General features: G+C 44.1%; 198 protein-coding genes, 3 tRNA genes and 1 other annotated feature. Of the genes, 71 read left to right on the top strand and 130 right to left on the bottom strand.

Going from position 1 to position 225,816, the window contains the following annotated elements; all coding sequences use genetic code 11:
• Positions 1–60: 60 nt before the first annotated feature.
• Both Q0E19_RS02560 and Q0E19_RS02555 read right to left on the bottom strand, forming a co-directional pair.
• Positions 61–513 (bottom strand): sigma factor, encoded by a 453-nt coding sequence (locus Q0E19_RS02560; RefSeq protein ID WP_294407000.1) that lies wholly within the window; start codon positions 511–513, stop codon positions 61–63.
• Positions 510–1,448 carry a DUF6076 domain-containing protein gene (locus Q0E19_RS02555; RefSeq protein WP_294406999.1) on the bottom strand — a complete coding sequence of 313 codons (939 nt, stop codon included), beginning with the start codon at positions 1,446–1,448 and terminating at the stop codon, positions 510–512. Before Q0E19_RS02555 ends, Q0E19_RS02560 begins: the two co-directional genes overlap by 4 nt.
• A 763-nt stretch (positions 1,449–2,211) precedes the next feature.
• Here Q0E19_RS02555 and Q0E19_RS02550 point away from each other — a divergent pair.
• The 6 genes from Q0E19_RS02550 to Q0E19_RS02525 all read left to right on the top strand — a co-directional run bounded on the left by Q0E19_RS02550 (position 2,212) and on the right by Q0E19_RS02525 (position 7,729).
• The gene (locus tag Q0E19_RS02550) at positions 2,212–4,029 is read left to right on the top strand and encodes a DUF927 domain-containing protein (protein ID WP_294406998.1); all 1,818 of its coding nucleotides are present in this window, start codon (positions 2,212–2,214) and stop codon (positions 4,027–4,029) included.
• A gap of 375 nt (positions 4,030–4,404) precedes the next feature.
• Positions 4,405–4,812 (top strand): hypothetical protein, encoded by a 408-nt coding sequence (locus tag Q0E19_RS02545; protein ID WP_294406997.1) that lies wholly within the window; start codon positions 4,405–4,407, stop codon positions 4,810–4,812.
• Positions 4,813–4,814: 2 nt separating this feature from the next.
• Positions 4,815–5,228 (top strand): hypothetical protein, encoded by a 414-nt coding sequence (locus tag Q0E19_RS02540; protein WP_117857591.1) that lies wholly within the window; start codon positions 4,815–4,817, stop codon positions 5,226–5,228.
• A gap of 261 nt (positions 5,229–5,489) precedes the next feature.
• The gene (locus Q0E19_RS02535; protein ID WP_022286567.1) at positions 5,490–5,684 is read left to right on the top strand and encodes a helix-turn-helix domain-containing protein; all 195 of its coding nucleotides are present in this window, start codon (positions 5,490–5,492) and stop codon (positions 5,682–5,684) included.
• Positions 5,685–5,809: 125 nt separating this feature from the next.
• Positions 5,810–7,084: a site-specific integrase gene (locus tag Q0E19_RS02530; RefSeq protein WP_294406988.1), complete on the top strand. Its 1,275-nt coding sequence runs from the start codon at positions 5,810–5,812 to the stop codon at positions 7,082–7,084.
• Between the two features lie 423 nt (positions 7,085–7,507).
• Positions 7,508–7,729, top strand: a complete 222-nt coding sequence (locus tag Q0E19_RS02525; RefSeq protein ID WP_294406986.1) for a hypothetical protein — start codon at positions 7,508–7,510, stop codon at positions 7,727–7,729.
• A 34-nt stretch (positions 7,730–7,763) separates the two neighbouring features.
• On the opposite strand, the gene Q0E19_RS02520 is transcribed toward Q0E19_RS02525, so the two are convergent.
• The 11 genes from Q0E19_RS02520 to Q0E19_RS02470 form a co-directional block, all read right to left on the bottom strand.
• Positions 7,764–10,748 carry an SIR2 family protein gene (locus Q0E19_RS02520; RefSeq protein WP_294406984.1) on the bottom strand — a complete coding sequence of 995 codons (2,985 nt, stop codon included), beginning with the start codon at positions 10,746–10,748 and terminating at the stop codon, positions 7,764–7,766.
• A 9-nt stretch (positions 10,749–10,757) separates the two neighbouring features.
• Positions 10,758–11,741, bottom strand: coding sequence for a winged helix-turn-helix transcriptional regulator (locus Q0E19_RS02515; protein ID WP_294406982.1), 984 nt, complete (start codon positions 11,739–11,741; stop codon positions 10,758–10,760).
• Positions 11,666–12,157, bottom strand: a complete 492-nt coding sequence (locus Q0E19_RS02510) for an RNA-binding domain-containing protein (protein ID WP_294406980.1) — start codon at positions 12,155–12,157, stop codon at positions 11,666–11,668. Before Q0E19_RS02510 ends, Q0E19_RS02515 begins: the two co-directional genes overlap by 76 nt.
• Positions 12,158–12,175: 18 nt before the next feature.
• Positions 12,176–12,418: a methionyl-tRNA formyltransferase gene (locus Q0E19_RS02505; protein WP_294406978.1), complete on the bottom strand. Its 243-nt coding sequence runs from the start codon at positions 12,416–12,418 to the stop codon at positions 12,176–12,178.
• Positions 12,419–12,420: 2 nt separating this feature from the next.
• Positions 12,421–12,786 (bottom strand): DNA mismatch endonuclease Vsr, encoded by a 366-nt coding sequence (gene vsr / locus Q0E19_RS02500; protein ID WP_365904428.1) that lies wholly within the window; start codon positions 12,784–12,786, stop codon positions 12,421–12,423.
• A gap of 31 nt (positions 12,787–12,817) precedes the next feature.
• Complete coding sequence (locus tag Q0E19_RS02495) at positions 12,818–14,401, bottom strand: DNA cytosine methyltransferase (RefSeq protein WP_294406973.1); 1,584 nt, start codon at positions 14,399–14,401, stop codon at positions 12,818–12,820.
• Positions 14,402–14,430: 29 nt separating this feature from the next.
• Positions 14,431–16,197, bottom strand: coding sequence for an AIPR family protein (locus tag Q0E19_RS02490; RefSeq protein ID WP_294406972.1), 1,767 nt, complete (start codon positions 16,195–16,197; stop codon positions 14,431–14,433).
• Entirely contained in the window at positions 16,184–17,218 is a 1,035-nt protein-coding gene (locus Q0E19_RS02485) for a PD-(D/E)XK motif protein (protein WP_294406970.1), read from the bottom strand. Before Q0E19_RS02485 ends, Q0E19_RS02490 begins: the two co-directional genes overlap by 14 nt.
• A complete protein-coding gene (locus Q0E19_RS02480) occupies positions 17,215–19,983 on the bottom strand; it encodes a Z1 domain-containing protein (protein WP_294406968.1) in 2,769 nt (922 codons plus the stop codon). The genes Q0E19_RS02485 and Q0E19_RS02480 overlap by 4 nt, the downstream gene beginning before the upstream one ends.
• Positions 19,970–21,457, bottom strand: a complete 1,488-nt coding sequence (locus Q0E19_RS02475) for an ATP-binding protein (protein ID WP_294406966.1) — start codon at positions 21,455–21,457, stop codon at positions 19,970–19,972. Before Q0E19_RS02475 ends, Q0E19_RS02480 begins: the two co-directional genes overlap by 14 nt.
• A 164-nt stretch (positions 21,458–21,621) precedes the next feature.
• Complete coding sequence (locus Q0E19_RS02470; protein WP_294406964.1) at positions 21,622–22,641, bottom strand: hypothetical protein; 1,020 nt, start codon at positions 22,639–22,641, stop codon at positions 21,622–21,624.
• A gap of 192 nt (positions 22,642–22,833) precedes the next feature.
• Between Q0E19_RS02470 and Q0E19_RS02465 the strand changes: the two genes are divergently transcribed.
• The 5 genes from Q0E19_RS02465 to Q0E19_RS02445 all read left to right on the top strand — a co-directional run bounded on the left by Q0E19_RS02465 (position 22,834) and on the right by Q0E19_RS02445 (position 28,135).
• Positions 22,834–24,402, top strand: a complete 1,569-nt coding sequence (locus Q0E19_RS02465; protein WP_294406962.1) for a YfjI family protein — start codon at positions 22,834–22,836, stop codon at positions 24,400–24,402.
• 98 nt (positions 24,403–24,500) lie between these two features.
• The gene (locus Q0E19_RS02460; RefSeq protein WP_294406959.1) at positions 24,501–24,788 is read left to right on the top strand and encodes a helix-turn-helix domain-containing protein; all 288 of its coding nucleotides are present in this window, start codon (positions 24,501–24,503) and stop codon (positions 24,786–24,788) included.
• Positions 24,785–25,384 (top strand): CHC2 zinc finger domain-containing protein, encoded by a 600-nt coding sequence (locus Q0E19_RS02455; RefSeq protein ID WP_294406956.1) that lies wholly within the window; start codon positions 24,785–24,787, stop codon positions 25,382–25,384. Before Q0E19_RS02460 ends, Q0E19_RS02455 begins: the two co-directional genes overlap by 4 nt.
• 252 nt (positions 25,385–25,636) lie before the next feature.
• Positions 25,637–26,836: a plasmid recombination protein gene (locus Q0E19_RS02450; protein ID WP_294406954.1), complete on the top strand. Its 1,200-nt coding sequence runs from the start codon at positions 25,637–25,639 to the stop codon at positions 26,834–26,836.
• Between the two features lie 117 nt (positions 26,837–26,953).
• Positions 26,954–28,135: a tyrosine-type recombinase/integrase gene (locus tag Q0E19_RS02445; RefSeq protein ID WP_294406951.1), complete on the top strand. Its 1,182-nt coding sequence runs from the start codon at positions 26,954–26,956 to the stop codon at positions 28,133–28,135.
• Positions 28,136–28,251: 116 nt separating this feature from the next.
• Here the strand turns inward: Q0E19_RS02445 and Q0E19_RS02440 are convergent.
• Together Q0E19_RS02440 and Q0E19_RS02435 are read right to left on the bottom strand one after the other, a co-directional pair.
• Positions 28,252–28,326: transfer RNA gene (locus Q0E19_RS02440), tRNA-Glu, on the bottom strand.
• An 18-nt stretch (positions 28,327–28,344) separates the two neighbouring features.
• Positions 28,345–28,421: transfer RNA gene (locus Q0E19_RS02435), tRNA-Met, on the bottom strand.
• A gap of 1,131 nt (positions 28,422–29,552) precedes the next feature.
• On the opposite strand from Q0E19_RS02435, the gene secA reads away from it, so the two are divergent.
• The 5 genes from secA to Q0E19_RS02410 all read left to right on the top strand — a co-directional run bounded on the left by secA (position 29,553) and on the right by Q0E19_RS02410 (position 36,831).
• Positions 29,553–32,282, top strand: coding sequence for a preprotein translocase subunit SecA (secA, locus tag Q0E19_RS02430; protein WP_294406948.1), 2,730 nt, complete (start codon positions 29,553–29,555; stop codon positions 32,280–32,282).
• 92 nt (positions 32,283–32,374) lie between these two features.
• On the top strand, positions 32,375–33,643 hold the full coding sequence (locus Q0E19_RS02425) for a DUF1015 domain-containing protein (RefSeq protein ID WP_294406947.1): 1,269 nt from the start codon (positions 32,375–32,377) through the stop codon (positions 33,641–33,643).
• A gap of 33 nt (positions 33,644–33,676) precedes the next feature.
• A complete protein-coding gene (locus Q0E19_RS02420) occupies positions 33,677–34,846 on the top strand; it encodes an AGE family epimerase/isomerase (protein WP_294406946.1) in 1,170 nt (389 codons plus the stop codon).
• Complete coding sequence (locus Q0E19_RS02415) at positions 34,846–35,571, top strand: PHP domain-containing protein (RefSeq protein ID WP_294406945.1); 726 nt, start codon at positions 34,846–34,848, stop codon at positions 35,569–35,571. The genes Q0E19_RS02420 and Q0E19_RS02415 overlap by 1 nt, the downstream gene beginning before the upstream one ends.
• Before the next feature lie 60 nt (positions 35,572–35,631).
• A complete protein-coding gene (locus Q0E19_RS02410; protein ID WP_294406943.1) occupies positions 35,632–36,831 on the top strand; it encodes a glycoside hydrolase family 5 protein in 1,200 nt (399 codons plus the stop codon).
• A gap of 69 nt (positions 36,832–36,900) precedes the next feature.
• On the opposite strand, the gene Q0E19_RS02405 is transcribed toward Q0E19_RS02410, so the two are convergent.
• From Q0E19_RS02405 to Q0E19_RS02370, 8 genes are all read right to left on the bottom strand, one after another.
• Entirely contained in the window at positions 36,901–39,843 is a 2,943-nt protein-coding gene (locus Q0E19_RS02405) for a glycoside hydrolase family 2 TIM barrel-domain containing protein (protein WP_294406939.1), read from the bottom strand.
• 203 nt (positions 39,844–40,046) lie between these two features.
• Entirely contained in the window at positions 40,047–41,783 is a 1,737-nt protein-coding gene (locus tag Q0E19_RS02400) for an ATP-binding protein (RefSeq protein WP_294406937.1), read from the bottom strand.
• Between the two features lie 38 nt (positions 41,784–41,821).
• Positions 41,822–42,499, bottom strand: coding sequence for a response regulator transcription factor (locus tag Q0E19_RS02395; RefSeq protein ID WP_294406935.1), 678 nt, complete (start codon positions 42,497–42,499; stop codon positions 41,822–41,824).
• Between the two features lie 151 nt (positions 42,500–42,650).
• On the bottom strand, positions 42,651–43,310 hold the full coding sequence (gene phoU / locus Q0E19_RS02390) for a phosphate signaling complex protein PhoU (protein ID WP_294406933.1): 660 nt from the start codon (positions 43,308–43,310) through the stop codon (positions 42,651–42,653).
• Positions 43,311–43,324: 14 nt separating this feature from the next.
• Positions 43,325–44,089, bottom strand: coding sequence for a phosphate ABC transporter ATP-binding protein PstB (gene pstB / locus Q0E19_RS02385; protein ID WP_294406931.1), 765 nt, complete (start codon positions 44,087–44,089; stop codon positions 43,325–43,327).
• A gap of 3 nt (positions 44,090–44,092) precedes the next feature.
• Positions 44,093–44,944, bottom strand: coding sequence for a phosphate ABC transporter permease PstA (gene pstA, locus Q0E19_RS02380; protein WP_294406928.1), 852 nt, complete (start codon positions 44,942–44,944; stop codon positions 44,093–44,095).
• Between the two features lie 5 nt (positions 44,945–44,949).
• On the bottom strand, positions 44,950–45,783 hold the full coding sequence (gene pstC, locus Q0E19_RS02375) for a phosphate ABC transporter permease subunit PstC (RefSeq protein ID WP_294407037.1): 834 nt from the start codon (positions 45,781–45,783) through the stop codon (positions 44,950–44,952).
• A 111-nt stretch (positions 45,784–45,894) separates the two neighbouring features.
• On the bottom strand, positions 45,895–46,758 hold the full coding sequence (locus Q0E19_RS02370) for a substrate-binding domain-containing protein (protein WP_294406899.1): 864 nt from the start codon (positions 46,756–46,758) through the stop codon (positions 45,895–45,897).
• A 274-nt stretch (positions 46,759–47,032) separates the two neighbouring features.
• Between Q0E19_RS02370 and Q0E19_RS02365 the strand changes: the two genes are divergently transcribed.
• Positions 47,033–47,551, top strand: a complete 519-nt coding sequence (locus Q0E19_RS02365) for a hypothetical protein (RefSeq protein ID WP_294406896.1) — start codon at positions 47,033–47,035, stop codon at positions 47,549–47,551.
• A 120-nt stretch (positions 47,552–47,671) separates the two neighbouring features.
• On the opposite strand, the gene Q0E19_RS02360 is transcribed toward Q0E19_RS02365, so the two are convergent.
• From Q0E19_RS02360 to Q0E19_RS02340, 5 genes are all read right to left on the bottom strand, one after another.
• Complete coding sequence (locus tag Q0E19_RS02360) at positions 47,672–48,910, bottom strand: DHHW family protein (protein WP_294406892.1); 1,239 nt, start codon at positions 48,908–48,910, stop codon at positions 47,672–47,674.
• A 15-nt stretch (positions 48,911–48,925) separates the two neighbouring features.
• A complete protein-coding gene (locus Q0E19_RS02355) occupies positions 48,926–50,344 on the bottom strand; it encodes an MBOAT family protein (RefSeq protein WP_294406888.1) in 1,419 nt (472 codons plus the stop codon).
• A 119-nt stretch (positions 50,345–50,463) separates the two neighbouring features.
• Entirely contained in the window at positions 50,464–50,976 is a 513-nt protein-coding gene (locus Q0E19_RS02350) for a DUF4358 domain-containing protein (protein ID WP_294406886.1), read from the bottom strand.
• A gap of 24 nt (positions 50,977–51,000) precedes the next feature.
• Positions 51,001–51,888 carry a GDSL-type esterase/lipase family protein gene (locus Q0E19_RS02345; RefSeq protein WP_294406881.1) on the bottom strand — a complete coding sequence of 296 codons (888 nt, stop codon included), beginning with the start codon at positions 51,886–51,888 and terminating at the stop codon, positions 51,001–51,003.
• A 255-nt stretch (positions 51,889–52,143) separates the two neighbouring features.
• Positions 52,144–52,374 carry a hypothetical protein gene (locus tag Q0E19_RS02340; protein ID WP_294406879.1) on the bottom strand — a complete coding sequence of 77 codons (231 nt, stop codon included), beginning with the start codon at positions 52,372–52,374 and terminating at the stop codon, positions 52,144–52,146.
• A gap of 137 nt (positions 52,375–52,511) precedes the next feature.
• Here Q0E19_RS02340 and Q0E19_RS02335 point away from each other — a divergent pair, with 137 nt between their 5' ends.
• Positions 52,512–53,231 carry a DUF421 domain-containing protein gene (locus Q0E19_RS02335; protein ID WP_294406877.1) on the top strand — a complete coding sequence of 240 codons (720 nt, stop codon included), beginning with the start codon at positions 52,512–52,514 and terminating at the stop codon, positions 53,229–53,231.
• A gap of 20 nt (positions 53,232–53,251) precedes the next feature.
• On the opposite strand, the gene Q0E19_RS02330 is transcribed toward Q0E19_RS02335, so the two are convergent.
• From Q0E19_RS02330 to Q0E19_RS02295, 8 genes are all read right to left on the bottom strand, one after another.
• Complete coding sequence (locus tag Q0E19_RS02330) at positions 53,252–53,839, bottom strand: Maf family protein (protein ID WP_294406874.1); 588 nt, start codon at positions 53,837–53,839, stop codon at positions 53,252–53,254.
• An 80-nt stretch (positions 53,840–53,919) separates the two neighbouring features.
• Positions 53,920–55,311, bottom strand: coding sequence for a SpoIID/LytB domain-containing protein (locus Q0E19_RS02325; RefSeq protein WP_294406871.1), 1,392 nt, complete (start codon positions 55,309–55,311; stop codon positions 53,920–53,922).
• Positions 55,312–55,468: 157 nt separating this feature from the next.
• On the bottom strand, positions 55,469–56,590 hold the full coding sequence (locus Q0E19_RS02320; protein WP_294406867.1) for a cell wall hydrolase: 1,122 nt from the start codon (positions 56,588–56,590) through the stop codon (positions 55,469–55,471).
• A gap of 119 nt (positions 56,591–56,709) precedes the next feature.
• Positions 56,710–57,783, bottom strand: coding sequence for a class B sortase (locus Q0E19_RS02315; protein ID WP_294406863.1), 1,074 nt, complete (start codon positions 57,781–57,783; stop codon positions 56,710–56,712).
• A gap of 16 nt (positions 57,784–57,799) precedes the next feature.
• Positions 57,800–58,303 (bottom strand): CinA family protein, encoded by a 504-nt coding sequence (locus Q0E19_RS02310; protein ID WP_294406861.1) that lies wholly within the window; start codon positions 58,301–58,303, stop codon positions 57,800–57,802.
• A 329-nt stretch (positions 58,304–58,632) separates the two neighbouring features.
• A complete protein-coding gene (gene thiI / locus Q0E19_RS02305) occupies positions 58,633–59,808 on the bottom strand; it encodes a tRNA uracil 4-sulfurtransferase ThiI (protein WP_294406860.1) in 1,176 nt (391 codons plus the stop codon).
• Between the two features lie 75 nt (positions 59,809–59,883).
• On the bottom strand, positions 59,884–61,017 hold the full coding sequence (locus Q0E19_RS02300; protein ID WP_294406857.1) for a cysteine desulfurase family protein: 1,134 nt from the start codon (positions 61,015–61,017) through the stop codon (positions 59,884–59,886).
• Positions 61,018–61,181: 164 nt separating this feature from the next.
• A tRNA-Leu gene (locus Q0E19_RS02295) sits at positions 61,182–61,268 on the bottom strand.
• Between the two features lie 339 nt (positions 61,269–61,607).
• Here Q0E19_RS02295 and Q0E19_RS02290 point away from each other — a divergent pair.
• Positions 61,608–64,022, top strand: a complete 2,415-nt coding sequence (locus tag Q0E19_RS02290) for a CotH kinase family protein (RefSeq protein WP_294406853.1) — start codon at positions 61,608–61,610, stop codon at positions 64,020–64,022.
• A 54-nt stretch (positions 64,023–64,076) separates the two neighbouring features.
• On the opposite strand, the gene Q0E19_RS02285 is transcribed toward Q0E19_RS02290, so the two are convergent.
• Positions 64,077–65,021, bottom strand: a complete 945-nt coding sequence (locus Q0E19_RS02285) for a nucleoside kinase (protein WP_294406851.1) — start codon at positions 65,019–65,021, stop codon at positions 64,077–64,079.
• Between the two features lie 26 nt (positions 65,022–65,047).
• The gene (locus Q0E19_RS02280; protein WP_294406849.1) at positions 65,048–66,631 is read right to left on the bottom strand and encodes an MBL fold metallo-hydrolase; all 1,584 of its coding nucleotides are present in this window, start codon (positions 66,629–66,631) and stop codon (positions 65,048–65,050) included.
• A gap of 292 nt (positions 66,632–66,923) precedes the next feature.
• Between Q0E19_RS02280 and Q0E19_RS02275 the strand changes: the two genes are divergently transcribed.
• Complete coding sequence (locus Q0E19_RS02275) at positions 66,924–68,270, top strand: MATE family efflux transporter (RefSeq protein WP_294406847.1); 1,347 nt, start codon at positions 66,924–66,926, stop codon at positions 68,268–68,270.
• Between the two features lie 59 nt (positions 68,271–68,329).
• Here Q0E19_RS02275 and Q0E19_RS02270 read toward each other — a convergent pair whose 3' ends face one another.
• From Q0E19_RS02270 to Q0E19_RS02260, 3 genes are read right to left on the bottom strand one after another with little or no spacing between them, the layout of a single operon-like run.
• Entirely contained in the window at positions 68,330–68,494 is a 165-nt protein-coding gene (locus Q0E19_RS02270; protein ID WP_294406845.1) for a FeoB-associated Cys-rich membrane protein, read from the bottom strand.
• The gene (gene feoB / locus Q0E19_RS02265; protein ID WP_294406840.1) at positions 68,491–70,500 is read right to left on the bottom strand and encodes a ferrous iron transport protein B; all 2,010 of its coding nucleotides are present in this window, start codon (positions 70,498–70,500) and stop codon (positions 68,491–68,493) included. Before feoB ends, Q0E19_RS02270 begins: the two co-directional genes overlap by 4 nt.
• Complete coding sequence (locus Q0E19_RS02260) at positions 70,497–70,736, bottom strand: FeoA family protein (protein WP_294406837.1); 240 nt, start codon at positions 70,734–70,736, stop codon at positions 70,497–70,499. The genes feoB and Q0E19_RS02260 overlap by 4 nt, the downstream gene beginning before the upstream one ends.
• A 208-nt stretch (positions 70,737–70,944) precedes the next feature.
• Between Q0E19_RS02260 and Q0E19_RS02255 the strand changes: the two genes are divergently transcribed.
• A complete protein-coding gene (locus tag Q0E19_RS02255) occupies positions 70,945–71,556 on the top strand; it encodes a helix-turn-helix domain-containing protein (protein ID WP_294406836.1) in 612 nt (203 codons plus the stop codon).
• A gap of 91 nt (positions 71,557–71,647) precedes the next feature.
• On the top strand, positions 71,648–72,814 hold the full coding sequence (locus tag Q0E19_RS02250) for a serine hydrolase (protein ID WP_294406833.1): 1,167 nt from the start codon (positions 71,648–71,650) through the stop codon (positions 72,812–72,814).
• A 102-nt stretch (positions 72,815–72,916) separates the two neighbouring features.
• On the opposite strand, the gene Q0E19_RS02245 is transcribed toward Q0E19_RS02250, so the two are convergent.
• From Q0E19_RS02245 to Q0E19_RS02235, 3 genes are all read right to left on the bottom strand, one after another.
• On the bottom strand, positions 72,917–76,771 hold the full coding sequence (locus Q0E19_RS02245) for an Ig-like domain-containing protein (protein ID WP_294406832.1): 3,855 nt from the start codon (positions 76,769–76,771) through the stop codon (positions 72,917–72,919).
• A 203-nt stretch (positions 76,772–76,974) separates the two neighbouring features.
• Entirely contained in the window at positions 76,975–79,578 is a 2,604-nt protein-coding gene (gene clpB, locus Q0E19_RS02240) for an ATP-dependent chaperone ClpB (RefSeq protein WP_294406829.1), read from the bottom strand.
• A 58-nt stretch (positions 79,579–79,636) separates the two neighbouring features.
• The gene (locus tag Q0E19_RS02235; protein ID WP_294406826.1) at positions 79,637–80,302 is read right to left on the bottom strand and encodes a CopG family transcriptional regulator; all 666 of its coding nucleotides are present in this window, start codon (positions 80,300–80,302) and stop codon (positions 79,637–79,639) included.
• Positions 80,303–80,561: 259 nt separating this feature from the next.
• On the opposite strand from Q0E19_RS02235, the gene Q0E19_RS02230 reads away from it, so the two are divergent.
• Positions 80,562–81,407, top strand: a complete 846-nt coding sequence (locus tag Q0E19_RS02230) for a hypothetical protein (RefSeq protein ID WP_294406823.1) — start codon at positions 80,562–80,564, stop codon at positions 81,405–81,407.
• A 64-nt stretch (positions 81,408–81,471) separates the two neighbouring features.
• Here the strand turns inward: Q0E19_RS02230 and Q0E19_RS02225 are convergent, their stop codons facing one another.
• The 4 genes from Q0E19_RS02225 to Q0E19_RS02210 all read right to left on the bottom strand — a co-directional run bounded on the left by Q0E19_RS02225 (position 81,472) and on the right by Q0E19_RS02210 (position 87,044).
• Positions 81,472–82,776, bottom strand: coding sequence for an O-acetylhomoserine aminocarboxypropyltransferase/cysteine synthase family protein (locus Q0E19_RS02225; protein WP_294406819.1), 1,305 nt, complete (start codon positions 82,774–82,776; stop codon positions 81,472–81,474).
• A 484-nt stretch (positions 82,777–83,260) separates the two neighbouring features.
• Positions 83,261–84,055, bottom strand: coding sequence for a ZIP family metal transporter (locus Q0E19_RS02220; RefSeq protein WP_294406817.1), 795 nt, complete (start codon positions 84,053–84,055; stop codon positions 83,261–83,263).
• Positions 84,056–84,190: 135 nt separating this feature from the next.
• On the bottom strand, positions 84,191–85,744 hold the full coding sequence (locus tag Q0E19_RS02215; protein WP_294406815.1) for a CotH kinase family protein: 1,554 nt from the start codon (positions 85,742–85,744) through the stop codon (positions 84,191–84,193).
• An 82-nt stretch (positions 85,745–85,826) separates the two neighbouring features.
• Complete coding sequence (locus Q0E19_RS02210; protein WP_294406813.1) at positions 85,827–87,044, bottom strand: iron-containing alcohol dehydrogenase; 1,218 nt, start codon at positions 87,042–87,044, stop codon at positions 85,827–85,829.
• Positions 87,045–87,579: 535 nt separating this feature from the next.
• On the opposite strand from Q0E19_RS02210, the gene Q0E19_RS02205 reads away from it, so the two are divergent.
• Both Q0E19_RS02205 and Q0E19_RS02200 read left to right on the top strand, forming a co-directional pair.
• A complete protein-coding gene (locus tag Q0E19_RS02205; RefSeq protein WP_294406811.1) occupies positions 87,580–89,112 on the top strand; it encodes an AAA family ATPase in 1,533 nt (510 codons plus the stop codon).
• Positions 89,113–89,232: 120 nt separating this feature from the next.
• Complete coding sequence (locus Q0E19_RS02200; protein ID WP_294406809.1) at positions 89,233–90,000, top strand: hypothetical protein; 768 nt, start codon at positions 89,233–89,235, stop codon at positions 89,998–90,000.
• Positions 90,001–90,240: 240 nt separating this feature from the next.
• Here the strand turns inward: Q0E19_RS02200 and Q0E19_RS02195 are convergent, their stop codons facing one another.
• The 5 genes from Q0E19_RS02195 to ilvB form a co-directional block, all read right to left on the bottom strand.
• Positions 90,241–91,407, bottom strand: a complete 1,167-nt coding sequence (locus Q0E19_RS02195) for a Ger(x)C family spore germination C-terminal domain-containing protein (RefSeq protein ID WP_294406808.1) — start codon at positions 91,405–91,407, stop codon at positions 90,241–90,243.
• Entirely contained in the window at positions 91,391–92,491 is a 1,101-nt protein-coding gene (locus Q0E19_RS02190) for a GerAB/ArcD/ProY family transporter (protein ID WP_294406806.1), read from the bottom strand. The genes Q0E19_RS02195 and Q0E19_RS02190 overlap by 17 nt, the downstream gene beginning before the upstream one ends.
• A 23-nt stretch (positions 92,492–92,514) precedes the next feature.
• Positions 92,515–94,029, bottom strand: coding sequence for a spore germination protein (locus tag Q0E19_RS02185; protein WP_294406803.1), 1,515 nt, complete (start codon positions 94,027–94,029; stop codon positions 92,515–92,517).
• Between the two features lie 142 nt (positions 94,030–94,171).
• Positions 94,172–95,329, bottom strand: coding sequence for an AI-2E family transporter (locus Q0E19_RS02180; protein ID WP_294406801.1), 1,158 nt, complete (start codon positions 95,327–95,329; stop codon positions 94,172–94,174).
• A gap of 77 nt (positions 95,330–95,406) precedes the next feature.
• Positions 95,407–97,095, bottom strand: a complete 1,689-nt coding sequence (ilvB, locus tag Q0E19_RS02175) for a biosynthetic-type acetolactate synthase large subunit (RefSeq protein ID WP_294406799.1) — start codon at positions 97,093–97,095, stop codon at positions 95,407–95,409.
• A 222-nt stretch (positions 97,096–97,317) separates the two neighbouring features.
• On the opposite strand from ilvB, the gene nadA reads away from it, so the two are divergent.
• Positions 97,318–98,250, top strand: coding sequence for a quinolinate synthase NadA (gene nadA / locus Q0E19_RS02170; RefSeq protein ID WP_294406797.1), 933 nt, complete (start codon positions 97,318–97,320; stop codon positions 98,248–98,250).
• A 205-nt stretch (positions 98,251–98,455) separates the two neighbouring features.
• On the opposite strand, the gene rpsI is transcribed toward nadA, so the two are convergent.
• The 6 genes from rpsI to Q0E19_RS02140 form a co-directional block, all read right to left on the bottom strand.
• Entirely contained in the window at positions 98,456–98,857 is a 402-nt protein-coding gene (gene rpsI / locus Q0E19_RS02165) for a 30S ribosomal protein S9 (RefSeq protein WP_294406796.1), read from the bottom strand.
• 16 nt (positions 98,858–98,873) lie between these two features.
• Positions 98,874–99,302 carry a 50S ribosomal protein L13 gene (rplM, locus tag Q0E19_RS02160; RefSeq protein ID WP_294406794.1) on the bottom strand — a complete coding sequence of 143 codons (429 nt, stop codon included), beginning with the start codon at positions 99,300–99,302 and terminating at the stop codon, positions 98,874–98,876.
• A gap of 340 nt (positions 99,303–99,642) precedes the next feature.
• The gene (locus Q0E19_RS02155) at positions 99,643–99,849 is read right to left on the bottom strand and encodes a helix-turn-helix transcriptional regulator (RefSeq protein ID WP_294406792.1); all 207 of its coding nucleotides are present in this window, start codon (positions 99,847–99,849) and stop codon (positions 99,643–99,645) included.
• Positions 99,849–100,316: a hypothetical protein gene (locus Q0E19_RS02150; protein ID WP_294406790.1), complete on the bottom strand. Its 468-nt coding sequence runs from the start codon at positions 100,314–100,316 to the stop codon at positions 99,849–99,851. Before Q0E19_RS02150 ends, Q0E19_RS02155 begins: the two co-directional genes overlap by 1 nt.
• A gap of 2 nt (positions 100,317–100,318) precedes the next feature.
• The gene (locus Q0E19_RS02145; RefSeq protein WP_294406788.1) at positions 100,319–100,825 is read right to left on the bottom strand and encodes a hypothetical protein; all 507 of its coding nucleotides are present in this window, start codon (positions 100,823–100,825) and stop codon (positions 100,319–100,321) included.
• Positions 100,826–101,794: 969 nt separating this feature from the next.
• On the bottom strand, positions 101,795–102,532 hold the full coding sequence (locus Q0E19_RS02140; RefSeq protein ID WP_294407035.1) for a 4Fe-4S binding protein: 738 nt from the start codon (positions 102,530–102,532) through the stop codon (positions 101,795–101,797).
• A 157-nt stretch (positions 102,533–102,689) separates the two neighbouring features.
• Here Q0E19_RS02140 and Q0E19_RS02135 point away from each other — a divergent pair, with 157 nt between their 5' ends.
• On the top strand, positions 102,690–103,364 hold the full coding sequence (locus tag Q0E19_RS02135; RefSeq protein ID WP_294406786.1) for a Crp/Fnr family transcriptional regulator: 675 nt from the start codon (positions 102,690–102,692) through the stop codon (positions 103,362–103,364).
• A gap of 87 nt (positions 103,365–103,451) precedes the next feature.
• Here the strand turns inward: Q0E19_RS02135 and Q0E19_RS02130 are convergent, their stop codons facing one another.
• The 3 genes from Q0E19_RS02130 to Q0E19_RS02120 all read right to left on the bottom strand — a co-directional run bounded on the left by Q0E19_RS02130 (position 103,452) and on the right by Q0E19_RS02120 (position 105,903).
• The gene (locus tag Q0E19_RS02130) at positions 103,452–104,216 is read right to left on the bottom strand and encodes a type III pantothenate kinase (RefSeq protein ID WP_294406782.1); all 765 of its coding nucleotides are present in this window, start codon (positions 104,214–104,216) and stop codon (positions 103,452–103,454) included.
• Between the two features lie 33 nt (positions 104,217–104,249).
• Complete coding sequence (locus Q0E19_RS02125) at positions 104,250–104,888, bottom strand: ECF transporter S component (protein ID WP_294406778.1); 639 nt, start codon at positions 104,886–104,888, stop codon at positions 104,250–104,252.
• A 223-nt stretch (positions 104,889–105,111) separates the two neighbouring features.
• Positions 105,112–105,903, bottom strand: coding sequence for a hypothetical protein (locus Q0E19_RS02120; RefSeq protein ID WP_294406775.1), 792 nt, complete (start codon positions 105,901–105,903; stop codon positions 105,112–105,114).
• Between the two features lie 213 nt (positions 105,904–106,116).
• Between Q0E19_RS02120 and Q0E19_RS02115 the strand changes: the two genes are divergently transcribed.
• Genes Q0E19_RS02115 through Q0E19_RS02105 form a run of 3 tightly spaced genes read left to right on the top strand, consistent with a single transcriptional unit; the run spans position 106,117 to position 110,831 of the window.
• Complete coding sequence (locus tag Q0E19_RS02115; protein ID WP_294406773.1) at positions 106,117–106,638, top strand: MarR family transcriptional regulator; 522 nt, start codon at positions 106,117–106,119, stop codon at positions 106,636–106,638.
• Between the two features lie 22 nt (positions 106,639–106,660).
• Positions 106,661–108,997: an ABC transporter ATP-binding protein gene (locus Q0E19_RS02110; RefSeq protein WP_294406771.1), complete on the top strand. Its 2,337-nt coding sequence runs from the start codon at positions 106,661–106,663 to the stop codon at positions 108,995–108,997.
• A 1-nt stretch (position 108,998) separates the two neighbouring features.
• Positions 108,999–110,831 (top strand): ABC transporter ATP-binding protein, encoded by a 1,833-nt coding sequence (locus Q0E19_RS02105; protein WP_294406768.1) that lies wholly within the window; start codon positions 108,999–109,001, stop codon positions 110,829–110,831.
• A 55-nt stretch (positions 110,832–110,886) separates the two neighbouring features.
• Here Q0E19_RS02105 and Q0E19_RS02100 read toward each other — a convergent pair whose 3' ends face one another.
• The 4 genes from Q0E19_RS02100 to Q0E19_RS02085 are packed head-to-tail and all read right to left on the bottom strand — an operon-like array spanning position 110,887 to position 112,540.
• Positions 110,887–111,687, bottom strand: a complete 801-nt coding sequence (locus Q0E19_RS02100; RefSeq protein ID WP_294406763.1) for an EFR1 family ferrodoxin — start codon at positions 111,685–111,687, stop codon at positions 110,887–110,889.
• A 35-nt stretch (positions 111,688–111,722) separates the two neighbouring features.
• Positions 111,723–112,109, bottom strand: a complete 387-nt coding sequence (locus tag Q0E19_RS02095; RefSeq protein WP_294406761.1) for a cytidine deaminase — start codon at positions 112,107–112,109, stop codon at positions 111,723–111,725.
• The gene (locus Q0E19_RS02090; RefSeq protein WP_294406759.1) at positions 112,102–112,239 is read right to left on the bottom strand and encodes a hypothetical protein; all 138 of its coding nucleotides are present in this window, start codon (positions 112,237–112,239) and stop codon (positions 112,102–112,104) included. The genes Q0E19_RS02095 and Q0E19_RS02090 overlap by 8 nt, the downstream gene beginning before the upstream one ends.
• Entirely contained in the window at positions 112,229–112,540 is a 312-nt protein-coding gene (locus Q0E19_RS02085; protein ID WP_294406756.1) for a GNAT family N-acetyltransferase, read from the bottom strand. Before Q0E19_RS02085 ends, Q0E19_RS02090 begins: the two co-directional genes overlap by 11 nt.
• A 261-nt stretch (positions 112,541–112,801) precedes the next feature.
• Between Q0E19_RS02085 and Q0E19_RS02080 the strand changes: the two genes are divergently transcribed.
• From Q0E19_RS02080 to Q0E19_RS02060, 5 genes are all read left to right on the top strand, one after another.
• A complete protein-coding gene (locus Q0E19_RS02080) occupies positions 112,802–114,352 on the top strand; it encodes a glycosyltransferase family 39 protein (protein WP_294406754.1) in 1,551 nt (516 codons plus the stop codon).
• A 6-nt stretch (positions 114,353–114,358) separates the two neighbouring features.
• Complete coding sequence (locus Q0E19_RS02075) at positions 114,359–115,021, top strand: DUF2461 domain-containing protein (RefSeq protein WP_294406752.1); 663 nt, start codon at positions 114,359–114,361, stop codon at positions 115,019–115,021.
• Positions 115,022–115,203: 182 nt separating this feature from the next.
• Positions 115,204–116,820 carry an ATP-binding cassette domain-containing protein gene (locus tag Q0E19_RS02070; protein ID WP_294406750.1) on the top strand — a complete coding sequence of 539 codons (1,617 nt, stop codon included), beginning with the start codon at positions 115,204–115,206 and terminating at the stop codon, positions 116,818–116,820.
• A gap of 61 nt (positions 116,821–116,881) precedes the next feature.
• Positions 116,882–117,346, top strand: coding sequence for a GNAT family N-acetyltransferase (locus Q0E19_RS02065; RefSeq protein WP_365904425.1), 465 nt, complete (start codon positions 116,882–116,884; stop codon positions 117,344–117,346).
• Positions 117,347–117,362: 16 nt separating this feature from the next.
• A complete protein-coding gene (locus Q0E19_RS02060) occupies positions 117,363–118,874 on the top strand; it encodes a sialate O-acetylesterase (RefSeq protein ID WP_294406745.1) in 1,512 nt (503 codons plus the stop codon).
• Positions 118,875–118,989: 115 nt separating this feature from the next.
• On the opposite strand, the gene Q0E19_RS02055 is transcribed toward Q0E19_RS02060, so the two are convergent.
• From Q0E19_RS02055 to Q0E19_RS02020, 8 genes are all read right to left on the bottom strand, one after another.
• Positions 118,990–119,283, bottom strand: a complete 294-nt coding sequence (locus Q0E19_RS02055) for a hypothetical protein (protein ID WP_294406743.1) — start codon at positions 119,281–119,283, stop codon at positions 118,990–118,992.
• A gap of 183 nt (positions 119,284–119,466) precedes the next feature.
• Positions 119,467–119,991, bottom strand: coding sequence for an isochorismatase family cysteine hydrolase (locus Q0E19_RS02050; protein WP_294406741.1), 525 nt, complete (start codon positions 119,989–119,991; stop codon positions 119,467–119,469).
• Positions 119,988–120,347 (bottom strand): histidine kinase, encoded by a 360-nt coding sequence (locus tag Q0E19_RS02045; RefSeq protein WP_294406739.1) that lies wholly within the window; start codon positions 120,345–120,347, stop codon positions 119,988–119,990. Before Q0E19_RS02045 ends, Q0E19_RS02050 begins: the two co-directional genes overlap by 4 nt.
• Before the next feature lie 216 nt (positions 120,348–120,563).
• Complete coding sequence (locus Q0E19_RS02040; protein ID WP_294406738.1) at positions 120,564–122,330, bottom strand: dynamin family protein; 1,767 nt, start codon at positions 122,328–122,330, stop codon at positions 120,564–120,566.
• Positions 122,330–123,328: a hypothetical protein gene (locus Q0E19_RS02035; RefSeq protein ID WP_294406735.1), complete on the bottom strand. Its 999-nt coding sequence runs from the start codon at positions 123,326–123,328 to the stop codon at positions 122,330–122,332. The genes Q0E19_RS02040 and Q0E19_RS02035 overlap by 1 nt, the downstream gene beginning before the upstream one ends.
• Positions 123,329–123,383: 55 nt before the next feature.
• The gene (locus Q0E19_RS02030; protein ID WP_294406733.1) at positions 123,384–125,471 is read right to left on the bottom strand and encodes a dynamin family protein; all 2,088 of its coding nucleotides are present in this window, start codon (positions 125,469–125,471) and stop codon (positions 123,384–123,386) included.
• Positions 125,472–125,815: 344 nt separating this feature from the next.
• Positions 125,816–126,505: a JAB domain-containing protein gene (locus Q0E19_RS02025; protein WP_294406729.1), complete on the bottom strand. Its 690-nt coding sequence runs from the start codon at positions 126,503–126,505 to the stop codon at positions 125,816–125,818.
• A 102-nt stretch (positions 126,506–126,607) separates the two neighbouring features.
• Positions 126,608–127,813: a PLP-dependent aspartate aminotransferase family protein gene (locus Q0E19_RS02020; protein ID WP_294406727.1), complete on the bottom strand. Its 1,206-nt coding sequence runs from the start codon at positions 127,811–127,813 to the stop codon at positions 126,608–126,610.
• A gap of 233 nt (positions 127,814–128,046) precedes the next feature.
• On the opposite strand from Q0E19_RS02020, the gene Q0E19_RS02015 reads away from it, so the two are divergent.
• A complete protein-coding gene (locus Q0E19_RS02015; RefSeq protein ID WP_294406725.1) occupies positions 128,047–129,270 on the top strand; it encodes a cellulase (glycosyl hydrolase family 5) in 1,224 nt (407 codons plus the stop codon).
• Positions 129,271–129,351: 81 nt separating this feature from the next.
• Here Q0E19_RS02015 and Q0E19_RS02010 read toward each other — a convergent pair whose 3' ends face one another.
• From Q0E19_RS02010 to Q0E19_RS02000, 3 genes are all read right to left on the bottom strand, one after another.
• A complete protein-coding gene (locus tag Q0E19_RS02010) occupies positions 129,352–129,591 on the bottom strand; it encodes a hypothetical protein (RefSeq protein ID WP_294406723.1) in 240 nt (79 codons plus the stop codon).
• Positions 129,591–130,739, bottom strand: coding sequence for a flagellin lysine-N-methylase (gene fliB, locus Q0E19_RS02005; RefSeq protein WP_294406721.1), 1,149 nt, complete (start codon positions 130,737–130,739; stop codon positions 129,591–129,593). Before fliB ends, Q0E19_RS02010 begins: the two co-directional genes overlap by 1 nt.
• Before the next feature lie 72 nt (positions 130,740–130,811).
• Positions 130,812–131,933, bottom strand: coding sequence for a peptidoglycan bridge formation glycyltransferase FemA/FemB family protein (locus Q0E19_RS02000; protein WP_294406718.1), 1,122 nt, complete (start codon positions 131,931–131,933; stop codon positions 130,812–130,814).
• Positions 131,934–132,125: 192 nt separating this feature from the next.
• On the opposite strand from Q0E19_RS02000, the gene malQ reads away from it, so the two are divergent.
• Together malQ and Q0E19_RS01990 are read left to right on the top strand one after the other, a co-directional pair.
• A complete protein-coding gene (gene malQ / locus Q0E19_RS01995) occupies positions 132,126–133,613 on the top strand; it encodes a 4-alpha-glucanotransferase (protein WP_294406715.1) in 1,488 nt (495 codons plus the stop codon).
• Between the two features lie 30 nt (positions 133,614–133,643).
• Positions 133,644–136,007, top strand: coding sequence for a glycogen/starch/alpha-glucan phosphorylase (locus tag Q0E19_RS01990; protein WP_294406712.1), 2,364 nt, complete (start codon positions 133,644–133,646; stop codon positions 136,005–136,007).
• 81 nt (positions 136,008–136,088) lie between these two features.
• Here the strand turns inward: Q0E19_RS01990 and Q0E19_RS01985 are convergent, their stop codons facing one another.
• The 7 genes from Q0E19_RS01985 to Q0E19_RS01955 all read right to left on the bottom strand — a co-directional run bounded on the left by Q0E19_RS01985 (position 136,089) and on the right by Q0E19_RS01955 (position 143,427).
• Entirely contained in the window at positions 136,089–138,380 is a 2,292-nt protein-coding gene (locus Q0E19_RS01985) for a CAP domain-containing protein (protein ID WP_294406710.1), read from the bottom strand.
• Positions 138,381–138,587: 207 nt separating this feature from the next.
• Entirely contained in the window at positions 138,588–139,892 is a 1,305-nt protein-coding gene (locus Q0E19_RS01980) for a M20/M25/M40 family metallo-hydrolase (RefSeq protein ID WP_294406709.1), read from the bottom strand.
• An 18-nt stretch (positions 139,893–139,910) separates the two neighbouring features.
• Positions 139,911–140,807, bottom strand: coding sequence for a metallophosphoesterase (locus Q0E19_RS01975; protein WP_294406706.1), 897 nt, complete (start codon positions 140,805–140,807; stop codon positions 139,911–139,913).
• 19 nt (positions 140,808–140,826) lie between these two features.
• Entirely contained in the window at positions 140,827–141,675 is an 849-nt protein-coding gene (locus Q0E19_RS01970; RefSeq protein ID WP_294406703.1) for a patatin family protein, read from the bottom strand.
• Positions 141,676–141,688: 13 nt separating this feature from the next.
• Complete coding sequence (locus Q0E19_RS01965; protein WP_294406701.1) at positions 141,689–142,255, bottom strand: hypothetical protein; 567 nt, start codon at positions 142,253–142,255, stop codon at positions 141,689–141,691.
• A gap of 45 nt (positions 142,256–142,300) precedes the next feature.
• The gene (locus Q0E19_RS01960) at positions 142,301–142,915 is read right to left on the bottom strand and encodes a DUF802 domain-containing protein (RefSeq protein ID WP_294406699.1); all 615 of its coding nucleotides are present in this window, start codon (positions 142,913–142,915) and stop codon (positions 142,301–142,303) included.
• Positions 142,912–143,427, bottom strand: a complete 516-nt coding sequence (locus tag Q0E19_RS01955; RefSeq protein ID WP_294406696.1) for a MotA/TolQ/ExbB proton channel family protein — start codon at positions 143,425–143,427, stop codon at positions 142,912–142,914. The genes Q0E19_RS01960 and Q0E19_RS01955 overlap by 4 nt, the downstream gene beginning before the upstream one ends.
• A gap of 252 nt (positions 143,428–143,679) precedes the next feature.
• Between Q0E19_RS01955 and Q0E19_RS01950 the strand changes: the two genes are divergently transcribed.
• Positions 143,680–145,275: a peptide chain release factor 3 gene (locus Q0E19_RS01950; protein ID WP_294406694.1), complete on the top strand. Its 1,596-nt coding sequence runs from the start codon at positions 143,680–143,682 to the stop codon at positions 145,273–145,275.
• Here Q0E19_RS01950 and Q0E19_RS01945 read toward each other — a convergent pair.
• Positions 145,253–145,810 (bottom strand): hypothetical protein, encoded by a 558-nt coding sequence (locus tag Q0E19_RS01945; protein ID WP_294406692.1) that lies wholly within the window; start codon positions 145,808–145,810, stop codon positions 145,253–145,255. The two genes, Q0E19_RS01950 and Q0E19_RS01945, sit on opposite strands and share 23 nt — an antisense overlap.
• Before the next feature lie 119 nt (positions 145,811–145,929).
• On the opposite strand from Q0E19_RS01945, the gene Q0E19_RS01940 reads away from it, so the two are divergent.
• Entirely contained in the window at positions 145,930–146,331 is a 402-nt protein-coding gene (locus Q0E19_RS01940; protein WP_294406690.1) for a contact-dependent growth inhibition system immunity protein, read from the top strand.
• A gap of 153 nt (positions 146,332–146,484) precedes the next feature.
• On the opposite strand, the gene Q0E19_RS01935 is transcribed toward Q0E19_RS01940, so the two are convergent.
• The 10 genes from Q0E19_RS01935 to Q0E19_RS01890 form a co-directional block, all read right to left on the bottom strand.
• Entirely contained in the window at positions 146,485–147,531 is a 1,047-nt protein-coding gene (locus Q0E19_RS01935; RefSeq protein ID WP_294406687.1) for a carbohydrate ABC transporter permease, read from the bottom strand.
• Positions 147,532–147,543: 12 nt separating this feature from the next.
• On the bottom strand, positions 147,544–148,557 hold the full coding sequence (locus Q0E19_RS01930) for a sugar ABC transporter permease (RefSeq protein WP_294406684.1): 1,014 nt from the start codon (positions 148,555–148,557) through the stop codon (positions 147,544–147,546).
• A 2-nt stretch (positions 148,558–148,559) separates the two neighbouring features.
• Positions 148,560–151,067 (bottom strand): DUF5696 domain-containing protein, encoded by a 2,508-nt coding sequence (locus Q0E19_RS01925; protein ID WP_294406681.1) that lies wholly within the window; start codon positions 151,065–151,067, stop codon positions 148,560–148,562.
• Between the two features lie 20 nt (positions 151,068–151,087).
• A complete protein-coding gene (locus Q0E19_RS01920; protein ID WP_294406678.1) occupies positions 151,088–151,717 on the bottom strand; it encodes a Yip1 family protein in 630 nt (209 codons plus the stop codon).
• The gene (locus Q0E19_RS01915; protein WP_294406676.1) at positions 151,718–153,337 is read right to left on the bottom strand and encodes a tetratricopeptide repeat protein; all 1,620 of its coding nucleotides are present in this window, start codon (positions 153,335–153,337) and stop codon (positions 151,718–151,720) included.
• Between the two features lie 42 nt (positions 153,338–153,379).
• Positions 153,380–154,282: a carbohydrate ABC transporter permease gene (locus Q0E19_RS01910; protein WP_294406673.1), complete on the bottom strand. Its 903-nt coding sequence runs from the start codon at positions 154,280–154,282 to the stop codon at positions 153,380–153,382.
• An 18-nt stretch (positions 154,283–154,300) separates the two neighbouring features.
• Positions 154,301–155,242 carry a sugar ABC transporter permease gene (locus Q0E19_RS01905; RefSeq protein WP_294406670.1) on the bottom strand — a complete coding sequence of 314 codons (942 nt, stop codon included), beginning with the start codon at positions 155,240–155,242 and terminating at the stop codon, positions 154,301–154,303.
• Between the two features lie 16 nt (positions 155,243–155,258).
• Positions 155,259–158,204: an extracellular solute-binding protein gene (locus Q0E19_RS01900; RefSeq protein WP_294406667.1), complete on the bottom strand. Its 2,946-nt coding sequence runs from the start codon at positions 158,202–158,204 to the stop codon at positions 155,259–155,261.
• A gap of 138 nt (positions 158,205–158,342) precedes the next feature.
• Complete coding sequence (locus Q0E19_RS01895; RefSeq protein WP_365904376.1) at positions 158,343–159,296, bottom strand: ATP-binding cassette domain-containing protein; 954 nt, start codon at positions 159,294–159,296, stop codon at positions 158,343–158,345.
• Positions 159,289–160,032: an ABC transporter ATP-binding protein gene (locus tag Q0E19_RS01890; RefSeq protein ID WP_365904374.1), complete on the bottom strand. Its 744-nt coding sequence runs from the start codon at positions 160,030–160,032 to the stop codon at positions 159,289–159,291. The genes Q0E19_RS01895 and Q0E19_RS01890 overlap by 8 nt, the downstream gene beginning before the upstream one ends.
• Positions 160,033–160,590: 558 nt before the next feature.
• Here Q0E19_RS01890 and Q0E19_RS01885 point away from each other — a divergent pair.
• The 6 genes from Q0E19_RS01885 to Q0E19_RS01860 all read left to right on the top strand — a co-directional run bounded on the left by Q0E19_RS01885 (position 160,591) and on the right by Q0E19_RS01860 (position 165,575).
• Positions 160,591–161,376: a methyltransferase domain-containing protein gene (locus tag Q0E19_RS01885; protein WP_294406665.1), complete on the top strand. Its 786-nt coding sequence runs from the start codon at positions 160,591–160,593 to the stop codon at positions 161,374–161,376.
• 56 nt (positions 161,377–161,432) lie between these two features.
• Positions 161,433–162,275, top strand: coding sequence for an aldose 1-epimerase family protein (locus tag Q0E19_RS01880; protein WP_294406663.1), 843 nt, complete (start codon positions 161,433–161,435; stop codon positions 162,273–162,275).
• A 12-nt stretch (positions 162,276–162,287) separates the two neighbouring features.
• On the top strand, positions 162,288–162,749 hold the full coding sequence (gene dtd, locus Q0E19_RS01875) for a D-aminoacyl-tRNA deacylase (RefSeq protein WP_294406661.1): 462 nt from the start codon (positions 162,288–162,290) through the stop codon (positions 162,747–162,749).
• Positions 162,746–163,087 (top strand): ArsC family transcriptional regulator, encoded by a 342-nt coding sequence (locus tag Q0E19_RS01870; protein WP_294406658.1) that lies wholly within the window; start codon positions 162,746–162,748, stop codon positions 163,085–163,087. Before dtd ends, Q0E19_RS01870 begins: the two co-directional genes overlap by 4 nt.
• A 371-nt stretch (positions 163,088–163,458) precedes the next feature.
• Positions 163,459–164,004 (top strand): phosphatase PAP2 family protein, encoded by a 546-nt coding sequence (locus Q0E19_RS01865; protein ID WP_294406656.1) that lies wholly within the window; start codon positions 163,459–163,461, stop codon positions 164,002–164,004.
• Positions 164,005–164,249: 245 nt separating this feature from the next.
• A complete protein-coding gene (locus Q0E19_RS01860; RefSeq protein WP_294406655.1) occupies positions 164,250–165,575 on the top strand; it encodes a WG repeat-containing protein in 1,326 nt (441 codons plus the stop codon).
• An 84-nt stretch (positions 165,576–165,659) separates the two neighbouring features.
• Here the strand turns inward: Q0E19_RS01860 and Q0E19_RS01855 are convergent, their stop codons facing one another.
• Positions 165,660–166,202, bottom strand: coding sequence for a transcriptional regulator (locus Q0E19_RS01855; protein ID WP_294406652.1), 543 nt, complete (start codon positions 166,200–166,202; stop codon positions 165,660–165,662).
• Positions 166,203–166,562: 360 nt separating this feature from the next.
• Between Q0E19_RS01855 and Q0E19_RS01850 the strand changes: the two genes are divergently transcribed.
• The 8 genes from Q0E19_RS01850 (at position 166,563) to Q0E19_RS01815 (ending at position 170,828) form a co-directional block, all read left to right on the top strand.
• Complete coding sequence (locus tag Q0E19_RS01850) at positions 166,563–167,069, top strand: hypothetical protein (protein WP_294406650.1); 507 nt, start codon at positions 166,563–166,565, stop codon at positions 167,067–167,069.
• 66 nt (positions 167,070–167,135) lie between these two features.
• Positions 167,136–167,795 carry a hypothetical protein gene (locus Q0E19_RS01845; RefSeq protein ID WP_294406649.1) on the top strand — a complete coding sequence of 220 codons (660 nt, stop codon included), beginning with the start codon at positions 167,136–167,138 and terminating at the stop codon, positions 167,793–167,795.
• Positions 167,796–167,798: 3 nt separating this feature from the next.
• The gene (locus tag Q0E19_RS01840) at positions 167,799–168,011 is read left to right on the top strand and encodes a hypothetical protein (protein WP_294406647.1); all 213 of its coding nucleotides are present in this window, start codon (positions 167,799–167,801) and stop codon (positions 168,009–168,011) included.
• 56 nt (positions 168,012–168,067) lie between these two features.
• Positions 168,068–168,313, top strand: a complete 246-nt coding sequence (locus Q0E19_RS01835) for a hypothetical protein (protein ID WP_294407039.1) — start codon at positions 168,068–168,070, stop codon at positions 168,311–168,313.
• Positions 168,303–169,178 (top strand): glycoside hydrolase family 25 protein, encoded by an 876-nt coding sequence (locus Q0E19_RS01830; protein WP_294406645.1) that lies wholly within the window; start codon positions 168,303–168,305, stop codon positions 169,176–169,178. The genes Q0E19_RS01835 and Q0E19_RS01830 overlap by 11 nt, the downstream gene beginning before the upstream one ends.
• Positions 169,179–169,325: 147 nt before the next feature.
• Positions 169,326–169,733, top strand: a complete 408-nt coding sequence (locus Q0E19_RS01825) for an STAS domain-containing protein (protein ID WP_294406643.1) — start codon at positions 169,326–169,328, stop codon at positions 169,731–169,733.
• Positions 169,705–170,160, top strand: a complete 456-nt coding sequence (gene spoIIAB, locus Q0E19_RS01820) for an anti-sigma F factor (RefSeq protein WP_294406641.1) — start codon at positions 169,705–169,707, stop codon at positions 170,158–170,160. Before Q0E19_RS01825 ends, spoIIAB begins: the two co-directional genes overlap by 29 nt.
• On the top strand, positions 170,157–170,828 hold the full coding sequence (locus tag Q0E19_RS01815; RefSeq protein ID WP_294406637.1) for a sigma-70 family RNA polymerase sigma factor: 672 nt from the start codon (positions 170,157–170,159) through the stop codon (positions 170,826–170,828). Before spoIIAB ends, Q0E19_RS01815 begins: the two co-directional genes overlap by 4 nt.
• 104 nt (positions 170,829–170,932) lie before the next feature.
• Here the strand turns inward: Q0E19_RS01815 and Q0E19_RS01810 are convergent, their stop codons facing one another.
• From Q0E19_RS01810 to Q0E19_RS01780, 7 genes are all read right to left on the bottom strand, one after another.
• Positions 170,933–171,805: a hypothetical protein gene (locus Q0E19_RS01810; protein WP_294406635.1), complete on the bottom strand. Its 873-nt coding sequence runs from the start codon at positions 171,803–171,805 to the stop codon at positions 170,933–170,935.
• A 151-nt stretch (positions 171,806–171,956) separates the two neighbouring features.
• On the bottom strand, positions 171,957–174,944 hold the full coding sequence (locus Q0E19_RS01805) for a YfhO family protein (RefSeq protein WP_294406632.1): 2,988 nt from the start codon (positions 174,942–174,944) through the stop codon (positions 171,957–171,959).
• Entirely contained in the window at positions 174,934–175,899 is a 966-nt protein-coding gene (locus Q0E19_RS01800) for a glycosyltransferase (protein WP_294407027.1), read from the bottom strand. Before Q0E19_RS01800 ends, Q0E19_RS01805 begins: the two co-directional genes overlap by 11 nt.
• A gap of 87 nt (positions 175,900–175,986) precedes the next feature.
• Positions 175,987–176,793 carry a GIDE domain-containing protein gene (locus Q0E19_RS01795; RefSeq protein ID WP_294406630.1) on the bottom strand — a complete coding sequence of 269 codons (807 nt, stop codon included), beginning with the start codon at positions 176,791–176,793 and terminating at the stop codon, positions 175,987–175,989.
• 5 nt (positions 176,794–176,798) lie between these two features.
• On the bottom strand, positions 176,799–177,470 hold the full coding sequence (locus Q0E19_RS01790; protein WP_294406627.1) for a PspA/IM30 family protein: 672 nt from the start codon (positions 177,468–177,470) through the stop codon (positions 176,799–176,801).
• A gap of 52 nt (positions 177,471–177,522) precedes the next feature.
• Positions 177,523–178,257: a hypothetical protein gene (locus tag Q0E19_RS01785; RefSeq protein WP_294406625.1), complete on the bottom strand. Its 735-nt coding sequence runs from the start codon at positions 178,255–178,257 to the stop codon at positions 177,523–177,525.
• An 8-nt stretch (positions 178,258–178,265) separates the two neighbouring features.
• Positions 178,266–178,763 carry a hypothetical protein gene (locus tag Q0E19_RS01780; RefSeq protein WP_294406619.1) on the bottom strand — a complete coding sequence of 166 codons (498 nt, stop codon included), beginning with the start codon at positions 178,761–178,763 and terminating at the stop codon, positions 178,266–178,268.
• A gap of 935 nt (positions 178,764–179,698) precedes the next feature.
• Here Q0E19_RS01780 and Q0E19_RS01775 point away from each other — a divergent pair.
• The 10 genes from Q0E19_RS01775 to Q0E19_RS01730 all read left to right on the top strand — a co-directional run bounded on the left by Q0E19_RS01775 (position 179,699) and on the right by Q0E19_RS01730 (position 191,098).
• Positions 179,699–180,268, top strand: a complete 570-nt coding sequence (locus Q0E19_RS01775) for a hypothetical protein (protein ID WP_294406617.1) — start codon at positions 179,699–179,701, stop codon at positions 180,266–180,268.
• 282 nt (positions 180,269–180,550) lie between these two features.
• Complete coding sequence (gene ypeB, locus Q0E19_RS01770; protein WP_294406615.1) at positions 180,551–181,888, top strand: germination protein YpeB; 1,338 nt, start codon at positions 180,551–180,553, stop codon at positions 181,886–181,888.
• A gap of 24 nt (positions 181,889–181,912) precedes the next feature.
• Positions 181,913–182,512 (top strand): rubrerythrin, encoded by a 600-nt coding sequence (gene rbr, locus Q0E19_RS01765; RefSeq protein WP_294406613.1) that lies wholly within the window; start codon positions 181,913–181,915, stop codon positions 182,510–182,512.
• Positions 182,513–182,945: 433 nt separating this feature from the next.
• Positions 182,946–183,128 (top strand): hypothetical protein, encoded by a 183-nt coding sequence (locus Q0E19_RS01760; RefSeq protein WP_294406611.1) that lies wholly within the window; start codon positions 182,946–182,948, stop codon positions 183,126–183,128.
• Between the two features lie 265 nt (positions 183,129–183,393).
• Positions 183,394–184,863 carry a diguanylate cyclase gene (locus tag Q0E19_RS01755; RefSeq protein WP_294406609.1) on the top strand — a complete coding sequence of 490 codons (1,470 nt, stop codon included), beginning with the start codon at positions 183,394–183,396 and terminating at the stop codon, positions 184,861–184,863.
• Complete coding sequence (locus Q0E19_RS01750; protein ID WP_294406606.1) at positions 184,860–186,143, top strand: ABC transporter substrate-binding protein; 1,284 nt, start codon at positions 184,860–184,862, stop codon at positions 186,141–186,143. The genes Q0E19_RS01755 and Q0E19_RS01750 overlap by 4 nt, the downstream gene beginning before the upstream one ends.
• Positions 186,144–186,333: 190 nt before the next feature.
• Positions 186,334–186,567 (top strand) — a binding site (T-box leader).
• Between the two features lie 42 nt (positions 186,568–186,609).
• Positions 186,610–187,809, top strand: coding sequence for a threonine ammonia-lyase (gene ilvA, locus Q0E19_RS01745; protein WP_294406604.1), 1,200 nt, complete (start codon positions 186,610–186,612; stop codon positions 187,807–187,809).
• 41 nt (positions 187,810–187,850) lie between these two features.
• Entirely contained in the window at positions 187,851–188,225 is a 375-nt protein-coding gene (locus Q0E19_RS01740) for a RidA family protein (RefSeq protein WP_294406601.1), read from the top strand.
• An 86-nt stretch (positions 188,226–188,311) separates the two neighbouring features.
• Entirely contained in the window at positions 188,312–189,586 is a 1,275-nt protein-coding gene (locus Q0E19_RS01735; protein WP_294406598.1) for a chloride channel protein, read from the top strand.
• A gap of 1,092 nt (positions 189,587–190,678) precedes the next feature.
• Positions 190,679–191,098, top strand: a complete 420-nt coding sequence (locus tag Q0E19_RS01730; protein WP_294406594.1) for an Hsp20/alpha crystallin family protein — start codon at positions 190,679–190,681, stop codon at positions 191,096–191,098.
• Positions 191,099–191,252: 154 nt separating this feature from the next.
• On the opposite strand, the gene Q0E19_RS01725 is transcribed toward Q0E19_RS01730, so the two are convergent.
• From Q0E19_RS01725 to Q0E19_RS01630, 20 genes are all read right to left on the bottom strand, one after another.
• Positions 191,253–191,534: a zinc-ribbon domain containing protein gene (locus tag Q0E19_RS01725; protein ID WP_294406591.1), complete on the bottom strand. Its 282-nt coding sequence runs from the start codon at positions 191,532–191,534 to the stop codon at positions 191,253–191,255.
• Between the two features lie 106 nt (positions 191,535–191,640).
• Positions 191,641–192,189 (bottom strand): sigma-70 family RNA polymerase sigma factor, encoded by a 549-nt coding sequence (locus Q0E19_RS01720; RefSeq protein WP_294406589.1) that lies wholly within the window; start codon positions 192,187–192,189, stop codon positions 191,641–191,643.
• 263 nt (positions 192,190–192,452) lie between these two features.
• The gene (locus Q0E19_RS01715; RefSeq protein WP_294407024.1) at positions 192,453–193,025 is read right to left on the bottom strand and encodes a Fe-S-containing hydro-lyase; all 573 of its coding nucleotides are present in this window, start codon (positions 193,023–193,025) and stop codon (positions 192,453–192,455) included.
• A 10-nt stretch (positions 193,026–193,035) separates the two neighbouring features.
• A complete protein-coding gene (locus Q0E19_RS01710; protein ID WP_294406587.1) occupies positions 193,036–194,025 on the bottom strand; it encodes a hypothetical protein in 990 nt (329 codons plus the stop codon).
• 373 nt (positions 194,026–194,398) lie between these two features.
• A complete protein-coding gene (ftsZ, locus tag Q0E19_RS01705; RefSeq protein ID WP_294406585.1) occupies positions 194,399–195,529 on the bottom strand; it encodes a cell division protein FtsZ in 1,131 nt (376 codons plus the stop codon).
• Between the two features lie 295 nt (positions 195,530–195,824).
• Positions 195,825–196,958, bottom strand: a complete 1,134-nt coding sequence (locus Q0E19_RS01700) for an FtsQ-type POTRA domain-containing protein (protein WP_294406582.1) — start codon at positions 196,956–196,958, stop codon at positions 195,825–195,827.
• Between the two features lie 38 nt (positions 196,959–196,996).
• Positions 196,997–198,253 carry a UDP-N-acetylglucosamine 1-carboxyvinyltransferase gene (gene murA / locus Q0E19_RS01695; protein WP_294406580.1) on the bottom strand — a complete coding sequence of 419 codons (1,257 nt, stop codon included), beginning with the start codon at positions 198,251–198,253 and terminating at the stop codon, positions 196,997–196,999.
• Between the two features lie 83 nt (positions 198,254–198,336).
• Complete coding sequence (locus Q0E19_RS01690) at positions 198,337–199,260, bottom strand: hypothetical protein (protein WP_294406577.1); 924 nt, start codon at positions 199,258–199,260, stop codon at positions 198,337–198,339.
• Positions 199,261–199,309: 49 nt separating this feature from the next.
• Positions 199,310–200,440 carry a UDP-N-acetylglucosamine--N-acetylmuramyl-(pentapeptide) pyrophosphoryl-undecaprenol N-acetylglucosamine transferase gene (locus tag Q0E19_RS01685; protein ID WP_294406575.1) on the bottom strand — a complete coding sequence of 377 codons (1,131 nt, stop codon included), beginning with the start codon at positions 200,438–200,440 and terminating at the stop codon, positions 199,310–199,312.
• Between the two features lie 23 nt (positions 200,441–200,463).
• Complete coding sequence (locus tag Q0E19_RS01680; protein WP_294406573.1) at positions 200,464–201,699, bottom strand: putative peptidoglycan glycosyltransferase FtsW; 1,236 nt, start codon at positions 201,697–201,699, stop codon at positions 200,464–200,466.
• A 22-nt stretch (positions 201,700–201,721) separates the two neighbouring features.
• Positions 201,722–202,747, bottom strand: a complete 1,026-nt coding sequence (locus tag Q0E19_RS01675; protein WP_294406571.1) for a hypothetical protein — start codon at positions 202,745–202,747, stop codon at positions 201,722–201,724.
• Positions 202,747–204,111 carry a UDP-N-acetylmuramoyl-tripeptide--D-alanyl-D-alanine ligase gene (gene murF, locus Q0E19_RS01670; RefSeq protein WP_294406569.1) on the bottom strand — a complete coding sequence of 455 codons (1,365 nt, stop codon included), beginning with the start codon at positions 204,109–204,111 and terminating at the stop codon, positions 202,747–202,749. The genes Q0E19_RS01675 and murF overlap by 1 nt, the downstream gene beginning before the upstream one ends.
• Positions 204,112–204,166: 55 nt before the next feature.
• On the bottom strand, positions 204,167–205,606 hold the full coding sequence (locus tag Q0E19_RS01665) for a UDP-N-acetylmuramoyl-L-alanyl-D-glutamate--2,6-diaminopimelate ligase (protein ID WP_294406566.1): 1,440 nt from the start codon (positions 205,604–205,606) through the stop codon (positions 204,167–204,169).
• 42 nt (positions 205,607–205,648) lie between these two features.
• Positions 205,649–207,985, bottom strand: a complete 2,337-nt coding sequence (locus Q0E19_RS01660; protein WP_294406564.1) for a penicillin-binding transpeptidase domain-containing protein — start codon at positions 207,983–207,985, stop codon at positions 205,649–205,651.
• A gap of 185 nt (positions 207,986–208,170) precedes the next feature.
• A complete protein-coding gene (locus Q0E19_RS01655) occupies positions 208,171–208,644 on the bottom strand; it encodes an FtsL-like putative cell division protein (protein WP_294406561.1) in 474 nt (157 codons plus the stop codon).
• 121 nt (positions 208,645–208,765) lie between these two features.
• Positions 208,766–209,698: a 16S rRNA (cytosine(1402)-N(4))-methyltransferase RsmH gene (gene rsmH / locus Q0E19_RS01650; protein WP_294406560.1), complete on the bottom strand. Its 933-nt coding sequence runs from the start codon at positions 209,696–209,698 to the stop codon at positions 208,766–208,768.
• Positions 209,698–210,129 carry a division/cell wall cluster transcriptional repressor MraZ gene (mraZ, locus tag Q0E19_RS01645; protein ID WP_365904357.1) on the bottom strand — a complete coding sequence of 144 codons (432 nt, stop codon included), beginning with the start codon at positions 210,127–210,129 and terminating at the stop codon, positions 209,698–209,700. The genes rsmH and mraZ overlap by 1 nt, the downstream gene beginning before the upstream one ends.
• A 779-nt stretch (positions 210,130–210,908) precedes the next feature.
• Positions 210,909–211,439: an inorganic diphosphatase gene (locus Q0E19_RS01640; protein WP_294406558.1), complete on the bottom strand. Its 531-nt coding sequence runs from the start codon at positions 211,437–211,439 to the stop codon at positions 210,909–210,911.
• Positions 211,440–211,495: 56 nt separating this feature from the next.
• Complete coding sequence (locus Q0E19_RS01635) at positions 211,496–212,065, bottom strand: hypothetical protein (RefSeq protein ID WP_294406555.1); 570 nt, start codon at positions 212,063–212,065, stop codon at positions 211,496–211,498.
• 205 nt (positions 212,066–212,270) lie between these two features.
• On the bottom strand, positions 212,271–212,801 hold the full coding sequence (locus Q0E19_RS01630; RefSeq protein ID WP_294406552.1) for a PH domain-containing protein: 531 nt from the start codon (positions 212,799–212,801) through the stop codon (positions 212,271–212,273).
• 138 nt (positions 212,802–212,939) lie between these two features.
• Between Q0E19_RS01630 and Q0E19_RS01625 the strand changes: the two genes are divergently transcribed.
• Positions 212,940–213,281 carry a helix-turn-helix domain-containing protein gene (locus Q0E19_RS01625; protein WP_294406551.1) on the top strand — a complete coding sequence of 114 codons (342 nt, stop codon included), beginning with the start codon at positions 212,940–212,942 and terminating at the stop codon, positions 213,279–213,281.
• Between the two features lie 58 nt (positions 213,282–213,339).
• On the opposite strand, the gene xylB is transcribed toward Q0E19_RS01625, so the two are convergent.
• The 4 genes from xylB to Q0E19_RS01605 form a co-directional block, all read right to left on the bottom strand.
• Positions 213,340–214,863, bottom strand: a complete 1,524-nt coding sequence (xylB, locus tag Q0E19_RS01620; RefSeq protein WP_294406549.1) for a xylulokinase — start codon at positions 214,861–214,863, stop codon at positions 213,340–213,342.
• 256 nt (positions 214,864–215,119) lie between these two features.
• Positions 215,120–215,923, bottom strand: a complete 804-nt coding sequence (locus tag Q0E19_RS01615; protein ID WP_294406546.1) for a PfkB family carbohydrate kinase — start codon at positions 215,921–215,923, stop codon at positions 215,120–215,122.
• Positions 215,924–216,086: 163 nt separating this feature from the next.
• Entirely contained in the window at positions 216,087–216,266 is a 180-nt protein-coding gene (locus Q0E19_RS01610) for a hypothetical protein (protein WP_294406544.1), read from the bottom strand.
• 181 nt (positions 216,267–216,447) lie between these two features.
• Positions 216,448–216,756 (bottom strand): hypothetical protein, encoded by a 309-nt coding sequence (locus Q0E19_RS01605; RefSeq protein ID WP_294406542.1) that lies wholly within the window; start codon positions 216,754–216,756, stop codon positions 216,448–216,450.
• Between the two features lie 445 nt (positions 216,757–217,201).
• Here Q0E19_RS01605 and Q0E19_RS01600 point away from each other — a divergent pair, with 445 nt between their 5' ends.
• From Q0E19_RS01600 to Q0E19_RS01585, 4 genes are all read left to right on the top strand, one after another.
• Entirely contained in the window at positions 217,202–217,969 is a 768-nt protein-coding gene (locus Q0E19_RS01600) for a DUF4261 domain-containing protein (protein WP_294406540.1), read from the top strand.
• 24 nt (positions 217,970–217,993) lie between these two features.
• Entirely contained in the window at positions 217,994–218,500 is a 507-nt protein-coding gene (locus tag Q0E19_RS01595; RefSeq protein WP_294406537.1) for a C-GCAxxG-C-C family protein, read from the top strand.
• A 28-nt stretch (positions 218,501–218,528) separates the two neighbouring features.
• On the top strand, positions 218,529–219,176 hold the full coding sequence (locus Q0E19_RS01590; protein ID WP_294406534.1) for an HAD family phosphatase: 648 nt from the start codon (positions 218,529–218,531) through the stop codon (positions 219,174–219,176).
• A gap of 229 nt (positions 219,177–219,405) precedes the next feature.
• Entirely contained in the window at positions 219,406–220,380 is a 975-nt protein-coding gene (locus Q0E19_RS01585) for an aldolase catalytic domain-containing protein (RefSeq protein WP_294407018.1), read from the top strand.
• A gap of 161 nt (positions 220,381–220,541) precedes the next feature.
• Here Q0E19_RS01585 and Q0E19_RS01580 read toward each other — a convergent pair whose 3' ends face one another.
• From Q0E19_RS01580 to rny, 3 genes are all read right to left on the bottom strand, one after another.
• A complete protein-coding gene (locus tag Q0E19_RS01580; protein WP_294406532.1) occupies positions 220,542–221,090 on the bottom strand; it encodes an NADH peroxidase in 549 nt (182 codons plus the stop codon).
• Between the two features lie 258 nt (positions 221,091–221,348).
• Entirely contained in the window at positions 221,349–222,908 is a 1,560-nt protein-coding gene (locus tag Q0E19_RS01575; RefSeq protein ID WP_294406530.1) for an O-antigen ligase family protein, read from the bottom strand.
• Between the two features lie 156 nt (positions 222,909–223,064).
• Entirely contained in the window at positions 223,065–224,630 is a 1,566-nt protein-coding gene (gene rny / locus Q0E19_RS01570) for a ribonuclease Y (RefSeq protein WP_294406526.1), read from the bottom strand.
• 429 nt (positions 224,631–225,059) lie between these two features.
• Here rny and Q0E19_RS01565 point away from each other — a divergent pair, with 429 nt between their 5' ends.
• Complete coding sequence (locus Q0E19_RS01565) at positions 225,060–225,239, top strand: hypothetical protein (protein WP_294406524.1); 180 nt, start codon at positions 225,060–225,062, stop codon at positions 225,237–225,239.
• Between the two features lie 100 nt (positions 225,240–225,339).
• Positions 225,340–225,669, top strand: a complete 330-nt coding sequence (locus Q0E19_RS01560; RefSeq protein ID WP_294406521.1) for a hypothetical protein — start codon at positions 225,340–225,342, stop codon at positions 225,667–225,669.
• The last annotated feature ends 147 nt before the right edge of the window (positions 225,670–225,816 follow it).

Here is a 225,816-nt window from a genome sequence, read left to right as displayed (position 1 = left end):
CCATTTTATTTTCCTCCTTTTTTCTATTATACCACGGCTAAATGTTTTCTGTCTAATTTATTATAGACGATACATTGATTGGTACTCATCAATGCTTGTTTTCTCTTTTGTGCTTAAAATCAGCAACTCCTCGGATTTGTCCGCTGATATTTTGAGTATTTGACTTACGATTTCAATAAGTTCGGATGTGTTGCTTTCGGCATTGGCTGAAACGATTTTCCTCACCTTTCCTATCTGCTTGTTCAAATAAGGCGAAATACTCACCGTATCGAGAATAAAGCGGAGTTCTTCGAGCATTTTCAACTTAACACCCTTACAGGCATATGTCCAAAAAGGCACACCGCTGTTCTCGTCAAAGGTCTTCGACTGCTCAATCAGTGAAATGTAGCCGACCTTCTGCAAGTCCTCAAAAGCCTCAAATGCAAGATTGTATGATTTTGCAAGAGAATGTGCAAGTGCGTATACGTTGCGGTAATTATCCTGAATCAGCTGTTCATTTGTGTTCTTGGTCATTGTTCTTCCCCGATATTTAATGTCTTGTAAAGCGTGTGCTTTTCAAAAAGCTCTTCGAGCGTTTTGTACGTTATCAGATTTCCATTCTCGTCACTTTTGCCCCGAATTGCCTTGTCACGCATGGTTTCAAGGTAGTGCAGAATTTTGTCGTAATCCGCATCCGAAATACTTCCTCGGAATTTCTGCTGATAATATTTGTTCCTCGCCTTGTGGTAGGTCTGGATAATCGGATTGTTCTCAGCCTTTTCCTTGTGCTTGTTTTTCGCGCCAATCTGACGGCAGGTTCTGTTGGGATTTTCGGGAGACTTTTCATTGCAGTAAAACGTCTTGTAGCTGTCAGTCGCAAGGAAAAAACGTCCGCAGTGGTGACAGCGAAAAGGCGCTCTGCCGTGCTGCATTCCTCTGAAAAAATCGTATTGAATAACGCTTTGCGCATTATGAAATTCGCAGGTATCAACCACCCATGTCTTGTCTTTATCATCGGGATCGATCATTCCCGAAACGCCGATATTTACGTCCATGGTTTCACGAACTCTTGCCTTTTCATAGTACGGCACGCTCGCCATCAGCTCACTCGAAAGTGTGGAATATTCGTTAAACGCACCCCACGCAATCGCATAGTTGCTTTCGTCACGTTTCTTAAGCCGTGTAAAATATTCATCTGACATTTCGGCTATGCAGCAGGCAATTATGTAAAGCCCAATCCCGTACCCCGAAAACAACTTTTTGTACCTCTCATACTCCGCAAACTCCTTCGACGTCATATCATACAGCCTGCCGTAGAAAGCCTTGCTCTTCATTATTTCGGCACGCTGTTTTTCTTTTTTCAGGTCAATATTCACATAGCAGTACGGTGGTAAAGTCACCGCAATTTGTTCGATTTCGATTATGCGTTCAACAAATTCCGTCATAGTCTGCTCGTTTTTCATCGCCATATTATTATCTGCAAACCGCGCAAAAGAGACGGTTAAGTCATAAATCTTTTTCATGTCCTCAGCTTTCATATTCAGCAGAGCCGTTGTGATTTCGCCAACCTTCAAAGCTATTTTTGTTGTGAAAATTCTATTCTTGTGAATCAGAAAATAGAAATTAAAAAAGCTGTCGTCAGGCATATCGTAATTCGGATTGTTTGAAATTGCATTGTTCATGTCAAGTACCCCTCAAAAGTGTATCTATAGGTCAGATCTAAAAACCTATATTTATTATATCACACTTTTTCAGATTTGTGGTAACTTTTATTGTACAATTGATATAAGCATTTGAAACCATGTAGTGAATGGATTTTTTGCCTGTAATGCGATTTGATAAATTAGAAAAAATTCGCCTAATTAATATACAGAGCGAATGATCGACGGAATCTTGAAAATTGAATAATCGGTAACCGAATACGTTATTTCTGACGGAGGAGTGATGAACTGTTCCAGCTACTGAAGATGTACGCCATGACTTTTGTATTTCAAAACGAGCGACAAATACAATCTTCAACCTGCATCTAGCAACTGCAGTTGGCGATGAAAATCAGAAACGGATACTTACGTTTCAGCTTGCTGACATTGCACGTTCTCAAGCGTGATACCAACCGTCGCAAGCAATAGGAACGCTGCTCTATGAGCCTGATAAGCTGTCGGGCGTTCGGCTACTGTTTGAAAGCGCAGGACACACCACAACAACTACATAAATTAAAAAGGAGTGATGCCAATGTCAGAAATCATGACAGAAGGAAAAAAAGCAAAACTGATTGATGAAACAGTCTACAATGATCCCTACGTTGTTAAAAGCAATTGCCTTTATGAAATGGTTCAGGTGAAAGATCAGGTCGTTCCAATGAAACTTGCAGACTTTGTTCCCGCACTTATTTCGGAAATCACCAGAGATGACGGCACAGAGCAAAAGAAAATGTTCAAGGTCGGTGCGGTTCACAAGTCGGGAATTAAACTGTCGGAGCAGATTGTTTCCGCAGACGAAATGCAAAACATGAAATGGCTCTTAAACCGCTGGGGTGCATTGGGTGCTGCACAGCCTAAGCAAAACGTGCTAAGTAAAATCTGCCACGCAATTATGTTAACGAAAGGTGAGGTGAAATTTGAAACTATGTATCTCCAAACTGGTTGGAAGAAGATAAACGGTGAGTATGTGTTCCTGATGCCGACGCAGAACAGTCCGTTTACCGTTGAACTGCAGGGCAAGCTGAAAAACTATTCTTTCACTGAAAAGGGTTCGCAGGAGGACTTGATTTACTTGTCTGCAATGCTTGAAAACAGTTTTGCACCGCAGTGTGTTATGCTACCGCTGCTGGCGGTAACGTTTCTGTGTCCGCTCAATCACTTTCTGAAAAGTGCAGGCTGTGAGCCTAAATTCGTGACCGCACTCATAGGCAAGACGGGTAGTCGTAAATCCACACTTGCAGCGCTGTTTCTTTCGTTCTTCGGAAAGTTTTCAGCAAGCGACCTACCGATGTCATTCCACGACACAGCGAATAGCATTTTGAGCAACATATACTATTTAAAAGACGTGTTGACTTGCATTGACGATTTTCATCCGAGCGGAATGTTTCACGAACAGGAGATGAAAAGCATTGCGCAGAATATTTCGCGATACTACGGTGATAGAATTGGTCGTGCGCGACTAAATTCAAAAGCGGAGTTACAATCTTCAAAACCGCCTACAGGCAATGCAATTATCACAGCGGAGTACACTCCTGAAATTTCCGTGTCGGGTTCGGCGAGATACTTCAATATTGAACTTAATGAAAACGATGTTCAGCTTGATGACCTGTCAGAATATCAGCAGTTAGCAAATGACGGAGTGCTGTGTGGGATTATGCAAAGCTACATTGAGTGGATTAAAAATGTGTATCTTGATGATGAAAGTGCTTTTGTAAAAACACTCGAAGATGTGTTTTTGAAATACCGCAAGTTTTATCTGGACAGGCTGTGTGCAAACAGAATTAAGTTTCACAACCGCACACCCGACATGCTTGCACACTTGAAAATCGGGTTTGCATTTCTGCTTGTGTTTCTTAAATCGAAAAATCAAATCAACAAGTCGGAGCTTGATAAATTTGAAAAGGTGTTCGACGAGATCGTTTTGAAAGCTGTGTCTGCAAACGCAGAAATCATCGAGCTTGAAAATCCGACCACTCGCTTCTGTGAGAAACTGAAAAGTCTGCTGGACAGCGGCAGGTGCTATGTAGAAACAAAAGGGCTTGACTCCACGCCCCGTCAGAGAAACTGCATCGGCTTGCAGGACGATGAGCACTACTACCTGTTCGCAGACACAACACACTCCGAGGTGCGAAAGCTGTGCGCCGAGCAGGGCGAGCATTTTTCTATTAGCAAAAATGAGCTACTCCGTCAGCTTCGTAAAGAGGGCTTGCTGCTGTCAAGGACAAGCCGCAACACGGTCTCGGTCAGGGATAACTCCAACACAGTAGTGAATGTGGCGATGCTGAATAAGCTAAAGATGGAAGAACGGCTATCGGGCGATTTGTACCGCCCCACAGCCGAGGTCGGATAGTTTAACCAACGAGCCAACAAAACGCCGCTGTGAGCGATTTGTCGGCGTTTGTGAGCGAGGTACAGCAAGATATTTTTTGCAGAAGGAAGATGAGAAAAATGGAGTAAAATCGGCTGTCGGCATATTGCACGGGCCGGGTAAATTCCAAGCGGTTATGACGTAGAGGAATAAGATTGCAGGTTAAAGCGGCGGGGTCGCCGCATTCACAGCGGACGGCAAAGCCGACCGCAATTGCGAGCGTTTGGGCAAGGTCTTGTGCAGTATTTTAGGGGGTTGTGGTTTTGGTGTGTGTTACCATAAGAGGGCAACGCTGCGAAATCACGACCGAAATATCAGCGAAAGGACAAAGTCGAACAGTATTAAGGAGGCGTTTTCATGGCGAAAAAAGAAAAACAGGCGGTGTGGCTCTACCCGGAAGTAAAAGAACTGCTGACCACTCATATGGCGGCAGCAAATGCAAAGTCGCAGAGCGATTTTATTGAAAAAGCGATCAGGTTTTATGCAGGATATCTTGATTGTAATTCGGAGAATATGACGGAGTATCTCGGTGAAACGGTATCAGCTGTCATTGACGGGATCGTAAAAGGCAGTGAGCAGCGTATCAGCAGAGCATTGTTCAAGCTGGCGGTGCAGTCTGCAATACAGTCGCACATACTTGCGGCGGTGACAGATGTCGATGAAATCGATGTCGGTAAGCTGTACGGAATGTGTACTGAAGATGTGCGCAGGACAAACGGCATTATTGATTTCAGAAATGCCTACAAATATCAGAAGGAGGATTGACCTTGGATAAAATCAGAACAGGGATTTATGTGTCCGGCGATGTGCTTGCAGAGTGTGATGATTATTGTACAAAGCAGGACATCAGCCGTTCGGAACTGATAGAGCAGGCGCTGAAATTGTTTCTTGCAACAAGAGCTATCTCTACCAAGAGTAATGTTCTTGTGCCGGAGCTTGCGGAGTGCATTGCTCAAGCAAGCGATGAAGGCATAACAAAAATATCAAAAGGCTTGTTCAGATATGCAGTCGAGGTTGAAATGCTGATAGCTATTCTCGTAGACACCTTTGAGCTCAGCAAGAACGAGTTGAAGGACATCAGGCGTGAGGCGGTGAACAATGTCAGACGCACAAGAGGAAAGATCAATTTTGATGATCTGATAACAAGAAACTTTGATGAGGGTATAGCCGATGATGAATAATCTGAACAAGCATCGATAGAGTAACGGAACGTGACGAGGTCTCCGATGAGGGGACGAATCCTTACCTCATATTAAGTTGTGTAACAAAACGTTACTGTATGTCAGCTTTACTGACAAGAGAACACGGAATATATTTCCGACATACCAATGGTACAACATTTCACTGTACCCTTGAAAACACTGTGAAAGGACAGATGTAAAAATGAACATCACACATACCATAAGCAGAATTACCAAAACAACAAGGAGAGTGATAATACAATGGCAGAAAACAAAAACGAAACAAAGATCACCATGCTTACGATCAAGGAGGCGGCTGCTCTTGTAAACGGCATGACCGAGTACAGAGTCCGTCAGATGTGCATCAACGATCAAATTCCGCACATAATGGCCGGCAGAAAGTATCTCATCAACAAGGATATTTTTCTGAACTATCTCCGTGGAAAAACATCGTAAGAAATTAGCTCATAGGAAAGATACGAGTATACGGTGGCGCATTTCTCTGGACTTTTCCACCGAGATGTGGTAAAATGTTGTCGGTAGAAATGCGCCATAGTTTTGAAACGGAGGTTTTAATATATATGGCGACTATTAGAAAGCGTCCCAATGGGACTTACGAAATAAAGGTGTCATGCGGTTATGGCGTAGACGGTAAGCAGCGCAATCAGTACAAGAGCTACAAACCTGAGCCTGGTATGACACCTCGGCAGATCGAAAAGGAGGTGCAGCGTCAAGCAATACTTTTCGAGGAGGACTGCAAGCGAGGACAGATAACAGCGGCAGTCAAGTTTGAGACATTTGCCGAACAGTGGTTTGAAGAATATGCAAAGGTCAATCTTCGTCCGACATCGTATTCAAGAATGAAACAACTCACCAAACGCATATACCCTGCACTCGGTCACAAAAGACTTGATAAGATAACCAGTCGAGATGTTCAGAAATTCATCACCGACCTTCTGGTTAACGGCAAGAACATGAACAACGGAAAGCCGCTGTCACGCAAAACGGCGGTGCATCATCTCAGCCTTATCAGCGATGTGTTCAGCTACGCTATCCGTATGGGAATGCTGACTGACAATCCTTGCAGACGGGTGGTTGTTCCAAAATCCGAGCAAGAGGAAAAGCAGATATATACGCTGGACGAGGTAAAAACACTCTACGAACATTTAAGTGACGAGCCTATGAAATACCAAGTGTATCTGCTGCTTGCGATATACAGCGGCTTCAGGCGCAGCGAAATGCTGGGATTGGAATGGAAGGACATCGACTTTGAGAACAGCCTGATCCATGTCCGCAGAACATCTCAGTATACAAAAGAAAAAGGCATATACACCGATACCACTAAGACGCGAAAGTCCAAGCGTGTGTCAAAGTTTCCGCCGTCTATAATGAATCTGCTAAAGCAGTTCAGGACAGAGCAGGCCAAGGAAGCAAAACAGCTCGGTACAAAATGGGAGGGTCACGACAGGCTGTTCACCAAATGGAACGGTGCACCTATGAATCCGCAGACTCCCTTTGAGTGGCTTCAGGGCTACTGCGAGCGTATCGGAATACCGTTCCGAAATATTCACTCTCTACGTCACCTCCATGCCTCGCTACTGATTTTTGAGGGTGTGGACGTTGTAGCGGTGTCCGCAGATATGGGACATAGCGTTGTTGGAACGACCTTAAATTTATATTCCCATATGTTCCAAGAGGCGAGAGCACGCAACTGCGATGCGATAAGCAACGCTCTAAGCTTCACGAACGAGGTTAAAGTGAAAGAAGAAAAGCACTCCGAGGACAGCACAGAGGGCACCTACGAAGATGAGGACGAGCAGGAAGAAGAACAGTTCGGACAAGTTTTCGGGGCATAAAAACAACCGCAGGGCGCAAGCCTTGCGGGGTACATAGAACACAGCCAAGAGGTAGTCGAAAGCGGTTATTTTTAAAATAAGTGGCAGATAAGTGGTTGAGGAGATTTTAGGAAAAAATAAAGTCTCGGAAACCGCGATACTACGCTGTTTCCGAGACTTTGTTGTGGTGACCCGTACGGGAATCGAAAATCTCGGTGCACTTTTTGCGACTTGTCGGGATATGCAGAAAAGCCCGAAAATACGGCATTTTAGAACAATTTACAAAAATTCATTTACACTGTTTTTCGCTAACTTTTTGCCGCCTTAGCGGACAAACAGCGGACAAAATATCCGACATACCCTTGTATGATATTTCGATATGGAGGATAATTTTAGGAGCAGATACAAGAGTAAATAGATCACATACTCCTCAGAAAAAAGACTGTGCCAATTTGGAGACTTGACACCAATACTGTGACGATTACTCACTTCGATACTGATATTCATTATCCTGACAGGATTTCCAAACTTGTTAATTGGAAGCAGACCGACAGTTGCTATCAGGCTGCCGTTCTCAGCGGTGATGCTGAAAAGGTACTCGGTCTGGAGAACTGCTTTGTCTACATGGCGAGAGAGATTATCTTTGAGTGTATGGTTTATATTTGATTGTTTTCGGCTGTGCTTTTAGGCACAGCCGTTTTTAATCAAATAGGTATTTGTATGCAACCATGTTTTCAAATGAGCTGCCAAAACCTAACTCTATCCTTTTTTCATCTTCTTTAGTCCAAAAATCAGACTTATGTTTAAGAATCGTATCTCGATACTTATTTGAATTTATAAAATTACACCACATATAATCAGCAGTATTAATTTTACTATAATCAAACAATTCTGGATTTAACAAAAAATCAAGATAAGGATACTCTTCACAATATTGTGTGAGATAGATCATACTTTCCAAATCAGGAATAATCCCAAGTATATGAAGAACAACTATTGAATTAACAAGCTCTGATTTATTGTCAGGGTACAATATAACACCAGGAGTTTCTTTTCTTGCTTTGAGTTTTTCTTCAAAATACTTTGAAACAACTTCATTATAAGGAATAATCTTTTTTTCAAGATAATCAAATACTTCTTCAGCCCAATTATGCTCAAGATTGTCAATTATCCATTTAGTCCATTTGGTAGGCTCATGTTTTAAAAGAATGTCCTTAAAAACATACGGATAATATGCTTTTTTACGTTCTGAATCACATTTATCAATTATAGCACAACATTTATCATATATTTTTTTATCTGCTTGTGATGAAAGTATATGTATTAGATTGATGTAATCATTTCTCATATCAAGAGGATCAGTCAATAAACACTCATCTATAAGGAGCTCCAACAACTGGTAGTAAGAAGACTCATCAGCATTATAATGTTTATCTGCAAATAGCCATAATGCTTTTAAACAATTTCGCAACATTTTAATACTTATCTTATAATCAGGTGTTACAAGTTTTAAAAATGACAGCAGTATTTGGTGACGCTCATCTTTTGAAAGTTCAACCAATGATAGTAACTTGCCGAACAGATTGATATACTCTGCATATTCTGTAAGCCAAAAAGAACGTATTGATATACAGAAATTATCAAATATCTCAGTAATATTTAATTCATCAATTAATGACAAGCTAAATACTTTATAATACGATAGCCATGAAATAAAGTCTTTGTACTTTACATGGCGTATTATCAAATTAACATCTGTTAGATTTAATGGATATGGTTTTACCTGCGTTCTTCCTAATGCAGGATTTGAAAATTGATATTCATCTGGATAATATGTGCAAAGGATAGCTTTTATGTAAGGCTCGCACATCTTTGAAACATTATTAAACCAATCAAGCATCAGGTAGTTCTTCTTGTAGAAATAATAATAGTCATATACAATAGCCTGAAGTTTGAATAAATCCCCATAGATTGTTCCACCATATTTTGTCATTGTGGTTTTACGCATATAGTATTCTTCATGTTTTATCAAAAGATTGTTCAACGTGTTTATGGCTTTATCATTGTCATTGAAGAGTAATTTTATGAATTCAAATGCTTCACTTTCTGCAGCGGCTGAATCAAGGAGAGTTCTAAGATTATCCAGCTCTTCTTTTTGGCTATTGAAACTTAATAATCTAATTGCTATTAGATTAAATTTCAGTATTGCTATTTGATACTTATCCCTAAGTGTTAAGTATTTGAAATCTCTTTTGTTTATTTTTGCTTCGATATTTGATAATAACTCAAGGCAGATATTGTCTTTTGTTTTATAAATCATTGACTTATAGTATACTTTTTCGAACGTATTATCATTAGTTAATTGTAAACGATATATAATGTCATTGTAAGCCCATATCATTGACATAGTGAACAACTCATCTGTTATTTCTTTTTCTGAAGTTAAATTATAAATAATAGGCTCAGCTAACTTAGGCTTATGATAAATAGAATTGATCCCCGCCTTAATAAAACACTCCTTTATCTTGCTACTCTCATCATCACCTTGTTTGAAAATGGTAAATAGATTGTCATAATCAGAACTATCAATTATGTTTAATGTACCATTCTGTAATTCTGCACCATGTGAAAAAGCACAGATTGAAAGTAAAGTCGAATAACTTATGCGATTAAATGGCTCTATTAATCCAATATTGCTTAATAATGATCTTTTTAACTCAATAATACCAGCCATATAATATGGAAGACGTTCATCTTTTATATAACTTAGGAAAGAAAAAAGAGGCTTGCCAAACCTATTAAGATCACAAGGTGTCTTCTGCTTCATAAAATCGGATACGGATGATAAATCAACAAGTTCAACACCTTTATTGAACCAATAATTTGTCTCTCGCACTTCGTGGTCTATCTTATTTACAGCTAAGTAATGGGGAGGACGTTTTATTTTTAAAGTGTTTGCAAAATAGTTAATATAGCTCATTATTAATTTAAGATTATTGTCGCCTAGTGAATAACCAATAAATAGAATAGTTTTGTCTATAAGAATGGATTTTATGTATATTTCAAGCAATTCATGATTTAATGAATAGGTAAGATAATCATCTTCTTTTAAAACTATATTATCCAGATTATCAATATCACCATGCATCTTTATAATATACTTTCTACCGTGTCTTCCCTTTTCGAGTAGATCATCATCGCTTTTAATAACTGTATAGTTACTAATATTCGGATTCTTAACATCTTCAATAAGATGATCATAATTTGTTGTTATAATATGTTCTGGTTCAAGTGCAACTATTAGTTCATCTAATTCATTTGGGTCATATGATTTACAAAAAACATCATGCAATAATTTCAAATATTCAGTTTTATCCTTTTTTTCATAATAGTATTGAGGTATTTTCAAGAATTCTTCACTTGAAAAGGAGAATTCATGTTGACATGGACGATTGTTAAACATACAAGATACATTACTCTCGTCTCCTTCTGTAGTTGTTAGATATTTAAGTTCACATTTCTCACATATATCGTTATAGCCTATCTCTATGGCGATTTTCTTTACCAAATCCCACCATGAGCACACACCTGAGTTGCGCGATACACCTGCACCTACAAAAATCACAAGTTTGTGTTGTTTATTGATTTCTCGTATTTTTTCAATCTGTTCTATTATTTTTTTCATTATCTTTCCTCATTTGTCATCATGCATATTTTTACTTTGAAATACATATCTCCTATTTTTCCTTTCACTAATAGCAGATAACATCCCAATCTCCACCATTTCTCTAAGAATTTCCTTGACTCTGGTAGGTTTTAAACCAAGTAATCCGCAAGCCTCAGCATTACTGATAGAACCATTTTCTTTGATATAATCAAGAATAAGCGCTTGTTGATGATTTATCGGCGGTTTATCGGCGGTGCCGATATCTGACAGCGGTATTTCTACCTTAAACACATCATCTTCAAACAGAATAGGTTCGCTGTCCGAATACATCTTTGTGTACTTATATAGATTACGAACACCCGAGCCAAGTTCATCAGCTCTTCCGATGTTATTAAAGAATTTAGCAATAACAGGATTCTTCGGATAAGGTGTGGTCGTAGCGAGAATACGACCGTAATGATAGGTCTTGTTTGCATTCTCAGTCAGTATCCCGCCTTTTTTTATTATTATCTTAGCGGGGTAGGGATTTGAATACTCACGGTGCATAAGAATATTGCTGACTATCTCACGAGAAATTATACTGCGAACACTGATACGCTGTGTTCCGTCAAGAAAGAATTTATCATCTATGTGACGGCATACGAAGTCCGTAAGGCGATCATAGCTGTCAATCAGATTGGTTCGCACATCGTCACGGTCATCGTAGCGATCCATGTTCACTTCACGATATATAGCATCTGTTCTGTATGCAGGCAGACAGGACTGTATTGTTTCGTCTTTTCCAAATAGAAGAACAGCAGCAAGATTAAAGCCTTCCTGTCCCGTTGTAAAGTCACGCTCATAAAGACCTGCGCTGCGAAGTATGCCCATATCGTCAAGCTCAATCCAAGAATGATTAGCATCCTTGCTTTTCGCAAGATTGCGTACACGCTTCATCAGCGACATATCAAGATTGTCGATGGTGAGATAGGGAAGTATCTTCTTCTCGGTGAAATCAGTCTGCTTTCGCATATACAGCTCGGACATCTGTGTGGTGTTATTGCTGATATTGATATCAGCATCACCAATGCGATCATAAGTGATCTTGTTGCAGGTGTGGACCTGGGAACTTCTCGGCACATACACATAGAGAATGATTTTGCCGTCAATCTCAACTTCCTCGGCAGAAAGATAAAGCGTGGGGGAGATTTTCGCGGATTATTGAGCATATTCGAGAAATTTTTGCGCATTCCCTTGACGGTATTGGGATTTACACCGATGATCTCACCGTTATCGGAAACGCCCATAAGAATATGACCACCGAAACGATTAGAGAAAGAGCATACAGTGGGATATACCTCCGATGCGACTTCGTTCTTGCATTCCTTGAATTCTATTGTTACACCTTCGCCCTGTGAGATTAGGTCGAGTATCATTTCTTTGGTCATGGTTTTACTCCTATTAAATTAGTCAAGTATATCAAATGTATCCATCATAAGCTTAATTAGCTCTTTGGCCATTTCTTTATCAACTTGAATAGACTGACTTATTTTGTCCTTCATTTCTCTTGTAGGACTTCCATAGGTATCAATCTGAAAATATTTCTTTCCATCGCTTGTAAATATAGTATACGTTGCTCGAACTTTGCTATGTACACTGTTTCTATCTTTATCAAGCTTTTTTATATTATCCTTTGTTATTAATGCCATATCTATTCTCCTTTAATCTCAGAAATAAGATGAGTTAGCCTGTACTCGTTGATTTCACATTCCCAAACTACAATAACTTTCCAGCCTTTTTCTCTCATTTGATCATGATATTTTTTGTCACGGTTCTTGTTATTTATGAGTTTATTAGTCCAATACTCTGTGTTTGATTTAGGCCATACAAAATTATCACAATCGTGCATATGCCAAAAGCAGCCATTGATATAGATAGCTGTCTTATACTTAGGCAGTATAATGTCAGGCTTTCCAGGATACCTTTTATCATTTTTTCTAAACCTAAAGCCATTGCGATGAAGGAAACATCTAACTATGATCTCAGGTTTGGTATCCTTGCTCCGAATATGAGACATATTCTTACTGCGGACTTCTTTACTATGATTATCAGCCATTTTTCTTTTTATCCAAGTATAATGCAAGATGTTCAGCGATAGCTTTGGCAAGTATCGGAGGGACTGCATTGCCGACCTGTTGATACTGTGAATCTTTTGTTCCGCAGAAAACAAAAGAATCAGGGAATGTTTGAAGTCTGGCAGCTTCTCTTACACTAACAGCCCTGTTTATAGTGGGATGAATCCACATAGATTTACGAACGTTAAGAACTGTACCCGACGGCTTTTCATAGTTTAAGCGCTGGTAAATAGTATTCTGCGTACGGCTAATGTCTGTATATGTGTTTTCTTTTAATTCCGCATCGAGGGAATGGAAATTCTCTCCCTGACTAAGTGCCTCAAAGCGCGCTTTTGCAACTGCTCTTGTTTGAGTAATTATATGATTGTAAAGTCTGTTGCTGTCTCTGAGAAAAGGAGTGAGCGAAGTGGGTTCAAAATCGTCTGTTAATTCAACTCCATTATCTTCTGATGGCTCAAACACTGTTTGTACGTTTTCAATATCCTTTATGGCATCTTTCACTGTCCTGTAATTATCTTCTGTAAATGTTCCTATTGGCATTTCAATTGTTTTTGCTATCTTCTTCTTTATTCCAATAAATACAAAACGGTTTCTTCTCTGCGGCGCGCCAAATTCTAATGCATTCAGTACTCCCATGTTAAAAGTGTAGTTTCCAAGCATCTTAGTGATATATTCAAGAACAGAATATGACTGTATAACAGCTGTAATACCGTTCTGGCAAATAATCTCATCTATTTGCAGTTCATTATCATAGATTTCCTTTATTCGTGAGAGACATCTTTGAATCATAATTGTTTTCTCAATGCGTTTTACTACCTGATCTGCATCTATTATTTCATCAAAGAAGTCAAAAATGGCCTCTGCTGCTGCGTCGAAACATTCATATACTCCATTATTATCAGCCTGTTTTATCTTTTCTGCAAGTTTAAGATACTTTTTCTGATAGCGGTATAAAGCTTCTCTGCACTTCTTCAGGTTTTTTCGCTGACGATATGCAATGTTAAGCAGCTTGTAATCTTCCTCAGGCCAAAGCCTTGACTCGACTTCATGCAAACTGTGAATATCCTCGGCGATTTCCTCGGAAAAATATTTTTCTTCTAAGAGCAGAATCTCTGATGGAGTAGTTTCAATATTATATTCGTCAATTATCTCTGTCTCATCTGTACGCAAGTAAAATTTATGAACGTCAGATTTAAGCATTTCAACGTTCTCCATGACAAATGCTTTGGGTTCCAATTCCATAACAGCTCTTACATATTGTTTCACGAGCATATTATTTTGACTTATAACATGGTTCTTTTGTCTGTTAGCCATTGAAAATCCCTGGCAAGGTGGGCCGCCTATAACCACATCTATCTTTCCAAGCTTCTTCCTGAGTTTTGCGAAGTCAGCTGAACATACATCTGAGAACACTTCCGTTCCAGGATGATTCTTTTTATAAGTTTTCTGTGCATTTTGATTTATTTCAAATGCGGCAGCAATTTCATATTTGCCTGTTTTCTTAAAGCCCAGGCTCAGGCCTCCGGCACCGGCAAACAAATCAATTACCTTATGCATTTCACTAATTCTCCTATTCTGACGGCATATTATATAGAATCATTCTGGAAACGCTCTTTAAGCATTATCCAGCAGTCTTCTTTTTTACACCATTGAGTTACGTTAACGCCCTTTGCGTTATTCGTATTTGGATTCATAAAATGATTCCAAACTTTATAGCAGATATCTTCTATGAGCTGTGATACTTCAGGGGATATACTTTGATGCTGCCATATATAGCTGAAATCAACCTTATTACTATAATACTCTGACAGCAGAGCAATCGTATAGTAATTAATCTGAGCTTTATATCCGCCGAAGTTCTGCGCATCTACTATCTTATCGCACTGTTGAAAAAGAATAACCTGAGCGATAATATTACAATAAAACTTTTCATCCGGCTCTCCGATTTCACCAGCCTGTATCATTTCTGAATATCTGATAAAATTGGTTTCCAATCCCTTGCTGACAATATCAGGGTGTTTCAGCCAACACATTGCGCACTTAGCTGCCACTGTTTTAGAGATACACTTATTCTTAGGGTTCTGCTCTTTGTACTTTCTTTTTGATGCGGCAGTAAGCTGTCTATTGACTTCCACACTGTATTGTCCTCTTGCACGCTCATAAAACCATCGCTGAGACGGTTTTCCCTTTTCGACAGGAATAAAAACTCGTCGTGACAACTGTTCCAGTTTAATGTGGAAATCATCATTAGCACTGAAATCAGACATGGTGATCTTATTTTGGCTGTTTGCGTACCTTGATATGCTGCTTATTACTGTGTCCATCTGTTCATCAGATTTAATTACAGTGAGCTTCATCTGAACGTTAACATTGGATAGATCAACCTTGTTTTGAAAAGCAGCATATATTGATGCTGTTGTTTGACCGCCGTTAACGATCTGCCAGCCGACAAGCTCCTTTATAAGAATAAAATCATCGGTGCTTTCATTCTCGTCTATGACTACTTGCTCAGCAATCGTTGAGATACCATTGTTATATGCCATGAACATTGCAGGATTGCTCCTCAATGTATCCCGTATGCCCTTGTTGACCTTTCCTGTCGCTTGCAGGAACGATCTAACATTTTTCTCAATAAGCCGCTGGCCTTCATCACGGTATATTTCCGCTAAGCATTCTCCTGATATGTAACCAACATAACAGTCATAAACATTGCTTTCCTGCGGTATCTTGATAAGTTTCAGTCTATACTTGTATTTGTTTTTAAAACGTATTACAAGTTTTTCTGCTCCTTTTCTCTGGTAGACAGCCTGAACAAGACGTTCAATATCCCACACATCATATTTAACGGTGGTTTTATTAATCATGGCATCTTCCGGCAAATCGCTGTTAATAAGCTTATTAGTAAGGAAAACAACATAAAGATTTTCGATTTTATCTTTATTCTCCTTTATGAACTCATAAAGCATATATTCGTTTGATGATTCTTCCATTTCATCAAGAACACTCGTGCTTGAACAGCATAATTTATAGAATTTAGACGCTTGTCTGCATATCTTGGCTGTTTCCGATTTGTTTAGCTTTTCAATTTTGCCGTTCTTTTCATAGCAGCTGACTATGAGAGTGAGGCTTTGAAAATATTCGCTGAAAGCATACGCATTAACCTTAAACTTTTCTGATTCTTTCATGCAGTAGCTTACTTCTGCATCAGCGGTTTTTGATTCTCCAAAATCAGCGAGATAAGATAGAAAAACGCTGGTGAAGGCGCTTTCTGTATTTTCAGAATGCTCCGAGGCATATTCTTTGACTTCTTCTATTAGCTCTTGATTAAAATCAACTAATTCACGATTCTCCAATTAGTATGCCCCCTTTCAAAACGTTAATTATATCATTCCACTCGGTCACAAAATCTGTGCAGGCGTTTAGATCAAGTGAGTATATTACATCAGATATACCATTATCAAGGTTATCTGGAACAATATTCGGAAAGTTCTCCTCTACCTTGTAAGTTTGGTGTGATCTCAGATGAAATCCCAGCGTATATCGTTCTTCACACGAGGAAATATAGCCGTATTTAAACAATTTCTCCTCAAAAAGAGAACTATATGGTTCTGATAGACCGCTATGTATAGCTTTAATGATCTCCGGCAATGTTGTGCCGTCGCTGCGGCTCTTTCTTACCATATTTACATACAGAAACAATGTGTTCTCCACATCTTTAGGATTAAGCTGATGTTCACTGCTGATTCTTATCTTTTCATTTGATTTTGCAGATGTTGTCTTTACTTCTATCGCAGATCCATTCACATAAAAATCGTGAGTTTCCTTATCAGCTCCGCTCCAAAAGGATACAGCCTCATTGCCAAAATTGTATATCAGTTTTTTGAGAACAAGCAGTTCACCAAAAAGACCTTCTTGTAATTGCTCAGACATAATCACATCAGAATTGAGTGCAAAAAACTTCTTCCACTTGCTCAAAGTGTCTGATAAGCATCCTATCATCTTCTTTTGTGTACTTATCTTTTCAAGCTGATCAGTTATATCATTAGCTATTATCTCAAAAATGCCGCTGTCATAGTCTTTTGACTGAGAAATGATTATGTACTCATTCTCGCTGTTAGGATTTTGATATTCAGTGATATGATCATAGGCGAACTCTATTCCGTGCCACTTTGGAAAACGGTTCAGCGGTTCCTTGCTGCAGTCTTTAGGCAGCATCACCGCAATAATTCTCTGGAGATCTTTCGCAGCAACAATATAAACTATTCTTATTTTATTTTTTAGAAGAATACTTCTATTTAAGACCGTTAAACTGGAATTGTCTTCCTTATTGAAGTCTGCAATGATCTCCTGATATATTTTAATAGCATTACTCAAAATTCATCACCATTTTCAATTGCGATAGGATTTAATCGGTATGTCCTTCCGCTGCCCTTTCCTTCATTATCCGGAAATACAGCTATAAAGCCGAAAGGTGTCTTATAGGTCTTCCCATCTATTTTCAATCCGGCTATTTCTTCTGCATCAAGAGGACAAAGAATAAGCAAGCCACGGTCTCTTGTTCTAAGCTGCTTTCTTATCTTATCATCACTGTCTCCATTTGCTTTCATCTTGTCCTTTTCTTCCATCTGTTCTTTTGAGAAATCAAGATACTCTTCATCTTTGGACTTTAAAGATTTTATGGAGCATATAGACTCATCTGCCTCATATTGACCTTCGCTTCGTTTTAATCCTTGACCGATGCTAAAATCACCTATAGTTAATGGAGGATTTTTCCGTCCAGTATTTTTCAGGCAAACTGTCCATTTCATTAGTCCTCCTAATTGATTTTGATCACGAATATAGTCTGCTAAAAACAGAGACTTAACTTTACTTGCCTTTGATGATGTTCTATATTCAGACAGGAAGTCAGCTACAATGCTTCCGTTAACATCATCCCAAAAGATATGATCTGTGCCAGATTTTCTGCCGAGTTTATCCCAGTGATCGGAACTATTCTCTCCAAGATTGGAAATAAACCTTTCTACTGCTTCAAAGTTCAGATTATATGTATCTGCATTTCTGTCAATTGATCTTGTTTGGCTTACAGTGTTGCTAAATGTAAGTGTACACTCCTGTCCAGTTTTGATTTTGTTTCTTGCAGAGATCAGCATATCAGGGTAAGACGCAATTCTTAAACCAAAATCCATAGGTGTACGGTTATATTCGTTCATATAGTGAATCTGGCTGCGGAGATTTTCTGTTGCAAAAGAAACAACCATGAACCATCGGAACAGCTCATCAGAAACAAAAAGACGGCAAAGGTCAGTGTATTTCGGTCTGAAGCCAAACCATCTGCCCATCTGCATAAGTGTATCATACATCTGCGAAGAACGCATAAAGAAGCTTACGGTCAATCCCTCAAGCGTTAGTCCTCGTGAGAGCTTGTCTCCGCCAATAGCAATGACATTAAGCTGACGACCTTCATCTTTGAATTCCTTATAGCAGAGAACATCATCGCTTTTTCCGTTAATTTCAAACACTCTAATCTGATGATTACCGATAAGGCGCTTGATCTCTGTTTCAATATCGCTCCAATCAGAGTAGTTTACACCTTCCATATATGCAGAGAAATCCTGCTGCACTTTCTTTGTTGTAGGAACAAAATCACTGTCCCACAAATCATGCAGGATATCAAGTATTTCTGTATCTCCACCGTTAATATACGACTGCACTTCACCAAAATAATCATCAACCATTGATTTCAAGGAGGACTGAACATCATTCAGTCTGTTTACATGAATCAGCATAGAGTTAGGCTCCAAGACCTGACCTCTTACGTTTCTCGCTGCAGTTATAATTATGAAGCAAAGAATCGCTTTCTTCAATTCATCAGGGAGCGGCGAAATTATTTGTCTGGTCTTTGAATCAATAAAATCGTCGAGTTCGGTTGTTATTCTTCTGCGGAGCGGCATTGTTTCGCTGTTTTCATCTTCTCCGAAAAATTCCATGGCACCAACATAACCAGCAGGTTTCGGAAGGCATACAATAAAATCCTTTGGAAACAGATCGTCTTCCAGTTCGGCATCACTAATCTGCGGAGGGATAAAGACATTTGCATATGGTGTGGCTGTATAGCCAACGTAAGAACGACACGAAAACAGAGACAGTATCCTTCTTATCAGCTCGTTGATCTTAGACACTTCTGAATCATCGCTGATTTCTCCGCTGCGATCAGTCTTGTATTTTGTATTAACAGAAGCCTGATCTGCCTCATCATCTATTACAAGCAGAGAGTATTTGCAAGAAAACAGACTTGTACCGTCAGGATTTTGAACGGCTGCGTGATTTTTTGATAAATTATCATAGACATACTGCAATACCTTGCTCTGCTTCTTTACAATAAAGATTTTAGGCTGATCGTATTGCCTGCTGACTCCAGCTCTGCCTTTAGTAAAATCACCTTTTTCGTCTCTGGATGTAAGCGCTTCAATCGACTTATCCATTTTGAAGTTTAGAGTTCCTACACCTATTATAGAGGGGACCAGTCCAGCTTTCTGTCGTAAATATTCGATGCTGGTTTCAAATCCAAGTACTTCCTCATCAATACGCATCTGTGTCTGACTTCTTAGGTTATTATGCATACCAGCGAGAACTATTATAATTTTATATCCTGCATCAACAGCTTTGTTTATAAGTCCAATATAGTTTGCGGTTTTACCGGACTGAACGTAACCGAATACTGCACCGTATGATTTTTCAGAAACACCGGAGGTTGGGTTTGATATGCAGTTCATAACGAAATCAGTAGGTTCGTTAATGCTTTTTTCTATCGTTTTTTGGCTCCACTTTTTTGTACCTGATAAATATGCTTTATATCGGTTCCAGTAAGTTCCTTTAAAACCGGAAGTCTGTCTGAGGTTATTCCACCATTCTTTATCCTTGCCTTTGCGATCATCAGCACTAAGCATTGATGCTATGTCATTGCTCGAAAAACTAACTTCTCTGTAAAGGTATTCTCTTAAATCCTCAGCATCAGAAACAAGAGGTTCCATCGTCTTAACAGCGTTATTAATGGCTTCAATAGTACCAAGACCTTTTTCTTTGTCTCCAAGACATAATGTAAAAGCAGCTTCGTAAAATCTTAGTTCATTTTGTTCCATTGCAGGCCTCCGTATATATATTATCAAAATCATCCATCAAGACAGTATAATCGGGCAACTGCTGCAAAAGGCTTCTTATTTCTTCTTTTGAGCTGCCATTGATTATTAAGGTCGTAATTAACCGTTTTGCTTGATATGCGAGATCATTATATTCGTTTTCAGGCAGACTTCCCTTGCTTACCAACATATCATTCACGCCTGAAAGCTCCATAGGGGAGCATTTTTCAACAAGGTTCAGATAAGCGTTTAAAAGCTCTTTTTGCTCAGGAGCCAGAGACGTTTTAAGCTTGTTTAGCAAAGTATGTTTCTTATTAAGGATGAAAGAATACGATCCTCTTGAATCCTTTCGCTGTTCCCAAACGTAACTCAGCTGAGGAGCATTTGCATTGCCTTTTCGGTCAGAATATGTACCTCTTGAATTATACACCTTAACCGACTGATTTGTTGCTTTCTCAGCAGCAAGACGAATAATATCATCGGTATACGCAGGCGGAACAGCTTTTGATTTTTTTATGTCTATCTGCCAGTCAAAGTCGCTGTCTGAATATATGTCCAGTTGTATTCTCGCAAGGTTAAATGACATTTCTTTCTTGAATAAGCCAAACCACGTTCCATATATGATTAGACGTTCATTTCGATAAACATAGAATCCCTGATGATGCAACCAGCCTTTATATCCACCCGCCGTCTTCACTTCATCATCGTTTGCAAACTTGGTTTTATGTGGAAGGATATAAGGACGTATTAAAACCTTATGCCCATTTTCGGTTACTTCCTCAGGTTCCAATTCCTGACGTGCATTATTGTCAGGAACAAATGGATTCCATGGAGTTAGCGGCGTTCCGTTTACAATAATAGATATTTTCCCTGATTCCATAAACCTATGGAACACAAGTGAAAGATGATTTTTTACATTATCTATCATCTTATAGAATTTTTTCTTTTCATTAGCAGAATCAGATGATATGACCTTATCAATGTTTGATATGCATACCACCGTTCCATTGTCATATTTTGAAAGCCTATCGGATAATTGCTGGATAAACAAGGAAGAACTATCTTCAACAAGTATCTGCCATTGATCCTCTTTTCTTACATAGTCTAAATCCCAGCTTGCATTATTGATACTTTCGCCGGCCTTCGCAAGAACAGTCAGTTTCTTTCCAAGAGAAAAGGAGGCAGTTTTCATTCCCATACCAAATCGGCCAAGGTCATAAATACTTCTCAAATCAAACGGATCAGAAGAACCTATATTCATAGATTTCAATAACTCCTGCTTAGACATACCATCACCATTATCTGAAATGATAATAACTTGATTTTGCCAGTTAAACTCTATGGAAACAGTTGAAGCGTTTGCCGACAGACTGTTATCGACAATATCTGCTATTGCAGTTTCAGGAGTATATCCAACAGAGCGAAGTGAAGAAAGCAGGATATTGGCGCTCGGTATAGAAGTAATAGGTTCACTCATCCAGCATCGTCCTTTCGTATAATATAATCAAGTTAATAATACCACATTTTGACGAATTATTCAATAGCTTTTCTATAAAAATTGACGACTGATGCTAAAAATCGAGAATGAATAATTAGTAAAACCGAATAACGCATTTAACTTTGGCCCCACCGGATTCAAAGTCAAACCTTCCTCCAAAACCTCTCAACCATCTCCTCCGCCAACGCCTTGATCTCTGCCTTAAACTTCGCACTTAGATCAATAAGCTCCGTAGTTGGTAAACCGTTGCGTATCAGGCGTCTTTTGAGCTTGTCCATAGCGTCCATACGCTCTTGTTTTGCCTGCATGAACTCGTCAAACTCGGTAGGGTGATATTTCTCAATTCCAGCTTCCACAAGCATCTTCTTGTATCTGCGGACATAAGCATCATAATCTCGCTTTACATCGGAATATTCCTTGGTGTTTTCTTTGTAGATCGCTTCTTTCTGCTGCTTCTGAGCTTCAATGCACTCAGCAGAATGACAGCACACTTCGCCTTCCGTTCCGAGGAACAGCTTGTGACAGAATCCGCACTGGCAAACTGTCCACTTGTTTCTGTGAACGAGCTGTCCTATCTCTGCAAGGACAGTCAGCAGGCAGTTGTCGCTTTCATGGAATACATTAAAGGTGTAATTGTCGGCAGCAATGATCGTTCTTCCGGGCTGTATCATAAAATGCTCCATATTAGCCTTGTGGCTGAAATACGCATCACTGCACATAAGCGTAAACTGCCTATCTATATACTCCATAAGCTTTTGTGATACCTCGTCTTGTATCTTTCTCTTGTCTAACTTAGCGATAACAACATCATTCGGTTTCAGAAGTACATAACGCTCTTTATCGTAAAACTCTATGACCGAGGTCACATATCCCCGGAAGAAGATGTTTTTCCCATACTCAGCAATAAACCTTGCTATCATATCCTCGGTGCTGACTTCAATGCTCCTGCCGATACGCAAGGCGCTGTGAAGCCTGTCCCTGAACGCATCATAAGGCTCGGTATGCTCACAAAACACCCTATGCTGATTCATCAGCTCATCAAAGGTGAATGTCCTCGTATTCAAGACAGCACCATGTATGCTTTCATCGGAATCATTAACAGACTGTGCGATATTTATCGTGCGGTCTGTTTCGTTTATACGGTAAATTGTCGTAGTTTCCATATGCTCTCCTCGCTTTCGGTATCTTCTTCCATTATAGCATATCATACGCAGAACGTCAATTATAATGCGTATTATAGCGTAACATACTTCGTACAATAAAATGTTTTGAGTGTTTGTTTGCGTAAATACGCAATACACGCACAAGTGTCCAAAAGGAAATGCTACAATATCCATATCAGGTGTGAAAGATATTTGATAGCGGAACAACACGATGATGTTGACTACTATACATATAAAAGCACTTTTATAGATCATTTCAGAAAGGCTGATGAAGAATTGTTGAACAATGAAACATCGTGGGTACAGCCCACACCACTCAGGGGGAACAGGTCTAACTTGATAGACTTTCCCGTAAACGCACTGCCGCCTATATTGAGAACGATGGCACAGGCAATAGCCAGTACAACATCAACAGATGTTTCGATGGCAAGTACGGCTATTCTTTCTTCTGTGAGCTACTGCTTTTCGGGGCAGTTCCGTATCGTAGGCAAGAAAGATCACTCCGAACCTCTTGTTATCGACAGCCTTATCGTTGCCGAAGCGAGTTTCAAGAAATCGCCTGTGATGAAGCTCGTTGCAAAGCCCTATCAGGACTATGTGCAGGAGTACAACGAGAAGAACAAGGCTCTCATCTTGGAAAATCAGGCAAAGAAAAAAGTCATAGCCAACAAGCTGGCGGCTCTTGAAAAGAAAGCCGATGCCGATACAAAAGAGATGTCCGACCTTGCTATGGAACTGAGCAGTATCACAAATGCGGACTTCCGCCGTATCATCGTTGATGATATTACGCCCGAGTCCCTCGTCAGACAGCTTGCGATAAACGGCACACTTCTTATGATGTCCGATGAAGCAGGCTCACTCGGTAACTTCAACGGCAGATACAGCGCCAACGGTGCACCGAATCTCGACTTGCTCCTGAAATCATGGAATGGAGAAACGTTCATCAGCGACCGTATCACCCGTGAGAACGTTATCCTTTACAAGCCCTATGTGTCGATATGCCTTGCGTGTCAGCCGTACATATGGGACAGTATGATAGGAAATATGGCGTTCAGGGGCAGCGGTTTCCTTGCAAGGCTTGTGTACTGCTTTCCCAAAGACCTGAGAGGAACACGCAAGTACAACACTGAACCTATCCCCGATGAGCTGTCCGAACGTTATCACAAGCTGATATATGCTCTGCTGAACTACAAATTTCAGCGTTTTGAGCTTCATCAGGCGGACGAAAAACTTCTTTTCCTTGATGAAAAAGCAAAAGATGAATATGTCTTCCTGCACGATCAGTTTGTTGAGAAACAGCTTGTCACCGATATGGCATTCTGTGCCGACTGGGGCGGTAAGTTTCATGGACTGGTGCTGAGGATATGCGGTATCCTGCATTGTATCAAGACGGTTCTGAACGGTGAGAAGCCTGATGAAGTGAAAGTATCGCACGATACGATGTGCAACGCTATCGAGATAGGTCACTACTTCCGCTTGCAGGCGATATATGCCTACGGGCTGGGCGATACCGACAATCAGACCTTGCAGGCGGAGCGCATAGTCGCAAAGATACGCTCGAAGAATATCTCGCAGATCAGGCAGAATGACCTGTACAAGCTGTGCAGATGCAAACTGTTCAAGAACGCACAGGAGTTCGCCGAGGTAATAGCTGTTCTCGAAGAATACGGCTATCTCAAAAGTGAGACTATCCCCGGGGCAAACAACAACCCCAAAGGCTGCACGATGCTCTACATCAATCCTTTGATGTTCAGACAGTAAAGCATACACAATCAACACTTTCCGCACTTTCTGTCCTGAATGTGCTGAAAATGCGGAAAGTTCACAACACAAACCATAGAAAGAGAGAGGTTTACACTATGACGACTACACAGAAAAAAGCTATCGTTGACAACATTCTTGAGCTTCTGATTCAGCTCACTGAGGACGGAGAGAACTCCGCTCCGCAAACAACCAACGCACCGACTGCCAACAAGGTGGAGATGCTCACTATCAAGGAGAGTGCCGCACTCATCAGCGGACTTTCCGAACACACCGTCCGTCAGCTCGTGAAGCAAGGCAAGGTGAAGTCCGTCCGCACAGGCGAGGGCAGGAACGGAAAGATACTTGTCAACAAGGCTGACCTGCTTGCCTACTTTCAGCAGTGACGGTATTCGAGCAAGCAAGGTCTGCTGTTGATATGAAGACGGTGGCAGAGGGGTACGGCTTACATATTGACCGCGGCGGAATGTGCCTGTGTCCGTTCCACGAGGAGAGAACTCCCTCTGCGAAAATATATCCCGATAATCTGCATTGCTTTGGCTGCGGAACGCACGTTGACGTTATCGGCTTCACGCAGAAAATGTTCGGCTTGGACAAGCCTATTGATGCGGTCAAGAAGCTGAATGAGGACTTTGGTCTGCATATTGAGATCGGCAGATCTCCGACTGCAAAAGAAGTGTCTGAATATCAGAAGCGTATCGCCGAAAAACGTGCCTATGAAGAATGGGAGAAGTCCGCTTGGCGAACGCTGAACAGCTACCTGTGGCTGATGCGTGAATGGAGAGAGCTTGCTCCTGCTTCGCCCGATGAAATTGCGGACAAGCGTTTTTGGTATGCTCTGCATCATCTCGACTATGCGGAGCACCTCTGTCAGGAGTTCATAAACGGAGAGAAAGACGGTCGGCTTTTGATGAAAAATATTGTTGGTGAGATAGCGAACTTTCAAAATTGTAATGCGGACTATTGTAATGCGGACTTTTGAATAAATGTGACCGCATTTTCGGCTGCTCTGTCAGCCGATAGCCTCGCAGAGCCACAATAGCATTTTTGATAGTCCGATCAGGCTGTCGAAAGTGCTTTGGGGTTACCGGCGGCATTCCGCAGGTAATTCGGCTCTCCGAGCCGTTTGGTTTGCCGATCTCCGTATCGTTGCAAGCCAATTGCCCGTCAGGGCTTTGCGTCAGCAATCCCCTCATCAGAGGGTTCAAATATAGAAACAAAGGAGACTAATTTTATGAGTACAAAGACTATCTCGATGTGTCAGGGGAAAGGCAGCCTGTCACATAACAATCGGGATTTCACTGCCAAGAATATTGACAGCTCACGCACTGCGGATAACATCGTTTTTGTTCAGCAGGAACTGGGCAAAGTCTACGACCAGCTTTTTGGCGATGCAGTAGAAAGATATAACGCTCGTCAGAAAAGAAATGACAGGAAGATTTCAGACTACTTTCAGCACCTGTTCAACCGTGAACCGAGTGCAAGCGTTATCACGGGAGCGAACAAGCAAAAGAGCTTTTATGAGGACTTAGTGCAGATCGGCACGAAAGACGATACGGGGGTAGGTACTCCCGATGCGGAGATCGCTGTTGCCTTCCTGCGTGAATACATGGAGAGTTTTCAAGAAAGAAATCCAAATTTCTATGTGTTCAATGCTGTGATGCACCTAGATGAAGCTACGCCGCATTTACACATCGACTATATCCCCGTCGGACATTTCGACAGGGGGCTTGATACTCGAAATGCTATGGCGAAAGCTCTCGAAGAAATGGGACACGGCAAAGGTGCAAATGCGATCAACCGCTGGCGGTTAGCGGAATGGGAAGTCCTGCACCAGATATGTACTTCTCATGGTATTGAGATCTCTGAGCCGAAGAAGTCCAGAGGGTACAGCTATACGGTTGAGGAGTACGGCAAGCATCAAGACGAAATTAGGCGGCTGAATGAAGAAAAGGAGCAGGCTCTTTCTGAGCGTGACGAAGCCCGTGTGGAGCTTGACAAGGCAGCAAAGAAGAAAGTCAAGCTCGATGAGATCGAGAGCATTGAAGCCAAGGAGTCGATGTTTGGAAAGAAAGTTACTCTCACAAAAGAGGACTATGACAAGCTCAGCGACACGGCAAAGAAGTATGTGGCAATGGTCAAGACTAGCAAGAAGCTCAGATCCGAGCATGACACGGCAGTGCAGGAGCGTGACAAGCTGAAAAAGCAGTTGTCGGCTGTTTCCTCGGAGCTTGATACTTACAAGAAAGCTGAAAAGGAAAAGGCTCTTTTCACTCGTGAGAAACTAAACAAGGAAGCAAAGCGTATCAGCCGTGAGGACGAGCTTTCACGCAAACTAAAAAAGGCTGAGGCTTTTATCTCTGCCTGCGGATTGAATTCCGACTATCAGCAGTTCAGATACAACAGCACTTCAAGAAAGAATACATTAGAATAAAAGAAGAAAGTTTATGACATACCACAAAAAAGTACGGTAAATCTCTTGACAAGCTCGGAATATTGCGCTAACATAATAACGATACAAGGGTATGTCATAAATTTTAGGAGGTAATTTATGGCTACTATCAGAAAACGTGGTGACAGTTATTCTATCCGGGTAAGCTGTGGCTACGATACAAACGGAAAACATAAGGAACAGGCAATGACATGGAAGCCTGAACCGGGTATGACAAAGCGACAGATCGAAAAGGAACTCCAAAGACAGGCTGTGCTTTTTGAAGAAGCAGTTGCACATGGCTACAAGACAACGGCTGTCAAGTTTCAGGAGTTTGCAGAGGAATGGTTTGAGGAATACGCAAAGCTCAATCTTCGCAGTACCACCTATGAGCGAATGAGACAACTGACACACAGAGTTTATCCGGCTATCGGTCATCTGCGTATGGATAAGATCACCGCAAGACAGCTGCAGGGCTTTGTGAATTCTCTCGCCAAAGAGGGTGCAAATGAAAAGACAGGGAAGCCGCTTGCACCTAAGACCATTCGTCACAATCTCAGTTTCATCAGTGATGTGTTCAGCTATGCGGTGAAAATGGACTTGCTGTCAGATAATCCATGCAGAAAAGTGACTATCCCGAAAGGTGAGGTCAAGGAAAAACAGATATACTCTCAGGAGGAAATGGCACTGCTCCTTACAAGGATAAGTGGTGAACCGACCAAATACAGAGCTTTTTTCTTTCTGATCGCATACAGCGGTTTTCGCAGGAGCGAGATGCTCGGTCTGGAATGGAAAGATATTGATTTTGAGAACAATATCATTACAGTTAAGCGTACATCAAACTACACCGCAGAGCGTGGCATCTATACCGACACCACAAAGACAAAACGCTCTCAGCGTGTGCTGAAGATCTCACCTTACATCATGGGCATTCTCAAAGAGTTGAAAGACGAACAGGACGAGGAAGCTCTTCGCCTTGGCGACAAGTGGGTGGATAGTGACAGGCTTTTTGTGAAATGGAACGGTGAGCCGATGAACAATCAGACACCCTACGGCTGGCTGAAAGAGTTCTGCGAAAAGAACGAGCTGCCTTTCTACGGCATACATAGCTTTCGTCACTTTGCAGCTTCGGCACTTATTTCCGCAGGGCTTGATGTGACAACCGTTTCAGGGGCATTAGGACATTGCAATTCAGGAACGACTTTGAACGTATATTCTCATATGTTCCAGAATGCACAGGCAAGAGTGGCAGAGGCAATGGACGGTGCGTTTAGCTTTCTTCCGCAGGATACAACAACTTAAAACAAGAATGTCCGCTACAAATTCGCAATAGCGGACAAGCAGCGGACAAAGCCTGTTTTCGACACAACAAAGAATCCCGAAAACAACGTAGATACGTCATTTTCGGGATTATGGTTTGGTGACCCGTACGGGAATTGAACCCATGATTACGCCGTGAAAGGGCGTCGTCTTAACCCCTTGACCAACGGGCCGTGCTTTCGGGAGATACATGGTAGCGGTAACTGGATTTGAACCGGTGACACCCTGGGTATGAACCAAGTGCTCTAGCCAACTGAGCTATACCGCCGTATTGTGTATCTCCCTCAGCGACTATATTATTATACACCGCATTTACCGATTTGTCAATACTTTTTTGCAGCTTTTTTTACTTTTGTTTATCAAGTCATTTTTATATGGCATATTTTGATTATTCTTATGGAATATACACATATCATCTGCTATTTTGCTGGATTTATGCATACTATAATGGTAAAGCAAGGTGTTTGTGCTTGATTTTTGATGTTTTGTGTCAAAAAATATTTTCTGTGTACTGTTCTATTTTAAAAATGGCAAGACATTTGATAAGCTGTGTTTATAGAGTTGGCGACCAAAGGTCGCCCCTACGCAGGATTTTGGTAGCGGATATAAGACCTCAGCAAAGTAGTGTTAAGTAAAAGCCATATCTCGGTTTCTTCCGAGTGCAAAATGAGAGGTTTAGACAGCAGACAGCGAGCTTGCCGAGCGTCCCGAATAGAGCCGTCCGCCCGAGGACCGAGCGTAGCGTAATACCCCGTCCGGGAGGACTCTTCCGAGGACAGAATGAGAAGTTCGGAAAGTAGGCAGAGCGTTAGTTGAGCGTTACGAAAACTTACTTTGTGTATTTGATTGTTTGTATGTGCTTTTACTTTGTTTTGTATTTAGTGTTTGAGTTATATGGGAGTTGGTTATGCAAAGTTGGATAGGGATTGAGTTAGTTTGGGATAGAATTGAGATGTGCAGTGACGGCGGGCATAGGTAAAATTTTAGTAAAATTTTGTTTGGAGAGCTGGCGACCAAAGGTCGCCCCTACGCAGGATTTCGATAGCGGATATAAAACCTCAGCAAAGTAGTGTTAAGTAAAAACTATATCTCAGTTTCTTCCGAGGACAAATGAGAAATTCAGACAGCAGACAGCGAGTTTACGAGCGTCCTGAATTACCCCGTCCGGGAGGACTCTTCCGAGCACAAAAGTAAAAGATCGCACCACCGACAGCGAGCTTGCCGAGCGGAACGAATAGAGCCGTCCGCCCGAGGACACAGGACTTGACTTTTTAGTGGGTATAGTGTATAATATAATATGTGTATTTATACATAATTTATTAAGTCAAAAAATACAAATGACAACAAAAGAAGGAGTTATTTACTGAATTTCTTCCTAAAAAATAAAGGTGGCTAGATAATGGGATTACTTGACAAAATTTTCGGCAACTATTCTAAAAAAGAACTTGCTAAGATAGAACCGATAAAGAATAAGGTTCTTGATCTGGAGGAAAAATATTCTGCTATGTCCGATAAGGAACTGGGCGAGCAGACTGCTGTCCTCAGAAGTAAGCTTGATGAGCTTTCAAGCGTAGACGATGTTCTGCCTGAGGCTCTAGCTGTGTGCAGAGAGGCTGCTTTCAGAGTCCTCGGCAAGAAGCCTTACCCTGTACAGATAATCGGTGCTATCGTTCTTCATCAGGGACGTATCGCTGAAATGAAAACAGGTGAAGGTAAAACTCTTGTTGCGTGTCTGGCTGCATACTCAAACTCTCTTACAGGAAAAGGCGTTCACGTTGTTACAGTAAACGACTATCTGGCTAAATTCCAGTCCGAGGAAATGGGCAAGGTGTTCCACTTCCTTAATACTTCTATCGGCTGCGTACTCTCCGGTATGAACAAAGAGCAGAAGAGAGCCGCTTACAACGCTGATATCACTTACGGTACAAATAACGAGTTCGGTTTCGACTACCTCCGTGACAACATGGTCATTTATAAAAAGGATAAGGTACAGAGAGAACACGCTTTCGCTATCGTGGACGAGGTGGACTCTATCCTTATAGATGAGGCAAGAACTCCGCTTATCATTTCAGGTCAGGGAGATAAGTCAACAAAGCTTTATACCCTTGCCGACAGATTTGCCAAGACACTTAAATCCGTTACTGTCGTTGAAATGGACGATAAGGCTGACAACGACCTGCTGGACGGAGATTATATCATAGACGAAAAGGCTAAAACTGCCACACTTACAAAGAGCGGCGTAAAAAAGGCTGAAAAGGCTTTCAATGTCATCAACCTTATGGACGCTGACAATATGACTCTTGCTCACCATATCAATCAGGCTATAAAGGCTAACGGCGTTATGAAAAACGGCGTTGACTATATCGTCAAGGACGGCGAAGTGCTTATCGTTGACGAGTTCACAGGACGTGTTATGGACGGCAGACGTTTCAACGACGGACTTCATCAGGCTATCGAGGCTAAGGAAGGCGTTGAGGTAAAGAGAGAGTCAAAGACTATCGCTACTATCACATATCAGAACTACTTCAGACTTTATTCAAAGCTTTCTGGTATGACCGGTACTGCCCTCACGGAAGAGGACGAGTTCAGAGAGATATACAAGCTGGACGTTATCGAAGTGCCGACAAACAAGCCTGTTATCAGAATAGATCATCCGGACGTTGTATACAAGACCGAAAAGGGCAAGTTCAACGCTGTTATAGATCAGATAATCGAATGCCACAAGAAGGGACAGCCTGTACTGGTCGGTACGGTTTCTATCGACAAGTCAGAGTACCTTTCAAGACTGCTGAAAAACAAGGGCGTAAAGCACGAAGTCCTCAACGCAAAGTATCATGACCGAGAGGCTATGATCGTTGCGCAGGCTGGTAAGTTCGGTGCTGTTACCATCGCTACCAACATGGCAGGACGTGGTACGGATATCATGCTGGGCGGTAACGCTGAGTATATGTCACTTGCACAGCTTCAGAAAGAGGGATACACAGAGGCTCAGGCTATCGAGGCTGCAAGCTTCTCAAATACCGATGATGAAGAGATACTTACTGCAAGAGCAAGATACAGAGAGCTTTACAAGAAGTTCTCAGATGAGATAAAGGAAAAGGCTGACGAGGTAAGAGCCGCAGGCGGTCTTTATATAATCGGTACTGAAAGACATGAGTCAAGACGTATCGACAACCAGCTCAGAGGACGTTCAGGACGTCAGGGCGATCCGGGAGAAAGCACATTCTTCCTCTCACTGGAAGACGATCTTATGAGGATCTTCGGCGGCGACAGGATCACAGGAATGATGGATACACTCAATGTTGACGAGAACACTCCTATCCAGTCAAAGATGCTTTCTAATGTTATCGAATCTTCACAGAAGAAGATAGAGGGCAGAAACTTCAATATCAGAAAGAATGTCCTTAACTACGACGACGTTATGAACACTCAGCGTGAGATCATTTACAGCCAAAGACAGAAGGTTCTCGACGGCGAAGATCTCCACGACTATATCATTGATATGATAAAGGATTTCGTTACTGACTCCGTAAATATGTACATTATGGGAGATATTCAGGACGACTGGAACCTTGCTGGTCTTAAAGAAAGACTTATGGGACTTATCACAGTTGAGGACGACTTCAACTATACTCCGCAGGAGCTTGACGAGCTGACTAAGGAAGATATCCAGAAGACGCTTACAGACAGAGCGCTCAAATTCTACGATATGAGAGAAGAGGATCTCGGAACAGAGCTTCTTCACGAGATCGAAAGAGTATGCCTGCTCAAGGTCGTTGATACAAAGTGGATGGATCACATCGACGATATGGAAGAGCTTAAGAAGGGTATTGGTCTGCGTTCATACGGTCAGAAGAACCCTGTCGTTGAGTATCGTATGGAAGGTATGGATATGTTCGACGCTATGATCGAATCTATCCGTGAAGATACTGTAAGAATGCTGTTCACTATACAGGTAAGAAAGACTGCTGCTGCACCAAAGAGAGAAAATGTTCTCCAGCCGGCAGAGCATCACAATATGACTGTAAGAAAGGCAAACAAGGTAGGCAGAAACGATCTCTGCCCATGCGGAAGCGGCAAGAAGTACAAGAACTGCTGCGGAGCAAATGCCGAAGCACAGGATCAATAAACAAATTCAGACAGGACGGATAAAACCGTCCTGTTTTGGGATATTGGAAATGAAAACGTTTCAGATAAAAAAGACAGGAGCTGTTGGAAACTATGTCAACTGCATTCAAGGCTGCGGATATACTTCTTCCGCAGGGTAAAAGCAGCGAAGATCTTTCAAAATGGGCGGTAGTTGCCTGCGATCAGTACACATCTGAACCAGAATACTGGGAAGATGTAAAGGATATCGTGGGAGATGAGAAGTCTGCCCTCAACCTTATTCTGCCTGAGGTCTACCTCGAATCGTCAGACGTTGACGAAAGGATAGAAAAGATACACAGGACTATGGAGGAGTATGTGAACTCCGATACTTTCAAAGAGTACAAAAATTCTATGGTCTATGTGGAGAGGATACAGTCGGACGGCGAACTCAGAGCAGGTATCGTTGGTGCGATAGATCTGGAGCAGTACAACTACGAAAAAGGCTCAAAGTCACCTGTAAGGGCGACGGAGGCTACGGTGGTAGAGAGAATACCGCCGAGAATAAAGGTAAGAAACGGTGCGCCTATCGAACTGCCGCACATTATGATACTTATTGATGATACTGACAAGACTGTTGTCGAGCCGCTGGCTGAGAAAAAGGACAGCTTTGAAAAGGTATATGATTTTGACCTTATGAAAAACGGCGGTCACATCAGCGGATATATCGTTGACGAAAAGTCGCAGGAGAATATAATCAGCGCACTTGAAAAGCTTGGGGATATAGACAGCTTTAATGCAAAGTACGGTCTTGACGAAAAATATCCTCTTGTTTACGCTATGGGTGACGGAAACCACTCGCTTGCTACGGCAAAGGAATATTATGAGGAGCAGAAGCGACTTGACCCTGACAAGGATATGACAAATGCGCCTTGCAGATATGCACTGGTGGAGATAGTTAATCTTCACTCCCCTGCCCTTAAATTTGAGGCTATCCACAGAATAGTTACAGACGTGGACGTTGAAAAGCTGCTGGCTGAAATGGTGCTTGAACTTGATCTTGCACAGGACGAGTCAAAGCAGAAGATAACGGTGGTGGAAAAGGGCGTACACAAGGATATGTACATACACAATCCGACATCAAAGCTTACGGTGGGAAGTTTACAGAATTTTCTCGATATGTATACAAAGGAATGCGGCGGAAAGATAGATTATATCCACGGCGCAGACGTTGTGGACGAGCTTTCAAAGAAAGAAAACTCGGTCGGATTCCTGCTGCCTGACATGGGCAAAGAGGAGCTTTTCCCGACGGTAATTTGCGACGGCGCTCTCCCAAGAAAGACATTCTCAATGGGACACGCAGAGGACAAGAGATTTTACGTTGAGGCAAGAAAGATCAGATAAAATATCGGCAATTTTTAAAAGGAGTAATAGACAATGTTGATCGCAGAAGTAAAAAACGAACTCACAAACCACATCATACCATTCTGGAACAAGCTAAAAGACGAGGAAAACGGCGGCTTTTACGGCTTTATGAGCTATGACCTCAAGCTGGATAAGAAGGCTGACAAGGGTGTTATCCTCCATTCGAGAATACTTTGGTTCTACTCAAACGCTTATCTTACACTCAAGGACGAGAGCCTGCTGGACTATGCACGTCACGCATTCGAGTTCATCAAGGATCACTGTATCGACTATGAATACGGCGGAGTTTACTGGATGATGGACTACAAGGGAAATCCTGCTGACGATATGAAGCACACATACAACATCGCTTTCGCTATATATGCCCTTTCCTGCTATTACAGAGCAAGCGGCGACAAGAAGGCTCTTGAACTGGCTTACAAGCTTTTTGACGATATCGAGAAGAACACCCTTGACGAGTACGGCTATCAGGAGGCTTTCGACAGAAAGTGGAATCTTGTATCAAATGACGCACTTTCCGAAAACGGACTTCACGCTGACAAGACAATGAACGCTATCCTTCACCTTATCGAGGCTTACACAGAGCTTTATCTTGCTGACAAGAATGAAAAGGTGGCTGAAAGACTTAAATTCCAGCTTGGTCAGATGAGAGATATCGTTTATACACCTGAAACAAATGCGCTGAAAGTATTCTTCGACACAAAGTTTGACCTTGTGGGAGATATCCACTCATTCGGTCACGATATCGAGGCAACATGGCTTATGGACAGAGCCTGCGATGTTCTCGGCGATGAAGAGCTTAAAAAGCAGTTTGCTGAAATGAACCTTAAAATATCAAACAACATCTACAATATCGCTCTTGAAGACGGTGCGCTCAACAACGAACGTGAGAACGACAAGATCGACCGCAAGAGAGTTTGGTGGGTAGAGGCTGAATCCGTAGTTGGATTTATCAACGCTTATCAGCACGGCGGTGACAAGAAGTTCCTTGACGCTGCAAAGGGCGTTTGGGAATACATCAAGTCGGATATCATCGACAAGAGAGAGGGTTCAGAGTGGTACTCAGAGGTATCATTTGAACATAAGCCGCACGACTGGAAAGAGATCGTCGGACCATGGAAGTGTCCTTACCACAACGGCAGAATGTGCATGGAGGTAATTTCCAGAGGGGTAGATCTTTAATGAACGGCTCTACCGCAGAAAAAAAGATATTCAGATACGAAACACATCTTCACACCGCTGAATGCAGTGCCTGCGCCTCCGCTTCGGGGGCGGAGCAGGCTAGGCGGTATAAAGAGCTTGGCTATGACGGCATTATCGTCACAGACCACTTTTTCAACGGCAACACCGCCATAACCCATTTCAACAGCTGGGAAGAGCGTGTTGAAAAGTATATGAAAGGCTACGAAAATGCAAAGGCGGAGGGAGAAAAGCTCGGTCTTAAAGTGTTCTTCGGGCTTGAATATTCATACTTCGGTGCTGACCTGCTTGTATACGGCATAGGGAAAGAGTTCCTGCTGGAAAACGACAATATATGCGACATAAGCTTTTATCAGTTCGCAGACCGTGTTCACAAGGCAGGAGGAATACTCGTTCATGCGCACCCATTCCGTGAGGCTGACTGGTATATCCACGAGATAAAGCTGCTGCCGAAATGGATAGACGGCGTTGAGGTATACAACAGCGGCAACTCCAAAGAAGCATTTAACGACAGGGCAAAATGGTATGCTGAGCAGTTCGGTTTTGTTCAGACTGGCGGAACGGACAATCATCACCTTTGGGTACCTGCCGACAGAATAAGCGGGATACAGACGGAAAAAGAGATAAATTCCATTGAAGATTATATCGACATAGTCAGAAATGGAGAGCTTGAACCTATTATCCCTGCGGCAAAGGCTGAGGAATAACTCAGCTGCTTTGCACAAAATGAAATCGTATACATTACACATAACGAAAGGATATCCAATATGAAAATCAAAAATATCAAAAAAATATTCGCAGCGGCTCTTGCGCTTACAATGGGTATGTCAATGCTGACAGCCTGCGGTTCAAATTCAAAGAACGAATCATCAGCCGACAGTGCTGCTTCATCGGGAACATCTTCAGCAGGTTCTGAAGAAAGCGGCTCAGATGTTTCAAAGACACACACAAACGACCCTATGACAGTTACCTCGGCAAAAGACCTTGTGGCTCAGATGAAGGTAGGCTGGAATCTTGGAAACACAATGGACGCAACAGGCGGCAGCGGCATAGACGCTGAAACATCTTGGGGAAATATAACCACCACAAAGATGATGATAGACGCTGTAAAGAACGCCGGATTCAACGTATTCAGACTTCCGGTTTCATGGGGTACACACCTTGACGAGAACTACAACGTTGATCCTGCTTGGATGGACAGAGTGCAGGAGATCGTAAACTACGGCATAGACAACGATATGTTCGTTATCCTCAACACACACCACGAGGAATGGTATATGCCTGTTGAATCTGACGTTGACGAGGATCTGAAAGAGCTTGAGGCACTTTGGACACAGATCGCAGAGAGATTCAAGGGATACAATGAAAAGCTTATTTTCGAGGGTGTCAACGAGCCAAGACTGAGGGGCGACGGAGCTGAGTGGACAGGTACGACCGAATCGAGAGAGATCGTAAACAAGTATGCAAAGACATTTGTTGAAACGGTTCGTGCCACAGGCGGAAACAATGCGGACCGCTGCCTTATGGTAACACCTTATGCGGCATCATCTTCTGCAACAAATATGCAGGCGTTAGAGATACCGGAGGACAGCGACAAGATCATAGTTTCTATCCACGCTTATCTCCCTTACTCATTCGCTCTCGACACAGCAGGCACAGATGTTTATGACCCGAATGACAAATCTATCCCTGATCTTTTTGAGAACATAAAGTACTATTTCCTCGACAATGACATTCCTGTTATCATCGGCGAGTTCGGCTCGGTAAACAAGATGAACGATGAGGACAGGATCAAGTGCGTTACAGATTACCTCACCACAGCAAAGGAATACGGTGTTCCATGCATATGGTGGGATAACGGCACAAGAGTCGGCGACGGCGAAAACTTCGGTCTTCTGGACAGAACAGACTGCACATGGTACTTCCCTGGCATAATGGAAGCTATCCAGAATGTTGTAAATTCATAACCTAAATGCAAGCAAAACGCTGCACAGATCATTCTCTGTGCAGCGTTTTTTATTGGTTATTTTATTGTCTTAGCGGATAAAGAATGTAAATGCAAAATGCTTTTCGGAGAGTCTGTACTTCTCTTTCAGTTCAGGGCCGCAGGAATTTGAGCCTACTCCCGACATCTTATAGTCAACGCAGAGGACGTTGCTTTCGCCCTCTTCAAGCTCCCAGTTATGCTTTGCATTTGTGAGAGCTTCCTGCGTGTATGGCGAGAAGTTGAACGAAAAGTCCATATCAGAAAGCACTTCAAGCTGGGCAGAAGAACTGAATATCTTAACATACTCCGTGCCGAAATGAGAGCCGTTTTCCTGCGGGCGGATATAGTCCTCGTGCTGCGAATGTACATCGGAAACGTATCTGCCAAATTTACATGAGCGGTGCTTGTCGATATAGCTTTCGTTTTCGCCATATCCTGCATACTCAATGCCGTCAAGCTGTTTTGCGGTGAAAAATCTCACGCCGAACCTAGGCAGGAATTTAAGCTTTTCGTGTATATCCACCTCGGCAGACAGACTGAACTCACCGCCGAAAAATTCGTAGGTAAGCTTTACCCTTGCCATAGGCTCATAGACCGCATAGCCGAGGGACAGCTCTGCCGTTATCTTAACTGTCTTATTTTCTCTGCAGTTTTCCTCCGCCGACAGCGAATAAAGCTTTATTTTCGCCTTATCGAGATAGACCTTGAACCAATCGTTTTTCGCCGTGATATCATTATCCGTAGGCGCTCTGAACATATTCAGCCGGGCAGGCTTTTCAAGCAGCTTTACACCGTTCTTTTCTATCTGAGATATCATACCGCTGCGCTTTGAAACGGAAACTGTCATATTATCTGAGCTTACTATATACTCTCTGCTGTTCTCGGTCAGCGTACAACCGTTTTTGTTCGGGATATGTTCACGCTTTACATTGCAAAGTTCTATCTGGTCAAATCCCACGTTTTCGCCGTTTTTGTAGTAATCAAAATCAACTGTGATATGTCCGTCAGCCATTTCGGGCAAAGCAATGTCCGCTGTCTGCGCACACATAGGTTTTATATCAATGGATATTTTGCCCTCGCAAATTATCTTTGTATCACGTCTGACAACATATCTGCACTCCCAGCCGTTTTCACTGCTGATATGAGTGAAAGCAAGCTTGTTTTCAAAAGTGAAACCGCCGTCATTTTTTGACGCTCTTATAGGGCGGTAGACGTTTTTCATCTCCATTGCTCCGGTATGGAGGGTTCTGTCGGGGTAGACAAGTCCGTCCATACAGAAGTTTCCGTCATGGACAACTTCTCCGAAATCTCCGCCGTAGAAATACTTTTCCCTGCCGTCATCGGTCTTTCCTGTATATATGCCGTGGTCGCACCACTCCCACACAAAGCCGCCGCAGACATTTGCGTTTGCGTATATCTCCTGCCAGTAGTCTTCAAGATCTCCAGGACCGTTGCCCATAGCGTGGCAGTATTCGCAGAGCATAAGCGGTCTGCCGTAAGCCTCTTTTTCGCTTTCGGGATAAAATTTTACATAGTCCGTATCCCAATACATTACAGAAACGAAGTCAAGATCTCGGTCATTTCCGTCATCGAGTTTCTGTCTGCTTTCATAGTGAACAGGTCTTGTGCTGTCGAGGGATCTAACGAACTTTGCCGACTTGCGGAAATTGTCGCCGTAGCCGCTTTCGTTGCCCAGCGACCATATAACAACAGATGGGCGGTTTATATCCCTTTTCACAAGTCTTTCGTGTCTGTCGGCAATAGCCTTTTCAAAACGCTTGTCGCCTGCAATAAGCGCAATTCCGTTATAATCCTTCCACTCAAAGGTATTGTATACGTCCGCACAGCCGTGGGTTTCGATATCGGCTTCATCTACAACGTAAAATCCCATTTTGTCGCACAGCTGATAAAACTCAGGCGCATTTGGATAATGAGAGGTGCGGACAGCGTTGACGTTCAGCGACTTCATAAGCTCAAGGTCTTTTTTCATCTTCTCCACAGGGGCATAGAAGCCTGTGTCGGGGTAGGAATCATGGCGGTTCACACCTCTGAATTTTATAGGGGTATGATTTATTTTTACAACTCCGTCCTCAATGGATATCTCCCTTATGCCCACATTTTCGCTTATGACCTCGCCTGCGCAGAAGATTTCGAGGCGGTAAAGCACAGGATTTTCCGCATTCCACAGCTGTGGGTCTTTTACATCGGCGGAGAATATCCCCGCTCCGTCAGTATCTCCCTCTGCTATTTTATCACCATTCGGGGCATAAATAACGGCTGAACAGCCCTGCTCCGTCTTTACCTTAACAGAAACTACGGCGGTCTTTTCGTCAGCGGATATTTTCGTTGTGACGGTATAGTCCTCTACGCCGCCCTCCGCTCTGGAGAGCATATAAACGTCACGGAAAATCCCCGACATTCTCCACTTATCCTGATCTTCAAGGTAAGTTCCGTCGCAATATTTAAGTACGGCGCAGGCTATCTCATTTTCGCCCTCTTTAAGAAAAGCGGTAACGTCGAACTCGCTTATGCAATGGGAAACCTGAGAATATCCCACAAAATTTCCATTCACATAAAGATACAGGCAGGAGTCAACGCCCTCGAACACAAGATGTCTTTTAAGTCCGTCCGCATGATAGGCATATTTTCTGCGATACAGACCCACAGGGTTCTCGTCGGGGACATACGGGGGATCGAATGGTATAGGATATCTGACGTTTGTATACTGAGGCTTATCGTACCCTTTAAGCTGCCAGTTTGACGGCACAGCTATACTGCCTTTCGGCGGATCTTCTGAACGGTCGGTGAAATTTTCGGGGAGGTCGAAAACTGACTCGTAATAGTCAAAATCCCATTCGCCGTTAAGCAGCTCAAAAAGCTCTGAATCTGCTCTCTCGTCCGATACTCTCTGCTCTGCTCTGAACGGCACAAAGTATGCGTGTGGCGACAGCGTTCCAACGTGGAGGGTCTGAGTATCTTCATGGTATTTCATATATGATTTTTCGTTACATTGAGTGTTCATATTTTTATATTCCTTTCGGCATCAGCCATATGATTGCTGTAATTATAGCACAGCCACAGGAGAATGTAAAGTCCTTTTTGATCCTTTTTTCAGAATTTTTTTCTGAGGTAAAAATAAAAAAACAAAAAAGAGATCAGACGCATTTTTTCATAAACACGTCTGATCCATATTTTTTATTTATTATCATTATTATCGTTGTTTGCGTTATTATCGGAACTGCGCTGTACAGGGAGCATAACGGTTATCTCTGTACCCTTGCCCTCTTCACTTTTCAGCGTTATTTCTCCGCCGTGACAAGCCACGATATGCTTTACGATAGAAAGTCCAAGACCTGTTCCGCCTGTACGTTTTGAACGGCTCTTATCCACACGATAGAAACGTTCAAATACTCTTGTGCGGTTCTCCTCCGAGATGCCTATGCCGTCGTCACGGAACACTATTTTTGCAAGAGAGCCTGCGTAACTCAGCTCAACCCACAGGTTTCCGCCAGGGTTGTTATACTTTACAGCGTTGTCCATAAGGTTGAGGAAAACCTCGGAGATATAGCTCTTGCTGCCTTTGACTATAACATTTTCGCCCGAAACGTGCATTGTTATATCGTGTTCGTCCGCCTTGTTCTGAAGTATCTCTTCGGTGTCCTTTGCCACCTGTTTGAGATTTATCTGCTCTTCAAGCATCTCGTCGCCGTCCTCTATCTCGGACAGCTTTATAATATCATTTATAAGCGACAGCAGTCTTTCGCTCTCACGATAGATCATTCCGCCGTACTTCTTTACGTCCTCCGGTTTGCTGAATATGCCGTTGTCGAGCATTTCGCCGAAGCCCTTTATTGTGGTCAGCGGTGTTTTCAGCTCGTGGGATACGTTTGCGGAGAAGTCACGTCTTATCTGTTCGTTCTGTACAGACTCGGTGACATCAAGCAGGAATGCTATCATTCCCATATCATATTCCCCTGACTCGCTGTCCGCTTTGTTCACAAACACTGTATAGTATCTGCCGTGGATAAGCAGGGTATCTACTGCCGAACCGCTTTCCTTTGCGGTATCGAAAAGCTCCATAAGCTGCTCATTATCCGTCAGGGCGCTTACGTTCTGCTTTGACGCAGGGTCATAATCGCTTTGCAGAATATTCAGCGCACTCTTATTTACAGAAAGCACCATCATTTCAGAATCAAGAAGTATCATTCCCTCGACCATATTGGCTGTGATTATTGATATCTTCTCTTTCTCCTGTCTGATCTTTTCAACGTTGCGTCTTATCCTTGACATAAGCACGTCTGCATTCTTTATGATCGGTTCAAGTTCCTCATATGGGGTTTCCATTGCGCCGATATTCTCGTTTCGCAGGTCAAGCTGTTTTACAAGGGTATTTATCGGCTTTATAAGGCTTTCCGAAAGCTTTATGGAAATTATTGTCGTTACAAGAAGTATCGCTCCAGCCACTACCACCAATATAGGGAATACTGTAAGGAAAAGCCCTGCCAGATTGCTCCTGTCTGCGGCAAATCTTATAACGCCGTCCTGATATCTTATGGCATAATAATATGTTGAATAATCAAGTGTTTCTGACTGTCTTACTGCTTCTCCCCTGCCGTTTTTCATTGCTTCTCTGAACTCTTTTCTGTTTGAATGGTTCTCCATTTCAGAAGCATCTGCGACGGAATCATATTCAACTGTTCCGTCCTCGGCAATGAATGTAACACGGATATCGAAATCCACTACGCCGTCTACAAGATCGCCTATCTCCTGCGGAGGAAGATCCTTCTTTACTGCGACCTCGGCAATGGATTTTATCTCGGACATTGCGCTTGAGCGGTAATATGAATGGCTTATGCTGCCTGCTATGATAAGGAATATAAGCAGGGTGCAGCATACGAGCAGGGTCATTACCTTAAATATTTTTCTCTGCATATCCCCTCAGACTCCTCTCTGTTCAGACAGAAGGATCATCATATTTTATAGCCTATACCTCTTACCGTTTTGATAAGATCTGTACAGCCTGCGCTTTCCAGCTTCTGTCTTAGTGTTTTAATGTGCATATCAACAGTTCTCGTTTCGCCTGCGAACTCATATCCCCATACGGTTTCCATGAGCTTGTCCCTGCTGACTGCAATGGATCTATGGCGCATAAGGTACATAAGCAGCTCAAACTCCTTATATGTAAGGGTGACTTCCTGTCCTGCAACTGTGCATATCCTTCTTGCGGAATCGACTGAAACATTGTCGATGGTGATAACATCATTTTCCGCAGCCGTTTTTCCGACACGTCTTAACACAGCTTTTATTCTCGAAAGCAGCTCCATAACTCCGAAAGGCTTTGTGATATAATCATCTGCGCCGAGTTCAAGTCCCGACACCTTATCTATCTCGCCGGATTTTGCCGTAAGCATTATAACGGGGATATCCTGAGTAGAAGGCTGTTTTTTCAGCTTAGTAAGTATCTGATAGCCGTCCTCGTCAGGCAGCATTATATCCAGCAGAAAAAGCGACGGAACGGTATTTTTCAATTCCTCATAGCAAGGCTTTGCCTTTGCAAAGGTCTTTACATCATAACCGCCCGATTTAAGTGCGCAGGATATAAGCTCTCTTATGCCCTCATCGTCCTCAACGCAATATATCAATGCCATAAACAATCAACTCCTGTATAAAAAATGTAGAAATATAATACTTTGATATACCTATAATTATACAGCATTATTGTAAAATAGCAAGCCTGTGTATGTAAAAATTGAGTAAAGTGTAGTCACAAACCGCCTTTACAGGGCAATATCGCCTATATCAGAATATTCTTTCCGACTTATGCACACCTGTTATTGCAAAGACTACCCATTCTGCTATATTTACTGCATGGTCGCCTATACGCTCAAAGTATTTTGCCACCATAAGGGTATCAATGGCTTTTTCGCCGTTGGCTTTATCCTCTGCGATCTCTTCGATTATCTTGTCCCTTGTCTTGTTGAAGAGGTCGTCGATAACGTCATCTGACTTTATGACCGACTGGGCAAGGTCAACGTCATTCCTTACATACGCATCTATGGCATTTGTCACCATCTGCGCTGCGGCTCTTGCCATTTCGGATATATCGCTGAGATCCCAATGCTGATTTTTGCTGATAAGAAGAATATTAAGCTCGGCTATATCTGCCGCCTGATCGCCTATTCTCTCCATATCGGTTATCATTTTAAGTGCTGATGAAACTCTTCTGAGATCCTCTGCCACGACAGGCTGGTATCTCAGCAGGCATTTAAGGCACTCTCTTTCGATCTCCCTTTCAGCGTCGTTTATCTTCTGATCGAACTTCATTGTATCATGTGCAAGTATCATATCCTGCTGTTCAAGGGATTTCACCGACATGGCTATTATCTGCTCTGCCATTGTTGCCATTTCAAAAAGCTTTGAATGGAGCGCAGAAAGAAATCTGTCAAAATTTTCACGCATATGCTTTTTCCTCCTTAACCGAAACGTCCTGTGATATATTCGAGAGTTTTCTGCTCCTTCGGGTTGGAGAATATCCGCTCGGTGGTATCAAACTCCACTATCTCGCCGTGGAGGAAGAACGCAGTTTTATCGGAAATTCTTGTTGCCTGCTGCATATTATGTGTAACGATAACGATAGTGTAATTCTTTTTCAGTTCGCTTGCAAGCTCCTCTATCTTTATGGTGGAGATAGGGTCGAGGGCGGAAGTCGGCTCGTCCATAAGCAGAACGTCTGGCTTTACGGCAAGCGCTCTTGCTATACAGATCCTCTGCTGCTGACCACCCGACATACCGAGGGCAGATTTTTTTAGTCTGTCCTTTGTTTCGTCCCACACGGAAGCCTGTCGGAGAGTAGTTTCAACTATCTCATCAAGCTCGGCTTTCTTTCTTATGCCGTGTGTTCTCGGACCGTATGCGATATTATCGTAGATAGACATAGGGAAAAGGTTAGGCTTCTGGAAAACCATTCCCACCCTTTTTCTAAGGTCTGTGATCTCGATATCCTTGTAGATATTTACTCCGTCAAGGGTGAACTCGCCCTCTATGCGGCAGCCCTTAACAAGATCGTTCATTCTGTTGAGAGATTTGAGGAGAGTGGACTTTCCGCAGCCTGAAGGGCCTATGAAAGCTGTTATCTCCCGTTCTTTTATATCTATATTGACATTTTTCAGAGCATGAAAATCTCCGTAAAACAGGTTGCAGTCCTTGACCTGCAGCTTGTATTCAGAATTTGCACTCATTTATCAGTTTCCTCCTTTGGCAAGCTTCTTTGCGATAAATGATGCCAGTCCGTTGAGCAGAAGAACTGCCAGCAGAAGTATAACGGCTGTCGCACTTGCCTCGTTCATATTAAGTCCGTTGTCGGACAGGGCGTACATATGTACAGAAAGGGTTCTTCCCGAATCCATAGGTGACGCATATTTTGCTATTGTTCCTGCGGTGTAGATAAGCGCCGCTGTTTCTCCGAATATTCTTCCCATTGCAAGGATAACTCCTGAGAGTATACCGCTTATGGACGGAGGGAGAACTATTCTGAATATGGTTCTGAGCTTTCCTGCGCCAAGTCCATAGCTGCCCTCACGGAAGCTGTCGTCAACAGATTTCAGAGCCTCTTCCGTAGAACGTATGATAAGCGGCAGCACCATTATGGCAAGTGTACAAGCGCCCGATATGACCGAAAGCTTCCACTTGAGTGCAAGGACGAAGAACATATTTCCGAAAAGTCCGTAGATGATAGATGGTATGCCCGAAAGTGTTTCTGTGGTAAGTCTGATGAGTGAAACGAACTTGTTGCCCTTTTTAGCATATTCCACAAGGTATATGGCACAGAAGATGCCAAGCGGTGCTGCGATAAGAAGTGAGATAACGAGCATTTCAAGTGTATTCACTATTGCAGGCAGCATAGAACAGTTGTCTGTGGTATACTCAGGTGAGAACAGTGATGGTTTAAGGTAAGGTATTCCCTTTATCAGCACATATCCGACGATAAGGAAGAACACGCCTATGGTTATGGCTACCGCAAGCTTTGTCAGTATACTGAACACCAGAGAAAGGGGGTGAGCCTTATATGTACGCATCTTTTCCGATCTTGTCATTATACTCACTTGCCTTTCTTATGTGTGATGAGATTGAAGCTTACGTTGAGCAGGAGAATGAATACGAAAAGCACAACTCCTGTTGCGATAAGGGAATCATAGTGAAGTCCCTCTGCGTAGCTCATTTCGATCACTATATTTCCTGTAAGGGTTCTTACGCTGTCAAGTACGGAGTGCGGGATGATCGTAGAGTTTCCTGCGATCATGATCACGGCCATTGTTTCGCCTATGGCTCTGCCGATAGCGAGGATAACGCTGGCGAGTATACCCGACTTTGCAGCAGGGAAGATAACGCTTGCTACGGCTCTTTCCTTAGTTGCTCCCAGAGCGAGCGCTCCCTCACGGCAGCTGTCTGGGACAGCTTTGAGAGCTGAAACGCTCATGCCGACGATAGTCGGGAGGATCATAATGCCGAGGATAAGGGAAACTGTAAGAACGCCGTTTCCTGTTCCGCCGAAAAGGTTTCTGACTGCCGGAACGACTACGACCATTCCGAAGAAGCCGTAGACGATAGACGGGATACCTGCAAGCAGGTTGATGAGCGGCATAAGCTTGCCGAAAAGCTTTTTAGGACAAAACTCAGCCATATATATCGCCGTCAGCAGACCGACAGGCACTCCGACGATTATTGCTCCTGCTGTACAGTATACAGAGCCTACTATCATAGGGAAGATACCATATGACGCAGGTACGTTTCTAGGGCTCCAGTCTGTTCCGAAAAGGAAATCCTTTATGCCTATCTCCTGAATGGCAGGGATACCCTTAGCGAACATAAATATACATATAACTGCAACGGCTGCAACAGACACGCCTGCGCAGATGAAGAACAAGCCTTTCATCACCGTTTCAAGTATTCTGCTTCTTCCTGCCTTTCTGCTGCCGGACGTTGCAGAAAGAACGGCTGTATTTTCAGTATTCGTAATTATCACCTCGCAAGCAGTCAATGCTGATTATTTTGTAAGTTCAGCCCATGTTGTTGTTTCGCCTGTGTAGATAGCCTTGATCTGATCCATTGAAAGGTCGTCCACGCTGTTTTCCTTGTTTACGATAACTGCGATAGCGTCCTGTGCGATAGTTACAGAAAGGATACCCTGTGAGAGTTCATCGTCTGAGATATCTCTTGATGACATACCGATATCGGAAGTGCCGTTGATAACGTCCTTGATACCTGTTGAAGAGTCTGACTGCTGAACATCTACTGTAACGTTTGTGTTTACCTTCTGATATGCCTCAGCAAGCTTTTCCATTACCGGTGTTACGGAAGATGAACCGCTTACGACTACCTTGCCGCTTGCACCGTTTGATGTAAATGCTTCAGCGTTCTTGTTCTGCTTGATATAGCCCTTATCTTCGATCACCTGCTGACCGTCGGAGCTTAAAATAAAGTTCTCAAAATCTGTTGCTGCGTCTGAAAGCTCTGACTTTACTGCGATGTTGAAAGGTCTTACGATCTTATAGTCGCCGCTTTCGATATTCTCCGTCTTAGCCTCAACGCCCTCGACCTTTACAGCCTTTACTGTATCGTTGAGTGAACCAAGTGAGATATAGCCGACAGCGTTCTTATCGCCGCTTACCTGAGTAAGAACTACGTCTGTTGATTTGCATATAAGTGCGCTCTTGAGCGTGTTGTCTGTTTTGTTTCCGTCTGCGTCCTTTTCTTCAACGCCTGTAAGCTCGATAAAAGCTCCTCTTGTACCTGAACCGTCCTCACGGGAGATAACGGTGATATTATCTGAATTATTTCCGCATCCTGCGAACATTGCACCTGTCATTACCATAGCTGCTGCGGCAGCAAAGATCTTCATCATTTTCATTTGAAATTACCTCTTTCATTTCCATTAGTTTTATATATTTTCTCTTCAGCTGACATTAAATATAATACGCCTGCAATGTAAAATTCAAAACCGTCTATTTGTAAAGTTGAGGTAATATGTTTGTAGAGAATATAAATTACGACATTTTCCGCCGTTTTTCACTAATTTTCAGAAAGCTGTCACATTTGCGGGCGAAACATTAAGGCAAATTTAAGTTTGACACTTTACAATTATAACATCAGATAAAAAAACACTTGAACGGAGGTCTTTGGATATGCGCACAAAGGAACACAGGCTCATAGCTGAATATATAGCAGACAACTACTGCACATTCGATAAGAAAATTTACAGAAAGGCTTTTATGCTGGGGGCGCTTTACCCTGTAACAAAGAGGGGCATAGTCACAAGCCCTGTTGACGGGTGTGAAAAGATACTGACTATGCTTTCCGAAAAAGGCTCTGAGGATACATACAGCCTGCGTGATTTTTACCTTATGGGCAGGGTGATATACACCATATCGGAAAGCCTTACGGAAATGCGCAGGGCATATTACACTCAGTCCGCATTCGACAGAATGGTATACAACCATGAACTCGGCAGGATACTTCACGATATCACGCAGATACGCACAACCGACTGTGACAGGGACGTGGGTGAGTTTTCAAGCTGTGTTATGAATTTCAGAATGTACGTTCTGAAAGCCCCTGCCAACGCAAAAAATGACTGCCGCCTTATAATAAAAATGACTTCTGCGGCGGCAATGTGTTTTTCTCAGGGCGGCAACGCCGCCTGAATACAAGTGATCTTACAGATTCATACTAATAAATTTTCCTAAAAAAAGCAAGAACTGCGGATATTTTCGATCCGTCAGTTCCTGCTTTTTTATCTGTATTTTGTTTTGCTTATTCTTTTATCAGTCGAGCCATACAAAGTTGTTATCAGAATTTATAAAGTCAACGTTATAAAGATATATTACCTTTTTAATGTTGTGTTCCTTTACATAATCCGATACGGAAAGATCCTCCATATGATAATATCTCAGGTCTATCATAGAGATATGCTGATATTTCTGACAGAGGAAAGGCATTACGGCATTTGCGTAACTGTCCTTTATGACCAGAACATTCTCATCACTTTCGCCATGTGTTTCAAGCTGGATAAGCTTGAAATTTCCGCCGAGATAAGCGGCATACTTATCCTTTTTCTCCGTCTGCGCCTTTACATAAAGGCTTTTTCTTACCACATCTCCGTCTTTCAGCTTGAAATCGTCCACTGTATTCATGAGAGATACGTCCGACTCGCCGTCGACATAGGTAACGGTAATATCATTGTTCAAGCCGTAAACAAGCTTTACTGTATCGCTCTCAGCGCTGAACTGAGGGGCTTTTGAATAAAGCGTACCATAAAATCCCGACACGTTTTCATCGCTGTAAGGCGTATCCGGTATGCTCTCGCCCATTGCTGTCATAAGGGCATTGAAACCTGTTTCTGCTCCGTCCTCGGTCCAATGGTGGTCGGTCTTGTAAAATACCTGTTTTCCGTCCTCGTCAGCCTGTTTAAGCTCATCATAAGGACAGCAGAACGTTATCCTGTCGGACAGGCTGTTTTTTATAAGGTCAACAGTTTCAAGCTGATCGTCGGTCTGAGTTACAGAGGGCAGATTATCCGAAAGCACCGACACTGCATTGGGCGCAAGGAGAAAGCTTACCTGAACATCATCGTCAAGGCTGTCCGCAAAATCATTGAGCATTTTCACATTGTTCTGAACAAGCGCTCTGTTCTCCTGATAGTCCTGAATATAGTAGCCGTTCCTGCCGAAATACACTCCGTTCTGATAGGTCTTTCTGAAAGCGGTATCAACGGCTGTTTTAAGCTCCACCAGCTCGTCCTTCATAAACACCTGATCGGACATATAGGTTTCCAGCTCGGAAGTGAACTTTCCGTCCTTGAGTCTTTCAAGGCTGAACTCAGGCACCTGTTGGAGAGAGCGGTTCTCCATATCCGAAAACTCTCTGTCGGGACTTAATATACCCGCTATGGAAAATCCGAATATAAGCGCAAGAAAAACTGCTGAGGTGATGATGCTTCCGCCGTTTATCTTTTTCTTTTCGCTGTTTGTATTTTTAGTATTTTTCAAAGCTTTTTTATCCATAAGTTTCCCCGCCTCCTAAAATCTGAAATACAAAAACGGGTTGAATGAATTTCCTGCGAGGTATGCCACGCTTACTGCAAGAACGGCAGCGCAAGCCACCGGCACGCAGACGCAGCTGTAAAATTTCGGCGCATTAAGCTGCAGCTGTCCCATTGCCTTTTTGAACACAGGTGTTGAGGCAATGCAAAGCACAACGATAAGCACCGCATTCTGTGCCAGCCAGAACACAGTCTGATGATTTATGAGCGGAAGTCCGTTCAGACCGAACATATTCCTGAAATTCTGCACCAGGGCGGAGGTATCTTCATAGGCGAATATTCCCCAGCCGATAACGATAAGCAGCAGAGCATAGATATGGCGCACAAAGCGTGGCGCTTTGTCAATAAGCTTTAGCATAAACAGCTTTTCGCACAGCAGGATAACTCCGAAATAAACTCCCCACAGCATAAAGTTCCAGTTTGCGCCATGCCAAAAGCCTGTTAAGAACCACACGATCATAATATTTATGCACTGACGCAGTTTTCCCTTTCGGTTTCCGCCGAGAGGGATATAGACATAATCTCTAAACCAGCTGGAAAGGGACATATGCCACCTTCTCCAAAATTCTGTGATAGAGTCGGAGATATACGGATAGTTGAAGTTTTCGAGGAAGTCAAAGCCGAACATTTTGCCAAGACCGATAGCCATATCGGAATATCCCGAAAAGTCGAAATAGATCTGGAAGGTGTATGCGATTATGCCAAGCCATGACGCCGCCACGCTCATTTCGCTCTGAGCCGAACCCGATATGGTATCGAACAGCGCACCGATATTATTGGCAAGAATGACCTTTTTGCCAAGACCGATACAGAAACGTCTTACGCCGTCGGAAAAGTTGTCGATAGTTTCACGTCTGTTGGAAAGCTGGTCTGCGATATCCTTATATCTGACGATAGGGCCTGCGATAAGCTGCGGGAAAAGCGCAACGTATGTTGCAAGATAGAGGAAATTTTTCTGACTTGCCACCTCGCCCCTGTAAACGTCGATAACGTAAGAGAGAGTCTGAAAGCTGTAAAAAGATATTCCTATTGGCAGGGCAAGTCCGAGAAGTTTTATATCCGTTCCGAATATGCCGTTAGCCGCTCCGATAAAGAAGTCTGTATACTTGAAAAACAGCAGCAGACCGATATTCCACACTATCGCCGCCAGCAGGGATATAAGCGGCACAGCCTTGCTTTGCACCTCTTTGCGGTTCTTGTCGGCAAAGATACCGGTTATATATGCGACTATGGTGGAGGCTATCATAAGCCCGATATAGACAGGTTCGCCCCACGCATAGAACACAAGGCTGAACACAAAAAGCACAAGACATCTAAGCTTTCTGGGGACGATATAATATGTTATCAGCACCAGCGGCAGAAAAGCAAAGAGAAAGATCGTACTTGAAAAAAGCATTTTTTATATTCCTTTCAACATTCTACTTTATGTAAAAAAGCAGGTACGGCACAACGGCATCGCCTTTCTCCGCCGTATGATGACCGCACCCGATAGTTTTTATTTATACATTTATCATATTATCCTATGATCTCTTCAGCCTTTGAGTTATCCCCTGAAATGCACATATAAACGCAGTTTCCGTTCACCTTTATAACAGGGCTGTCAAGCTTTGGCGCCTGCTCAGGTCTGTAATCTGTAAAGGTGTTCTTCTGATTGTCTACTCTTGTTTCAAGAGCAGCCTTGATATCTGCCGCAGCGCTTTCGTCAACCGCCTCAAAGCAGTCTATCTCCTCAGGAGTTCCGCCGGAGGAGCTTACATATACCTTTGCGCTCGTATACTTGTCCGCAGAGATACCGAGGATCTTCTCAATCTTTGCGCTGTCGAACTCAACAAGCTCGTCCTCGAATTCGATATCCGATTTAAGCTTGTCCGCAGTAGCTGAAACATCTGCCTTTTCGTTGTCTGCATTATCGTTGCTCTGAACAGCTGAGCTTGACGCTGCGCTGTCGCTGTCACCGCCGCAGGCTGTAAATACACAGGCAGCTGTGAGTGCTGCAAGAACTGTACATACTACTTTTTTGAAATCCATTTTCTTTTTTCCTTTCTATAATCCCTATGTGTTGTCAATTATATAATTTTGCCAGTAGAGGCAATATTCGCTTGTCATATGGATACCGTCCGTAGAAGCCTCTTCGGGGAGATATCCGTTTTCGTCTGCAACGGCAGCGGAACAGTCAAGGTAGTTATATCCAAGCTGTGCAGCCACTTCAGAGATCGCATTGCTGAATGTTTTTGCATTGGTGTTGTTCACCGACTCGCCCTTTGCGTCCTGCGACGCTGTAAGCGGGAGGATACCCACGCAGTATATCTTTGCATTGGGCTGGAGTTCTGCAATGCTCTTCACCAGCTCTGAATAATGCTCCTTGAAAGTATCTATATACGGCCAGCCCATTTCATTAGTACCGAAACTTATAAACACACGTCCATACTGTTTCTGAGAGAGCGCCTGAGTTATCGTTCCCGTTGAACCGTTATCGAGGGTGATATCTGCGCTTGTAAGGGCAGTATCTATATTAAGTCCCACCGCACACAGGAAAGTCGCTTTAGGCTTGTCCGTGCTGTTCATTAAACCTACCGTTCTTGAATCCCCGATAAACACTGCATCTGACAGATCGTCGCTTGTATCAGAGGCAGAGGCATATTCAGAGCCGCTGTTATTATCCGCAGCACTGTCCGCAGCGCTGTCGATAATGCTGTCATCAGGCTTGCTGCTGTCTGGTGTGCTGTCCGTCTGAGAGCTTTCACTTTTCGCCGCAGAGCTGTTCTTTATATCTGCGGGGACTTCCGCTCCCTGATTTTTCACTGCATAAACAGACCAGCCCACTACAAATACTATACAGCACAGGCAAAGCAGCGTAATGAAATTCTGCTGTGTTTTTACACGTTTTTTCCGTATCTGTGCCGCCTTTGCAGCGTCTTTATCCAAATTAAAATTTCCCATTATAATGACCGTCTTTCTGAGCTTTTTTATTTAAGCCGTTCATAAACGCAAATAAAAGGCATACTTCTTCATACTTTTCGGTCAACGCCACAGAACAAGCATTTGTGCGACATTGACCTAGAATAATCATAACATATTTTCATAAGCTTTTCAAGTATTTTAAGAAATTTTTATGATGCCGCTTTTTCAGGATACGTTTATATTTTTGCTTATCTGTGACATATTATATACAGTTATGACGATTTCATACTTGGGTCAGTTTATAATATCTGCATTATCGTCCTGACAGCTGCTTATAGTGGCTGCCGTCACCGCAAGCGCCTCACCCACAAGCTGCAGTACAGATGAAAGGAACTCCAGCTGATCTGCGGTCTTGCCCTCTGCGAGAGCGTTGGCAAGAGTGACCGCTATAAGATTTGCTCTCTGTCCGCAGGCAAGTCCTATTGAACAGCCGCTGAGATCACTGCCTGTATTTTTATTATTCATAATTCATCTCCACCTCTGCATTATCCTCCCCTTATTCACTTTTATATCCTATGCGGCATAGTGCAGAGCGGTGAATAATCCGACTGTCGAAAGGAACACTAGCAGAAAGTCAATGACAAAACGAAAGGAAGAACAAAATGGAATTTAAAGAGATACTCCACACTATCGCCGCCACATTCGGTTCGATAATCACATTATTCATCATCACAAAGCTTATGGGAAACAAGCAGATCTCACAGCTTAACCTGTTCGACTATATAAACGGCATAACCATAGGCTCGATAGCTGCGGAAATGGCTGTTTCCGATGAGGTAAAGGATCTTTTCCAGCCTGCCCTTGCTATGGTCATATACGGCGGCGCAGGTCTGCTCCTCAGCTGGCTGACCATGAAATCAATAAACTGTCGCAAGTATATTTCGGGCGAACCGCTGCTGCTTATTGAAAACGGCAAGCTGTACCCCAAGAACCTAAAGACCGCAAAGCTGGACACAGGGGATCTTCTCACAAGGGCAAGGTCGCAGGGATATTTCGACATCTCAAAGATCGAATATGCCATATTTGAGAACACGGGAGCGATATCCTTTATGCCAAAGGCGGAGGAAGCCCCTCTTACGCCAAAGGATATAGGCTGCAAAAAAGAGGCTGACAAGCTTGTTGTCAACCTCATTATGGACGGTGTTGTCATAGAAAAAAATCTTAAACGCTGCGGAAAGGAATCTAAGTGGCTTTTAAAACAGCTGAGCGCACAGGGATATTCCTCCCCTTCGCAGATATTCCTCGCCGTCATTGACAAGGACGATAAGCTCACTATCTTCCCCAACTCGGAAGAAAGCAACCCTACGAATTATTTTGAATAGTTTAAATAGGCTGGCAGAGATTATTTCTTCACGAAATCCGCAAGCTGTACCGCAAGTTCCGACACAGGCAGACCAACGACATTGTAATAATCGCCGTTTATCTTTTCAACGAAAAGTGCGCCTTTACCCTGTATACCGTATGCGCCTGCCTTATCCATAGGCTCTCCCGTTGCCACATATTCCTCGATATCATCATCGGATAGCTCTCTGAATGTGACCTCGGTGCATACGCTGAAAGAACGCTGTCTTTCGCCGCAGCTTATGGTGCAGCCAGTTATGACCTTATGTGTTCTGCCTGAGAGCGATCTCAGCATCTGCGCTGCGTCCTCCTCATCGGCAGGTTTGCCAAGGACTTTGCCGTCATTTATGACTACTGTATCGCAGCCGATAACGAGCGCTCTTCCATAGACCTCAGAAATACACTCGCACTTTTTTGCTGAAAGATACTCAGGTATCTTTTCCGCCTGCATACCCTCCGGCACTTCTTCGCCGCAGTCGGCAGGGATTATCCTGAAATTACCGCAGACAAGCTGGATAAGCTCTTTTCTGCGAGGTGAGGCTGACGCAAGTATGACATCATACTCTGTCAGCAGATTTTTTGTTGTCAATTCTGAAGCCTCCTTTAAAAGCTGATATTTCCTTCTCTGTTCTTTATCTTCATATATATTTCTCTGTCATTTGTTATTTATTATTGCTGAACGTCATTATCCTGTGCGGCGGCAACTGTATCAGTCTTTTCAGTTGTTTCGCTGACTGCCTGTGAGCTTTCATCTGACTTTTCGCTCTTTTCGCTGCTTTCGGCAGGAGCGGTCGTTACTGTGCTGCTGTCTGCCTTGCTGTCATCAGAAGCAGCAGGTGTATTTATCTGCACACCACGTTTTACGGCAGAGTCGCAGGTATCTGACAGACCGAGGTTTGTGTTTATATAATAATGGGTAAGTATCTGGTCATATGTCCAGCCGTTCTTTGCATAGTTGCAAGCTCCCCACTGAGAAAGTCCTACGCCATGTCCCCAGCCGTAAGACTTAAAGGTAAACACGCCGTCCTTATATGATATCTCAAGGGCATTTGATTTCAGCCCCACAAGGTTGCACAGTCCGTTTCCTGTTATCTTGCAGTCATCTCTGCCGTCAATGGTAAGGCTGTCGATATACTTCACGCTGAAAACTCTGTCCACCTTGAACCAGTTCTTTACATTATCGGAAAGCTCGATGCTGAACTTATCCTCCAGCATTTTTTTGACTTCGTCCTTTGTATACTGCTTTTCAAGTCCCCAGTTAGGGTCCTGATCGTCATATTCGCTCTCAACGCATCTGAGGTAAGGGTAATCCACTCCCCATATATCCTTTGCAGAGGTGGAATAGCCAGCCGTAGACGCAGAATACACGCCGTTTATAATGCTGCCGTTATAGTACATTACCTGTCCCTCAACGGCATTTACGCAGCTTTCCAGCTTTGAGGAATAGCCGCTTTTCAGTCCGACAGTAGGTGTAAGACCTATGGACTCATTAAATCTGAGGTAGCAATATCCTGCCACAGCCTGAGCCTTTATAGCCTCTTCGCCCCAAGAATCGCCTATCTCGTTATTTATCATTCTGCAAAGCAGTTCATGACCGTTAAGCGTTACTGTACTTCCCGATATCTCGTCATGGACGGTATAATACTCGTCAGCGATACTTCTCGTTGAAGTAAAGTTGGCAGGCGAACCTTTTTCGGACAGATATATAAGTGTATCGTCCTCAGGGAACTCTACCTTAAAATCATTCTCATCGTCTTTATCCTTGTCCTTTTCAGACTTTGCAGCCTTTTTAGTCGCCATATCGTAGTCACCGATAGCGGTTTTTTTGAACTCGATATATTTGAATGCCTCCACAGCAGTAGTGGTATCAGCCGCCTCCTGCTCCGCAGGCTTTACTGTTTCGGTATCGGTATCAGCCTTTGCCGTCACAGCGGTAACAGGTCTGCTGTCGCCGTGAAAAGAGCTGTCTGTGAGCATAAGCGCACCGCAGCTGCCCACAACGGCAGTTCCGATAACGAATGAGCTAAGATGTATTCCTGCTTTTTTCAAAAGGATCTTCATATTCACAGTCCCCAATTTATACCATAAGATTTACAATTCATACATACTATTAGTTTATCAAATCATAAAAAAAAGTCAAGACATATGATAGCAATGTCCCGACTTTTTGTAGACCTAAACAATTTTCATGTTTACGGCATAAGCTTTTTTCACTATTTTACCAGTTCTTAAAATATCTCTGACCGTCAAGTTCAAAACAGAAGTTCAGAGTTTCAAACCATGCAGCTGTTGATCCGCCGCAGTACTGAGGTGCGTAATAGAAGATAGCTCCGTTTGAATTATCCTCGCCCTCAAGTGCTCTCTTTGCACAGTCGATAGTGTTCTGTGAAGGAGTCTTTGTGCGGTTGTAGTAGCCTGTAATGGCTGTGAACTGATTTGGAGCAGTAAGCACACCTGAAAGTGTATTCGGGAATGCACTTGACTTTACTCTGTTGATTATAACGTTCGCAACTGCGATCTTGCTTTCCTCTGAGCAGTTTCCTACTTCGCCCTGAAGAACGTAGCAGAGCATTTCAAACTCATCATCTGTATAGCTTATTACAGACTTGCCTGAAGATGTGTCGCTGTCCTTTGCTGCAGTTGTAGTTTTTGTAGTGGTAGTTTTCTTTGCTGTTGTCGTAGCAGCCTTCTTTGTTGTTTCAGCAGCCTTTGTTGTTTCTGCCTTCTTTGTGGTAGTTGCTGCTGTTGTTTCAGCCGGCGCTTTTTCAAGGAACTCAGCCATTATGTAGCCTTCGGTGCCGCCGTAATTTACCTTATACCAGCCGTCAGCTGTCTTTACGCTTGCAGTTACATCATCTCCGCTGTCAAGAGTCGCCAGAACCTCTGCGCTCTTGCTTGGTTCAGCTCTGAGATTTACTATCTCTGTCGCAAGCATCTTTACGTTGTCAAGCTTCTCATCAGCCTTCTTAGCCGATGTGGTGGTTTCCTTAGCTGCGGTCTCCGACTTTGTTGTTTCGGAAGCCTTTTTTGTGGTAGTTTCTTTATCTGTTACTACCTGAGCAAGTTCATACTCATTGATACTTGCCTTTCTCCATGCTACTGTGTCAAGAGCGGTGTAAGTATCTTCGGTTCTCTCTGTTACGGTTGTAGTTGATGTCACTTCTGCAGCTTTTGTCTCTTTGCTGTCATTCGGGGTGCGAGCCTGATTAACAAGTCCGCAAACGCTTATCGTACCTATTGTAAGCACACACAGAGCGCCGCTTCCCAGCATTGTTCCTACTTTCCTGATAGACGGCTTAGCAGCCTTGCTGCCTGCGTCAACAGTTTTCTTCTGCTTCATTTTTATCACATTACCTTTCCGACAGCCCTGAGGACCGTCTGTCTGTGACCGTGAGAGTAATCACAGAGTTTATATTTTACGCCTTAAAGAGCGGCGTAATAAACAAAATCATCTTCGGCTCAGTATGCCCAGCCGAAATCCTTTTTGTTGTTGCCGTAGATATTTCTCCAGCACTTCGGGAAGTAAATATCCTTGTTAGCCTTGTCCTTATATGAATCTATTATATGGTCAAGGTTATCATCGGCAGTCATCTTCTTTGCAACTATTACCCATCTCAGATAAGATGTTTCGTTGGAGCAGGTCGAAAGAGTTATGTACTTGTCCTGCGCCGTACATTCGATATCGTTTGAGTACCACGAACGCTTTGTTATCTCGTCATACCAGCCGTCGAAAGTATACTCGTCATCATCGAAGTATCTGTATCCGTTGTAGACGAACAGATTTCCGTCGTCCTGATTTTCATGGATATTCGCCACAAAGCAGCTTACGATAACGTATTTGACGTTATTCTCATATATAGTATTAAATTCTATGACAGGATATTCCTTGAGGAAATCCACGCCTTTTTTATATTCAGCCAGATGAGTGAAGGAAGTTCCCACATATCTCATATGGTGTCCGAATATCGTGATGTTGTCCGACTGTCCGTCGGCATTTATGGTCGCCCATGCGTCGGCATATATACTGCCTGACTCATAGTACTGCTTGTCGAGGTTCTTATACAGATAATAATTATTATCCGGTCCCTGCAGAACAGGGTAATTTATATACTCGTTTCCGTTTGAGTCCTTGAAGCCGGGGATCTTTATCCAGCCCACAACGTCCTCATTCTTTTTAAGGAGCTTTTTCGCCCAATCCTGTACCTCTCTGTTTTTCTGAGAGCTTTCAGGACTTGCTATATCCACATCGTCCCCGCCGCTTACGCTGTCATAATTTACATCGTCGCTGAAATCGGGTTCGTACTTGACGATAACGTCCTGCATATAGGAACGTGTTTCCTCGTCGCCCTGAAGGAATTCCTTCAGCTGATTGAGCGATATGCAGAAGAGGAAGATAGAGAACATAAAGATTATCTTTCTCACTACTTCGCCCTTCGGGTCGCCTTTCCACGGGATAAAGTATTTTACAAATCTGATAAAGAAGTTCGACGTATCTCTTTCCGTCAGGTTCATCGTTTCATTAGACATTGCCATTTTATAAACCAGCCTTTCAGATCTCAAGAAGCTCGGCTGTCATTTCCAGAGCTTTCAGCGTCGTCAGCAAACGTATTTTTTCTCTCGTCAGATTTTCATATTCTTCATACAATCTCAGTTCACGGACGATCTCTTTCTCATGGTACCTTACCGAAACGTACACCGTTCCCACAGGTTTGTCCTCCGTTCCGCCGTCGGGACCTGCGATACCCGTTATGCCCACCGCTGCGTCAGTGCCGAAAAGCTTTAAAGCACCTGCGCTCATCTCACTTGCGGTCTGCATAGAATAGACCGAATATTCTTCCAGCGTTTTCTCACTTACGCCGAGAACATCTTTTTTTATCCGTTCTGAGTAAGAGCATATCCCTCCTGGGAACATTCCCGAAGCGCCTGCCACAGAAGTAATGGTCTGTGCAAGCATACCGCCTGTACAGCTTTCGGCTGTACACATAGTAAGACCGCTCTTTAACATATATTTTACTACACTTTTTGTAACTATGTCAATACTTTCTGTTACCACTTTGTCACCTTCAGCAAATTTAACTACAATATCTTTGGCATTTACTTATATATTGCACATAAAAAAACGCCCTATTATTAACATTTAATTAATTTCACGAACTTTTGAAACTTAAAAAATCCCTTTTTCAGCCCTTAAAATGTTACGTTTTTGTTACCATTGTCTGCACATTGTGTATACTTTTCAGCTTTCAAAGCCATAAGAAAGCCCCGAAAAATCGGGGTTTTCGATATATATCAACATATTCTGCACAAATTTGAAGTACAAAAAAGCGTACTTAAAATTTAAGCATCGGTAACACCGTAACTTGTTTGTAACCATTAGCAAGTTCAGAAATTCTTAATTATCTCAACTCTGGTCTGTTCAACAGCTTTCTGAATGAGCGGCTCGAAGTCATATGATGCCTGAGCCTTTTCCACCTCTTCAAGTGTCGGACGTGTTCTTGGGTGCTTTGGAGTGAATACTGTACAGCAGTCCTCATAAGGCAGGATAGAAGTTTCAAAGGTATTTATCTTTCTAGCTATCTCCACTATCTCCGACTTGTCCATACCGATACATGGGCGGAACACAGGCATTTTGCAAACAGCGTCTGTACAGACCATAGCGTACATAGTCTGGCTTGCAACCTGTCCGAGGCTCTCGCCTGTTACAAGTGACTGAACGTCCTCTGCTTTGCATATGCGCTGAGCTATCTCCATCATAAGTCTTCTCATCAGAATAGTGAAAAGCTCCTCAGGGCAGTTGTCACGGAGAGTTTCCTGAATCTCTGTGAACGGAACGCAGAAAAATCTTATATCGCCGCAGTACGCTGTCATAAGCTTTGCAAGCTTTTCTACCTTCATTCTTGCTCTTTCAGATGTATAAGGCGGTGCTTCAAAGTGTATAGCGTCAACTATCGCACCTCTTCTTGCCATCATATAGCCTGCAACAGGGGAATCTATTCCGCCTGAAAGCAGCAGCATAGCCTTTCCGCTTGAACCCACAGGTATTCCGCCTGCGCCGTCAAGCTGACCTGCGTGGACGTAAGCCTTTTCCTCTCTTATCTCCACAGTTACGATAACGTCAGGGTCATGAACGTCAACTTTAAGGTGCGGAAATCTTTCAAGTATCGCTCCGCCCATTTCAACGCATATCTCAGGCGACTTCATTGGGAAACGCTTGTCCGAACGCTTTGCGTCAACTTTGAAAGTTCTGACAGTTTCCATTGTGTCTGCGATATAATCAAGGGACTTTGTGAGTATCTCGTTCATATCCTTTTCCAGCACACAGCAGCGGCAGATCTTTACTATGCCGAATATTTTACAAAGTCTGTCCACAGCCTCGTCAACGTCGCTTTCCTCATTAACAGGTTCAACATACAGTGTTGACTGCGATTTAGATATTCTGAACTCACCTGCATTTCTCAATCTTCTCTTCATTGTTTTAACGAGCATACTTTCAAAGGTACTTTTGTTCAGACCCTTGAGGGCGATCTCGCCATATTTGCAAAGAATAATTTCGTTCATCGGATAACGTCCTTTCCTCTTATATATAATATAGTATAAAATGTTTGTTCGATTTTTAGATTTTAATAATTTGAACTATCTCAGTCTTGCAAGCTTTTTCTGAGCCTCTTCCACAGCGGCAATAAAAGCGTCAACGTCACTCTTCTGAGAGTTCACAGAGAAGCTTACACGGATAGTTGTATCAAGGTCACGGGCAGGTATCTTAAATTCCTGCAAAACTCCGCTCTTTTTTCCTTTGGAACAGGCTGAACCGCTTGACACATACACTCCCCTCTCTTCAAGGAAATGGAGCAGCACCTCGGATTTAAGATCCTTGACGGAGATACTATTCACATATGGCAGCTTATCCTCACCCGAATAATTAACAGTTATCTCGCCGTTTTCCCTGCATTTTTCAAAGAGATAGCTTTCAAGCTCTCTTACCTTTGCGAGATTGGCAGGGATATTGTCTTTGAGCATTTTTACAGCTGCGCCGAATCCGCAGATAAGCGGAACAGACTCAGTACCAGAACGCATACCCTTTTCCTGTCCGCCGCCCAGCAGATACGCAGGGATATGCAGACCCTTTCTGATATACAGCACACCGATACCCTTCGGCGCATATATCTTATGCCCGCTGACGGATATCATATCAGCACAGAGCTTTTTCACGCTGACAGGGGTTTTCATAAATCCCTGAACGCAGTCGCAGTGGGTTATAACAGAGGGATATTTTTTCTTTATCATTGAAAACGCTTTCTGAACAGGCAGGACTGCTCCCGTTTCGTTATTCACCAGCATAGCCGACACAAGGAACGTATCATCATTCACAGCGTCAAATATATCCTTTGCGGAAAATCTTCCGTTTTCGTCCGGAGATACCCTTATGACCTCACAGCCAAGCTTTTCAAGCTCGTCAAAAGGCTTTGCCACAGCAGGGTGTTCAACGGTGGTTGTAACGGCACGGTGCTTTCTCTTGCCCTGCGCCTTGAATGCTCCGAAAACAGCAGTATTGTTGCTTTCCGTCGCACCGGAAGTAAAATATATCTCATCGGCAGAACAGCCGAGAGCGTCCGCAACACACTCCCTTGCCTCGCTCACAAGCAGTTCAGCCTCTAAACCTGCTCTGTGCAGAGAAGAGGGATTGCCGAAAGTTTCAAGTCCTTTCATAACAGCCTCGCAAGCCTGCTCACAAGGCTTTGTGGTAGCAGCGTTATCAAGATAAACCAATATCTCAGATCCTTTCACATTTTATCGTATCACATTTTATTATAACACATACCGAGATATTTTGCAACGAGTTTAGGGGGAGATGTGAAAAATTATGGTGTAGAAAAGTGTAAAAGACACAAAAAATCCGATACCAGCGAACTGATATCGGATAATAAGATATTTGGTGCAGGTAAGAAGACTTGAACTTCCACGAGGTTGCCCCCACTAGCACCTGAAGCTAGCGCGTCTGCCGATTCCGCCATACCTGCAAGGTTGAATTTCCATATTTTTACATGGTGAAAATACAAGACCGAGGCGAACTTTTTTACAAGTAGCTCCGCATATGTTGTTCAAAACAACAATAATATTATAGCACACATTGTGTGCCTTGTCAAGTACCGCAGCAACATTTTTTCATTTTTTAATTTCATCTGAAAAGCCGAACCGTCTGTATCTCCCCCTTAAAAAAAGTTTCAAAAACTATGCCTATCCCCCATATTCCGACAGTTGACAATGTACCTTAAAATATGTATAATTATTATATGTGTGCTGATTATAGGGCATACTGTATTTATGACGCAAAATATTTCGGAGGAGTGTGAAAAGTGTTGAAAAATGAAATTCGGCTTACTAAAAAGTTTTCAGCATTTTTGCTCCTTTTTATGCTCGCTGCGGGGGTAATTCTTGCGGTGTATTTTCTTTATCCTCCGAAGATATATATAAGCGAAATATGCACGGCAAATGACGGAAATTTTTCCGACGCTCAGTTTAGGGACGCTGACGGCGAACTTTGCGACTGGATAGAGATATTCAATCCGACTTCCCGTGATGTTTCGCTCAGCGGATTTTCCCTTCGCAAGAACGGCGGTGAGCAGCAGCCTATCGGCGACTACACCGTTAAATCGGGAGAATATATCCTTATTTACTGTTCCAAAAACGGATTTACCGACAGCAGTCAGCCGTCGGTGGATTTCAGCATAAGCAAGGCTGAGGACAGCGTTATAGAGCTTGACTACGCTTTTTCAGTTTGCGAAAAGATCGACGTCTGCAAAATGGAAAAAGGATATTCATATTCTAAAAATGACAGAGGAGAAATGTATATATCCGAGCCTACTCCCCTCTGCGCAAACAGCTCTGTGCAGGTGGGTGCGACCCCTGTTTTCAGCAGGCAGAGCGGATTTTATGCTGAGGGATTTTCCCTTGAGATATCCGCCGCAGAGGGACAGAACATCTTCTACACTCTTGACGGCACAGATCCACGCAGTTCAGACACAAGGATAGCTTACAGCGATGCAGTTGAGATAAAAAATATGAACGGAACAGAAAACAGGCTCTCTTCCTATGACCCTGTCTATATCCAGCTCAATCTCCGCCCCGGACGTGCGTGGCCGCCTGAGGACGAGGACGTGGACAAAGGTACGGTTATAAGAGCCTGCGCTCAGAGTTCGGACGGAAAGTACGGAAAGGTATCTACCGCCGCTTATTTTGTGGGACTTACTACTGCGGATCACAATGATCTGCCTGTTATATCCGTTGTTACCTCGCCCGATTCTCTTTATGATGAGGAAAGCGGAATATACTGCACAGGCGAAGTTTACGAAGAATACTACGAGAGAAATCCAAATCATTACTACAACGGCGCTATCCCTGCCAACTACAATCAGAAAGGCAAGGAGTGGGAGCGTGAATGTTACATCGAATTTTTTGAAAGCGACGGCAGTCTGAAAATTTCGCAGGACGCAGGAATGAGGATACAGGGTGGCTGGTCGAGGGCGGAATATCAGAAGTCATTCAGATTTTTCGCAAGGAGCAAATACGGCAAAGGTTCGTTCAACTACGCTTTCTGGGACGGTCTGACCGACAGCAATGGAAATGTTATGGACAGCTTTGACACCATAGTTCTGCGAAACGGCGGAAATGACACAAACTACTGCAAATTCAAAGATATAATGTTTCAGGATATGGTCAGCGAGAAGGATTTCTCCACTCAGACAGGAAGAGCCTGCGTGCTTTTCATTGACGGAGAATACTGGGGACTTTACACTCTTCAGGAGGATTACACGGCGGATTATTTTGAATATCACTACGGTGTTCCCGAAAGTGAAGTCGTGATATACAAGACGGACAATCTTGAAGAGGGCGAGCCTGCGGACGAGCTTAGCTTCAACTCGATGCGTGACTATATCGCTCAAAACGATATGAGCGTGGAGGAAAATTACCGAAAGGCTGAGTCAATGCTGGATATGGAAAGCTTTGCTCAGTACATTGCGGCGGAAATATATCTTTATAATGACGACTGGCCGCAGAACAACTACGGCTGCTGGAAAACAAGAAACGTTATATCGGGCAACAGGTATTCGGACGGCAGGTGGAGATTTTTTATGTTCGACACAGAATCCTCCGCATGGCATTACAACGATATAGACGATCAGACCGATATTTTCACTTACCTTGAAAGCAAGAACAATTATCCGCTGGGTTCGATAATAAACAGTCTGCTGAAAAACCCTGAATTTAAAGATCTTTTCCTTACCTCGCTTATGGATATAAGGAATATAAATTTTGACTACGGAACATACAAGCAGTACCTCACTCAATACAAATCCGTATACTATGAGGAAATGAAAAACTATTTCAAGCGTTTCCCCACATATTACAGCATTGAAAACTCCACCGATCAGGCGATAAATCGTATGAACAGCTTTTTCTTCAAACGTCAGAGATCAATTCTGAAATCTGTCGAGGCTGCGTTCACAGTTTCCGAACGCAGGACGGTGAGCATACGCTCTGCGGACTTTTTGAGCGGAACTGTTCTTGTGAACGGCAGCGAGATACGCAGTGATTTCAGCGGAACATACTATGACGGCGGCAGGCTTACCCTTACGGCAGAGCCTAAGGACGGATATATCTTCACAGGCTGGAAGATAAACGGCAAAGAAACAGACGAAAATTCCAGTGAGCTTAACATTACAGTCAGCGGAAATGTAAATGTGACCGCACAATTTGAGAAGAGCATACTATAAAGACAACGGACAGCTTTTAAAGGCTGCCCGTTATTTTTTATTCTATTATTTATATCAGTATTCGTAGCTGCTGCCGCCGATAAATTCTCTTGCAAGGGAATCCGCAGGCACCTTTGAGATATCCATAGGTTCTACCTCTCTGAGCAGTTTTAGCATAGGCTCAAATGGTTTAAAATCCGGATATGTCCTGCTCTCCTTTTCGATCTTTTCAATAAGAAAATTCTTATACACCGCAGGTTCGTATGCAAGGAACGTATCTATTGAGAAAGCAGGATCTTCCTCCGCTCTGAACTTGTATGGCAGGATATATTTGTTTTCTCCCCTCTCAACGCTTGAAAACATATCGAGAGTTTCGGCAGGCGTTCTTCCTCTGAAATTCTCATCACGGATAAGTCTGCGCATAAGTCTTATGAGCGATGGGTGAACGAGAGTGCCGTCTGAAAGCTCTATTCTTGTTCTGACGCTGACGTACATACATCTAGCGAAATCCCCTGCCGCACCTGTTACAAGGGGGTTAAGGGCATGGATACCCTCGAAAATTACTATATCGTCCTTATCCCTTTTTAGCTTATATCCGTCCTCAACGGTCTGCGTTGCGAACTCAAACCTCGGTATAACTACCTCTTCACATTGTGAGATAAGCTGCATATGGGAAGTCATTTTTTCGATATCTATTCTTGCCGGAGCTTCATAATCCGGCTTTCCGTCCTCGCCTATGGCGGTGGTGAATTTTCCCGCCGGCAGAAAATAATCGTCCATTGATATGGTATGGGTATGGATATTCATTTCGTCCAGCATATTATCTATCTTCAGCGCAGAGGTGGTTTTACCAGAACCCGACGGACCTGACAGAAGTATGACAGGTCTTTCATAACGCTCATCGGCTATCCTCTCGACGGCGGCTTTCAGCTTTTTTTCATACTTTTTGTTACATTCCTCCGCAAAAAGAGCCTGATCGCACAGCTTTCTGTCGATAGCGTTGACATTTATTTTTTTCATATTATTATCTGTACCTTTCGTTGCACCTAGTTTTCCCACTTTGTGCAGAGATTATTTATAGTATCTGTAAGCTTAGCAAGGTCCTTATTGCTCAAGCCCTTGCTTGATCTGACAAGAGCAGAAAGTCGGTCAAGTGAAGCACAAAGTCTTTGATAGCTCGTTGAGGCAGGGCTTTCCTTCTTTTCGATCTTAATAGGCTCAACGTTGACGAACTCGCCCGTTGCAAGATCGCAGTACGCTCCGCTGTACGGCGCAAAGGCATTATATCCCATATCACGAAGATGTTCCTTATAATATTCCGCTATTTCAGCCTCGCCATGGTTCACAAATACTTTCTTCGGGGCATTGATATGCGTTATCCACTTATCAAGTCCGTCTATATCGGCATGACCGCTTATTCCCAGCAGAACGGTTATCTCGGCGGCAACATTTATCTCCTCACCGAAAAGCTTCACCGTCTTTGCGCCATCAACAAGACTTCTGCCCAGCGTATTTACAGCCTGATATCCCACAAAAAGGATTATGTTCTCAGACTTCCATAGGTTGTGTTTAAGGTGATGCTTTATTCTTCCTGCCTCGCACATACCGCTGGCGGAAATGATTATCTTCGGCTGAGTATCAAAATTTATTGCCTTTGATTCGTCACTTGTTACGGCTACTCTCAGATTTGAGAATGTTATAGGGTTTATCCCCTTTGAAACGAAAGACATAGCCTCTTCATCAAAGCAGGAATTTTTATTTTCGTTGAACACCCTTGTTGCCTCTATGGCAAGGGGCGAGTCTATATACACAGGGAAATCCCCATGGTTTTTAACAAGTCCGTCCGCCTTTATCTGTCGGATAAAATACAGCAGCTCCTGCGTTCTTCCCACAGCAAAGGAAGGTATGATAAGGTTTCCGCCTCTATCGAAAGCTTTCTGTATGAGCTGAGCAAGTCTTTCGGTATAGTTCTCCACCTTCTGATGACGGCGGTTGCCGTAGGTAGATTCCATAACAACATAGTCTGCGTCATTAAGATACTGCGGATCTCTTATGAGCGGCTGATCCAGATTTCCTATATCCCCTGAGAACACAAGCTTTCGGGTGACTTCGCCCTCTGTAATGTATATCTCTATGCTGGACGATCCGAGAAGGTGTCCTGCATCGACGAACTTCACTTTTATTCCGTCGCATATCTCCGTTTCAGTTTCGTACTGGTGTGGACAAAGCAAAGCTATCGCACCCTCAGCGTCAGCCATAGTGTAAAGCGGCTCGACTTCTTCAAGACCTTTTCTTCTGCCCTTACGGCTTCTCCACTCGGCTTCAAACTCCTGAATATGTGCAGAATCTCTCAGCATTATGGAACAAAGGTTGCAGGTCGCCTGAGTGGCGTGTATCTCGCCCGAAAATCCCCCTGCATACAGCAGCGGCAGCAGTCCAGAATGGTCGATATGTGCGTGAGTCAGCAGAACGAAATCTATCCCCGACGGCGGACATGGAACTTTTGCATTGACGAAATAGTCTACCCCCTGTTCCATACCGAAATCGACAAGAAATCTCTTTCCGCAGGCTTCTATATATGTGCAGCTGCCCGTTACCTCGTGCGCAGCTCCGATAAATGTCATTTTCATATTACATACCTCCGTTTCAAATAGGAAAAAACAAGAATAGGATCTTGCAATAAAACGTAGTTTAAACTATGTTTTATTTATAGTATAGCATAGTCAGTGTAAAAAATCAAGGAGTTTTGGTATAATTTTTGTACAAACTGCATAATTATCATAAATCAAACTTTTTTCGACGTTCTTAAAAACGATAAGTTTTCACATATATTTGATGAATTGTTCCAACTTAAATGATAATATATTATAGGTTTACGCAGAATGTCAGAAATGCGTACTGCGCTTATAAGTAAGGAAAGGAATGATATGTATTAAGGATCTGACAAAAGGCGGTATGTTCAGGCTTATAATAAGCTTTGCCCTGCCGCTGCTATTAGGCAATCTTTTTCAGCTTTTTTATAATCTCGCCGACACCCGTATAGTGGGACAGTTCATAGGCGAAAACGCTATTGCGGCGGTTGGTGCGACATCTGCATTGAATTCTGTAATAGTGGGATTTCTCAACGGACTTACAAACGGTTTTGCGCTTGTGACCGCAAGATTTTTCGGTGCAAAGGATTTTGACAGAATGAGAAAAACTGTGGGGCTGAGCATTACCCTCGGTGTGGCAACGGGAGCAGTTCTGACGGCGGCAAGCCTTTGCTTTCTTACTCCCCTCCTCAGAGCGCTCAATACTCCTGATGAAATTATCCCGCAGGCTAAGGCTTATATCGCAGTAATACTTGCAGGAATGCTCATCACAATGATGTATAACGTCTGCGCTGCCTGTCTGAGAGCCATAGGCGATACAGTATCACCGCTTATATTCCTCATTATCGCAACTATTCTTAATGTGGGATTGGATATACTTTTCATTCTCGGATTTAAGATGGACGTTGAGGGTGCGGCATATGCTACGCTTATTGCGCAGGCTGTATCGGTGGTGCTTTGCATAATATACATATTCAGAAAGCACAGACTGCTTATCCCACACAAAGAGGATTTTATTCCGGAAAAGAAGCTGTGCGGCGATATGTATGCAAGCGGAGCGTCTATGGGACTGATGATATCCCTCGTTGGAATAGGCACGCTCATAATGCAGGGAGCAATAAACAACTTCGGTTCTAAGATAATAGTTGCGCACACAGCGGCAAGAAAGATATCCGAAATGTATATGCTCACCATATCCGTCCTCGGTGCTGCCGCCGCCACTATTGCAGGGCAGAACTACGGCGCAGGAAAAATGAAGAGGGTAAAGGAATGTGTTCTTAAAGCAACGCTTATCACATGGATATGGTCAGCCATAGTTGTGCTAGTGACATGGCTCTTCACCCCTCAGCTTACAAGACTTGTAACGAGCCTTGACGACCCTGCCATAGTTTCAACAGTTACAAGATATATGAAATTCAACACCGCCTGCTATTTTATTCTCGGAGTGGTGATTGTGTTCCGAAATGCTTTGCAGGGCATCGGCGCAAAGGTTTCGCCTATACTTTCAAGCCTTTTGGAGCTTGCGGGAAAATTTGCGGTAGCATGGTATCTTGCTCCGCTTATGGGATATGACGGAATAATCATCTCCGAACCGCTTGTATGGGCAGGAATGGCTGTAATTCTCGCCATTGCATTTTTCTCAAATAAGAGCGTCCGTTCGGGCAAGATAGCCGAATAAATATGCACACAAAATACGTCTGCCGAAAATATCAGCAGACGCATTTTTTATGTTTGGTTTTACTTTTCAGTTGTGTTTTTCGCCTTTGCTTTTTCACAGCCTGCACAGCCGCAGCCCGAACAGCCTATACAGCCGCCCGACCTTTTCTGCTTTACGATATATCTTACCGCAAGCACCACACAAAGCAGAAGTATGCCCACAATTACATAATCAGCAACACTCATATCAGCAGACTTCCTATCTGATAAACTGCGAATGCACATACCCACGCTACTGTACACTGCATTATTACCACGCCTATGGTCATAAGTCCCGAATTAAGTTCACGCTTTATTGCCGCCACCGCAGCTGCACATGGGGTATAAAGCAGGGTGAATATAAGGAAACTTACTGCGGAAAGCGTGCTGAACGCTCCCGAAAGAACTGCTCCGAGGTTCGCCGTACTGGTGTTCATAAGTACGCTCATGGTGCTGACAACGGCCTCCTTGGCTGTAAAGCCTGAGATAAGCGATGTGACCGCTTTCCAGTCGCCAAATCCCAGCGGAGTGAACAGCGGTGCGATAAATCTTCCGATAAGGGCAAGAAGGCTGTCGGCAGAGTCGCTGACCGGATCAAGTCTTGTATCAAAATTCTGCAAAAACCATATGATTATTGTCGCAAGGAATATTACGGTAAATGCTCTCTGAATAAAATCCTTTGCCTTATCCCACAGAAGAAGTCCGACGCTTTTTGCGAAAGGCAGTCTGTAATTCGGCAGCTCCATTACAAACGGAACAGGTTTTCCCTTGAAAGCAGTATTCTTGAATATAAGCGCCACAACTACCGCAAGCACCATTCCCGTAAGATAAAGTCCTATCATCACAAGCGCCTGATACTTATGGAAAAACGCTGCGCAGAACACAGCATATATTGGTATCTTTGCCGAACAGCTCATATATGGAGTCAAGAGGATCGTCATCTTTCTGTCCCTGTCGGAAACCAGCGTTCTTGTTGCCATTATCGCAGGAACTGAACAGCCGAAACCTATCAGCATAGGCACAAAACTTCGTCCCGAAAGACCTATCTTTCGCAGCAGCTTGTCCATTACAAAAGCTACCCTCGCCATATATCCCGTATCTTCCAGTATGGAAAGGAAGAAAAACAGCGTAACTATTATTGGCAGAAAGCTTAAAACACTTCCCACGCCCGCAAAAACTCCGTCTATAACTAAGCTATGTACAACAGGGTTAATGCCGTATGCGGTCAGACCTTTATCCACAAGCTCCGTCAGCTTGTCTATGCCCATGGACAGCAGATCCGACAGGAACGAACCGATAACATTGAACGTAAGGAAGAACACCGTAAGCATTATGCCGATAAACACAGGTATCGCCGTATATTTTCCTGTAAGTATACGGTCTATCTTCACACTTCGGATATGTTCCTTGCTTTCGTGGCATTTCACCACCGAAAGTTCCACCGCTTTTTCGATAAATGTATAGCGCATATCCGCCAGAGCCTCGTTGCGGTCAAAGCCCGATTCGTTCTCCATTTCGACTATGCAATGCTCAAGAAGTTCAAGCTCATTCTGCGTAAGAGCAAGCTTCTGCGCCATATCGTCGTCGCCCTCTATAAGCTTTGTCGCACAAAATCTCGGCGGAAGATTTATCCTCACCGCATGATCCATTATAAGATGCACAACAGCGTGTATACATCTGTGGACAGGTGAATCATCTGCGCAGAAGTCCGTTACAACAGGCTTTTTGCGTTCTCTCGCCACGTCCATAGCCTTGTCGATAAGCTCCGTCACGCCCTCGCCCTTTGCCGCACTTACAGGGACAACAGGTATGCCAAGCGCAGCCGAAAGTATTGCCACATCTATCGTTCCGCCGTTTGCTCTTACCTCGTCCATCATATTGAGCGCAAGCACCATCGGCACACGCAGTTCAAGCAGTTGGAGGGTGAGATACAGATTTCTTTCAATATTGGTTGCGTCAACGATATTGATTATGCCGTCAGGCTTTTCTTTCAGGATATACTCCTGAGTAACTATCTCCTCCTGCGTATAAGGCCGCAGAGAATATATTCCCGGCAGATCCACCACAGAGCAATCCTTTGTCCCTTTTATCTGACCTATCTTCTGTTCAACAGTTACGCCCGGAAAATTTCCGACGTGCTGATTTGAACCTGTGAGGGCATTGAACAGCGTAGTCTTACCGCAGTTCTGATTTCCTGCTAAGGCAAATCTCATTTCTTATCCCCTCCTGTCGGTTCAAGCTCGATATTCATAGCGTCCTCGATACGCAGGGTAAGTTCATAACCCCGTATATTTATTTCTATTGGATCGCCCATAGGTGCGATCTTCCGCATCGTTACCTTTGTTCGGGAGGTCAGACCCATATCCAGCAGCCTTAAACGCAGTGCGCCCTCGCCGCCTACCTTTTTTATTACCGCCGATTCTCCTATCGGCAATTTATCCAACGTCATTATTTTCCTCCGTTCAAGTCAGTTTATGTCAAAAGTTAGCCTTAGCTATCTTTTTTAAGTTTACCACAGCTAACATACTATGTCAAGTAAAAAAGCAACAAAATTCTACCGCTTTTAATTTCTGCTGATTCTACTAAGCGTTTATTGCACAAAGCAGGATATTCTGCTATAATGGATAACAGACTGAGAAAAGGAGGTAAGAGCAAAATTGAAGAAAACAAATATTGCCGATCCCCAAAGCATCATAAAGACAGGTGAGTTTATAAAAAAGCTGAGAACTGAAATGGGACTTACTCAACAGGCTCTTGCGCAGCAGCTTTTTGTCAGCGACAAGGCTGTTTCAAAATGGGAGCGTGGCAGCGGTATGCCCGATCTTCCACAGCTTTATAACCTTGCGGAGATATTCTCCGTACCTGTGCAGGTGCTTTTAACAGGCGAAATGAATGAAAATCAACAACAGGGAGGAAATATGAAAGACCTTAAATTTTATGTATGCCCAAACTGCGGCAATGTGCTGACATCTCTGGGCGGCGGTGAGATAAGCTGCTGCGGGAAGTCGCTTTCTCCGTTGACACCAAGAAAAGCTGAGGAAAGTGAAAAACTTCGTGTTGAAAAGATAGACGGAGAATATTTTATATCCTCAGATCACGAAATGACGAAAGAAAATTACATCTCTTTCTGCGCACTTTTGACAGGCGACACTATATTTATGAGAAAAACTTATCCCGAATGGGATCTTCAGGTGCGCATACCTATGCTCGCTCACGGAAAGCTTGTCTGGTATTCTGCCGCCGAGGGACTTTGTTATCAGTATATTTAAAATGTTCACGAATAATTCCGCAGAGCGGCTTGAAAACGGAAAAAGTATGTGATATAATTTCCATAACATATTTTATTATGGAGGTTTGTATATGTACGAAAATTTCAAATACATTGTCCCTGCCATAGAAAAGGAGATAAACGGAAACGTTCTTTCGGGAGCAGAGATCGCCGTTATACACAAGGGCGAAACTGTTTTCAAAAAGAATATCGGCATGGCTGATAAGGAAAACGCTATCCCTATGACAGACGATACTATCTTCAGGCTTTTCTCCATGACAAAGCCTGTCACCGCTGTGGCTGCAATGATACTGATAGAGCGTGGAATGTTGGATTTCAACGATCAGTTAAAATGGTATCTGCCGACTTTCGAGAACCCTATGGTACTGGACGAAAACGGCGAACGTCCTGCGGAGCGTGACATAACTATCCGTGATCTTCTTTCAATGACATCGGGCATATCCTACCCAGACGGACACCCGTCAGGACAGGCGGTAGGTGCGCTTTGGGGTATGCAGTCGGAAAATTACCTCAAAGGCGGAAAGCTGCTGAACACAAAGGAATTTGCTCTTGAAATGGGTAAAAAGCCTCTTGCTTTCACCCCAGGAGAAAAGTGGATGTACGGCGCATCGGCGGATATAATGGGCGCAGTTATAGAGGTCGTATCGGGAATGACTCTGGGCGAATTTTTCGACAAGGAGATATTCACTCCTCTCGGAATGAACGACACAGGCTTCTATATCCCCGAAGAGAAATATTCAAGGCTCGCACAGGCTTATGAATATGCTGACGGCGGTATAAGACCTTTCACGCATTTCCACCTCTGCCTTACGGATTACAGAAAGCCGCCTGCCTTTGAATCGGGCGGAGCAGGACTTGTTTCCACTCTGAACGATTACTCGAAGTTCGTAAAAATGCTTATGAACAAGGGCGAATACAACGGAAAGAGAATACTCGGCAGAAAGACTGTTGAGCTTATGACAAAGAATTATCTCAACGAACAGCAGCTGAAAAGCGTTGACTGGGACAGCATGAAGGGATACGGCTACGGCAGCTTTATGCGTGTACATCAAAATGTGACTGAGTCGGGACTTTGCGGCTCAGAGGGACAGTTCGGCTGGGACGGCTGGATGGGCTGTTATTTTGCAATAGACCCTGTTGAAGATATGGCTATGCTGTATTTTATCCAGCTCGCAGGCTCAGGCTGCACAAGAACAGTAAAAACTCTTTATAATATGATATGGAGTTCACTCGACTGAACCCATTGATCCAATACAAACGAAAGGACCTCCCGAAAGCTTTTGCTTTTCGGGAGGCCCTTCTTTATGACAAATCTTTTCAGTTTTGCAGCTCAGTTAAGCTTATGAAACTGTATATGTCTTTGTAACAGTACCTGAAAGGCTGTTCTTACCTGTGATCTTAACAGTTACCTGTCCGTTCTTTACAGCTGAGTATGAAACTGTATAGTTTCCGCTGTAGATCTCTCTGCCGTAGTATGCTACGCTTACGTTTGGCTTATACTTGTTTGAAGTATTCTTTGTGAGATTTACTGTGCAGCCTGATACTGAACGTGGGAGGATCTTAAAGGTCTTTGTAACAGTACCCTTAAGGTTCTTCATACCTGTGAGAGTAACAGTAGCTGTACCTGCTGTCAGGTTATTTGAGTAAACTGCTGTGTAGTTTCCGCTGTACATTTCAACGCCGTTGCAGTAAACCTTGAAGTTAGGCTTAAGTCTTGCGCCTGTGAAATAGTACTTTGCATACTCAAATTCAACGTCGCAGTTAGCGATAGAACGCTGTACGATATCGAATGTCTTTGTTACAGTACCCTTAAGACCATTCTTACCTGTGATCTTAACAGTTGCTGTGCCAACAGAAAGGTTGTTGAGATATACTACTGTGTAGTTTGTTGAAGGGATAACTGTTGTTCCGTTTGTTACCTTTACAACAGGCTTTATTCTTGTGCCTCTGAAGAACTCTGTACCTGAGCCGTTTCCTACTGTGATTGTGAAGTTTGAAAGTGAAGCGGCTGTGATAGCGAAGTTCTTTGAAGCTTTTCCGCCGTAAGCGCCCTTACCTGTAACAGTAACGGTAGCTGTACCGGCATTTGTGTTGTTCTTGTAGGAAACAGTGTAATCTGTACCTGACTTAAGTGTTGTACCGTTGAGCTTAACTGTAACGGAAGGCTTTTTAGCTGTGCCTGTGTAAGCATATGACTGAGCAGAAAGTGTAACTGTTGCGGATGAGATGTTTACGAGCTTAGGAATAGAAACTGAAACTGTCTTTCCGCATCTTGTACACTTGCCTGTCTTTGTGCCTGCTGCTGTGAGTGTAGGCTGCTTTGTAACTGTGTATGAAGTTACATTGTGACCAAGCTTAGGGATAACTTCTGTTACCTTCTGCTTGCAGTCGGAGCAGTCGTAAACTGCTGAGCCGTCCTCTTCGCAGGTAGCTTCCTTAGTGATAGTTACCTTTGAGTTCTTGTGTGCGCACTTGATATCAAATGAAACCGCTGTGCTGCCTGTGTAGTTGCCTGCACCTGTGATAGTTACTGTTGCAGTACCTACCTTTGTGTTGTTTGAGTATCTTACAGTGTAGTCTGTACCCTTCTTGAGGATAACGCCCTGACACTTTACAACTGGCTCAGGAGTGATAGCTGTACCTGTGTACTGCTGATCGTCGATAGTATCTACTACGACAGCTGCATCTGTAAGAGGTCTTTTTACGATCTTGAATGTAACAGACTTTGTGCTTGTGTAAGGATCGATACCTGCGATCTTGACAGTTGCAGTACCGACCTTTGTGTTGTTTACATACTCGATAGTGTAGTCAACGTCCTTAACGAGTTCCTTGTTCATTGCAGGGATAGTAACAACAGGGAGCGGAACATATTCCTGTGCAAGAGGTGAATAAACCTGATCCGGAATTGCGTCGATAGTGAAGTTTGTTGCTGCATATGTAACATAGAGCAGACAGCTTTCAGACTTTGAACCGGATCTGAGTGTGATAGTTGTAACGCCTACATCGTGAGCTGTTACAACACCGCTGTTGTCGATAGTAGCAACATCAGAATTTGATGAGAGCCATACAACGTCACAGTTGCTTACAGACTGGTTGTTCTGATTTCTTACAACACGGCCCATTGTTCTCTTTCCTGTGCCGTCCTTTGCAAGTGCGATAGTTGTTGACGGGAGTGATGATCCGTCAGGTGAAGCGGTAACGCCGCTGATAGTAACGCTTGATGTTGTAAATACAGTTATAGAAGTCATTACCTTCTTGCCTGAAGCAGAGTAAGCAGTGATCCTTGCTGTACCGTTTGAAACGGCTGTAACTACACCCTTTGAGTTTACTGTTGCGATCTTGTCATCGCTTGATTCCCAATAGCTGAGAACATCGTCATGGTTGTATGGATAGTTGCCTTCGATAGTGTAATCTACCGTAAGACCAAGTGTGTTGCCAACGTTGAGGGATTTGCCTGTGCAAGCCTTTTCGGTAGCAACATCCTTGATGACCGCCTTATCGCAGGCTTTAAGAACTGTTACCTTGAAAGTCTGGCTGATAGCGCTGTTCGCACTTGAAGAAGCCTTAAGTGTAACTGTTCCTGGTGATGCAGCATGAATGCTGATGCTCTTGTTGTCTTTCTTATTTATAGTAATATAATCATTCTCATTGTTCAGCACCTGCCATACGATCTCGTCGTCTGGAGTTGAACCATCGTCAGCTTTAAGAACTGCATCGAATGTTATATCATTGAGTGTGTAAAGATCAACTGTTCCGTCAGGAGCAACATTTACAACCTCGTCGCCCTTTGCATATGAAACAGTAAGGTTGTCAGAAGCGATCCTGTCTGTTACAGTAACTGTACACTTAGCCTCAACATTTGAGTTCTTAGCCTTTACTGTAATAACAGCTGTACCCTTCTTCTTACCTGTGATAATTGCCTTCTGAACATTTTCGTCCTTGCCTGAGTTTGTAACTCTTACAGAAGCGATGCTCTCATCGGAAGATGTCCAAACGAGTTCATCATTTGCTGTTGCAGGGCTCATTGTTGCAGTAAGCTCTGTACCTACGCTAACTCTTGTAGATGTTGGTGAAGGTGTGATAGCGATAGAAGTTGCCTTTGTTATAACGCTGATGTCGCAGGCTGTGAAAACTGTATCGTTTTCAGCCTTTGCCATAATGGTAGCTGTACCCTTTCCTACTGCTGTAACAAGACCCTTGTCGTCAACAGTAAGCACCTTCTCGTTGCTTGAAGTCCATGTGATAACGTCTGTTGCGCCTGTGTCGGATTCATATGTAGGAGTCTTTTCAAGATCCAGCTGATATGTTTCGCCGATGCCAAGTGCCTCAACAGGGTTGTTGAACTTAAGTGCAGTAGCAGGATTTTCCTTGATGATTATTACCTGAATATACTTAGGAACATATTCTGCCTTTTCTCTCTTAGAAGTTTCAGTAGGCTTGAACTTAGCGATAACTGTTACAGTACCGTTCTTCTTAGGTGTGAACAGACCGCTGTCATCGATTTCAGCCTTATCAGAAACAGCTGGCTTCGTGCCTGAGCCATTATATACACCGTCAACTATCTCATACTCCACCTGATCGGTAGAAGCCTTTGAGTTAGCTGTGGACTTAGCCTCAGCCTGTCCTGTGAACTGATATTTGTGGTTTGCAACTGCAAGTACGCCTACCGTAGTTTCCGTACAGCTGTGCTTGCCCTTTTCGTCTGTAAAAAGCTCTGTGTCGCCGTACTTCATAGTAAGACAGTTTGCAGGGTTATACGCTACTACCGTAAGGTTTCTGTAAACCTCACCGCTCGAAGTAGTAAGAGTGACCTTTGCTGTACCGTCATTAGGTCTTGCTGTCTTGTCATACGCTGCGTCAAGAGTAAGCTTTACTTCTCCGTTACCGAGATACTCAGGCTCGATACCGATGATCTTGCTTGACGCTGAGTCGGTCGCATAGACGATAGTGTCCTCCGGACTGTCTACCGCAACCTTGACTGTTGTTGAAGTCTTTCCGCCGCCGTATGTTGAATTGTCAAGATATATTATAGGGTTTGATGAAATATCATTGCCCTTTTCGTCGTATATATACATCGTTGACGCATTGGCAGCAGACGCCGAAATAGCCGCCAGTGTTTCAGCCAGACCGCCTGTGAACATCATCATGAACGAGGTCACAAAGGCTGTGGCTTTTTTAGCGCTTTTCAACATCATTTTCTCCTCCTTTTTGATTTTATTTTTTCCGAAATATGGCTTCTGCAAATGTCAGAAAATTCTTTCGGTCAATATCATTATATCACCCGGAAAGCCCTTTGTCAATATAAATCATCAATATTTTTTCACATAATTGTCACAATAATAGCAATTTATTCATAGAAAAAGCCGCACAGCATTTTTCGGCTGTGCGGCATATAAAATCATACATTTTCAACGCTGAATTTTCCGTCTGCGTAATCGACTTTCATCACAGTATCAGGGGCTGGATCGTCAGCTATTATCTTCTTTGCGATAAGTGTTTCGACTCTGCTCTGAATAAATCTTCTGAGCGGTCTTGCACCGAAGCTTACGTCATAGCCCTGCTCGACGATAGCCTCTTTCGCTCTGTCTGTTACCTCTATTTTAAGATGCTTGTCCTCAAGTCTTTGTTCAAGGCTCTTGAGCATAAGATCGACGATCTTGTAGATCTCTGTCTTCATAAGCGGCTTGTAGTAGATTATCTCATCAAGTCTGTTGAGAAACTCAGGTCTGAACTGCTGTCTGAGCAGAGCCTCGACCTGTTTTTTAGCCTCAGGCTTTATCTCTCCGTCATCGCCGATACCGTCAAGAATATAAGGCGAACCTAAGTTTGAAGTCAGTATGATGACAGTGTTCTTGAAATCTACCGTTCTGCCCTGTGAGTCGGTTATTCTGCCGTCGTCAAGTACCTGAAGCAGGATATTGAACACATCGGGGTGAGCCTTTTCTATCTCATCGAGAAGTACGACGCTGTACGGCTTTCTTCTTACCGCCTCGGTAAGCTGACCGCCCTCTTCATAGCCGACATATCCCGGAGGCGCTCCGATCAGTCTTGATACGCTGAATTTCTCCATGTATTCCGACATATCTATTCTTACGATGTTGTTCTCATCGTCAAACAACGCCTGCGCAAGAGTTTTTGCAAGCTCTGTCTTACCTACGCCCGTAGGACCTAAGAACAGGAACGAACCGATAGGCTGGTCAGGATTTGCGATGCCCGCTCTTGAACGGAGTATAGCCTCAGATACCTTTTCGACCGCCTCGTTCTGTCCGATAACTCTTTCGTGGAGGATATCTTCCAGTCTGAGGAGCTTTTCCCTTTCGCCCTCCATAAGCTTTGCCACAGGGATACCTGTCCAGCGGCAGATTATCTTTGCGATCTCTTCCTCTGTTACCTTATCTCTGAGCAGGGTGTTCTTGTGGGCAGACTGTTCTGCATTATGCTCTTCCTCTTCAAGCTGTTTCTGGAGGTCGGCAAGCTTACCGTATTTAAGCTCTGCAAGCTTATTAAGGTTGTAATCTCTTTCAGCCTGCTTTATCTCCTTTGAGCATTCCTCTATCTCTTCCCTCAGTTTCTGAACTTTTGAGATAGCGTTCTTTTCGTTCTCCCACTTTGCCTTCATAGCGTTGAACTGCTCTCTCATTTCAGAAAGCTCCTTCTGGACCTCTTTCAGATGTTCCTCAGCAAGCTTATCCTTTTCCTTTTTAAGAACAGTTTCCTCTATTTCGTGCTGGAGTATCTTACGTCTTATCTCATCAAGCTCTGTCGGCATTGAGTCCATTTCAGTACGGATAAGTGCGCAGGCTTCGTCCACAAGGTCGATAGCCTTATCAGGCAGAAATCTGTCTGTGATATATCTGTCCGACAGAACGGCTGCTGTAATAAGTGCCTGATCCTGTATCTTTACGCCATGGAATACCTCGTAACGCTCTTTCAGACCTCTCAGTATAGAGATAGTATCCTCAACAGACGGCTCGTCTACCATTACAGGCTGGAAACGTCTTTCAAGGGCAGCGTCCTTTTCGATATACTGTCTGTACTCGTTAAGGGTAGTTGCGCCGATACAGTGCAGCTCGCCCCTTGCAAGCATAGGTTTAAGCAGGTTGCCTGCGTCCATTGCGCCGTCGGATTTTCCTGCGCCGACGATAGTATGCAGCTCATCTATGAACAGGATTATCTTGCCCTCAGACTTCTTTATTTCCTCAACTACTGCCTTGAAACGTTCCTCAAATTCGCCTCTGTACTTTGCGCCTGCGATAAGCGAACCCATATCAAGTGAGAACACCTGTCTGTCCTTCAGGCTGTCCGGAACATCTCCGCTTACGATACGCTGAGCAAGTCCCTCTGCGACTGCGGTTTTACCAACACCAGGTTCACCGATAAGCACAGGGTTGTTCTTTGTCTTACGGGAAAGTATCCTTATAACATTTCTTATCTCGCTGTCCCTGCCGATAACAGGATCAAGCTTATTCTGTCTTGCCAGCTCCACAAGATCCTGACCGTACTTTTTAAGCACGTCATAGGTTTCCTCAGGGTTCTGGCTCGTTACCTTTGCGTTTCCTCTTACGCTTTTAAGCACTTTAAGGAACTCGGTCTTTTTGATGCCGAAAGTTTTCAGTATCTCTCCTACCGCCTTGTTCGGGCAGTCAAGTATACCCATAAAGATATGCTCGACAGATACAAACTCATCTTTCATTCTTCCTGCTTCCGACTCAGCCTCAGCGAGAGCACGGTCAAGCTCTGATGAGATGTAGACCTGTCCCTGCGCTCTTCCGCCGACAGTTACCTTAGGCAGCTTGTCAACAGCATTCATAAGCGCATTCTTAAAGCCGTCCGCAGGGACGTTCATTTTTGTCAGCAGCTGAGGGATAAGTCCGCTTTCATCACTGCAAAGAGCGCAGAGCAGATGCTCCTCATCAACTGCCTGATTTGAATATCTCGCCGCAATGGACTGTGCCTCCTGTACGGCTTCGATAGATTTCTGTGTAAATTTCTGAAAGTTCATAATAAAACCTCCTTTTTATGCATTGCTGTCATGGTTCTTTTGTTCTATACTATCTATATTAAAGCACAGGCACACCTTTTTTAAGGTATGCGGCATAATTTTTTTCTATCTGTGCTGTATTTTCTATCTCCTGCATTCCCTGCGAAAGTCCGTCAAAATAAAGCTGAACGCACTTATCGGTAAGCTGGATATATTCAACGATAGCCGCCGCTATCTGATCGTCCGAAAGCTCGTCTGCGGCTGGCGAATAGAAATCTCTCACATACTTTCCGTCCGCCGCCTTTGCGGGAACTCCCTTCGTGAACAGCTTGGCAAGATACTTGCTTTCTATCTTATACCATATATCGAAAAAGCTTTCCGCCGCACTTATAAGCTGTGTGCTTTGAGTTCTGAACTGAACTTTAAGTCTGCCGACCTTTCCGCCGAAATTGCGGCTGAGTTCGATGCTGTATCTCAGTGTCGGCTTATATTTATATCGTATAGGACTTTTCAGTGAGATCATAGCGTCCGACGGCTGAGCAAGAAACTGAAACCTCGGATCAGCAAGCTGCTGGATAGCTGAAAAAATGCCCCTCATTCTCATTTCCGGTGTTTGCAAGCTGACACGCTCCGCCAATATCTGATTTATAAGATTTGAACGGCTTGTGTTCATGGAATAAGCCATTCGGTCTATTGCGTCCACTACCTCGTCCGCAAGCACTATACTGTAAACACTTTTGTTCATTTTATTTCACCTCTTCATCGGGTAACTCCTGTTCTTTTTCATTGTTTACATTATACCACCGATTATATAACTTGTCAATAGGATTATATAATTTTAATCACGAATTATATATTTACACAACCTTAAATTTCTTTTGATATCCCAATTTGTACAAATTTACAAAATATACATTGAATCGCACAATATATGATGATAAAATATAAGCTGTTTAATGTTTTTAATGAATTTTTATTGAAAGTATAGGAATGGGGAATAAGATTTGACAGTTATAATAATGATGCTGAGCGTGGTCGCTTGTTATACTATTTGCTCACTCAGCGACAAATATGCGGTCAGCACCGCAAAATTCAACGGAAGTGAAGTAACGTTCCTTATGGCGGCGGCAACATCATTTTTTATGCTTTTCTGCCTGCCTTTTCAGGATCTGAGCTTTAAATTCTGTTTTCAATCTTTTCTCGCTATCGGACTGATAGCAACGTCAAAGATGCTTGAATTTCAGATGGGCGCAAGAGTACTTGAAGAGCTTTCCGCCTTTGAAGTCAAGGCATGGCTCGGCATAACCCTTTTCGTTTCATACATAACGGACATAATCTACGGCGCATCTCCCAGCATACTCAGATTTTTATTTATCGCAGTAACGGTCGCAGGTCTTGTGCTTATTGCACAGTCGGGCAGAAAAGAGAGCATAAACTACAAGAAGATAATTCTCCCGCTTATAGTTTATCTCGGTGTAAAATACGGCTACGGACTTGTGATAAAAGCTTTTACGCCTTACATTTCCTCAACTATGCAGCTTTTCTGGGCGCTGATAATACTCACGATAATACTTATCCCCAGCGCAAAGCCTGTGGAGATATTCCGCAAGAACAAAAAGGGTATGGCTGTTGTAGTCTTGACAAAGATACCGAACGTTGCAGGTCTGCTTCTTGAAAATGCCGTTATTTCCATAAGCCTTGCAAATTACTCCTTTATCCAGCCGATGATACTTATTGCCCTGTTCGCTATCGGTCTTGCAAGGCACGAGAAATATTCAAAACTCAGTCTTGCAGGCAGCATAATTTGTATCGCAGGCATAGTAGGTTTTCAGTTAGCAGGTATCCTTTAAAGCACAAAAAGGGACTGCGTTTGCAGTCCCTTGAAATTTACTATATTGTACTATATTGCTTTTATTATTCCTGTATAGCCTTGAATGCCTCTTCAAGATCGAAGATGATATCGTCGATATGCTCAGTACCGATAGAAAGTCTGATAGTGTTAGGATAAATACCCTGTGCAGCCTGTTCCTCTGCGTTAAGCTCTGCGTGTGTAGTAGATGCAGGGTGGATAACGAGCGACTTAACGTCTGCTACGTTAGCAAGGAGTGAGAACAGCTTGAGGTTGTCGATGAACTTCTGTGCTGTCTTGTCGTCGCCCTTGATCTCGAATGTGAAGATAGAGCCGCCGCCGTTAGGGAAATACTTCTTGTAAAGGCGCTGCTGCTCAGGATCTTCTGAGATAGATGGGTGGTGAACCTTTTCAACAAGCGGATTTTCGTTAAGATACTTTACTACCTTCAGTGCGTTCTCAACGTGTCTTTCAACTCTGAGTGAGAGTGTTTCAAGTCCCTGAAGGAAGATGAAAGCGTGGAGAGGTGAAAGTGTTGCGCCTGTATCTCTGAGGAGGATAGCTCTTATTCTTGTAACGAATGCGGCAGGGCCTGCTGCATCAGCAAAGCTTATTCCGTGATAGCTTGGGTTTGGCTCTGTGAGCTGTGGGAACTTGCCGGAAGCCTTCCAGTCAAAGTTTCCTCCGTCTACGATAACGCCGCCGATAGTTGTGCCGTGACCGCCGATGAACTTTGTTGCAGAATGAACAACGATATCTGCGCCGTACTCGATAGGTCTTACAAGGTAAGGAGTAGCAAATGTGCTGTCAACGATAAGAGGGATCTTATGTGCGTGAGCGATCTTTGCGATAGCCTCGATATCAACTACGTCAGAGTTTGGATTTCCGAGAGTTTCGATGTAGAGAGCCTTTGTGTTGTCCTTTATAGCCTTTTCAAAGTTGCTTGGATCAAGCGGATCAACGAATGTTGTTGTTACGCCGTAATCAACGAGAGTGTGAGCGAGGAGGTTATATGTACCGCCGTAGATGTTCTGAGCGGCAACGATATGATCGCCTGCGAGAGCAACGTTCTGGATAGCGTATGTAACAGCAGCTGCACCAGATGAAACTGCAAGAGCTGCAACGCCGCCCTCAAGCTTAGCTATTCTCTGCTCGAAGATATCCTCAGTTGGGTTTGTAAGTCTGCCGTAGATATTTCCTGCATCTCTAAGAGCAAATCTGTCGGCAGCGTGCTGAGAATTATGGAAAACGAATGATGATGTCTGATAGATCGGAACTGCTCTTGCGTCTGTTACAGGGTCAGCATTTTCCTGACCAACGTGGAGCTGAAGTGTTTCAAACTTATAGTTTCTTTCATTTATTGTACTCATTTTAAATTACCTCTTTCATTATTATATGATATCAAATTTTCTTCTATTTTTTGTTTTCAAGTTATTCAGATCTTGTTCAGCAAACTGTGCATCTACACATTCGCATATCATTACAGCTGCACATTCGTGAGCTTTTCAAAAACTTAAGGCTGGCACATTTAAAACTTTTGGTCATTTTTAAATCCATTCCTTTCATAGTTTTTTGAATCAAATCCTTTAAATTTCTGCTTTTGATTTAATTCTTATTATTCCTAGATAAATACTAGGTTTATTGCTGTGAGTTTATAATATCACAAATTTACCCTCCTGTCAACACTTTTTAGGATATTTGTTGATTTTGACACCAAGAGCCTTGTATACAGCCGTTTTATTGTGATTTTGCACAAACGCATACATATAATACAAAAAATGCAGGAGAATTTACCTCCTGCATTTTTATGGTCAGCACCGCATAAAGCCGTTTATATTTTCTATTTTACTATTTTTACCCCAATGCCACGTCAAGTATCATCATCAGCACAAAGCCTGCCATTACACCGATAGTTCCAACACTTGACCTGCCGAGGTGAGCTTCGGGGATAAGTTCTTCGACCACCACATAAAGCATTGCCCCTGCGGCGAACGCAAGCAGCCATGGGAGAATGACCTGCACCGTGCCTGCTATCAGAACAGTCAGTATGCCGAATACAGGCTCGACTAACCCCGACGCTGCTCCGCAGAGAAAAGCTTTCCCTCTGCCTGCACCAGACTGCCGCACAGGCATTGCTATGGCTGCGCCCTCAGGGAAGTTCTGTATTCCCATTCCCACCGCCAATGCGATAGCGGACGCAAGCAGCACGGAATTGTTGTCCTGTGCCGCCAAAGCAAACGCAAGACCTACCGCCATTCCCTCGGGGATATTATGGAGAGTTATGGCGAACACAAGCATAGCGGAATGTTTCAATCCCTTTTTTACGCCCTCCTGTCGGTCTGGCTCAGGGTGAAAATACGGCATAAGCTTGTCGAGTCCCATTAGGAATATCACTCCAAGGGCAAAACCTCCTGCTGCAGGTATCCAGCCTATCTTGCCAAGCTTTTCAGCCGCATCAATGGCAGGGATAAGCAGACTCCATACTGACGCAGCGATCATTACCCCTGCCGCAAAGCCTAAAAATGCTTTCTGAGTAGTTTCGCTGCCGTCCTTTTTCATAAAAAATACAACGGACGCTCCGAGAACGGTCATAAGAAAGGTGAAGCCTGTTCCTCCCGCCGCCCACATTAATCCTGTAAGATCTGTCATAGATAATATGTCCTTTCGTTTTTCTGACTTTACAGCCTATGTGTATCAGGCTCTGATATCATACTATGACAGTATCTGAAAAATGTTAAAGCGGACAGCTGAAAATATCTCAGCCGTCCGCTTATGTATCGCATATTATTTGATGAGCCATTCGCCGTTAAGGAAGTACAGTCTGTTTCTTATCCAGTCAAGGAGCTTGTCCGCACTCTCCGTTGCCCATTCGTCAGTTTTGTTGAGGTCATTTTTATACTTTTCAAGATATGCGACCTCTTCATCTATGCAGCCCTGCAAAGCATTATCCGCTTTGAGCGCTGTCCATTTTTCCTTTACGCAGTTTACAAACCAATCCTGTTTCATAAGTATAATGAACCAAGGGTTTGATCTGTCGCCGTTCTGATCTACAAAGCTCTGATCTGCAAAAGTCGCTGCGTGGTACTGTTCTGTGCTGTCATTGTATGCCCAGTTGAAATCCCATGGTGATGTGAATTTCAGCTTAGGGCATTTGCTGTCCTTTGAAAAATCCACGCACATAAAGAAACTTCCCTCGCCGCAGTCATAGTCATGAACTATCTCATACAGCATATAAACGTCAACCACCGACTGTATATCCATGACCGCACTGACGGTTTCCTCCGCTGTGGTAAAGCTGCTTTCTTTCAGATCATAATTTTCATCGAACTCATAGAATTTTCCGTTCTCGCAAGCCTCATAGACTATCTTGAAAAGGTTGTTCATATACTTGTCTATGAAGTCTATCTGATTTTGAGTATAAAGATCGTTTTTGATAGAATAATCCGCAGGGACAAACTGTCTTTTCGTTCCCTCAAGGTCGGTAACAGTTGCCTGCTCATAATCCATTGTTATATAATGGTTGGTCTCCTCTCTGTCAGCATAGTTGTCAAGTTCAAGATAATATCCTATATCATTGCCTGTGTATCCTTCCTCAGGCTCGGAGATATCAACTCTTGAAGAATTTATCTGACTCTGCTCGCAAAGGAGATAGATGCCCTTAAATTCCTCATTTACATAAACGTGAACAAGCTGAGCGTCAGAGCAGAAATTATCATCGCCCTGCATAATGCGTCTGCCGAAACGGAAAGCAATATCATTTCTTATAAGATCCCAGTCGGATTTCAGCAGCACCCAGCTTCTGCACTCTGCGCCGTCATTCAATCCGAGCATATTAGTCTTTTTATCGAACTTTATACGGTATGGCACTTGATTATGCAGTATCTGATTTACGTCGCCGTAATATGCGCTGGAATTTCCCCTTACCTTTATGCCTGCCGACGCCTCGTCAATATCTGCTCCGTCAGTATTGAAAACATCTACCACGCAGGAAACGTATTTTTCAAGACTGACGATATCCTCGTCATTCGTAGTTATGCTTATGACAGGGATCTGCGTTTTCTCCTTGACGGAATTTTTGAAATCTTCCTTTTCCGCCTTGTCCATACCAAAGCTTTCATAACTTACGGGCGTTTCGTTTATCACCTGCTTTTCCCCAACAGGCAGGGTGACTATCGGCTCTTTCTCAGGCTCGGAGCTTACAGCAGAGCTGTTTTCCGCTGTCTTTGAACTTTTGGAGCTGCTGTCGGTCTTTTCCGAACAGCCGCACAAAGCCGTCATACACATTACCAGAGCGGCAGTCAAAGCCGCCAGCCTTTTTGCATTATCAAAATTCTTCATACTAAAACCTCTTGTACCTTTTGGTAAAAAAATAAGCGGCTTCGCAGAAACGAAACCGCTTATGTATTTACATATTATCAGATTAGAAATCAACTTCTGTATCGTAGTAGCAGCACTTAAGAAGCTTTTCCATCTCTTCCTGTGAAGGCTGACGTGGGTTTGAGCCTGTGCAAGCGTCTGCGATAGCGTTCTTAGCGATCTCAGGGAGTCTTTCAAGGAATACTTCCTCAGGAACGAAGCCCTGCTCTGTTGGATAGCTGTCTGCGCCATAGTTCTTGATGCAGTGTGGGATATTCAGCTTATCGTTCATTCCACGAACGAATTCGATAAGGAGCTTTACCTTCTCGTCATCATTTGCGCCGCCGAGGTGCATATAGTCAGCGATAACGCCGTATCTCTTCTTAGCTGTTTCGTCCTTAGCATTGAACTCGATTACCTTTGGCAGATACATAGCGTTTGCAGCGCCGTGGATAATGTGTGCGCCGTAGTCAGCAAAAGCTGCACCTGTCTTGTGAGCCATTGAGTGAACGATACCAAGCAGTGCGTTTGAGAATGCCATACCTGCAAGACACTGAGCGTCATGCATTCTGTCTCTTGCGCCCATATCGCCGTTGTAAGAATCAACAAGATCCTTCTGGATCATTTCGATAGCGTGGATAGCGAGAGGATCTGTGTATGCACAGTTAGCTGTTGATACATAAGCTTCGATAGCGTGTGTAAGAGCGTCCATACCAGTGTGGGCTGTAAGCTTCTGAGGCATTGTTTCTGCAAGATCAGGGTCAACGATAGCTACGTCAGGTGTGATCTCGAAGTCAGCGATAGGATACTTTATACCCTTATCATAGTCTGTGATGATAGAGAATGCTGTTACCTCAGTAGCAGTACCTGAAGTTGAAGAAATAGCGCAGAAGTGTGCTTTCTTTCTCAGCTCTGGGATACCGAATACCTTACACATATCTTCAAATGTGCAGTCAGGATACTCATACTTGATCCACATTGCCTTTGCAGCGTCGATAGGTGAGCCGCCGCCCATTGCTACGATCCAGTCAGGCTCATAATCAAGCATTACCTTTGCACCGTTCATTACTGTTGTTACTGATGGGTCAGGCTCAACACCTTCGAGGAGCTTAACCTCCATACCTGCTTCTTTAAGATAGTCCTCAGCTCTCTGAAGAAAACCGTTTCTCTTCATTGAACCGCCGCCAACGACGATTATCGCTTTCTTGCCCTTGAAGTTCTTCAGGTTTTCCAAAGCGCCCTTTCCGTGATAAAGATCTCTTGGTAAAGTAAATCTAGCCATTGTCAAGTCCTCCTAAAATTCTGTAATAAAAAATCTCTTGTTTTTTAAAAGATCAGCCGCAGGCAGATATGTAATTCTATTGTAAAATCTGCACATTGGTTTTGACCTTTTACTAAAAATTATTATACAAAACGTCGATGAACGATTAGAGCATATTTTATTAATATTTTGTTAAATCACTAAATATACATAACATATATCCTTTATGAATTGGAAAAAGGCATAAAGATTTCTACATTGTTTAGTGCATTATACACAAGCGTGCTGATTTACAGGCTTTTTCTTATGTTCAAAACGTCTTTCCGCTGAATTTTTCGGCAGAATAATTTGTTCATAAATTAAACTTGTGAAATCTCTTTCGGAACTTTGTCGCAAATTGCATATATTAGTTAAGCTAAATTAAGTCATTGCTACGAAAGTGTGATATTCTATTGACTTATTTTTGGATATAGTGTATAATTAATAAGTAAATATTATTATGGAACAGCTTATTCATATTTATATGGTTTTATATGTTCCGAAAGGAGTCAGATATATGACAATAAAAGACGCAAAACAGCAGATCCTTAATGCCATAAAAGCTTATCTTATCAAAGATGAGTTCGGCGAATACAGGATCAGCATTGAGCATCAGCGCCCTGTATTTCTTCTCGGTGCGCCTGGTATCGGCAAGACCGCTATCATGGAGCAGATCGCTCAGGAAACAGGTATCAACCTTGTCAGCTACTCTATGGCACACCAGACAAGAGAAACGTCCATGGGTCTTCCTGTAATTGTTACAAGAAACTTTGTCGGTGCAGATGTTCAGGTTTCTGAATATACAATGAGTGAGATCATCGCAAACCTTTATAATACAATGGAAGCTACCGGCATCAAGGAAGGTATCCTCTTCCTCGATGAGATCAACTGCGTTTCCGAAACTCTTGCACCTATCATGCTCCAGTTCCTTCAGTACAAGATCTTCGGTCTTCATCAGATCCCGCCGGGATGGGTCCTCGTTACCGCAGGTAACCCGCCTGAGTTCAACAAGTCTGTAAACGAGTTCGATATCGTTACATGGGACCGTTTCAAGAAGGTCGAGTGTCAGCCTGACTTCGGCGTATGGAAGGAATATGCTTACTACGGCGGAGTTCACCCTGCTATCATCGCTTATCTTGAGCTTCATCCGGATCACTACTACGAGATCGACGCAAGGGACAGACACAACTACAAGATCGTAACTGCCAGAGCATGGGAAGACCTCTCTGAGATGATGCAGCTTTATGAAGAGGACAGTATCCCTGTAACTCTCGAACTCATCGGTCAGTATCTTCAGGATCCTGATATCAGCGGCGGATTCTTTGCTTTCTATGAAAAGTTCAACGCATTCAGAGAGATCTATGATCCAGAGGCTATCCTCGACGGTCAGATCACTCAGCAGGCTGTTGACAGAGCCGCTCAGGCTGATACAGAAGAGGCTATCGCACTCCTCAACCTGCTTATGGACGGCGTTACATACACAATGAGAACATGCATACAGATGGAAAAGATGATAAGACTTATCCACCCTAAGCTGGAAGATGTTCTCATTAAGATCAACGCAGGACTTTCCTGCCGTCAGGTAATTTCCGAGCATATCATGGAAACTCAGAAGAACCTCGACAAGGCTATAAGAGCGAGAATAATCTCACCTTCAAACAAGAAGATACAACACTGGATAATCCACAACCTCGAAGCTTACCTTGACAAGTGTACCAACGAGGGAAGAGATAACAGACAGAGATGCACTATCATCATTCAGAATGCATTCACTAACCTGCTCAACGGTGCAAAGAACGTTACAAATCAGTCCCTTATCGGAATGAAGAATATGTTCACATTCATTGAGGCTGCTTACGGCGGCGACAGCAACGTTATGAAAAAACTCCTTGCTGAACTTACTGTAAACTGCCACACCACCGACTTCATCAAGAAGTACGGCTCTGAGGAGTTCTACAAGTTTGCAGGTCAGCCGGCACAGCCGCCGACATACAACAATATGTATGAGCTTAATCTTACAGACTGCCTGCTCCAGAGCGGAGAGGAATAATAAAAATACAGAAGAGGTCCCTGCGTGGGACCTCTTCTGTAATATGGGGAACTAAGCGTATACGCTTACAAATAGTACGTTTGGCATCAAAAAATCTACTTAATTGAAAGGAGATCAGCTATGAAAGTTAGAAGAAATCTTTTTATCACTATTGCAGGCATTTTTGCTTTAGCGGCTTTATCCTCATGCGGTGCGGCAGACAAACCGACTTCCGACAGCAGTTCGGCTGTTGATACGGCTAAAGACGAAAGCTCTTTCTCCGTTTCAGAAAGTTCTGAGGACATATCCGAGGCTGAAGATGTCGTATCAACGGCGGATAGTTCAGAAAACATCACCCCTATGACCTTTGATGATCTCCCCTATGGTCCTGGAGGACTTGATGAACCGCCTGCTGTGCGTCCCGCCGAAGAAAACCGAGAGGAATTTACAAGTGACGGCAGACCTGTCGTTTATTTCCGCAAGGACACAGATCAGTCCATTATATCTGAGGACGGTGCAATAAGTCAACGTTTTGAGTACGAATTAAATGAAGAAGAAAACTGCATTGACGTTACTTTCGTTACTGTCAATAACTCAGATGAGCCGTGTACCCTTTTTGAGAATTACGACAGCTGGGCATTAACGGATAAAACCGATCTTAATACCGCTTTTATACACTATACAGTATTGCATTCGCTCTCCCTTGACCCAGGTCAGACAAAAACAAAGACAGTTTCACATGAACTCCCTGATGACTGGTCGATCTTAAAGCTGGACGTTATTCTCAGCCCCGATACATTTGGCGAACTTGAATCTGCCGGCAGTGATGAATCGGATCTGATCTATGCCGATGATGTAAAAACAGTTTATTGGGGTTCAGCCTCTTTCGCAATAGAAATAACACGATAAAAACTGACAAAACAAGCAAAGCAAACAGAATAAACGCAAAAGAACCCCCGCAGATTTTCACTGCGGGGGTTCTTTTAAGGAAGTTTAGAAAAAATATATGAAGAAAAAATATGAAGTTATCTCTTTCGAGATGTTTATATAATAAACTATATTTGTGATAAACAGGTGAACATAAAACGTTAATTTAGAAAAATTGTTTTTTGTCAAATATCTACACGTTTCGGCTTAGTTCACTGACTTTTATTCAACACGGACTTTAAGCTTTATATCAAAATCTGTGACGGCATATATCTCGTCAAGGCGGTCATGATATTCAAGATAGCTTTTCGGGAAACTATGCCGCAGCAGCGTCCATATTTTGAATATATCCGTCTTATTCTCACGGAGAGCCTTGTTTTCGGCGGCGGACATAATGCTTTTCATCTTTTCGCTTACCTCGCCAGCCACCTGAACGGATTCCTCCGCCCCTCGTATATCGACGGTAGTATGTGCCACAACTGTTATTTCCACACGGTATACAAGCCTGCCGTTCTCATTTACAAGACGTATCTTTGTCTTATCTTTGGTGAGCTTGACATTTATATTTTCATCTCTGTGCTTTATCACAAGGTACCCTCTCTCAGCCTTATCGCAAAGCCAAGCCGCCCCCTGTGATTCTTCGGGAGTAAGATGATCTTCAAGAAGTCTGCCGTCCTTTATAAGTGCAGTGCCTTTAACTACTATCTGTTCGTCCTGCTGACCGCCCTGTTCACTGCCGCCGTCCTTTTCTCCACCGCTTTCGCTGCCCTCATTCTCCTGCGTTTTTGCGGCGGCTATAAGGGGCATAGGGATGTTCTGCGGCATATTTATGCAGGAGAGGAAGTCAAGCAGCTGACATTCCAGCGTTGTAGAATTTTTCACATTGATCTGAAGTATCTTTGCGGAGGCTTCCGCAGAAGTTGTTTCCCACGCTATCTGAGTGTTCATTATTTCTGCGGCGGTGGAGTCGCTCATACAAAGCTGAACTCCGAGATAGATGTTCTTGTCTTTCAGAGCAAACTGGAAAAGCTCTTCGGGGCGTGAAAAATCCATTCCCCTGCCGAAACATATTATGCGCAGATGTCCGAGAAAAACTTCCTTGCCAAGCTGATTGCTTGCGTCAACAAGCGCCTCGCTGACCGTTTTCCCCTCACAGGTTATTATCTGAACATTAGGCTGACTAACGTCAACGGGAGTATCTCCGCCTGCGCCCGACATATGAAAGACCTGCAATGTGACCTTATATCCCTTTTCCGAGCTGTCTATGCCCATAGCATGGACGATAGCACGCTGACTGATAGTTACCTCGCTGCCGAAATTTGAAAACATTACCGCCGTTATTAGGATAATCAGAAGAAAATAAATTTTTGCGTTATGACGTTTTTTCACCAGCGCTGAAACCTCCTTTCCCTGCAAAAAGCAGTGCGATCACAGGCAGTACCGCCGTCAGTGCGATAATAGCAGCGGCACTGCGGCCTGCGTGGACAAGCTTTTCCCATTTGTATGGGATAAGCATAAAAAGCGCAGCCGCCGCAGGTATCACAGCCGACACAGCAGATGATGCAAAATGTGTTGCTTTCGGGTAAATTATGCTTATGCATTTTGTGCAGCAATATATATACACAGCTAGTTTGACAACGGTTATTATTACCCACACGAACAGGAAAAGTGCGTCGTAACGCTCGATTATCTCTGTATGGGAATATGACACCAGTGAGAAGAACGGCTGCTTTGTAACGGCTGAGAAGTCGCCGATAATAACTGTGATAAAGAATATTATAAGTTCAAGAAGCACAAGCTTTGCCGTAAGGTATATCCATATTACCTTTGCAGGCGACCTTTTTTCCGTTCCTTTTTCACTGCTGCGGTTGTACTGCGGCATAAGGAAAGCAAATGTGATAAGGCTTTCGCTGCGCTGAAACTCGGCTTTTATTGACTGCCACAGAACAGAGTTCACGTTCTCCTCTGCAAGGTGGAAGTTGAAAAGGTGGAGGTCCTTCATTGATCCCCCAAGGACTATTATAGTCAGCAGCAGAAATCCTGCCCCTGCATAGACCGCCGTCTTGCCTATGATGCCTATTTTCATCTGCCCCACATATATTGCCGCAGGGATAAGGCAGGCGACAGACATTATTCTCGGAACGTTGCCTGTAAAATAATAGTCCATATAATAACCGAAATCACCTATTGTATAAAATGACGCATATATGAACCAACCGAGATAAAGCAGGGTAAATATTATCCCCAGAGTACGGTTTCTTGTGGACACCAGCGTACACGGGTTATCGTTATATTCACGCTGACAGAATATGACCGCAGGCAGAACGACAAGTCCCTGTAAAATGGTCGAGATAGCCATTCCTGTCATATAGATAAGGGGATTGCTGTAATTGTACGGAAAGTATGTCATAAGCGAAAACACTCTCGAACACAGCAGGATAGCTATAAGCTGAACAGAATTTATTTTTTTCATTGTATTTATCCCTCCTATCTCCCCTATTCACTGCCTTTCCCTTTTCTCGGCGGCTCATCAGTCTGCCTGTATTCGCCGATAGTGGAATGTTTCTGTTCATACTCTCGAAAGCTTGCACGGCTCACAACGTCTTTGACTGATGAACGGCAGAAAGGCATTATCGGCGCAGTAAATGAAACGGCAAAGTCATTCATATTGTTTACGTTAGCCATAAGCACGATTATGGCAAGGGAAAGACCGAACAATCCCCCCAGTCCGCCTGCAAGGATAAAAACTATCCTCAGCACGGAAATTGCAGGGTAAAGGCTAGGCAGAACAAAAGATGCCGTTGCGGTTATGCCGATAACGATAAGCAGCGGCGCTGAAACTATGCCGCTTTTGACCGCCGCATCTCCGATAATAAGTCCGCCAACGATAGACACTGCTCCGCCGACGGCTTTCGGCAATCTTAACCCCGCTTCACGCATTATCTCAAAAAGCACCATGAGCATAATGACTTCTAACACAAGGGGATATGGGGTCGCCTCCTCCGAGGCGGAAAGGTTCAGCAGCAATTCCATTGTAAAAATCTCAGGGTGGAACATAACGAGGGCAACGTAAAGTCCCGGAAAAGCCACCGCAAGGAAAAACGCTATATACCGCATCCAGCGTGTAAATGTGACGTAGAATGATTTCTGACAGTAATCGTCCATGGTCCTGAAATTATCCGCAAAAACCGTAGGCAGGATAAGGCAGAAGGGCGTTCCGTCCACCAGTATGCAGACCTTTCCCTCATTAAGGCAGGTGCATATCATATCTGGTCTTTCCGAACGCATAACGGAAGAGAAGATAGAATTTTCATAGCTTTCGTCTATGAACGGCTGAAGATATTCGGAAGTCATAATTGTATCGAGCTTTATCCTGCTGAGGTCTGTGCGTATGCGCCTTACTATTTCAGGACTTGCTCTGTCCGCAAGATACATTATGCAGACATCTGTGGAGGTTTTCTCTCCAAGCTGCGACATCTCAAACCGCAGGGCAGGTGTTTTCATACGTCTTCTCACGAGGGAAAGATTTGTTCTTATGGTTTCCGTAAAGCTGTCCTGTGCGGCATGGATAGTCTGCTCGCTTTTAGGGTCAGACACCGAACGCTTGTCATATCCCTGTATGCCGTAGGCGACCGCCTTGGGTATGGTATCAGTAAATATGACGGCAAAGCCTGAGAAGAGGAACTGTATAACATCGCCATAGGTGAAAAGCGTTTTTCGCTCCGCCGCCAGCAGGCTCTCCTCCGTCAGAAATTCAAATATCCTCTGAGGGGAAGTTTTCCCCTTATCGTTAAGCTGCATTATGGGGCGGAAAATAAGCTCCGACATTGCGTCCGTCGAGGTCATTCCCTCGATAGAAACAACGGCACATTCAACTCCGCCTATCCTTATGTTCATTATATTTAAATCCATTGTGTTGCCCGTTACCGCCCGCAGATCACGCATAGCCTGCATGGTATCGTCGGATATTTTTGCGTCTTTGTAATTTTTATAATCAGGTGAAAAGCTCATTTGAGGCATACCTCCGATATTGTTTTGCTGTAAGCTATTCTGCTCTGAATTGACAAAAATTATACGGACAGGCAAAAAATAAGCCTTGTGCAAAGCGAATAACTCTGCACTAGGCTTTTTATCATTATTTATATTTGAGTATTTAAGTCTTTTCAGTCTGTTCTTTACTGTTTTTCCTCTCATTTCTGTACTCAACTATCTCGCTGAGTGTACAGTAAACTACCGAGAACACAGGCACAGCCATAAACATTCCGATTATGCCGAACATATTTCCGCCCACCGTAACGGCGAAAAGCGTCCACAGGGCAGGAAGTCCCACCGAGCCGCCCACGACTTTCGGGTAGATAAGGTTTCCCTCTATCTGCTGTAGTATGAGCATAAATATCACGAAAAACACAGCCTGTTTAAAGCTTGAGGCACATATAAGGAGAAATCCCACAGCCGTACCAATAAAGGCTCCCACAATAGGGATAAGAGCCGTACAAGCCACCAGCACAGATATTATCACCGCATTCGGGAAGCCGAATATGGACATACCTATGCAGCACAGCGAACCAAGTATGACCGCCTCTGTGGTCTGTCCCGCAAGAAACTTTGCAAATATCTCAATAGTCCTGCGGCAGACCTTGCATATCCTGCTGACTATGCTTTCAGAAATGAACGCAGATGCTATCTGCTTGCTCTGACGTTTAAGCTTTTCTTTCTGCGCCAGCATATATACTGCAAAGAACATACCGAGGACGAAATTCACAACAGATGAGAATATTGCCGTGGCAATGCTTACGGTAGAATCGAGGGTCTTCATAATGACTACCCCGTCTTTGAGCCAGCTGCCTATCTTGTTGATTATGTCCTGCTGATCCAGATCTATCTTATTGAGCCATTCTGTCAGCGCCGCATTGTTGTCCACAAGCCGACGGAAATTATCCGCAAGCACAGGCAGATCAGCCGTAAGCTGAGTTACGGTCTTTATAAGGGCAGGTATGACCAGCCAGCAGACAAGCGCCACCACGCCCAGACAAAGCAGGAACGTAATGACTATTGCAAGAGGTCTGCGTATTTTGGTCATTGCCTTTTTAGCCTTTTCATTTTTCGGATCTTTGAGAAAATGCTTTTCTATGCCCGACATAGGCACATTGAGGATAAAGGCTATTACCGCTCCCAGCAGGACTGGTTTCAGCACATCTGTAACGCTGCCCAGTATTTTCAGCATAAGCTCATAGTTGAAAAGCGCCCAGAACACCACCACTCCCAATATGACAAGCAGGGCATTCTCTTTGAATTTTTTAGTTATTTTCATAATGATAATATGATATACAGGATACGATCACATATCTGTATCCTTTCTGATAGGTTAAAGCGGATATCGTTTCAGTATCAGTCGTTAAGGTCGATGCTCATGATAGGCTCGCTTACGTCCTTTCCGGCAGGAACCATTGGAAGAACGTTTATATCCTTATTGATAATAACGTCAACAAGGCAAGGCTTTCCGCAGGAGAGTGCCTTTTCAAGCATAGGCTTGATATCAGACTTCTTTGTTATCCTTACACCCTCAACACCGAAAGCGTCAGCAAGCTTCATAAGGTCTGTGCCTCTTTCGATATTGGTCTGTGAAAATCTCTTTCCGTAGAACAATCTCTGCCACTGTCTTACCATACCGAGAACGTCATTTTCAAACACAAGCTCTATCATAGGTATCTTATGCTTTGCAAGGCTTGAAAGCTCGTTGCAGTTCATAAAGAAGCTGCCGTCGCCGGCGATATTAACAACCGTTCTGTCAGGATTTCCTACCTTTGAACCCATTGCTGCACCGAAACCGTAACCCATCGTACCAAGTCCGCCGCTTGACGCAAAGCTTCTCGGCTTTCTGAAGTTATAATACTGAGCAGCCCACATCTGATGCTGACCTACCTCAGTAGTGATTATTGCACTTCCCTCTGTAAGTCTGTCAAGCTCCTCGATAACGTCCTGCGGGAGAACTTCGTCCTCGCTCTCGATAGGCACCATTCTCAGAGCATAGTCCTTCTTCCACTGCATTACCTGATCCATCCATATCTTATGCTTAAGGTCAGGAAGAAGCTCATTGAGTCTGGAAAGTATGTACTTTACGTCACCTGTAACGTGATGATATACCTCGATATTCTTGCCTATCTCGGCAGGGTCGATCTCGATATGTATGATCTTTGTGTTCTTTGCGAAAGTATTAGGATTGCAGAGAACTCTATCGGAAAATCTTGATCCGAGAACGATCATAAGGTCGCATTTGCTCAGCGCAAGAGCGGCTGTCTTTGTGCCGTGCATACCGAGCATACCGATATAATTATCTATTGTATTGTCAACTGCACACTGTCCCATAAGTGAAAGTGAAACAGGAGCGTCCACCTTTTTAACGAACTCAGCCATTTCCTCTGTTGCGTCAGCGGAAACTACGCCGCCGCCTGCATAGATGAAAGGTCTTTCAGCGTTCTTTATAAGTTCTGCGGCTGCTGCGATCTCCTCATTTATACCGTCAGGGTTGTGGTTGACGATAGGCTTAGGCTCGCACTTGTCATACTCTATCATAGCCGCTGTGATATCCTTAGGGATATCTATGAGTACAGGACCTTTTCTTCCCTCATTAGCGATATAGAAAGCCTCTCTGATTATCTCAGGCAGCTTTGCAGGATCTTTTACTATATAATTATGCTTCGTAATAGGCATTGTTATACCGCAGATATCAACTTCCTGGAAAGAATCCAGTCCCAGCAGATTGCGTGTAACGTTTCCTGTGATAGCGACCATAGGGATAGAATCCATATAAGCGGTAGCGATACCTGTAACAAGGTTAGTTGCACCAGGGCCGGAAGTAGCAAGTACAACGCCTGTTTTTCCGGTGGTTCTTGCATAGCCGTCAGCAGCATGGCAAGCGCCCTGCTCATGAGCTGTGATTATATGCCTGATCTTATCGGAATACTTGTAAATCGCATCGTAAATATTAAGCACAGCGCCGCCCGGATAACCGAAAATAGTATCTACGCCCTGCTCCAGAAGGCATTCAATAATAACATCAGAACCGTTTAATAACATAAATAACTCTCCTATTCAATACAATTTGATATTTTTCAACATTAATATATAATTATACTATAACAGCGCCGAATTGTCAAGGCAGATAATGGATATAAAACCACTGTGCCGCAGCCGTTTTATCCGCCCTTGACAATTTCCCACCTGTATAGTATACTTATTATAAAGCGGCTGAAGATATTGCCGCTTTCGATAAAAAATATCAAAAAGGAAGTAGGAACTATGAGCGGAAATATCAGAGATATTCAGGAAGAGATCCTGAGATTGAAAAAAGAAAAGGATATCTGCATCCTCGCCCACAGCTATCAGGCAAAAGAGATCGTTGAGATCGCCGATATCACGGGAGATTCATATAAACTCAGCGTTGAAGCGTCTAAGGTACAGAATAAGAACATACTTATGTGCGGCGTACATTTTATGGCAGAAACCGCAAAGATGCTTTCCCCCGACAAGAACGTATATCTTGCAAACATGAACGCAGGATGTCCTATGGCTGAACAGATGGAACCTGATATGATCGCCGCTCTCAAGGCTATGGAGCCTGACAGAAAGGTAGTTTGCTACATAAATACAACAGCAGCACTCAAGACAGTATGCGATGTATGCGTTACATCATCTTCTGCTGTAAAGATAGTAAAGAATATGGACGCTGACAAGATACTTTTCATTCCTGACTGCAATCTCGGCAGCTTTGTTCAGGAAGCCTGCCCAGATAAGGATATAAAGCTTTTGCAGGGCGGATGTCCGGTCCATGCGTCAGTAACGAAGGCTGACCTTGAAGCAGCAAAAGCTGCACACCCTAACGCAAAGGTGCTTGTTCACCCTGAGTGTATCCCAGCCGTAACAAAGCAGGCTGATTATGCAGGCTCTACATCAGGTATAATGAACTATGCGTCAGAATCAGATGCCAAGAAGTTTATCATCGGAACAGAGATATCCATAGCCGAGCATCTCCAGTACAAATTCCCTGACAAGGAATTCTACATTCTTTCAAAGAAGATACTCTGCCCGAACATGAAGATGACAACACTTATGGACGTATACAAGTCATGCAAGGGCATAGGCTGCGGCGGCGGAAACGAGATAATCATGTCCGATGAAGAGATCTCAGCTGCAAGAGTTTGCATAGACGAAATGATCCGTCTGGGCGGCTGATATTTACAAGTAATATAAGAACGAAAAAACTGCTCCTCTTTATCAGGGAACTGATGAATGGGAGCAGTTTTTGTTATGATTTTTATGACCGCAGAATGTTATATACTTGGTTGCTAGACAATATAAAACCGCCCTGCTGAAAAAGCAGGACGGTTGAAATTCGATATATCGTATGTGCATAAAATACGGTTTTCTCGGAGAGGAATTATCTCTTTGAGAACTGTGGAGCACGTCTTGCGGCTTTGAGACCGTACTTCTTTCTTTCCTTCATTCTTGGGTCACGAGTGAGGAAGCCTTCCTTCTTGAGGAGAGGTCTGAAATCATCGCTTGCCTGAAGGAGAGCTCTTGAAAGACCGTGTCTGATAGCACCAGCCTGACCTGTAACTCCGCCGCCTGTTACTGTGCAGACAATATCATACTTGTCAACTGTATCTGTTACTGCAAATGGCTGACGAACGATGAGCTTGAGTGTTTCAAGACCAAAATAATCGTCAATATCTCTGCCGTTGATTGTTACCTTACCTGTTCCCTCGTAAACACGAACACGGGCAACAGAATGCTTTCTTCTACCAGTGCCATAGAAATATGGCTTCTTTGATTCGTACATCTAAATTGCTCCTCTCTTACAGTTCGTACTTAACAGGCTTCTGTGCTGCATTGTTGTGCTCAGCGCCCTTGTAAACTCTTAATCTCTTTGCAGCTGCTCTGCCGAGTGTGTTGTTAGGGAGCATTCCCTCAACAGCGATCGTCATAGCTCTGTCAGACTGCTCAGCCATAAGCTTTGAATACTTGATCTCCTTAAGACCGCCGATCCAGCCTGTGTGCCACTTGTAAGACTTCTGCTCAAGCTTCTTGCCTGTAAGAACAGCCTTATCTGTGTTGATGATGATTACGTGATCTCCGCAGTCAGCGTGTGGTGCATAAGTTGGCTTATGCTTGCCGCGAAGAATGTGAGCTGCCTTTGCTGCAACTCTACCGAGGGACTGACCCTCAGCGTCGAGAATATACCATGTACGGGTGATGTCCCCAGCCTTAGGCATATAAGTTGACATATGATTTCCTCCAATCAAAATTTCAAAATAACTGTCCGTATCTGAAAATACGGTTTGTCCGCAAGGTCAGCATACCACTGCGGACTTCGCAACGTTCTTTATTATACACGATGTCAAGTACAAAGTCAATAGTCAAAACGCCGAATTTTAGATTATTTTTAATTTATATCCCTCTCACGCTTGATATCTCTGCATTTTTCTTCATTTCTCTTGATTTCTTATATCTCATTTCACTTTTTATTCAAATTACAGATAACCGCAAAAATCAAAGCATTTAAGAGTATCAGCAAGTATTCGGACGATATATTAAAAATTTGCCTTTGACTGAAATATCCGTTTCTCAGCTGTCTTTAAAGGAAAACAGCTCCTCAACGGTAGTACCGAAAACCTGTGCAATATCCATAGCCAGTTTGAGCGAGGGGTTATACTGCCCTTTTTCAAGGCGGATTATGGTTTCACGCCTTACGCCCACCTTTTCCGCAAGCTCACCCTGCTTCATATCAAATTTTGCACGGTACTCCTTTATTTTTGTTGTAAGTTCGGGCATTACTCGTCCTCCTCGTCAACACTGAGTTTTCCCTCTTGATGAAGAAAAAATCCGCTTTCAAGGGTCATATAACTGAACCAGAATATAAACCATACTTGATACAGTCTGTCGCTGTTTATCTTTATGGTTATACTTCCGTCCCAGAACATTGATATAAAGATCGCTACTGCTAATATTATCAAAAACACTGTTGTGATACTTTGATGTGCCTTGAGCATATTTTCTTTTGCCATTTCGTCCTCTTTGTCAACTTTCTGACAGCTTGCATACAGCCATATTACTGCAAATATCAACGATATTGCCGCAAGCACAACAAATATCACCGTCGCCCATGTTGTTTCGTCAAGCTTGTAATGTTCGACAGTATTTTCAAATATCTCCATGATAAGTATAGCAATGCCTGTTGCCATACGTTTTTTGTGATATTCTCTCAGCGTGATTTTCTTTTTTTCTTTTTTATCTTTCATTTTTATTCCTTCTCGTCCTCGTCATCTTCATTGTCAATATCGTCAAACTTGCTTTCAAAATACAGCCCTATAAAATTGTACACCGCATAACAGATCCATATCAAACCCGTTATAACATATTCATTCAGCGTTATCTTTAAGTTTCCTAAAACTTCAGAAAACAAAGTCATAACTGAAATAAACAGGCAAGCCAAGGTAAACAGGAATGATATAAATGTCTGATTGACCTTTGCCGTTGTCTGCTGAGCAAGTTCGTCGTCTGTATCTCTTTTTCCGACTGTGGAGATTATTTTCGTTATGCACACGGCTATTAACGCAAGCGTTCCCAAAGATACGATAAGATTTATCGCATTTGCAAGCGTATCTCCTTTTTCGATATCGGGAAGCACCTTTTCCATTGCCCAATAGAATATCCACATTGCTCCGCCCAAAGTGCCTAAGATACCCATAAGTCTGTAATATTTTTTGTATGATATCTTGTCTGTCTTTATCTCCGTTTTGTCCTTCATTGTTACATCTTCTTTCTTTTGTCATTTACACAGCTGTATAACAAAGTGATTTATTTATCACCTTATGTGACAATAATATCACTTTGCTCCTTGAAAGTCAATATATAAAGTGACAAATTTATCACTTTTGTATATATGCACAAATTTTTCACCTTGTTTCTCAAATTTTCTACAAAAAGCAAGACCTGAACAAACTTTGCTCAGGTCTTGCTATACTCATTTAATAATATTTAATTGACGGAAATCGAACTAAAGTGGCGGTCAAAAACTCCTCACTACGCAGGATTTGTGGCATTGGGTAAGTATTTAATTAAATTTGATGAAAGCTGGCGACCACAGGTCGCCCCTACCGAAATATCGAACCTTGTCATACCGAGATAAAGCCTATCAAACCAAAAAAGCCAATACAAGACCTCATCAAAGTTGGTTTACGTAAAAGACACATATCTGTTTCTTCCGAGCGCAAAGTAACAGACCCGACAGCAGACAGCGAGTTTACCGAGCGTCCCGAATTACCCCGTCCGGTGAGGACTGCCCCTCTTTGAAAACAGTCCGCTGGACTATTTTCAAATTCACCCTATGCGGAGCTCCTCCGTGGGGGATTTCGCTCCTGCGGGAGCGACAAGGGGACGCTGTCCCCTTTGAACCCTAGCAACCCCTTTTGTAAAAGGGGTTGATCCTAAAACTTGCTTTGTGCGTTTGAGAGTTTGTGATTGCTTTTCACTTTGTTTGGTATTTATAGTTTGGTGCAAACTTTGAAAGGCGAGGTAAGACCTAATCAACCCCCAAAAAAGCCAATACAAAACCTCATCAAATTTGGTTTTAGTAAAAGTTATATCTCGTTTTTTTCCGAGCGCAAAAGTAAAAGTTTGGACAGCAGACAGCGAGCTTGTCGAGTGTCCCGAATTACCCCGTCCGGGAGGACTCTTCCGAGCGCTAAATGAGAAAATCCGACAGAAGACAGCGAGTTTACCGAGCGTAGCGTATTACCCCGTCCGGGAGGACCGAGCCTGTTGTGGTTATTGTGATGACTTGCCATGGGATGAATTTTCCACTCTGCTGAATTGCTTTCTTTGCCGCCGCTTCAAGTCCTCCGCAGCATGGTACTTCCATACGCACGATAGTAACTTCCTTTATGTCATTGCAGCGGATTATCTCCGTCAGCTTTTCGGAATAATCTACGCTGTCAAGCTTCGGACAACCCACAAGTGTTATCCTGCCCCTTATAAAATCCCTGTGGAAATCTGCATATGCGTACGCTGTGCAGTCCGCCGCTATCAGCAGCCTTGCTCCGTCAAAATACGGTGCATTTACAGGTACAAGCTTTATCTGTACAGGCCACTGGCTGAGCTGTGACGGAATACTGCCCGACGAAACACTTTCCGCCATTGCCGCAGGCTTTTTTAAACTCCTCGCCATACTTCCGGGACAGCCGCATGGCAACGGCTTTGCTCCTGCCGCTGCTGATTTCTTTGCCTTGTTCGCAAGCACCGCCGCCTCATCATATGCCGCTGCCTCACGCTCCACAAATGTTATTGCCTCCGTCGGACAGGCTGGCAGACAATCTCCCAGTCCGTCGCAGTAATCATCACGCAGCAGCTTTGCCTTTCCGTCTACCATTCCTATTGCACCTTCGTGACAGGCATCTGCACACGCTCCGCAGCCGTTGCACTTTTCTTCGTCAATGCTGATTATTCTTCTCTTGATCTTCTTTATGTTTTCCATGTTTTGTACCTCCGTTTTATTGTGTGTTTTGAAATGTCCTCGACTTTATGTCAATATTATAATATAATTTCTTTGCAAAGTCTGTTGTAGATACAACATTTTAAAATATTTTTGATTAAACTCAAAGGAGATAAAACCCATGAATGATATATTTGTCCAAAAACTTCTGAACGAACCTCTCTTCAAAGGTCTGCCGCCCGAAAAACTTTCAGATATGCTGAACGGAGAACTTTCCCTGCGCAGAAAGGACTTTTCCAAAGGTGAGATCATCTTCCGCAGAGGTGAAAAAACAGACTGCTTCGGACTTGTGCTGTCGGGAAAAGTCATTATAGAGCGCAGCGGCTATACAGGCAGCAGGAACATTCTCTCCGCCGTTGACAGCGGACAGATCTTTGCAGAGGTTTATGCCTGTTCGGGCAGCCCCCTTATGGTCAGCGCCGCAGCGGAAACGGATTGCAGCATACTTTTTCTCAGCGTTGACAGCATACTTTGCAGCGAATGTGAAGTCATACTGAAAAATCTCCTTAATATAATGGCATCAAAAAATCTCACTCTGACACGGAAAATAAACTGCCTTACCCCGAAAACTATCCGTGGACGGCTTACGGAATATTTGTCATCTGTGTATGAAATGAAAGGCTCTGCGCAGTTTGATATCCCTTTTTCACGTCAGCAGCTTGCGGATTTTCTCAACGTTGACAGGAGCGCACTTTCCGCTGAGATAGGCAAAATGTCAGCCGAGCAGCTTATAGTTTGCCGAAAGAACCGTTTTACTCTCTGCGAAAGCTTTCTGTCTGATATGCATATGATCTGAGCCGACCGAGCAAAGAAAAAGCAGGGAGAGCATATGCCCAACCCTGCGAATGATCTGTATTGTATTATAAAATATTATTATCGTATGTTATTTGTTTTTATTATAGATTATCATAAGTCCCTTGAGCAGAAGATCGTCGTCAAGAATGATATCCCTTTTGCAAAGCGGAGTGATAACACCTGCAAGTCCGCCTGTGGCGATAACAGTGCATTTCTCTCCAAGCTCTTCCTCGATACGTTCCACAAGTCCGTCAATAGCGCAGGCATTTGAATACATTATGCCGCTCTTCATACAATCGACTGTGTTAGTTCCTATGACCTTCTTAGGCTTTTCAAAAGCTATCTTCGGCAGCTGAGCGGTGCGCATAATGAGTGCGTCCGTTGATACCGCCATACCTGTCATTATCATTCCGCCAAGATAACTGCGGTTGCTGTCGATAACTGACAAGGTCGTAGCCGTTCCCATATCTATTATTATCATCGGCGCAGGATATTCGTTTATGCCCGCTACTGCATCGACAACAAGATCGCTGCCCAGCTGAGCAGGGTTGTCTATCAGAATACTCAGTCCCGTCTTTATTCCCGGGCCGACTACCTTTACTTCAACGCCAAGATATTTCTGCACAGCAGTCCTGAACATATTTGTCACCGACGGCACTACTGATGAGATTATCGCTCCGTCAATGTCCTTTGGCTTTATGCCGTGCATTTCCATAGCCATTTTCATATTCGCTGCATATTCAAGGTCAGTTGCGGTCTGATTTGTCGATACCCTTTCTCTGAAAAGTATCTTCTCTCCGTCAAAGCAGCCGAGAACTACATTTGTGTTTCCTATATCTATTGCAAGAATCATCTTGTCATATCTCCGTTTCAGATTTATTCGGCTTTATTCTGCAGCCGCAGCCTTTGATTTAGGAGCAGGCACAAGTCTTGCCTTTGTAAGTGCAGCTCCAACAGCACCTGTTACAAGTGTTGATGAGATCCACTCTGCAACAGCGTTTATTCCAACGAAAGTGCATACGAAAAGAAAAACGTTCTTTCCAGGTGCAAGTGTTTCACGGTATCCCATTATAGGCTTTGAATTGCCGAACAGCACTATAAGGCTGGTCATGTAGAAAAGCGTGTTGAAAAATGCTGCACAGAAACCTGATACAGCTGAGTTCACCAAAGAATTCCTGCAATGCTTTCTCATAACATTGGCAATAAGACCAACGAGAAGTCCGTCAAGTATTCTCGGCACAAAGCACTGAACAACAGTGAACGCAGGGTTTACAGCAAAAAGTGCTGTTCCAAGCGCACTTCCTCCAAAGCACTGAAGAAAGCTTGTAAGACCGAAAACTCCTCCTATGATCGCTCCCCCGACAGGACCTAAAGCGACAGCTGCTATCGCAACAGGGATAGTATTGAATGTTACGGCGAGAGGTCCGATATTCAGATACCCCAAAGGTGTGTAGGCGAGAACCATGAGTACTGCCGCCATAAGACCGAGCAGTACAAGCGATTTGATTTTTTTCTGTGATTTCATAACAGAAACCTCCTTGTTATTATTCCTCATATGAGGATACAATACAATACATTTTGTATTATAACACTCTTCCGCACAAAATGCAAGCAAAAAAAACAAAAAAGATAAAGACATAACCGCACCGCTGCCCTTTGACAGCTTTGTGCGGCATTGCCTTTTGCTCTAACGAAAAAGCAGACAGCCGATAAATACCGACTGCCTGCTTATCATTTCATATAAATTTTTAAGCGCTTACATAGCTTTCCGCCGAGCTTTCTTCTGACGAACTGTCCTCTAAAGCCTCCGGAATGAATATGCGGGTAAGGGTGTCTTTGTAATCGTCACCCTCCAGCTTTTCTCCGTTTACCTTTATGCAGTCTATCCTTACCGACTGATAAGTAAAGCCGTCATGGACTACCTTGAACACGACCTCTGTCTTTACGCCGTCCTTTTTGCCGCTGCATACAGCTGTATAGACATCACCCTTTTTTGTACAGCTCCAATCAGTTTCTTCAAGGTAATTATCAAGCTGTTCACCGATAATATTTGCGGAAGTACCGCTGAAATTGTCGAGGTTCTGCACATAGGAATTTTCCAGCAGCACAGGAACGCTGTCTGTATTGACAGATCTTCCCGAAACGAATCCGTTCATAAATAATGCTGCGGCACAGAATATCACGAGCATTATAGCCTTATAAGTTTCACGTCCGAAAATTTTTTCACGTTTGAAAACATAAACAGGAACGAGCCAGCGCCATTTAGCCAGACTACGGCAGCTTTCCTCACCGCAAAGCTTTTTCAGCTTTCTGTGATCGGCAAAGCAGCAGGCTATCATCATAACAGGCACAGCTATCCAAAGGAATATCCCTGCCCATTTTGAAACTGCAAAATTTTCAAGGAACAATCCCAGCAGAGGCAGGCAGCACACAAACCACATTATACCGCCGCCAACGGCAGGGGCAGTATACACAGGCTTTGCAGGCTGCGGCTGAGTTCCGAAAAGCGAATCAGTAAATGAAGTATCAAATCCGTTCATCACCAAATATCTCCTTATATAAATATATATAACAAAAATCAAACAATAATCTCACTGTAATAAATAATATTATACACCATTTTTCCCAAAAACACAAGTATTCTCTGAATACTCATTTCAGACGCTTGACAATTAAAATGAGATGTGCTAAAATATACTTCACGCAATAAATATTTTACCAAGTGAAATATTTTTAAAAGAGGTGAAATTAAAATGCAGATCAACGATAATAATACCGAAATGCTGGAAAATCTTATATCTATACATATGAGAATGCGTGATCTTAAAATTTTTCAGCTTTGCAAGGTGCTTAATCAGAACGAGTTTTTTGTGCTGGGTAAACTCTTTATGACCGAGAAAATCGGCGACAGTACGGCGGAAGCGCCGCTTTCTATGTCTGCCCTGTCGAAACGTATGCGCTGCTCCCCTGCTATGGCGACAAAGATGATAAATGCTCTTGAAAGCAAAGGCTGTGTGACAAGAAAGCTTTGCGACTCAGACCGTCGTGGGGTAAACGTCTATATAACAGAAAAGGGGCGTGAACTGTGGTTAGAGGAGCACGAATTCAAAGCGCAGCTCATACGGAAGATATTCAGCAGGTTTGGCGATGAAAAATGTGAAACTTTGTTCAAGCTTTCGGACGAGCTTTTTACGCTTTTTGAAACCGAAACAGAAAAATACATACAGGAAAACCAACAGAACAAAGACAATAAAGATAGTAAAGACAAGACATAAGAAAGGATAGTGATATTTACCTATGGGAAAGCTTTTGAAATATATGAAAGGCTATGTGGTCGGTACGCTGATAGTGTTCGTGCTGCTCATTGTGCAGGCTTACTGCGATCTTTCCCTGCCTAACTATACCGCTGACATAATGGATACGGGCATTATGCAGAAAGGCGTGGAAAATGTTTGCCCGCAGGTAATAAGCGAGCAGACATATGATGATGTAAAACTGTTTATGACCGAAAGTGAACAGGCTGAGGCGGACAGCTTTTACACTCTTAAAGACAGCATAACCGACTGCGATATCCCGACGGCTGACGGTGCTGAGAGCGGAAAGGTTTATGAACTTAGCACCAAAAACAAGAAGGATATCGAAAAGCTGGACGATGATTTCGGTTCTGCCGTGCTTGCATATACTGCAATGCTCAAAGCAGCGGACAGCAGCGAACAGTCTGCCGATAACTCACAGATGCAGGATGTTCAAGATATGACTCCCGAACAGCAGCAAAAGCTTGCCGAGCTTATGCAGTCGGGTGAAGAGATAACCCCTTTAGCTATGGTAAGAGCGGGCATTATGAGCGGTACTGACATAAGAAAAGAGATAGAGGATAAATATTCCTCAATGTCCGACACTGCCGTTTCACAGTCCGCAAAGGCATTCTGGCAGGAAGAGTATGCCTCCCTGTCGGTAGATATGGAGCAGTTCCAGAAGAACTACCTTTTCGCACAGGGCGGAAGAATGCTGGCTATGGCTGCGGTAATAATGGTCTGCACCATTGCGATATGCTACCTCGCCGCAAAGATCGGTGCAGGAATAGGAAAAGACCTCAGAGTTGGTGTTTTCAAAAAGGTAGTAAGCTTTTCAAATGCGGAGATGGATAAGTTCTCCACATCGAGCCTTATCACACGTTCCACAAACGATATCCAGCAGATACAGATGGTGCTTACCATTATGCTGAGAATGTGCCTTTATGCGCCTATACTCGGTGTGGGCGGACTTATCAAGGTGCTTAACACCAACACAAGCATGGTATGGATAATCGGTCTTGCCGTACTGCTAGTTCTTGGTCTTGTGGCTGTGCTTATGGGCGTTGCAATGCCTAAATTCAAGATAATGCAGACAAAGGTCGATAAGCTCAATCTTGTTACAAGAGAGATACTGACAGGTCTGCCTGTTATCAGAGCGTTCTCAAGAGAAAAGCACGAGGAGGAGCGCTTCGACGGCACAAACAAGGAACTGACTTCAACAATGCTTTTTACAAACCGAGTAATGACATTTATGATGCCTGTTATGATGTTCATAATGAACGGCATATCCGTTCTTATCGTATGGGTAGCCGCAAAGCAGATAGATCTAGGCAAGCTTCAGGTCGGAAGTATGACTGCGTTCATAACCTACTCTATGATGATAATAATGGCTTTCCTTATGCTTTCAATGATATCCGTCATGCTGCCGAGAGCCGCTGTGGCTGCTGAAAGAGTTGACGAGATACTCACCACTCAGCCGAACATCACCGACAAGGCTGACGCTGACAGCAAAAAGCCCGAAAAAGGACTTATCAGATTTGAACACGTTGATTTCAGATATGAAAACGCTGACTGCGACGTTCTCCACGATATAGATTTCACCGCAGAACCGGGAAAGACAACCGCCATTATCGGAAGTACGGGCAGCGGAAAATCCACCCTTGTAAATCTTATCCCAAGATTTTATGACGTTACAGGCGGCAGAATAACCATTGACGGAAAGGACGTAAGAGATTACACTCAGCACGCTCTCCGTGAGTCGATCGGCTATGTTCCGCAGAAAGGCGTACTGTTCTCAGGAGATATAAACTCTAACCTAAGCTTCGGCTGTCCTGATTCTTCCGAGGAAAATCTTAAGAAAGCGGCTGAGATAGCTCAGGCATCTGAGTTTATCGAGGCAAAACCCGACAAATACGAAAGTCCTATCGCACAGGGCGGTTCAAACGTTTCTGGCGGACAGAAACAGCGTCTTTCCATTGCAAGAGCCATTGCGAAAGACCCAAAGATATTTATTTTCGACGACTCATTCTCTGCGCTTGACTTCAAGACGGACGTTGCCCTCAGAAAAGCTCTCGGCGAAAATGTCGGCGACAGCACAGTGCTTATAGTTGCACAGCGTATCGTTACAATAATGAATGCAGACCGCATAATCGTTCTTGACGAAGGCAGGATAGCAGGACAAGGTACACATAACGAGTTGCTGCTCAGCTGCCCTGTATACACACAGATAGTAAGGTCGCAGCTTTCCGACAGCGAATACGAAGAACAGCTTGAAGAGGCTAAAAAGCAAAGTCACAAAGCACAGAACACAGACGAAACAGACGGAAAGGAGGAGATGTAGAATGCCGCAGCCAAGAAGAAGAGGCCCTATGGGAAGAGGTCCTATGGGCGCAGGCGAAAAGCCGAAGAATTTCAAAGGCTCTATGAGCAAGCTGCTTAAATATATGGGCAGATACAAGCTGGGCGTACTGGCTGTAATGATATTCGCCATAGGCAGCACAGTTTTCAACATAGCAGGACCGAAAGTCCTTGCGAAAGCGACAGACGCACTCTTTGACGGACTTGTCGCAAAGATAGCAGGCACAGGCGGTATAGATTTCACAAAGATAGGCAGGATACTCCTTATCCTTATGGGACTTTATGTTATCGCCGCACTTTTCCAGTTCATACAGGGCTTTATAATGACGGGCATCTCACAGAAGCTCTGCTACCGTTTGAGAAAGGATATAGCTGCAAAGATAAACAGAATGCCGATGAGCTATTTCGACAAAATGACACACGGCGAGGTGCTTTCAAGAGTCACAAACGATGTAGACACTCTCGGCACAAGCCTTAACCAGTCGATAACTCAGTTCATCACCTCCGTCACAATGGTTATAGGCGTACTGATAATGATGCTCTCTATCAGCCCTAAGCTGACGCTTGTGGCGCTGCTCGTTATCCCACTTTCGGGAATAATCGTCGGCGTAGTTGTAAAACACTCACAGAAATATTTCCACAGACAGCAGGAATACCTCGGTCATGTAAACGGACAGGTCGAGGAAGTCTACGGCGGTCACGTTGTTGTAAAGGCTTTCAATCGTGAAGATATCGTAAAAAAGGATTTTGATGCAGCAAATGACGTGCTTTACAGCTCGGCTTGGAAGTCACAGTTCATTTCGGGCATAATGATGCCTGTAATGCAGTTCGTCGGAAACCTCGGCTATGTTGCGGTAGCAGTTTTCGGTGCATATCTCGCTATGGACGGCAAGATCTCAGTCGGCGACATACAGGCATTTATCCAGTATGTAAAGAACTTCACCCAGCCTATCCAGCAGCTTGCTCAGGTATCTTCAATGATACAGTCCACAGCAGCTGCCGCAGAAAGAATATTCGAGTTCCTTGACGAAGATGAAGAGGATCAGAAAGCTCTTGACCACGCTCCTATCTCTATCGGCGAGGCTGCCGCTGAGGTGGATTTTGAAAACGTAAAGTTCGGCTATACAGACGATAAGATAATCATTCACGATTTCTCCGCCCACGTCAAGCCGGGTCAGAAGATCGCTATCGTTGGTCCGACCGGTGCAGGAAAGACCACAATGGTAAAGCTGCTCATGAGATTTTACGATCTTAACGGAGGCAGGATAAAGATAGGCGGCTATGACATAAAGGATTTCGACCGCAGCGAGCTGCGTGAGGCTTTCGGAATGGTATTGCAGGACACATGGCTTTTCAACGGAACTATTATGGAGAATATCCGCTACGGCAGACTTGACGCAACAGATGAGGAGGTCATCGAGGCTGCAAAGGCTGCTCACGTTCACCACTTTATCGAAACTCTCCCAGGCGGATATAATATGGAGCTGAACGAAGAGGCTTCAAACGTTTCACAGGGACAGAAACAGCTGCTCACTATCGCAAGAGCAATCCTTGCCGACAACAAGATCCTTATTCTTGACGAGGCAACATCTTCCGTTGACACAAGAACGGAGATAAGGATACAGAAAGCTATGGATAACCTTATGGAGGGCAGAACAAGCTTTATCATTGCTCACAGACTTTCAACTATCCGTGACGCAGACCTTATACTTGTAATGAAAGACGGCGACATAATCGAACAGGGCAGCCATGACGAACTTATGGCTGAGGACGGTTTCTACGCTTCTCTTTACAACTCACAGTTTGAACACGCATAATAAGATCACAGCAATACAAAAGGACGGTGCAGTTTATTCTGTACCGTCCTTGCTTTTATTTTTTATCATGTAAATCTTTTGAGCCGTGCAGCTTTTCATATTCGTCAAAGGTCAGAGTGTTGAAATATCTATCTCTCCCCTCCGTTGCGCTGCCGTACTCGATAGCCTTTGCAGGGCAGCCGTTTATGCAAGCCATACAATGGGTGCATTTCCCGTTCCAGACAGGTTTTCCGTCTTTAAGTGAAATGCTTTTGAATATGCAGCCTTTTACACATTTTCCGCAGCCTGTGCAGGCATTCGTAACGTGGAAAGGCTTTGTGCTGACAAGAAAACTGTAAAATGCAGGATTTGCAATAGTGGTCAGCGCTCTGCCGAGGAATGATCTGCGCACATCATACAGCTTTCTGCCCTCTGTGATAAGGGCAGCGATATCGGTTATCTCCCTGTAAGCACGGGAAAATATCTTCTCTTTTTCCTCCGCCGACGGTGCGTCATACATTGCTATATAATTCTCAGGCATTGCAACGGAAGCCATTCCGCCGAACTGCATATGCTTTATAAAGCAAAGCCGTTTAAGATACTTCTCTGCACCGCCCGTCTGAGAATCGCAGGTAGCAACAAAATAGAACTTCCTGCTGCCCGAAAAATCCGATCTTCTTATAAAGCTTTCAACTATCCTCGGAAATCTCCACGCATATATCGGTGCGCAGATAACGAAAGGTCTGTCTGAACGGAATTTCTGATGTCTGCCAGTTCTGATAAGCTCTTTCATAGAACATAGCTTATCCCCCGTCAATCTTGCTATCCCCTCTGCCGCAAAGCGTGTGTTTCCCGTTCCGCTGAAATATAATACCATATGTATAAGATTCTCCTTGCTTTTGTTTTAACATTTTAATACTGATATTCAGGCATAAGCTGTGCAAGACGGACTGTTCTGCCGTCGTTGCTTACAAGGACTTCAATATCCTTTGCCGTTTCGCCCATCTGCATCATAAATTCACGGCAGGCTCCGCATGGCGGCATAACGCTGCCGTCTTTGTATACGGCGCACACCTTTACTATCTCATATTCGCCATTTGTGAACATAGTCGAAAGAGCGTTCCTCTCCGCACAAAATCCCAGCGAGCAGGCTGTATCTATGCATACTCCTGTATAGATATTTCCCTTTGAACTGAGCACAGCCGCACCCACTTCGCCCACGAACATATTTTTTGAAAGCTTCTTAGCGGCAATGACCGATCTCGCCGCATCGTAAAGTTCCTTCCATTCCTTAGTCATTATCATTTTTTCCTTTTCTGAACACCATTTTAAACATTCCCGGACCGTCCCATTCGCATGGTCTTTCCTCAAAGCCTTTTTTCTTATAAAATCCTACTGCTTCCTTCGTGCTGATAAGTTCAAGGCTCACCGCCCAGCCTGCGGCGATATTCTCCTTTATATATTTTTTCCACAGCGTCTATAAGCAAAGAGCCTGCGCCCTTCGACTGATAAGACGGTATAACAGCGAGATCCTTGATATAAAAAGACATTCCGCCGTCGCCGATAAGCCTTGCCATACCAACTGCCCTGCCGCCGTCACAGACAGTAAATGTGGCTGCGGTATTCTCCAAAGCCTTTTCGACCTGCTCTATGCATGGCGGCTGCCAGCCGACCGAAGTATACAGTTCAAGGAAAAGCTGTGCTGTCATTTCATTTATTTTAACGTCCATTTTACCACACCTGTATGCTGAAATTATTTTATAGATATTATAATACAATATTTATATGTAAAAATCAATAGTTTTTCATTATAATTGCGGTTTAAGTAAGTATGGTTTCACAAAAAATTGTAAACTTCGCAGATATCAGATTGATTTTTAAAATTCTGTGTGATATAATATTGAACGCTAAATAAAAGAATTATAAATGAATTTTCACATTCAGAATAACAAAAGAACAAAACAAAAATTATGAAAAAAGAGTTGAACAAAATGATAAAAACATTCAGCAGGGTATTCTACGGTGTCTATTTCCTGCTTATGCTGGTGATAATAACAAGCGTATGTCTTACATACTGTTCCAACACAATGAATCTGCCGTTAAAAATGGTTGAGTTCGATTTCAAGGGAATATTTATAGGCATATTTTTCGGAATAGTGCTCACTATACTTTACACCCTTTTCAAAAGCCGTGTAAAGCTGACGGACAAGCAGCTGCGTATGCTTTATGTCGGCGGTGCGCTTATACTTGCGGCTGGGCAGCTTTTCCTGCTGTTCACACTGAAAACAAAGCCGTACAGCGACTGCGCCTATGTTGACGCTGCGGCAAGGGCATATGCTCAGGGCGAGGATTACGCTCAGGCTGTACAGTCCACAAAGGGGCATACTACCTATTTCTATCAGTTCCCAAATAACTGGGCATTTCTTATACTGCTTTCAAATTATTATAAGATAATATACCTTATAACAGGCAGCATATCCATATATGCGCCGGGTATACTTAATATAGTGCTTATGCAGATAGGTATGTTTATGTTCTATAAATGTATGAAGCTGATGTTTTCGGACAACTGCCGCAGTGCTTTGGGAATTATCCTTATGCTTGGTTATGCTCCACTTTACACATACTCTTCATACTGTTACACCGACTCGGTGAGCCTGCCTTTTGTTACGGCGGCAGTATATTTTGTCATAAAGGCGAAACGTGCGGAAAAGTTCTCCGCTTTTATGGGAAACATCACTGCGGCAGGAGCATTGATCGCTGTGGGATATTCCATAAAGGGCAGCCTTATTATAATAATGGTATCAATGCTTATGTACCTTATTGTAAACATACCGATAAAACGCTGGCTCTGCGGAGCAGGAGTTACGGCGGCGCTGTTCCTGCTTTTCAACTCTGTTATACTGAGCAACTATGCCTCAGCGGCAGGCATTGCCACAAAAGAACAGCTTGCGCAGTATCGTTTCCCTACCAACCACTGGATAATGATGGGGTTAAAAGATGAGGGCGGATTTGACGTTGACGATCACAACTTCACAAAGTTTCTCCCCGACTATGAAACAAGGAAAGAAAAAAGCGTTGAGATAATAAAAGAGAGATTATCCGAAGCCGACGCACAGAGCAGCACAAAGCACATTTTCAAAAAGCTCGGATTTACATGGGGCGACGGCACATACTATATAAACAATCATCTTGTTTACGCTCAGAAAGGTTTTGTAAAATACCTTGTTATGAAGGGAACAAAGTCGCTTTTATATTTCCAGTCATATCATTTTATGATAGTCACAGCACTTCTGCTGTCGGTGATAAACGGATTTATCAAGGAAAAAGCAAGTTCTATGGACTTTGTAAGGCTGACGGTTTTCGGGCTTACTGTTTTCCTGCTCATATGGGAAACAAGGTCGAGATACCTGTTCAACTTTATCCCACTTATGCTCATAATGGCGGCAGACGGACTTGATATGACATCAGAACTGATACGCAAACTTTTTATGAAAGGCAAGACTGAGGCTTTACCTCAGACCGCAGACGGAAAGGAATGAAAAGCTATGCCTTTTACCGAAAAAGCGCCTGCTTTTTTGTTTGAAAACTATACACGCAACGACAAGGAATGGTTCAAGGAACACAAGGATATTTATCAGGAGGCTCTTATACAGCCTTTTACAGAGCTTATCCTCGACCTTGCGCCTGTGCTTGAAAAGATAGACGATAAGATAATCTGCACACCGAAAAAGATATCGAGGATATATCGTGACGCAAGATATTCAAAGGGAAAATCATTTTTCCGTGAAAGCCTTTGGTGTTCGCTCTGCCGCAGGAAAGAGCCGTTTGTAAGCAAGCCTGAATTTTATTTCTATGTCAGTCCCGACGGTTTCGGCTGGGGCTGCGGATACTATCAGACGCCAACAGCGGTCATGGCAAAGGTGAGGGAGCTTATCGTAAACGGAAATCCGACCGCTTTAAAAGCCATAGAAAACTTTGAAAAGCAGGATAAGTTCATTCTTGACGGCGAGCTATACAAGCGTGACCACTTCCCCGAACAGCCTGAAGATCTGAAAAAATGGCTGAACAGGAAATCCATAAGCGTAAATTTTGCAAGCGATGATCCTGACCTTCTCTTCTCGGAAACACTTTCCAAAACAGTAGCTGAGGATTTTAAGTCGCTTGGCGATCTGTATAAAATGTTTATACTGGCTGAGGAAATGGTCTGAATATATTTCGACAAATATCGGCGGAGCAATGACCTTTTGCTCCGCCTTTTTACTGTCAAATATTAAAAAAAAGTTAAATCCGCCTGTCAACATAGACAAACAGCGGATTTTGTGATACAATAATATTTTAGGAAATAAATACTGGTAAAATATTATGAATAACAATTCTAAGGAGTGGTAAGATGATCACAGTTTCAAACGTAAGTCTTTCTTTCGGAGGTCAGCTTCTTTTCAAGGACGTTGATCTGAAATTCACAAACGGCAACTGCTACGGAATCATCGGTGCAAACGGCGCAGGAAAATCTACATTTTTAAAGATCCTCAACGGCGAGATCGAGCCGACAACGGGTGAAGTTTCTATTTCAAAGGACGAAAGGCTTTCTGTTTTAAAGCAGGATCACTTTGCCTATGACGAATACACCGTGCTTGATACCGTTATTATGGGCAACAAGCGTTTATACGATATAATGAAGGAAAAGGACGAGCTTTACGCAAAGGAAGATTTCTCCGAGGAGGACGGCGACAGAGCAGGTCAGCTGGAGAGCGAATTTGCAGAGCTTAACGGCTGGGAGGCTGAGTCAGACGTTTCACGTCTTATTCAGGGCCTTGGACTTCCTGAAGATATCCTTTACGCTCAGATGGCTGGACTTTCGGGTAACGAAAAGGTCAAGGTACTGCTTGCGCAGGCGCTTTTCGGCAACCCTGACATCATTATGCTGGACGAGCCTACCAACCATCTTGACATCGACGCTATACGCTGGCTGGAGGATTTCCTTGCCGACTATTTCGGAACTGTCCTCGTTGTATCTCATGACAGACATTTTCTCAACAATGTCTGCACCCATATCGTTGATATAGACTACACAAAGATAAAGATGTATGTGGGCAACTACGAATTCTGGTACGAGTCATCACAGCTTATGCAGAGAATGATGAAAAATCAGAACAAGAAGGCTGAAGAAAAGATCAAGGAACTTCAGGAGTTCATCAACCGTTTCTCAGCGAACAAGTCGAAGTCAAAGCAGGCTACCGCAAGAAGAAAGCTTCTTGACAAGCTCACAGTTGAAGAGATGCCTGCATCATCAAGAAAATATCCTTTCATCGGTTTCAATATCGACAGAGAGCTTGGCAAGGACGTGCTTAAAGTCAATGGTATCTCAAAGACTGTTGACGGTGTAAAGCTCCTCAACAACGTATCTTTCACCCTTTCAAGAACAGATAAGGTGGCTTTCATCGGTGAGTCGGAGCAGGCTATAACAATGCTCTTCAAGATACTTGCCGAAGAGGAAGAGCCTGACGAGGGTACGATCAAGTGGGGCGTTTCAACATCACGCTCTTACTTCCCTGTTGACAACTCTGCTTACTTCAACGATCATGACGAGAGCATAGTTGACTGGATAAGACCTTATTCCACATCAGAGGTAACAGACACATTCCTCAGAGGATTTCTCGGCAGAATGCTCTTTACCGGTGATGAGATATACAAGCCCGTAAAGGTACTTTCGGGAGGAGAAAAGGTAAGATGTATGTTCAGCCGTATGATGCTTTTCGGCTCTAACGTAATTATGCTGGACAGACCGACCAACCACCTTGACCTCGAATCCATTACAGCAGTAAACAACGGTCTGAGAGATTTCAAGGGAGTAGTTATTTTCGCTTCCCACGACCACGAAATAGTACAGACTGTTGCAAACAGAATAATCGAGATAACTCCTGACGGCTGTATCGACAGACAGGGCACATATGAAGAGTTCCTTGAATGGAGAAGAGAACACGGCATGAAGTCGTTCATTGAATAAAATTTCACATAAAGAAGGCATATCTATGGAAAACTCAGAAGATATTATCATACGCAGATATATGGACGCTGACATTGACGGTATGACCGCTGTATGGAACGAAGTAGTACGGGACGGAATAGCTTTCCCCCAGAGGGAACAGCTTGACGCTGAGAGCGGCAGAGAATTTTTTGCCGCACAGACATACTGCGGTGTGGCTGAATATAAGGGTGAGATAAAGGGAATGTATATCCTACACCCGAACAATGTTGGCAGATGCGGACATATCTGCAACGCAAGCTATGCGGTGGACAGCAATTTCCGTGGTCACGGCGCAGGAAAAAAGCTTGTGCTTGACTGTCTTGAACAGGCAAAGGCTCACGGTTTCGGCATAATGCAGTTCAACGCTGTGGTGGCAAGCAATGAAACCGCCATAAAGCTTTACGAATCACTTAGTTTTAAACGCATCGGAACTGTACCAAAGGGCTTTCAGCTTGACGGCGGAGAGTTTTCGGATATAATACTTTTTTATTATGAACTGAAATAATTTAGGAGGTAGGAATATGTTAAAGGCTGCACAGATATTCAGCAACTATATGGTTTTGCAGAGAAGAAAAAATATCAGCGTTTTCGGCACAGGCGAGGACGGCAGAACCGTTACAGTAACATTAAACGGCGTATCAGCATCAGCTGTCGTAAAGGACGGAAAATGGCAGACTGAGCTTTCACCTATGGAAGCAGGCGGAGAATACGAAATGGTCATTACCGACGGCACAGATACTATCACATTCTATCACGTTATGATAGGAGAGGTTTGGTTCTGCGGCGGTCAGTCCAATATGGAATTTGAGATACAGAACGCAAAGGACGGCAAGGAGCTTTTAAATACGCTGAACGCAAATTGTCCTGTACGTTTTTACTATACTCCAAAGGTCGGCACAGAGGAAGACGCTGAAAAGCAGGGCGCAAACACCTGTTGGAACACAGCTTCTCCCGAAAATTCAAAGTACTGGAGCGCAGTAGGACTTCACTTTGCTCTTAAGCTTTCAAAGGAGCTTGGTGTGACGGTAGGTCTTATCGGCTGCAACTGGGGCGGTTCTTCCGCATCAAACTGGGTGGACAGAGAAACTCTTGAAAACGACAAGACTATCTCCAGTTACATAGAAGAATATGACGAAAAGACAAAGGGCAAAACATACGAACAGATGGTGGAAGAATATCATCAGTATGAAAAGGAAAACGCTGAGTGGAATGAAAAGTACAGCAAGCTCTGCGCAGAAAAGCCTGGCACAAGCTGGGAGCAGGCTGCCGAGGTACTCGGACCGAACACATGGCCGGGTCCTGTGGGAGCGATAAATCCTTTCAGACCAACAAACATGTTCCACAATATGGTCATGAGAGTATGCCCTTACACAATACAGGGATTTCTCTATTATCAGGGCGAGTCGGACGATCACAAGCCTGACAGCTATTACAGGCTTTTCACAAGCCTTATCTCACTCTGGCGTGAGAAGTGGGGCGATGATGAGCTGCCGTTCATACTCGTTCAGCTTCCTGCATTCAAGTACGCAAAAGATCCTGATTACAGACATTGGAGCAAGATACGTTCCGCTCAGATGAAGGCATACAGAACTGTAAAGAACACAGGCATCGCCGTTATCACAGACTGCGGGGAATTTGACAACATTCACCCACTTGATAAGAAACCTGTTGGCGAAAGACTGTGCTTGCAGGCTGAAAAGCTTGTTTACGGTATGGACGTAAAGGCTTTCGGACCAATGTTCAGATCATATATTATAAAGGACGGCGGAATTGAGGTCAGCCTTGACTACGCTGAAAACGGTCTTACTCCAAAGGGCGAGGCTAAACAGTGCTTTGAGATCGCAGGCGCAGACGGAGAGTTTACAGAGGCTGAATACAAGATCGACGAAAATGACAGCTCAAAGATATTCGTTTACTCAGACAAGGTGAACGAACCTAAGTATGTCCGTTACAACTGGTTCAACTATATGGAATCATTCCTTGTGAACGAAACAGGCATTCCGCTTGCTCCGTTCAGCACCTTTGACAAGTAAAATTTAAGCCATAAAGGCAGGAAATAAAAATATCCGACACAGATCAAACAAGCTGTGCCGGATATTTTTTATAGAGATATTAGAGATATAAAACGATATAAACATAAAAACTACGTCAGTTCAGCCGCATAAACCTTACGGCAAACTCTATCATACCCACAAGGGCATAGACCATTATCGGTACGAAAATAATTTTCACGATAATACCCAGGATAAATATACCGCCAAGCAGCATAAGAACAGCAAGGCATAAAAGCAGAGCCGCAAAATATATGCCTGAGATCTTCAGCAGGTTTTGTGCTGTGCATGGCTTGTTATTCATCGGGAAAAGATCGTAGAATTCAAGATCTCTGAACTTTTCAAGTTTTTCTGAAGAACTGAGTGACTGTATTGAATGTATTATCTGCATAAATACCGAACCTCCTTGTGCGTTTCGTCTATGCTTACATTATACACCCTTTTTCAGAATATTTAAAGAGTTTTATCGTCTTTTGCTAAAAAATCAGACTAATGCACAAAGTAAAAAAGTCTGATTTATTCATACTACACAAATTGTGAATTAATTATTCATTAACAAATATGTGCCGAAATTTTAGATAACTGCTATCTGACAGGACATCATCGTGTTCAATGCGGCATTGTGGCTTTCCTCTGTGACACCTGCACAGCAGTCTGCCTGCACTATTATCTCCTTTTCAGGGAGATATGCCTTTATGAGCAAAGCATTCGACACCACGCAGATATCTGTACACAGACCGCAAAGCTCTATGCTCTCACAGCTTTCCGCCTTATCGGAAAGATACTGCGCAAGCTTTACGCTGCCGAAGGTATTCTTTTCAAAGCACACTGCATTTCCGCCAATGGCAGCCTTTACCTTTTCGTTAAGCTCCCAGCCGTTTGTGCCTTTTATGCAATGCTCAACAGGCAGCTTTTTTCCCTCAGATGTGGAAAGATAGTCCTCATAGTGGGTATCGAGAGTATATATTATACCGCAGCCGTCATTTTTATAGTCCTCTATCTTCTGACAGACCTTATCCACTATTCCCTCTGCCATAGGCGAACCAAGACTGCCGTCAATAAAATCGTTCTGCATATCCACAACTACAAGGTATTTCATTCCGCTGCCTCCGCTCTGATACACTCTGCAATTTTCTGATACATTTCATAAGCCTCGGCAAAATCGGCTTTCATTTTTTCCGTATCGTTCGCCCTTGCGTCGTCAACTACCTCACAGCATTTTCTGTAAAGCACGTTCATACACAGCGTTCCCGTAACGGATTTCATTGCGTGGATAGTTCTTATAACGCCCTCGCAGTCGCCATTTTCAACACAGACCTTTGCCTCATCGAATGAGTTGTCATCGAGAAAGTTCACAAGCAGACTTTCATAAAGCTCCGCTTCCCCAAGAAACTTCTCGACGGCATCATCATAGCTTATCCCGCACTGTGCAAGCGATTCTCTGTTCATTCCCATACAACATCCCCCTTGTGTTCGGTTTCCCTGATATAATTATACACCACATCGTAATAATTATCAATAAGTTTATTAACATTTCTGTAAAACATACAAATTGAGGCTGTGATTTTCACCATTTTTCACAATAAGCACAAATATTTGAACCTTAAAAGCAGTAAAAAAGAGGAACTTTGTCCGTCCAAAGCTCCTCTTTTCATATCTTCATATCAAATTTTAAAACCCACAGCGCTGAAGAATTTCTCTCGGCTCAGCCATACGGCGCTTTGCCTCTTCCAGCGTTCTGATTATTTCCTCGTTATCATAGCTGTTCATCATTTCCTTAGCCTGATTAAGGGCAGCTCTTCCAAGCTCCACCTGATACTGATACAGGCTGTCAAGTCTTGACGCAGCCTTGACTTCAAGATCCTGATATACCGTCTTTATATCTTTGACGATGCCCATTCTTATATCGTCATAGTTTTCAAGAGCTATATCTATTATATCGGTCTGCTTTTTCTTTTTCAGAATACTGCTGAACGTACTCATTGCCGCAGGCGGGAAAGTTTCGCTTGTGCCGAACAGCTTTACGCCCATAACGCTTCTTGTAACGTTCTTGTTCACCGACATCATTATTCTCTCCACAGACGGTGCTTTCGTAACCTCGGACATATCTGCGATACCGAGCGCCTCAGCAAGCTCACGGCTCATCTTTTCAACTATCTCGGTTATCCTGTCCCTGTGGCACTCTATACAGGTACGGTAAGCCTCGCCGACCTTTTCCATAAGGAAGGAATAGAAATACTTTTCTATATCCTCAGGCGAATATATATCCTCGCCGCTGCTGTCCTTTGCACGGCATTCAAGAATGCTTGCTCTCAGCTTTGCAAAGAACTCATACATCCAGCTTTCAGCCTCCTGCTGCATTTCAAGCATACTGAGATGCAAGGCAGGCTTTTTCTCCTCCAGAGCCTTTGCAAGTTCTGTACACTGCTCTTCAAATTCCCTCGCCTTTTCTTCAAGCTTCTGCTTGTCCAGCTCGGTCATATCGCTGATAAGACGCAGTTTGGAATTTATCTCCTCCCACATCTGATCCAGCATAGTAAGCACACGCTTTGAACGTATAACGTCCTTCTGCATTATTATGTCACGCTTTAGCGAAAGCTCAAACTGCAAAAACTGTGTTTCATAAAACTCTCTTGTACCCTTGTCCACAGGTCTTGGTTCGCCCAGCTTTCGTTTCAGCTCATCACCGCCGCTTATGCCGTATACGATAGCGTTCGGAACGATCCTTTCGGATATCCCCTTAAATCTTCTCATTATCTTATCCACATCTGACTGTGAATTAAGAGCGTCTATCATATTTACCAAAACGTACAGCATACCAAATCTCTGCGGCTGAACGTGGCTCGCAAGGAATATCTGCTCTGTTTCCGAGAACGGCAGCAGGCATGATGCGGCATACATTATAGCGTCCGCATTTACTATATATTCCTGAACCTGCTTGTCAAGTGATTCAAGATCCGACAGACCCGGTGTGTCAACTATCCTTATATCCTTTAATATAGGAGCGTTGTCCTTTATCTGCACGTTCGCTATCTTTGCAGGGAAAAGCTTCATACGCCTTTCAAGATTTTCTCTTGTGATATCCTCCAGCACAAGCGGAACACGCTGTCCGTTTTCGAGTATAGCCTCTACGGTCTGCATATGACCGAAAGATATCTCGTTTATGGTGTATGTTTCAGGTGTAACATTTATGGGCGCAAGCTGTTTTCCAAGCAGCGCATTTATTATGGTGCTTTTTCCACGCTTGAACTCACCGAGTATAACGAGCGTGAACGGCTCTTCACATTTCTTTGCGATAAGAGAGTCCCACTGTCTGAGCTGGTCGATACATTCGCCGCCCAGTACCGCTGCGATCTTAGGATCGCTTATTATACCGTTGAGCTGATCCCTTATTAAAGTTATATCCTGTTCGGCGGTCATTAAGTTTTCATTTTCCATCAGCTCTGACCTCCGTTTCCTATTATAACGCTTGTATGCACGTCGCATATCTGTCCCGAAACTGCGTGGGAATCAATATCCTCCATATCACTTCTCCACGAATAGAGTGTGTGGCAGTAAAGGAACTCATTGCTTGCCAGCAAAAATCTCTCTATATCCGTCAGCTGCGGATCTATGCGCAGGCTTCTTGAAGTGCTTGCGTGTATCTCTGCTGACTTTTTATTAAGTTCGGCGAAATCCAGCTTGTCCTGCTTTCTGCCGTAGAAATCCACATAGCCCTTATTATACAGCCCTGTGATAACGTCGAGATATCTTCCCGGCTTGTCAAGGCATATCATGCCCGCTCTGTTTGCCGTTATGTCCGCATACTTTACCCACTGGACAAGTGCGGAATAAAGCTGACTTCCGACAGCCTGAGTGTATGAACGCTCGATAGGCTTATAAACATTTTTATTTACATTAAGGTAAGTGTATGCCATATTGAAGGTGCAGTGATTGTTCTGTATCCTTCCGCACTCGCTGCCGATAAGGAGTGCAAGCTCGTCATAGCTGCAAAGCTCTGTAAGCTGCTTTGTCAGCACGATGCATGGCTCGATTATTTCGCTTGCTATGGAATAAGCAAGGGGTCTTTCAAGATCCTCTCTTATGAAAACTATGGGAACGATAAGTTCAAGGCGTTCCGCACATTTTTTCACTATATCATATATTTCGGGATATTTCAGAGGTCCGACCTGATTGCATTTCATAAACAGGTGCTTTGCCTCTGCGGAGATATCCTGCGAATTTACCGCTTTGAAAAGCTTTCCCGCACCGCTCAGTCCCATTATCTTCTGCCTTACGGCAAAATCGGATTCAAAGGCATAGTCAAGGCTGCCGTCAACCATATGGTTCTGATAGGATCGGGTATAGGCATTAAGATATGAGCGGAAGCCCGTATCTATCTGAAGAAGCGGATTTATTTTCCCCGTTCTTTCTGTATTTTCTGTAACGTCACTCATTGAGTGTCCTCCCTGATCATAAAACTATAAAACTAAAACCGGAGATCCGTGATCCTTATGCCTGCGCAGGGCTGCCCTCAGCCGTGTTCTCAGCAGCGCCCATCTCATCTGTAAGGGCACGTCTGACTGCGTAAGCCTCCTGTACGATCTCGCTGGCTCTTTCAGCGATGGTATGGAGTCTTTCCATTTCCTTCTGTGAAACGCTGTTCTTTTCAGCCTTAAGGTCATTGAGGTTATCGAGAGTTTCCTGTGTATCACGCAGAATGATCTCTGTTTCACTTTCGATCTTGCTCTTCAGGCTCTCGAATGATGTGAATACCTGACGTCTTACAGTTTCTGTGAAGTCGTTGTTGAGCTTCATTTCGTGGAACTGCTTTCTGACGTGTGTTTTGAAGTTTGACTTATACTTATCTATTCTTTCCTTTACCAGTATCTTATCCACCGCAAAGTTGGAAGAGAGCGTACCTGCTATGCCTGCGAAAGCCATAAGGCACAATGTAACAGGGCCTGCTGCGGTAAGACCGAAGAAGCCTGCGAAAAATGCTGCGGCATAGTATGTTGCATAAAATCCTGCCAGACCTGTTGCACCGCCAAGCAGCGCACCCTTTACGCCCGACTCTCTGAATCCAAGGAAAAGTCCGCCGACGCCGTATGAGCCGATAGCAACGCCGATGATCTTATCAAGCACTCCGCCGTTCTGTGAAACTCTGTCGGAGATAGTGAACATATCCTGTATCTTTGCAACGGACTCGAAGAACTCGTCCTCGAAATTCTGAAGACGCTGAGCCTCGCCGCTTACTGCATTGTTGATGCTGTTCTGTATCTGCTCGCAGATTATCTGTGCGGTAGCCTCGATGCTCTCCTTTATCTTTTCCGTCAGCTTATTTGTGATTATCTTGAGCTGATCCCTCTTGAAATCGTCAGAGGACATCTGGAAGTTGTCGATTACCTCCATAGCGGCATTTTCGATATTAGTCCAGTAATTTTCAAGCACAGGTTTGAGATCGTCGAACACCTGATTTGCAGCGTCGTTGATCTTGACAAATTCCTGTCTCTTCATATTTCTGATCTCGTCGATCTCCTTTATGGCAGCGTCATACTTCTCCATAAATTCGTCGTTTTCCATCATAAGGGCATTTTCCTGCATAACGATGGAGCGCAGTATCTCTGTACCCGAATTTGTGATCTTGTTTGCAAGTATCTGGAGTGTGATAACGCCTCGCTCCTGCGTAAGAAGAGTTTCCAGAGCCTTTTCAAACTCAGGGAAATTCGACTGCTCCAGCAGTTCACGGCTGCCGATAGTCTTAGCCGTCAAGGCACGCTTCGCATACACGCCGATAACCCTCGGTGTGCCTATCTTTCTCTTGTATACGGCAAACTCACGGGAATCCTCGCCCATGACCTTCTTCGCCTTTTCCATAACGTACTTGCCTATTCTGGTACGGACAGTTTCAACGATCTTGTTCTCGTCCTCCTGTGTAAACGTACCAAAACAGTTTACAACAAAGATGATCCTTCCCACATCTGAGGTCAGCATCTTCTTTTCGAGAAATTCCTTTTCAAACTGTGAGAACGGAGAGTTTGCGCTGATAACGAAAACGGCAGCGTCGATCTTCGGAATGATAGACATAGTGACGTTGGTCATCTGATCGTCATCATTCAGACCCGGAGTGTCGATAATATCAACATTATTGCGGCAGAATTCGGTATCGTAATAAACGGTAGCCTCCTTGACTGTTTCCGCTTTCTGTTCCGACTCGGCTGTGAGCTTTGTAACATAGTCCTCCAGCCTGTCTATATCGACTCTTTCAGAATCGCCGTTCTTATATTCAACCTGAACGTAAGGTTCTTCGCTGTATGTAACTCTGTTGAGAGTAGCCGTTGCAGGCAGCACGTCGGCAGGCAGTACCTCCTGTCCGAGAAGTGCGTTTATGAGCGTACTTTTACCACGCTTGAACTCGCCCACGATAGCGACTTCAAAATGCTCGTCCTTTGCCTTTTCAAGGGTTTCCCTTACCGACTCTGCGGTATTCACAAGGGATATCTCCTCACTCAGTTTGAGCAGCTCCTGCAGGTCGCCCGTAAGGTTTTCCACAGTTTCCTTATAGGACGCATAGCTTGAATAGTCAATTTGCTTTTCCATTACAAACCTCCAGTAGATATTTTCACAAAATCCAAAGATATAAAAGCTTAAAATTTTATAAGAAGTTAAAATCGCCCGATATAAAACGTTATATAAATAAAATAGTCACAAAAGGGCAATTATATCATTGTATTTTCACACCTTACATTATAGCATACCAAAATCCGTTAAGTCAACATTTTCCTTTATTTGTGTACGAAAAATTACTCTTTTGCACAAATTGAGCATACCTCATTACTGCATTTTTCACAATACTTTTAACAAATATTATTCATCAGTCCCAAAGGCATAAAATATCCGCAGCAGAAGTCCCGTATCCTGCTGCGGATATTTTCAGTATTTATTCATTCCTCACTGTGGATAAGACCGCAGCTGCGCATCGAGAGCGTTCCGTTTTCGCCCACGATAAAATGATCCAGCACGGTTATATCCAACATTCTGAGATAGTTCATTATCTTTCTTGTTACAGCTATATCCTCCTGAGAAGGGGTATTTGCCGCTCCGGGGTGATTGTGTGCGATGATTATGACCGAGCAGCCGCTGTTAAGCACAGTTTTGGTAAGCTCCTTAAAATCCACCAGCACACTGCTGTCCGCTCCCCTTGCTGCGTCTGTAACGCTTTGTATGCGGCAGGAAGAATTTACGCAGAATATCTTCACCTTTTCTTTTTTCTCACCTGCAAAAAATGTAGAAACATATTCGATAGTCCTGCCGTAGTCACGAACGTCCACAGCGCCTATCTCCTGCCTTTTCACATAATTGGTGAACATATCAAAGAACTTTATGGCGATAGCGGCGCTGCTGCCCATATCCTTCACCTGTAAAAGTTCCTCCTCCGAGGCGCACAGCACACCCTTCAGCGAGCCGAACCGCACCAGCAGTCTGTGGGCAATATCATTTGTATTCCCTCTCGGAAAGACATAAAACAGCAGCATTTCAAGTATCTCATGCTCTGCAAAGCTGTCGAGGGAATTGCTTTTGCGCAGCCTTTCACGCATACGCTGCCTGTGACCTGAATGATCCGCCTGCTGCATATCCTTCTTCCTTTCTTGATTTTCTAAATTTCCTCAGTTTTCAGATACCAAAAAGGCGACCGCTGAGGATCGCCCTTTATTTTCAGTTGTTGATTAGTCTAATTAGTCTACTGTTTCAAGTCCCTCAGCCTTGAATGCCTGTCTGAGGTCATTGATAAGATCGTTCTTGTCCTCGATACCGATAGCCACACGATAGAAACCGCCGTGGAATTCCTGTGGGTAGAGATACATTCTCTCATCGTCCTCGCCGAGGAAAACGATAAGGCTTGCGTCATGACCGAGTGAAACTGCTGATGTGAAGATGTTGAGGTGTGTTACAACTCTGTTGTAAAGATCATGCTCGCCCTTAAGGCCGAATGAAAGAACTCCGCCGAAGCCGTTCTTCATCTGCTTTACAGCAAGATCGTGTCCCTTATGGCTTTCAAGACCAGGGTATGCAACAAAGCTTACGCAAGGCTGCTTTTCAAGCCACTGTGCAATGGCAAGAGCGTTGTCGTTATGCACCTGCATTCTCAGTGGGAATGTAACTGCGCCTCTCATAATGAGCCATGCATTGAACGGGCTGATAACGCCGCCGATGTTTACCTGTGCCTGATAACGGATCTTGTCCATCTCTTCGTGAGGTCCGATAATTGCTCCGCCCATAGCGTCGCCGTGACCGTTTATGTACTTTGTAAGGCTCTCTACAACGAAGTCAACGCCGTATTCGAGAGGTCTTGTGTTGTATGGTGATGAGAAAGTATTATCTGCTGAAACAAGGATATTATGCTCGTGTGCAAGCTTTACGATAGCCTCGATATCGCAGATGCAGAGTGTCGGGTTGCCCGGTGTTTCAAAGTGGATAAGCTTTGTGTTAGGCTTGATAGCTGCCTTTATCTTTTCGATATCTGTGCAGTCAACGATAGAAGTTTCGATCCCCCACTTCTCTGTCCAAAGTTCATTGAATATTCTGTATGTTGCGATATATGTAACAGTTGAGAAGATAACGTGGTCGCCCTTTTTCAGCTGTGAAAAGAACAGTGCTGAAAGTGCGGCAACACCGCTGGCAAGACATACGCAGTCCTCGCCGCCGTGAAGATTTGCGATCTTCTTTTCAAGAAGTCCCTGATTTACTCCGCCGTTTCTTGTGTAGATGTTAGCCTCTGATGCAGACCAGTTCATTGTTGAAGGGTCGTATGGCAGCAGGAAGCTGTTAGCCATATTGATAGGAGGCTCGATAGCGCCTGTTGCAGCGTCAGGTTCGTTTCCCACATGGATAGCTCTTGTGGTAAAGCTCATTCCGTCATAGTTTTTTTCATTCTTACTCATTTATACTCGTTCCTTTCAAAAAAACATTGCCAAAAAATCAACTTATATTATATCACAACTCCCCTCGGATTTTGTAAAGTTTTTTTGAATTTTCTGCCTGCCCACAAAATTCTCCCTCTGTAAATGGTCATATGTGTTAAAATCTATTGAAAAAACAAAAACAATGTGCTATAATTACTTTTATGAACTTATAACAAAAATATGATCTGTTGATCGAAAGGAAAGGTATTAATATGAAAATAAAAAGAATAACCGCAGGTCTTGCAGCCGCGCTCATGCTGTTCTGCTGTGCAGGCTGCGGTGAGGACAACAGCAGCTCATCTAAAGCTGACGCAAACAGCAATGCTGCGGACAGTTCATCTGCACAGACTGCAAACTCCGAAACTGCAATGCCTGAAAAGGACTACACAACTAACTGCGACGGCACAGCAAAGGTAACTGTTGACGGCACAAAGTTTATGGTAGACGGCAAGGATATATGGTTCAACGGCGTAAACACACCTTGGGATCAGTGGAACGATTTCGGCGGCGGATTTAACTTCGAGTTCTGGAACGATCACTTCTCTAAGCTCCATGAAGCTGGTGTAAATGCCGCAAGAATATGGATCTCATGCAACGGCGACACAGGTATGGTCATCTCTGCCGACGGCACATTTGAGGGCGCTACCACCGCTCACTGGGAAGATCTTGACGACCTTATGCTTCTCGCTGAACAGTATCAGATCTACATAATGGCTACCGTTCAGTCCTTTGACCACTACAAGGAAACAAATGAGACCTATCAGTCATGGAGAACGCTCATTCAGGACGATGAAAAGGTAGATCAGTACGTTGACAACTATATCATTCCTCTGGTAAAGAGATATGATGCCTGCGACTATCTGTGGAGCATCGACCTCTGCAACGAGCCTGACTGGATAGTTGAAAATGATGAGTGCGGAAAGCTTGACTGGCTCTATCTTGAAAGCTACTACGCAAAGGCTGCAGCCGCTATCCACGAAAATTCAGACGTTCTCGTTACTGTCGGAATGGGTATGATAAAGTATAACTCTGACTCACAGATGGGCAACAAGATCTCAGATGAAGAGCTTCAGAGCGTTCTTGGCGACAACTCAAAGTACAAGAAGGAACTTGCTTACGTTGACTTCTATTCCACACACTGGTATTCATGGATGATACCTAACTGGGGTACTATCTACGAAAAGACACCTGTTGACTTCGGTCTTGACGGAACGAAGCCTGCCGTTATCGGTGAAATGCCTGCTGTTGCGTCCGACAATCCGTCTTACGATGTAGTAAGCGCATATGAAGAGGCATACAACAACGGTTACAACGGCGTATTCGCTTGGAAAACAAGCGGTTCTGACGACGGCTGCGGACTCTGGACAGATATCCAGCCTGCTATCAAAAAGATGATGACTATCTGCCCTGAAAAGATATTCCCGCTGGCTCAGTAATTTCAAATATGAATTAAAATAAAACAGGCTGTTCTCAGTTCACATTTGAGAGCAGCCTGTTTTTTATATGCTAATTTATGCTTATTTTGATTTTTCAGATCTTTCAAGACCGTATTTTTCATAGAAAGCGTCTATGTCAGCCTGCGAACGGACAAGCTCGGTGTACATAAGCTCCCTTGTTTTTCGATTATAAAAGCCTATGGTCTTTTCCCCTGTGCAAGTGGAGGACATTATCCTTACTTCCATATCCTCACAGCCTGACGGTATCCTGCTTTTCTTTTTATTTTTTTCACTTGTGAACAATCCCGAAAACAGCGGCATCACATCTCACTCCCCAGCATTGAGCAGAGCATATCAAAATTCTGCTCGTTCTCCGAAAACCATTCAAATATTTTTTCTGTATTATCCTCTGAATACTCTATCTCCTTGGAAAATTCCTTTATAAGCTCCGCACGTTTTTCCCTCGCAGGCAGTTTTCCCGTCTTATGCAGACAGACCTGAAACAGCAGCTTTGTCATTATCGTGCAAAGCACCGCAAAATATATCTTCGGCGCAGCGTCATAGTCCCTTACAGCTTTTATAAAATACCGGAACAGATAGTATACCGTAATATGCTCCAGCTCAAACTGATCCTCGCTGTACAGCCTATCGAACTGCTTTTCCTCCGCAAGTATCTCACGGATATTTTCCTTTGCGTATCCATACATCTCACGCAGCTCAGTATTAAGATAGTCCATTTCAGAGAAAAGTCCCGCCGCAGTTTTATAAGCGTTCAGCCTTTTTTCAGCCGCACCATTCTCCCTGTATTCCCTGCTCCACTCGTTTATTATCTCTATAAGGAAACCGTCTATTGCGAGCATACCCGAAATGTGCTTTAAACGCTCCCTGTCCTCAGAAAAAACAGCGTCATCTATATCCTCCGTGGAATAAAGCAGCACACACAGCCTTTCGCTTACGCTAAGACCTCTGTTCTGCATAACGTCGATAAGCCTGCTGCGTATCTTCTTTACTGCCAAAAGCATATCGGGATCAAATTCCAGATCGTCAGGCTCTTCATCTATTTCACGCTCAGTAAAAAGCATAGGCGCAGGATGCTCCGTTATCATTCTGCATACTTCCTCACAGCTAAGTCCTACTCCTGCCTCCTTATAATCTCCGAACCATTCATAGAACCGAGGATGCTCCCTGCATATATCCGATATATGCTCCTCACCGTATTTAAGCTGAACAGAGCATAATCCCTTTTCATTCATAAATGGACATCCGCCCTCCTGCCGCATATAATGACAGCCGTCCTCCTCATAGATATTTTCCACAAGTTTTCTGCAAAGCTCATCATTTCCCGAACGGTAAAAATCAAGAGTCTTGTCGTCGATCTCGATATCCCAGCCTATCTTGCAGCAGTTGTCCTTACATTCCGAGCAGGTGCATCTGAAATTATCAAAAATATCCGAATAGAACAGTTTCATCAAAAAGCCTCCTTATGCAAAAAGGGCGGTGCAATATGCCGCCCTAGTTTTTTATATCCTTATATCAATTTATCAGGACTTTTTCGCCGCAGTTTCATCATAGTCCTTGTTGCGGTTAGCCACAAGCTTTAATCTCTTCTTCTCGTGGATACCCATTACGATCTTCTCGCAAAGGTCTACTATCTTCTTCATAAAAGGCTTGAAAATGTAGAAATACTCACCGGCATAAGTAACGACCTCGCCGTTGAATCCCTTCTTGAATTTGTATACGCCGTAGTTCGGGTTAGTTTCGTCCTTGTAGAACGGTATGCCCTGAAAATCGTATATATAGTTTCCGCCCTCTATCGCCCAGTTTATCATTGTCCACTGCATAAGATAGTTTGGATAGAGATTTCTGTGGTGGTTTGCAGACGCACCGTAAACATAACAGGTCTTTCCTGCATACTGAGTAGTAACTGCGCCCGAAAGAGGTATCTCCTTGCCGTCCTCCTCTGTATAGCACATAAAGAGGTGACAATGTTCAGGACCAAGACCGTTTATGAACTTTACAAAGTATTCCTTTCCTCTTATGGAAAATCCGTCACGGATACCTGTTGCCTCCATAAGCGGATAGAAATCATCAAGAGCCTCTGTACCGCACACCTTGCAGTAAACGCCCTTTCTGCCTGCTTTTCTTATTCTGTTTCTCCAGTCAGGCTTGAATGTTGCCATTACCTCATCGGGAGTCTTGCCCTCGATATTTCTCAGCATATAGTTGTTTCTAGCCTGAATTGTAGAAAGCTCAGGTGCGTCGTCGATATGAGTAAATCCCATATCCTTTATTATCTTTGAACGCTCCTCCTCGCCCTCTTCAAAAGGCGGATCCCACATAAACTGATAAGCCTTGTACTTCTTCGCAAGCACCTTTATGCCCTCGAAGAGATCAGCCATAACTTCCTTATCGCTCCAGTCACATACAGGGCCGTGAGGAGCATACAGGAACGTACAGCCGAATATAGGTATCTTCTTTATAATCACAAGACAAACGCCTCTTATGCTGCCGTCAGCACTGCGTGATATAACAGCGTCCCAGCCCCAGTTATCCTTTACCTTAGGCCATCTGAGCGACTGCATGAAGTTTCCGTATTTGCTGTTTTTCGCAAACTCTTCATACTCTTCAAGCACCTTGGCGTCTGATTTATTTATGATCTCCATAATTTGATATTCCTCTCTGAAAATTATATACAATAATCATTATATAACAGACTTTCAAAAAAATCAATAGTATATTTTCACAAAACCGCTGTTCATCGGGAAAAAGCGGTAAAAAACAGACATTTTGACTATTGCCAAATAAATTCAGATGTAGTATAATAGTGATATGTATATGGAAGGAGCAGATCTATTATGAGAAAAAGCGGCATTTTAATGCATATCTCATCTCTTCCGAATGATTACGGAATAGGTAAGATGGGAAAAGAGGCTTACAGCTTCGTTGACTTCCTCGCTGCTGCAAAGCAGAGCTGCTGGCAGATACTCCCCGTATCCCCTACCAGCTATGGCGATTCCCCTTATCAGAGCTTTTCCACCCATGCAGGAAACCCGTATTTTATAGACTTTGAAACTCTCGAAAGCGACGGGCTCCTGAAAGCGGAGGAATACAAAGATATCGACTGGGGCAGCGAAAAAGGCTCTGTTGATTACGGAAAAATATATGAAAATATTTTCGGCGTTCTGAAGATCGCACACAAGCGTTTCAGAAAAAAGCCTGCAAAGGGCTACGCAAAATTCGTTATTGAAAACAAGGACTGGCTTTATGAATACGGTCTGTTTATGTCCCTTAAATTCGCCCATGACGGTAAAGCATGGTACGAATGGGAGGACTGTCTGAGGTTGAGAAAGCCGAAGGCTGTAAAACAAGCGTCGAAAAAATATGCCGACGATATCGACTTCTGGTGCTTTGTACAGTATGAATACTTCAAGCAGTGGAAAAAGCTGAAAAAGTATGCAAACGACAAGGGCATAAGCATAATCGGCGATATCCCTATCTACTGTGCATACGACAGCGCAGATGTATGGGCAACACCGCAGTATTTCTATCTTGACGGCGACAAAAAGCCTGTTGAGGTAGCAGGATGTCCCCCCGATGTATTCTCCGAGGACGGTCAGCTGTGGGGAAACCCGCTCTACCGCTGGGACGTTATGGCTAAGGAGAAATACCGCTGGTGGGTGGACAGGATAAAGTCTGCTTTCGAGATATATGACACAGTAAGGATAGACCATTTCAGAGGTTTTGAAAGCTACTACTGCATACCTTACGGCGCAAAGAACGCAAGAAAAGGTCAGTGGCGCAAAGGTCCTGATATGAAGCTTTTCAAGGAAATAAACAAAAAGCTGGGCGACCTTGACATCATCGCCGAGGACCTTGGATTCCTCACCAAAAAGGTAACAAAAATGCTGGACTCAGCAGGCTATCCGGGTATGAAGATACTTGAATTTGCCTTTGATTCCGACCCGCAGAACGTTTATCTCCCCCACAACTACAAGACTTCCAACAGCATATGCTATACGGGAACTCATGACAATGAAACTATTGCAGGCTGGATAAAGTCCGCCGATGAGAAAACCGTTAAATACTGCAAGGAGTATCTTAATGTAAAGAACACGAACGATATTGTCTGGGGTATGATAAGACTTTGCTGGGCAAGCATTTCAGATACGGCTATCACTCAGATGCAGGATATACTTGAGCTTGACTCTTCCGCAAGAATGAACACACCGTCTACTGTGGGCGAAAACTGGAAATGGCGGCTGGAGGATATGTCCGCTTTAAACAGCAAGCTTGAGAAAAAGCTTGCAAAGCTGACCGATACATACGGAAGAAGTCCTGCCTGACGGCACACCAAATTGAAAGGATTAGATGATATGGATAATAAAGAGTTTCAGACAAGACTGGCGGAGGATCTCAGAAGAAAATATTCCGTTTCCATAGAAAATGCCGCATCGTGGCAGCTCCACGAGAGCATTTCCTCAGTAGTTATGGAATATATCGACTCCGACTGGAGCGACAGCAGGGAAAAGCACCTTTCGGGCAGACGTGCCTGCTACCTCTCTATGGAGTTCCTTATGGGAAGAGCTGTCTACAACAACCTGCTCTGCCTTGGACTTACCGAGGACGTTGACAAAGCTTTAAAGGCTCACGGCAGAAGTCTTGCCGACCTTGAAGATATCGAGGACGCTGCCCTCGGCAACGGCGGTCTTGGCAGACTTGCCGCCTGCTTCCTTGATTCCGCAGCCGCACACGATATCCCGCTTGACGGCTACGGCATAAGATACAAGTACGGACTTTTCAAGCAGGGCATAGAAAACGGTTTTCAGACCGAATATGCAGATAACTGGCAGAAATACGGCGACCCATGGTCAAAGCGCAAGGACGAGGACACCGTTCTCGTAAAGTATGCCGACCAGACCGTAAAGGCTGTGCCTTACGATATGCCTGTTATAGGCTTCGACACAAAGAATATCGGTACGCTCCGCCTGTGGCAGGCTGAGGCTGTGGAAGAGTTCAATTTTGCAGATTTCAACAACGGTGCGTTTGAAAAAGCCGCTGCCGAAAAAACTGCCGCTGAGAACATCTCAAAAGTCCTCTACCCTAACGACAACTTTGACGCAGGAAGAATACTCCGTCTTAAACAGGAATACTTCTTCTCCGCTGCATCTGTTACAGATATACTGAAAAAGCATAAAAAGCGTTTCGGCACACTTGATAACCTTGCCGACTATATCACTATCCAGCTCAACGACACTCACCCTGTTATCGCTGTGCCTGAGCTTATAAGACAGCTTATCTCAAACGGATACAGCTTTGAAAAGGCTTTTGATATGGCTCATAAGGTATTCAACTACACCAACCACACCATAATGGCTGAGGCTCTTGAAAAGTGGGACTGCCGCTTTGTGGAAAACATTCTGCCTGAGGTATATGCCGTTATCCTCCAGATAAACGAAAAGTTCATCAAGGATATGTATGCCCTCGGCATCGACAAGGCTCAGATATCAAAAATGTCCCCTGTGGGCGGCGGACAGGTAAAGATGGCATTTATGGCTATCTATGTTTCCTCTTACATAAACGGCGTTGCCGCTATCCATACAGAGATACTTAAAAATGACGCTCTTAAAGAGTGGTATGAGATCTATCCAGACCGTTTCCAGAACAAGACAAACGGCATCACTCAGCGCCGCTGGCTTGCCCTCTGCAACCCTGAGCTTTCCGCACTTTTGACTCGCCTGCTTGGAAATGCCGACTGGGCAAAGGATCTTGACCAGCTGAAAAAGCTTGAAAAATATGCTGATGATGAAGCCGTTCTGAAAGAGTTTATGGCAATAAAGGAAGCAAAGAAGTGCCAGCTTGCCGATTTCGTCAAGGCGCATGACGGCAAGGATATTGATCCGAACTGGATATTCGATATTCAGATAAAGCGTCTGCACGAATATAAAAGACAGCTGCTCAACGCACTCTCTATCCTTTACATCTACTTCGGCATAAAGGACGGCTCTATAAAGGATTTCACACCTACCGTTTACATCTTCGGCGCAAAATCCGCTCCCGGATACAGACGTGCAAAGGCTATAATCAAGCTTATCAACGAAATAGGCGACCTTGTGAACTCCGATCCTGACACAAAGGATCTCCTTAAAGTCGTATTCGTCGCAAACTACAACGTATCCTATGCCGAAAAGCTGGTTTGTGCGGCAGACGTTTCAGAACAGATATCAACAGCAGGAACTGAGGCGAGCGGCACAGGCAATATGAAGCTTATGCTCAACGGTGCCTGCACCCTCGGAACATATGACGGCGCAAACGTCGAGATAGCGGAAGAGGCTGGCGAGGAAAACAACTACATCTTCGGCGCAAGAGTTGAAGAGCTTGCCGAGATAATGCCGAACTACGATCCGAGAGAGATACTCTACAAGGACGAAAAGATAAACCGTGTTCTTAACAAGCTTATTGACGGCACTTTCTCCGACGGCGGAGTACCTTCCAATGAAGAGGGCAGCTTTAAGGAGCTTTACAAGGCACTTACAGACGGTGCAAGCTGGCACGTTCCGGATCACTATTACGTTCTCGGTGACCTTAACAGCTATGTTGAGGCAAAGCTTAAAATGAACGCAGATTATAAGGACAGACTTGCTTATGCTAAAAAATGCTGGATAAACATTTGCAACGCAGGAAAGTTCTCCTCCGACAGAACTATAAAGGACTATGCGGAAAATATCTGGAAGATATAAAAACATAAAATAAACTTCATAAAAAACAGGGAAGATCTGAGATATGATCTTCCCTGTTTTTGTGTACTGTTTTTAATAGTCTTAAACTGTGTATGTCAGCTTTACTGTGTCTTTCAGATTTCCTTTTCCTGTAACTGTAACAGTTACCTTGCCGCTTGATACTGCAGAATATGAAACTGTGTAGTTTCCGCTGTAAAGCTCATTGCTGCCTATCTTTACAGAAACTAAAGGCTTTGCAGGTGAAGATGTGTTTTTCTTCAGCTCTACTGTGCAGTTCTTTATAGAACGTGGATTTATCTTGAAAGTCTTTGTTACGTTGCCTTTAAGATTATTTTTTCCTGTTATTACAACAGACGCTGTGCCTGCTGAAAGATTATTTTTGTAAGTGAGAGTGTAATTTCCGCTGTAAAGAACAGTTCCGTTGCATACTATCTTAACCGATGGCTTTATTCTTGTGCCGTTGAAATATGCTGTCTGCTCCATTTCGATATCGCAGTTTCCGACAGAACGTGGGATTATCTCAAACTTCTTTACATAGCTGCCCGTAAGATTGTTTTTGCCCTTTATAGTTACCTTTGCCGTACCTACCGAAAGATTATCCCCATAGCTGAGAGAATAGTTCGATGCAGGTATAACAGTGTTTCCTATCTTTACAGTCACAACAGGCTTTACTCTCGTGCCTCTGAAATAGTTCGTGTCTGCGCTTAAAGTTACTGTGCAGGCTGAAACATTTCTTGCGCTGATGGTGTATGTCTTTGCATATGTGCCGCTGTATGTGCCTTTTCCTGTTACCTTTACATAAGCTGTGCCTGCGTTGACGTTTGCGCTGTATTCAAGAGTGTAATCCGTACCCTTTGTAAGAGTTTTGCTGCCTGCCTTTACAGTTACGGCAGGTGTTTTCGCTGTGCCGTCATAGGTGTATGCTGTCTGAGCAAGTGAGATAGTGCAGTCGTTTATAGTGGTGATCTCCTTCATGGGGATAGTTTCCGTCTGAAGTACCTTTCCGCACTTTGTACATTCCTTGTGACGTGAACCTGTGGAAGTCGTTGTCGCCTGTTTGTCGATTATCCAGCCGGATTCGATATGCTTATGAGTAACATTGATAGTGGTCTTGGTGTTGTTGAACATCTGACTGCTTGTGCCGAGCCATATGTTAAAGCTGCCCTCTTCCTTTCCTGTTATCTCAAATGCTCCGCCGCCCAGCATCTTGATATTTGAATATGTCAAAGCTGTCGAACCATACCATATGGAATAGTTCTCTGTTATAAGCGGATTATGACAGCCGTTAAGGCGGATAGTTTCGCCGACCTCGATATCATATTCACTTTTTTCAAAGCCGACAGGGTAATCGTTATCATCGAGCATATTAAAGTAGTTTACAGTATAGCTTATAGGCTTTTCCACGCCGTTTTTGTATATTCCCTTTACCGTTACGGAAACCGTATCGTCCTCAGGAAGATCGCCGACGTTGAAAATGATGCACTTTGACATTCCGTAGCCGCTGTTTTCTACATTAAGATAATTTCCCGCATATGTGTTGCTGCTTGAATCAAGATGCCAGCTCTTGCCAAGCTTTTTAGACGTAACATCTACCGTTACCTTGCTCCTGCTCGGCGTGTCATATGTATTGCCCAAAGTTATGGAATAAGCGTAGCCGTTTGTGCTGTCGCTGTTTCTCACAAGCTCATAAGGAGTATTTTCAGCAGGCCAGCAGATATAGTCACCTGTGAAAGCGTCGCTCCTCTTCATATCGAAAGCATACATTGCCGTTGCATTTCCCACATAGCCGAAACCTGTGTACTGCATAGGCGGATTAAGCACCCAGCGTCTGTGACCCACTCTGTCTATGTTTGAATTGTCCGAGTCCTCCATATATCCTGCAATAACCGACGATGCAACGTTGCCGAATCCCATTGCGATGTTCGATCTTCCCGAACCCGAATAACCCAGTTCATACAGATCATCGGGCAGTCCGCTAGGCTGTGACGGAAAATGTGACAGGCTGTTGTTCATATAGTTTACAAGACTGGAATGCTGAGCGTAAACGCTGTAATTGCTGTCCAGCTTAACGTCATATGGCAGACCGGCAACATATCTTGTGAAGTTTACCGAATTTAATGCCGCCTGCAATTCCTCATCGGAAAGCTTTCCTGCACTGTAAGGCGAGGTGGTCGAATAATCCTCCGCATAGGTCGGCTCATCATTCACGCTGAAATAAAGCTCCTGAAACTTCGCCTTTATCTCAGCCTGCGTGTGCCTTTCAAGGCCATAAGCGTCAGCCTTTAAACTGCCCCATGCCGCCGCTGAGAACACAGCGCAAGCCGCCAAGGTGCAGGCTGAAAAGCCTTTTATAAATTTACTTACTCTCATCATATATCTCCCCTTTAATAGTTAAAATGAATAAAAAATCTCATTCTAAGCCACATCAATTTATTACATTATAACACATTCGCCATTCAAATGCAACAAAGCTTATTATTTTTAGTAATACAAATTTAGCAGTAATACTTTGTACATTTTTCACAATCAAAAAACGTTCCGCAGGAAAGTCCCCGCAGAACGTTTAGATCCTCTCATTTATTATTTGCCTGCTATCTCAGCAATAGCATTTGCATACATATTCAGATTGTATCTGAAAGTTTCCATAGTGATATGCTCATCATCACCATGCATATTGTTGTTTTCCTCTGGGAACTCCGCTCCGAAAGCTACTGCGCCCTCGGTATTATGCACATAGGTTATTCCGCCCTCTGCAATGCAGTAACCCTTTTCGCCCTTTACTCGCTCATAGACCGCAAGCAATTTCTGAACGAAATCGCTCTTTTCATCAACGTAGTGCGGCTCCATTCCCTCACATTCGTCAACTGTAAAACCTGCCTGCGCAAGTTTATCTGTGATGATGCCGCTTATCTCGCCATATGTTCTGTCTATTGGGAAACGTATGTCTATACCTCCGCTGAGTTTTCCATTTTCAACACTGAGCAAAGTCAGAACACAGGTCATTTCACCCGATACATCATCTGAAAATCCCATTCCGCAAGCCTTGCCGCAAAAGTCGCCATATGGGAAAAGCTCTGCCAGTCCGCAAAGTTTCCCATTTTTTCCGCCGTCCTTTACATATTCCCCAAGGAACTTTGTCACAGCGTTATCTCCGTTTTCGGGACGTGAGCCGTGGGAAGCTTTTCCCCTGTATTCAGCATTACTGTCGTCAGAATACTTTACTCTGCAAACGTCAGGCACAGCGTTTATAACAGTTCCGCCCTTTATCTCGCTTATATCATTATCTTCAAAAGGCGCAGAAAATGTCAGATGCACCATTCCCTTTTCGCAGTTCAGCACAGGAAAAGAGCCATCAGGCGTAAAAACATTTTTCGGGAATTTTTCACAGCTCTGATAATACTCCATATCCTTGCAGCCGTTCTCTTCATTTCCGCCGAAAATTATACGGAAATTCTTCACAGGTACGGAAAGCTCTCTTACAGCCTTTGCCGCCCATAGTGCCGCAACCGCAGGACCTTTATCGTCGATAGTTCCCCTGCCGTAAAGAACGCCGTCCTTTTCCGTCAGTTTAAAAGGCGGAAAGCTCCAGCCGTCGCTTGCAGGCACAGTATCAAGGTGCGCAAGTATGCCAAGCTCAGGCTCGCCCGACTCGTAAAAATCTCCACGAACGGCATAGTTATCGAAATTTCTCGTTTTCATGCCTATCTTCTTCATAAAATTCTCTCCCCAAGCAAGAGCCTTTGCCGAACCCTCGCCGAAAGGCTGCGGCTGTGCATTTTCGTCCGCAACGCTCTCTATGGAGATTATCTCGTTAAGGTCGCCGAGTATCTCCGCCATATGATCTTCAAAATACTGCGAAAATTTCTCCGCATAATTTCTGCTCATAAAATAATTATCTCCTTTTTATCCGTCTATGGTCCATGCATTCCTGCTGTGCTTTTTCGGCACTTCCTCCCTGCTGAGGGTACAAAGCATTACCTCCGACGGGTTATTAAGTCTGAATTTTCCAAGCCCCGCTGTCAGCGCCATTACAGTTTTTCCGCAGCGGTATATACCCTTCGTGTATTTCGGGAAGAACTTCCTTTCTGGCGAAAGTATACCGCCCACAAATGGCAGCCTTACACAGCCGCCGTGGCAATGCCCTGCGAAAACCATATCCGCTCCCCACTCGGCATAAGCCTCAAGGAAAAACGGGTTGTGGGATATAAGCATATTGAACTCATTCTCCCTCGCCTTTCCAAGATACCTATCAAGGTCGTCAGCGGTTATCTCTTTTAAGTTGCTATATCTGCCTTTGCGGTTTATATAGCAGCTTACGGGAAGCTGAGTTCCGTACACATTTATATATGCGCCGTTCTCATATATCCTCATCATATCATTGCGCAGCACGTTTATGCCCATGCTCTCCAGCTTGTAACACAGCGCCTCGCAGTTATCCATATTCCTTATCTCGTGATTTCCCAGAACGTAGTATACAGGTGCCGCTTCCTTCAGCCTTTTCATCAGCGCAGCTTTTGGCAGCAGATCAGTTTCGTCCTTGCTGTAAAGATCCCCTGAGAAGAAGATATAATCAGGCTCGGCTGCCAGCACCGAATTCATAAGGTTGTTGAAATTCTCCCCATACCTTTTCTTATGGAGATCTGCAATAAGCAGTATCTTTTTCCCCTCAAACTGCTGTGGAAGCCTTTCGCTCACAAGCCTGCATTCCTCCACCCTCAGCTGACGGTTCTGCACAAGGCAGTATGCCCCTGCCGCAGCAGCAATGCTGTATATAACAAATTTCAAAAGTTTATTTGACATAGCACACCATTTCCGTAAATTATTTTGAAATATATCTTTTCAGATCTTCCATTGCCCACTTTGCGTGGTTATATCCGTGGCGGTAAAGTCTGTCCAGCTTTTTAGGGTCGCCCTCTGTCCTTCCCACACCGAAAACCGACTTAGGTGTGAACACAAAGACTTTTCCCTGCTCTTTCAACGTCATTATCTCGCTGACGCACTGATTGTAACGCTCCGCCCTTGTCCGCAGAGCCTCTGAAAACTCAGGATATTTTCTGTAATACTTCATGCAAAGCTTTGTAAGGCTGTCTGTGGTCTTTCTGTAATCTCTCGGTCTTGTAAGTATGATTATATTCTTGTCGCAGCCAAGCTCCATCATCTTTTTATACGGTATTGAATCTGCTATACCGCCGTCAAGATATTTTTCGCCGTTTATCTCTATCTCTGGGAACATAATCGGCAGAGCGCAGGTCGCCCTCAGCAGCTGCCATGTCTTATCATCTCTCGGAACAGGCATATACTCAGCCTTTCCGCTTTTCACATTTGTGACCACCGCATAAAATTCGCCCTTGTATTCCTCAAAAGCCTTATAATCATAAGGCAGCCATTTGTTCGGCACTTCGTCCCATGCATAATCAAGATTATAGTAGCACCTGTTGGACGGATCGAGCATATTTCCCATGCCCATATATTTCTTTGTCCCCATAAACTCCGTAGCAAGGCGGTAGTTCCTGCCCTTCTGCCTTGACGCATAGGAAACTCCAAAAGCCGCACCCGCCGACACGCCTATTATCTTATCCGCCATTATATCTTCTTCGAGGAGAGCGTCAAGTATCCCGCAGGAATAGACCGTTCTGCTTGCGCCGCCCTCAATTGTAAGTCCAAGCATTTTTTATCCTTTCTTATGGTACAAGAGTAGTTGCCGTAGCAGACTGCGCTGCTGAATCTGTGTTGTCCGCTGCCGAAACGTCAGCTCCCGACTCTGTCGCCGCAGACTCTATAAGATATTCACGTTTTGTCTTGTCAAAAGCAGATGTAAGAGCGTCCATTGCGTTCTTTGTCGCATTATCGTCTGTGATAAGCACCACAACATTGTCGCTCATAAGTCTGATAGTTTCAGTCAGATTTTCGAGGGTTATTTCGCTGCCCTGATAAAGATATGTGCTGCCCGAAACCTTTATTCCAATATATTCTTTCGGAACAGCAGTTGTGGTAGTCTGTGAAGAAGTCTGGCTTTCGTCCGAAACTGATGAGCTTACGGACTTGTCCGAGCCGCTGCTCTCGCCGCCCTCGCCCTTTCCGCCGCCGAAACCTATTCCGAGATACCTCATAAGCAGTATCACTGCGGCTATAAAAATTATTACAAAAAGCAAAGTAACAAGCCTTTTCTTCTTTTTCTTTTTCTGATTTTTCTTCTGCTTTTCGATATCGCCTTTATAAAGCTTTTCAACGTCCTTTTCAATGCTCATTTGTTATCGTCCTTTCGGTATTCATGTATTCAGTTATTCAGAAATTTATTCGCTGATATTGGTGGTATTGATATAAGCGCAGTAGAAATTTTCATACACTTCTCCCACCATATCCACAGCGGCGGTGACCTCCTTTACATCTCTGTAAAGAGCCTTGTCGCCGTCATATACAAGCGCACACAGCAGCACATCTTCCTTTGAAGAACCCATATCCTCAAAATACTTCTCTATCTCAGCAGATATCTCAGCTGCCGAGGTGATATCCGTCTGTGCGCTCTTATTTTTTCCCTGAGAGATATAAAGCTTCCCTCTGCCGTTATCGTCATATTTCAGATTAAGTGTAACCAGAAGCCCCTGTTCATATCCGTCAAGTGCCTGCTGGTTCTGAGCCGCCTGACTGTCTACGCTTTCCGCCTTTTCCCATGCCTCGGCTACCTGACGGCTTGTATCGTCAAGTATGCTGTCCAGCTGCTCCTGCCACTGAGTCCTTTCGTCCTCAAGAGCCGACTGCGCAGCCTCCACACGCTTTTCAGCGTCAGCCTTTACCTCGTCATTGTTGTTCTGCATATCCATCATCACCCAGAACAGCATTATAAGTATAACATCGAGCAGGGCGGTCAGCTCAATGACTATGCCCTTGCTTTTGCGGCTGCCGTTCATAGCTTGTCCCCTGCTTTGGTTTCTGCCGAGTTGCGGTCAAGGTAAAGTGCAACGGATTTTTCGTTATCCTCTATTTTTGCGGATATAACGCCGTCAAGGAACTTGAAGATTATAGCGAACACAAGTCCCCAGAAAGTCGAAGTCAGCGCCCCGTAAAAGTTGCCTGTAACGTTCTCCATATCGGACACCATACCCAGCAGCGAAACTACCGTACCCAGTATTCCCAGCAGCGGAAATATTCCCGTCAGATTTACGAAAATAGAGTAAAGCTTTGCGGTATGGTTGCGCATATCCACCACCTGAGATTCCCTCAGCTGTGATATATCGCTGTCAGCCTCTTTCCGTGACGTTCCCCCGTCGGGAACAAAAACGGTCAGATGCATCTTTTTATAAAGCCTTTCGGCGGATCTTCTGAGAAAATAATAAACTATGCCTGTGAACACTGCCGTTATGAAAATTATCATATCATAGCCCCACAGGTTCATGAAAATCACTGAAAATATGTTTTTCATTAGGATCCCCCCTTACATTACATAATATCACAAAACCGACCAAAAAGCAAGTATAAAACACCCCTGCCGACCCTCTGAGCGCATAGTTTCATCTAGTGAACACAATTATGCTGAGCCTTGTCAGATAATACACCGCAATTTGCTTATATAAATATGTTTTAGCCGCCTTTAAGCTCTTGCAATGCGGCTGATATTGTGTTATAATAATAGGGTATGATTTTAAACCGACTTTAAATATATGGAGGAATAAGCTTGAGTAATTTGCAGGACGAAATCAAAAGGCGAAGGACCTTTGCCATCATATCCCACCCGGACGCAGGTAAAACAACTCTGACCGAAAAATTTCTTCTCTACGGCGGTGCTATCGCACAGGCAGGCGCAGTAAAGGGCAAAAAGAACTCCCGTCACGCTGTTTCAGACTGGATGGAGATCGAAAAGCAGAGAGGTATTTCCGTAACCTCCTCCGTTATGCAGTTCCAGTACAACAACTACTGCATAAATATCCTCGACACTCCGGGACATCAGGACTTCTCTGAGGACACCTACCGTACTCTTATGGCGGCAGACTCCGCCGTAATGGTCATCGACGCTTCAAAGGGTGTAGAGAACCAGACCAGAAAGCTTTTCAAGGTCTGCGTAATGCGCCATATCCCTATTTTCACTTTCATCAACAAGATGGACAGAGAGGCAAGAAATCCTTTCGACCTTATGGAGCAGATCGAGTCCGAACTTGGCATACAGACATATCCTGTAAACTGGCCTATCGGCTGCGGCAAGGATTTCAAGGGTGTATATGACAGAGAGAAAAAGCACATCATCTCATTTGAGGCAAGCGGCGGAAACCACAAGGTATCAGCTACCGAAGTAGACCTTTCCGATCCTGAGCTTGACACACTTATCGGTGCTGATCTTCACGAAACTCTTGCAGATGATATTGAACTTCTTGACGGCGCAAGCTATGAATTTGATATCGACAAGGTACGCAAGGGTGAGCTTTCGCCGGTATTCTTTGGTTCTGCGCTGACGAATTTCGGTGTTGAGCCTTTCCTTGAAAGATTTCTCGAAATGACCACCTCGCCTACACCAAGAATGTCCAGCGAGGGACTTATAGATCCATTTGACGAAGATTTCTCCGCCTTTGTATTCAAGATACAGGCGAACATGAACAAAGCGCATAGGGACAGAATAACATTCCTGAGAATTTGTTCAGGCAAGTTTGACAAGGACATGGACGTTCTCCACGTTCAGGGCAACAAGAAGATGCGTCTTTCACAGCCTCAGCAGATAATGGCACAGGAGCGAGAGATCATTGACGAGGCATACGCAGGCGACATTATCGGTGTATTTGATCCTGGTATTTTCGCTATTGGTGACACCATATGTTCACCAAAGAAGAAGTTTGAGTTTGAGCCTATACCGACCTTTGCACCAGAGCATTTCATGAGGGTACGTCAGAAAGACACGCTGAAGAGAAAGCAGTTTGTCAAGGGTGCGACACAGATAGCGCAGGAAGGTGCGATACAGATATTCCAAGAGCCTGAAACGGGAATGGAAGAGGTAATTGTTGGTGTAGTAGGCGTACTTCAGCTTGAAGTTTTTGAATACAGAATGAAGAACGAATACAACGTTGATCTATACAAAGAAAGTCTTTCCTACTCCCACATCAGGTGGATAGACAACGAAGACATTGATGTAAAGAAGTTAAAGCTGTCCAGCGACACCAAGCTGGTCAAGGATTTCAGGGGCAATTATCTGCTGCTTTTCACCAGCGAATGGAACATACGCTGGGCGCTTGAAAAGAACGAAGGTCTTGAACTCTCCGAATTCAACCGTGGCGCTCTCCAATAGGTCCTCCCGGACGGGGTAATTCGGGACGCTCGGCAAGCTCGCTGTCTGCGGTCTGAACTTCCCATTTGCGCTCGGAAGAAACCGAGATATGACTTTCACTAAAAGTCCTCGGGCGGACGGGTCCTCCCGGACGGGGGAATTCGGGACGCTCGGCAAGCTCGCTGTCTGCGGTCTGAACTTCCCATTTGCGCTCGGAAGAAACCGAGATATAACTTTCACTAAAAGTCCTCGGGCGGACGGGTCCTCGCCGGACGGGGAAATTCGGGACGCTCGGCAAGCTCGCTGTCTGCGGTCTGTCCATCATGAACTCATAGACGATAGACTGCTGGGTTTCATAGTCAAGACTGCGAAGTGTCGCAAGGGTGATGCCCGTTGACTTTGCGACCTCTGCAAGCTCAATGTAGACAGAGCCTTTCTGCCACAGGTTATCGAGGGCTTCAAAGACTGCCTTTTTGTCCTCATCGTACATAGCGGTAATGATGTCCTCGGAAACACCGAGGATTTTTGCGACTTCCGCAAGCTGGTTATTGTTCATAAAGATTATCCTTTCTGCTTTAAGCCAAATCATTGACTTTTCGGCGGTTGTTTGGTATAATAAGGGTTAGTAAGGGGCGTGGTGACTGTCCGATAAATCTGAATTTGCAGGTGACATATATGATTGATAATGAGATGTCTATTGAAGAATTAGAGCAAGATTTTTGGGGAGAGCCATCATTTTCTTCTTATGTTGTAACAACCTGTCATAAAGCAAGACAGAAGCCCATAAAAGACTTGTCGTATGAAGAAATCAGATGCTTAATTGGTCAGAAAATTGGCTTACGCTTTGTATTGTCAGTGGCAATTGATATATTACAGGCTAACCCTCTTATTGATGTAATATACTATGAAGGAGATTTACTGCTTGCTGTACTTCGATTGGATTTAGATGATTGGAAATACAATCAAGATGAACTAAAAACCTTTATATCAATTCTTCAAGAAAATCGCTCAAAGATAGAAAATTTTGAAGAAGTGTCAAATGAGCTTGTAAATAAATACCTCCAAATACGGCTTTAGTATAGCTAACCCCAAACAGCAAGGACACCCTTGCTGTTTTTATTTTCCCATTTTTATTCCCCCCTCTCCGCTTTATACTACTCAAAATCCCCCCATAACACAAAAAAGCTGCTGCCATAAGGCAACAGCTTTTTATAATGTCTATTTAACAAATTAGTTAGCAAGACCAGATCTTTCAATACCTTCAATGAAGTATCTCTGTAAGAATACATACATGATAAGTATTGGTGTGATCGACAGCAGACAACCGGCTTCAAGCCAAACAATGATCTGACGAACAGATACTGACTGACCGTCAAAGAGCTGCTGTGTAAGGTTTGTGTTGAGGTTCTTAAGCATAAGAGCTACTGTATCGTTCTTTGTGAAGAATGAAGATGATACATAGTAGTCGTTCCAGTACCATACGATCGAGAACAGGAATACTGTCAGGAATGACTGCTTTGCGTTAGGAACCATGATCTTTACATATGTGTAAAGAGGGCTGCATCCGTCGAGGTAAGCTGCGTCTTCAAGCTCCTTAGGAAGTCCTCTGAAGAACTGACGGAAGATGAAGATGAACAGACCTGCCTTGATACCGTTTGCGAACATTGCCGGCAGATACATTGTCCAACCACTGTTGATGAGTGTTGTTTCTCCGCCTGTGAGCAGCTTTGCGAGCCACTGTGGCTTGAAGTATGCATACTGCATATACAGTGGGATAGTTGTGATCTGCGGTGGAACGATGATCATAAGAATAACGATAGCGAACAGGATTCCCTTACCCTTAAACTTAAATCTTGCGAAACCGTAACCTGTAAGTGAGCAGGTAATTACCTGAAGTACAGAAGCGATGAGGTTCAGAATGATAGTGTTTATAACAGTATCTGTGAAGTTCATTACCTTCCATACGTCCGAGATGTTGCTGAGCGTGAAGCTCTTAGGGATCCATACGATAGACGGATCGTTCATCTGCTCGTTTGGTCTGAATGCTGTTGAGAGCATGAAGATCAGCGGATACAGAATAATGAAGCAAAGACCGAACAGTATAACAAATCTGAAGAAAGGCCAAACCGTACCGATCGCTTTCTTACGTCTGTTATACTTGATCTGTTCAGGAGTGAGGTATTTTTCAATACCGTCCTCCTTCATCTTTTTATGACGGGCTTTAATAGCAGCCTTGCGTTCTTTTTCGAACTCTTTTTCTTCTTTTTTAGTTGCCACTTAAATCCCCCCTTAATCTACTTCATAGTAAACGAACTTGTTAACGATAGCACAAACTATTGCGAGACAAACTGCGATAATTGCGAAGTATGCCCATGCCATTGCGGCTGAATAGCCATGCTCCCAGTTCGTTGATTTGTTAAGAACGATAGTCATAACTTCGTTCTGTGGGTCTACGAATGAGTCAACTACTGTGTAAACGATACTTGCAAGGATCATAGGGCTGATGTGTGGAAGAGTGATCTTCCAGAAGAACTCCCATGATGTTGCGCCTTCCATCTGTGCAGCTTCCTTAGATGCAGGTGAGATACCCTGGAGAGCTGAGAGGATAAGAAGGATCTGGATACCTGAGTTCCATACCAGATTGAATATATCAGTTGTAAGTGAGTTGATAGTTTCTGTCAGCTTATCACTGATGTTATAAATACCGAGGAAGTTGAGCAGCTGGTCAACGAGGTCAGCCTCAAACATTGTGCTGAACTGTTCTGAACCGCCTGCATATCCGCCTGTACTCATGTTACCGTTGATGATGTCGATGACAGGACCTGTTGCAATGATAACAGGGAGGAAGAATACTGCTCTTGCGAATGTTCTTCCGTGGAACTTCTGATTGAGTATGATCGCTATGAAGATAGCGAAAATAAGGATCAGAGGTGTTTTAAGAGCTGTGTTTTTCAGCATATTCACAAGTGCCAGAGAATAATCCTGGTCCTTACGGAAAGCATTAACATAGTTGTCCCAGCCGATGAATTTCATTTCCATTCCGCCCGGCTGAACGGTCGTCTGGTTGAATGAGTAGATAAGTGACTCAACCAGAGGTAAAAGGAAGAAGTAGATCGTACCGAGGATCCAGATAGCGATAAATCCGTATCCGTAAAGTCCCTTTCTCTTTTCGTAAGAAAGTCTGTGCTTCTTTTCCTTTTTAGCAGGTGCGGAAGCAGCTGCTGCTTCAACAGCGGTATCTTCAGATGTCTGGACTATTTCCTGAACTTCTGCTTCAGAAGTGTTTTTCTCGATTTCACTCATTATTATTCCAAACCTCCTTCAATACAATCTGTAAGCTCAACTGTCTTGCCGTCAACAGTTGCAACAGCGTTAGCCTTGTCAACTGTGATAACAACGTCGCTTGCTCCGTCCTTGGAGTAAGTTGTTGTGAGCTGGTTTCCGTCCTCGCTTACCTCATACTTTGAGATAGTATAGCCTGAAACAGCGGAAAGAACGTCGTTAGCAGCCTTATACTGTTTAGCAGCAAGCTCTGTCCAACCCTTGTAGTTGGTATAATACAGGTCGTTGTAATCTGTATCCTGAAGAGTGTCTGCGTCAACATAAGTCATATCGTAATGGATCTGTGAACCTGATGCGATAGAGAGCAGGAAGGTCTCATCAGAATTTGAACTCTTGTTGATAGAAGTTGAGGAGTAAGGAACGTATCCGTGAAGTACCATCTGATAGAATGGGATATCGTAGTCTGTTACGTTGAATCCGCTTGATGATACAGGAACGTTTGTAACTGTTGAAACGTAAGGAAGTACATAAGCGTTAGCCTCGTCAGCGATAAGTGAACCTATGCTGTTCTGAGCTGCTGCGTACTGTTCAACAATGGTGTTCATTGTCTTGTTTCTGCTTGAAGGTTCTTTTCTTGTGTAATCTCCAACGAGTCTTGAAGAGAACAGTCCGAAACCTGCATTTGAGATATCCTCATCGCCGTAGCTTTCGATCATTTCCTCAAAAGCCTGTGTGTACTTGTTAGGTGAAAGCAGAGCCGGTGCAACGCCCTTCTTAGCAACTCCGAATGAGAGGCTGTATGAGGACTGTCTTGAATAAGCGTTTGAAATTCTTATTGCTGTGCTTGTCAGAGTGAAGTAACCTGATGAGCTTGAATCCATTGTGAAGTTGTTGAGTGACGGATAAACTGTTGCGTTCTCAGTAGCAAGGAAATCTTCAAAGTCGCTTGAACCGCCAAGTGTTCCTGACGGCTTGACCTCTGTTGAGATCTTGCCCTTGATAGAAGCGTTTGTCCAGTCATTGTAATTTACAGTAAATGTATCAACGCCGTTTGACTTGAGTTCGTCAACGATCTCTCCTGCCTGATCGAAGCCTGTGATCTCAGTCTTGAGATTGAAAGGCAGACCGCAGATAGAAGTACGCTTGATAACTCCGCCGTAGAGGTCGAGGTAAAGGTTGTTTGAATTATCCTCAGCCTTTGCTGTAAGCCCCTTTTCGTTGATGAGATAGTTTCTGTAAACTGCTGCGCAGTCCGCATAGTTTACATCTTCTCCGTCGTCTGAATCAACAGCGTAGTAACGAACACCGAATCTGTCAGTCTTGATATTGTCCTTTTCAAATACGGTGATCTTGTTGGAGCTGTCGCCGCTCATGAAGAATGCGTCTGATGAACGTGTTTCAAACTCGAAGTAGCAGTTGTTGTATACCTGCTTGTTCTGACCGCTTACCTGCGCTCTTGCGTAAACGTTGGAGTCGCCGTCGGAGCAAACCGCAACGATACCGGAAGAACCGTTTACAGTAGCAAGTACAGGGAGATAAGCCTGCTCGGTAACTCTAGGAGCTGTGAGCGGAACGGCTGTATAATCTCTGCCGTAGACCTGCTGGTTGTAGTCAGGGTAGCTGCCCTTGCCGTTATTGTAGTTGATGACTGCACCGCTTCCGTCAGGAACTATCATATAGCCCTGAGTTTCAGCGCCCGTTTCATCTGTTGAAGGAACAGCTGCAAAGTAAGGCGCAAGCTGAAGCTTTGTAAGTATCTTACCGTCAACAGTTGAGATGTTGTCCTCAACGATCTCACTTGTGTCGCAGTAAACATAAAGGTTATCATCGCAGAGCTGATAGTGAACCGTGAGAGTAACACCCTCGCTGGAATACTTGTATGTAATAGCCACACCGTCAGCTTCTGTCTTGAATGTTGTTCTTGCCTTGTTGGAGTAAAGAGGAGCAGCAGATTCTGTTCTCTTTTCCTGTCTGAGGTCGCCGACCTTGATAGCGCAGCTTGAAGCGATCTGCTTACGAACAGCGCTCTTCATTGAAGTCTGCTTTGCAGTATCAACGATCGTTTCGTCAGCGTCAATATTTATAGGTGAAGTCCACCAATATCTGCCCGACTTTTTAACGTAAAGACAAAGTCTTTCGTTTTCCTCGTCGCAGTAGAGTATAAAGTTATCGTTCTCTGCCACCTGCTCGCAGCTTTCAAGAGCAATGGCCTGCTCGTTTGTGAGCATCTCGACCTTGTCCTCATCATCTGCAGCGGTGTCTGTGGTTTCCGCATCTGCCTCAGCGTCATCAGCAACAGCTGCATCTGCCGATTCATCGGAAGTCACAACAGCCTCGCCCTCATCGGCAGCGGCAGTTTCATCTGCTGTATCAGCAGTTGAGTCTGTGCTTTCCGTACCTGCAGCGGAGCTTGATGTATCCCCTGCCTCCGAACTGTCAGCTGCGGAGGATACTGCCATAGAACCAAGAGGCGCCAGCATTGTAAGACACAGCGCAAAGACGATAGCCTTTTTATAACTTTTGTTATGCATTTTTACACCACCGTTTCTATTTAGCCTCTGATTCTATATGCAATCTCTGTGTAGATTGAATAACCGAATACGTAAACCTGCTGGAACAATGAGAGAAGAAGGATCGCAAGGAACAGAATAAGGAGCATTGCAAGCAATGTCAGGATCATTGAAACCAGCGTCTTGCTGAATGAATACTGGTGAACAGCTCTCATTGCCTGTATCATAAGGATTATCGACCAGCACATACCGAGAATTGATATAGCGCTTATCCAGATCGACTCGTCCTGTACGAGGAGGTTTGAAAGGATCACCTTAATGAATGTGCAAACGATGTAAGGAACAAGAGCATACGCTGAGTTGATAGCGATCCTCTTGAAAGTTCCCTCGCCGTCCAGCAGAGTACAGATCGACCAGTTGCCTATTACCCATGTGAAGTAGTAAACAACAGACTGTACGATAAGCGGAACAACGTTGAAGATCTTTACATAGTTGTTGTTGAACTGGAAACCGGTAAGCTGTCTGTCAGCTACCATAGCCACGAACAGAAGGAAAACAATGACCATTGAAATTTTCATTGAGCCCTGCTTTTTCCATCTCAGGTCCTCAAAGCCTTCAACAGGATGAAGAACACAGTGTCTTACCCAGCCTAAAGGTGTAAATTCATACATTTAGTTTCCCTCCTTTTCTTTTTTCTTGATCCTACCCTTGATAAGGTAGATGTTTTTCTTGTGAAGTCTTGCCAGAACGAAGAGCCATACGATAACAACGATCAGTACAACGATCATCACTGTAAAGTTCTCCTCAACAAAATCTTCTCTTGCATACTTGAACGCCTTATCATAGTCGTCCTGATCGTATGCAGTTTCAAAATAGTCAAGAGCCTTTGTGTACTCGCCCTCGTTAAGAGCAGCCTTACCAAGACCTATGTAAGCGAGCGGATAACCGCCGTCTCTCTTGATAACGTCTTCCCAGATCGGCTTAGCCTCTGTGTATCTGCCCTCATCATAAAGCTCAACAGCCTGATGCATGAGCTTTCCGAAAGTAGTTTCAGAGTAAACTGTGATATCGTTCTTTGAACCGTCGATAACGTAGATGTTATTGCCGTAAGCCTCTACCGCATTAGGATTGGAGAAGCTTCCTCTCTGGTCGTTGGTAGAATTCTTTGTACCGAAGATGCAGAGGAGGTTAGCGTTACGGTCGTACTGGAACACACGTCCGGTCGAGAAGTCAAGAACATTGATGATACCGTTGTCTGATACAACGATGTCAGTAAGTCTTGTGGAGTATGAAGAGTTTGTTGTTGCATCATACTCAGCTGCGATGTCGCCGAATGTGTATTCATCGCCGGCAGCGTTATCCCAGATGTTGTATCCAGCCGGATTAAGCTTCTTAACAGCGTCTGTTGTCGTGTTAGCGGCCTCAGTTACTGTATAGATGAATCCGTCATCATCAACATCGAAGTTAGCGTACTCAACAGGAACGTTTCTTGTCATACCTGCGATCTGCTCGTTTGATGCGATCTTTCTCCAAAGCTTCTGAGCAACAACAGCAGCTGTAACTTCAACTCTGTTTGCGCCGTAGAATCCCTGGAACTCGCCGTCCTTGTTGAACTGTACAGAACCTGTGTTTACTGATGAGCAAACTGCATATACGTTTTCAGCAAGGTCTGCGATGACCTTTGAAGGGTTGAATGTTTCTACCTGATAAAGCTCTGTGTCAGGCTTTGTGTATTCCTGAACCAGTGAGAGCTTTCTGTCTGAATCTACTGTTGCCTTGAGAACTCTTGAGTTGTCATAGTCCGCAATGTAGATGTACAGATCGTTTGTGTAAAGACTTCTCTTACTGTAAATACCTGAAGGAGAAGCGAACTTTGATTCGCCGTCCTCGCCGACATTGATCTCTGAGCTGCCCCAAACGCCTGTGTAAACGCCTGTTACCTGAAGATCAAGATCCAGTCTGAGAACTCTGTTGTTGTCTGTATCTGCTACCCAGAAGATCTTTTCGTCTGGATCGAAGAAGAGATCTTTCGGATTGCTGAGGCTTGTTGATGCGCCCTCAATGTAGAGTGCGTCGGTCGGGTCTGCAAGTCTTGCAAGTCCCATATCTGCGCCCGTTACGGTCCTGTCGATACGATATGCGTTCTGTGACGGGATAGCGTCTTCCCATGTATCGTAAATATAGGATTCATAAGGCTCGGCAGCAAAGGATGTCATCGTCATAGACAGTGCAGCCGCTGCAGCCATTGATACGCAGAGAATTTTCTTCAGAGAGTTTTTAATTCTCAACACTACTTATCACCTATTTCCTTTTTAGTTTAATGTTAAATACGATTAATCCTTCATACCGGAGTTTGCCATTGTTTCCATAACGTTACCCTGAGCGATAAGGAATACAAGAAGCGGTGGTACCAGAAGTACAACTGAAGCTGCGAATGTTACGCCCTGACGTGCAAGACCTGCCATTGTGATCTGCTGTACAACTGTTGGTAGTGTTTTAAGTTCCTCGGAGTATGTAAGAACTCCGCCCTGAATGTTCCATGCGCCCTGGAACGCAAAGATTATCAGAGTCATCAGAGCAGGCTTTGAGTTCGGAACAACGATCTGCCAGCATATTCTGAACAGTCCTGCTCCGTCCACCTTAGCAGCCTCTACCATTGAATCATGGATAGAAGTCATACTCTGACGCATAAGGTAAAGGTTCATTGCTGTCGATACGCTTGGGAGGATGAGTGCCCAGTATGTATCGATCATGTGCAGCTTAGCCATTACAAGGAACTGCATGATCCATGTTGCGTTTGAAGCAAACAGAAGAGCTACGACGATTATCTGGTTTACGACCTTGTTGCCTGGGAACTTGCACTTTGAAAGTACAAATGCCGCACAGCAGCAAACGAAAAGGTTCGCAGCACAGATAACGATAGTAATGAAGAAGCTGTTGAAGATATATCTTGAGAGCGGGACCTGCCATGAGCTTGCCGCAACCTTGAACATATCTGAGAAGTTGTGTCCCGTAGGATTAAGTACATAAAGCTTTGGAGGGAATACGAAGAGTTCCTCAACCGGCTTTAATGACTGTATAACTGAATAGTAAAGAGGGAATACCATGAATATTCCAAGAAGTACGAGGAAGATGAAGATACAGATATCTCCGCCCAGCGAACCGTTGACACGCTTGCGCTTATCCTTGACTTTCAGCTTTTCTATTGATTGCTGCTTTTTTCTTTTTCTAGCCATTTGTGATACTCCCCTCCTTTAATCAAGATACTTGCCCAAGAGCCAGTTTACACCCTTGTTGGCAAGGAGCATTGCAGCGAACAGAACGAAGCATATTGCAGACGAGTAACCCATCTCGTAACGAGTGTAACCGTAGTCTGTTGCGTGGTTCATTATTGTGTGAGCTGCATAGTCTGTTGACGGCAGACCAACGAGGTTCTGACCAACAACACCGACTGTGAATGAAGAAGATATCTGCATTACGGCAGCGAACAGAAGCTGAGGTCCCATTGAAGGGATTGTGATCTTGAAAAGCTCCTGCCATCTGTTCTTGATACCTTCGATAGCGCCTGCTTCGTACATTGACTTGTCGATGTTCTGGAAACCTGCACGGATCGCAAGGAAGCCTGCGCCCATTGACATCCACAGCTGTACGATAATAACTACTGCAAGAATGTAGTTTGTATCTGTCAGCCACTGTGCAGGCTCGGTGAAGATACCGAGGTCGATAAGGATAGCGTTGAGGTATCCGTATGAGTCACCTGAAAGAATGAGCTGCCATGTTACATAAACAGAAGTTGTCATTGAAGGTGCATAGAAAACGAATGTGAAGAATGTTTTCAGGAATGGATTCATCTCATTGATCAGCCAAGCGATAAGGAAGCTGAGCACATAAGAGAAAGGACCTGTGAAGATCGCAAAGATAAGAGTGTTTCTTATAGCGATCATGAATACGTCGTCGTTTACGAAGAGCGTATAGAAGTTAGACAGACCTACAAACTGAGGAGTCTGGATCATATTGAAGTTAGTAAAGCCCATTGGTAGGGACATTACTACCGGTACGACCGTAAACAGGATAAAGAACACCATAAAAGGCAGGAGCATGAAGTAACAAGCCTTGTTAGCCTTCATCATATGCCAGGTATAGGCCCATTTTCCCTGTTTTATAACAGGTACGTCCGGATTAGCCTTTTTAGCCATATGTTACTCTCCTTTCCTAGTCGATACCAAGATCGGCACGCTTACGTGTGATCTCGGCGTTGATGTCCTTATTATACCAGAACAGTGTATCTCTTGCGTTCTCATAATCATTTACAACGCTTCTGAATGCGTTCATAACGTTACGTGTAACACCGTAAGATGCAGGAATGATCGGGATCTCTACCTGAGCGTTCATCTGATCGAGAAGAAGCTCGGATTCTGTTGTTGTCCATGAAAGCTGCTTGAGAGCTTCCTGGTTAGCTGTTGCGTAACGGCCCATTGTACCGAGTACAGACTCGATGTTGTTACCATACTTGACCTGAGTGTCAGTATCTGTGAACCACTTGATGAAGTTCCAAGCACCCTCCTGGTCAGGAGCCTTTGTGAAGATGATAGCAGCTGAACCTTCGGAGTTTGCAGCGTGGTTGATGTTGCCGTTTTCGTCTACTGTTCCCGGAACAGCTCTGAATCCCCAGCATCCCTTGATCTCAGGAGCAGCAACTGCGAGCTGGTTATAGAATGTGTAATCCTTGATAACGATCGGCATATCGCCCTGTCTGAATCTTGTGAATGCGTCGTATGTCTGGCTGAAGCTGTATGTTGTATAGAACTTCGTCCATGTATCGAAAGCGTTGATAGCTTCCTGTGTGTCGAATGTAGTAGCTGTCTGATCCTCTGTGTAGTAGTTAAGACCCTGCTGGAGGAGCAGCATAGCGAATGTATTACCGTTTTCAGTAATAGCTGAGATAGTTGTTACGCCGCCTGTACTTGCTGCAACAGGAAGTGTAAGACCAACTTCGAGATAGTTTCTCTGAAGTGTTGGCAGGCAGTTGATAAGACCGTCCCATGTTGCGAGGTCTGTATCAGGATCGATGTCATACTCTGCAAGTACGTCTGAACGATAGAAGAGAACAGGGAATCTCTGTTCGCAAGGCAGACCGTATGTACCGCCGTTGTACTGATAAAGAACCATTGCGTTTTCAGCATACTTCTTTGTCTGTTCTTCAAAATCGCTGTACTTGGAAATGTCAGTAAGTACGCCTCTTGCTGCCAGCTGGATCGGGAAGTCGCCGCCCATGAAGAGTGCGAGGTCAGGACCCTTGCCTGAGAATGTTGCTTCAATGATACCGCCCTGTACAAGCTTAAGATTGATCTTTGTGCTTGCTGTCGGGTTGTAGTCACTGTCGATGATCTCCTTGATTACCTGAGCGTTATCACGTCCGAGTGTTACCCAGCACTCCATAGCCTCTGAATCGTCATCATCAGAGAGTGAGTTGTAATCTTCAAAGAATGAACCGATGAATGCCTGGAAGCCGTTTGAAAGTGAACCGAAGAATGTACCTTCGCACTCTGAGAACTCAACGTCAGATGACACGATCTCAAGCTTATCAACTTCGAGAGGCTGTTCACGGTACTGGTTGATGAATGAAGAAACTGATGTTACGTTATCCTTGATCTGGCTCATCATCTCAGGGATAAGGTCAGGTTTCTTAACGCACTTGTCAAGAACGATAGCCATTTTTTCAAGTGTTTCGGCTTCTGTTCCGCCTGAACCTGAAAGTTCCTCGATCTCTGCCTTCTTATCTCTGAGTGTCTGTGCATAAGACTTGAAGTCGTCGATGATAGAAGGGATAGCAACGTCGATCATGTAGTTGTTGTATTCGTCCGGATCAGGACCTGTGATCTGTCTGATCTGTCTGTAATAGCTGTTGATGTCAAATACTGTTTCATCAAGCTCACCCATGATCTCGCCGATCTCTCCAGGTACAGCCTCAAGAGCAAGAGTGTGGGTTCCTGCTGAGAGATAGAAATAGAGCGGTTCGCCGCTGTCTGTTTCAGGAGTCACAACGTTCCAGTCGGTGTTATAGTAAAACTTGATTCTGTCAGCCTCGCTGCATGGAACTACACCGTCGATGTAGAGGCGTCTGTTTGAGTACATACCTCTCATCTGGTCCTGTCTGCCGAAGATGCCGAGCTTGTAGTAGCCGTCATTTTCAACATTGAATTCCCATGTTACAGTCTGTGTTGACTGTGTCCAGCTGCCGCCGCCGATCGTATTGTATCTTGTCTTTGTCGGGCTTGATCCGTTTACTGAAGATGTCATATAAGACGTCTTGTCAGAAGTAGGATAAAGTGTTCTTGCAGACTTGTACTGAGCAGTTTCACCTTCGAGGGTGATCGTCTGTCCCTGTGTCTGTTTGAGATCGCTGTCAGAAGGAGCTGTGTAAGCTTCCGGAGCTTCATACTGGTAAACAGTAAGCTTTTCCAGAACGAACTGTGCCTTTTCTGATTCGAGTGTGATCTCGTGTGTGCCCGCTGTCATGTAGAACATAAGCGGCTCGTTGAAAAGACCGTCTATATCCTCAAGAGGGGTTTCCTGCCAGCAAAGGCTTTCTACCTGACCGGGACGCATATCGTTTCCCTTTGAGTCCTGTTTGATGTCGGTTTCGTTTACCCATCTCTTGTTCAGCGTAATTCTTGAAGCTGTTGCATATGGACTTTCACCGTCTATAAGCAGTGAGAACTGCACGTCGCTCGTGCTGCCCTCCAGAGCCTGATAGGACATTTTCATATTGTAGCAGCCGTCTTCCGGTACTGTGACCTCGTATGTAACTGAGCCTGTCTGATTTGCCCAGTAGAGAACGTCTGATCTTCCGTCAAAAGTTGTGTCACCCTGTGAAAGATCGTCACTCTTGGACTTATAATCAGCGCCCATTACAGTGATATCATCAGTCTGAGGTCTTGCCGCATCCGCATATTTCTTAACGTAGTTCGTGTAAGAAGTCTGTCGGATAGCGTCGGTGCCCGTAGTCGCAGACGCCTCGTCCTGAGCGGCGTCCTGAGTGCCTAGTGCGTCTGTATCTTCCGCTGTATCGGCAAAAGCTGTCGGAACAAAGCAAGTTGCTGTCAGCATGATTGCCAGAGCTGAAGAAATAACACGCCTAAACATTGTGTTTTTCACTATGAATCCACCTTTCCTAATATAATGCTGTTGCGACCTGAGAATAACTTCCGTCTTATAATAATGTATAAAACAGTACAGCACATCTCATTTCATTCTCTATCGTACCCACACGGGAGAATAAAAAATACTGATAAGTCAGCCAGACTTGAAAAGAACGATGCCGTCCCTCTCCTCATCAAGCTCAACCCGAACCTTATCTCCGCCCTTTATGCCAAGGCTTTGCATATAGTCCTTAGGAAGCTGAAGCCTTCCCGAACGGTCAAGGACCGCAAGCTCCTCATGAGTTGCCCCATCCTCTGTCGGGTCTGCTATAACATTGCCAAGCTCGTCTAACTCCTCCGAGTAGGAACGCTTCCTTATGATCTCCGAGCTTGTTCTTCCATCTCTGATAGCCACCACTCTGTCGATATGGTCTGCAAGCTTGAGGTCATGCGTAACGATTACAACCGTTATGCCTTCACTCTTGTTAAGCTCCTTGAAAATATCAAGTATCATAGCCGAAGTTTTTGTATCAACCGATCCTGTCGGTTCGTCTGCAAGAAGCAGCCGAGGATCATTCGCCAGCGCAATAGCTATTGCCACACGCTGCTGTTCTCCTCCCGACATCTGATCCAGTCTGCTGTTTTTTCTGTGGGACAACCCCACCCTGTCGAGCAGCTCCAACGCTTTCTGCCTTCGCTTATGCTGACCTTTCAGCAGCATAGGCAGCTCAACGTTCTGCACAGCCGTAAGATACGGCACAAGATTTCGTGCATTGTTCTGCCAGACAAATCCTACGGTGTTCCTCTTGTATTCCATGTAGTCCTTATCGGTGAATTTGAGAAGATTTTTCCCGTCCACCACAAGACTTCCGGCTGACGGCTTATCAAGTCCGCCAAGCATATTCAGCAGCGTAGATTTTCCGCTTCCCGAATTGCCGACGATCGCCATAAGCTCGCCTTTTTCGACGTCGAGATCCAATCCCTGAAGAGCAACGACTTCAACATCTGAAGTTTTGTAGATCTTCACCAGATTTTCACACCGTATCATATATTTATCATTATCGGCAGTTAAAATAGTATCATCAGTTAGTATACCGGACTCACTCAACTATCTCACCGTCCTCTAATGTATAAACCTTATCCGCAATATCCATCATGCTGGGATCGTGCGTAGTCATTATTATCGTCATCTGCTGTTTTGCGACCAGCTCCTTGAAAAGCTTGACGATATGCAGTGCCGTAGCGGTATCAAGCTCCGCCGTAGGTTCATCTGCAAAAATTATGCTCGGCTTATGAGCAATAGCCCTTGCGATAGCCACACGCTGCTGCTCGCCGCCCGACATTTCGCTCGGTCTGTGAGCCATACGCTTATCAAGTCCCACCGCAGCCAGACATTCTTTCGTGCGCTTATCTCTCTGTTCATAAGGGAACTTCGCAAGCCTCAGTCCGAAATCAACATTTTCATATGCGGTCATACCTGACATCAGCGCTACCGACTGGAAAACGAACGCCATATCAAAACGTCTGAGATCGTCCCTCGCCTTTTCCGAAAGCTTTGTTATATCCCTGTCCTTGAATTCCACCGACCCTTTGGTAGGCTTGTCAAGAGCGCCGAGGATATTTATGAGCGTCGTCTTGCCGCTGCCCGAACGTCCTCTTAATATAGTAAGCTTTCCCTGTTCGATCTGAACATTCACATTTTTTAGTGCTGAAACGACGCTGCCGTCGCCGATCTTAAAATCACGGCAAATATCACGAGCTTCAAGGATAATACCCATAATTTTAACATACCGCCTTTCAAACGCAGCATAGCTTTTTCGAGCCTTTTCTTCATCGTTCCTCATAACACACCTTAATACTGATATGTTCATCAAAACGGGGATTTGATTTTTGTGCATTTTTCACATATTGTGTTTTTTGCACTAAACTTGCACAACATCTTGTGACCACTGTGCAAATTGTTCAAAAAACACACATTAAAACCAGTTATTCAGCTTGATTTTTTATCAAAAATGTCAAAAAGGGCGCACTATGCTAAACATAATTATAACAATTTCAGCGGTATTTGTCAAGCTAGCGAAAACGTTTACGGTATATCTTTTTTGCGGTTTATCGCCGCTTTAGTCACAATAAACAAACAACTTTTCCTCTTTTTGTGCAAGGTGCAAAAAGCAAACACTTTAAAAGGACAAGATGCCCCCTTTTTATGCTGTTAGCAACTTTAATTCACAATTAATTTTCATTTGTTACTTTTGCATAAAATAATAAAATATTAATATACTCTCAAATATGAAACTGAGAGTTTATTTGTACACGTTTACATATACATCAGCGTATTGCAAAGCGGTCGAAAATATGATACAATATAATAAATGTATAAATACTTAAAGGAGCTGACAGCTATGATAAAGGACAGCCGCATAGACGGCGGAAAGCCTTTTGACTGGGGTCTTGCGTCAGAGGCATATTCAAAATACCGTGACATCTACCCCGAAGAGTTTTATCAGAAGATCATTTCCCTCGGTCTTTGTACAGAGGGACAGAACGTTCTTGATGTTGGCACAGGTACGGGAGTTTTGCCGAGAAATCTCTGCCGTTTCGGTGCGAAGTTCACAGGTTCGGATATCTCCCCGCAGCAGATAGAGCAGGCAAAGCTGCTCAGCAATGGCAAAGATATTGACTACATTACTGCATCGGCTGAGGATACAGCCGATATGTGTGGTGGTAAAAAGTTCGATGTCATAACAGCTTGCCAATGTTTCTGGTATTTCAAGCACGATGTTTTTGCTGAAAAGGCACATTCAATGCTGAACGATGGCGGAAAGCTTGCATTTCTCTGTATGGAATGGCTGCCGTTTGACGATGAGATAGCAGGAAAAAGTGAGGAGCTTATACTGAAATTTAATCCGAGCTGGTCGGGCTGCGGCGAAACACGTCACCAGATAGCCATAGACGAGGCTTACAAAAAGTATTTCAAGATAACGGACAGCATAGTTTTTGATGCCGACGTTCCTTTCACAAGAGAAAGCTGGAACGGACGAATGATAGCCTGCCGTGGCATAGGAGCGTCACTTGAACAGAGCGAAATAGAGCGTTTCTCTGCCGAGCATATGGAAATGCTCTCCCATTATCCCGAAAGCTTTACCATAAAGCACTACTGCGCAATAGCGGTCATGGAAAAGATCTAAGTTATTTATCATATTATCACGCAAAAAATATACTATATTATACAGGAGGCAAAATCATGCTTTACACTATCAAAAATTCATCTATCGAGATCTCAGCCGATACTTTCGGCGCTGAACTCCACTCTATCAAGCTGGGCGGAAAGGAATACCTCTGGCAGTGCGGCGACGCATGGAAGAGATATGCGCCTATCCTTTTCCCTTTTATATGCTCCCCTAAGGACAAAAAGTACAAGGCAGACGGCAAGGAATACACCCTCCCTGCCAACCACGGTTTTGCAAGGGACAGCGAGTTTGGATTTCTTTCACAGACGGAAAATTCTATCACATTCCGCCTTTCTTCAAGCGAAACTACTTTAAAATGGTATCCATATGACTTCACCCTTGACGTTACATACAGCATTGAGGGCAGTGCCGTAAAGGTAAGCCATACTGTAAAAAACGCAGGCGGAAAGGATATGTACTTTTACCTCGGCGGACACCCTGCATTCATCTGCGATATCGAGGGCGGAAAATGCACAGTTGAATACGAAAAGCCTGAAACTATCGTTCAGCCTGTTCCGAACGGAGAGAGAACGGTTCTTGAAAACGAAACTATCCTGCCGCTCAACAGAGCGCAGTTCGACTATGACGTTATAATGAAGGATCAGCCTGCGTCAAAGGCTGTTACCCTCCACAAAGAGGACGGCGGCGAGGTAAAGGTAAGCTTCCCTCAGTCGGAGTGTATCGCAGTATGGACTGCTACTGGAAATCCACAGGCACAGTTCATCTGTCTTGAGCCTTGGACAAGCGTTCCTGCTTATGCAGATGATGAATTTGAGGACATAGAGAAAAAGCCTCACGCAATAAAGCTTGCACCAAAGGCTGAATATTCCTATGCTTACACCATTGAAGTAAAGTAAAGGACGTGCGGCATGAAAGCGGTCATTCAGAGAGTAAATCACGCAAAGGTAACTGTTGACGGCAATGTTACCGGTGAGATAGGCAAAGGTCTGCTTATCTTTCTCGGCGCAGGCAAGGAGGACAGTGAAAAAGAATGTGACAAGCTTGCGGACAAGATATCAAAGCTGAGGATATTTTCAGATGAGAACGGCAAGACAAATCTTTCCGTCAACGACGTAGGCGGAGATCTTCTTGTGGTATCCCAGTTCACTCTTTATGCAGACTGTCACCATGGCAACCGCCCCTCATTCATAAATGCAGGCGAGCCGACAAAAGCAAACCGGCTGTACGAATATTTTTCGGACAAATGCAGGGAAAAGATATCAGGCAAAGTTGAAAACGGGATCTTCGGGGCAGATATGAAAGTCAGCCTTGAAAATGACGGTCCTTTCACAATTCTGCTTGAATGTATAAACGGAGAGATACTGGCATGAACATACAGATTTTCGGAAAATCAAAGTCATTCGACACCAAAAAGGCTGAACGATACTTCAAGGAAAGGGGCATAAAGTTCCAGTCCATTGACCTTGCTTCAAAGGGACTCAGCAAGGGAGAATTTAACTCTGTCCTTGCGGCGGTGGGCGATATCGAAAAGCTTATCGACCCAAAAGCAAAGGGAGAAACCGCCGATCTGCTAAAATATCTGGGCAGCAAGGAAGAAAAGGCTGAAAAGCTCCTTGAAGAGCCATCTCTTTTCGCTGCGCCCATAGTAAGAAACGGCAGACAGGCTACTGTTGGTTACTGCCCTGAGGTATGGAAAAGCTGGGAATAATATTAACAAAAGATTGATAAGTAAAATTTTAAGTTAATTAGATGAACTGAAATTCACCTGTTTTTTAGCTATTTATAATTTTAAATTAGCATTTTGTGAACAAGCGGATTTCTGCACAATCACATAAACTGATTTTTGACATTCAGAACAGTTTTAGTGTAAAATATTTGCTGCAATATATTTATAAAAGCTAATATTTTCGCATAGAAATTTTACTATAACGTTTGATAATTACAGAGCTGTTAATAAACCATATTTGTTTTTAACAAAAATTCTTGCAACTAAAATAGTGTTCATAAAGTTCATCGAAATATATCGAATGACTTGCGGCAACAGGCCGTCTGAATACAACATAAGAAAGGACAAAACTTATGCTTGATAAACTGCTGGAGCTTGACGGCAATATCCTGCTGTGGATACAGGATAATATCCGCTGCGATATACTTACCTCTGTGATGAAAGGCATCACATATTTAGGCAACGGCGGAATAGTTATGATCGCAATGTGCCTTATATTCCTCCTTATCCCAAAGCTGCGCAGGCTCGGCATAGTGTGTTCGGGATCTCTGGCGGCGACGTTTCTTATAAATAATCTGCTGCTGAAAAATATTATCGCAAGGACACGTCCTTACGAAGTTGTGGACGGACTGCAAAGGATGATCGGCGCACAGTCAGACTACTCTTTCCCATCGGGACATTCTGGAGCAGCCTTTGCGGTATGCATGGTAATATTCTTTGAATGTCCGAAAAAGTACGGCATACCCACTCTTGTGCTGGCTGTGCTGATAGCCTTGTCAAGGCTTTATGTGGGTGTACACTACCCCTCAGACGTTATCGCAGGTGCGCTCCTCGGAACGCTGTTCGCTTTTATCGCCTGCAAGGTATATCACCACGTTACAGATAAAGAAATATATTGATCTGATCTTATATGACACCTTCGGGAAAGCTTTTTGCAGGGCTTTCCCGTTTTTCTGTAAAAATGAATATACGCCGTCGTTTTTTGTATTATTGAATTGTAATTTGTGCCATTGACACAAAGGCTGTTATGGTATATAATAAAGCTGTATGCAGTGAGAGTATAATGCATATAATTTATATTAAATTTATAAAGAAAAATAAATACAAAAAAGAGAGAGAACAACAAATTTATAGGAGGAACATTATGAAAAAAATAATCTGCTCCGCCATTTGCTGTGCTGCGGCAGGCGTTATGCTTGCAGGCTGTACCATTCCGGGGATAAGCGACGGCGGCAGCGACAACAGTATGACCGATTCATACAGTTACAGTCCGACGGAAGAACAGGACGATACAGTTCAGTATTCGTGGATAATGGAGCCGAACATAATCGCTGACAATATCATAGTTTTTGACGGCAGTCAGGTGGATTCTTCCAACGAGGATAACAACGCTTATGCAAACTACGCTGTTATCTGCTCAAACGGAAAGTATGGTCTTATGGATTACAAGGGCAATACTGTTATAGAGCCTGAATATGAGGATTACTACACCTGCTGGTGCGGTGAGATCGTACTGTTCAATACAATAGACGCTAAGAATAATGAGTATAAATACTGCACTATCGACAGCACAAAGCAGATATCCGACACACCTATGATACATGAGGACAAGTCGCCGAGATACTACTGGGACGCTGAGGCTAAAAAAACATATGTAAAGCGTGAGAACGAGGACTACGCTACTGAATATACGGGAAAGAAAACCGTTGTGGTATGCGAGGCTGAGATCTCGGATCAGGGCGCAGGATATTTCTCTGTAAAGACTGATGAAGAGCCTGTTTACGGACTTGTTAAGAAGAACAAGGTGCTTATCGAACCGGAGTATGTTGACTTCTATGCACCTGCATACAAGGGTGCAGGCGCTACCTGCATCGCTTTCAAGAACAGCGAAGGTCTGTGGGGATATGTAAATTCCGACGGAAAGACTATAATCGACTTCAAGTGCGACGGCGATATGAGTACATATAACGGAAGCCTTATCGACAGCGAGGAAAAGTCACATCCTTTCCTTTTCAACGGCGATTATGTGCCTGTTTCAGTGGGCGCATCATACGGATATTATGACAAGGACGGCAATGTTGTTGTCCGCCCAGGCGAGTTCGAGCAGGCAAGACCTGTGCATAACGGAAGAGCGTGGGTAAGAAAAGACGGACTCTGGGGCATAATCAAGCTTGGAGAGATAGTTGAGGACGAACCGACAAAGTACGAAGATCCGACTTCAAAGACCTCCACCACCAGCAAGAAGTCATCTACTTCAACATCTACTTCCACATCTACAACAACATCTACGACCAGCATAACTTCCACAACATCGGGTACACTTTCCGATACGGGAACAACTGCCGCAGATACAGGATACACCACTATCGACACAGAACCTGAGGACACCACCACACAGTATGTTCCGCCTGTGACCGATCCTGTTACAAATCCGCCTGAGCCAGAACCGACTCAGCAGCCTGCGGAATAATTCCACATAAGGATATAAAAATCAAGAGGACTGTTTATTTTATTACAGTCCTCTTTTTTGTTTGTGTTTTGTTTTTATAAATTTCTATAAGTTTGTCCTGCGCCTTAGTTCGCATACCCTGCCAACAAGTTCAAAATCGCCGCTTTCCTTTCTCGGATCGGTCAGCTCCTTGAAAATAATCCTGCCTGTATGCTCTTTTCTTACGGCGTAAAGACCTGCACCTGTGATCTCGTTTATGCCAACAAGAAGATAATCTCCCGACATTATGAACGGTCTGTTGCTGTCGTCACGGCAGATATAAAAGACATATTCACCAGGTTCAGCGTGAACATATTCATATCCCCAAGGCGGAGAATCGGGTTCATCTGCGCTGTGGACAGGCACTTTTATAAGATTTTCAGTTTCGTACACCTTAGTTACATTGGCATTTTCATAGCCAAGCAGCCTGCCCTTTGTCGTGCCTAATGCCTGAGCAAGAATGGCAAGCTTATCATCACGGGGCTTGAACTTCCCCGAAAGATACTGACTTATAAATGATTTTGAGATCCCCGTTCTCTTGCAAAGCTCCGTTTGCGTTATCCCCATTTCGGTCATGGCAGACCGAAGATTTTCTGCAAATGTACTCACCCCGATGACCTCCTTAGCAAAAAGTAATAAAAGTAAAAAAATAAAAGCCTGAAAGCTTAAAAATATTATCATCTATATGAATATTATAACACATCTTTTACAGCTGTCAAGTATATTTTTAGATTTTCTGAACCTGTGCAAAATATTTCATATCATTTTTTATAATTTTATTTTATAATTAAATTTTACCCCTTGACAAAATCGAACATATGTGCTATACTATATTTTAACCTGAACAATGCGGAAAATAATGCCTGTATCTCTCGTTTTACAAGACGGCTTTCCCCTATGGGTATATTTTTTTGCATTGCTAGTTCAGATTTTCTAAACCTATATAAAACAAAGGAGATGAAAAACAATATGACAATAATCATCGGAAAGGATTACGGAGTGTCAATGCCTGAGGGCGATCTTCTCGGTCATATGGGCGAACATAAGCTCAGAAAGCTGAGAGTGATACACCCGCATTTTGAGAACGCAGTTTACATTCTTAAAATTATGTACAGCGACAGCACTATATACGAAGTCGAGATAAAGGACGGCGAAATTTCTGTGGACGGCTCTCTGCTGAGGGAAAAAGGTTGCGTCAAGGCGCAGTTTTATGCCTTTTGCCAGCATGAAGCGGCAGATAATGAAGCCTCGCTTGTCTTTGAATCGGATATTTTCAGCCTGCGCATAGGCGATCAGCTGGACGGGGATAAAAAGGCTATACCCACATATGAAAGCTCAAAGGATATGCTGGAAAAGCTGCTCACTCAGTTCAAAAAACTTTCATCAGAGCCGTCAGTTTCACAGACACAGATAAAAAGGCTTTTCGCCATTACAGGCAAGGCAGAAAAAACAGACGGTGGATTTATTACAGATTAAAAAGATAAAAAAGCAAAACAACAAAACGAAAAAACAAACAGAAAAAAGGAAGGGGAAACTTTAATTATGGCAATAAAAATAACAACATTCACACCCGAACAGGGCGGAGATATGTCAGTTGTAAAGGACTGGTTCACCGAAAATGCGGCGGATTTCTTTGAGGAAATAACCGAAGAAGAGGGCGTTATAAGCCTTAAAAACGGCGGCAGAGTTGTGATGACCATAACAAAAACTGTTGCGGCAAGTTCAGCGATAAAAATAGCTTTTTACTGCAAAACTGGACTTACAGTAGAACGTACAACAGGCAGTGCGCCGACAGCAGGTGTGCAGATAAAAAAGCTTGTTGCGACTTCAAAGGGCATTGGAATTGCGGTAGCAACAAGCAGCACAAACAATCAGTCGGGCGAGTGCGGAGCATTTGTAACAAAAACGAACACAGGTGCGCTCGGAATCGTGATGTACGGAGTGCTGCAGCCAGGAAGTGTTTCCACTCAGCAGCAGGCTTGCATAATCAGCGAAAACAGTGCAGAGAGCGACACACTTAATTTGTATACGGCGAAAAAAGCTCCGCTGACAGTGCTTTGTCCGCTGGTTTGCTATGGTGTGGAAGAGTATCTGCCCGACTGCTTTTTTGCTCCGCAGTCACAGTATTATACTACAGAGTGCAGGTTTACTTACAACGATGAATCGTATTTTTACAGCGGAAGAGTTGCACTGAGGGATTAAGCTATGGAAAGTGAGATCATTGTGGCTGTTCTATCTCTGGCAGGAACTTTTTTCGGTACTTTTTCGGGCATAAAGCTTATGTCATACAGGATAGAACAGCTTGAAAAGAAAGTTGAAAAGCACAACAGCGTTGTTGAACGAATGGCAGTCATGGAGAATAAAATGAAATCAGCGGAGCATAGGCTCTCCGCTCTTGAATACCCACGAACGGAATAAACAAGACAAACAAGAAAAATAAGACAAATAAAACCAAAAGAAAGAACATCACAAAGATGAAAGCAAAATTTGCTAAGCTTATTGACGTGAAATCCATTGTGACTATACTTCTGACGGTCGTTTTCAGCATAATGACTGCCGCAGGAAGAGTAACATCGGAGCAGTTTATCACCATATTCACCGTAGTGATAAGCTTTTATTTCGGAACGCAGGCAGGCAAAAAGGACAGCACAGACAGCAATGGAGAAAACAGACAAAAGAATAAAAAGAACGATAAAGGGGAGGAATTTAATGATAGTTAAAGGAATAGACGTTTCACGCTGGCAGGGTGTGATAGATTTTTCCAGTGTAAAAGCTGACGGATACAAGTTTGTTATCATAAGCGCAGGCTACGGAAAATTTATCAGTCAGAAAGATCCTTATTTTGAGCGAAATTACAAAAACGCAAAGGCGGCAGGACTTGATGTTGGGGCATACTGGTACAGCTATGCGGCGGACGAAAGCGACGCTTTGCAAGAGGCAAAATGCTTTCTTGAGGCTGTTAAAGGGAAAAGCTTTGAATATCCCCTCTGCCTTGACATTGAGGACAGCTCTCAGCTCAAGCTGTCAAACGCAGAGGTGGGCAGGATAATAAACAAATTCTGCTCCTATCTCGAAAGCAAAGGCTATTATGCCTGCCTTTACAGCTATACAGATTTTCTGAAGAGAAAAGTCCCTTTACAGTGCAGGACAAAATATGACGTATGGGCGGCGAATTTCGGTTCAGCCAAACCCGACTACACATCTCCTTACGGAATGTGGCAGTATTCGGATTCAGGTTCTGTAAAGGGCATAAACGGCAGGACTGACCTCGATCATGCTTACAAGGACTACCCTGCCATAATGAAAGAAAAAGGATTGAACGGCTACGGAAAGCCGAAGAAAGTTCTTGACTCGGACGGCTTTAAAAAGGGCGACAGCTCAGACGGAGTTCTTGCGTTAAAGCAGCTGCTCATACTGGCAAAGGACAGAAAGATGATCACTCAGACGGTAGACAACAACGGTGTTTTCGGTGCAGGAACGCAGAAGGCTGTCAACGAACTGCTGGGTAAATGGAACTGTCCACAGAACGGAACGGCAGGCGCAAACTTTATCAAAAAGCTGAGAGAAAGCATATCAGCTGTATAGTGTATAGAATAATAGAATAATAGAATAATTATCGCAGTCAAGGCGGCAGGAAAATTTCTGCCGCCTTATTTTTTCGCACATTTTTTCGACCTTTTGCGCTTATGGTGCATGGTATTATAAATATAAAAAATGAAAGGAATGAAAAAAATGGGCATTGTTTTAAAAACGGACAGAGGCTGCACTCTTGCGCAGATAAAAGGCGACCTCGATCACCATTCCGCTAAATTTCTGCGCAGCGAGATAGACAGGGAGCTTACGGCAAAGCGGCCGTCACGGCTCGTTATAGATTTTTCGGGAGTGACATTTATGGACAGCTCCGGCATCGGTCTTATCATGGGCAGATACAAGCTTATGCAGGATATTGGCGGAGATGTTATCGTTGCCTCGCCGCCGTCATACATCAAAAAGGTCATTCGCCTTGCAGGCATAGACAGGCTCGCAAGGATATCGGACAGCCTTAAAAGCGTGCTGCCAAAGGATTTCGGCAGCACATTCAGCGAATACGCAGGAGAGGGGGAAAAAGCCGATGAAACGGTCAAAGCAGCTGATAAATGAAATGAAGCTGACTTTCCCCAGCCTTTCGGAGAACGAACGCTTTGCAAGAATAGCCGTAAGCGGCTTTCTATCCCAGCTTGACCCATGTGTGGACGAGCTTTCGGACATAAAGACAGCCGTTTCGGAGGGAGTGACAAACGCTATCGTCCACGGCTATCGTGGGCGGATAGGCAATGTGCTTTTGCAGGTGAAGATATTCGAGGGCGGTTACATATCCATAAAGATACAGGACAAAGGCTGCGGCATAGAAAACATAGAGAAAGCAAGAGAACCCCTCTTCACCACCGCACCAGAGGACGATCGTGCGGGACTTGGCTTTTCCATTATGGAGTCTTTTATGGAGAACGTCAAGGTCAGAAGTCAGAAGGACAAAGGCACTACGGTCATACTTGAACGCAGAGTCAGATCAAGAAAGCAGCTGCTATGAGTGCGGTGGGACATGAGGATCTCCCGCTGGCGGAGGATAATCTCGGTCTTGTACATCTCTGCGCCAACCGTTTCAGGGGCAGGGGGATAGAATATGACGATCTTTACGGCGCAGGCTGCATCGGTCTTATCAAGGCAGCAAAAGCCTTTGACACAAGCCGTGGAGTGAAGTTTTCCACCTATGCCGTGCCTGTTATACTGGGAGAGATAAAACGGCTTTTCCGTGACGGGGGAACTGTAAAGGTATCGAGAGGGACAAAGGAACTTTCGCTGAAAATAACACGCATAAGGGAGAAGTTCACTGCCGATAACGGACGAGAGCCTGCTTTATCCGAACTTTGCGAGATATCGGGAGAAAGCGAGGAGGACGTTGTTGAGGCGCTGAACGTTGCGATGCCGCCTATGAGCCTTACGGACAGCAGCGATGAGGACGGCGGCGGACAGATAGACCTCCCTGTGGACGCTCCCGATGAGGAGATAACCGACAGGCTTTCACTTGCGCAGGCTTTGGAGATACTTGACGCAAAGGACAGGCAGCTTATTTTCCTGCGGTATTTTCAGGAGAAAACACAGACTCAGACCGCCGCCCTGTTGGATATGACGCAGGTGCAGGTATCACGCAGGGAGAAAAAGATACTTGCGCTTATGAAAGATTTTTTAAGCGGATAAATCAAAACGGACGTGCATTTTATTTTTAATGCCGTCCGTTTTTCATGTGGGTGGTATGTTCATATAGGTTTAATATCGCATACAGTCCGCTGACTTCTCCTCAGTTATATAATTTTTTCTTCTGTATTCTCAGTTTTATTGTCGGGTGTATTTTCGATATTTGCTGAGTTTTCCTTGACTTCATTTTGTTCGGTGATCACCTCTGCGGCAGGGGAAAAGCTCAGATCACTGCTGTTCGTATCGGGAATGACAGCGGAACTGCTCGACTTCTCTGGGGCGGCTGATTTTTCAACAGGCGAAGGCACTGACTGTTGATTATCCGCCTTGATTTTCGGTTCTGTCTGTGAAGATATATCTGCTGAAACTAGGTTTGCTGAGGCAGGGCTTGCTTTCGGGAAAAAGTCGCTTTCTCTGACCTTTTTCTCCCCTGCGGAAGATATCTCAACAGAAAAGCTTTCGGCGGACAGTTTTCCAAGCACAGCAAAGCCTGCCGCAAAGAGCATTATTCCCGCTAAAACAGGAAGTGCGCTGCAAAGAAGTTTTACCGCTATTCTGAATTTATCACCGTCAGAGCCGAAAGAAAATGCGTCTGAAAAAGCTTTCCCTGTCACAAGGCTGAAAACTTTTACCGCAGGCATTATGCATATCGCAGGCGGCAAAAGCATATTCACGGCAGAAAATTCTCTGCCAAGCTTTTTCTTTTTCGCTGACGAAAACGCCCACACTGCCGTTACAACAGACAGCATGGACATTATGATGCCTGTTTCGTAAAGCTTTATGTACTCATAAGGTGTGTTTGCATAAATAAAGGTTATCCTGTTTGAATAGAACCTGTTGTAAAGCTGCACCGCAATGACCTCAAGCAAGGCTGTGCAGACAGAAAATAGCATAGCCAAAAAGGCAAGCATACACACTCCTCCGCCGCTGTTGGTCAAGGTCTTTTTTACTGTTTTCTCCGAAAATTCCGCTGATGACATAGTTTTGTCCGTCCTTTCTGTTTTTCTTTTGATTTTTTGATTTGACAACACAAATAGTAAAAAATAAAGAACCAAGCGGCTTTTGACTGAGCCGTTCGGTTCTTTAATGATAACCTTTTTTCAATTATATGTCAACGGAGATATATGCCGCTCAGGGTCGGTTTTTGCCGATATCTGTATCGTCGGCTATTATCCCCTTTATCCGACTGCAAAGCTCCTCGGTTTCGTCATTTTTCTCCGTATTCTCCGCAGTGACGCTTTCAGCAGGCTTTTCAGCGGAATGTTCGCCGCCTTTTCCGCCTACCTTTGCAATAAGCTTTTTCATATACTTGCCACGCTTGTACTCAAAAAGGCCTATAAGGACCACCACAAGCAGTCCGAACACGGTTATAACAAGTGAGAACTTCCAGTAGTTCGGTGAGAAGTGCATTTCTATCTTGTTTTCGCCCTTTTCAAGCGGTATGGTTATAAGGCTGTTGAGCGACTTGCCCGGCTTGACTGTCTTTCCGTTTACGGTTATTGTCCAGCCATCCTCATAAGGAACGGTGGTGAAAAGCACCTCGCCGTTACTATCGGCATTTACTGTTCCGCAGACCTTTGTGTCCTCAAACTCTGTGATGTCAAGGCTCTTCTTCTGAAGTTCTGCGCAGTCGGCAGAGAACTCATCATAATCAAAGGTGTAGAAAAGCTGATCCTGCCAGAATGCCTCGTTATCGTCATTTGCGACTGTTATCCTTACCCTTATCTCCTGTCCCTCAAGGAATTTTCCGAGGTTGAGGATAGAGTAATTATCACCCACAAAGAACTGTCCTGCATAGGTCATTTCGTTTGCACCGTCAACATATTCGTCCTCATTCTGTATCCACACATTACAGCTGCGCTCATACTTTGTCGGCAGATACATATACAAATATGAATCCTTATCCATTCTAACCACATAGTCTATATGGCACTCCGCAACTGTGCTGTCCGCAGGGTAATATCTTGTATGGCCGTCCGAAAGCGTTGAGGTCAGCATATTTTCCATTTCGCTGTTGACCACGTCAAGCCTTGTGAAATACTTTTTCTGACTTCCTGTCAGAGCGTTGAATATTGCATTCTGATTTTCAAATGGGTCGGTATCGTTAAGCTCAACGTCCTCGATATCCCCCGAACTTACCACGCCCATTCCGAGTGCATTGGGGTTATTGTAGAACTTGAACGTTGCGTCGCCGTCAGTAAACTCTGTCGTCAGCTTGTATTCTTCGGGAACTTTCACTCTTGTGCCGACGTATGAAGTGTTGCCCGTCTTGTCCATAAGGTACTTTATGTCGAACAGAGCGTCGGTCATAAATGTTGTGCCGTCATATTTTGTATAGTGTCCGCCGTATGCGTAGCCAAGCTGGTGGAGCATTTTCAGCGCAGGTGCATTCATTGTCGAGCTTGAATGTGAAACGCTGTTATAGCCTGTTCCCATAGCGTCATTTACTGTTCTGTGGAAGGTCGCCTCCATACGGTAGAAAGGCTCTTCATCGTAATTTTTTATCATATCCACAGCGTTTCTGAGCTGGCTCATATACGGCTCGTAGGAGGTATATTTGCTGTAAGCAACGTCAGAATCTATCTTGTCGATAGTGTCGATATTATCTGCAAAAAGCTCTGCGCCTACTGCGATAACAAGTGCAAAAGCCACAGCCTTTGACTTCGGATATTTCCTGCAAAGATACAGCAGGGCGAAATATATGCTCAGCGCTATCATGGAAACCCATATGCCCTGAATAACGTTGTAGAGGGTGCCGTCGTCAGCGGTCTTTGTTTCAAAGAGCTGGAAGTGACCGTAGTTTTCCCTCTCGCACCAGAAAAGGAACACCATAAGTCCAAAGAAAACTCCGCCGATATTCTTTGCGGTTATGCCGTCAAGGTTCTCAAAGGCTCTGAAAGCCATTACCACGAGCATGAAAGAGAATATAAACGAATATCTGAACGGCAGCCAGTTCGGCACCTGGAAGCCATGCATAGCCATATCCGCAGGCTTTATATACATAAGCACCACAAGCAGAACTGCCAGCAGACCTTTTCCCGTTTTCTCCTTTATCGGTATCTTATCGTTCATAAAGAACAGCGGCACAAGTATGAGCGCAGCCGCTCCGCAGTATATCATCGGCATACCCTCAGGGTAGACCGTATCATATGTCATAGGGAAAAGCTTTGTTATGAACGTAAGGAAGTCGAACTGAGTTGCCAGTGAGAAATCCGGCTCTGTGAACTCGAATTTGCCCAGTTTAAGGGAATTGTAGACAGGGATAAGCACGAATGCCGCACACATAAGCGCCGCAAGAGTTCCCACGCCGAATGAAACACAGCGTCCGAAAAATTTCTTCGGCAGCTTTCTGCCCTCCACCGTAAGGCAGACGTAGCAGAAATAGAAGAACGTGAATATTCCCACCATATAGCCGATATAGAAGTGGGCAATGAACATCAGCGCCAGTGGGATTATATACGGCAGCATTTTCCCCTCATTGACCAGCCGTCTTACTCCCCAGCATATGAGCGGAAGATAGATAAGCCCGTCAAGCCACATAGGGTCCATAAGCTGTACCACCATATATGACATCAGCGCATACATTACAGGGAAAACGATAAGTGAAACCGTCTTAGTCTTTTTCGGTGATATCTTTTTCAAAAAGAAACAGAACGTCACCGCCGAAGTTCCTATCTTTGCAAGCTGCATTATAAGTATGGAAGTCGGCATTATACTTCTCGGCAGCAGGGCGATTATAAGCATAAACGGACTTGCCAGATAGTATGCATATATACCGAACATCTCGCCGCTCAGGTTTCTCGACCAGCTGTATATCCAGCTTGATTTTCCCCAGAATGCGTCACGGAAATGCTCATAGTAGTAAACATACTGACCGTTGAGGTCAAGGACAAGCACCGAGCCGTCGCCTATGGGGTGGATCTTAAAGAAAGCATACGATGCGAACATTATTGCCACAGGGATAAAAAACACTGCAAAATACAGCCTTTTATCCCAGCAGAATGTTCTTATGCCTTTCCACCACAGCTGAAAGACGTTAGGCTTGCTGCTCTTATCTTTTTTAACTTTATTATCTTTATTCTTTATATCCAAAACATTCTGATCTATATTATTTTCCATCAGACTCTCCTTGATCCTGCGTTTTATCGTCTGTATTTTCCTGCCTTACTATATCTCTGATTATGTACCTCGGGCGCTGCTTTATCTCCTCATATATCTTGGATATGTAGTAGCCTATGACACCCAGACTGAACATAACTATGCTTGAAGTCAGCAGCTGGAGGATTATGACCGTTGAAAATCCTGCACCTGCGCCGCCCCAGAACTTGTTATAGAGGGTATTTATGCCGAGGATAATGGATATCACAAAGGTTATGACTCCGCAGGCAGTAACTATCTGAAGCGGTGCGGAGGTGAACGAGGTGATGTTATTTACTGCGAATTTCACGAGAGCCTTTCCGCTCCACTTTGACTCGCCTATCTCCCTGTCGGCAACGTCGAAATAGACCTTTTCCGTATTAAAGCCTACCCAGCTTGACATCGCTCTGAAAAAGGTGAGCCTTTCGGGCATTCTGTTCAAAGCGTCAACTACCGCCCTATCAAGGAGCTTGAAGTCGGAAGAATCCTGCATATCCAGTCCGCTGGAATTGTTTATCAGCTTATAGAACCACAGCGAGAAAAGCTTGTAGACAGGGTTTTCCTTTCCCCTGCTCTTTTTTCTTCCCTCAACAACGTCAACTCCGCCCTTTTCCCATATGCGGTACATTTCTATTATGACCTGCGGCGGGAACTGCAGATCGCAGTCCATAAGCACACAGCAGTCACCCTTTGCCACTTCAAGGCCTGCAAAGATCGCACTTTCCTTTCCGAAATTACGGGAAAAATTCACTGCGGCAATATGCCTGTCCCTTTTCGCCATTGCCGAGATAAGCTCCCACGTTCTGTCCCGTGAGCCGTCGTTGACGAAAACGATCTCATAATCTATGCTGTTTTCCTCCATAAGCTGCCCCACCACGGCGGCAGTCTTTTCTACATTTCCCTCTTCGTTGTAGCTTGGCACTATAACTGACAGCACTTCAACATTCTCCTGTCCGATAAAATTTTTCACATTTACACAAGCAGAGGACGCCACAAAAGCTATGACGTCCCCCATTAAACTTCTTTAAACTATTCCGACAATAATAAGTATAACACCGATCACTGCGCTGGCGATCCCGCCGAAAAGTTGGAACTTCGCTGCGCTCTCCTTGTTCTTCACAAGTTCTTCCTCTGACTTGGTGGTCACTATGAAAGGCTTTGACTTTTCTCTTGGCTGACCGATATAGATCTGTCCGTTTTCCATATATGCCTCGCCGAGAACGTAAAGTCTTGAAAGCAGCGGTATAGTTTTTTCTACCTGCTTGTATCCAAGCAGTCTGTATCCTGCGCCGAAGGACGGGCTGTATTCCCTGAACCTGCGGTACGGATTGGTGTACATATTTGCATTGTACTGATCTGCGTTCTGGAATCTGTCCATTGTCTTGACAAGATCAAGCTTATCAGCATTGCCGTTGGTCTCAATGATGATCCTTCTTCCGTCGGCATCTGTAAGCAGCAGCGGCTGTGCGGATTCCTCCTCGCTGAGCTTATCCTCATGCTTTACTGTTCTTGTGCGGACATTTCCTTCATTATCTCTTTCCTGACGTGTTTCCTCTGACACCTTATAGGTTTCAGCAGTATAGAAAGCGACCTTTTTCTGGCTGTAAGGTGCTGTCGGCGGATCATCGCAGGCAGCCGTTCCCTTTACCTCAACAAGTTCCCTGTAATTCGGGTCTATGTCATGCATAGCCAAAAGTGCTTCTTCAACCTCAGGAATAGTCTTAGTTTCCTGATACTGTATCTCCAACAGTTCGCCTGCGGCTTTTTTTCTTCCGAAAAAGATCATATAGACTGCCGCAGCGATCAAAAGTATTCCAATAATTATAGGCATACAGATTACTCTCCACCGTTCATTTCAGCCATAAGTCTTGCAAGCTCATCATCTACTGCACTGTTAGCTTCAAGCTCTGCAAAAGGATCTGAACCTGTGTTTGCTGTTCCTGCAAGATCGGAGAATGCGTCAGCCTGAGCTTCCTTAGCCTCGATCTTCTCTTCCATCTTATCAAGCTTGCTGAATGCGCTGGAAGAATCCATGCTGCCGAGAGTCTTTGCCATGCTCTTCTGAGCGTCTGCCATCTTTGAACGTGCGATAAGTGTTGACTGTCTGCTCTTAGCCTCTTCAAGCTTCATCTTAAGAGCATCGACCTGTCCCTTGATAGTATCTACCTGAGCTGTACACTGATCGTACATCTGCTGATACTGCTCTACCTGCTTATCTGCATTGACCTTCTTAGCAAGAGCCTGCTTTGCAAGATCCTGATTGCCTGCCTTAAGAGCAAGCTTAGCCTTGTTCTCCCACTCCTGTGACTCAGCCTTAGCCTTGTCCAGCTGCTTCTTCATCTGACGCTGTGAACCCATTGCCTGACCAAGAGCATTTGTACACTGCTGAAGCTCCTTCTCCATATCAATGATGATCTGCTTTACCATCTTCTCCGGATTTTCTGCTCTGTCAAGCAGATCGTTGATGTTAGCCTTTACCAGATCTCCTACTCTCTGAAAAATTGCCATGTTATTGTCCTCCCTAAAGAATTTATTGTTTTGAATGATCTATCTGAATAATTCAATTATTCTCATTGTTATCCCTGTCGGTCTTTGCGTTACAGTCTATTCTCAGCGCATTGAAATTATACACCGTCATAACTACGAACACATAAAGGGTAATCTTGCTTATGGCTGCAAAAAAACCGAAAAAGCTCTGCACCGATGTAAACGGCACTATCCTGTTCAGTATATCGCAGGCAAGATTTACTATGGTGCATACCCATACCTTCGTGAAAACAGACTTCAGCCTGTGGACTTTTGATATGTCCTCACAAAATCTCGTCTGACGAACCGGACTCTTTTCATTATGCTCTATAAAGCTTAAAACAAGCTTAAAAAGCTCCAACGCCATTACCGCAGCCGCCGTTCCGAGAACTATCGCCGCAATATTTGCTATTATGCCTTTTAATCCGAAAAATCCTACCGCTGCGCTGCATAAGCCTGCCGCCGCACACATTCCTGCGCACAGAACAGCCGCCCTGCACAGCTTATCGAGAACAGCAAGACGTATCCCGCTGTACCGCTCCTCACCGCCATGATAGGAGGTCAGAAGCTCACCCATAGATCTTTTAAGATCAAATCCCTCTATAACCGTTTTTTTGCCGCCGTCGCCCTGCATTCTGCATAACTCCGAAAGCTCCCTGATGCCTGCCGCAAAAAGCAGAAATCCCACAAGCTTTACTGCGTAGTTCGCCCACAGCCCAAGATTGAGCTGGCACAGCAGAAAAAGACTTCCCAAGCAAAGAAAATTCATTTAGTAAATTAGTCCCTCTTTTTAAATAATGTTTTGATAAGCAGACCTGCTCCTGCCGCTATCATGCCGAACATAAGCACATATACATACAGCGAACTTCTTACAGCATGGAACTCAATAGATGTAAGCAGCGATATCACTATAACAAGCAGACCCAGCGCAGCAACACAGCCGCCGATGACCTTCTTGTCACAGAAAAACAGCAGACCTATTCCCACCAGCAGCGGGATAAGCATTACGCCCATAGGCATTCTCATACCAAATAAACTCCAGTATCCGCCGCCCCAAGAACTTGATACAGTGAATGAATTGAGCATCCAGTATATACCGCCGCCGAAAAGCAGAAAGCCGATAAAGAACTGGAGCAGTTCATTATTTGATGAACCCGATACATTGCCGCCCGAACTCTTTGTACTTTTAATATCGGATACAGGCGCAGTATCGACCTTTGAATTTGACTTGACTTCACTTTCGAGCTTAGCAAGCTCCTTGTCAATATCAGACATAGTTTATTCTCCTTCTATAATTCTAAACATTTATGTTTAATTGCGTGTTTTGCGTTATTTTTTTGATAATAATATAATCAGTAATATTATCATTTGTGTAATACAGTGGGGATAATATACTGATGATATAATACTGGCGACCACAGGTCGCCCCTACACAAGCTTTGAGAAAAATCCACATTAGACCTCATCAAAGTCGGTTTAAGTAAAAGTTCTGCACTCCGTTTCTTCCGAGAACGAAATGAGAAGTCCACACCGCAGACAGCGAGCTTGCCGAGCATAACGTATTACCCCGTCTGGAAAGACTCGCCCCTACGCAAGCTTTGAGAAAAATCCACATTAGACCTTATCAAAGTCGGTTTAAGTAAAAGTTCTGCACTCCGTTTCTTCCGAGAACGAAATGAGAAGTCCACACCGCAGACAGCGAGCTTGCCGAGCATAACGTATTACCCTGTCTGGAAAGACTCGCCCCTACACAAGCTTTGAGAAAAATTCACATTAGACCTTATCAAACCGAAAAGAGCCGAGATAAAACCTTGTCGAACTGAAAAAAGTCCAATACAAGACCTAATCAAACCCTGTTTCAGTAAAAGCCATATCTCCGTTTCTTCCGAGCACGAAATGAGAAACCCCGACCGCAAACAGCGAGCTTGCCGAGCGTCCCGAATAGAGCCGTCCGCCCGAGGACCCGTCCGCCCAAGGACTATTATAGAACATTTTTGGGGTGTTGTCAATATATTTTTAAGTTTTAACATATATTAAGTACAGTTTTCACTAGTTTATGTGTGCCGCATTTGGTTACTTGTACAAAAATCAAGAACAAATTGTGTTAAAATATTACAAGCATAAACGATTGATTTTTTTACCCCGATATTGTATAATTAATTCATAGAACAAAACTACCATTCCTGTGTAAGAAAGGAAATATGCAGCGTATGAAAAACATAAAAAGTATAAGAAGAAAAAATATGCAGGTGCTTGCACTGTCCGCACTTGCTGCCTGCTGCGTGATCTTTAGCAGCTGCGGCAAAATAGACGTGAACGCTATAACTAAAAGACCGTCAAATGAGTCTGAACCTGAGTATTCGTATGAAAATACATCAGGTCAAACCTCTGTCCCCGACGATTCATCTCTCAGCGACAGCTCCGCCGCAGAAACTAAAAAAAGCAAGAAAACTACTAAATCAACTAAGAAAAAATCAGACTCCTCCGTAACAGACGATAATGCGAACTACGACGAAACCAACTATACAGTTTCCTACGACGCACAGGGAAGTTCGTATACATCTTATTATACATACTCTCAAAGCAGTTCTGCGTGGAGCAATAATACAACACAGTCATATCCTGCGTGGACTGAACCGCCTGCAACTGAACCTGTTACACCTGCACCTACTCAGCCTGTGACTACACAGCCGCCTGTAACTCAGCCAACATATACCTATACCGATCCGCCTGCTACAGAGCCTACCGCTCCCCTGCCAACTATCGATATAGACTGGTAAACACTTGACATATGTACGATCATGTGCTAAAATAATATTCGGCGGAAACCATTGGGCAATGGTTTTTGGAGGAAATGGGTTTTATAGGATACGAGGGTCACTGCGTGGTGACCCTCTTTCCTTTATATATGATATGCGAAATAAAAAGCAAAGAATTTTTCTGACGAATTTTCTTTGCTTTTTTTATTTTATATTTTTTATGTTTTTATTCTTTTTTGAGGAATATTCGGCAGTTAAATTGTTATAATATTGTCAACATCACTTTAAAAAGGAATGATAAAAATGACTGTTACCAAACGTGGATCAATACGGATATGCTCTATCACTGCCGCCGCAATAATCGCATTGGGGGCAAGGAATATCCAGCTGATGAACGATAAAAAACGTGTCCAGCAGACCGTCAGCGACGGCTACTCCCGTGCCATAGAGGATCTTGCCGCCTCCTGCGATAAGCTGTCATCTTCTCTTGAAAAACAGCTTTATGCTGGCTCCGGAAGTATGCAGCAGAAGCTTGCAGTAGATCTCTACCGTGAGGCAAGCGCAGCCAAAGCCTCCCTCGCCCAGCTGCCTGTGGCTGAACTTGACCTTGAAAACACCTATAAATTTCTTTCACAGGTGGGAAATTACTCCCTCGCTATGTCAACAAAACTTCTGAACGGCGAAAAACTCTCCGACAGCGAGTATGAAAATATGGCTTCGCTGTACGACTTCTCCAAAACGCTCTCTGAGGATATGTGGGAACTTGAAAGCGCAGCGGCAACCGGTCAGCTTTCGCTTTCAAAAGCCGAAAGCACAGCAAAGGAAGATGCTCCGCCATTTGTGGGCGACGGCTTTTCCGACTTTGAAGAAACCTTCGACAACTACCCGGGTCTTATCTATGACGGACCTTTCTCGGACAACATTCTTGAAAGAGAACCCGAAATGACCAAAGCCGCTGAAAAGGTGACGGAGGAAAAAGCTCTCCAGAGGGCAGCTATGGCGCTTGACATCAACACCACCGACCTTTCTGAGGTCAGCACAGTTGAGGGAAAAATGCCTGCCTGGAGATTTTCCGACAAGAACAGTTCTGTCGCCTGCGAGGTAACTCAGAACGGCGGATATATCTCCTATTTTCTGAGGTCAAGGATCGTGGACAGCAGCAAGATCGAAAATGAAAAGGCTTTATCCTGCGCAGAGGATTTTCTGAACTACCTCGGCATACTGTCAATGGAAAAGACCTACTATGAAGTCCAGAACAACGTTATGACTGTAAACTACGCATACAAGGACGTTGACAAGCGTGTTTACACCGATCTCGTCAAGGTATCTGTGGCAATGGACGACGGCGAGATACTCGGTTATGACGCAAGAGGTTTCCTTGTAAACCACAGAGAGCGCAGCTACCCCGAAAAGCTTTGCTCCGAAAGCAGTGCAGAACAGGCGGTTTCACCAAGACTTCAGATAGTATCCAACAGACTTGCAGTTATCCCGTCCGACAATCTTGAAGAAAAGCTTTGCTATGAGTTCGGCTGCAAGAGCGAAACAGGCAGGAATGTACTTGTTTATATCAACGCACAGACAGGCGCAGAGGAGCAGATATTGATACTTCTCGAAAGTCCGTCGGGTGTTCTGACCGAATAAAATTTCACGCAGGAGGAAAAAGAGATGCAGGATTTCAAAAGTTCAAGAACAAAAGTAAATCTTATGCGAGCCTTTGCAGGCGAAAGTCAGGCTCGCAACAGATACACCTTCGCAGAGGCACAGGCAAAGCAGATGAATTATTTTGCCCTTGCAGACCTGTTCAAATTCACAGCCTCACAGGAAAAGGCACACGCACAGGTATTTTACGATCATCTTAAAAGCGAGCAGGGGGACACCATTCACATTGAGGGCGGCTACCCAGTGGATATTTCTACAAAGCTTGAAGATATTCTTCAATACGCAAACCACAACGAACTGCAGGAGGCAGACGATGTTTACCCTGCCTTTGCCGCAATAGCAAGGGAAGAGGGTTTCACGAAGATCGCACAGGATTTTCAGAACATCGCCAAGATAGAGCGCACTCATGCTGAACGCTTTGAAAATGTTCGCAAGCTTATGTCCGAGAACAAGCTTTACCATTCCGACAACGTTGAGATATGGGTATGTTTAAACTGCGGATACATTCTTGAGGGACACTCAGCCCCCGAAAAATGCCCCGTCTGCGGTGTTCCGCAAGGATATTATGTATCCTCGGGCGGACAGCTCGGTTCGGTACGCTCGTAAACTCGCTGTCTGGTCCTCGGGCGGACGGCTCGGTTCGGGACGCTCACAAGCTCGCTGTCTGATCCTCGGGCGGACGGCTCGGTTCGGTACGCTCGTAAACTCGCTGTCTGCTGTGCGGTCTTTTACTTTTATGCACGGAAGAAACAGGGTGCAAAATTTTTACCGAAACAAGGTTTGAGGAGATTTTATGTTGGCTTTAGAACGTATGCGTAGGGGCGACCTTTGGTTGCCAGTGTCCTCTCAAACTGAGAATATGTACTGCATTTGAAAGGAACAGAGTACGAGTGAATATTATTGTAATATAATGTGTAAGGGGCGGTTTCTGACCGCCTCTTTTTGTATGCGATTTTTGACCTGTCAAAAGGTTGTACTGCATAACGATTTGTTAAATTATGTATGTGGTACAAATGCATAAAGGGCAAATACTGACTTAATGAATTGTGTTTGTGACAAGACAAAGGCGGTCAAAGACCACCCCGACCAAAACATCAGACCTAAAAAACGAGATAAGACCTTATCAAAGTCGGCGGCGGAAACTGGCGACCACAGGTCGCCCCTACCAAAATATCTCACCTTGAAAAGCCATTCAAGACCTCATCAAACCCTGTTTCAGTAAAAGCCATATCTCCGTTTCTTCCGAGCGCAAATGAGAAAACCCATACCGCCGACAGCGAGTTTACGAGCGTCCCGAATTACCCCGTCCGGCGAGGACTCTTCCGAGCGCAAAATAACAGCCCCGACAGCAGACAGCGAGCTTGCCGAGCGTCCCGAACCGAGCCGTCCGCCCGAGGACACATTTTACAAATTGATAATATTATTGGGGAGTAGATATGTTATAATTTTATATAATAATGTATTATTCTTTTCTGGAGGGGAAAATTTTGAAAGCCGTAAAGGAAAAAAATTCGGGAAGAATTCCACGAAACCGTCTTCCTGTTATCTATGTGCTTATAATGATAGTGACCTGCGCCGCTATCATGGCGTATTCTTCTTACATACATTTCTGCAACTTGAGCGATACCGCCGCAGATGTGACCGCATCTCTCAATAAAGAAACCGAGATAGCTGTAAAACAGTATATGCAAAAGCTTGAAAACCTCAGCGCAGTCGCCCTTACTAAAGATAACTATATGGACTACGATGCATCTGATACCCAGCTGGATAAGTACCGTGCCGCTCAGATAGAAAGCGAAATGACCGACTACCTCACAAGCTTCAGCCTGCTGGATAATTACTGCGACTTCGCTATCATCTACCGAAATGACAGCCACGCAGGAAAACTCTCTTCCGTAACGGAAGATCTCCTCGAACCCGATATGTTCCAAACTCTGAAAAATGGTCTTGACGGCAAGAAAACTGCTTGGGTTTGCGGAATAAATGATGACTATAACAGAATATATTACCTCAGAGAAGTGCATGACCATGCGATATTTGTCGGCTCTTTCTATACCAACGAGCTTTCAGGAACTTTTATCCCCAAAGGCAGACAGGATAACGCAGAGCTTTTCCTCACCGACAGCAGCGGCAGGATAATCTACTCCCATAAAGGCAAAGAGGGCAGTATGATAGACCCGAAATATATCGACCAGTCACAAAAAAGCGGCTATACGCTCATAAACTATGATATGATCGAAAGCGTCAGCGTCCTCGACTGCGGCTGGAAGATAATTACCGTTAATGATATGAGAGCAAGCCACAGCATTTACGTCCGCACAGATGTAATATGCCTTGGAATAGTGCTTTTCTCTATCGCAGTCATTGCTATGATCAGCATTGTCGCTGCCCCAGCAGGTTCAGCCTATGCCACAAAGAAAAGTTCAACAGACGGACTTACAGGTCTGTATACAGCCGAGGCTGCGGAAAACCTTATCGCTGATAAGATAGAAACCTGTATCTCAGGCTCAACTATCCTACTTGCATTGGTTAAAATAAACAACCTCGACCTCATTTCCGAAAACTATGGCACAGCAGGCGTTAGTGAAGCGCTGCTTAAAGTTTCGGGAATACTCACAGGCTTTTATGCAGAAGACCCCGACGCAGGAAATGTTGTTGGCAGAACAGGCAAAAATGAGTTCGTTGTGTTTGCAGACTTTACAGAATACGACCTTTTTAAAGCACACGACAAACTGAAAGAAAGTCTGAAAGAAATAAGCCGCAGACTTGAGGAATGTGAGCTTGATTCGGGCAGAGGTATGATAAAATGCTCCATAGGCGCAGCAGTTTATCCTGACGTAAGCACAGACTATGACGAGCTTTACGAGTCCGCAGGCGAAGCGCTGAAAGAAGCGGAAGAAAATGACGGAAATTATGTTTTGTATAAAAACGAAACAACAGGGAGGGAAAAGGTATGAGAAAACTATCTTCAATATCTCCTGAAAAGATCGTCAGCTTTTCCACCGCCCTGCTGTTCACAGCCTCGCTTTGTTCCTGTTCATACGGAAGAGTTATCCCCGATCAGCAGAACGCAGAAATAACATTTTCTTGGTGGGGAAAGGACGAGCGAAATGAAAACACACTCAAAGGCATATCGGCATTTGAGGAAAGCCATACAGATATCGGCATAAATCCCCAGTACAGCGACTTTGAAGGTTTTAAGGCAAAAATGGATTCAGAGTTCTATTCAGATACGGAAGCGGACGTTATGCAGCTCAATTACAGCTGGCTGTATGAATACTCCCCTGAGGGTGAGGATTTCTATGACCTTAATGAGCTGTCCGACTATATCGACCTGTCGAATTTCTCGCAGGACGAACTTGATTTCGGCACTATAAACGGAAAGCTGAATGCTCTGCCAATAAGTTTAAGTTCAATTACATTTGTTTATAACAAAACTCTTTATGATAATTACGGTCTGCCTGTCCCATCGACTTGGGACGATCTCTTCAATGCCGCAAAGGTCATGCGCTCCGATGAGGTCTACCCTATCCAGCTGACAAAGAAAAACTTCTGGCTATGCTGCTGCGCTTATCTCGAACAGACTACGGGAAAGAAAGTCTTTGACGGCAGCTTTGATCTTACGGAAAATGATATTGCCGCAATGATAGATTTCTATAATCACCTCGTTGACGAAAAGGTGTCAAAGATCTATTCCGAGTTTGAACGCAGCGACCTTGAAAACTGCCTTACCGGCGGCACAGCCGTATGGATATCCGACTCAGGTTATTACAGCGAGGACGCACAGAAAGCAGGCTTTGAAATGGTGGTGGGAGATTACCCCGTAACGAACAACTATATCTCCTACGGCTGGTCTGTTAAGCCAACAGGCTTTTATGCCATAAAGAAAGATACCGCAAACCCGAAAGCTGCCGCTGAATTTACTGATTACCTTCTTAACAGCGCAGATATGGCTGTTATACAGGGCAGCACAAAGGGCATACCTGTAAGCCGTTCAGCGAAAGAGGCTCTTGAAGCAAGGGATATGCTCGGCGGCATAGAATATAGTGCAGAGCAGAAAATGCAGAACACAGAAGAGCTGGATATAATGAGCCCTTACCTCGAAAATGAAGATGTCATAGACATATTTATAGACGCCTGCGACAGCGTGTATTACGAAAAATCCCACACCAAAGAAGCCGCTCAGCGAGCTTACAGCAGTATGAAAGAGGTCATGGAGGGAATTATCCCGCAATAACAGCAATGAACTCCGCTCATTAAAGAGTTATGTTCAATGAACCCAGTTCTAACGAACTGTATCCTAATGAACTACGTTCATAGAAAAAGTGAAATAAAGTCAAAATAAAATAATTGAAACTGTATTGACAATCGCTTTTTTCGGTGCTATAATTTAAACATTAAATGATAAGTGTCAAAAGTGTAAAAGGTCAAAAGCTTTGACGGGAAAGGTGAAAACGGTTCGATCCTCTCAGAGAGCGTTCGTCTGGTGAAAGAACGCAGGGTTTTCGTTTTCTGGATCATCCCCGAGCTGCTTTGCTGAAAGCCTGCGCCTATAAGCAAAGCCGGTCCTCACCGTTATATGAGTACGAGCGGCGGGATTTTTTCCGCAAGCGGAGTGGTAACACGGAGAAATATTATTGATTTTTTTCTTCGCCTCTGTTTTCAGGGGCGGAGATTTTTATTTTAGGAAAGAGGTAGTAGCTATGCTTACACTAGACAAAATTTTCGACGCATCAAACGTCCTTAAGGAGATAATCAGACCTACCGCCTGCATTTTTGCCCCTAAGGTAAACCCTGACTGCAACGTTTATCTTAAGACAGAAAACCTTCAGGTAACAGGTTCTTTCAAGGTCAGAGGTGCGTATTACAAGATATCACAGCTTTCCGATGAAGAAAAGGCACACGGCGTTATCGCCTGTTCCGCAGGAAACCACGCTCAGGGCGTTGCTCTTGCGGCTTCCAAAAACGGCATAAAATCCCTTATCTGTCTGCCTGACGGCGCACCTATCTCAAAGGTAGAGGCAACAAAGGGCTACGGCGCAGATATCTGCCTTGTTCCGGGTGTATATGATGACGCTTACGCAGAGGCTATCAGACTGCGTGACGAAAAGGGCTATACATTCATTCACCCATTCGATGATGAAAATGTTATCGCAGGTCAGGGTACTATCGGACTTGAAATACTCAATCAGGTAACAAACGCTGACATCGTAGTCGTTCCTGTCGGCGGCGGCGGACTTATCTCAGGTGTTGCTTTCGCAGTAAAGCAGCTCAATCCTAGAGTAAGAGTTTACGGCGTACAGGCTGAGGGCGCTCCGTCTATGGTAAGATCCCTTGCGGACGGAAAGATCGAATGTCTTGACAGCGTTCACACTATCGCAGACGGCATAAAGGTAAAAGAGCCCGGTGAGAACACATTTGAATACTGCAAGAAGTATGTTGACGGAGTTGTTACTGTATCAGATGATGAGGTATCCTCCGCTATACTCCACCTTATCGAAAAGCAGAAGCTTATTGCAGAGGGCGCAGGCGCAGTTTCCGTTGCCGCTGTAATGTTCAACAAGATACCTGATCTTAAGGGCAAGAATGTTGTCTGCCTCGTTTCGGGCGGAAACATCGACGTTACTATCCTTTCAAGAGTTATCAAGAGAGGTCTGCTCAAGTCGGGAAGATCAGATACCCTTACTATCCAGCTTGAAGATAAGCCCGGTCAGCTTAAGGGAGTTTCCGCTATCATCTCCGATCTCGGCGGAAATGTTGTTTCTATCCACCACGAGAGAGCAAGCGAGGAAAGCGATATCACAGAATGCCTGCTAAGAATTGTTCTTGAAACAAGAAACTATGACCATATCAGACAGATCAGAAGCGAACTTACTAAGGAAGGCTTCAAGATAATCGACTAAACAGTTTTAAATCAAAAATATATTTAAAGGAGTAGATAAAAATGGCAGAGAAAGTTTACACAAAGAATGCACCCGATGCGATCGGACCTTATTCACAGGCAATGACAGTTGGCGGACTTGTTTTCACATCAGGTCAGATAGCTATCGATCCTGCAACAGGAAATGTTGAAGCAACAACTATCGAGGAGCAGACACATCAGGTATGCAAGAACCTTACAGCTGTTCTCGAAGCAGCAGGCACATCTATTGACAAGGCAGTAAAGACAGTATGCTTCCTGAAGAATATGTCTGATTTTGCTGCATTCAACGGTGTATACGGCGAATATTTCACAAGCAAGCCGGCAAGAAGCTGTGTTGCTGTAAAGGAACTTCCAAAGGACGTTCTTGTAGAAGTAGAAGTTATTGCTGAAAAGTAAAAATAAAAAAGAAAAGTGATTGTGATGCAATACCGTACAGTTTGATGCGGTATTGCATTTTGCAGTCTGTTTATGAGGGTATGGACGTGATAAACAAACAATTTGTCAAGGAAAAAATAGATTCGGGTTTCAACTACGCAGTAACATTTGCGAAATGGCTGGGCATATCCTGTGCGCTGGGCATAACAGGAGGACTTGTGGGATCGTTTTTCCATATGGCAGTAAACTGGGTGACGCAGTTCCGTACAGACGATCATGAATGGACTGTTTTTTTTGCACCCCTTGCAGGACTTTTCATCGTATTTCTCTACCGTGCCTGCAAGATAGATGAAGAAACGGGAACAAATCTTATAATCAGTTCCATACGGACGAACATACACGTTCCTATAATAATGGCGCCGCTGATATTTATTTCCACAGTCATAACCCACCTTGTGGGCGGTTCGGCAGGACGTGAGGGAGCGGCTCTCCAGTTAGGCGGCAGCATAGGCGCAAAGGCAGGAGATATTCTCCACCTCGACCAAAAGGACATGAGTCTTGCCATAATGTGCGGAATGAGTTCTGTATTCTCCGCACTTTTCGGAACACCGCTGACGGCAACATTTTTCGCTATGGAAGTCATAAGCGTAGGCGTTATATACTATGCAGGTCTTGTGCCGTGCATAGCCTCCTCCCTTGTGGCATACAAGGTATCGCTTTTGCTGGGCTTAAAGCCAACAGCGTTTATGATCGGCTGTGAACTTCCCAGACTTTCCATTGTCAGTGTAACTCAGACAGGTATAATAGCGGTAGCCTGTGCGCTTATCTCCATACTTTTCTGTGTTGCAATGAAGAGAAGTCACGATCTTTTCGGAATACACATAAAGAACGCATACCTTCGTATTGCGGCAGGCGGAATGATACTCATTGTACTTTCGCTCATATGCAGCAGCGGAGATTACAATGGAGCAGGCGGACAGATAATATCCGCAGCCATAGAGGGCGGCACAGCAAAGCCTGCGGCATTTCTTATGAAGATAATTTTCACAGCGATATGCATAGGCTCAGGATTTAAAGGCGGAGAGATAGTTCCGACATTTTTCATCGGCTCGACATTCGGCTGCATATTTGCACCGCTGGTGGGAGCAGAGCCATGTTTCGGGGCAGCCATAGGACTTGTGGCGACATTCTGCGGAGTAGTAAACTGTCCGATAGCGTCGATATTTTTAAGCTTTGAGCTTTTCGGTTCGGGAGCGACGATCCTGTTCGCCATAGCCTGCGGAGTAAGCTATATGCTTTCGGGTTACTACGGATTATACTCCAGCCAAAAGATAATGTACTCCAAACTAAAACCCGAATACATCAACATCAACGCCAAATAGGTCTTCCCAGACGGGGTAATTCGGGACGCTCGATAAACTCGCTGTCTGCTGTGCGGACTTCTCATTTGCGCTCGGAAGAAACCAAGTGCTGACTTTTACTAAAAGTCCTCGGACGGGTCCTCGCCGGACGGGGTAATTCGGGACGCTCGTAAACTCGCTGTCTGCTGTGCGGACTTCTCATTTGCGCTCGGAAGAAACCAAGTGCTGACTTTTACTAAAAGTCCTCGGACGGGTCCTCGCCGGACGGGGTAATTCGGGACGCTCGTAAACTCGCTGTCTGCTGTCCGAACTTCTCATTTGCGCTCGGAAGAAACTGAGATATGACTTTTACTTAAACCGACTTTAATAAGGTTTTGTATTGGCTCTTTTCACTTTGATGAGGTCTAATGAGAATTTTCTCTCAATATTTCCGTAGGGGCGACCTGTGGTCGCCAGTTTCTCTCAAATGTAGGCAAAATACTGTATTGTAAGGGGCGGTTTCTGACCGTCCCTTTTTGTATGAATATTACAAAACGTACAGGCTATGCTAAGGTTGTAAGGCATAACACTTTGTTAAATCATGTATGTACTAGAAGTTTAAAAGGCAATACATACTTAATAAATTTTGGCTTGCGATAGAAAAGAGGCGACCAAAGGTCTTATATGGATTTACAAAGTATTCGTAGGGGCGACCTGTGGTCGCCTCTAAGCTTTTATACATAGTGCAAACTTTAAGCGTCAAACAAAATAAAAAAAAATCGCAAACTATCAAATTCAAAAAACAAGTTTTAGTATCAACCCCATTTTCCAAAAGAGGTTGACAGGCTAAAATTTTTACTCGGCAAGCTTGTTATCCGCCTAAGCAATTAGCACTCTATCGTTCAGAGTGCTAATTTTTATTTTCTATTCACAATCTTTTCACACAACTATCATATTACAGGGGTAATATAAAAGCATAGAAAGAAAGGAAATGGTACCAATGAGTAGAATGTGTGAACGCAGCTGAGTATGAATGTACGAACAGAAAAGCAGACACAAAACATAAAATATACAGATAAAAATAAAACTTAAAGAAACAAAAGAACAAAACGAACCTGTTAAGGAGGTATTATTATGAACGGAATTACACCTTTTGAAAAGAAGAGCTTTGATTTATTTAACGCTTTCCATGATTTTGAGAATGACTTTTTCGGCGGACTTTACCCAACATCATTTAAGACCGATATCCGTGATGAGGGCGACAAATATGTAATGGAGGCTGAACTTCCTGGCTTTGATAAGGGTGATATCCAGCTTGATATCACAGGCAATAAGCTTACACTTTCCGCTGTCCACAGCGAAAAGAAAGTCGATAAAAAGGATAATACCTATATCTGCCGTGAACGTTCCTACGGCTCGTATTCAAGAAGCTTTGATATCACAGGCATTGATGCCGACAAGATCGAGGCTGAATACAAGAATGGTATCCTGAGTATGGTAATGCCTAAGAAAGAGCCTTCCGTTCCCGAAACAAGACGGCTTGAGATCAAATAATCAAATAACGGTTCAGATGACTGCCCGCAAAACGGCAGTCATCTTTTTTATTTAAAGAATTTGCATAAAGATCTGCATATGCATAAAGATCTGCATAGAAAAAAGGCTGCTGTACTTTCGTACAACAGCCTTGAGTTTTCAGTAGTCAGTTTAATTAGAACTTCTGCTCCTTCATCTTTGCAAAGCACTCGCTGCAATATACAGGTCTGTCCTCTCTTGGCTTGAAAGGAATAACAGCCTCGCCGCCGCAAGCTGCGCAAGTTGCTGTGTATGTCTGTCTTTCAGACTTTGTAGCAGACTTTCTTGCATCTCTGCATGGCTTGCATCTCTGTGGCTCATTTGTGAAGCCTTTTTCAGCATAAAACTCCTGTTCGCCTGCTGTGAATACAAATTCGTTTCCGCAGTCCTTACATACTAATGTCTTGTCTTCGTACATAACTCTTACCTCGTTAAAATAAAATTGTGCCTAGTCGGACTTGCACCGACACCTTTGTAAAACAACGCTCTGCAATTAAGCTATACGGCCATAAACCCCTTTGACCTTATCTCAACAGTGCTTTTAATTTGCGCCTAACCCTCTGCATCGCATTGTTCACAGCTTTAACTGTCAAACCTGAATTTAATGCTATCTGATTGTAAGACATTCCGCTTAAAAACATTTGAAATACCTGCCACTCCAGCTCTGATAAAGCCGAAGATATTTTGCTGTTCAGTTCATTCATTCTCTCCCGCTCGATGACAACGTTATCAGGGATATCGTCGCTGTCCGCCTGAAGTATCTCCTCAAAACTGTCGTCCGTGATATCATCCGTATCGCTCAGACTGTTCTTCTTCAGGGAAGAGATCATTTTGTTTTTTACACACACGCCTGCGTAGGAAGCAAATGCCACGCCTTTCCCAGCGTCATAGGTCTTGACAGCATTCATCAGAGCCATCAGCCCCTCCTGAACGAGATCATCACTGACCTTAGCGGAAAGCTTTTTAGCCATTGCCTCGATCGTACACATATACCTTGCAATTATTTCGGAAACAGCGCCTTTATCCTCTCCCGCTCTGATGACAAGTTCTTCATAGCTGAGATCTTTATACATTTGCGCACCGCCGTTTCTAGAACAAAAATACAAAATTAATATATAAAATACAAATTGAATGTATCTACATAATATCATTTTGCGCCGAATAAGTCAAGAGTTATAAAAAAATTTGACTTATTTTTTGAAATGTTTGTAACATACCACATATTTTGCCCAAAATTCTTGTAATAAATCACAATGTAAGTATATTACAGCCTATCCTTCAAAATAAAAAGGGGACAGCTCCAATGAACCGTCCCCTGCTAAATCCGATTGGTTTATTATTCAGCGTTATAATACTCTGCTCTGCCCTTTTTGAAAATATCCTCTCCGTAGCAGTCATCAGCCACCACCAGCGGAAAATTCTCAACATAAAGCTTTTTGACCGACTCACAGCCAAGCTCTTCAAAAGCCACTACCTCGCAGGACTTTATGCAGTTGCACGCAAGCGCACCCGCACCGCCCACAGCGCAAAGATAAACAGCCTTGTTTCTCTTGACAGCGTCGATCACCTCCTGCGAACGTTCGCCCTTGCCGATCATTCCGCCAAGACCGAGATCCAGCAGACGTGGTGCAAACCTGTCCATTCTGCCCGAAGTAGTCGGACCGCATGAACCGATAGGCTTGCCCTCAGGTGCAGGCGTAGGACCTGCATAGTAGATAACTGCATTTTCGAGCGGTATAGGAAGTTCCTTCCCCTCGTCCAGCAAAGCCGCAAACCTCTTGTGAGCAGCGTCCCTCGCCGTATAAACAGTACCCGTCAGCAGAATTTTATCGCCGCATCTCAGCTCGCCGCTCCTCGCTTTGAGTTCAGATGAATTTATACATTTTATATTATTGCTTTCGCAAGACATATCGGACATATTATTCCTCGTCCTCGTCGTTTACAAGTGAAAGACCATCATCGATAAGATCTCTTGCTGTGTTTACAGCACCGATGCTGCTGCCGTAGAGATCGTTGAGTGATGTAACGAGCTTCTGAACTGTATCGCTGAGTGAAGTGAACTGTGTCTTAACAGCATCTCTGATCTCAGCAGAATCATTTCTGATAGCCGCAGCCTGAGCCTTAGCGTCAGCAACAAGCTTCTGAGCAGTAGCGTTAGCCTCAGTTGTTACCTTCTGAGCGCTTGCATTTGCTTCGCTTGTAACTCTCTCAGCTTCCTCAGTAGCGTCCTTCTTCAGCTTAGCAGCCTCTGCGTATGCAGAACCTGTTACCTGATCGGCTTCCTTCTTAGCAGCTGCTGTCATAGCGTCAGCGCCTGACTTAGCTGTCTGCATTGTAGCCGCAGCCTCTGTCTGAGCGTTTGTAACAAGCTTTTCAGCCTGAGCATTAGCGTCAGCAAGTACCTGCTCCTGAAGCTGTTTAGCCTCGTCTTCCATCTGCTTAGCAGCCTTCTTAGCTTCCTGAACTACCTTATTAGCAGTATTCTGAGCCTCGATAAATACGCTTCCGAGGTCGAATGAAGGAGTAGCTGTGCCTGCGTTTGCCTCAGCAGATTCAAGCTTTTCCTTGAGTTCCTCGATCTCTGACTTGTTCTTTTCAAGTTCAGCGTCCTTTTCAGTGATCTGCTGCTCGTAATCGGCAATTCTCACCTTCATAGTATCTGTGGAAGCCATAAGCTCAGCGATCTGCTTCTTAGCCTCTTCAACCTTTTTCTCAAGTTCCTTCTTGCCTTCAAAATCCTTCTGAGCTGCGCCGCCCTGTTTTTCAAGACGTTCGATCGTTTCGTTCTGATCGTTTACCTGTGATTCAAGCTGATAGATCTTAGAAGTCAGGTCGTCAACATAAGCAAGAACGTCCTGCTTGTCGAAACCGCCAACTCTTACGGTTCTCAAATAACCATTACTAGCCATAGTGTGTCCCTCCGATTATGCAAATATAAGTTTGTATTTATTATACTATAACTCAATACTTTTTTCAACACATTTACTGCATTTTCAGAAAATTCATTATTAATAACAATTTACGTTCTGAAATTTAGTGAAATTGCCTTGATTTCACCTGCGCAACTCTGTGCTTTAATTATATTATAACAAACATCTGCGCAAATTGCAAGTATTTTTTTAATTTTTTTGAAAATATTTTAAGTTCAGCTGTTCTGAACTTATTTTGTAATAACCTTACAATTTAAACTTGGTCAGCCTTGACTTTTATCAAACAAATATCCTTATAGCAACAAAGACGAACCGCAAAGGATTCGTCTTTGAATTATATGCTGTGATTTGATTATTTGTTCTTGAAAACATTGAAGATATCGTCATAGATATCTGTGTTGTCAGCAGCCTTAACGCCAGCCTTGTACATTGCCTCAACGTCAGCCTTCTTGTCAGCCTCAGTCTTTGTGAAACCGCCGAAAGAAGTTGTTCTCTGCGGCTGTGCAGCCTCAGGAGCAACGTCCTGTCTGTCAATGAAGTCAGCAGCGATAACTGTAACGTCCATAGAATCCTTAGCGTCAGGATTTGTACCGTTACCGAAGATGATCTCTGCGCCGTCATCAGCAGCGTCAGCAATAGCAGCTGTGAGTTCGTCCATATCGCTGATAAGCAGATCTTCTGACATTGTAACGTTAACGATAAGTCTTCTTGCGCCTGCAATAGATGTTTCAAGGATCTTGGAAGCGATGACCTGATTAACGATATCCTGAACCTTGTCCTTGCCCTCACCGTGACCGATAGCGATGTGCGCTCTTCCTGCACCCTTGAGGATAGTAGTAACGTCAGCGAAGTCAACGTTGATCTCATCATGTCTTGTGATGATCTCAGCGATAGCGATAACGTCAGTCTTAAGAACTTCGTCAGCGATCTGATATGACTGCTTCATAGTGAGCTTCATGTCGCTTGTGATAAGATTCTGGTTAGGGATAACGATAAGAGCGTCAACGTGCTTAACGAGCTGCTCGATACCGCTCTCAGCTCTTGTCATCTTCTTTGCGCCCTCGAACTTGAAAGGCTTTGTAACAACAGCAATAGTGAGCTTGTCCATGCTCTGAGCGATCTCAGCAACAACAGGAGCAGCACCTGTACCTGTTCCGCCGCCCATACCGGCTGTGATGAATACCATATCAGCGTCCTTGATAGCCTCAGCGATCTCGTCCTGACTCTCCTGAGCGGAAGCCTCGCCGATCTCAGGCTTTGCGCCTGCGCCAAGTCCGTGAGTGAGCTTTGCGCCGATCTGGATCTGTCTGTCTGCGCTTGATTTCTTAAGCGCCTGAATATCTGTATTTACTGCTATGTACTCAACATTGCCCTGAATGCCTGCCTGAGCGATACCGTTAAGAGCGTTTCCGCCGCCGCCGCCGACACCTATAACCTTGATTTTTGCGCCTACAACAGGCTCTTCTACAAATTCATAACTCATTGTCCGTATCCTCCTAAAATCTTTTTTTAACTCCGCATTTATACAACAAATCAAAGATCCTCGTGATCTACCTGAATACAAATATGATTCCCGCTGATACTGCGGAATACAGACACAGACCTGTTTTCAGCGTCAATGCCTATAATTCGATACATTAATATCTTAACACAAATAGACCGAAATGTAAAGGATTTTGTCAGTCAAACTATTAATTTTTGTTTAATTTTTCATTAACGCAGTCTGCAAGCCATACTAATTGTACATACCGCCCAATTTTCCTGCCGATGATTTGGCATCACCATGTTCCGCCGTCATATTGCTGGTCATATCCCTGATCGTATCCCGTCTGATCGCCGTTGTCCGCATTTGTCCAGCCGCCGTTATCCTCGTAACCGTAGCCGCCGTCATTGTTATCCTCTGTGCCGTCATATGCCCACTGATCTTCGCCCTGCGTCTGATCCGTTTCTGTGTCAGCATATCCGCCGTTGTCAGTATTTGTGTCAGTGTTTCCCCATGTGCTGCCGTCGTTCCATTCCGACCATGCGTCCGCAGCCGCCTCGGAAGAGCTGTCCTCAGCCTTTGAAGAATCCTCCGCCATTATCGGCTTGTCAAGCTCCTGCTCCTTAGGAATAGCCGAAATACCGCTCTCAGCGCCGTTGTAGATAAGCGTACCCTCATAGTCAGGTGTAAGTGCATCTATCACCGCCTTGAAATAGCTCAGCTTATAGCTTATATCCGCTGAACTTCCCAGCTTTATAGTTATCCTGTTGTCATAGCCGAGGATAATGTCCGCCCTCGACTTCATATCTATGGAATTTACCTTGCCGAATTCGTGCTTGCTGAAACTCTCCAGAATGTCCGTCAGTATCTTTGCCTTGTATCCGTCGGAGGATCCAAGCTGACTTCCCACATCAAGGCTTGAAAGCTCAAACCCGCTGACAACAGGTATCCCCTTTGTCCTCTTCGGATTTTTCGCCTCCAGTATCCTGCCCGAAGTCGATACAACATAGTATGCGCCGTTACATTCGATATCCGCAGCCTTTTCAGCCTCCTTGCAGGATATAACGATAGTTGACGGGAACTTCTTTTTCACCTCAACGCTGTCTATGTACACCAGATTGTCCAGCAGCCTGCTCTCAGCCTTTCCCGTATCGGTACGCATAAGGTTCATCTCCTGCGAGATGCCGCTGACATTTATTATCTGATCCTCACGGTAGAGCGTAACGCCCTCCACCTGTATCTTCGATATCCTGAAAAACAGCGTCAGACAAAGTATAAGCACTATGACCGCCGCAAACACCACGGCCAGTGCATAGTACACCCTTATGTTTGCATTAGTGCCGCCCCGTCTGACGCCGCCTCTGTTCTTTTCTGATTTTTCTAAGCTTTTTAAGCTTTTGCTTTCGCCGCTTGCGCTTTTGTTTTTCATTTTACTATCGTTCCTTAAATCCGTTTTAGATCATTTTTCTACAATATCCTCTTCACGTTCGCCCCTATGGAGCAAAGCTGCTTTTCAAGGCTCTCGTATCCCCTGTCGATGAACTTCACGTTCTCCAGCACAGTTTCTCCGTTCGCCCCAAGAGCCGCCACAGCCAGAGCCGCTCCGCCTCGCAGGTCGCTTGCCCTCACCAAAGCACCGTAAAGTTCCTTTACGCCTCGTATGACGGCAACCTTTCCCTCCGTCTTTATGTCCGCACCCATTCTCACAAGCTCGTCAACGTGCCTGTATCTGTTCTCGAAGATATTCTCCACGATAACGCTCGTTCCCTCCGCCTTTGTCAGCGCAGCCATAACAAGCGCCTGTGCGTCCGTCGGAAATCCCGGATAAGGCATTGTCCTTATGGTCTTTACCGCCCTCAGCTTTTTAGTGCAGCTTATATATATCCTGTCACGGCAGCAGAACACTCCGCAGCCCATCTGCTCAAATACAGGTATCACAGACTGTACATCATCGCACCTTACATTCAGCAGACTAAGCTCTCCGCCCGTTGCCGCAGCCGCAGCCATAAGCGTCGCCGCAGCTATCCTGTCGGGCATAACGGTGTACTCACAGCCGTGAAGCTCGCTTACGCCCTCTATGCTTACCGTACTGCTGCCTGCGCCCTTTATCCTTGCGCCGCAGCTGTTAAGATATCCTGCAAGATCGCATATCTCAGGCTCTCTTGCCGCATTGTATATCACAGTTTCGCCCTCCGCCAAAGCGGCAGCGAGCATTATGTTCTCTGTCGCCCCCACAGACGGGAATGACAGATTTATCTTTGCGCCTTTCAGCCCCTTCGGACAGGAACAGTCAAGTGCGCCGTGTTCCTCCGTTATCCTTACCCCCATCTGCCGCAGGGCAGAAAGGTGCATATCAATAGGACGTGGTCCAAGCTCGCAGCCTCCAGGGAATGAAAGCCTGCATTTTCCCATTCGCCCCAGCACAGCTCCCAGAAAAACTATGGAACTCCTCATCTCCCGCATAAGTCCGTCGGGAACTTCTGAGGAGTTAAGAACATCTGAATCAACGCTGACAGTATTGTCCCTGAATTTGCATTTGCAGCCAAGACAGTTCAGTATCCTGCAAGCCGCAAACACATCTGAAAGCTCAGGACAATTATAAAGAACACTTTCCCCTTTCGCCAGCAGACAGCCTGCCAGCAGAGGCAGAGCACTGTTCTTTGCGCCTTGAACGGAAATCTCTCCTCCTACCTTTTCACCGCCCCGAATAATCAGCTTTTGCATAAAGCCTCGCTCCTTTTAAAGAAAATCTGCCTTATCCTATGCTGAATATCCGATTTTAGTGAAAACCGCAATCAATTACTGATCTACTGATCTACATATACCTCAACATTGTTTGAAACGAACATTACCGCAGGTATGCACGGCAGATGCGTGTTCGCTGCAATAGTCTTTGTCATTCCCACCGTTGATATCACAAGTCCCGTGATACATTCGTCAAGCTGTTCGTCCGTCATATCCGTAACATTCACCATAAGCTCAAGAGTAACGTCCTGACCTGAGAATGCAGGCAGTGTGTCGCCCACTATCTCCCCTGCACCATTGGTCTGGGTCGATGTTATATAGCATATCTTGTCCTTGTAATTTTTAGGCGCTCTGATTATCTCGTACTGCGGTATCCTTACCGTAAACGGCGAGGCATTCTGCAAATGTACGTTCATCGTGATAACTCTGTAATTCTCGCTCTTCTCCGATGCAAAAGCCTCCTCGCTGTAAACCGAGTAGTTCGTCAGAGCGTAGGACTTGAACTGCGTCATACCCATATTTGCGAATACGTTTCTGTCGTATTCCACCTTTGTGTCCTCCGACTTGCTGCTCATCACAGGCGGCAGGAAAAGGAGCGCACATATAAGCAGCGCTATGACAATAACTATCCAAAGCACAACGTTCTTGCGCCTTACATATGTTCCGCCGACCTTTACGCCCTTGTTCATCAGATCGGGCGCTTTCTTGTCGGGATCGGGCTTCGGGATAAAATCGTCCTCTTCGTCCTCGTCCTTTTCTATCTTCTTTTCCTCAGGCGTTCCGTAAAACTTCGTCGCCCTGTCAAAATCCCCTACTTTATTGAATCTGTTGCCTTCAAAGATCTCGTCAGCCTGCCTGTTAAGTGCAGAGCCGTGAAATTTCGGATCGCTGAGCTTTCTTATCTTGTCAGTATCAGGCACAGCTATTGAGTCCATTGTCGCACGTTTGCTGCGATGTTTCTCAAAAGATTTATTCGCATCACTCAAAGTGAATAAACCTCCTTCATTTTATTTATATTTCCTTGTTTTTCCCCTGTTATTTCTCTATAAGGGGTCTGAGCGCACCGATTATCCTCTCTCTCGTGTCGCTTATATGCAGCGACGCAGCCTTCTCAGAGCATTCCTTTATCTTCTCAGGGTGATCTATAAGATCCTTTACTGTATTTATAAACAGCTCGTCTGTCAGATCCTTTTCCTCAATGACCTTTCCTGCGCCTGCATTCTGAAGGACCATACCGTTGTGGTACTGATGATTTTCAGCCACCATAGGCGACGGTATAAGCACAGAACATCTGCCCACAGCCTCTATCTCCGCCAGTGACGCAGCGCCGCAGCGTGTTATAACAAGGTCACAAGCCGCCATAGCCGCAGGCATATTGATGTAATCGCTTACTGTAAGACGTGGGTTATCCTTTATCTTTATGCCCTGAGCCTCGCACTCAGCAATATAATCCTTGTATCCCTTGTACGTTCCGTAGGAATGAATGTGATAAACTTCTCTTCCCTCGTCCTGATACCATTTCAGCAGCTTTGCAACATAGTTGTTCAGCACCCTTGCACCAAGACTTCCGCCTGTTGACAGTACGCATACTGCGTCCATCGGTATGCCCAGCTGCTTTCTTGCCTCTTCCTTTGACATCTTTGCGAAAGCGCCTCTTACAGGCAGACCTGTTACCGTAGTGTGCTTTGCCTCAGGGAAATATTTCTTTGCCGCCTCAACAGTCATCATTACCTCGTCAACTTCCTTTGAAAGCAGTTTGTTGGTAACTCCCGCAAAAGCGTTCTGCTCGTGAATGGCAGTCTTTATCCCCATTTTCGCAGCCTTGCGCACAACAGGACCAGAAACATATCCGCCCGTTCCTATAACAAGGTCAGGCTTGAAATCATTTATTATATCCCTGCATCTTCCGCCCGTTTTCATAAGGCAGCCGAGAGCATGGAAATTTCTCTTTACGTTCGTCCAGTTTACCCTTCTCTGAAAACCCTCTACCTTTACAGGCTCAAATCTGTAACCTGCCTTAGGCACAAGAGTTGCCTCTATCTTTTCAGGGTTTCCCGCAAAGCAGAACTCTGCGTCGGGATAATTCTCCTTTATGATCTCTGCAATAGCAAGGGCAGGATTGACGTGACCTGCCGTACCGCCGCCTGCAAGTAAAACTTTAAGCATAAAATCTACCTCTTAACATTTTTCTATTTTTCAATATTGCTCTGACGTGATATGTTCAGCAGTATACCCATTTCCGCCAGCTGTATCACCAGTGCCGTACCGCCGTAACTGAAAAACGGCAGCGAGATACCTGTGTTCGGGAATGAGTTTGAAGCTACCATTATGTTCAGAAAAGCCTGCAAAGCTATCTGAATGGTTATTCCCGCAGCCACCAGCATACCGAATCTGTCCTTTGCGTTGCTGGCAATATAGAAACCTCTCAGAGCGAACATTACGAAAAGAATTATAACGACTACCGCACCGATAAATCCAAGCTCCTCACAGATAACGGAGAAAACGAAGTCGTTCTGTGCCTCAGGCAGATAAAGATACTTCTGTCTTGACTCGCCAAAGCCAAGTCCCGTCCAGCCGCCCGAACCGATAGCAAGCAGGGAGTTGTACGTCTGCCATGTAGAACCTCTTATATCCGAGGTCGGATTTTTCCAGCTCTGTATTCTTTCGCTGATATAAGTAAATCCCGAACCAGTCACAATGAAAAACAGGGCTACCACGATCACCGCCGCAATACAAGCGCCGATGAACTTCCAGAAAGTCTTTTTCGGCATACCGCTGACGAACATCATGCTTATTCCGATAAGACCTACTATCATTACCGCCGAAAGGTGACGCTGGAGCATAAGCACCACTGCCACAAGCCCCATGATTATGGTGAACGGTATTATACAGTACCGCCAGTCATCGAATTTCGGAAAATTGACCGACATTATGTAAGCGAAAATTATGATGAATGCAACTTTCAGTATCTCCGACGGCTGAAAACTCAGCGAGCCTATGTATATCCATCGGCTTGCGTCCGCCGTCGAATGACCGAACAGCGCCGCATAAAGCGTCAGGAAAAAGCTTGCCCCGAAGAAAAGGTAGCATATCTTTGTGTTCTGATAAAAATGATAGTCGAGGAATGACACTCCCGTCATTACCGCAATGCCTATGACCGCAAATATCAGCTGTCTTTTTGCGTAGTAATATCCGTCATTCTCATCTTTAAGTCCCCATGCGAACGATGCCGAGAACATCATGATTATACCGAAAATGAGCAGCACAAGCACAAGTATCAGAAATGGTTTGTCTATACCGCTTCTGATAAATTTCAGATTAAGTTTTTTTCTCGCCTGAGCAACGGGCGGCCTTTTAAGCACAGGTATGTGATTGTCGTACACAAGACCTCCGTCCCTCTCACGCCTTATTCCTCTGTCAGCCAAAATACTGCCTCCTCAATATATATCAAATGACTATCCTGCTTTCGTAAAAAATAAACACAGCCGCACCGATGCAGCCAATTACCTGTACGCCTATATCAGCGCACATTATCTTATAATCTCCCCAGCCGATGTTTTTCAGATGCTCGTGAAGTGACGCACCCTTGAACAGCAGCCTTTTGCTCCTTCGGTAAACTATCCGCTGTATCACAGCGCATATCCCGTCGATAACAGGAGCGAGCAGCGCCAGCAGCACCGCTATGTGAAGTCCTGTAAAAACCATTATGCAGCATATCACCGCACCCGTCAGCAGCGAACCCGATTGTCCCGGATACATCTTTGACGGACTGCAGCACCATATTATCATCGCCGCAAAACTGCCTGCCGCACATACGCATATAAGCTGCGCCGTACTGTGACCTCCCGCAGCCGTAAGACCTCCCGTCAGTCCGGCAGCGCATATGAATGCCGAGATCATGCAAAGTCCGTCTGTACCTGTATCGGTAACTCCGTTAAGGCAGTCATGCTTTTCCATGATATTTATAATAAGCGTCATAAGCAGCGCAGTCAGCGGTATGTAAGCCGCCCCAAGATCTATATATCCCATTCTGAAAGGCAGCAGCACCTCTCTCACCCTGTACCCGAACATATCCAGCAGCACAAGAAAAGCCGCACTTGCCGCAAATTCCGCCGTTATCCTGTATGCAGGCTTCAAGCCTATCCCTCTTGCAGTTTCCCTCTGCATATCCTCATATATGCCCACCGCAAGTATGATGCCGCAGAACATCACCGCGGCGGCAGTCTGTCTGAAAGAGATATCCTCCGAAAAACTTACCCCCACAGACATTCCCAGCAGAAATGTCATAAAAATAAGCACTCCGCCGAATTTCGGCTCTGAGCCGTCCTTTCTGAACCTGTCGCCTATGTATATCTCAAATTTTCCTGTTTTGAGCTTTCTGAAAAGCGGCATAAGAAACCGCCCGAAGATAAAGCCGCAGCCTATCTCCGCAAACAGTATCACCGCCTGTAATTTCCATTCTGAAATTCCCATTATTCAGCAGTGAGGATATTGAATACCTCTTCAAGCTTCATTCCTCTGCTGCCCTTTATCAGCACAGCGTCCCCTGCATTCAGCTTTCCTTTCAGATAAGCCGCAAGCTCTTCCCTGCTGTCAAAATGTCTGGCATTCTCAGCAGCAAAACCCTTGTCGCAAGCGCCCTCGATATAGTGTACGGAATTTTCACCAAAACAAAGTATCTCGTCTGCCTTTGACGAAAGAACATATTCGCCAACCTGCTTGTGATATTTCGCCGAGTTCTTTCCCAGCTCCAGCATATCACCAAGTACGCAGTATCTTTTGCCCTTTGCCTCCGTCTGAGCCAGTACAGAAAGGCTCGCCTTCATTGAGTCAGGCGCAGCGTTGTAACAGTCGAGAATGAAAGTCACTCCCTTATGTTCCCTTACATTCTGCCTCATGCCCTCAGGCTTGAACAGACCGATGCCCTTTATGATATCCTCTGTCGGGATATCGAGAGCGATACCGACGCAGAAAGCCGCAAGAGCGTTCTTTACATTATGCTCTCCAAGGCAGTTTATCCTTGCCGCAAGCTTTTCGCCACCATAATTTATAGTAAAGTTTATGCCGCCGTCAGCAGTAGTTATACCTGTGGCATAAACGTCGCAGTCCTTTTTGGATACTGAATAATAATATACCTTTCTGTCTGAATATACCTCAGCCTTTGCCAGCAGCTTGTCATCTCTGCACAGTATCAGCGGAGCGTCATATTTTGCGCCGTCAAGTATCTCCATTTTCGCCTTGAGTATATTTGCCTGCGAACCGAGGTTTTCAATGTGCGAAACACCGATATTAGTGATAACGCATACGTCAGGCTGACAGCACATGGACATTCTCGATATCTCCCCCTGATGGGACATACCCATTTCAATCACCGCCGCAGTGTGCGTCCTGTCCAGACCGAACAGTGTTTTCGGCATACCTATCTCGTTGTTGAGATTGCCCTGTGTTTTAAGTGTGTTGTACTTCTGCGATACCACCAGCGCTATCATATCCTTTGTGGTAGTCTTTCCGACGCTTCCCGTCACTCCCACAACAGGTATATCGAACCTGCTTCTGTAATAGCCTGCGATATCCAGCAAAGCCTGCGCAGTGGAATCAACTATAACGCATCTTGCTCCCTCCACAGCACGTTCAGTCACCACCGCAGCAGCGCCCATTTCCATAGCCTTTGCCGCAAAATCATGACCGTCAAATCTCTCGCCCTTCAGAGCGATGAAAAGAGAATTTTTCTCAATAGTTCTCGTATCGGTGGAAATCCCCGAAATTTCAATATCGGCAGGATAACCGAAGCTGCCGTGACAAGCCCCGATGATCTCAGATAAATTCAGTTTTTCCATTTTAGTCCACGCCTTTCCGATGTTTTGTTTCTTTCTTTTTATTCTTTATTTGCCGTTACTTATCCAGCTCAGCCAGAGCCTCCGCAACGACCTCTCTCTCGTCAAAATGTATCTTTACGCCCCCTGCAAGTATCTGATAGTCCTCGTGACCTTTTCCTGCAAGAACGATTATGTCATTTTTCTCTGCATTATGTACAGCCCAGTGTATCGCCTCACGTCTGTCAGGGATAGTTATGTAAGGCGTATCCTTGCCCTTCAATCCCTCCAGAACGTCCTTTATTATCTCGTTAGGATCTTCATTTCTCGGATTATCCGAAGTAACGATAAGGAAATCAGCATGATCTGCCGCAGCCGCAGCCATAGGCGCACGCTTTGTGCGGTCCCTGTTTCCGCCGCAGCCGAAAAGACACTTTACCTTGCCCTTTGCGCTGTCCTTTATAGCCGTAAGCACATTCACAAGTGCGTCAGGTGTGTGGGCATAGTCGCATATAACAGTAAAATCTCTTCCTGTCGGGACTATCTCCGCTCTTCCCCTTACTCCGTGGATATCCTCGAAAGCCTTTATGGTCTTGTCAACGCTGAATCCCAGTATCTCGCAGCAGGCAATTACCGCCAGCGAGTTTGAAACGTTGAAAAGTCCCGGCATAGCGAATGAAACATTGTGCTTGCTCTTTCCGTCAGAGAAAACATACTTTACGCCGCTTGCCGAAAGAAGAACATCGTCCCCTCTGAAATCAGCCTTGCCGTTTACCGAATATGTCTTTACAGGACAGCTTACCTCAGCCGCATATCTTCTTCCGTAAGCGTCATCAATATTGATTATCGCATTGTCCGATATGCCGAAAAGCAGCTTTTTAGCCTGATAGTAGTTCTCCATAGTACCATGTACATCGAGATGATCCTGCGTCAGATTAGTGAACACGCCTACCTTGTAACGGCAGCCTGCAACTCTCCTCTGCTCCAATCCCTGTGAAGAAACCTCCATTACAACATAGTCGCACTTTTCGTCTGCCATTTTTCTGAACAGCTCAAAAAGGTCATACGGCTCAGGAGTAGTTCTCGCCGTAGGATAAACATCGTCGCCTATCTCGTTCTGACAAGTGCCTATAAGTCCTACCTTGCAGCCGAACTGCGACAGGACTTTCTTTATAACAGTAGTGATAGTAGTCTTTCCGTTAGTACCTGTTACACCTATAAGAGTAAGCTCTCTCTCAGGGTGACCGAACCATGCTGCACACAGCAGCGGGAAAGCTGCCCTTGTGTCATCAACGATTATCTGTCTTTCGATACCAAGATCTCTTTCAGTAACGACTACCGCAAAGCCCTTTTCAAGCATCTTTTCCGCAGCGTCGTGACCGTCGAAAGTCTTTCCCTTTATGCATACGAACATTCCGCCTGCCGGCAGCTCTGTTCTTGTGTCGCTTGTAACTCCCGTGATCTCCATATCGGGCAGCTTTGTTTCAGCTACGTCCTTTATAAGTTCATATAATTTCATAGTAAATCATCATCCTCTTGTTTTTTCGGCTTTGTCGGCACATCACTGTGAACCGACAGTCGTTGTTGAGAAAGTCACCGTTACCGATGTTCCCATAGGTACGCTCGTTCCCTGTGCATAAGACTGATCGTTCTGAGCCACCGCATTCTCTTCCTCCGAGCCTGCGCCCTCAGCCGTCAGATTAAGTCCGTACATTTTAAGCGTTTCCTTAGCCTGCTGCTTTGTAAGTCCCTGCAGCGAAGGAACTGTTACCTTTTCGATAGCCGTCTGTTCGTCTGTGTAAAGTACGACCGAACCGCCCTTTTCGATCTTCACCGCTGACGGCACCTGTCTGAGAACTGTGTCGCCCTCGCCCTTTATCTTGACTTCAAGACCAAGATCTTCAAGAGTTTTCTCAGCCTCCGTCACGCTGTAATACTGAAGACTAGGAACAGTAACGCTTATAGTTTCAAGCTCTTCTTCTGTGTATTCAGGGAAATATCCCATGTAAGGCAGAACGTCTGAAAGCACCTCTGTGCATATCGGCGCAGCTACCTGGCTTCCGTAATACTTCTCGCCTGTCGGGTGGTCTACCATAACAAGCATTATTATCTCAGGATCGTCCGCAGGAGCAAAAGCGCAGTATGACGAAACATATGTATCGCCCTCTGAATTTTCGTCCAGTTTCTGTGATGTACCCGACTTACCGCCTATCCTGTAACCCTGAATATAGCAGTTCGAGCCGGGCTGACCTTCAACAACGCCTTCGAGTATCTCTCTCATAGCCGCTGAAGTCTCCTCCGAGATGACCTGTCTTTTTACAACAGTTTCGTTTTTCTTAACAACATTTCCGTTCGAGTCAGATATAGTGCTTACCACCTGCGGAGTAACAACATATCCGCCGTTTACCGCTGCGGAAACAGCTGTTATCATCTGTATCGGCGTTACCTTGTTTGTCTGACCGAAAGCAGATGTTGCAAGTTCGACATTTCCCATTCTCGAAAGCGGCATACTTATGGAGTTTACCTCGCCCGGCAGATCTATTCCTGTCAGTTCAGCATAGCCGAATCCGTCAAAATACTTTCTGAAATTCTCCGCACCCAGTTTAAGGCCTATCTGTACAAAAGCAGGGTTGCAGGAGTTCAGCATAGCCGTCGCAAGATTCTGTGAACCGTGGTCATTTGTTGACCAGCATGATATCGTTCTGTCCTCTACCTGTATCTGTGTGTTGCAGGTAAAAGTATCATTAAGGCTTATTGCCTTTTCCTCCAGTGCAGACGCACCGGTGATTATCTTGAATACCGAACCCGGGAAGTAAAGCTCTGAGATCGCCTTGTTCTTCCACTGAGTAGACCATGCGTCCAGCTGCTTTTCGCTGTATTCCACACTTGAATCATCAAGTCCCGCAAGTTCCGCAGCCACAGCCGAATCAGATATCTGTGCAGGATCATTCGGATCATAACTGTAAGCCGTAGCCATAGCGTATATCTGACCAGTCTTAGGGTTCATTATGATTCCGCACATACGGTCTGTCGGCTTGTTTTCCTCGTAAGCCTTTTCAAGTGCCTTTTCCAGCTTGTACTGGATATTTATATCTATGTTCAGATTAAGATCGTTTCCGTCCTGAGCGTCATAGCTCTGCTTGTATCTGTACGGTATCTCATTTCCTGCGTTATCCGTCGCCGTAACAGTTCTTCCGTCAACGCCCGAAAGATAATCGTCATAGTAAGCCTCAAGTCCGTAAATTCCGTTGCCGTCATAATCCGTATGACCAAGAACGTTCGCCGCAAGTGAATTCTGCGGATAAACTCTCTTTGTGGTCGGCTCTCCTCTTATTCCGTCTACCGAAAGCTCAGTAAGCTTATCCTCTATCTCGTCTTTAAGAGTCTTTTCTACCTCTTTTTTCAGTATGACATAAGATGTATCCGTCCTCGTCAGCTTTTCCCTGACTGTCGATGTGTCCAGTTCCAGTTTCAACGCAAGGAACTCCACCAGTTCGTCAAGTGTCTGATCGCTGTTGAGTGCGCTGTCCAGCTGAGCCTGATACTTCTTTACCTTTGCCTCATCGTCGCTGTTGTCCTTTATCGCACCCTTTAATTCCTCTATCCACGCATTTCTTTCCTTAAGCTGTGTCGCCAGCATGGACGGATCGCAATATATGGTGTAAACAGTGGCGCTCTGCGCCATAACATTTCCGTTGGAATCATATATAGTTCCTCTCGAAGCCTCCACCACCGTAGATTTCAGCTGCTGAGCATTGGCGAGCGAGCGCCACTTGTCGCCCTCTTTTATGGAAACCTTGTATATTCCCCAGATCATATATATAAGCAGCACAAGAACAGGCAAGCAAAGCCAGAAGTTCAGTCTTTTTTTCATCTTGTTGCTGGGCATATCTGTCATAAATAATCTCCTTATCTGTTTTATCCATTTAAAGAAAACCACCGCAGAGGAATTTTTACAAAGCAAGAAAATGCAATATCCTGCCGCATAATGTAAAATCTCCGCCGATCTCACCTGCAAAATAATAGAACAAGAAAGCTAAGCACAAATTCTTGTCCCTAACTTTCCCTTACAATTCTATTGCACTAAAGTCCGATATATTCCATAGCGGAAACGAACCAGTTCTTTATTTTCACAAAGATGTTCGAGCTGTCGTCCTTCTTTATCTCCGCCACGGATTCATTCTCGACCTCAACATACTCTATCTGTGACTTATCCAGTTTCTGAAGTCCCAGTGAGTTCTCTGCGTATTCCTCGACCTTAGTCATATTTGTTTTCTGAGCAAGCTCCGACTGCAAGCTTACGTTTTCGTTCTGAAGCTGTGAAAGCTGTGTTTCAAGCTCCGCTCTCTGTGTGTAAAGGCTCGATATCTCTACCTTGCCGAATATCATAGCCGCCATAAGTGCGAGAACGACAACAGCAAGAAAGCTCCAGCCTGCAACAGATCTTCTGCTGACAGCCGCAAGGGGATTTGCCTTGTGTTTTATTTTTCTTTCTGCTGCGAGTTCTTCCTGCTCATCATTTCGCAGGTCAAACGCCAAATTATGCGACTTTGCCATTAGTAAACACCTCTGTAAATTTCAACGATCCATTCCAAAATTAAATTCTGTATTTTTTACACTTTGATTGCTGTTTCTTTTTCTCTATATCTTTTTATCTTTATCTGTATATTTCTGTCTTTTATTTTATCTTTTCTATAATGCGAAGCTTTGCGCTCCTGCTCCTATTGTTTGCAGCAAGCTCTTCTTCACCAGCCTCGATAGGCTTTCTGTTCACAAGCTTTCCCCTCGGTGTCTGACCGCATATGCAAACAGGAAAATCAGGCGGACATATGCAACCCCTGCAAAACGTCTGAAATCTCTGCTTTACCAGTCTGTCCTCCAACGAATGGAAAGTGATGATGCAAAGCCTTCCGCCCACATTCAGCAGGTCAAAAGCCTTGTCCAGCGCCACACTGAGATGTTCAAGTTCGCTGTTTACCTCTATCCTTATCGCCTGAAAAGTTTTCTTGCAGGGATTTTTCTCTCGCCTTGCTTTCTGCGGAACAGCCGACCTTATTATCTCGGCAAGCTCCAGAGTAGTTTCGATAGGCTTTTCATCTCTCGCCTTAACTATCTTCTGCGCAATGCTCCTTGCAAACTTCTCTTCGCCGTACTCAAAAATTATCCTCGACAGCGACTGATAATCGTATCCGTTGACAACATCTCTCGCCGATAACCCCTCGCCGCTCATTCTCATATCCAGTGGAGCGTCATTGTGATAGGAAAATCCTCTCTCCGCATTGTCCAGCTGATAAGAAGATACTCCCAAGTCAAGCAGTATGCCGTCTGCGCCTTTCAAGCCAAGTCCCGCAAATATCTCGTCTATCTCAGAATAGTTTCCTCTTACCACCTGTGCAGGAAGTCCCTCTAACCTCTTCGCAGCCACCGCCACAGCCTCAGGATCTCTGTCCACAGCAATAAGCTTTCCGCCTTTCTGAGCGTCGAGCCTTTTTGCGATCTCACGGGAATGTCCCGCACCGCCTGCCGTACCGTCGCAGTAAATGCCGTCCGGTTTTATCGCAAGCCCCTCTATACATTCGTCAAGAAGGACTGAAACGTGCTTAAATTCCATCAGAAATCAAGTCCCTCCAACGCTTCCATAAGCTCATCGTCATCGACTTCTTCGTTAAAGCTCTCCCAACGCTGCTTGTCCCATATCTCGCATCTGTTGAGAACGCCCACAACAACGACTTCCTTTTCAAGTCCCGCTACCTTTCTCAGCGGCGCAGAAATAAGTATTCTTCCCTGCTTGTCCGCCTCGACCTCGTTAGCGAATGCAGTAAAGCTTCTCTGAAACTTTCTTGCCTTCACCAGCGGCAGCGAATTGAGTTTGTCCGATTTCGCCTTGAATTCCTCCAGCGAGTAAACGAACAAACAGCCGTCGATACCCTTTGTTACAATGAATCGTTCGCCGATTATCTCCCTCAGCTTTGCAGGGAAAGACATTCTGCCCTTTGCGTCCATAGTCTGATTATATGTACCCATCAGCGTATTTTCCAGCACAACGATCCACCCCTCTCTGATACCGACTTTTGGGATAAAGCTGCATTTTTGTGGCCATTCTCACCACAAAATCGCACTTTTTACCACCGTACAATAATTATACACTATATAAATAAAAATTGCAACTGTAATTTTTCCCAAAGTATGAACAGAAGAGGGATTTTTATTGTACTATTGCGGGGTGTCAGGCAACTTTTGGGCGAATTTTGTAACTAATTTTACAGTGCTTGTAACTTTATTGTAATTTGTAAATTTTTCATTAATTTTCACAACCACAATATCTAGTAACTTCCGCCGCCTTAAAAAAGAATATACAGATACGATTTAAGTCATATTTTTAACCAACTTATTGCCATTTTCTTTTAAAACCTCCGACCGCAAAGCCGTCCGTTCCCTTTATTAATATTATTGTAGCACAACCTGTGGTATTCGTCAATAGCGATTTTGAAAAAATAACACCAAATACAGAATAGTGATAAATTTTCTGTCTTACCCTGCCGCACCATGTCTTACCCTCTTAAATTGTGTCTTATCAGGTTAATAAATAGTTACACAAATTATAAGTTAAATAAAATAATTATTACAATTTTACACAGCCTTTAAAATCCTGCGAAAATTTCCGTCTTTGCGCCGTGAAACTTTTCTTTCCCCCTCTCTGACCCATAATAAATGCATTATCCGACCTTCCTCCTCCTCCCCTATTGTGATTTTGCACAAAAAGAGAACGACCGTCCGAGCCTGTGTACCCGAACGGTCGTTTTATATTCGCATTAATGTCTTTATTTGCAGTAGCTGTCAATATATCTGTCTATGCAGTTTACAATAGTTTCTCTTGCTTCCTCGTTGCCCTTTACATCATCAATGACCGTATCCTTATGCTCAAGAGCCTTGTATACAGTAAAGAAGTGTGACATCTCGTCAAAAATGTGCTTAGGCAGTTCGCTTATATCCTTGTATACATTGTATGTAGGATCATTGAACGGTATGCAGATTATCTTCTCGTCAGCCGCTCCGTTATCCATCATCATTATCATACCGATCGGATAACATTCAACCAGTGACAGCGGTTCAAGTGTTTCAGAGCAAAGCACCAACACGTCCAGCGGGTCGCCGTCCTCTGCATATGTTCTCGGAATAAAGCCATAGTTTGCAGGATAATGTGTTGAAGTATAAAGTATTCTGTCCATTCTGAGCAGTCCCGTTGCCTTGTCAAGCTCATACTTTACCTTTGAGCCTTTCGGTATCTCTATGACCGCCGTAAATCTGTCCTTTGAAATTGCCTTAGGTGAAATATCATGCCATATGTTCATCTAAATTCCTCCGTTCTATATTATAAATATAATAAATATAAATATCGTAAATATTTTCAGACGCTCTCCGCATTGTACATTCCCGCCTGTTTCAGATTGTCGGGTATGTCAAAAACTGTTTCGCCCTCTATCTCGACTACCGAAAGACTACCCTGATTTTCCTCGCTGAGCAGTTCCCATATCGAGTCGGGCTTGTCCGTCTTTACCGCCCCCACAGATGCAAGCAGCTTTTCCATAGCCGCAGTACGCTTTGTGTAAATGGAAAATTCCTGATAATCGGTAAAATAGATCTCCTCATCAGTCTTGTTCGAGCCAAAACCGAACCTTGCCGCCCCGTCATTGACCAGCAGTTCGCCGTAACGTTTCATAATCGCCTCAGCCACCGCCTTTGTGCAGTTGTCAAGGTAATAAAGGCTGTACTTTCCGTCGCCCTCCATATCCTCAGGCAGTTCAAGGAAGAAGAACACAGGCTCAGCTATCATTTTTATAAATCCCCTTGCGCAGTCAGCAATAGCGTCAGCACTCAGCAGACCTTCCGCCCCCTGTTCAAGGAGTCTGTAACTGCTTTTCAATCCCTCTGTACCCTCAGCGTAAACGCCCTGACAGAGTGAAAACTCTTTTCCCATATATGTCACCATATTCCTTCCATACGATGTTATAAGTATTATACCCTATATTTAAAGAAATTTCAAGTGATAATTGAAAACATTCAGCATACTTATATGCCTGCACCAGCCTTAAAAAGCCGTATCATATCCAATAATGACCGACAAAGCCGCCCCGACATTAACGTCAGAACGGCTTTGCAATAAGTATTTTATTTAGTAAAGACTATTCCCTGTTTTGATTGCTGTACCTTGACATCTGTTCCGCCTGATTGCGCAAACGTTCATTTTCATAAACATCGATCTGTTCCATTACTGTATTTTTAAATGCGTCACCCGATAAAATATAATCAAAAACATAATTGCCGGAAGATGTTGAAACTGTTATTTTTGAATATCCGAATATTTTTCCGAATAATCCCTGATCTACTGAAACATTATTGATCTTGTTAAGTGGTGAATCCATAGACTTAGTGTTGATTATACCTATCTTGCCTATAAGTTTCTTGCTGCTGAGCGCCAGCTCGGTGTGCGTGATCTTCAGTACCGTTACGATAATAATAGCCAATGCGATCACGATACATACAATGGTTATGAGTTCCCCAACTCCAAGAAAATAAAGTGCGCTTTTCGCATACGCCGCCACGATAAAAAGTATCACGCTTTCTATCACCTTTGGAAGAATTGCAAGCCAGCTTGTATGAGCCTGCAATATTACTGTGTCACCTTTTGATAAATTTTTCTCCGCATAAGACATATAAATACCTCCAATAATACAATTAATACTACATAATTGCTGTATTAATTGTATTATAACATCAGTTATGTTGTTTGTCAATACCACAAATATGTTGTATCATTATTTTGTGAATAATAACGAAAATGAGGAAAGCGTATGAAAGATAATCTGTATTTATATCCAAATCTAGTAAGTGTACGAAAAAAATGTATGACTCAGAATGAACTTGCATCTATGATCGGTATTTCACAGCAGGAGATAAGCCGATATGAAAGTGGTGAAGTAAAAGCACCAATTAATTATATCTGCGATCTTGCCGATTGCTGCAAAGTCAGCGTAGACTATATTCTTGGACGTGACCCCCTGAATTCTGCCGATACACACAAAGATGATGATAAAGAAACCCTGCTTAAACTTTATAATAAGCTTTCAGATGTAAATAAAATCAAAATATTAGAACGCATGGAAACTCTTTTAGAGATACAGAGCAAAAAATAACTCTCCCTGTTAAAACAAGAAGAGTTATTTTTTATTTATTTTATACTTTATACTCAACTCACATCTTAGCCAGCTTAGCGAACTCGCTCTTGAGTGCAGGGTATATCTCCCTGTAAAGCTGATAATACTTTTCATACTCAGGAACGTTCTCTTCATTCGGCTGCTGTATCTTATCCGTCTTTACTACCGCAGCGCAAGCCTCAGGAACAGATGAATATATTCCCGCTCCAACAGATGCCAGAAGTGCAACGCCCAGTGCAGGTCCTTCCTTTGAAGATGCCGTCTTTACAGGGCAGTTGTAAAGGTCTGCAAGCATTGATCTCCACAGCGGTGAACTTCCTCCGCCGCCGCAAGCCATCATATCCGAAACATTTATATCCATTTCTCTGAATACCTCAACGCAGTCCCTCAGAGAATATGAAACACCCTCCATTACCGCTCTGAGCATCTCTCTCTTTGTGTGCATAGCTGAAAGTCCGAAGAAAACTCCTCTTGCGTCTGGGTCAAGATGCGGTGTTCTCTCGCCCATAAGATAAGGCAGATAAAGCAGTCTGTTTGCTCCCACAGGAACTTTTTCAGCCTCCTTATCCATAAGATAATATTCGTCAACGCCCATATACTTTGCAGTTTCCTTTTCAGCATTGCAGAAATTATCTCTGAACCATTTGAGTGAAAGTCCTGCGCCCTGTGTAACGCCCATAACGTGCCAACTGTTCGGTACAGCTGCACAGCAGGTGTGAACTCTTCCCTTAGGGTCGATAGAAATGTTTGAAGTGTGTGCAAAAACAACTCCCGAAGTGCCGATAGTCGTGAACGCCTTTCCGTCAACAGCAACACCTGTTCCCACAGCAGCCGCCGCATTGTCGCCTGCGCCGCCCACAACGATAGTACCTGCTTTAAGACCTGTCTTTTCAGCCATAGCTGCACTGACCTGTCCTGTTACCTCACATGACTCATATACCTTGCCCAGCATAGACATATCAATGTCAAGCGCCTCGCAAACTTCCTTTGACCAGCAGCGGTTAGGAACGTCCAGCAGCTGCATACCGCTTGCGTCCGAAACCTCAGTAGCGAACTCACCTGTAAGAATATATCTCAGATAGTCCTTAGGCAGCAGGATATGTCTGCACTTTTCATATATCTCAGGCTCGTTGTTCTTTACCCAAAGTATCTTTGCAGCAGTCCAGCCTGTAAGAGCAGGATTCGCCGTGATCTCGATAAGCTTTTCTCTTCCCAGCTTCTGATCCATCTCCTCGACCTCAGCAGCCGTTCTCTGATCGCACCATATGATAGATCTTCTCAGAACATTTCCGTCACCGTCCAGCATAACAAGACCGTGCATCTGACCTGAGATACCGACACCCTTTACATCGTCCTTAGAAACTCCGCTCTTAGCCATGACCGCCTTGATAGTTTCGATCATCGCATTAGCCCAGTCCGCAGGCTCCTGCTCCGCATAGCCGTTCTTAGGCTGATACATAGGATATTCGATAGTCACAGAAGAAATGACCGTACCCTTTTCATCGAAAAGGACAGTTTTAGTACCGCTTGTTCCGCAGTCAACACCGATTACATAAGCCATATTTTTAACTCCTTTATTTCAATATAAAAACGATTACATTTATTATACAATATTTCCGTCCGAATTTCAAGTACCTTTCCGCTTTTTTATAAAAGAAAGTCCGAAAGAGAATTGTCATTTCCCCTTTCAGACTTGTGATTTGCCTTTTGCCGCAAAAAAGCTTAAAATTGCGGCATTTTATTCGTAGTCGATCCTTTCAATTTTTAGCTGTAATCAACCATTCCACCACAGGCAAACTTAAGACCTCACCTCTCAATTAAAATCCGCCATAGTGCTTTAAAGTCTTTGCTGCTATTTCCGAACCTACTTTCATAGCTTTTACTATATCATTTTCAAGAATGTATGAGCAAACAAAACCTGCATGATAGCTGTCACCGCACCCTGTTGTATCGACTATCGTATCAACCTTTTCAGCCTGCACTTTAAATTCATTTCCCTTATAATAAGTAACACTTCCCTTTTCTGCAAGAGATATGTTGAACAGACAGCTGTACTTATCCGATAATTCTCTGAATTTAGGCAGCAGTTCTTCTGAGCCGCTTATCATAAAGAAATCAATATATGGTGCAAGCCGTTCCATAACGTCAAGATCTCTGTATACATCAAAATCTACCGCAAGCTTAAATCCAAAGGATTTTTTCAGTTCAACCACCTGATAAAAGCAGGAAGCCCAGAAATGAATAAAAACTACATCTGACTCAGATAATATTCTGATCTCGGTATCATTCAATATAATATCATCAAGTATTTTGCCGTTCCATGAATCTTCTTTGTAATACCTGTCACCATCAGACGTAAGATAAGTCATATTATTTGCAGTCTGATATCTTTCATCGATCCGAATAAATTCTTTATCAATATCAAGATCTGATATTGAATCCATTATTACCTCTGCATACCTGTCCTTCCCAATAATACCGAGAAGCGTAACATCAATGTCCTTAAAGCATGATGCATGAGCCGCAAAATTCAACGCTTCTCCTCCCGGTCTGATTATGTCTGTACCGTCAAAAACATCAGCACAAATACACGGAAGCGCAGTAAGTTTGACTTTTTCCATTATATTACCTCACAACTCCTTATCTCTCATTATCCCCATTATACCCCCGCACACCCAGCCTGTCAACCGACCTCCTGCATATATGCATATCCTGCATAAAAAAGCCACAGCACCTCCGAAACGGAATTGCTGTGACTGAAACTACTGTATGCGTGAAAACTTCCTACGCCTCCGCCTTTTCCAGCAGGAAATATTCCTCCCTGCCGCTGTTGACGAACTCTTTTATCTTCCAGCCGCTGTTTAGCAGCATATTCATCTTCTCTATGCGCTGAAATCTGTCCGTTGTCGGAATACTGGCATCTCCGTTTTCATTTCCCTTTGAGATATAAAAAATCTTTTCCATATCCTTTTTTCTCTCTTCTTTCCCATTGCTGATAGTATAAATTTTATATTATATATCAATTATACAATACCCTCAGAGGAAATTCAATGACGCTTTGGAAAATTAACTTTGTTCTAACTCTTTTTATGTTTAATGAATTAAGCTAAATACTCTGTCCCGTGAACTGAAATATTTTCTGAAATTACTTTCTCTTTTTGGCTAATATCGCTACCACAGCCACTACGACCACAACTCCCCCTGCAATGCATACATAAAGCGATGCATTCGGGTCATCATGCCTTGCCGATACCTTTGAACCGCTGACCGAGCTTACCTCATTCGCCGCCGCTTCCGTAACATTCGTGCCGTTAGTATCGTTCTGAGCCGTTATCTGTACTCCGCCCACATTTCCCTCAGCGTCGTTCACCACCTGAGCGGAGCATACCCCCGCCATACAGCATACCGCAGCCGCAGCAGCGCATATGCCCGCAGAAATTCTTTTAAATCTCATATATAAAATATATCCACGCACCGGCTCAGCCATATCCGAGTGTGCATGGAGATCCTCCGTTTCAGATTTTATAAGCCGTCAGAACGACGGCTTTCCCTATTGTTAATTATACACTTTTTCACAGTCTGCCGCAAGTCATATTCTTCACAAAATTTGCATACCGCCTCACAGCATATTATACAACAGCACCGTCCCTTGTACCGCCGTAATTGTTAAAAAAGATAATAAAAAACAACTTTCTAACACCTCATACCGTCCATATCTATGCATAATTTGTTTTCCCTATCCGTTTTTATATTATTGTATGTCCTTTCTATATATTCCATTGTCCGCACTTTACCTGCCCATTGCCGCCGCCCTCCTCGGTTGACTAAAATATGAAGATATGCTATACTGTTATAATAGCTTTAATGATAATATTTTAATGCAGAACGGAGTATGTATTATGTCAGATATAAAAAATCCAAGTGAAAATAATGAAACCAAAGAGGGAAATGTCCTTGCAGGCTTTGTCCTCTATAAAGATGCAAATATGGATTGGGCAAGATTTAAAAAGTCCCTCCGTGAGGACTGGAATATCGTCTGCGATGACGAAGTAAAGGATAACGCTATCGTGTTCAGAGTCGGCGATATGGTCGTTGCCTGCTCCCTTATGCCTAACCCTGTACCAAATAAAGAGGCTGAGGAGTCCGCAAAGAACAATATCCTCTGGAAAGACGGCGTTAAAGCCGTTTCCGCTCATCAGGCACACGTTATGCTCGCCGTAATGAATAAGTTTGACCCACTCGAACAGGCTCTCCTCTTTGCTAAGGTGGCATACAGCCTGCTCAAACTCAATAATTCTATCGGCATCTATAAAAATCCTACCGTCTATGAAAGAGATTTCTACCTCGGCTTTGCCGAAACTATCAAGGACGGCGAATATCCTATGCCTATCCTCATCTATGCAGGTATGTACCTCGCAAAATCAGGTATCTGCGCATTCACTTCCGGTATGAGATTTTTCGGCAAGGAAGAGCTGGAGATAATCGACAGCAGCAAACAGCCTAACGAGGTAATAAGCTTTCTCTACTCTATCTCCGAGTATGTCCTCTCCGAAAATGCCGTGCTTCAGGACGGCGAAACTATCGGTTTTACCGAGGATCAGAAACTCCCTATCAAAGTCAGCGCAGGTGTAAGCGTACCCGGTACTACTATAAAGATAGGCTACTGATCTTTCAAAGGCAGGTAAGATAAAATGTGCAATAAATGCGATATATTCGATAAAAAGCAGGAAAAATCCGCCCTTGCAAGAGAGTATTTCTTTAAAGGCTATAACTGCTCCCAGTCCGTCGCCGCCGCATGGTGTGACGAAATGGGGCTTGACCTTAAAACTGTCCTTAAAATCTCCAGCGGATTCGGCGCAGGCATCGGCAGAATGAGAGAGGTCTGCGGTGCTTTTTCGGGAGCTGTCATGGTGCTTGGTATGCTCTACGGAAATATAAACGGCTCTGACCCCAAAGCTAAGGGCGAAAACTATGCCCTCGTCCAGCGTTTTGCAAGGCGTTTCAAAGAGGAAAATAATTTCGACTCCATAATCTGCCGTGAAATGCTCGGACTGAGCGGTCCTGATAAGCCTATGCCCGAAAAGCGTACAAACGAATACTATAAAAAACGTCCCTGCCCCGACCTTATCGCAATGTCGTCCGGTCTGCTATGCGAATTTGTGTACGCAGATAAAAACAGCACAGCAAAACAGGACTAAAGGACTAAAATAACAAAGGATACATATAATGAGTTTTACAGATTTCAAAGGCGCAGTTTTCGACTTCGACGGCACTCTTGTCGAGTCGAATTATGTGTGGAGCGAGATAGACAAAAAGTTTCTCGGCAAGCGTGGCATAGCTGTCCCTGCCGACTACTTCAAAGCCGTTTCCGCCATGAACTACCGTGCCGCCGCCGTTTATACCAACCGGCGTTTCTCACTCAATGAGAATATAGAGGATATAATGCAGGAATGGGTCGATATGGCTGAGTATGAGTATGCAAACAACGTTCAGCTCGTCAGCGGAGCGGATAAATACTTGAAACTTCTTAAAAGCAAAGGTATAAAAATATGCCTTGCCACCGCCTCTTCAAAAGAACTTTACGAACCCGTTCTTAAACATCATGGCATATATGAGCTTTTTGACGCTTTCACCACCACTTCCGAAGTTGAAAGAGGGAAAGGCTTTCCCGATGTCTATGAGCTTGCGGCAAAGAAAATATCCCTCCCGCCCAAAGACTGCGCAGTCTTTGAAGATATAATCGAAGGCATAAGAGGTGCAAAAGCAGGCAGCTTTACAGCCGTCGCCTGCCTTAACAGCCATTATATAGCCGACTGGCAGCAGCTTAAAGCAGAGTCGGATAAATTTTTCTCAGATTATAGCGAACTCATGTAATTTTTAGGCAATGTAATTTCAAAATGGTATTGCCTTGTACAAAACTGTCGGTGTATTTCATCGGCAGTTTTGTTATATGTGACGAAATTTTGCATATTCGGTAAAAAAATATCTTCTCCGCTTGCAAAAAACGATCAAGTGTGCTATAATCACTTTAGTGATTTAAAGCTGACAAGATTTAAAGCTTGCAAGCTTTAAATCGAAAGTAATATGGAATGGAGAATGAATGATGAAAGAAATTTCTAACCTTATGAACTACCGCTCAGGCGTAAAGGTAATAGACGCAACACTTCGTGACGGAGGTCTTGTTAATGACTTCTATTTTTCCGATGAGTTCGTTCACGACCTCTACCTCGCTAATATCAAAGCAGGCGTTGATTATATGGAGTTCGGCTATAAGGCTGATAAGGAAATGTTCGATGTAAATAAATTCGGCAAGTGGAAGTTCTGTAACGATGATGATATCAGAGCCGTTGTCGGCGATAATAATACCGACCTCAAGCTTGCTGTTATGGCTGACGTAGGAAGATGCAACTATAAGGACGATATTCAGGAAAAGAGCAACAGCCCTGTTGACCTTATCCGTGTTGCAACATACCTCAACACTATCCCTTCCGCAGTGGATATGATCGAGGATGCAAAGAAAAAGGGCTATGAAGTAAGCTGCAACATTATGGCTATCTCAAATGCCCAGAGCGACGACCTCAAAGTTGCCCTTGATATCCTTGGAAAGTCACCTGTTGACGTTCTCTATATCGTAGACAGCTACGGCGCACTCTACCCTGAGCAGATCGCAAGGATCGCAGATACATATATGGAGGCTGCCGAAAAGTACGGCAAGAAGATCGGTATCCACGCTCATAACAATCAGCAGCTCGCTTTCGCCAACACTATCGAGGCAGTAGGCGACGGAGTTGACTGGCTGGACGCTACCTATGCCGAAATGGGCAGAGGTGCAGGCAACTGCGCTATGGAGCTTCTCTTAGGCTTCCTGAGAAATCCTAAGTACAATACATACCCTGTAATAAAGTTCATCGAAGACCATATGAGAAAGCTGAAAGCTGACGGTATTGTATGGGGTTACGATCTCCAGTACCTTATGACAGGACTTCTCAACCAGCACCCAAGAACAGCTATCGCCTTCACAAAGGAGAACAGAAAGGATTACACTGAGTTCTATAAAGAAGTCGTAGCAATGGACTAATCAAACTAGTCAAACAAATCAAGTCATTTCAATGCAAATTTCTTATAAATTTCTTTCCCCGACGGCGGACAAAATGTCCGCCGTCATTCTTTTATCTTAATATAGCAAAAAACGGCTGCCGTGATCTCTCACCGCAGCCGTTCATTATTTATGTTCTTAAATTATTTGCCGAAGTATCTGTCGTACATACCCTTGAAAGCGCAGCCGTGTCTTGCCTCGTCCTTTGCCATCTCGTGTACTGTATCGTGGATAGCGTCATAGCCAAGCTCCTTTGCTCTCTTTGCAAGTACGAGCTTACCCTCGCAAGCGCCGTTCTCAGCCATGTATCTCAGCTCAAGATTCTTCTTTGTTGAAGGTGTTACTACCTCGCCGAGAAGTTCAGCGAACTTTGCAGCGTGCTCAGCCTCTTCATAAGCTGCCTTTTCGTAGTAAAGACCTACCTCAGGATAACCCTCTCTGTATGCAACTCTTGCCATTGCAAGGTACATACCAACTTCTGAACATTCGCCGTTGAAATTATCTCTCAGACCCTGAACAACTTCCTCGTCCAGTCCCTGTGCAGAACCTACCTTATGCTCGTCTGCCCATGTGATCTGCTCGTCCTCTACCTTGTTGAACTTTGAAGCGGGAACGCCGCACTGTGGACATTTCTCAGGAGCTGTTTCGCCTTCATAAATATAACCGCATACTGAACATACAAACTTTGACATAATTTTTGTCCTCCTTGTTATCATTTTTTGTTTTTAGATTTTGATTGTTTTCATTAATTCTTTCAGCGCCGTTTCCTTTGCTGTGATTAAAGTATACCACAAAGGTATACATTTGTCAATACCTTTACGGCATACAAACTATTAAAATCTCGCCGCCTGTTTTTGTATACTTTGACTAACTTTAGATAATGCCGCTGACCGCTGCAAAAGCCTATGCATAAGCAAGGGCGACCTATGGCCGCCCGTTTGCTGATATTTTTACTTTTTCGATTCTTTCGATTTTTCCGATTTAAGCACCCCTGCACCGCTCCATACAAGACCGAGCATGATGTAAAGATAAAGAGTCGAGTTCACCCATGAGGTGTTGAAGAAAGCCTGTATAAGGTAGCAAAGCACAGCCGCCGATGCCGCACAGACCGTCCAGTCCGTTTCGCCGCCGATAAAACGCTTTATGCCCTTTGCCATTTTCACAACGCTCACCAGCAGGAAAATGCCGTATGCTATCAGACAAGGTATTCCTCTCGATGCCGCAAGGTCAACATATTCATTGTAAAATCTGTCTGTGATAGTTCCGCAGGCTGAGTATTCATAAGACAGATTGTCAGGACCTGTTCCAAGCATAGGATTTTGCTGTGCAACATACATTCCGTCATCACGAAGATATGTGTAAATGTCCTTTTCAGTGTCTTCACTGTCCTCACGACCAAGATATGTTATCGAACGCATTACAAAGCCGTCTGTGAAGATAACCTGCTCATCTCTGAAGTCAGCCGCACCTGTACCGAAAAGTATACCGCCGCAAGCGCCCGATACAGCCATTATGATAACTGCAAAAATAACAGCCGATCTTTCCTTTTTCTTTACCGCACCTATGACCGCAAGCACAAGTACGATAACAGCCGCCGCAATGATGCCTATTACCGCAGGCTTTACCCTTGTAAGGCAAGCCGCCGCAGCCATTACAGGAGCAGCGATAGTGTAAAGCACTCTTCTCTTCTTGTTTTCATCAAATGCCGCACCCGCAGCCGCACAGGCAAAAGCAACTGCAAGAACAGCCGCCAGAGCGAACGGGCTTGTGGCAAATCCGCTTGCCGCCCTGCTGTGAGTGTAAATACCTGTTATCTGCGATATTCCGCCGTCATAATAAGCAGCGTCATTTAAAGAATAAAATGAAGGGTCTGTTCCCGGTCCGACATAAAGGTATTCAAAGAAATTTTTCATTGCCGATGATGTCGCAGGAACAGCCTGCAAAATTCCCACCGCAGCCTGCACAAAGCCTGTGCCGACAACGAGATCCATTATCCTTATCTTTCTGTTTGCACTGTGTACAGCAAAAGCTACCGCAAACAATCCGAAATATCCCAGTATAGTGATAATTCCCTCATGCCTGCCCAGATAGCCGAGAACAGCCGTGTAAAGATTTAAAGATGTGATACACGACGCAGCCGACAGCAGCATTACAGCCAGCGGAGCAAAAAGCGCCTTGTTGTCTTTTAAAACCACCTGTTTTTTGGAGCAGGCTATCATAAAAATAAGATAACCCACAAATCCCAGCAGCATTACAGCCGCACCTGCATAGAAAATAAAGTTCTCGCTCAGATAATGAACCGAGCCGTCCTCAAGGGTGTATTCCTCCACCGTCTGAGTAAAATACGCAGGTATCGCCGCAATGGCAGTTATGATGACCGCAAGTATAATGTAAACACCGCACATTTTCTGTGCGCCGTCAGCAGTCATATTCAAAATAAAATCCGATTTTTCAGATGACCCGAACAGATGCTTATGACCTTTGTTCGGTGTATCTTCCTTTTTAGCCATAGACTTATCCTCCGATCCGTCTTTTGATATCTTTCATATAAAAACAGCGGACAAACTAAAAAATTTGCCCGCTTTTTTATTCTTTAAATATTTTTGAGTATAAAAGTGATCTACAAAGTAATTTACGTAGTGATTACTTTGTAATCTACTTTGTGGTTACTTTGCGTACTCGACCGCTCTGCTCTCACGGATAAGATTTACCTTGATCTGTCCAGGATAATCCATTTCCGCTTCGATACGCTTAGCGATCTCTCTTGCAACGATTATCATCTTTTCATCGTTGATCTTCTCCGGCTGAACCATGATCCTTACCTCACGGCCTGCCTGTATAGCATAGGATTTCTCTACTCCCTCATAAGAAGTACAAATTTCCTCCAGCTTCTGAAGACGCTTGATATAGTTCTCATAATTCTCGCTTCTTGCCGCAGGTCTTGCCGCAGAAATAGCATCGGCAGCCTGTACGAGAGCCGCAACGACTGTACGGGTCTCAACGTCGCCGTGGTGAGCCTCGATAGCGTGGATAACGTCAGGGCTTTCCTTGTACTTTTTACATACGTCAACGCCTATCTGAACGTGTGAACCTTCTATCTCATAGCTGAGGGCCTTACCGATATCGTGGAGCAGTCCTGCTCTTCTTGCAAGGTTAGCGTCAACTCCCAGTTCGGAAGCCATCATACCTGCGAGATGTGCGACCTCAATAGAGTGATTAAGCACATTCTGGCGGTAGCTTGTACGGAATCTCAGACGGCCGATAAGCTTGATAAGCTCATGATTAAGACCATGCACGTTGGTTTCGAGAACAGCTCTTTCGCCCTCCTGCTTGATCTTGAGTTCGACCTCACGCTTAGCCTTTTCGACCATTTCCTCGATACGGGTCGGATGGATTCTTCCGTCCTGTATAAGTTTTTCAAGAGCGATCCTAGCGACCTCTCTTCTTACCTGATCGAAGCAGGATATCGTAATAGCCTCAGGAGTATCGTCGATGATAAGGTCAACGCCTGTAAGAGTTTCGATAGTTCTGATATTTCTGCCCTCACGTCCGATGATCCTACCCTTCATCTCGTCATTAGGAAGTGTAACGACTGAAACGGCGGTTTCAGATACCTGATCCGCAGCGCATCTTGCGATAGCGAGCGAGATATACTGTCTTGCCTTGGCATCACATTCGTCCTTGATCTGCGCTTCAAAGTTGGAGATCTTGACAGCCTTTTCGTGAACGAGATCGCCGTCGAGCTGTGAAAGCAGCTGCTCCTTAGCCTGTTCGGCTGTGAGCTGTGAGATCTTCTCCAGCATATCCAGCTGGGATTTCTTGATCCTTTCGGCTTCCTCCAGTTTTTTGTCGACAGATTTCAGCTTTCCCTGAAGGCTTTCTTCCTTTTTCTCCAGATTATCCAGCTTACGGTCAACAGATTCTTCCTTCTGCTGGACTCTGCGTTCCTGTCTTGAAACTTCGATTCTTCTTTCTTTAAGCTCTTTTTCAGTTTCCTGGCGGGACTTATGTATTTCGTCCTTTGCTTCGACTAAAGCTTCTTTTTTAAGGGTTTCAGCGTTCTTTTTAGCGTCCTCTACGATTCTGTCCGCTTCTTTTTCAGCCGAGCCCATCAATGCTTCAGCTGTTTTTTTACGATGATCTTCACCCATTTTAAAACAAACAAGTCCGCTTACAACTGCGCCAAGAAAAAGAGCGACTATACACAAAACTATTGCCATTCCAATGCTCATGTGTAGTCATTCCTCCTTCTTAGAAAGTATGGGGAAAATCTCAGTAAAAAAGCACAGCTGTCAAAAAAATGATCCATTCAGAAAACTCAGCCATGCAAAAATATTAACTTATGATCTTACCCCACCCGATATTAAATTGTAAAGATACAAATCAGCAAAATTGATTTTATAATAATCACTATTCATCGCCCATTGGCGTAGCTCATATAAAAAATTATAATGCATATTATTATTGTATAATAAATTGTTCTAATTGTCAAGGCATTTTTTAGTTAATTACACAAAAAAATTATAATATTTACTATGGCGGAGCAATTCCCTCTTGACAAAGGCTGAGAAGGGTGATAAAATTAAATTCAAGCGCAGGGAAAGTTCTCTGCGGACAATTTAAGATGATAAAACTATGACGGGGAAGTCTGTTTACGGTATTTGATCTTACAGAGAGTGCTGCGGCTGCTGAAAGCGGCACATTTCAAGGTAAATGGAACACCGCCCCTGAGTGCGTTCAATACACGCCGCAGGTCTGCGTTAAAGGCTGTCAACGAGGCTGAGATATTCATTATATATTTCGGTGAAATTGGGTGGAAACACGTTTACAACGTCCCATAGGAGCGAATCGCTTCTATGGGATTTTTTATTGCATTATATTTTTCATTTTTTCATTCGCTAGTGGCTTAGGTGTTTACAATGCTGAGGGGGTGTTGATACTATGAAAGTCAGAAAGGTTCTGGCGATCATTTGCTATACAGTATGTTTAGCTGCATACGCTGCGGCCGGGTATGTATCATACATATCCTACTGTGGAGAGATATCATACAAGCTTGGATTTCTTATTTTTCTCCCCATATGGATAGTGACATACTGGTTCTCGACATTTTTCTCTCAGCTTATTGAGAAAAAGGGGAACGACGGCAGCACTTGGCTGATAAAGAAAGCACCGAGGAAGGTACTTAGCATCATATCAAATCTTTTAAGTTTTGCTTTACTTGCTTTCTGGGGATATGTTTACGTTATGGAATATTTACTCAGCACTAGGTAGGTTGAGGGTGCTTGGTTTATAAATTTGTATGAATTTATAAGTTTGAGCGTTGCTTGAATTGTGGGTTTGAAGGTTTGACAGTGCAAGGGGCAAGCCCTTGCAGGGTAATGAGTGCGATAGGCGAGTAAGGAGCAGCCCTCTATCGCA

This window comes from uncultured Ruminococcus sp., assembly GCF_934476685.1.
Classification (GTDB): Bacteria; Bacillota; Clostridia; order Oscillospirales; family Ruminococcaceae; genus Hominimerdicola.
Note: the sequence above shows the minus strand (reverse complement) of the source record. Positions and strands in the feature narration are given on the sequence as shown.

Coding starts and splice junctions, on each gene's coding strand:
- Q0E19_RS02365 (WP_294406896.1), top strand. CDS start 47,033: ATGCGCACAAAGGAACACAGGCTCATAGCTGAATATATAGCAGACAAC.
- Q0E19_RS01575 (WP_294406530.1), bottom strand. CDS start 222,908: ATGGCTAAAAAGGAAGATACACCGAACAAAGGTCATAAGCATCTGTTC.
- dtd (WP_294406661.1), top strand. CDS start 162,288: ATGAAAGCGGTCATTCAGAGAGTAAATCACGCAAAGGTAACTGTTGAC.
- Q0E19_RS02010 (WP_294406723.1), bottom strand. CDS start 129,591: ATGCCGCTGTTTTCGGGATTGTTCACAAGTGAAAAAAATAAAAAGAAA.
- Q0E19_RS01585 (WP_294407018.1), top strand. CDS start 219,406: ATGAAAGAAATTTCTAACCTTATGAACTACCGCTCAGGCGTAAAGGTA.
- Q0E19_RS02315 (WP_294406863.1), bottom strand. CDS start 57,783: ATGGCAATGTCTAATGAAACGATGAACCTGACGGAAAGAGATACGTCG.
- Q0E19_RS02560 (WP_294407000.1), bottom strand. CDS start 513: ATGACCAAGAACACAAATGAACAGCTGATTCAGGATAATTACCGCAAC.
- fliB (WP_294406721.1), bottom strand. CDS start 130,739: ATGAAACTGTTCTATTCGGATATTTTTGATAATTTCAGATGCACCTGC.
- feoB (WP_294406840.1), bottom strand. CDS start 70,500: ATGAGATTTGCCTTAGCAGGAAATCAGAACTGCGGTAAGACTACGCTG.
- Q0E19_RS01825 (WP_294406643.1), top strand. CDS start 169,326: ATGGGCATTGTTTTAAAAACGGACAGAGGCTGCACTCTTGCGCAGATA.
- Q0E19_RS01685 (WP_294406575.1), bottom strand. CDS start 200,440: ATGCTTAAAGTTTTACTTGCAGGCGGCGGTACGGCAGGTCACGTCAAT.
- Q0E19_RS01970 (WP_294406703.1), bottom strand. CDS start 141,675: ATGCTTGGACTTACAATTGAGGGCGGCGCAAGCAGAACGGTCTATTCC.
- Q0E19_RS02475 (WP_294406966.1), bottom strand. CDS start 21,457: ATGAGTGAACCTATTACTTCTATACCGAGCGCCAATATCCTGCTTTCT.
- Q0E19_RS02495 (WP_294406973.1), bottom strand. CDS start 14,401: ATGCATAAGGTAATTGATTTGTTTGCCGGTGCCGGAGGCCTGAGCCTG.
- Q0E19_RS01605 (WP_294406542.1), bottom strand. CDS start 216,756: ATGAGATTTAAAAGAATTTCTGCGGGCATATGCGCTGCTGCGGCTGCG.
- Q0E19_RS01635 (WP_294406555.1), bottom strand. CDS start 212,065: ATGGGAAAAGAGTTTTCACTCTGTCAGGGCGTTTACGCTGAGGGTACA.
- Q0E19_RS01830 (WP_294406645.1), top strand. CDS start 168,303: ATGATAGTTAAAGGAATAGACGTTTCACGCTGGCAGGGTGTGATAGAT.
- Q0E19_RS01580 (WP_294406532.1), bottom strand. CDS start 221,090: ATGTCAAAGTTTGTATGTTCAGTATGCGGTTATATTTATGAAGGCGAA.
- Q0E19_RS02395 (WP_294406935.1), bottom strand. CDS start 42,499: ATGGCATTGATATATTGCGTTGAGGACGATGAGGGCATAAGAGAGCTT.
- Q0E19_RS01990 (WP_294406712.1), top strand. CDS start 133,644: ATGGATAATAAAGAGTTTCAGACAAGACTGGCGGAGGATCTCAGAAGA.
- Q0E19_RS02340 (WP_294406879.1), bottom strand. CDS start 52,374: ATGAATAATAAAAATACAGGCAGTGATCTCAGCGGCTGTTCAATAGGA.
- Q0E19_RS02180 (WP_294406801.1), bottom strand. CDS start 95,329: ATGAAAATAACTAAAAAATTCAAAGAGAATGCCCTGCTTGTCATATTG.
- Q0E19_RS01930 (WP_294406684.1), bottom strand. CDS start 148,557: ATGAGTGAAATCGAGAAAAACACTTCTGAAGCAGAAGTTCAGGAAATA.
- Q0E19_RS02450 (WP_294406954.1), top strand. CDS start 25,637: ATGAGTACAAAGACTATCTCGATGTGTCAGGGGAAAGGCAGCCTGTCA.
- Q0E19_RS01965 (WP_294406701.1), bottom strand. CDS start 142,255: ATGAGCATTGAAAAGGACGTTGAAAAGCTTTATAAAGGCGATATCGAA.
- Q0E19_RS02200 (WP_294406809.1), top strand. CDS start 89,233: ATGAAAGTTAGAAGAAATCTTTTTATCACTATTGCAGGCATTTTTGCT.
- Q0E19_RS01920 (WP_294406678.1), bottom strand. CDS start 151,717: ATGTATGAATTTACACCTTTAGGCTGGGTAAGACACTGTGTTCTTCAT.
- thiI (WP_294406860.1), bottom strand. CDS start 59,808: ATGAACGAAATTATTCTTTGCAAATATGGCGAGATCGCCCTCAAGGGT.
- Q0E19_RS01905 (WP_294406670.1), bottom strand. CDS start 155,242: ATGGCTAAAAAGGCTAATCCGGACGTACCTGTTATAAAACAGGGAAAA.
- Q0E19_RS02470 (WP_294406964.1), bottom strand. CDS start 22,641: ATGGAAACTACGACAATTTACCGTATAAACGAAACAGACCGCACGATA.
- Q0E19_RS02215 (WP_294406815.1), bottom strand. CDS start 85,744: ATGAAGAATTTTGATAATGCAAAAAGGCTGGCGGCTTTGACTGCCGCT.
- Q0E19_RS01835 (WP_294407039.1), top strand. CDS start 168,068: ATGAAAGCAAAATTTGCTAAGCTTATTGACGTGAAATCCATTGTGACT.
- Q0E19_RS02245 (WP_294406832.1), bottom strand. CDS start 76,771: ATGATGTTGAAAAGCGCTAAAAAAGCCACAGCCTTTGTGACCTCGTTC.
- Q0E19_RS01750 (WP_294406606.1), top strand. CDS start 184,860: ATGAGAAAACTATCTTCAATATCTCCTGAAAAGATCGTCAGCTTTTCC.
- Q0E19_RS02405 (WP_294406939.1), bottom strand. CDS start 39,843: ATGAAATACCATGAAGATACTCAGACCCTCCACGTTGGAACGCTGTCG.
- Q0E19_RS02480 (WP_294406968.1), bottom strand. CDS start 19,983: ATGGAACAAAATGAACTAAGATTTTACGAAGCTGCTTTTACATTATGT.
- nadA (WP_294406797.1), top strand. CDS start 97,318: ATGAGCGGAAATATCAGAGATATTCAGGAAGAGATCCTGAGATTGAAA.
- Q0E19_RS01955 (WP_294406696.1), bottom strand. CDS start 143,427: ATGAAAAACATATTTTCAGTGATTTTCATGAACCTGTGGGGCTATGAT.
- Q0E19_RS02120 (WP_294406775.1), bottom strand. CDS start 105,903: ATGAACGGATTTGATACTTCATTTACTGATTCGCTTTTCGGAACTCAG.
- Q0E19_RS02415 (WP_294406945.1), top strand. CDS start 34,846: ATGAACGGCTCTACCGCAGAAAAAAAGATATTCAGATACGAAACACAT.
- clpB (WP_294406829.1), bottom strand. CDS start 79,578: ATGAACTTTCAGAAATTTACACAGAAATCTATCGAAGCCGTACAGGAG.
- Q0E19_RS02065 (WP_365904425.1), top strand. CDS start 116,882: ATGGACGCTGACATTGACGGTATGACCGCTGTATGGAACGAAGTAGTA.
- Q0E19_RS01880 (WP_294406663.1), top strand. CDS start 161,433: ATGCTTTACACTATCAAAAATTCATCTATCGAGATCTCAGCCGATACT.
- Q0E19_RS02125 (WP_294406778.1), bottom strand. CDS start 104,888: ATGAAATCACAGAAAAAAATCAAATCGCTTGTACTGCTCGGTCTTATG.
- ftsZ (WP_294406585.1), bottom strand. CDS start 195,529: ATGAGTTATGAATTTGTAGAAGAGCCTGTTGTAGGCGCAAAAATCAAG.
- Q0E19_RS02030 (WP_294406733.1), bottom strand. CDS start 125,471: ATGGAAAAGCAAATTGACTATTCAAGCTATGCGTCCTATAAGGAAACT.
- Q0E19_RS01615 (WP_294406546.1), bottom strand. CDS start 215,923: ATGGAAAAAGTCAAACTTACTGCGCTTCCGTGTATTTGTGCTGATGTT.
- Q0E19_RS01655 (WP_294406561.1), bottom strand. CDS start 208,644: ATGGCAAAGTCGCATAATTTGGCGTTTGACCTGCGAAATGATGAGCAG.
- Q0E19_RS01885 (WP_294406665.1), top strand. CDS start 160,591: ATGATAAAGGACAGCCGCATAGACGGCGGAAAGCCTTTTGACTGGGGT.
- Q0E19_RS01775 (WP_294406617.1), top strand. CDS start 179,699: ATGAAAAACATAAAAAGTATAAGAAGAAAAAATATGCAGGTGCTTGCA.
- Q0E19_RS02035 (WP_294406735.1), bottom strand. CDS start 123,328: ATGAGTGACGTTACAGAAAATACAGAAAGAACGGGGAAAATAAATCCG.
- Q0E19_RS01845 (WP_294406649.1), top strand. CDS start 167,136: ATGGCAATAAAAATAACAACATTCACACCCGAACAGGGCGGAGATATG.
- rny (WP_294406526.1), bottom strand. CDS start 224,630: ATGAGCATTGGAATGGCAATAGTTTTGTGTATAGTCGCTCTTTTTCTT.
- Q0E19_RS01675 (WP_294406571.1), bottom strand. CDS start 202,747: ATGGGAATTTCAGAATGGAAATTACAGGCGGTGATACTGTTTGCGGAG.
- Q0E19_RS01870 (WP_294406658.1), top strand. CDS start 162,746: ATGAACATACAGATTTTCGGAAAATCAAAGTCATTCGACACCAAAAAG.
- Q0E19_RS02350 (WP_294406886.1), bottom strand. CDS start 50,976: ATGGATTTCAAAAAAGTAGTATGTACAGTTCTTGCAGCACTCACAGCT.
- Q0E19_RS02285 (WP_294406851.1), bottom strand. CDS start 65,021: ATGAAAAAAATAAATGTCAACGCTATCGACAGAAAGCTGTGCGATCAG.
- rbr (WP_294406613.1), top strand. CDS start 181,913: ATGCAGGATTTCAAAAGTTCAAGAACAAAAGTAAATCTTATGCGAGCC.
- Q0E19_RS02275 (WP_294406847.1), top strand. CDS start 66,924: ATGATATGTATTAAGGATCTGACAAAAGGCGGTATGTTCAGGCTTATA.
- Q0E19_RS02045 (WP_294406739.1), bottom strand. CDS start 120,347: ATGGGAATGAACAGAGAATCGCTTGCACAGTGCGGGATAAGCTATGAT.
- Q0E19_RS02115 (WP_294406773.1), top strand. CDS start 106,117: ATGCAGATCAACGATAATAATACCGAAATGCTGGAAAATCTTATATCT.
- Q0E19_RS01795 (WP_294406630.1), bottom strand. CDS start 176,793: ATGCCTATAATTATTGGAATACTTTTGATCGCTGCGGCAGTCTATATG.
- pstC (WP_294407037.1), bottom strand. CDS start 45,783: ATGAAAGGCTTGTTCTTCATCTGCGCAGGCGTGTCTGTTGCAGCCGTT.
- Q0E19_RS01840 (WP_294406647.1), top strand. CDS start 167,799: ATGGAAAGTGAGATCATTGTGGCTGTTCTATCTCTGGCAGGAACTTTT.
- Q0E19_RS01975 (WP_294406706.1), bottom strand. CDS start 140,807: ATGTCAAATAAACTTTTGAAATTTGTTATATACAGCATTGCTGCTGCG.
- Q0E19_RS02015 (WP_294406725.1), top strand. CDS start 128,047: ATGAAAATAAAAAGAATAACCGCAGGTCTTGCAGCCGCGCTCATGCTG.
- Q0E19_RS01980 (WP_294406709.1), bottom strand. CDS start 139,892: ATGAGCAGAAATTATGCGGAGAAATTTTCGCAGTATTTTGAAGATCAT.
- Q0E19_RS02025 (WP_294406729.1), bottom strand. CDS start 126,505: ATGCAGCAGGCGGATCATTCAGGTCACAGGCAGCGTATGCGTGAAAGG.
- murA (WP_294406580.1), bottom strand. CDS start 198,253: ATGCAAAAGCTGATTATTCGGGGCGGTGAAAAGGTAGGAGGAGAGATT.
- Q0E19_RS01640 (WP_294406558.1), bottom strand. CDS start 211,439: ATGAACATATGGCATGATATTTCACCTAAGGCAATTTCAAAGGACAGA.
- Q0E19_RS01630 (WP_294406552.1), bottom strand. CDS start 212,801: ATGTCTTATGCGGAGAAAAATTTATCAAAAGGTGACACAGTAATATTG.
- Q0E19_RS02270 (WP_294406845.1), bottom strand. CDS start 68,494: ATGAGTGTTGCTGATTATGTAATTGTGGGCATACTTCTGCTTTGTGTG.
- Q0E19_RS02410 (WP_294406943.1), top strand. CDS start 35,632: ATGAAAATCAAAAATATCAAAAAAATATTCGCAGCGGCTCTTGCGCTT.
- secA (WP_294406948.1), top strand. CDS start 29,553: ATGGGATTACTTGACAAAATTTTCGGCAACTATTCTAAAAAAGAACTT.
- Q0E19_RS02345 (WP_294406881.1), bottom strand. CDS start 51,888: ATGGGAAATTTTAATTTGGATAAAGACGCTGCAAAGGCGGCACAGATA.
- Q0E19_RS02515 (WP_294406982.1), bottom strand. CDS start 11,741: ATGCGAAAGCAGACTGATTTCACCGAGAAGAAGATACTTCCCTATCTC.
- Q0E19_RS01945 (WP_294406692.1), bottom strand. CDS start 145,810: ATGAACAATAACCAGCTTGCGGAAGTCGCAAAAATCCTCGGTGTTTCC.
- Q0E19_RS02225 (WP_294406819.1), bottom strand. CDS start 82,776: ATGAGTACAATAAATGAAAGAAACTATAAGTTTGAAACACTTCAGCTC.
- Q0E19_RS02505 (WP_294406978.1), bottom strand. CDS start 12,418: ATGGCATTAATAACAAAGGATAATATAAAAAAGCTTGATAAAGATAGA.
- Q0E19_RS01590 (WP_294406534.1), top strand. CDS start 218,529: ATGAGTTTTACAGATTTCAAAGGCGCAGTTTTCGACTTCGACGGCACT.
- phoU (WP_294406933.1), bottom strand. CDS start 43,310: ATGCGTGAAAATTTTGACAGATTTCTTTCTGCGCTCCATTCAAAGCTT.
- Q0E19_RS01815 (WP_294406637.1), top strand. CDS start 170,157: ATGAGTGCGGTGGGACATGAGGATCTCCCGCTGGCGGAGGATAATCTC.
- Q0E19_RS02100 (WP_294406763.1), bottom strand. CDS start 111,687: ATGGTATTATATTTCAGCGGAACGGGAAACACACGCTTTGCGGCAGAG.
- Q0E19_RS02000 (WP_294406718.1), bottom strand. CDS start 131,933: ATGGAGATCATAAATAAATCAGACGCCAAGGTGCTTGAAGAGTATGAA.
- Q0E19_RS02250 (WP_294406833.1), top strand. CDS start 71,648: ATGTACGAAAATTTCAAATACATTGTCCCTGCCATAGAAAAGGAGATA.
- Q0E19_RS01780 (WP_294406619.1), bottom strand. CDS start 178,763: ATGTCTGATATTGACAAGGAGCTTGCTAAGCTCGAAAGTGAAGTCAAG.
- Q0E19_RS01710 (WP_294406587.1), bottom strand. CDS start 194,025: ATGGCTAGTAATGGTTATTTGAGAACCGTAAGAGTTGGCGGTTTCGAC.
- Q0E19_RS01850 (WP_294406650.1), top strand. CDS start 166,563: ATGACAATAATCATCGGAAAGGATTACGGAGTGTCAATGCCTGAGGGC.
- Q0E19_RS01925 (WP_294406681.1), bottom strand. CDS start 151,067: ATGCATAACAAAAGTTATAAAAAGGCTATCGTCTTTGCGCTGTGTCTT.
- Q0E19_RS02550 (WP_294406998.1), top strand. CDS start 2,212: ATGTCAGAAATCATGACAGAAGGAAAAAAAGCAAAACTGATTGATGAA.
- Q0E19_RS02095 (WP_294406761.1), bottom strand. CDS start 112,109: ATGACTAAGGAATGGAAGGAACTTTACGATGCGGCGAGATCGGTCATT.
- Q0E19_RS02085 (WP_294406756.1), bottom strand. CDS start 112,540: ATGGACGTTAAAATAAATGAAATGACAGCACAGCTTTTCCTTGAACTG.
- ilvA (WP_294406604.1), top strand. CDS start 186,610: ATGCTTACACTAGACAAAATTTTCGACGCATCAAACGTCCTTAAGGAG.
- Q0E19_RS02335 (WP_294406877.1), top strand. CDS start 52,512: ATGGAATTTAAAGAGATACTCCACACTATCGCCGCCACATTCGGTTCG.
- Q0E19_RS02135 (WP_294406786.1), top strand. CDS start 102,690: ATGAATGATATATTTGTCCAAAAACTTCTGAACGAACCTCTCTTCAAA.
- Q0E19_RS02020 (WP_294406727.1), bottom strand. CDS start 127,813: ATGAGTAAGAATGAAAAAAACTATGACGGAATGAGCTTTACCACAAGA.
- Q0E19_RS02185 (WP_294406803.1), bottom strand. CDS start 94,029: ATGAGCTTTTCACCTGATTATAAAAATTACAAAGACGCAAAAATATCC.
- Q0E19_RS01625 (WP_294406551.1), top strand. CDS start 212,940: ATGAAAGATAATCTGTATTTATATCCAAATCTAGTAAGTGTACGAAAA.
- rpsI (WP_294406796.1), bottom strand. CDS start 98,857: ATGTACGAATCAAAGAAGCCATATTTCTATGGCACTGGTAGAAGAAAG.
- ilvB (WP_294406799.1), bottom strand. CDS start 97,095: ATGTTATTAAACGGTTCTGATGTTATTATTGAATGCCTTCTGGAGCAG.
- Q0E19_RS01600 (WP_294406540.1), top strand. CDS start 217,202: ATGTCAGATATAAAAAATCCAAGTGAAAATAATGAAACCAAAGAGGGA.
- xylB (WP_294406549.1), bottom strand. CDS start 214,863: ATGGCTTATGTAATCGGTGTTGACTGCGGAACAAGCGGTACTAAAACT.
- Q0E19_RS02110 (WP_294406771.1), top strand. CDS start 106,661: ATGGGAAAGCTTTTGAAATATATGAAAGGCTATGTGGTCGGTACGCTG.
- Q0E19_RS01715 (WP_294407024.1), bottom strand. CDS start 193,025: ATGTCTTGCGAAAGCAATAATATAAAATGTATAAATTCATCTGAACTC.
- Q0E19_RS02040 (WP_294406738.1), bottom strand. CDS start 122,330: ATGGAAAATGAAAACTTAATGACCGCCGAACAGGATATAACTTTAATA.
- murF (WP_294406569.1), bottom strand. CDS start 204,111: ATGGAAAAACTGAATTTATCTGAGATCATCGGGGCTTGTCACGGCAGC.
- Q0E19_RS02220 (WP_294406817.1), bottom strand. CDS start 84,055: ATGACAGATCTTACAGGATTAATGTGGGCGGCGGGAGGAACAGGCTTC.
- Q0E19_RS02190 (WP_294406806.1), bottom strand. CDS start 92,491: ATGAAAAAAATAAATTCTGTTCAGCTTATAGCTATCCTGCTGTGTTCG.
- Q0E19_RS02055 (WP_294406743.1), bottom strand. CDS start 119,283: ATGCAGATAATACATTCAATACAGTCACTCAGTTCTTCAGAAAAACTT.
- Q0E19_RS01940 (WP_294406690.1), top strand. CDS start 145,930: ATGATTGATAATGAGATGTCTATTGAAGAATTAGAGCAAGATTTTTGG.
- Q0E19_RS02360 (WP_294406892.1), bottom strand. CDS start 48,910: ATGGATAAAAAAGCTTTGAAAAATACTAAAAATACAAACAGCGAAAAG.
- Q0E19_RS02070 (WP_294406750.1), top strand. CDS start 115,204: ATGATCACAGTTTCAAACGTAAGTCTTTCTTTCGGAGGTCAGCTTCTT.
- Q0E19_RS02155 (WP_294406792.1), bottom strand. CDS start 99,849: ATGCCCGAACTTACAACAAAAATAAAGGAGTACCGTGCAAAATTTGAT.
- Q0E19_RS02050 (WP_294406741.1), bottom strand. CDS start 119,991: ATGAAATACCTTGTAGTTGTGGATATGCAGAACGATTTTATTGACGGC.
- Q0E19_RS02130 (WP_294406782.1), bottom strand. CDS start 104,216: ATGATTCTTGCAATAGATATAGGAAACACAAATGTAGTTCTCGGCTGC.
- vsr (WP_365904428.1), bottom strand. CDS start 12,786: ATGTCTCATATTCGGAGCAAGGATACCAAACCTGAGATCATAGTTAGA.
- Q0E19_RS01985 (WP_294406710.1), bottom strand. CDS start 138,380: ATGATGAGAGTAAGTAAATTTATAAAAGGCTTTTCAGCCTGCACCTTG.
- Q0E19_RS02235 (WP_294406826.1), bottom strand. CDS start 80,302: ATGAACAAAAGTGTTTACAGTATAGTGCTTGCGGACGAGGTAGTGGAC.
- Q0E19_RS01890 (WP_365904374.1), bottom strand. CDS start 160,032: ATGAGGAACGATGAAGAAAAGGCTCGAAAAAGCTATGCTGCGTTTGAA.
- Q0E19_RS01865 (WP_294406656.1), top strand. CDS start 163,459: ATGCTTGATAAACTGCTGGAGCTTGACGGCAATATCCTGCTGTGGATA.
- Q0E19_RS02370 (WP_294406899.1), bottom strand. CDS start 46,758: ATGAAAATGATGAAGATCTTTGCTGCCGCAGCAGCTATGGTAATGACA.
- Q0E19_RS02210 (WP_294406813.1), bottom strand. CDS start 87,044: ATGGCTAGATTTACTTTACCAAGAGATCTTTATCACGGAAAGGGCGCT.
- Q0E19_RS01660 (WP_294406564.1), bottom strand. CDS start 207,985: ATGACAGATATGCCCAGCAACAAGATGAAAAAAAGACTGAACTTCTGG.
- Q0E19_RS01610 (WP_294406544.1), bottom strand. CDS start 216,266: ATGGAAAAGATTTTTTATATCTCAAAGGGAAATGAAAACGGAGATGCC.
- Q0E19_RS01560 (WP_294406521.1), top strand. CDS start 225,340: ATGAAAGTCAGAAAGGTTCTGGCGATCATTTGCTATACAGTATGTTTA.
- Q0E19_RS01720 (WP_294406589.1), bottom strand. CDS start 192,189: ATGTATAAAGATCTCAGCTATGAAGAACTTGTCATCAGAGCGGGAGAG.
- Q0E19_RS02520 (WP_294406984.1), bottom strand. CDS start 10,748: ATGAAAAAAATAATAGAACAGATTGAAAAAATACGAGAAATCAATAAA.
- rplM (WP_294406794.1), bottom strand. CDS start 99,302: ATGTCAACTTATATGCCTAAGGCTGGGGACATCACCCGTACATGGTAT.
- Q0E19_RS02535 (WP_022286567.1), top strand. CDS start 5,490: ATGGCAGAAAACAAAAACGAAACAAAGATCACCATGCTTACGATCAAG.
- Q0E19_RS01665 (WP_294406566.1), bottom strand. CDS start 205,606: ATGAAATTATATGAACTTATAAAGGACGTAGCTGAAACAAAGCTGCCC.
- Q0E19_RS01860 (WP_294406655.1), top strand. CDS start 164,250: ATGAAAAAAATAATCTGCTCCGCCATTTGCTGTGCTGCGGCAGGCGTT.
- Q0E19_RS02105 (WP_294406768.1), top strand. CDS start 108,999: ATGCCGCAGCCAAGAAGAAGAGGCCCTATGGGAAGAGGTCCTATGGGC.
- Q0E19_RS02530 (WP_294406988.1), top strand. CDS start 5,810: ATGGCGACTATTAGAAAGCGTCCCAATGGGACTTACGAAATAAAGGTG.
- Q0E19_RS02460 (WP_294406959.1), top strand. CDS start 24,501: ATGACGACTACACAGAAAAAAGCTATCGTTGACAACATTCTTGAGCTT.
- Q0E19_RS02355 (WP_294406888.1), bottom strand. CDS start 50,344: ATGCTTTTTTCAAGTACGATCTTTCTCTTTGCTTTTCTGCCGCTGGTG.
- Q0E19_RS02075 (WP_294406752.1), top strand. CDS start 114,359: ATGCCTTTTACCGAAAAAGCGCCTGCTTTTTTGTTTGAAAACTATACA.
- Q0E19_RS02420 (WP_294406946.1), top strand. CDS start 33,677: ATGTTGATCGCAGAAGTAAAAAACGAACTCACAAACCACATCATACCA.
- Q0E19_RS01960 (WP_294406699.1), bottom strand. CDS start 142,915: ATGAACGGCAGCCGCAAAAGCAAGGGCATAGTCATTGAGCTGACCGCC.
- pstB (WP_294406931.1), bottom strand. CDS start 44,089: ATGAGTGCAAATTCTGAATACAAGCTGCAGGTCAAGGACTGCAACCTG.
- Q0E19_RS02280 (WP_294406849.1), bottom strand. CDS start 66,631: ATGAAAATGACATTTATCGGAGCTGCGCACGAGGTAACGGGCAGCTGC.
- Q0E19_RS02205 (WP_294406811.1), top strand. CDS start 87,580: ATGACAATAAAAGACGCAAAACAGCAGATCCTTAATGCCATAAAAGCT.
- Q0E19_RS02080 (WP_294406754.1), top strand. CDS start 112,802: ATGATAAAAACATTCAGCAGGGTATTCTACGGTGTCTATTTCCTGCTT.
- Q0E19_RS02425 (WP_294406947.1), top strand. CDS start 32,375: ATGTCAACTGCATTCAAGGCTGCGGATATACTTCTTCCGCAGGGTAAA.
- Q0E19_RS02320 (WP_294406867.1), bottom strand. CDS start 56,590: ATGAAGCAGAAGAAAACTGTTGACGCAGGCAGCAAGGCTGCTAAGCCG.
- malQ (WP_294406715.1), top strand. CDS start 132,126: ATGAGAAAAAGCGGCATTTTAATGCATATCTCATCTCTTCCGAATGAT.
- Q0E19_RS01595 (WP_294406537.1), top strand. CDS start 217,994: ATGTGCAATAAATGCGATATATTCGATAAAAAGCAGGAAAAATCCGCC.
- Q0E19_RS01730 (WP_294406594.1), top strand. CDS start 190,679: ATGAACGGAATTACACCTTTTGAAAAGAAGAGCTTTGATTTATTTAAC.
- Q0E19_RS01790 (WP_294406627.1), bottom strand. CDS start 177,470: ATGGCAATTTTTCAGAGAGTAGGAGATCTGGTAAAGGCTAACATCAAC.
- Q0E19_RS01700 (WP_294406582.1), bottom strand. CDS start 196,958: ATGAAAAACAAAAGCGCAAGCGGCGAAAGCAAAAGCTTAAAAAGCTTA.
- Q0E19_RS02510 (WP_294406980.1), bottom strand. CDS start 12,157: ATGACCAAAGAAATGATACTCGACCTAATCTCACAGGGCGAAGGTGTA.
- Q0E19_RS02060 (WP_294406745.1), top strand. CDS start 117,363: ATGTTAAAGGCTGCACAGATATTCAGCAACTATATGGTTTTGCAGAGA.
- Q0E19_RS01785 (WP_294406625.1), bottom strand. CDS start 178,257: ATGAATTTTCTTTGCTTGGGAAGTCTTTTTCTGCTGTGCCAGCTCAAT.
- Q0E19_RS02545 (WP_294406997.1), top strand. CDS start 4,405: ATGGCGAAAAAAGAAAAACAGGCGGTGTGGCTCTACCCGGAAGTAAAA.
- Q0E19_RS02555 (WP_294406999.1), bottom strand. CDS start 1,448: ATGGCGATGAAAAACGAGCAGACTATGACGGAATTTGTTGAACGCATA.
- Q0E19_RS01910 (WP_294406673.1), bottom strand. CDS start 154,282: ATGGCTAGAAAAAGAAAAAAGCAGCAATCAATAGAAAAGCTGAAAGTC.
- pstA (WP_294406928.1), bottom strand. CDS start 44,944: ATGACAAGATCGGAAAAGATGCGTACATATAAGGCTCACCCCCTTTCT.
- Q0E19_RS01760 (WP_294406611.1), top strand. CDS start 182,946: ATGAATTGTGTTTGTGACAAGACAAAGGCGGTCAAAGACCACCCCGAC.
- rsmH (WP_294406560.1), bottom strand. CDS start 209,698: ATGGAATTTAAGCACGTTTCAGTCCTTCTTGACGAATGTATAGAGGGG.
- ypeB (WP_294406615.1), top strand. CDS start 180,551: ATGACTGTTACCAAACGTGGATCAATACGGATATGCTCTATCACTGCC.
- Q0E19_RS02260 (WP_294406837.1), bottom strand. CDS start 70,736: ATGACGTTGGATAAATTGCCGATAGGAGAATCGGCGGTAATAAAAAAG.
- Q0E19_RS02145 (WP_294406788.1), bottom strand. CDS start 100,825: ATGAAGGACAAAACGGAGATAAAGACAGACAAGATATCATACAAAAAA.
- Q0E19_RS02445 (WP_294406951.1), top strand. CDS start 26,954: ATGGCTACTATCAGAAAACGTGGTGACAGTTATTCTATCCGGGTAAGC.
- Q0E19_RS01810 (WP_294406635.1), bottom strand. CDS start 171,805: ATGTCATCAGCGGAATTTTCGGAGAAAACAGTAAAAAAGACCTTGACC.
- Q0E19_RS01725 (WP_294406591.1), bottom strand. CDS start 191,534: ATGTACGAAGACAAGACATTAGTATGTAAGGACTGCGGAAACGAATTT.
- Q0E19_RS02400 (WP_294406937.1), bottom strand. CDS start 41,783: ATGCAGAGAAAAATATTTAAGGTAATGACCCTGCTCGTATGCTGCACC.
- Q0E19_RS01740 (WP_294406601.1), top strand. CDS start 187,851: ATGGCAGAGAAAGTTTACACAAAGAATGCACCCGATGCGATCGGACCT.
- Q0E19_RS02150 (WP_294406790.1), bottom strand. CDS start 100,316: ATGAAAGATAAAAAAGAAAAAAAGAAAATCACGCTGAGAGAATATCAC.
- spoIIAB (WP_294406641.1), top strand. CDS start 169,705: ATGAAACGGTCAAAGCAGCTGATAAATGAAATGAAGCTGACTTTCCCC.
- Q0E19_RS01805 (WP_294406632.1), bottom strand. CDS start 174,944: ATGGAAAATAATATAGATCAGAATGTTTTGGATATAAAGAATAAAGAT.
- Q0E19_RS02325 (WP_294406871.1), bottom strand. CDS start 55,311: ATGAAGATCCTTTTGAAAAAAGCAGGAATACATCTTAGCTCATTCGTT.